Origin of the sequence: Herbidospora sp. NBRC 101105 (assembly GCF_030269205.1) — a bacterium.
Taxonomy (GTDB): Bacteria; Actinomycetota; Actinomycetes; order Streptosporangiales; family Streptosporangiaceae; genus Herbidospora; species Herbidospora solisilvae.
Map to the genome: position 1 here is coordinate 170,870 of NZ_BSSX01000007.1, position 225,106 is coordinate 395,975.

The 225,106-nt window shown below is 71.2% G+C and carries 208 protein-coding genes and 4 tRNA genes (2 of these 212 cut by a window edge); 113 read left to right on the plus strand and 99 right to left on the minus strand.

What is annotated here, in order from left to right:
- Positions 1–98, plus strand: partial view of a citramalate synthase gene (gene cimA / locus QSK34_RS27455; RefSeq protein WP_161481848.1) — the 3' end only. 1,477 nt of this gene lie to the left of the window's left edge; the window shows 98 of its 1,575 coding nt (coding positions 1,478–1,575); its start codon lies off the left edge, out of view; its stop codon occupies positions 96–98.
- A gap of 82 nt (positions 99–180) precedes the next feature.
- Here cimA and QSK34_RS27460 read toward each other — a convergent pair whose 3' ends face one another.
- The 4 genes from QSK34_RS27460 to QSK34_RS27475 all read right to left on the minus strand — a co-directional run bounded on the left by QSK34_RS27460 (position 181) and on the right by QSK34_RS27475 (position 3,351).
- Positions 181–1,848: a heparinase II/III domain-containing protein gene (locus QSK34_RS27460; protein ID WP_285588034.1), complete on the minus strand. Its 1,668-nt coding sequence runs from the start codon at positions 1,846–1,848 to the stop codon at positions 181–183.
- A gap of 105 nt (positions 1,849–1,953) precedes the next feature.
- The gene (locus QSK34_RS27465) at positions 1,954–2,610 is read right to left on the minus strand and encodes a nucleotidyl transferase AbiEii/AbiGii toxin family protein (protein WP_285588035.1); all 657 of its coding nucleotides are present in this window, start codon (positions 2,608–2,610) and stop codon (positions 1,954–1,956) included.
- Between the two features lie 5 nt (positions 2,611–2,615).
- Positions 2,616–3,008 (minus strand): hypothetical protein, encoded by a 393-nt coding sequence (locus QSK34_RS27470; RefSeq protein ID WP_285588036.1) that lies wholly within the window; start codon positions 3,006–3,008, stop codon positions 2,616–2,618.
- A gap of 61 nt (positions 3,009–3,069) precedes the next feature.
- Entirely contained in the window at positions 3,070–3,351 is a 282-nt protein-coding gene (locus QSK34_RS27475; RefSeq protein WP_285588037.1) for an antibiotic biosynthesis monooxygenase family protein, read from the minus strand.
- A 32-nt stretch (positions 3,352–3,383) separates the two neighbouring features.
- Between QSK34_RS27475 and QSK34_RS27480 the strand changes: the two genes are divergently transcribed.
- The 3 genes from QSK34_RS27480 to QSK34_RS27490 all read left to right on the plus strand — a co-directional run bounded on the left by QSK34_RS27480 (position 3,384) and on the right by QSK34_RS27490 (position 6,310).
- Positions 3,384–4,154, plus strand: coding sequence for a fumarylacetoacetate hydrolase family protein (locus tag QSK34_RS27480; RefSeq protein WP_285588039.1), 771 nt, complete (start codon positions 3,384–3,386; stop codon positions 4,152–4,154).
- Positions 4,147–5,514, plus strand: coding sequence for a glutamate--tRNA ligase (gene gltX, locus QSK34_RS27485; protein ID WP_285588041.1), 1,368 nt, complete (start codon positions 4,147–4,149; stop codon positions 5,512–5,514). The genes QSK34_RS27480 and gltX overlap by 8 nt, the downstream gene beginning before the upstream one ends.
- Before the next feature lie 214 nt (positions 5,515–5,728).
- The gene (locus QSK34_RS27490) at positions 5,729–6,310 is read left to right on the plus strand and encodes a hypothetical protein (RefSeq protein ID WP_285588043.1); all 582 of its coding nucleotides are present in this window, start codon (positions 5,729–5,731) and stop codon (positions 6,308–6,310) included.
- 3 nt (positions 6,311–6,313) lie between these two features.
- Here the strand turns inward: QSK34_RS27490 and QSK34_RS27495 are convergent, their stop codons facing one another.
- The gene (locus QSK34_RS27495) at positions 6,314–8,284 is read right to left on the minus strand and encodes a M3 family metallopeptidase (RefSeq protein WP_285588045.1); all 1,971 of its coding nucleotides are present in this window, start codon (positions 8,282–8,284) and stop codon (positions 6,314–6,316) included.
- A gap of 147 nt (positions 8,285–8,431) precedes the next feature.
- Here QSK34_RS27495 and QSK34_RS27500 point away from each other — a divergent pair.
- The 5 genes from QSK34_RS27500 (at position 8,432) to QSK34_RS27520 (ending at position 10,247) form a co-directional block, all read left to right on the plus strand.
- Positions 8,432–8,503, plus strand: a tRNA-Gln gene (locus QSK34_RS27500).
- An 18-nt stretch (positions 8,504–8,521) separates the two neighbouring features.
- Positions 8,522–8,594, plus strand: a tRNA-Glu gene (locus tag QSK34_RS27505).
- 32 nt (positions 8,595–8,626) lie between these two features.
- Positions 8,627–8,699: transfer RNA gene (locus QSK34_RS27510), tRNA-Glu, on the plus strand.
- 73 nt (positions 8,700–8,772) lie between these two features.
- A complete protein-coding gene (locus QSK34_RS27515; protein ID WP_285588047.1) occupies positions 8,773–9,708 on the plus strand; it encodes a TlpA disulfide reductase family protein in 936 nt (311 codons plus the stop codon).
- A 41-nt stretch (positions 9,709–9,749) separates the two neighbouring features.
- Positions 9,750–10,247, plus strand: a complete 498-nt coding sequence (locus QSK34_RS27520) for a PaaI family thioesterase (protein ID WP_285588049.1) — start codon at positions 9,750–9,752, stop codon at positions 10,245–10,247.
- A gap of 1 nt (position 10,248) precedes the next feature.
- Here the strand turns inward: QSK34_RS27520 and QSK34_RS27525 are convergent, their stop codons facing one another.
- Both QSK34_RS27525 and QSK34_RS27530 read right to left on the minus strand, forming a co-directional pair.
- Positions 10,249–11,940 (minus strand): hypothetical protein, encoded by a 1,692-nt coding sequence (locus QSK34_RS27525; RefSeq protein WP_285588051.1) that lies wholly within the window; start codon positions 11,938–11,940, stop codon positions 10,249–10,251.
- Between the two features lie 62 nt (positions 11,941–12,002).
- Positions 12,003–12,731 carry an IclR family transcriptional regulator gene (locus QSK34_RS27530; protein WP_062349501.1) on the minus strand — a complete coding sequence of 243 codons (729 nt, stop codon included), beginning with the start codon at positions 12,729–12,731 and terminating at the stop codon, positions 12,003–12,005.
- A gap of 132 nt (positions 12,732–12,863) precedes the next feature.
- On the opposite strand from QSK34_RS27530, the gene leuC reads away from it, so the two are divergent.
- Genes leuC through QSK34_RS27550 form a run of 4 tightly spaced genes read left to right on the plus strand, consistent with a single transcriptional unit; the run spans position 12,864 to position 15,447 of the window.
- Entirely contained in the window at positions 12,864–14,252 is a 1,389-nt protein-coding gene (gene leuC / locus QSK34_RS27535; protein WP_030456589.1) for a 3-isopropylmalate dehydratase large subunit, read from the plus strand.
- A gap of 14 nt (positions 14,253–14,266) precedes the next feature.
- Complete coding sequence (gene leuD, locus QSK34_RS27540) at positions 14,267–14,854, plus strand: 3-isopropylmalate dehydratase small subunit (protein ID WP_285588061.1); 588 nt, start codon at positions 14,267–14,269, stop codon at positions 14,852–14,854.
- Positions 14,833–15,087, plus strand: a complete 255-nt coding sequence (locus QSK34_RS27545; protein ID WP_161481859.1) for an SCO5555 family protein — start codon at positions 14,833–14,835, stop codon at positions 15,085–15,087. The genes leuD and QSK34_RS27545 overlap by 22 nt, the downstream gene beginning before the upstream one ends.
- A 60-nt stretch (positions 15,088–15,147) precedes the next feature.
- Positions 15,148–15,447, plus strand: coding sequence for an HU family DNA-binding protein (locus QSK34_RS27550; protein WP_030456592.1), 300 nt, complete (start codon positions 15,148–15,150; stop codon positions 15,445–15,447).
- Between the two features lie 112 nt (positions 15,448–15,559).
- Here QSK34_RS27550 and QSK34_RS27555 read toward each other — a convergent pair whose 3' ends face one another.
- Positions 15,560–16,477, minus strand: coding sequence for a TetR/AcrR family transcriptional regulator (locus QSK34_RS27555; RefSeq protein WP_285588066.1), 918 nt, complete (start codon positions 16,475–16,477; stop codon positions 15,560–15,562).
- 107 nt (positions 16,478–16,584) lie between these two features.
- Between QSK34_RS27555 and QSK34_RS27560 the strand changes: the two genes are divergently transcribed.
- On the plus strand, positions 16,585–18,027 hold the full coding sequence (locus QSK34_RS27560) for an MFS transporter (protein ID WP_161481860.1): 1,443 nt from the start codon (positions 16,585–16,587) through the stop codon (positions 18,025–18,027).
- Here QSK34_RS27560 and cofC read toward each other — a convergent pair.
- Positions 18,024–18,644 carry a 2-phospho-L-lactate guanylyltransferase gene (cofC, locus tag QSK34_RS27565; RefSeq protein WP_285588069.1) on the minus strand — a complete coding sequence of 207 codons (621 nt, stop codon included), beginning with the start codon at positions 18,642–18,644 and terminating at the stop codon, positions 18,024–18,026. The two genes, QSK34_RS27560 and cofC, sit on opposite strands and share 4 nt — an antisense overlap.
- 81 nt (positions 18,645–18,725) lie before the next feature.
- Between cofC and QSK34_RS27570 the strand changes: the two genes are divergently transcribed.
- The 4 genes from QSK34_RS27570 (at position 18,726) to QSK34_RS27585 (ending at position 22,924) form a co-directional block, all read left to right on the plus strand.
- Entirely contained in the window at positions 18,726–19,400 is a 675-nt protein-coding gene (locus QSK34_RS27570; RefSeq protein WP_285588071.1) for a lysophospholipid acyltransferase family protein, read from the plus strand.
- A gap of 21 nt (positions 19,401–19,421) precedes the next feature.
- Positions 19,422–20,426 (plus strand): NAD(P)H-dependent glycerol-3-phosphate dehydrogenase, encoded by a 1,005-nt coding sequence (locus tag QSK34_RS27575; RefSeq protein WP_030456597.1) that lies wholly within the window; start codon positions 19,422–19,424, stop codon positions 20,424–20,426.
- A gap of 175 nt (positions 20,427–20,601) precedes the next feature.
- Positions 20,602–21,789, plus strand: a complete 1,188-nt coding sequence (locus QSK34_RS27580) for a trans-sulfuration enzyme family protein (protein ID WP_285588073.1) — start codon at positions 20,602–20,604, stop codon at positions 21,787–21,789.
- A 40-nt stretch (positions 21,790–21,829) separates the two neighbouring features.
- Entirely contained in the window at positions 21,830–22,924 is a 1,095-nt protein-coding gene (locus QSK34_RS27585; RefSeq protein WP_285588075.1) for a D-alanine--D-alanine ligase family protein, read from the plus strand.
- On the opposite strand, the gene QSK34_RS27590 is transcribed toward QSK34_RS27585, so the two are convergent.
- Positions 22,921–23,340 carry a DUF3515 domain-containing protein gene (locus QSK34_RS27590; RefSeq protein WP_161481865.1) on the minus strand — a complete coding sequence of 140 codons (420 nt, stop codon included), beginning with the start codon at positions 23,338–23,340 and terminating at the stop codon, positions 22,921–22,923. The two genes, QSK34_RS27585 and QSK34_RS27590, sit on opposite strands and share 4 nt — an antisense overlap.
- Entirely contained in the window at positions 23,337–23,570 is a 234-nt protein-coding gene (locus QSK34_RS27595) for an Lrp/AsnC family transcriptional regulator (RefSeq protein ID WP_061297054.1), read from the minus strand. Before QSK34_RS27595 ends, QSK34_RS27590 begins: the two co-directional genes overlap by 4 nt.
- Positions 23,571–23,634: 64 nt before the next feature.
- Between QSK34_RS27595 and QSK34_RS27600 the strand changes: the two genes are divergently transcribed.
- Positions 23,635–24,567 carry a thiamine-phosphate kinase gene (locus tag QSK34_RS27600; protein ID WP_285588825.1) on the plus strand — a complete coding sequence of 311 codons (933 nt, stop codon included), beginning with the start codon at positions 23,635–23,637 and terminating at the stop codon, positions 24,565–24,567.
- 1,068 nt (positions 24,568–25,635) lie between these two features.
- Here QSK34_RS27600 and QSK34_RS27605 read toward each other — a convergent pair.
- Positions 25,636–25,995 (minus strand): hypothetical protein, encoded by a 360-nt coding sequence (locus QSK34_RS27605; protein WP_285588080.1) that lies wholly within the window; start codon positions 25,993–25,995, stop codon positions 25,636–25,638.
- Here QSK34_RS27605 and QSK34_RS27610 point away from each other — a divergent pair.
- Positions 25,988–26,110 carry a hypothetical protein gene (locus QSK34_RS27610; protein ID WP_285588081.1) on the plus strand — a complete coding sequence of 41 codons (123 nt, stop codon included), beginning with the start codon at positions 25,988–25,990 and terminating at the stop codon, positions 26,108–26,110. The two genes, QSK34_RS27605 and QSK34_RS27610, sit on opposite strands and share 8 nt — an antisense overlap.
- Positions 26,111–26,138: 28 nt before the next feature.
- Entirely contained in the window at positions 26,139–26,942 is an 804-nt protein-coding gene (thiD, locus tag QSK34_RS27615) for a bifunctional hydroxymethylpyrimidine kinase/phosphomethylpyrimidine kinase (RefSeq protein ID WP_285588083.1), read from the plus strand.
- Positions 26,943–27,003: 61 nt separating this feature from the next.
- Here thiD and rpmB read toward each other — a convergent pair whose 3' ends face one another.
- Positions 27,004–27,189 carry a 50S ribosomal protein L28 gene (rpmB, locus tag QSK34_RS27620; protein WP_030456605.1) on the minus strand — a complete coding sequence of 62 codons (186 nt, stop codon included), beginning with the start codon at positions 27,187–27,189 and terminating at the stop codon, positions 27,004–27,006.
- A gap of 123 nt (positions 27,190–27,312) precedes the next feature.
- Here rpmB and QSK34_RS27625 point away from each other — a divergent pair, with 123 nt between their 5' ends.
- The 12 genes from QSK34_RS27625 (at position 27,313) to QSK34_RS27680 (ending at position 41,152) form a co-directional block, all read left to right on the plus strand.
- Positions 27,313–28,872 (plus strand): DAK2 domain-containing protein, encoded by a 1,560-nt coding sequence (locus QSK34_RS27625; RefSeq protein ID WP_285588085.1) that lies wholly within the window; start codon positions 27,313–27,315, stop codon positions 28,870–28,872.
- A gap of 34 nt (positions 28,873–28,906) precedes the next feature.
- Positions 28,907–31,069, plus strand: a complete 2,163-nt coding sequence (recG, locus tag QSK34_RS27630; RefSeq protein ID WP_285588087.1) for an ATP-dependent DNA helicase RecG — start codon at positions 28,907–28,909, stop codon at positions 31,067–31,069.
- A gap of 417 nt (positions 31,070–31,486) precedes the next feature.
- Positions 31,487–32,053 (plus strand): 16S rRNA (guanine(966)-N(2))-methyltransferase RsmD, encoded by a 567-nt coding sequence (gene rsmD / locus QSK34_RS27635; protein ID WP_285588089.1) that lies wholly within the window; start codon positions 31,487–31,489, stop codon positions 32,051–32,053.
- A gap of 9 nt (positions 32,054–32,062) precedes the next feature.
- Positions 32,063–32,539: a pantetheine-phosphate adenylyltransferase gene (gene coaD, locus QSK34_RS27640; RefSeq protein WP_030456609.1), complete on the plus strand. Its 477-nt coding sequence runs from the start codon at positions 32,063–32,065 to the stop codon at positions 32,537–32,539.
- Between the two features lie 75 nt (positions 32,540–32,614).
- A complete protein-coding gene (locus tag QSK34_RS27645) occupies positions 32,615–33,172 on the plus strand; it encodes a YceD family protein (RefSeq protein ID WP_062349517.1) in 558 nt (185 codons plus the stop codon).
- Between the two features lies 1 nt (position 33,173).
- Positions 33,174–33,353 carry a 50S ribosomal protein L32 gene (gene rpmF, locus QSK34_RS27650; protein ID WP_030456611.1) on the plus strand — a complete coding sequence of 60 codons (180 nt, stop codon included), beginning with the start codon at positions 33,174–33,176 and terminating at the stop codon, positions 33,351–33,353.
- Between the two features lie 235 nt (positions 33,354–33,588).
- Complete coding sequence (gene rnc, locus QSK34_RS27655) at positions 33,589–34,341, plus strand: ribonuclease III (protein WP_034386176.1); 753 nt, start codon at positions 33,589–33,591, stop codon at positions 34,339–34,341.
- Positions 34,341–35,198 (plus strand): bifunctional DNA-formamidopyrimidine glycosylase/DNA-(apurinic or apyrimidinic site) lyase, encoded by an 858-nt coding sequence (gene mutM, locus QSK34_RS27660; protein WP_285588100.1) that lies wholly within the window; start codon positions 34,341–34,343, stop codon positions 35,196–35,198. Before rnc ends, mutM begins: the two co-directional genes overlap by 1 nt.
- A complete protein-coding gene (locus QSK34_RS27665; RefSeq protein ID WP_030456614.1) occupies positions 35,192–35,461 on the plus strand; it encodes an acylphosphatase in 270 nt (89 codons plus the stop codon). The genes mutM and QSK34_RS27665 overlap by 7 nt, the downstream gene beginning before the upstream one ends.
- Before the next feature lie 189 nt (positions 35,462–35,650).
- The gene (locus tag QSK34_RS27670) at positions 35,651–35,845 is read left to right on the plus strand and encodes a hypothetical protein (protein WP_062349521.1); all 195 of its coding nucleotides are present in this window, start codon (positions 35,651–35,653) and stop codon (positions 35,843–35,845) included.
- A 136-nt stretch (positions 35,846–35,981) separates the two neighbouring features.
- Positions 35,982–39,671, plus strand: a complete 3,690-nt coding sequence (gene smc / locus QSK34_RS27675) for a chromosome segregation protein SMC (protein WP_285588106.1) — start codon at positions 35,982–35,984, stop codon at positions 39,669–39,671.
- 320 nt (positions 39,672–39,991) lie between these two features.
- Complete coding sequence (locus QSK34_RS27680) at positions 39,992–41,152, plus strand: epoxide hydrolase family protein (RefSeq protein WP_285588108.1); 1,161 nt, start codon at positions 39,992–39,994, stop codon at positions 41,150–41,152.
- A 44-nt stretch (positions 41,153–41,196) separates the two neighbouring features.
- Here QSK34_RS27680 and QSK34_RS27685 read toward each other — a convergent pair whose 3' ends face one another.
- Positions 41,197–41,748, minus strand: a complete 552-nt coding sequence (locus QSK34_RS27685; protein ID WP_285588110.1) for a DUF4240 domain-containing protein — start codon at positions 41,746–41,748, stop codon at positions 41,197–41,199.
- 246 nt (positions 41,749–41,994) lie between these two features.
- Between QSK34_RS27685 and ftsY the strand changes: the two genes are divergently transcribed.
- The gene (ftsY, locus tag QSK34_RS27690; protein ID WP_285588112.1) at positions 41,995–43,146 is read left to right on the plus strand and encodes a signal recognition particle-docking protein FtsY; all 1,152 of its coding nucleotides are present in this window, start codon (positions 41,995–41,997) and stop codon (positions 43,144–43,146) included.
- A 122-nt stretch (positions 43,147–43,268) separates the two neighbouring features.
- On the opposite strand, the gene QSK34_RS27695 is transcribed toward ftsY, so the two are convergent.
- Both QSK34_RS27695 and QSK34_RS27700 read right to left on the minus strand, forming a co-directional pair.
- On the minus strand, positions 43,269–43,766 hold the full coding sequence (locus QSK34_RS27695) for a DUF6461 domain-containing protein (protein WP_285588114.1): 498 nt from the start codon (positions 43,764–43,766) through the stop codon (positions 43,269–43,271).
- Positions 43,767–43,785: 19 nt separating this feature from the next.
- Positions 43,786–44,856, minus strand: coding sequence for a PLP-dependent cysteine synthase family protein (locus QSK34_RS27700; RefSeq protein ID WP_285588116.1), 1,071 nt, complete (start codon positions 44,854–44,856; stop codon positions 43,786–43,788).
- Positions 44,857–45,083: 227 nt separating this feature from the next.
- On the opposite strand from QSK34_RS27700, the gene QSK34_RS27705 reads away from it, so the two are divergent.
- Positions 45,084–45,671, plus strand: a complete 588-nt coding sequence (locus QSK34_RS27705) for a sigma-70 family RNA polymerase sigma factor (RefSeq protein ID WP_062435782.1) — start codon at positions 45,084–45,086, stop codon at positions 45,669–45,671.
- A gap of 76 nt (positions 45,672–45,747) precedes the next feature.
- On the opposite strand, the gene QSK34_RS27710 is transcribed toward QSK34_RS27705, so the two are convergent.
- Positions 45,748–46,089: a YciI family protein gene (locus QSK34_RS27710; RefSeq protein ID WP_285588122.1), complete on the minus strand. Its 342-nt coding sequence runs from the start codon at positions 46,087–46,089 to the stop codon at positions 45,748–45,750.
- A gap of 65 nt (positions 46,090–46,154) precedes the next feature.
- Between QSK34_RS27710 and QSK34_RS27715 the strand changes: the two genes are divergently transcribed.
- Positions 46,155–47,315, plus strand: coding sequence for an SMI1/KNR4 family protein (locus QSK34_RS27715; RefSeq protein ID WP_285588124.1), 1,161 nt, complete (start codon positions 46,155–46,157; stop codon positions 47,313–47,315).
- Here the strand turns inward: QSK34_RS27715 and QSK34_RS27720 are convergent.
- On the minus strand, positions 47,233–48,285 hold the full coding sequence (locus tag QSK34_RS27720) for an anti-sigma factor RsbA family regulatory protein (protein ID WP_285588126.1): 1,053 nt from the start codon (positions 48,283–48,285) through the stop codon (positions 47,233–47,235). The two genes, QSK34_RS27715 and QSK34_RS27720, sit on opposite strands and share 83 nt — an antisense overlap.
- Positions 48,286–48,368: 83 nt before the next feature.
- On the opposite strand from QSK34_RS27720, the gene QSK34_RS27725 reads away from it, so the two are divergent.
- Genes QSK34_RS27725 through QSK34_RS27735 form a run of 3 tightly spaced genes read left to right on the plus strand, consistent with a single transcriptional unit; the run spans position 48,369 to position 50,106 of the window.
- A complete protein-coding gene (locus tag QSK34_RS27725; protein WP_081898921.1) occupies positions 48,369–48,674 on the plus strand; it encodes a hypothetical protein in 306 nt (101 codons plus the stop codon).
- Between the two features lie 28 nt (positions 48,675–48,702).
- Complete coding sequence (locus QSK34_RS27730; RefSeq protein WP_285588130.1) at positions 48,703–49,473, plus strand: polysaccharide deacetylase family protein; 771 nt, start codon at positions 48,703–48,705, stop codon at positions 49,471–49,473.
- A gap of 9 nt (positions 49,474–49,482) precedes the next feature.
- A complete protein-coding gene (locus QSK34_RS27735; protein WP_285588133.1) occupies positions 49,483–50,106 on the plus strand; it encodes a DUF2461 domain-containing protein in 624 nt (207 codons plus the stop codon).
- A 139-nt stretch (positions 50,107–50,245) separates the two neighbouring features.
- Here the strand turns inward: QSK34_RS27735 and QSK34_RS27740 are convergent, their stop codons facing one another.
- Positions 50,246–50,872 (minus strand): superoxide dismutase family protein, encoded by a 627-nt coding sequence (locus tag QSK34_RS27740; RefSeq protein ID WP_285588136.1) that lies wholly within the window; start codon positions 50,870–50,872, stop codon positions 50,246–50,248.
- 104 nt (positions 50,873–50,976) lie between these two features.
- Positions 50,977–52,830: a translational GTPase TypA gene (gene typA, locus QSK34_RS27745; protein ID WP_285588138.1), complete on the minus strand. Its 1,854-nt coding sequence runs from the start codon at positions 52,828–52,830 to the stop codon at positions 50,977–50,979.
- Positions 52,831–53,014: 184 nt separating this feature from the next.
- Here typA and QSK34_RS27750 point away from each other — a divergent pair, with 184 nt between their 5' ends.
- Positions 53,015–53,755 (plus strand): alpha/beta hydrolase, encoded by a 741-nt coding sequence (locus tag QSK34_RS27750; protein WP_285588140.1) that lies wholly within the window; start codon positions 53,015–53,017, stop codon positions 53,753–53,755.
- Positions 53,756–53,810: 55 nt separating this feature from the next.
- Here QSK34_RS27750 and QSK34_RS27755 read toward each other — a convergent pair whose 3' ends face one another.
- Positions 53,811–55,247, minus strand: a complete 1,437-nt coding sequence (locus QSK34_RS27755; protein WP_285588143.1) for an aldehyde dehydrogenase — start codon at positions 55,245–55,247, stop codon at positions 53,811–53,813.
- A gap of 203 nt (positions 55,248–55,450) precedes the next feature.
- Here QSK34_RS27755 and QSK34_RS27760 point away from each other — a divergent pair, with 203 nt between their 5' ends.
- Positions 55,451–56,329 (plus strand): coiled-coil domain-containing protein, encoded by an 879-nt coding sequence (locus QSK34_RS27760; protein WP_285588146.1) that lies wholly within the window; start codon positions 55,451–55,453, stop codon positions 56,327–56,329.
- On the opposite strand, the gene QSK34_RS27765 is transcribed toward QSK34_RS27760, so the two are convergent.
- Positions 56,318–58,165 carry a WD40 repeat domain-containing protein gene (locus tag QSK34_RS27765; protein WP_285588149.1) on the minus strand — a complete coding sequence of 616 codons (1,848 nt, stop codon included), beginning with the start codon at positions 58,163–58,165 and terminating at the stop codon, positions 56,318–56,320. The genes QSK34_RS27760 and QSK34_RS27765 overlap by 12 nt on opposite strands.
- Positions 58,158–59,405: a GH1 family beta-glucosidase gene (locus tag QSK34_RS27770; RefSeq protein WP_285588152.1), complete on the minus strand. Its 1,248-nt coding sequence runs from the start codon at positions 59,403–59,405 to the stop codon at positions 58,158–58,160. The genes QSK34_RS27765 and QSK34_RS27770 overlap by 8 nt, the downstream gene beginning before the upstream one ends.
- Before the next feature lie 73 nt (positions 59,406–59,478).
- On the opposite strand from QSK34_RS27770, the gene QSK34_RS27775 reads away from it, so the two are divergent.
- The 3 genes from QSK34_RS27775 to QSK34_RS27785 all read left to right on the plus strand — a co-directional run bounded on the left by QSK34_RS27775 (position 59,479) and on the right by QSK34_RS27785 (position 62,049).
- Positions 59,479–60,111, plus strand: coding sequence for a TetR/AcrR family transcriptional regulator (locus tag QSK34_RS27775; RefSeq protein WP_161481889.1), 633 nt, complete (start codon positions 59,479–59,481; stop codon positions 60,109–60,111).
- 39 nt (positions 60,112–60,150) lie between these two features.
- Entirely contained in the window at positions 60,151–60,528 is a 378-nt protein-coding gene (locus QSK34_RS27780) for a MerR family transcriptional regulator (RefSeq protein ID WP_030456635.1), read from the plus strand.
- A gap of 75 nt (positions 60,529–60,603) precedes the next feature.
- Complete coding sequence (locus QSK34_RS27785) at positions 60,604–62,049, plus strand: peptidoglycan D,D-transpeptidase FtsI family protein (protein ID WP_285588160.1); 1,446 nt, start codon at positions 60,604–60,606, stop codon at positions 62,047–62,049.
- A gap of 18 nt (positions 62,050–62,067) precedes the next feature.
- Here QSK34_RS27785 and QSK34_RS27790 read toward each other — a convergent pair whose 3' ends face one another.
- Positions 62,068–63,969: an ABC transporter ATP-binding protein gene (locus QSK34_RS27790; RefSeq protein WP_285588162.1), complete on the minus strand. Its 1,902-nt coding sequence runs from the start codon at positions 63,967–63,969 to the stop codon at positions 62,068–62,070.
- A gap of 126 nt (positions 63,970–64,095) precedes the next feature.
- On the opposite strand from QSK34_RS27790, the gene QSK34_RS27795 reads away from it, so the two are divergent.
- The 4 genes from QSK34_RS27795 (at position 64,096) to QSK34_RS27810 (ending at position 70,183) form a co-directional block, all read left to right on the plus strand.
- Positions 64,096–66,525, plus strand: a complete 2,430-nt coding sequence (locus tag QSK34_RS27795) for an ATP-binding protein (RefSeq protein WP_285588165.1) — start codon at positions 64,096–64,098, stop codon at positions 66,523–66,525.
- Between the two features lie 355 nt (positions 66,526–66,880).
- Positions 66,881–67,600 carry an AMP-binding protein gene (locus QSK34_RS27800; protein ID WP_161481893.1) on the plus strand — a complete coding sequence of 240 codons (720 nt, stop codon included), beginning with the start codon at positions 66,881–66,883 and terminating at the stop codon, positions 67,598–67,600.
- 72 nt (positions 67,601–67,672) lie between these two features.
- Positions 67,673–68,944 (plus strand): ABC transporter substrate-binding protein, encoded by a 1,272-nt coding sequence (locus QSK34_RS27805; RefSeq protein WP_285588168.1) that lies wholly within the window; start codon positions 67,673–67,675, stop codon positions 68,942–68,944.
- A 24-nt stretch (positions 68,945–68,968) separates the two neighbouring features.
- On the plus strand, positions 68,969–70,183 hold the full coding sequence (locus QSK34_RS27810) for an MFS transporter (protein WP_285588170.1): 1,215 nt from the start codon (positions 68,969–68,971) through the stop codon (positions 70,181–70,183).
- On the opposite strand, the gene QSK34_RS27815 is transcribed toward QSK34_RS27810, so the two are convergent.
- Positions 70,184–70,948 carry an IclR family transcriptional regulator domain-containing protein gene (locus QSK34_RS27815; RefSeq protein WP_285588173.1) on the minus strand — a complete coding sequence of 255 codons (765 nt, stop codon included), beginning with the start codon at positions 70,946–70,948 and terminating at the stop codon, positions 70,184–70,186.
- 135 nt (positions 70,949–71,083) lie between these two features.
- Between QSK34_RS27815 and QSK34_RS27820 the strand changes: the two genes are divergently transcribed.
- Genes QSK34_RS27820 through QSK34_RS27830 form a run of 3 tightly spaced genes read left to right on the plus strand, consistent with a single transcriptional unit; the run spans position 71,084 to position 74,832 of the window.
- Entirely contained in the window at positions 71,084–72,535 is a 1,452-nt protein-coding gene (locus tag QSK34_RS27820; protein WP_285588175.1) for a benzaldehyde dehydrogenase, read from the plus strand.
- Between the two features lie 23 nt (positions 72,536–72,558).
- Positions 72,559–73,719 carry a CynX/NimT family MFS transporter gene (locus tag QSK34_RS27825; RefSeq protein WP_161481898.1) on the plus strand — a complete coding sequence of 387 codons (1,161 nt, stop codon included), beginning with the start codon at positions 72,559–72,561 and terminating at the stop codon, positions 73,717–73,719.
- 30 nt (positions 73,720–73,749) lie between these two features.
- Entirely contained in the window at positions 73,750–74,832 is a 1,083-nt protein-coding gene (locus QSK34_RS27830) for a glycerophosphodiester phosphodiesterase (protein ID WP_285588177.1), read from the plus strand.
- Here the strand turns inward: QSK34_RS27830 and QSK34_RS27835 are convergent, their stop codons facing one another.
- Together QSK34_RS27835 and QSK34_RS27840 are read right to left on the minus strand one after the other, a co-directional pair.
- Positions 74,833–75,372, minus strand: coding sequence for a cysteine dioxygenase (locus tag QSK34_RS27835; RefSeq protein WP_285588180.1), 540 nt, complete (start codon positions 75,370–75,372; stop codon positions 74,833–74,835).
- Positions 75,369–76,253 carry an amidohydrolase family protein gene (locus tag QSK34_RS27840; protein WP_285588182.1) on the minus strand — a complete coding sequence of 295 codons (885 nt, stop codon included), beginning with the start codon at positions 76,251–76,253 and terminating at the stop codon, positions 75,369–75,371. The genes QSK34_RS27835 and QSK34_RS27840 overlap by 4 nt, the downstream gene beginning before the upstream one ends.
- Before the next feature lie 126 nt (positions 76,254–76,379).
- On the opposite strand from QSK34_RS27840, the gene QSK34_RS27845 reads away from it, so the two are divergent.
- A complete protein-coding gene (locus QSK34_RS27845) occupies positions 76,380–77,360 on the plus strand; it encodes a LacI family DNA-binding transcriptional regulator (RefSeq protein WP_285588184.1) in 981 nt (326 codons plus the stop codon).
- Positions 77,361–77,432: 72 nt separating this feature from the next.
- On the opposite strand, the gene QSK34_RS27850 is transcribed toward QSK34_RS27845, so the two are convergent.
- Complete coding sequence (locus tag QSK34_RS27850; protein WP_285588186.1) at positions 77,433–78,758, minus strand: aromatic amino acid lyase; 1,326 nt, start codon at positions 78,756–78,758, stop codon at positions 77,433–77,435.
- Positions 78,748–79,122, minus strand: coding sequence for a phage holin family protein (locus QSK34_RS27855; protein WP_030456650.1), 375 nt, complete (start codon positions 79,120–79,122; stop codon positions 78,748–78,750). The genes QSK34_RS27850 and QSK34_RS27855 overlap by 11 nt, the downstream gene beginning before the upstream one ends.
- Positions 79,123–79,238: 116 nt before the next feature.
- On the opposite strand from QSK34_RS27855, the gene QSK34_RS27860 reads away from it, so the two are divergent.
- Positions 79,239–79,520, plus strand: coding sequence for a hypothetical protein (locus QSK34_RS27860; protein ID WP_062341535.1), 282 nt, complete (start codon positions 79,239–79,241; stop codon positions 79,518–79,520).
- Here QSK34_RS27860 and QSK34_RS27865 read toward each other — a convergent pair.
- A complete protein-coding gene (locus QSK34_RS27865) occupies positions 79,517–80,323 on the minus strand; it encodes an FAD:protein FMN transferase (RefSeq protein ID WP_285588192.1) in 807 nt (268 codons plus the stop codon). The two genes, QSK34_RS27860 and QSK34_RS27865, sit on opposite strands and share 4 nt — an antisense overlap.
- 158 nt (positions 80,324–80,481) lie before the next feature.
- Here QSK34_RS27865 and QSK34_RS27870 point away from each other — a divergent pair, with 158 nt between their 5' ends.
- Genes QSK34_RS27870 through QSK34_RS27880 form a run of 3 tightly spaced genes read left to right on the plus strand, consistent with a single transcriptional unit; the run spans position 80,482 to position 82,608 of the window.
- Positions 80,482–81,171, plus strand: coding sequence for a response regulator transcription factor (locus QSK34_RS27870; RefSeq protein ID WP_285588194.1), 690 nt, complete (start codon positions 80,482–80,484; stop codon positions 81,169–81,171).
- On the plus strand, positions 81,168–82,208 hold the full coding sequence (locus QSK34_RS27875; RefSeq protein WP_202610452.1) for a HAMP domain-containing sensor histidine kinase: 1,041 nt from the start codon (positions 81,168–81,170) through the stop codon (positions 82,206–82,208). The genes QSK34_RS27870 and QSK34_RS27875 overlap by 4 nt, the downstream gene beginning before the upstream one ends.
- Positions 82,209–82,218: 10 nt before the next feature.
- On the plus strand, positions 82,219–82,608 hold the full coding sequence (locus tag QSK34_RS27880; protein WP_285588198.1) for an OsmC family protein: 390 nt from the start codon (positions 82,219–82,221) through the stop codon (positions 82,606–82,608).
- Between the two features lie 252 nt (positions 82,609–82,860).
- On the opposite strand, the gene QSK34_RS27885 is transcribed toward QSK34_RS27880, so the two are convergent.
- From QSK34_RS27885 to QSK34_RS27970, 18 genes are all read right to left on the minus strand, one after another.
- Positions 82,861–84,102 (minus strand): TIGR02679 family protein, encoded by a 1,242-nt coding sequence (locus tag QSK34_RS27885; RefSeq protein WP_285588199.1) that lies wholly within the window; start codon positions 84,100–84,102, stop codon positions 82,861–82,863.
- The gene (locus QSK34_RS27890) at positions 84,099–88,229 is read right to left on the minus strand and encodes a TIGR02680 family protein (protein WP_285588200.1); all 4,131 of its coding nucleotides are present in this window, start codon (positions 88,227–88,229) and stop codon (positions 84,099–84,101) included. Before QSK34_RS27890 ends, QSK34_RS27885 begins: the two co-directional genes overlap by 4 nt.
- Entirely contained in the window at positions 88,226–89,416 is a 1,191-nt protein-coding gene (locus tag QSK34_RS27895) for a TIGR02678 family protein (RefSeq protein WP_285588202.1), read from the minus strand. The genes QSK34_RS27890 and QSK34_RS27895 overlap by 4 nt, the downstream gene beginning before the upstream one ends.
- Positions 89,413–90,897 (minus strand): DUF2397 domain-containing protein, encoded by a 1,485-nt coding sequence (locus tag QSK34_RS27900; RefSeq protein ID WP_285588204.1) that lies wholly within the window; start codon positions 90,895–90,897, stop codon positions 89,413–89,415. Before QSK34_RS27900 ends, QSK34_RS27895 begins: the two co-directional genes overlap by 4 nt.
- Before the next feature lie 167 nt (positions 90,898–91,064).
- On the minus strand, positions 91,065–91,721 hold the full coding sequence (locus tag QSK34_RS27905) for an alpha/beta fold hydrolase (protein WP_285588206.1): 657 nt from the start codon (positions 91,719–91,721) through the stop codon (positions 91,065–91,067).
- Positions 91,715–93,565, minus strand: coding sequence for an anthranilate synthase family protein (locus QSK34_RS27910; protein WP_285588208.1), 1,851 nt, complete (start codon positions 93,563–93,565; stop codon positions 91,715–91,717). The genes QSK34_RS27905 and QSK34_RS27910 overlap by 7 nt, the downstream gene beginning before the upstream one ends.
- Complete coding sequence (locus QSK34_RS27915) at positions 93,559–94,185, minus strand: isochorismatase family protein (protein ID WP_285588210.1); 627 nt, start codon at positions 94,183–94,185, stop codon at positions 93,559–93,561. Before QSK34_RS27915 ends, QSK34_RS27910 begins: the two co-directional genes overlap by 7 nt.
- Before the next feature lie 17 nt (positions 94,186–94,202).
- Complete coding sequence (locus QSK34_RS27920) at positions 94,203–94,892, minus strand: SDR family oxidoreductase (RefSeq protein ID WP_285588213.1); 690 nt, start codon at positions 94,890–94,892, stop codon at positions 94,203–94,205.
- Complete coding sequence (locus QSK34_RS27925) at positions 94,889–96,256, minus strand: amidohydrolase family protein (RefSeq protein WP_285588215.1); 1,368 nt, start codon at positions 96,254–96,256, stop codon at positions 94,889–94,891. The genes QSK34_RS27920 and QSK34_RS27925 overlap by 4 nt, the downstream gene beginning before the upstream one ends.
- A complete protein-coding gene (locus tag QSK34_RS27930; protein ID WP_161481913.1) occupies positions 96,253–96,480 on the minus strand; it encodes a phosphopantetheine-binding protein in 228 nt (75 codons plus the stop codon). Before QSK34_RS27930 ends, QSK34_RS27925 begins: the two co-directional genes overlap by 4 nt.
- Complete coding sequence (locus tag QSK34_RS27935; RefSeq protein ID WP_353051436.1) at positions 96,477–98,024, minus strand: (2,3-dihydroxybenzoyl)adenylate synthase; 1,548 nt, start codon at positions 98,022–98,024, stop codon at positions 96,477–96,479. Before QSK34_RS27935 ends, QSK34_RS27930 begins: the two co-directional genes overlap by 4 nt.
- A complete protein-coding gene (locus QSK34_RS27940; RefSeq protein ID WP_285588217.1) occupies positions 98,021–99,001 on the minus strand; it encodes a ketoacyl-ACP synthase III family protein in 981 nt (326 codons plus the stop codon). The genes QSK34_RS27935 and QSK34_RS27940 overlap by 4 nt, the downstream gene beginning before the upstream one ends.
- Complete coding sequence (locus QSK34_RS27945; RefSeq protein WP_161481916.1) at positions 98,998–100,302, minus strand: salicylate synthase; 1,305 nt, start codon at positions 100,300–100,302, stop codon at positions 98,998–99,000. The genes QSK34_RS27940 and QSK34_RS27945 overlap by 4 nt, the downstream gene beginning before the upstream one ends.
- Before the next feature lie 7 nt (positions 100,303–100,309).
- Complete coding sequence (locus tag QSK34_RS27950; RefSeq protein ID WP_285588220.1) at positions 100,310–102,415, minus strand: non-ribosomal peptide synthetase; 2,106 nt, start codon at positions 102,413–102,415, stop codon at positions 100,310–100,312.
- 11 nt (positions 102,416–102,426) lie between these two features.
- Positions 102,427–103,497 (minus strand): 3-deoxy-7-phosphoheptulonate synthase, encoded by a 1,071-nt coding sequence (locus QSK34_RS27955; protein WP_285588222.1) that lies wholly within the window; start codon positions 103,495–103,497, stop codon positions 102,427–102,429.
- Positions 103,485–104,522, minus strand: coding sequence for a ketoacyl-ACP synthase III family protein (locus QSK34_RS27960; protein WP_285588224.1), 1,038 nt, complete (start codon positions 104,520–104,522; stop codon positions 103,485–103,487). Before QSK34_RS27960 ends, QSK34_RS27955 begins: the two co-directional genes overlap by 13 nt.
- Complete coding sequence (locus QSK34_RS27965) at positions 104,509–105,669, minus strand: FAD-dependent monooxygenase (RefSeq protein WP_285588226.1); 1,161 nt, start codon at positions 105,667–105,669, stop codon at positions 104,509–104,511. The genes QSK34_RS27960 and QSK34_RS27965 overlap by 14 nt, the downstream gene beginning before the upstream one ends.
- Positions 105,670–105,804: 135 nt before the next feature.
- Positions 105,805–107,196 carry an MFS transporter gene (locus QSK34_RS27970; RefSeq protein WP_285588228.1) on the minus strand — a complete coding sequence of 464 codons (1,392 nt, stop codon included), beginning with the start codon at positions 107,194–107,196 and terminating at the stop codon, positions 105,805–105,807.
- Positions 107,197–107,250: 54 nt separating this feature from the next.
- Between QSK34_RS27970 and QSK34_RS27975 the strand changes: the two genes are divergently transcribed.
- On the plus strand, positions 107,251–107,820 hold the full coding sequence (locus tag QSK34_RS27975) for a CGNR zinc finger domain-containing protein (RefSeq protein WP_285588230.1): 570 nt from the start codon (positions 107,251–107,253) through the stop codon (positions 107,818–107,820).
- On the opposite strand, the gene QSK34_RS27980 is transcribed toward QSK34_RS27975, so the two are convergent.
- The 7 genes from QSK34_RS27980 to QSK34_RS28010 are packed head-to-tail and all read right to left on the minus strand — an operon-like array spanning position 107,790 to position 114,209.
- Positions 107,790–108,929 carry an acyl-CoA dehydrogenase family protein gene (locus QSK34_RS27980; RefSeq protein WP_285588232.1) on the minus strand — a complete coding sequence of 380 codons (1,140 nt, stop codon included), beginning with the start codon at positions 108,927–108,929 and terminating at the stop codon, positions 107,790–107,792. The genes QSK34_RS27975 and QSK34_RS27980 overlap by 31 nt on opposite strands.
- On the minus strand, positions 108,926–110,389 hold the full coding sequence (locus QSK34_RS27985; RefSeq protein WP_285588234.1) for an AMP-binding protein: 1,464 nt from the start codon (positions 110,387–110,389) through the stop codon (positions 108,926–108,928). Before QSK34_RS27985 ends, QSK34_RS27980 begins: the two co-directional genes overlap by 4 nt.
- Positions 110,386–111,312, minus strand: a complete 927-nt coding sequence (locus QSK34_RS27990; RefSeq protein WP_285588236.1) for a transketolase family protein — start codon at positions 111,310–111,312, stop codon at positions 110,386–110,388. The genes QSK34_RS27985 and QSK34_RS27990 overlap by 4 nt, the downstream gene beginning before the upstream one ends.
- Positions 111,309–112,139 (minus strand): transketolase, encoded by an 831-nt coding sequence (locus QSK34_RS27995; RefSeq protein WP_285588239.1) that lies wholly within the window; start codon positions 112,137–112,139, stop codon positions 111,309–111,311. Before QSK34_RS27995 ends, QSK34_RS27990 begins: the two co-directional genes overlap by 4 nt.
- 8 nt (positions 112,140–112,147) lie before the next feature.
- Complete coding sequence (gene argC, locus QSK34_RS28000; protein ID WP_285588241.1) at positions 112,148–113,182, minus strand: N-acetyl-gamma-glutamyl-phosphate reductase; 1,035 nt, start codon at positions 113,180–113,182, stop codon at positions 112,148–112,150.
- A complete protein-coding gene (locus QSK34_RS28005) occupies positions 113,179–114,027 on the minus strand; it encodes a RimK family alpha-L-glutamate ligase (protein WP_285588243.1) in 849 nt (282 codons plus the stop codon). Before QSK34_RS28005 ends, argC begins: the two co-directional genes overlap by 4 nt.
- The gene (locus tag QSK34_RS28010; RefSeq protein ID WP_232320225.1) at positions 114,027–114,209 is read right to left on the minus strand and encodes a lysine biosynthesis protein LysW; all 183 of its coding nucleotides are present in this window, start codon (positions 114,207–114,209) and stop codon (positions 114,027–114,029) included. Before QSK34_RS28010 ends, QSK34_RS28005 begins: the two co-directional genes overlap by 1 nt.
- Before the next feature lie 223 nt (positions 114,210–114,432).
- Between QSK34_RS28010 and QSK34_RS28015 the strand changes: the two genes are divergently transcribed.
- From QSK34_RS28015 to QSK34_RS28040, 6 genes are read left to right on the plus strand one after another with little or no spacing between them, the layout of a single operon-like run.
- On the plus strand, positions 114,433–115,257 hold the full coding sequence (locus QSK34_RS28015) for a family 3 encapsulin nanocompartment shell protein (protein ID WP_285588249.1): 825 nt from the start codon (positions 114,433–114,435) through the stop codon (positions 115,255–115,257).
- Positions 115,250–116,152: a sulfotransferase family protein gene (locus QSK34_RS28020; RefSeq protein ID WP_161481929.1), complete on the plus strand. Its 903-nt coding sequence runs from the start codon at positions 115,250–115,252 to the stop codon at positions 116,150–116,152. Before QSK34_RS28015 ends, QSK34_RS28020 begins: the two co-directional genes overlap by 8 nt.
- 11 nt (positions 116,153–116,163) lie before the next feature.
- A complete protein-coding gene (locus QSK34_RS28025; RefSeq protein ID WP_285588253.1) occupies positions 116,164–116,931 on the plus strand; it encodes an SDR family NAD(P)-dependent oxidoreductase in 768 nt (255 codons plus the stop codon).
- A 3-nt stretch (positions 116,932–116,934) separates the two neighbouring features.
- Positions 116,935–118,809 carry a M20/M25/M40 family metallo-hydrolase gene (locus QSK34_RS28030; protein ID WP_285588255.1) on the plus strand — a complete coding sequence of 625 codons (1,875 nt, stop codon included), beginning with the start codon at positions 116,935–116,937 and terminating at the stop codon, positions 118,807–118,809.
- The gene (gene cysD / locus QSK34_RS28035) at positions 118,809–119,687 is read left to right on the plus strand and encodes a sulfate adenylyltransferase subunit CysD (RefSeq protein ID WP_285588257.1); all 879 of its coding nucleotides are present in this window, start codon (positions 118,809–118,811) and stop codon (positions 119,685–119,687) included. The genes QSK34_RS28030 and cysD overlap by 1 nt, the downstream gene beginning before the upstream one ends.
- Complete coding sequence (locus tag QSK34_RS28040; protein WP_285588259.1) at positions 119,687–120,844, plus strand: sulfate adenylyltransferase subunit 1; 1,158 nt, start codon at positions 119,687–119,689, stop codon at positions 120,842–120,844. The genes cysD and QSK34_RS28040 overlap by 1 nt, the downstream gene beginning before the upstream one ends.
- 4 nt (positions 120,845–120,848) lie before the next feature.
- On the opposite strand, the gene QSK34_RS28045 is transcribed toward QSK34_RS28040, so the two are convergent.
- On the minus strand, positions 120,849–121,613 hold the full coding sequence (locus QSK34_RS28045) for an SDR family NAD(P)-dependent oxidoreductase (protein ID WP_285588260.1): 765 nt from the start codon (positions 121,611–121,613) through the stop codon (positions 120,849–120,851).
- Positions 121,614–121,710: 97 nt separating this feature from the next.
- Between QSK34_RS28045 and QSK34_RS28050 the strand changes: the two genes are divergently transcribed.
- Complete coding sequence (locus QSK34_RS28050; RefSeq protein ID WP_285588263.1) at positions 121,711–122,253, plus strand: TetR/AcrR family transcriptional regulator; 543 nt, start codon at positions 121,711–121,713, stop codon at positions 122,251–122,253.
- Here QSK34_RS28050 and QSK34_RS28055 read toward each other — a convergent pair.
- On the minus strand, positions 122,225–122,638 hold the full coding sequence (locus tag QSK34_RS28055) for a YkvA family protein (RefSeq protein ID WP_285588265.1): 414 nt from the start codon (positions 122,636–122,638) through the stop codon (positions 122,225–122,227). The genes QSK34_RS28050 and QSK34_RS28055 overlap by 29 nt on opposite strands.
- Positions 122,639–122,747: 109 nt before the next feature.
- Here QSK34_RS28055 and QSK34_RS28060 point away from each other — a divergent pair, with 109 nt between their 5' ends.
- Positions 122,748–124,247, plus strand: coding sequence for a CehA/McbA family metallohydrolase domain-containing protein (locus QSK34_RS28060; RefSeq protein WP_285588267.1), 1,500 nt, complete (start codon positions 122,748–122,750; stop codon positions 124,245–124,247).
- A gap of 4 nt (positions 124,248–124,251) precedes the next feature.
- Here the strand turns inward: QSK34_RS28060 and QSK34_RS28065 are convergent, their stop codons facing one another.
- A complete protein-coding gene (locus tag QSK34_RS28065; protein WP_285588269.1) occupies positions 124,252–124,710 on the minus strand; it encodes an RrF2 family transcriptional regulator in 459 nt (152 codons plus the stop codon).
- Between the two features lie 59 nt (positions 124,711–124,769).
- On the opposite strand from QSK34_RS28065, the gene QSK34_RS28070 reads away from it, so the two are divergent.
- On the plus strand, positions 124,770–125,714 hold the full coding sequence (locus tag QSK34_RS28070) for an acyltransferase domain-containing protein (RefSeq protein ID WP_285588271.1): 945 nt from the start codon (positions 124,770–124,772) through the stop codon (positions 125,712–125,714).
- A 13-nt stretch (positions 125,715–125,727) separates the two neighbouring features.
- On the opposite strand, the gene QSK34_RS28075 is transcribed toward QSK34_RS28070, so the two are convergent.
- The 5 genes from QSK34_RS28075 to QSK34_RS28095 form a co-directional block, all read right to left on the minus strand.
- Positions 125,728–126,489 carry an ABC transporter permease gene (locus QSK34_RS28075; RefSeq protein WP_161481939.1) on the minus strand — a complete coding sequence of 254 codons (762 nt, stop codon included), beginning with the start codon at positions 126,487–126,489 and terminating at the stop codon, positions 125,728–125,730.
- On the minus strand, positions 126,486–127,232 hold the full coding sequence (locus tag QSK34_RS28080; protein WP_285588275.1) for an ABC transporter ATP-binding protein: 747 nt from the start codon (positions 127,230–127,232) through the stop codon (positions 126,486–126,488). The genes QSK34_RS28075 and QSK34_RS28080 overlap by 4 nt, the downstream gene beginning before the upstream one ends.
- Positions 127,229–127,633 (minus strand): DUF1048 domain-containing protein, encoded by a 405-nt coding sequence (locus tag QSK34_RS28085; protein ID WP_285588277.1) that lies wholly within the window; start codon positions 127,631–127,633, stop codon positions 127,229–127,231. The genes QSK34_RS28080 and QSK34_RS28085 overlap by 4 nt, the downstream gene beginning before the upstream one ends.
- A 133-nt stretch (positions 127,634–127,766) precedes the next feature.
- The gene (locus tag QSK34_RS28090; RefSeq protein ID WP_285588279.1) at positions 127,767–129,665 is read right to left on the minus strand and encodes an amino acid transporter; all 1,899 of its coding nucleotides are present in this window, start codon (positions 129,663–129,665) and stop codon (positions 127,767–127,769) included.
- 130 nt (positions 129,666–129,795) lie between these two features.
- Entirely contained in the window at positions 129,796–130,662 is an 867-nt protein-coding gene (locus QSK34_RS28095) for a LysR substrate-binding domain-containing protein (protein WP_285588281.1), read from the minus strand.
- A gap of 238 nt (positions 130,663–130,900) precedes the next feature.
- Between QSK34_RS28095 and QSK34_RS28100 the strand changes: the two genes are divergently transcribed.
- The 6 genes from QSK34_RS28100 to QSK34_RS28125 all read left to right on the plus strand — a co-directional run bounded on the left by QSK34_RS28100 (position 130,901) and on the right by QSK34_RS28125 (position 138,758).
- Positions 130,901–131,140, plus strand: coding sequence for a hypothetical protein (locus tag QSK34_RS28100; RefSeq protein WP_285588284.1), 240 nt, complete (start codon positions 130,901–130,903; stop codon positions 131,138–131,140).
- Positions 131,137–133,086 (plus strand): TOMM precursor leader peptide-binding protein, encoded by a 1,950-nt coding sequence (locus QSK34_RS28105; protein WP_285588287.1) that lies wholly within the window; start codon positions 131,137–131,139, stop codon positions 133,084–133,086. Before QSK34_RS28100 ends, QSK34_RS28105 begins: the two co-directional genes overlap by 4 nt.
- Before the next feature lie 11 nt (positions 133,087–133,097).
- On the plus strand, positions 133,098–134,546 hold the full coding sequence (locus QSK34_RS28110) for a SagB family peptide dehydrogenase (protein ID WP_285588289.1): 1,449 nt from the start codon (positions 133,098–133,100) through the stop codon (positions 134,544–134,546).
- A gap of 44 nt (positions 134,547–134,590) precedes the next feature.
- Entirely contained in the window at positions 134,591–136,786 is a 2,196-nt protein-coding gene (locus tag QSK34_RS28115; RefSeq protein WP_285588292.1) for a sensor histidine kinase, read from the plus strand.
- Positions 136,787–136,874: 88 nt separating this feature from the next.
- Entirely contained in the window at positions 136,875–137,486 is a 612-nt protein-coding gene (locus tag QSK34_RS28120) for a response regulator transcription factor (protein WP_502875547.1), read from the plus strand.
- Positions 137,487–137,555: 69 nt separating this feature from the next.
- Entirely contained in the window at positions 137,556–138,758 is a 1,203-nt protein-coding gene (locus QSK34_RS28125; RefSeq protein ID WP_285588296.1) for a lamin tail domain-containing protein, read from the plus strand.
- A gap of 4 nt (positions 138,759–138,762) precedes the next feature.
- Here the strand turns inward: QSK34_RS28125 and QSK34_RS28130 are convergent, their stop codons facing one another.
- From QSK34_RS28130 to QSK34_RS28140, 3 genes are all read right to left on the minus strand, one after another.
- On the minus strand, positions 138,763–141,234 hold the full coding sequence (locus QSK34_RS28130; protein WP_285588299.1) for a DUF4132 domain-containing protein: 2,472 nt from the start codon (positions 141,232–141,234) through the stop codon (positions 138,763–138,765).
- Positions 141,235–141,317: 83 nt separating this feature from the next.
- Positions 141,318–141,394: transfer RNA gene (locus QSK34_RS28135), tRNA-Lys, on the minus strand.
- A gap of 52 nt (positions 141,395–141,446) precedes the next feature.
- Positions 141,447–142,088 (minus strand): hypothetical protein, encoded by a 642-nt coding sequence (locus QSK34_RS28140; RefSeq protein ID WP_285588302.1) that lies wholly within the window; start codon positions 142,086–142,088, stop codon positions 141,447–141,449.
- 318 nt (positions 142,089–142,406) lie between these two features.
- Between QSK34_RS28140 and QSK34_RS28145 the strand changes: the two genes are divergently transcribed.
- Both QSK34_RS28145 and QSK34_RS37855 read left to right on the plus strand, forming a co-directional pair.
- Positions 142,407–143,006 (plus strand): TetR/AcrR family transcriptional regulator, encoded by a 600-nt coding sequence (locus QSK34_RS28145; protein WP_030456704.1) that lies wholly within the window; start codon positions 142,407–142,409, stop codon positions 143,004–143,006.
- Positions 143,007–143,114: 108 nt separating this feature from the next.
- Entirely contained in the window at positions 143,115–145,472 is a 2,358-nt protein-coding gene (locus QSK34_RS37855; RefSeq protein WP_353051438.1) for a glycoside hydrolase family 6 protein, read from the plus strand.
- Positions 145,473–145,528: 56 nt separating this feature from the next.
- On the opposite strand, the gene QSK34_RS28160 is transcribed toward QSK34_RS37855, so the two are convergent.
- Together QSK34_RS28160 and QSK34_RS28165 are read right to left on the minus strand one after the other, a co-directional pair.
- Positions 145,529–146,644 carry a PP2C family protein-serine/threonine phosphatase gene (locus QSK34_RS28160; RefSeq protein ID WP_285588305.1) on the minus strand — a complete coding sequence of 372 codons (1,116 nt, stop codon included), beginning with the start codon at positions 146,642–146,644 and terminating at the stop codon, positions 145,529–145,531.
- A 130-nt stretch (positions 146,645–146,774) separates the two neighbouring features.
- A complete protein-coding gene (locus QSK34_RS28165) occupies positions 146,775–148,334 on the minus strand; it encodes a trypsin-like serine peptidase (protein WP_285588307.1) in 1,560 nt (519 codons plus the stop codon).
- 304 nt (positions 148,335–148,638) lie between these two features.
- Here QSK34_RS28165 and QSK34_RS28170 point away from each other — a divergent pair, with 304 nt between their 5' ends.
- Positions 148,639–149,064, plus strand: coding sequence for an ATP-binding protein (locus QSK34_RS28170; protein ID WP_285588309.1), 426 nt, complete (start codon positions 148,639–148,641; stop codon positions 149,062–149,064).
- Between the two features lie 76 nt (positions 149,065–149,140).
- Here the strand turns inward: QSK34_RS28170 and QSK34_RS28175 are convergent, their stop codons facing one another.
- Complete coding sequence (locus QSK34_RS28175) at positions 149,141–149,647, minus strand: shikimate kinase (protein WP_285588310.1); 507 nt, start codon at positions 149,645–149,647, stop codon at positions 149,141–149,143.
- A gap of 90 nt (positions 149,648–149,737) precedes the next feature.
- Between QSK34_RS28175 and QSK34_RS28180 the strand changes: the two genes are divergently transcribed.
- Complete coding sequence (locus QSK34_RS28180; RefSeq protein WP_030456058.1) at positions 149,738–150,001, plus strand: DUF6458 family protein; 264 nt, start codon at positions 149,738–149,740, stop codon at positions 149,999–150,001.
- An 80-nt stretch (positions 150,002–150,081) separates the two neighbouring features.
- On the opposite strand, the gene QSK34_RS28185 is transcribed toward QSK34_RS28180, so the two are convergent.
- Complete coding sequence (locus QSK34_RS28185) at positions 150,082–150,591, minus strand: RICIN domain-containing protein (RefSeq protein WP_285588312.1); 510 nt, start codon at positions 150,589–150,591, stop codon at positions 150,082–150,084.
- A 174-nt stretch (positions 150,592–150,765) separates the two neighbouring features.
- Between QSK34_RS28185 and QSK34_RS28190 the strand changes: the two genes are divergently transcribed.
- Positions 150,766–151,293: a hypothetical protein gene (locus QSK34_RS28190; RefSeq protein WP_285588314.1), complete on the plus strand. Its 528-nt coding sequence runs from the start codon at positions 150,766–150,768 to the stop codon at positions 151,291–151,293.
- 227 nt (positions 151,294–151,520) lie between these two features.
- Here the strand turns inward: QSK34_RS28190 and QSK34_RS28195 are convergent, their stop codons facing one another.
- A complete protein-coding gene (locus QSK34_RS28195; protein WP_285588316.1) occupies positions 151,521–152,366 on the minus strand; it encodes an SDR family NAD(P)-dependent oxidoreductase in 846 nt (281 codons plus the stop codon).
- Between the two features lie 134 nt (positions 152,367–152,500).
- Here QSK34_RS28195 and QSK34_RS28200 point away from each other — a divergent pair, with 134 nt between their 5' ends.
- Positions 152,501–153,427, plus strand: coding sequence for an RNA polymerase sigma-70 factor (locus QSK34_RS28200; RefSeq protein WP_285588318.1), 927 nt, complete (start codon positions 152,501–152,503; stop codon positions 153,425–153,427).
- Positions 153,428–153,647: 220 nt separating this feature from the next.
- Here the strand turns inward: QSK34_RS28200 and QSK34_RS28205 are convergent, their stop codons facing one another.
- Positions 153,648–153,914, minus strand: coding sequence for a hypothetical protein (locus QSK34_RS28205; protein WP_161481958.1), 267 nt, complete (start codon positions 153,912–153,914; stop codon positions 153,648–153,650).
- A gap of 29 nt (positions 153,915–153,943) precedes the next feature.
- Positions 153,944–155,248 (minus strand): PfkB family carbohydrate kinase, encoded by a 1,305-nt coding sequence (locus tag QSK34_RS28210; protein WP_285588324.1) that lies wholly within the window; start codon positions 155,246–155,248, stop codon positions 153,944–153,946.
- 111 nt (positions 155,249–155,359) lie between these two features.
- On the opposite strand from QSK34_RS28210, the gene QSK34_RS28215 reads away from it, so the two are divergent.
- A complete protein-coding gene (locus QSK34_RS28215; protein ID WP_285588326.1) occupies positions 155,360–156,367 on the plus strand; it encodes a glycosyltransferase family 9 protein in 1,008 nt (335 codons plus the stop codon).
- On the opposite strand, the gene QSK34_RS28220 is transcribed toward QSK34_RS28215, so the two are convergent.
- Together QSK34_RS28220 and QSK34_RS28225 are read right to left on the minus strand one after the other, a co-directional pair.
- Positions 156,357–157,280 carry a glycosyltransferase family 9 protein gene (locus tag QSK34_RS28220; RefSeq protein WP_285588328.1) on the minus strand — a complete coding sequence of 308 codons (924 nt, stop codon included), beginning with the start codon at positions 157,278–157,280 and terminating at the stop codon, positions 156,357–156,359. The two genes, QSK34_RS28215 and QSK34_RS28220, sit on opposite strands and share 11 nt — an antisense overlap.
- Positions 157,277–158,473 carry a glycosyltransferase gene (locus tag QSK34_RS28225; protein WP_285588329.1) on the minus strand — a complete coding sequence of 399 codons (1,197 nt, stop codon included), beginning with the start codon at positions 158,471–158,473 and terminating at the stop codon, positions 157,277–157,279. Before QSK34_RS28225 ends, QSK34_RS28220 begins: the two co-directional genes overlap by 4 nt.
- 274 nt (positions 158,474–158,747) lie before the next feature.
- Between QSK34_RS28225 and QSK34_RS28230 the strand changes: the two genes are divergently transcribed.
- Together QSK34_RS28230 and QSK34_RS28235 are read left to right on the plus strand one after the other, a co-directional pair.
- Complete coding sequence (locus tag QSK34_RS28230) at positions 158,748–158,993, plus strand: BON domain-containing protein (RefSeq protein WP_285588330.1); 246 nt, start codon at positions 158,748–158,750, stop codon at positions 158,991–158,993.
- On the plus strand, positions 158,990–159,709 hold the full coding sequence (locus QSK34_RS28235; protein ID WP_285588332.1) for a metallophosphoesterase family protein: 720 nt from the start codon (positions 158,990–158,992) through the stop codon (positions 159,707–159,709). Before QSK34_RS28230 ends, QSK34_RS28235 begins: the two co-directional genes overlap by 4 nt.
- A gap of 54 nt (positions 159,710–159,763) precedes the next feature.
- Here QSK34_RS28235 and QSK34_RS28240 read toward each other — a convergent pair whose 3' ends face one another.
- Positions 159,764–159,913, minus strand: coding sequence for a GPGG-motif small membrane protein (locus QSK34_RS28240; RefSeq protein ID WP_169807523.1), 150 nt, complete (start codon positions 159,911–159,913; stop codon positions 159,764–159,766).
- Between the two features lie 62 nt (positions 159,914–159,975).
- Here QSK34_RS28240 and QSK34_RS28245 point away from each other — a divergent pair, with 62 nt between their 5' ends.
- Positions 159,976–160,923, plus strand: coding sequence for a TIGR03557 family F420-dependent LLM class oxidoreductase (locus tag QSK34_RS28245; protein WP_285588339.1), 948 nt, complete (start codon positions 159,976–159,978; stop codon positions 160,921–160,923).
- Here the strand turns inward: QSK34_RS28245 and QSK34_RS28250 are convergent.
- The gene (locus QSK34_RS28250; protein ID WP_161481965.1) at positions 160,890–161,396 is read right to left on the minus strand and encodes a DUF6328 family protein; all 507 of its coding nucleotides are present in this window, start codon (positions 161,394–161,396) and stop codon (positions 160,890–160,892) included. The genes QSK34_RS28245 and QSK34_RS28250 overlap by 34 nt on opposite strands.
- Positions 161,393–161,887, minus strand: coding sequence for a DUF1360 domain-containing protein (locus tag QSK34_RS28255; protein ID WP_285588342.1), 495 nt, complete (start codon positions 161,885–161,887; stop codon positions 161,393–161,395). Before QSK34_RS28255 ends, QSK34_RS28250 begins: the two co-directional genes overlap by 4 nt.
- A 138-nt stretch (positions 161,888–162,025) precedes the next feature.
- On the opposite strand from QSK34_RS28255, the gene QSK34_RS28260 reads away from it, so the two are divergent.
- Positions 162,026–162,541, plus strand: a complete 516-nt coding sequence (locus tag QSK34_RS28260; protein WP_285588344.1) for a nucleotidyltransferase family protein — start codon at positions 162,026–162,028, stop codon at positions 162,539–162,541.
- Between the two features lie 47 nt (positions 162,542–162,588).
- Here the strand turns inward: QSK34_RS28260 and QSK34_RS28265 are convergent, their stop codons facing one another.
- Together QSK34_RS28265 and QSK34_RS28270 are read right to left on the minus strand one after the other, a co-directional pair.
- A complete protein-coding gene (locus tag QSK34_RS28265) occupies positions 162,589–162,897 on the minus strand; it encodes a hypothetical protein (protein WP_030456044.1) in 309 nt (102 codons plus the stop codon).
- 9 nt (positions 162,898–162,906) lie between these two features.
- Entirely contained in the window at positions 162,907–163,797 is an 891-nt protein-coding gene (locus QSK34_RS28270) for an NADP-dependent oxidoreductase (RefSeq protein WP_353051439.1), read from the minus strand.
- Between the two features lie 54 nt (positions 163,798–163,851).
- Between QSK34_RS28270 and soxR the strand changes: the two genes are divergently transcribed.
- Both soxR and QSK34_RS28280 read left to right on the plus strand, forming a co-directional pair.
- The gene (gene soxR / locus QSK34_RS28275; RefSeq protein WP_285588835.1) at positions 163,852–164,292 is read left to right on the plus strand and encodes a redox-sensitive transcriptional activator SoxR; all 441 of its coding nucleotides are present in this window, start codon (positions 163,852–163,854) and stop codon (positions 164,290–164,292) included.
- A gap of 69 nt (positions 164,293–164,361) precedes the next feature.
- The gene (locus tag QSK34_RS28280) at positions 164,362–165,585 is read left to right on the plus strand and encodes a cytochrome P450 family protein (RefSeq protein WP_285588348.1); all 1,224 of its coding nucleotides are present in this window, start codon (positions 164,362–164,364) and stop codon (positions 165,583–165,585) included.
- Here QSK34_RS28280 and QSK34_RS28285 read toward each other — a convergent pair.
- Both QSK34_RS28285 and QSK34_RS28290 read right to left on the minus strand, forming a co-directional pair.
- Positions 165,553–166,017 carry a hypothetical protein gene (locus tag QSK34_RS28285; protein ID WP_285588349.1) on the minus strand — a complete coding sequence of 155 codons (465 nt, stop codon included), beginning with the start codon at positions 166,015–166,017 and terminating at the stop codon, positions 165,553–165,555. The two genes, QSK34_RS28280 and QSK34_RS28285, sit on opposite strands and share 33 nt — an antisense overlap.
- Positions 166,014–167,441 carry an alpha/beta hydrolase gene (locus QSK34_RS28290; RefSeq protein ID WP_285588350.1) on the minus strand — a complete coding sequence of 476 codons (1,428 nt, stop codon included), beginning with the start codon at positions 167,439–167,441 and terminating at the stop codon, positions 166,014–166,016. The genes QSK34_RS28285 and QSK34_RS28290 overlap by 4 nt, the downstream gene beginning before the upstream one ends.
- A 161-nt stretch (positions 167,442–167,602) precedes the next feature.
- On the opposite strand from QSK34_RS28290, the gene QSK34_RS28295 reads away from it, so the two are divergent.
- Entirely contained in the window at positions 167,603–168,334 is a 732-nt protein-coding gene (locus QSK34_RS28295; protein ID WP_285588351.1) for a hypothetical protein, read from the plus strand.
- Here the strand turns inward: QSK34_RS28295 and QSK34_RS28300 are convergent.
- From QSK34_RS28300 to QSK34_RS28310, 3 genes are read right to left on the minus strand one after another with little or no spacing between them, the layout of a single operon-like run.
- Positions 168,231–168,815 carry a hypothetical protein gene (locus tag QSK34_RS28300; RefSeq protein ID WP_285588352.1) on the minus strand — a complete coding sequence of 195 codons (585 nt, stop codon included), beginning with the start codon at positions 168,813–168,815 and terminating at the stop codon, positions 168,231–168,233. The two genes, QSK34_RS28295 and QSK34_RS28300, sit on opposite strands and share 104 nt — an antisense overlap.
- Positions 168,812–169,513 carry a helix-turn-helix domain-containing protein gene (locus QSK34_RS28305; RefSeq protein WP_285588353.1) on the minus strand — a complete coding sequence of 234 codons (702 nt, stop codon included), beginning with the start codon at positions 169,511–169,513 and terminating at the stop codon, positions 168,812–168,814. Before QSK34_RS28305 ends, QSK34_RS28300 begins: the two co-directional genes overlap by 4 nt.
- A 23-nt stretch (positions 169,514–169,536) precedes the next feature.
- Positions 169,537–170,007: an Lrp/AsnC family transcriptional regulator gene (locus tag QSK34_RS28310; RefSeq protein WP_202610461.1), complete on the minus strand. Its 471-nt coding sequence runs from the start codon at positions 170,005–170,007 to the stop codon at positions 169,537–169,539.
- A gap of 104 nt (positions 170,008–170,111) precedes the next feature.
- Between QSK34_RS28310 and QSK34_RS28315 the strand changes: the two genes are divergently transcribed.
- The gene (locus QSK34_RS28315; RefSeq protein WP_285588356.1) at positions 170,112–170,513 is read left to right on the plus strand and encodes a DUF2000 domain-containing protein; all 402 of its coding nucleotides are present in this window, start codon (positions 170,112–170,114) and stop codon (positions 170,511–170,513) included.
- Here the strand turns inward: QSK34_RS28315 and QSK34_RS28320 are convergent.
- The 5 genes from QSK34_RS28320 to QSK34_RS28340 form a co-directional block, all read right to left on the minus strand.
- Positions 170,510–171,667: an alginate lyase family protein gene (locus tag QSK34_RS28320; protein WP_285588357.1), complete on the minus strand. Its 1,158-nt coding sequence runs from the start codon at positions 171,665–171,667 to the stop codon at positions 170,510–170,512. The two genes, QSK34_RS28315 and QSK34_RS28320, sit on opposite strands and share 4 nt — an antisense overlap.
- A gap of 199 nt (positions 171,668–171,866) precedes the next feature.
- A complete protein-coding gene (locus tag QSK34_RS28325) occupies positions 171,867–172,361 on the minus strand; it encodes an FBP domain-containing protein (RefSeq protein ID WP_285588358.1) in 495 nt (164 codons plus the stop codon).
- 43 nt (positions 172,362–172,404) lie between these two features.
- A complete protein-coding gene (locus tag QSK34_RS28330) occupies positions 172,405–172,812 on the minus strand; it encodes a hypothetical protein (protein WP_285588360.1) in 408 nt (135 codons plus the stop codon).
- Complete coding sequence (locus QSK34_RS28335) at positions 172,809–173,453, minus strand: response regulator (protein ID WP_285588363.1); 645 nt, start codon at positions 173,451–173,453, stop codon at positions 172,809–172,811. The genes QSK34_RS28330 and QSK34_RS28335 overlap by 4 nt, the downstream gene beginning before the upstream one ends.
- On the minus strand, positions 173,444–174,688 hold the full coding sequence (locus tag QSK34_RS28340; RefSeq protein WP_285588365.1) for a sensor histidine kinase: 1,245 nt from the start codon (positions 174,686–174,688) through the stop codon (positions 173,444–173,446). The genes QSK34_RS28335 and QSK34_RS28340 overlap by 10 nt, the downstream gene beginning before the upstream one ends.
- 127 nt (positions 174,689–174,815) lie before the next feature.
- Between QSK34_RS28340 and QSK34_RS28345 the strand changes: the two genes are divergently transcribed.
- The gene (locus tag QSK34_RS28345) at positions 174,816–175,340 is read left to right on the plus strand and encodes an STAS domain-containing protein (protein WP_161481980.1); all 525 of its coding nucleotides are present in this window, start codon (positions 174,816–174,818) and stop codon (positions 175,338–175,340) included.
- A gap of 5 nt (positions 175,341–175,345) precedes the next feature.
- Here QSK34_RS28345 and QSK34_RS28350 read toward each other — a convergent pair whose 3' ends face one another.
- On the minus strand, positions 175,346–175,762 hold the full coding sequence (locus tag QSK34_RS28350; protein WP_285588369.1) for a hypothetical protein: 417 nt from the start codon (positions 175,760–175,762) through the stop codon (positions 175,346–175,348).
- A 114-nt stretch (positions 175,763–175,876) separates the two neighbouring features.
- Positions 175,877–176,755, minus strand: a complete 879-nt coding sequence (locus QSK34_RS28355; RefSeq protein ID WP_407929418.1) for an alpha/beta hydrolase family protein — start codon at positions 176,753–176,755, stop codon at positions 175,877–175,879.
- 241 nt (positions 176,756–176,996) lie between these two features.
- Between QSK34_RS28355 and QSK34_RS28360 the strand changes: the two genes are divergently transcribed.
- Complete coding sequence (locus QSK34_RS28360; RefSeq protein ID WP_285588371.1) at positions 176,997–179,111, plus strand: HelD family protein; 2,115 nt, start codon at positions 176,997–176,999, stop codon at positions 179,109–179,111.
- Positions 179,112–179,143: 32 nt separating this feature from the next.
- Positions 179,144–180,451 carry a lanthionine synthetase LanC family protein gene (locus QSK34_RS28365; protein ID WP_285588372.1) on the plus strand — a complete coding sequence of 436 codons (1,308 nt, stop codon included), beginning with the start codon at positions 179,144–179,146 and terminating at the stop codon, positions 180,449–180,451.
- A gap of 66 nt (positions 180,452–180,517) precedes the next feature.
- Here QSK34_RS28365 and QSK34_RS28370 read toward each other — a convergent pair whose 3' ends face one another.
- Positions 180,518–183,298, minus strand: a complete 2,781-nt coding sequence (locus QSK34_RS28370; protein ID WP_285588374.1) for a discoidin domain-containing protein — start codon at positions 183,296–183,298, stop codon at positions 180,518–180,520.
- A gap of 640 nt (positions 183,299–183,938) precedes the next feature.
- Here QSK34_RS28370 and QSK34_RS28375 point away from each other — a divergent pair.
- From QSK34_RS28375 to QSK34_RS28410, 8 genes are all read left to right on the plus strand, one after another.
- Entirely contained in the window at positions 183,939–184,943 is a 1,005-nt protein-coding gene (locus tag QSK34_RS28375; RefSeq protein WP_456319073.1) for a LacI family DNA-binding transcriptional regulator, read from the plus strand.
- A 481-nt stretch (positions 184,944–185,424) separates the two neighbouring features.
- The gene (locus QSK34_RS28380; protein WP_285588377.1) at positions 185,425–186,810 is read left to right on the plus strand and encodes an ABC transporter substrate-binding protein; all 1,386 of its coding nucleotides are present in this window, start codon (positions 185,425–185,427) and stop codon (positions 186,808–186,810) included.
- Positions 186,811–186,872: 62 nt separating this feature from the next.
- Positions 186,873–187,787 (plus strand): carbohydrate ABC transporter permease, encoded by a 915-nt coding sequence (locus tag QSK34_RS28385; RefSeq protein ID WP_030456020.1) that lies wholly within the window; start codon positions 186,873–186,875, stop codon positions 187,785–187,787.
- 28 nt (positions 187,788–187,815) lie between these two features.
- On the plus strand, positions 187,816–188,790 hold the full coding sequence (locus QSK34_RS28390) for a carbohydrate ABC transporter permease (protein WP_285588380.1): 975 nt from the start codon (positions 187,816–187,818) through the stop codon (positions 188,788–188,790).
- A gap of 44 nt (positions 188,791–188,834) precedes the next feature.
- Positions 188,835–190,370 carry a glycoside hydrolase family 13 protein gene (locus tag QSK34_RS28395; RefSeq protein ID WP_285588381.1) on the plus strand — a complete coding sequence of 512 codons (1,536 nt, stop codon included), beginning with the start codon at positions 188,835–188,837 and terminating at the stop codon, positions 190,368–190,370.
- Between the two features lie 125 nt (positions 190,371–190,495).
- The gene (locus QSK34_RS28400; protein WP_285588383.1) at positions 190,496–191,413 is read left to right on the plus strand and encodes an ABC transporter ATP-binding protein; all 918 of its coding nucleotides are present in this window, start codon (positions 190,496–190,498) and stop codon (positions 191,411–191,413) included.
- Positions 191,414–191,624: 211 nt separating this feature from the next.
- The gene (locus QSK34_RS28405) at positions 191,625–192,377 is read left to right on the plus strand and encodes an ABC transporter permease (RefSeq protein ID WP_285588386.1); all 753 of its coding nucleotides are present in this window, start codon (positions 191,625–191,627) and stop codon (positions 192,375–192,377) included.
- Complete coding sequence (locus QSK34_RS28410; protein ID WP_285588387.1) at positions 192,370–193,146, plus strand: ABC transporter permease; 777 nt, start codon at positions 192,370–192,372, stop codon at positions 193,144–193,146. The genes QSK34_RS28405 and QSK34_RS28410 overlap by 8 nt, the downstream gene beginning before the upstream one ends.
- Before the next feature lie 404 nt (positions 193,147–193,550).
- On the opposite strand, the gene QSK34_RS28415 is transcribed toward QSK34_RS28410, so the two are convergent.
- Together QSK34_RS28415 and QSK34_RS28420 are read right to left on the minus strand one after the other, a co-directional pair.
- On the minus strand, positions 193,551–193,772 hold the full coding sequence (locus QSK34_RS28415; RefSeq protein WP_353051440.1) for a DUF397 domain-containing protein: 222 nt from the start codon (positions 193,770–193,772) through the stop codon (positions 193,551–193,553).
- Between the two features lie 1,282 nt (positions 193,773–195,054).
- Positions 195,055–198,225: an AMP-binding protein gene (locus tag QSK34_RS28420; protein WP_285588390.1), complete on the minus strand. Its 3,171-nt coding sequence runs from the start codon at positions 198,223–198,225 to the stop codon at positions 195,055–195,057.
- Positions 198,226–198,359: 134 nt separating this feature from the next.
- On the opposite strand from QSK34_RS28420, the gene QSK34_RS28425 reads away from it, so the two are divergent.
- The 8 genes from QSK34_RS28425 to QSK34_RS28460 are packed head-to-tail and all read left to right on the plus strand — an operon-like array spanning position 198,360 to position 212,555.
- Entirely contained in the window at positions 198,360–201,296 is a 2,937-nt protein-coding gene (locus QSK34_RS28425) for a non-ribosomal peptide synthetase (RefSeq protein WP_285588392.1), read from the plus strand.
- Positions 201,297–201,303: 7 nt separating this feature from the next.
- A complete protein-coding gene (locus QSK34_RS28430) occupies positions 201,304–204,207 on the plus strand; it encodes a non-ribosomal peptide synthetase (RefSeq protein WP_285588395.1) in 2,904 nt (967 codons plus the stop codon).
- Positions 204,207–205,493 carry an FAD-dependent oxidoreductase gene (locus QSK34_RS28435; RefSeq protein WP_285588397.1) on the plus strand — a complete coding sequence of 429 codons (1,287 nt, stop codon included), beginning with the start codon at positions 204,207–204,209 and terminating at the stop codon, positions 205,491–205,493. The genes QSK34_RS28430 and QSK34_RS28435 overlap by 1 nt, the downstream gene beginning before the upstream one ends.
- Positions 205,490–206,137 carry a DUF6875 domain-containing protein gene (locus QSK34_RS28440; protein ID WP_285588399.1) on the plus strand — a complete coding sequence of 216 codons (648 nt, stop codon included), beginning with the start codon at positions 205,490–205,492 and terminating at the stop codon, positions 206,135–206,137. Before QSK34_RS28435 ends, QSK34_RS28440 begins: the two co-directional genes overlap by 4 nt.
- Positions 206,134–210,180 carry a non-ribosomal peptide synthetase gene (locus tag QSK34_RS28445; RefSeq protein WP_285588401.1) on the plus strand — a complete coding sequence of 1,349 codons (4,047 nt, stop codon included), beginning with the start codon at positions 206,134–206,136 and terminating at the stop codon, positions 210,178–210,180. Before QSK34_RS28440 ends, QSK34_RS28445 begins: the two co-directional genes overlap by 4 nt.
- Positions 210,165–211,469: an MFS transporter gene (locus QSK34_RS28450; RefSeq protein ID WP_285588403.1), complete on the plus strand. Its 1,305-nt coding sequence runs from the start codon at positions 210,165–210,167 to the stop codon at positions 211,467–211,469. The genes QSK34_RS28445 and QSK34_RS28450 overlap by 16 nt, the downstream gene beginning before the upstream one ends.
- A gap of 10 nt (positions 211,470–211,479) precedes the next feature.
- The gene (locus tag QSK34_RS28455) at positions 211,480–212,385 is read left to right on the plus strand and encodes a methyltransferase family protein (RefSeq protein ID WP_285588405.1); all 906 of its coding nucleotides are present in this window, start codon (positions 211,480–211,482) and stop codon (positions 212,383–212,385) included.
- Positions 212,382–212,555, plus strand: a complete 174-nt coding sequence (locus QSK34_RS28460; RefSeq protein ID WP_062341273.1) for an MbtH family protein — start codon at positions 212,382–212,384, stop codon at positions 212,553–212,555. The genes QSK34_RS28455 and QSK34_RS28460 overlap by 4 nt, the downstream gene beginning before the upstream one ends.
- A 246-nt stretch (positions 212,556–212,801) precedes the next feature.
- Here the strand turns inward: QSK34_RS28460 and QSK34_RS28465 are convergent, their stop codons facing one another.
- Positions 212,802–213,539: an endonuclease/exonuclease/phosphatase family protein gene (locus QSK34_RS28465; RefSeq protein ID WP_285588409.1), complete on the minus strand. Its 738-nt coding sequence runs from the start codon at positions 213,537–213,539 to the stop codon at positions 212,802–212,804.
- A gap of 238 nt (positions 213,540–213,777) precedes the next feature.
- On the opposite strand from QSK34_RS28465, the gene QSK34_RS28470 reads away from it, so the two are divergent.
- The 3 genes from QSK34_RS28470 (at position 213,778) to QSK34_RS28480 (ending at position 216,765) form a co-directional block, all read left to right on the plus strand.
- Entirely contained in the window at positions 213,778–214,413 is a 636-nt protein-coding gene (locus QSK34_RS28470; RefSeq protein ID WP_202610464.1) for a GntR family transcriptional regulator, read from the plus strand.
- Positions 214,414–214,558: 145 nt separating this feature from the next.
- A complete protein-coding gene (locus tag QSK34_RS28475) occupies positions 214,559–215,218 on the plus strand; it encodes a cysteine hydrolase family protein (RefSeq protein ID WP_161482002.1) in 660 nt (219 codons plus the stop codon).
- Positions 215,218–216,765 (plus strand): hypothetical protein, encoded by a 1,548-nt coding sequence (locus tag QSK34_RS28480; protein ID WP_285588411.1) that lies wholly within the window; start codon positions 215,218–215,220, stop codon positions 216,763–216,765. The genes QSK34_RS28475 and QSK34_RS28480 overlap by 1 nt, the downstream gene beginning before the upstream one ends.
- Before the next feature lie 59 nt (positions 216,766–216,824).
- Here QSK34_RS28480 and QSK34_RS28485 read toward each other — a convergent pair whose 3' ends face one another.
- A complete protein-coding gene (locus tag QSK34_RS28485) occupies positions 216,825–217,631 on the minus strand; it encodes a DUF1206 domain-containing protein (RefSeq protein ID WP_285588413.1) in 807 nt (268 codons plus the stop codon).
- A 126-nt stretch (positions 217,632–217,757) separates the two neighbouring features.
- Between QSK34_RS28485 and QSK34_RS37960 the strand changes: the two genes are divergently transcribed.
- The gene (locus tag QSK34_RS37960) at positions 217,758–218,981 is read left to right on the plus strand and encodes a CHAP domain-containing protein (protein ID WP_502875548.1); all 1,224 of its coding nucleotides are present in this window, start codon (positions 217,758–217,760) and stop codon (positions 218,979–218,981) included.
- A gap of 238 nt (positions 218,982–219,219) precedes the next feature.
- On the plus strand, positions 219,220–219,435 hold the full coding sequence (locus QSK34_RS28495) for a hypothetical protein (protein WP_030455996.1): 216 nt from the start codon (positions 219,220–219,222) through the stop codon (positions 219,433–219,435).
- Between the two features lie 135 nt (positions 219,436–219,570).
- Here QSK34_RS28495 and secA2 read toward each other — a convergent pair whose 3' ends face one another.
- Positions 219,571–221,805 (minus strand): accessory Sec system translocase SecA2, encoded by a 2,235-nt coding sequence (secA2, locus tag QSK34_RS28500; protein WP_285588838.1) that lies wholly within the window; start codon positions 221,803–221,805, stop codon positions 219,571–219,573.
- Positions 221,806–221,950: 145 nt separating this feature from the next.
- Here secA2 and QSK34_RS28505 point away from each other — a divergent pair, with 145 nt between their 5' ends.
- Together QSK34_RS28505 and QSK34_RS28510 are read left to right on the plus strand one after the other, a co-directional pair.
- Entirely contained in the window at positions 221,951–223,522 is a 1,572-nt protein-coding gene (locus QSK34_RS28505) for a phytoene desaturase family protein (RefSeq protein ID WP_285588415.1), read from the plus strand.
- 39 nt (positions 223,523–223,561) lie between these two features.
- A complete protein-coding gene (locus tag QSK34_RS28510) occupies positions 223,562–224,428 on the plus strand; it encodes a DMT family transporter (RefSeq protein WP_285588417.1) in 867 nt (288 codons plus the stop codon).
- Here the strand turns inward: QSK34_RS28510 and QSK34_RS28515 are convergent.
- Positions 224,418–225,106, minus strand: partial view of an FAD-dependent monooxygenase gene (locus QSK34_RS28515; RefSeq protein ID WP_285588419.1) — the 3' portion only. 421 nt of this gene lie beyond the right edge of the window; 689 of the gene's 1,110 nt are visible here — the last part of the coding sequence; its start codon lies beyond the right edge, outside the window; the stop codon is at positions 224,418–224,420. The two genes, QSK34_RS28510 and QSK34_RS28515, sit on opposite strands and share 11 nt — an antisense overlap.

The following is a 225,106-nucleotide window of genomic DNA, read 5'->3' on the forward strand; positions in this document are numbered from 1 at the left end:
GCACGGTCGGCGTCGACGAGAACATCATCGAGGCGTCCTGGCAGGCCCTGGAGCAGGCCGTGACGTTCGGCCTGCTCCGCGCCGGCTACGAAATCTGACTGCCTGTCTGATGGCCGGGCCTGCGGCGCGGCGGGCCCGGCCGCCTTCAGGCCGGGCCTGGACTGTTGGCCTTGGAATCCGTCAGACCAGGTTTTTTCCGGAAACCTTGAAGGTGACCGGGCCATTCGGGGTGTGTGCGATGACCGTGCTGCCCGAACAGGTCACCGAGCCCTCGGCGGTGCCCGGCACGACCACGGTCAGCAGCCCCTTGGCCGACGGCGACACGATCACCGGGGCGGCGGTCTTCTGCATGTAGGTCTGGGAGATCCAGCCCTGGAAGGGCTTCGGCTGCCCCGAGACGATCTTCTGGCCCTTCACCGGCTTGCAGCCCGGCAGCGCGAACTGCACGACCGAGGCCCGCCAGTCGTTGTCCTTCACCACGACCCGGCCGCCCTCGTTGCCGACGACCGAGAACCGCGGGTCGAGGTGCCAGAGGTTGCGCACCTTCCCGGACGCGACCGTGTCGAGGACCGCCATGACGTCCTTCTTGTCGTGGTTGACCAGCACGGCCCGGGTCCGGCTGACGCCGTAGGCCCGGTCGGTCAGCGTGTACGACTGGCGGTCGTCCTTGACGGTCTTCTTGGTCAGCGACGACGGCGTGCCCGGCCGCAGCCTGCGGCCCTGCGGGATCGGGACGTTGTGGGCCTCGGGGCTGAGGGTCCAGTTGCGGTAGGGGCTCGGCTCGTAGGAGTGGAATCCGGCCTCGGTCAGGATCGGCCGGCCCTGGGCGTAGTAGGTGACGCCGAGATGGTCTTCGTGGCCGTGGAACTTCATGCCGGGGCCGTACCGGATCGAGTAGTAGGAGGCGTCCTTGGCATCCCAGGCGGACCGCCCGAAGACGTACCCGGCCTTGTAGATCTGGACCTTCGAGTCGGGCCGGGCGTAGGCCGACGGCTGCACGTCGGCCGCGCCGTCGCCGATCGGCACCAGGAAGCCGTTGGGCATCGTGGCGGCCGAGATGTGCTCGGGCATCAGGTCGAAACGCGAGGCCATCTCGGCAGGCACCTTCTGGCCGCATTCGCGGATCCGGTCCATGGCGACCTTGAGCCGCTCGTGGAAGTAGATCGCGTACCGGGGCGACTGCTCCAGGAGGGCGCCCTGGGAGTCGACGTCCATCTTGGTGGTCGTGGTCATCCGGCTCAGCGCCTTGGCCTTCCACGCCTTGTTGCCCATGCGGCACCCGACGCCCAGCAGGGCGATGTCGGCGTCGAGCCCGTGGTTGTGGCCCCACTTGTAGTGGGAGTTGTCGTTGAGGAACCGCGCGTGGCCGTGGAGGCTGTCGGTCAGCCACTTGGCCGAGACGTGCTTCGACAGGCACACCAGCACCGGCGTCCGCAACGAGACGGTGTGCTCGGCCCACGCCAGCTTCGGGGTGTTGCGCCCGTGGTAGGGGTTCTTCTCCACCCAGTCCTTGATCACGGCCGTGCCGCGGGCCAGGTAGGACGCCTTGCCGGTGGTCTCGTAGTCGGCCACCAGCCGCCCGGCCCAGCGCAGCGACTGGAACACCATGACCCAGGACCGGTTCTTGTACGGGTCGAGCTTCCAGTCGACCCTGTCACCGATCTTGACGGGGTCGAGATCGAGGAACCCCAGCTCACCGTCCATGACCTCGGGGGAGGTCGGCGTCGAGGGCAACCACTCACCCTGACACTCGGGCGTCTTCGCCACGGCATGGGCGGGCCCGGCCTGGATCAGGCTCCCTAACACGACAAGAACGGCGAACACGCCGATTCGGATACGGCGCGTCACGCCTGTTCCTTCCATACGGGGGGCGCGGCTCATGCTGGCCGACGGTACGTCGCAGGTCAAGTCGGTCGGCGGAGCCTGGGAAACACCTGAGAAGCGGGGAACGTGCTAATCGGCGATCTCGTCACCGGCCAGGCGAAGCGAAAGATCGTTGTACCAGTCCAGTGCGAACTGCCGGATGCACTCGATGCGGTCGTGGGACAGGCCGTATTGGCGGAAGACCCGCTCGTCGGTCTCTATCGCGGTCTCCAGCCGGTCTACCAGCCGGATGAGATTGAAGTCGTCGTCGAACACCGACCCGAGGCGTTCCAGCGTGGTGAAGCTGTAGAACTCGCGGACGGATGCGACGTCGATGAGGTCACGCGGGACGTTGCGCCCGTTCAGCGCCGCCACCTTCATGCCGACCATGTCTTCAAGGCTGGCGACGGGGATGTCGTGCTTGTGGACCGGTGCCTTCTGCAGCGGCTCCTTCATGAGGTCGACCGCCATGGACTGCTCGGTGACGGGGTCTGTGACGATCAGGCGGCCGAGCAGGGGAGTGCCGCGGACCTCCTCGGCCGCTAGGCCGTGTCGCCGGAACGCCTCGGCCATCGCCCTCGTGGCCGCGGGAATGGAGGGGGCGTCGAAGGTGGCGAAGTCGAGATCCTGGCTGGGTCGCTCGACCAGGCCGTGGGCTCGCATCGCGTAGCCGCCCGCCAGGACCAGGCGGTGTTCGTCGCACACCTTCAGGGCGACCGTGAGAACGCGCCGATGGAAATCGGGCATCTCCATCAGGCGGAACGCCTCGCCTCAAGGGCTTCCCGCGCGTGGCGGAGTTCGGCCCTGAGCGCGGGGCCGCCCCGCTCGGCCACCTCGCGGAGGACGGGAAAACGATCTTCCCACGTGTCGACGTAGGCGGAGCCGAGCATCAGATGGAACCTCGGCCACACTTCCAGCAGCCGGTCGAAGGCCAGGTAGTGCTCCACGTCGGCCCGCACGCCCTCCGTGATGACGATCTGGTACATCATCCGGCATTCGGTGGGGTCGCCCACGTCGAAGCTGCGCTGGCCCGACCAGCAGAGGCGCAACGGCAACTCGACCACGCCGTCGACCGGGCCGCGCAGCGCCGCCAGTGAGGTGGGCGCGCGGTCCGGGACGTCCGCGTAGCGGCTCGGAAAAGCCATGTCCCCAGTATCCCCGCGCCCCTCCCGCCGTGCAGCTGTTTGGTTCAGATCCCGTACAGGACTAGCCCGCCGCCGGTCCGGCGCTCTGGACCACGTCGAAGGTCCACACCTCCGCCTGGCCCTGTCCGTGCCCCTGCCCCGACCACCGCTGGAAGTCCTCCTCGCTCCGCCAGCGCGTGTAGACCAGGTATCTGTCCGTGCCCTCGACCGGCCGCAGGAGTTCGAACCACTCGAAGCCGTCGGCCGTCTCCACCGTTCCGGCGCGCCCCGCGAAGCGCCGTTCGAGGTCGTCGCGCATCTCCGCCGGGACGGTCAGGACGTTGATCTTCACTACCGATGCCATGGCGCCACCTTACGAGGCACTAGCCTGGGACGGTGCGTATCGCGAGGTTCTCCACTGGTGGCGGGGTCGCCTTCGGTGTGGTCGAAGAGGGCGAGCAGGTGCTCGCGAGGATCGACGGGCATCCCTTCGGCGGGGTGTCGCTGACGGGGGAGCGGTTCCCCGTCGCCGAGGTGCGCATGGTCGCGCCGATGTTGCCGTCCAAGGTCGTGGCGATCGGGCGCAACTACGCCGACCACGCCAGGGAGATGGGCAACGACGTGCCGGAGGAGCCGATGATCTTCCTGAAGCCGTCGACCTCGGTGATCGGGCACAACGAGCCGATCGCCTACCCCGAGCACCTCACCCAGCACGTCGACTACGAGGGCGAGCTCGCCGTCGTCATCGGGCGGCTCTGCCGCGACGTGCCGGTCGAGCGGGCCAATGACGTCATCCTCGGTTACACCTGCGCCAACGACGTGACCGCCCGTGACCTGCAGAAGAAGGACGTCCAGTTCACCCGGGCCAAGGGGTTCGACACGTTCTGCCCGCTCGGGCCGTGGATCGAGACCGACCTCGACGCCTCCGACCTCGCGCTCACCACGACGGTCAACGGCGAGTTGCGGCAGAGCGGGCGCACCTCCCAGCTGATCTTCGACATCCCGGCGCTCATCGCCCACGTGACCGCCGTCATGACCCTCCTGCCGGGTGACGTCATCCTCACCGGCACCCCCGCCGGCGTCGGGCCGGTCAAGCCCGGTGACGAGGTCTCCGTGGGCATCGAAGGCATTGGAACTCTCACCAACAGGGTTGTCTCTCGTGACTGAGGTACGTGTTCGCTTCGCGCCGTCCCCGACCGGCATGTTCCACGTGGGCGGCGCCCGGTCGGCCCTCTTCAACTGGGCCGTCGCCGAGCAGACCGGCGGAAAGTTCGTGCTCCGCATCGAGGACACCGACGCCGCCCGCAACCGCCCCGAGTGGACCGAGGGCATCATCTCGGCGCTGGCGTGGATCGGCATCCACAGCGAGTCGCCGTTGTTCGAGGGGCCCTACTTCCAGTCGTCCTACGCCGACCAGCACCGCGAGACGGCCGCCCGCCTCTTCAAGGAGGGCCGCGCCTACCACTGCACGTGCACCCGCGACGACGTGAAGGCCCGCACGGGTTCGGAGCACAAGGGCTACGACGGCCACTGCCGCGACCGCGGCCTGACCGAGGGCGCGCTGCGCTTCCGCACCCCCGACACCGGCGTCACCGTGGTCGAAGACCTGGTCAGGGGCACGGTCGAGTTCCCCAACGACGCGATGGAAGACTTCGTGATCTCCCGCGCCGACGGCTCGCCGCTGTTCGTGCTGGCCAACGTGGTCGACGACGTCGAGATGCGCATCACCGAGGTCGTCCGCGCCGAGGAGCACCTGTCGAACACGCCGAAGCAGCAGCTGCTGTGGGAGGCGCTCGGCCACACCCCGCCCGTGTGGGCGCACCTCCCGGTGATCGTCAACGAGAAGCGCCAGAAGTTGTCGAAGCGGCGCGACAAGGTGGCCCTGGAGTCCTACCGCGACGAGGGCTACCTGGCCGAGGCCATGGTCAACTACCTGATGCTGCTCGGCTGGGGCCCCGGCGACGACCGCGAGATCATGCCGTGGTCGGAGATGGCCCCCCTGTTCGACCTCCGCAACGTCAACCTGTCGTCGGCCTTCTTCGACGAGAAGAAGCTGCGCGCCTTCAACGGCGAGTACATCCGCAAGCTGACCCTCGACGAGTTCGTCGAGCGCTGCGACCCGTTCCTCGACCCGTCATGGGACCGGGCGACCTTCCGTAAGGTCGCCGAACTGGCCCAGACCCGCGTGGCGGTCCTGTCGGAGATCGCCCCCAACGTCGACTTCCTGTTCCTCGACGAGCCCGTCCACGACCAGCAGTCGTGGGACAAGGCCATGAAGGCGGGCGCGACCGAGGTCCTGACCGGCTACGCCGCCCGCCTGGCCGACGTCGACTGGACCCCCGACGCCCTGAAGACCGCTCTTGAGGAGGTCGGCGCCGAACACGGCCTCAAGCTGGGCAAGGCGCAGGCCCCGGTCCGCGTGGCGATCACCGGCCGCACGGTCGGCCTGCCGCTGTTCGAGTCGATCGAGGTCCTCGGCCGCGAGAAGTCGATCGAGCGCGTCAACGCGGCCCTGTCGAAGCTCTGACGTTCCATCGGCCGCCTGCCCCGGCAGGCGGCCGTTCTCAGAGGCCTTTCCCGTTACGGCTCCGCCCACCCCGGCTCCGCCCGCCGCCTCCGCCCCCCGCCGCGACCGGCGCTCCTCACCCGCTCCCGCCTCCCGCCGCGACGGCGGGCACCCAGGGTTTCCGGCCGGAAAGACCAGGGTCCACAGGCGGCCGCGCGGCTCCCACACTGGGCGCATGTCGCCCTTACGCTCCAGGTTGTTCCGTGCACTTGTCGCGGTCACGGTCGCCACAACGGTCGTGCTGGCCCCGGCCGGACCGGCGTCCGCCGGGATCTGGCAGATGACCGACGGGTTCGAGCCCGCCAGTGATCCGGCGTCCCGCTGGTCGCCCACCGTCGTGGGCACCTGCTGGGGGCCCCACTACACGGGTGGCATCGGGCCCGCCCGCACCGGCACCGGCTTCGCCCACTGGCGGGTCCTCTACCGGCCCGACTGGTGCTCCATCGGGCGCACCATCACCCTCACGCCGGTGGTGACCCGCCCGGGGCCCATCAGGTGCAGCGCGGGCGTCTGGGCGCGGCTGCGCGGCGGTGACCCCCAGTTCGCCCTCGAAGTGATCGATCCCGACACCTGGACGTACATCGCACTGAAGACCGTGCCCTATCCGGGCTGGCGGGCCGACTACACCCTCCACACGGTGAGCTGGACCGCGCAGCGCCCCGACGTCGTGCTGCGCCTCACCCTCGGGGCCATGGGGAACGGGCCCTACCCGGCCGAGATCGAACTCGACGACGTCGTCGTGCAGTGCACCTACTGACGGTCAGAGCAGCCCGCGCCTTTCCAGCAGCGGTTCGATGCGCGGATCGCGGCCGCGGAAGGCGCGGAAGGCCTCCATCGGGTCGGCGCTGCCGCCCTTCGACAACAACCGCGACCGGAAGACGTCGCCGTTCTCCCGGGTCAGGCCGCCGTTCTCGGTGAACCAGTCGACCGTGTCCGCGTCGAGGACCTCGCTCCAGATGTAGGAGTAGTAGCCCGCCGCGTATCCGCTGGCCCAGATGTGCGCGAAGTAGGTGCTCCGGTAGCGGGGCGGCACCGCCGGCAGGTCGAGCCCCGCGCCGCGCAGGGCCGCCACCTCGAACGTCTCGGCGTCGCCGCCCTCGTAGTCGGTGTGCCAGGCCCAGTCGAGCAGGGTGGCGGCCAGGTATTCGACCGTCGCGAAGCCCTGGTTGAACTTCTGCGCCTCCAGCATCCGGTCGACCAGTTCGCCCGGCATCGGCTCGCCGGTCTCGTGGTGCCGGGCGTAGTTGGCCAGGATCTCCGGATGGGTCGCCCACATCTCGTTCACCTGGGACGGGTACTCGACGAAGTCGCGTGGCACCGACGTGCCGGAGAAGCGGGGGAAGCGCACGTCGGAGAACAGGCCGTGCAGGGCGTGGCCGAACTCGTGGAACATCGTGTTGACCTCGTCGAAGGTCATCAGGGTCGGCTCGCCCTTGACGATGTTGAGGTTGTTGACCACGACCGGGCGGTGACCAGTGAGGCCCGACTGGTGGACGAGGCTGTTCATCCACGCCCCGCCGCGCTTGGACGCCCGCGCGTGGAAGTCGCCCAGGAACAGGCCCAGCGGGGAGCCGTCTTCGTTGGCGACCTCCCAGACCCGCACGTCGGGGTGGTAGCCGATCAGGTCGGGGCGCTCGGTGAACGACAGGCCGTAGAGGCGGTGGGCGGCGTGGAAGACGCCGTCGACCAGGACGCGGTTGAGCTCGAAGTAGGGCCGCATGGCGGCGCTGTCGATGTCGTAGCGGGCCTGGCGCACCTTCTCGGCGTAGAACGCCCAGTCCCAGGCCTCGATCGGGAAGCCGGCCTGCTCCTCCAGGGCCTCCTGCTCGCGGCGGGCGTTGGCGACGGCGGGGGTGACGAGCTTGTCGAGCATCTCGGTCACCGCGCCGGTGGTGCCGGCGGTCTGGTCGGCCAGGACGAACTCGGCGTGGTTGCGGTAGCCGAGCAGGTTGGCCCGTTCGCGGCGGAGCCGGGCGATGCGGGTGATCAGGCCGGCGTTGGCGGCGCCCCGGCCCGTGGAGGCGCGGTGGACGCGCTCGCGCAGCGACCGGTCGGTCAGCGACGACAACACGGGCTGGCCGGTCGGCAGCACCAGGGTGATCAGGTACTTCCCGTCGAGCCCCCGCTGGGCGGCGGTCTCGCGCAGCCCGGCGATCTCGTCGGCGGACAGGCCGTCGAGGGCCGAGGCGTCGTCGACCGCGACCGCGCGCTCGTTGGTGTCGGCGAGCAGGTTCTGCTGGAAGGAGGTGGCCAGGCCGGACAGCTCCTCGTTGATCGCGCGGAGGCGGGCCTGCTGGCCCTCGTCGAGCTCGGCCCCGGCGCGCACGAAGTCGGTGAGGTAGCGCTGGAGCAGCCACTGCTCCTCCGGCACGTCGGTCCGCACGGCCTTGAGCCGCGCGTAGAGCGCCGCGTTGAGGTGGATGGAGTCGCCGTGGGCGGCCAGCTTGGGCGTGATCTCCTTCTGGATCTCCTGGATGCCGGGCGTGGTGTCGCTGCCCGCCTGGTTGAAGAAGACGATGGAGACCCGCTGGAGCGTCTCGCCGGCCCGTTCGAGCGCCTCGACCGTGTTCGCGAAGGTCGCGGGGGCCGGATCGGACGCGATGGCGTCGACTTCGGCGAGGTGCTCGGCCATGCCCCGTTCGAACGCCGGAACGTAGTGCTCCTCCCTGATCTCCGCGAACGGCGGCAGCCGATAGGGGAGGGCGCTGGGCGTGAGGAACGGGTTGGTCATCGGCCGGACTCCTTCGCGAATCGGGACTTTCAGCTTGTCACACCGGTCATCGGCGAGGCGATCGGCTTTCGTTTTGGCAGTGGGCCCGGAGCTGGGCTATTCTTTCGGAGTCGCGAGCGATAGCCCCCCGGGGAACAAGTTCGCTGATGGGGTATGGTGTAATTGGCAACACGACTGATTCTGGTTCAGTTATTCTAGGTTCGAGTCCTGGTACCCCAGCGCACGCAGTGCAGCTTTGCTCCCGTCGTCTAGTGGCCTAGGACGCCGCCCTCTCAAGGCGGTAACGGCGGTTCGAATCCGCTCGGGAGTACGAGAATTTCCCCTCTCACCAGCAGTTTGTATGGCTCCGTCGTCTAGTGGCCTAGGACGCCGCCCTCTCAAGGCGGTAGCGGCGGTTCGAATCCGCTCGGGGCTACCTTGAAGCGGGCTCCCTCCCCGGGAGTCCGCTTTTTTGTTGCCCTCAGATTGGATAGTGCTACTATCGATATATGAGCTATCTACTGGTTGACGGACGTGAAGAGATCATCGCCGGGGCCGTGGTGCCTCACGGCGTGCCGCTGATGGGCTGGGAGCGCAAGCCCCATGGGTGGTGCCGGGGAGACGCCTGCATCCCGTCGTTCCGCGCCGCCGCGGCCGAATCGGCCGAGGGTGTCGACGTGGTCACGTTCGCCGAGCTGCTCGGACGTCCCGTGGTGACGGGCGAGGGGGTCATCGCGGTCGGCGAGCCCGTCGCGGCCGATCTGGGCGTCGCGCCCGACTTCACCCTCGACGGGTTCACCCTGTCGTCGCTGCGGGGGAGGAAGGTCGTCCTGGTCTTCTGGGCGTCGTGGTGCGGGTGCCGTTACGACCTGCCGGCCTGGCTGGCCCTCGGCGGCGAGCTGCCCGTCGAGATCGTGCCGATCTCCCTCGACCGTGACCGCGCCGACGCCGCCGCCTGGCACGACGGGCCCGTCGACGCCGAGGGTGTCGTGGCCGAGCTCTACAACGTCGTCAACGTGCCCACCGTGGTCTGGATCGACGAGGAGGGCCGCGTCGCCCGCCCGCAGGACACCATGACCGCCACCGACACCTTCCGCTCCATGAACGGCCTCTCGTCGGAGGCCGCCGTCGCGGCGCTGCGCCACTGGGCGCTGACCGGCGAGTCGGGCGCCTCGGGCCAGAGCCTGCGCCGGGCCACCGACGAGGAGCGCACCGCCCGCCTGCACGCCCGGATCGCCGCCTGGGCCTTCCGCGAGGGCCGCCCCGACCAGGCTCGCCGCCATCTGGCGGTCGCGGCCGAGCTGGCCCCTCATGACGTGGCGATCAGGCGCGGTCTGATGCCGCTCGACGGGATCGACCCGTTCGGCGAGGCCTACTTCGCCCTCAAGGGCGAACTGGAGGACGCGGGCATCGCGATCTACCGCCCGCTCCCCGACTGGTCGTGAGGATTTGCCTCCGGCCACCCCTGGGTTCCAAAATTAGACCCATGACGACCACGATGCAGAGCCGGACCCACTCCTGGGCGCCCCCGACGATCCCCGCCGACGTCGCCGAGATGTCCGGCCTGGAGTTCCTCCAGGCCATGCTCGACGGGAAGATCCCGGCGCCGCCCATCGCGGGGACCCTGGGCTTCACCATGCTCAAGGTGGAGAAGGGGCTGGCCCTGTTCGAGGGGGAGACGGGCGAGCATCAGTACAACCCGATGGGCACCGTCCACGGCGGCTACTTCGCCACCCTGCTCGACTCGGCGCTCGGGTGCGCGATCATGACCGCCCTGCCGGCGGGGCGGGCGTACACGACCGTGCAGCTCAACGTGAACATGGTCAGGCCCGCGTTCGCGCACACCGGGCCGCTGCGGTGTGAGGCCAGGACCCTGCACGTCGGCCGGACCACCGCCACCGCCGAGGGGTCGCTCGTGGGCGTGAACGACGGCAAGCTCTACGCCCACGGCACCACGACCTGCGCGGTCTTCCCCCTGGTGTAGGTCAGCCGCCCGAGCGGGCCTTGAACAGGGCACGCTTGGCGGCCTTGCCGACGTTGCGGTCGGGGTGGGCCTCGGCGATCGCCTCGAGGAGTTCGTCGAGGTGGGGGTGGCGGACCTTCCAGATCACGTCGAGCAGGCTGATCAGGTCGGTCGCCGGGCCGATGTCCTCAAGGCTGCTGACGAACTCGGCGCGGCCCAGGCCCGCCGAGATGGTCCACATGTCGAGGATCAGCCAGTGGGTGTCGGCCTGGGTCGGCTCGGGCGCGCCCTCGACCTCGAGCTGCGTGAGGTGGGTGGCGGCGTAGGAGCGCAGCGACTCCTCGGCCAGGGCCTTCTTCCAGGCCGGGATCGCCACCTCGCCGAGCTGACCGACCAGGGAGGCGGCCTGGACGCGTACGAGCGCGTCGGACTCGTCTTCCACGGCGGCGCCGAGCAGTTCCTCGGCGGCCTGGGCGGGCTCGCGCAGGCGCATCCAGGCGGCGAACTCGGCGTCGGCCTCCTCTTCGGACATGTCGGCGCTGAGCGACAGCAGGTCGTGGGCCGTCATGGCGTCGATGGCCGGGCGGGCGTCGATGTCGAGGTCGGCCTCGTCGACCAGGTGGACGACGCCCTCGGTGCCCAGGGACGTCAGCCGGACCGTCTGGCCGTCGACCTCGGCCATGCCGTAGCCGGTCAGCCAGTCGAGGACGGGGGCCAGCGGGTCGCCGGCCGCCTCCCAGGCGGCGTCGCCCAGGTCGTCGTAGTCGCGGACCGCCTCGGCCAGCTCCTCGCGCAGCTCGTCGAGCGCCTTCTGACCGCCGCTCAGCAGGACCCGGATCAGGGTCTCGCGGGTCAGGCCCGACAGGGCCAGGGTCAGGTCGTCGTCGTCGAGCTCGGGGTCGCCGTAGTCGATCGAGCCGAGGCCGAGCATCCAGGCGTCGAGGACGTCTTCGTCGTCGTCGAACGGCCAGGCGGCGGTGTCGGAGTCGATGCTCACGGTGTCCTCACCCGAGGGGGTGACGAACTCCAGGTCGATCGCGAGGTTCCACAGGTTCCACAACTTCTGCGGGCCGGACAGGCCCAGGGCCGTCACGGCCTCCTCGACCTCGGCGTCGGTCAGCAGCGTCGACTCGCCGACCTTGCGGTCGGTGCCGATCCAGACCGACAGGTCGCGGGCGGCGGCGATCAGCGGCACCCGGCGGGCGTCGGCGGCCAGCTCGGCGTCGGGGCGCAGCCGCAGGGTCGGCAGCTCGGCGAGCTCGTCGGCGAAGGGCTCGAAGTCGCCGAGGCCCTCGTCCTCCTCGCCGTCGTCCTCCTCGTCCCACTCGGTCTCGCCGATGGCGTCCTCCATGCGGTCGACGAAGTCGTCCTCCAGCGCGTCGAGCTCGTTGAGCAGCAGCTCCAGGCGGTCGGAGGCGGGCGTCAGGCGACCGGTCTCGTCGAGGAAGGTCAGGTAGGACCGCAACGACGGCACCATCGCGTCGGCGGCGGCGTCGGGGTCTTCGACCACCTGTGGAAGGCGGTCGAGCATGAGGGGGCGCAGATCGTCGCGGCGCCAGTGGCCCACGTCGGAACGCTGGCTCAGGCGGTGCCACAGGGCGGCCGAGCCGACCAGGTCGGGGTCGCTTTCCGGGGCGTGGACGGGCACCCAGAGAAGGAATTCCTGGAGCAGGGGACGCAGTTCAGCCGCGGCTGCCTCAATGCGATCTGTCACCCCGCCAGCCTAGGGCCAACAGGCGAAGCCATCTAACCGGTTAGCCCCCTTCGGCCCACCGTTCAGGACCCGTTCGCGCCCGCCCTGCGCATGGCTTCGGTGATGCGGTCGGCGGCGCTCACGACGGGCGCGGCGTGGAGGCGGCCGGGGGTGCGGGTGAGGCGCTCTATGGGGCCCGAGACCGACACGGCGGCGATCACCTTGCCGCCCACGCCCCGGATGGGCGCCGACACCGAGGCGACGCCCTGTTCGCGCTCGCCGACGCTGTGGGCCCAGCCGCGCCGCCGGACGCTGGCCAGGGTCGCGGCGGTGAACTTGGCGCCGCGCAGGCCGCGGTGGAGCCGGTCGGGCTCCTCCCAGGCCAGCAGGATCTGGGCGGCCGACCCGGCGCTCATCGGCAGCGCCGACCCGACGGGAACGGTGTCGCGCAGGCCGCTGGCGCGTTCCGCCGCCGCGACGCACACCCGCTCGTCGCCCTGGCGGCGGTAGAGCTGGGCGCTCTCGCCGGTGAGGTCGCGCAACTGGGTCAGGACGGGACCCGCGACCGCGAGCAGGCGGTCTTCGCCCGCCGCGGTGGACAACTCGGACAACCGCGGCCCCAATATGAAACGGCCCTGCGTGTCGCGGGACACGATCCGGTGATGCTCCAGGGCCACCGCGAGGCGGTGGGCAGTGGGCCGGGCCAACCCGGTGGCCTGGACCAACTGCGCCAGCGACGCCGGTCCGGCCTCCAGGGCGTTGAGCACGAGGACGGCCTTGTCGAGTACGCCGACTCCGCTAGAGTTGTCCATACCCCGATACTGCCGTCTCGCTATCCGAGATGCAACCGCAGTAGTGGCGGTAAGAAGATACAGTGTCCATATCCCGATATATCAGTCTCATGATAAGAGACGGGACGATAACGCGAGGAGGCGTTGGAGACCATGGGACGCACACTGGCCGAGAAAGTATGGGAGCAGCACGTCGTCAGGCGCGCCGACGGTGAGCCCGACCTGCTCTTCATCGACCTCCACCTCATCCACGAGGTGACCAGCCCGCAGGCGTTCGACGGGCTCCGCATGGCCGGGCGGCCGGTGCGCCGCCCGGACCTGACCATCGCCACCGAAGACCACAACGTGCCGACGGTCCGCGGCCCGATCGCCGACCCGGTGTCCCGCACCCAGGTCGAGACGCTGCGCAAGAACGCCGCCGAGTTCGGCATCAGGCTCCACCCCATGGGCGACGCCGGCCAGGGCGTGGTGCACATCATCGGCCCGCAGTTCGGGCTCACCCAGCCGGGCATGACGATCGTCTGCGGCGACAGCCACACCTCGACCCACGGCGCCTTCGGCGGCATCGCGTTCGGCATCGGCACCTCCGAGGTGGAGCACGTGCTGGCCACGCAGACGCTGCCGGCCTACCGGCCGAAGACGATGGCGATCGAGGTCAAGGGCGCGCTGCCGTTCGGCGTCACGGCCAAGGACCTGATCCTGGCGATCATCGCCGAGATCGGCACCGGCGGCGGCCAGGGCTACATCGTCGAATACCGCGGCGAGGCGATCCGGAACCTCTCGATGGAGGGCCGGATGACCGTCTGCAACATGTCCATCGAGGCGGGCGCCCGCGCGGGCATGATCGCCCCCGACCAGACGACCTTCGACTACCTGAAGGGCCGTCCCCACGCCCCCGAGGGCGAGGCGTGGGACGCCGCGGTCGAATACTGGAAGACGCTGCGCACCGACGACGACGCCGTCTTCGACAAGGTCGTGGAGATCGACGCCGCGACGCTCACCCCGTTCGTCACGTGGGGCACCAACCCCGGGCAGGGGGCGCCGCTGAGCTCGGTCGTCCCGGCGCCGGAGCAGTTCGGCGACCCGATCGAGCGGTCGGCCGCCGAGCGGGCGCTGGAGTACATGGGGCTGACCGCCGGCACCCGGCTCACCGACGTCGAGGTCGACACGGTGTTCGTCGGCTCGTGCACCAACGGCCGGCTCGAAGACCTGCGGGCCGCCGCCGAGATCCTCCAGGGCCGTCAGGTCAAGACCCGCACGCTGATCGTGCCGGGCTCGATGATGGTCAAGCTCCAGGCCGAGGCCGAAGGGCTCCACGAGGTGTTCAAGGCCGCCGGGGCCGAGTGGCGGGAGGCCGGGTGCTCGATGTGCCTGGGCATGAACCCCGACACCCTCGCGCCGGGGGAGCGCAGCGCCTCCACGTCCAACCGCAACTTCGAGGGCCGGCAGGGCAAGGGTGGCCGCACCCACCTGGTGTCGCCGCAGGTCGCCGCGGCGACCGCCGTCACCGGCAAGCTGACCGCCCCCGCCGACCTCGTCTGACCCGGAGAGCTCTGATGGACGCCTTCGTCACCCACACCGGCACCGCCGTCCCGCTGCGGCGCAGCAACGTCGACACCGACCAGATCATCCCGGCCGTCTGGCTCAAGCAGGTCAGCCGCACCGGCTTCGAGAAGGGCCTGTTCGCCGCCTGGCGCGAGGACCCCTCCTTCGTGCTCAACGACCCGGCCTACACCGGCGCCTCGATCCTGGTCTCCGGTCCCGACTTCGGCACCGGCTCCTCCCGCGAGCACGCCGTCTGGGCCCTCCAGCAGTACGGCTTCCGCGTCGTCATCGCCGCCCGCTTCGGCGACATCTTCCGCAACAACTCCACCAAGATGGGCCTGCTCCCGGTGGTCCTGGCGCCCGAGGCGGTGGAGACGCTCCAGAAGGCCGTCGAGGCCGACCCCGCGACCGAGATCACCGTCGACCTGGCCGAGCGCGAGGTGCGGGCGGCGGGCCAGACGTGGTCGTTCGAGATCGACGACTACACCCGCTGGCGGCTGATGGAGGGCCTCGACGACATCGGCCTGACCCTCCGGCACGCCGACGCCATCGCGGCGTACGAGAGCGAGCGGCAGCCGTGGCTGCCGAAGACCGCCTGACCGGGCCGGACGACGACCCCGAGGAATTTCTGGCGCGGCGGCTGCGCGACGCGCAACGCCGCGTTCGGGACCTACCCTTGACAGGGGAGGAGCGGGAACGTGTCGCTCGGAGGCTGCTCGCGATCTGCGATGCGGCAAAGCGCGACATTCCCCACGCAACCACCCGGCTGGAGGGCTTCATCGCCTTCCTGGACGGCGAATTCGACACGCCGAGTGGCGGTGAATTCACGTAAGGTGATTGAGTCGCGCGCGTTCCTCCCCTACTTTCAAAGCGCGTAAGGGGGAGGAACCACATGAACAAGAAGGAACTCGTCGACGCCATCGCCGACCGTGTCGGCGACAAGAAGACGGCGACCGAAGCGATCAACGCCGTCATCGACGCCATTCAGCACGCCGTGGCCAGCGGCGACAAGGTCTCGATCACCGGCTTCGGCGCTTTCGAAATGGCGCACAAGCCGGCCCGCACCGCGCGCAACCCTTCCACGGGTGAGCCGATCAAGGTCGCCGAGAGCTGGGCGCCGAAGTTCCGTCCGGGGGCCGATTTCAAGGAACTGGTCAACGCGGGCGGAAAGAAGGCGCAGAAGAAGAAGTAGCGAGAGACGCGGACGGCCGAAGGCCGGCCGTGGCTCGAGCCGGGAGAAAGCAATAAAACGCGGATAACGGCGCACCCGATGCAAACGATCGTTTCGGGGGCGCCGTTCCTGTTCACGGCACCGGAAATGTGCTGAGCGTAATGAACGAGATCACGCCGTCGGTCAGCACGATGTTGACCCGCTGGCCCGCCCGGAGCAGCCGCAGCGGGCCCGCGTCGAAGGCCGCGGCCGGGAACGGCACCTCGGTGCCGTCGTCGAGGTAGACCGACCCGGACCGGGTCTCGTCGTCGAAGGTCTTCACCGTCGCCTGCACGCCGTCAGGGTAGTCGATGTAGGACGCGAGGCCTCTGAGGATGACGTCGAGCCCGAGCTCGAACCGGTAGTCGTTGGTCTCGCCGGTCATGTAGGGCGCCATCGCCGTCAGATTGGGGTAGTCGTCGGCCGGCAGGTCGCGGAAGTAGCCCTCCAGCTGCTCCATGACCTCGGCCCACTCTTCGGGCGTGGAGGCCTGGAAGCGCTGCTCCCAGGTGCTCTCCTCCAGGGTGAAGCCTTCGAGGAAGGTCGACAGCAGGTCGCCCGCGATGGCGGCGACCCGGTCGGGCAGGCCGCTGGAGCGCAGGATCGCCATCAGCTTCTCGACGTTGGGCATCAGCTCGGGCGTGAACGGCACGTGCTGCATCGAGATCCAGGCCAGGTCGCGATGGGCGCGCAGGCGTTCCCGGCCGGCCCGCGCGAAGTCCTTGATCTGCTCCATCCAGTTCGCCGGGTCGGGCTCGGGCAGGCCGCCGCCGACGAACATGCGTTCGTACATGAGCTTGAACAGCTCTTCTTTGTTCTGTACGTGGGCGTAGAGGGCCGAGACCGCGACGCCGAGTTCGGCGGCGACCTGGCGCATGCTCATGCGGTGGTAGCCCTCGCGGTCGAGCACGACGTAGGCCGCGTCGACGATGCGGTCGCGGGTGAGCGGGACCTTCGCCGGACGCTTGGGCTCGTGCTCGTTCTTCTCCCATGGAGGCGTCGGCATGGTCATGGCGCCAAGCCTTTCAGATGAACAGTGTTCTTGCTTACTGAACACCGTTCATGCTAGAACAGTGTTCACTTCATTATGAACACTGTTCTCCTCCCGGGGGTAATCGCATGTCCCACACGACCGTCGCGGGGGTGACGGAGGGCTACCGGTGGCGCTGGCCCGCCCTCTTCGTCATCCTCGGCGCCGAGATCATGGACCTGATCGACGCCATGGTCACCAACATCGCCGGCCCGCACATCCAGGCCGAACTGGGCGGTTCCGAGACGCTGCTCCAGTGGCTCGGCGCCGCCTACACCCTGGCCATGGCCACCGGCCTGCTCACCGGCGGCCGGCTCGGCGACGTCTTCGGGCGGCGCCGGATGTTCCTCGTCGGCGCCGTCGGCTTCACCGTCAGCTCGCTGCTCTGCGGCCTGGCGATGTCGCCCGAGATGCTCGTCGCCTCCCGCGCCCTCCAGGGCCTGTTCGCCGCCGTCATGCTGCCGCAGGGGCTCGGCATGCTGCGCGAGATGTTCCCGCCCGCGGAGATGGGCAAGGCGTTCGGCATGTTCGGGCCGGTCATGGGCCTGGCGTCGGTCGGGGGGCCGATCCTGGCCGGCTGGCTGGTCGACGCCGACTTCTTCGGCACCGGCTGGCGCATGATCTTCCTGATCAACCTGCCCGTCGGGCTGCTGGCCGTCGCGGGCGGCCTGCGCTACCTGCCCGAGTCGAAGTCGCCGACCCCGCCCTCGCTCGACCTGGTCGGTGTCGTGCTCGCCTCGGTCGCCGGGCTCCTCGTCGTGTTCCCGCTGGTCCAGGGCCGTGAGCACGACTGGCCCGCGTGGGCCTTCGTGATGCTGGCCGCCTCGCTCGCGGTGTTCGGCCTGTTCGGGTGGTACCAGGGCCGGCGCACCCGCGCGGGGCGCGACCCGCTGATCGAGGGCAGCCTGTTCCGCAAGCGCGCCTTCAACGGCGGACTGGTCACCGGGCTCGTCTTCTTCTCCGGCATGTCGGGCTTCATGCTCGTCTTCAACCTCTACACCCAGATCGGGCTGCACTACTCGCCGCTGAAGGCGGGCCTGGCCGGCGTCCCGTGGTCGGTCGGCATGATCATCGGATTCGGGCTGGTCCAGCCCCTCATGAAGCACGGCCGGGCCTGCCTCCAGGGCGGCACCCTGCTGATGACCCTCGGCGTCGTGCTCGTCTGGGTGACCCTCCAGCTCGCCGGGCTCGGCGTCACCCCCTGGCAGCTCACCCCCGCCCTGATCATCACGGGCGTCGGCATGGGCTTCCTGATGGCGCCCTTCTTCAACCTCGTGCTCGCCGGGGTGGAACCCCACGAGACCGGCTCGGCCTCGGGCACGCTCACCGCGGTGCAGCAGCTCGGCGGCGCGTTCGGGGTGGCGCTGCTCGGCACGGTCTTCTTCGGCCTGCTCGGCGACGTGCCCAGCCCCGCCACGTTCGAGACCGCGATGGAGACCACGCTCTGGGTGGTCGCCGGGATGCTGCTGCTCACCTTCGTGGTGTCGTTCCTGCTCCCCAAGCACGTCCGCGAAGAGGACCTGCAGCACTAACCGGGCAGCACTAGTCTCGCCACGGCGGCGGTGTGGGGGCCCAGGCCCAGCGCCGCCGCCTCGGCCAGGTCCTCGATCGTGTCGACGTCGCGGCGGACCGAGTCGACGTCGGGGAGGCAGAGCTCCTTGGCGCCGCCCGACAGGTGCCGGGCCCGCGACTCGCCGCCGAACCTCGGCCGGAAGGGCACGCCGGGGCGTACCGCGTAGAGGACGGTGCCCACGTCGGCGGCGTCAGGCAGGAACGCCTGGTCGAACTCGGCCGCGGCCGCCAGCACCCGGGCCAGCTCCTGGGGGCGCAGCGCGGGCAGGTCGGCCTGCAGGGCGGCCACCGCGCCGGTGGCGCGCGCCGCCCCGGCCCGCAGGGCCGCGTTCAGCCCGACATCCGGGTCCGGTACGACATCCGCCCCCAGCCCCGCCAGCACGGCCGCGGGCCGCGGGTCGGCCGTCACCACGATCACCCGGGCGACCCCCTCGGCCGACGACGCGGCCGTCACCGTGTCGGCGGCCACCGCCACCGCGAGGTCCTCCCGATGGGGCCCCGCGGCGGCGGCCAGCCGGGTCTTGGCCCTGATCAGGGTCTTGACGGGGATGACGATCGTCCATCCGAGCCGTTGCATGACACCAAGCATCGCGCCTCGACATCTCCTCGGGCCAACCGGGACACTGGGGGTCCTTTCCGTGACAGACCGAGGTGTTCGATGAGCCGCCGCCCCGGGCGACCGTCCCGTTTCTGGGAGACGGTCGCCGTCGTGATCATCAAGCCGCTTTCCCTGCTGCTCGTGAAGCACGACTGGCGCCGGATCGACCGCATCCCCCGGACCGGCGGCGTCATCATCGTCGCCAACCACCTGTCGTGGACCGACCCGGTGCTGCTCGGCCACCTCCTCTACGCCTCCGGGCGCTGGCCGGTCGTGCTGGCCAAGTCGGGCGTCTTCGCGGTGCCGGTTCTCGGCAAGGTGATCGCCGCGCTGCGCACCATCCCGGTCTACCGGGGCAGCGCCGAGGCCACCCGCTCGCTGCACGACGCCGAGGAGCGCCTGGCCGAGGGCAGTTCGATCCTCTTCTACCCCGAGGGCACCATCACCCGCGACCCCGGCCTGTGGCCGATGGCCGGCAAGACCGGCGCGGCCCGCCTGGCGCTGGCGACGGGCGCCCCGGTGATCCCGATCGCCCACTGGGGGGCGCAGGAACTGCTGCCGTACGGCGAGAAGAAGCCCCGGCTGTTCCCCCGCAAGACCTTCAAGGCGCTCGTCGGCGAACCGGTCGACCTGTCGGGCTTCGAAGGCCGCCCGGCCGAGGCGACGGCCGAGATCATGCGCGCCGTCACACTGCTCCTCGCGGAGCTACGGGGTGAGAAGGCGCCTGACGCCTAATCACCGCGTACGGTGAGCACCATGACCAAGGCTGCCGTTTTCGGGTCCGGTTCGTGGGGCACCATGTTCGCGCTCATTCTCGCCGAGGCGGGCACGAAGACCACGCTGTGGGGCCGCCGGCCCGATCTGATCGAGGCGATCAACCAGCGCCACGAGAACCCCGACTACCTGCCCGGACTGCGGCTGCCCGACACGGTGCGCGCGACCACCGACCCGGCCGAGGCGATGGACGGCGCCGAGTACGTCGTGCTGGCCGTGCCCTCGCAGACGCTCCGCCAGAACCTGGAGGCGTGGCGGCCCTGGTTGCCGCCCCGGGCGGTGCTGGTCAGCCTGATGAAGGGCATCGAGTTGTCCACGACCAAGCGGATGAGCGAGGTCATCGAAGAGGTCGGCGGGGTGCCGAGGGAGCGGATCGCGGTCGTGTCCGGCCCCAACCTGGTGGGTGAGCTGGCCCAGCGGCAGCCGGGGTCGACGGTCGTGGCGTGCTCCGACGAGGCGGTGGCGGCCCGGTTGCAGGAGGCCATCCACCTGCCCTGGTTCCGGACCTACACCAATACCGACGTGGTCGGGGTCGAGGTCGGCGGCGCGGTCAAGAACGTGATCGCGCTCGCGGTGGGGGTGTCGGCGGGCATGGGCATGGGCGACAACCTGGCCGCGACGCTGATGACCCGGGGCCTGGCCGAGATCTCGCGGCTGGGCGTGGTGCTGGGCGCCGATCAGCACACCTTCGCCGGGCTCGCCGGGATGGGCGATCTCATCGCGACGTGTACGTCTCCATTGTCCCGTAACCGTACTTTCGGTGAGAATCTTGGGCGCGGAATGACCTTCGACGAGGTCGTCTCCGTGACCAAGCAGACCGCCGAGGGGGTCAAGTCGTGCGAGTCGGTGCTGGAGCTCGCCAGGAAGCACGACGTCGAGATGCCGATCACCGAGGTGGTCGTCGGCGTCGTCCACGACGGGATGACCCCGGGCGAGGCGGCGATGCTGCTGATGTCCCGCACCCCGAAACCAGAGCGCTACGTGTGAGAGCGGGTGACGCCCGGTGAGCCGAGCCCGGCGCTCCCCCGAGCCCGAACCACGGCGCGAGCCGCAGCAGCCCTCCGGCCGCCGGCGTCCGGGGTTCGATCGGGCAGACTCACCGAGCGGGCCAGGGCCGGCTTCGGGCCGCCCGCTTCTTGCTCCCGGAGAGAACACCCGCTCCGTGCACCTGCCGAAGCCCTCGCCGCCCCGGCAGGAGGCGCTCGGGCAGCCCGTCTGGCGGTCGGCGTCGTGGGCGTTCGGCTCCTCGGGGGAGCACGCCGACGTGGTCGCCGGACACCGGCCGGGATACACGTATGGCCGCGTCGACAACCCGACCGTCGACGCGTTCGCCGCCGCCGTGGCCGCCCTCGAAGGGGCCGCCGCGCCCGAGGACGTCGCCGGCCAGGCCTTCTGCTCGGGGGTGGCGGCGATCACCGGGACCCTGCTCACCTTCCTGGGCAACGGCTCCCACGTCGTCGCCCCGGCGCAGGTGAGCGGCGCCACCTACACGCTGCTGGCCGGTGTGTTGTCCCGCTTCGGGGTGTCGGCCGACTTCGTCGACCACTCCGACCTGCGCGGGGTGCGGGCCGCGATCCGGCCCACCACCAAGATCCTGTACGCCGAGACGCTCGCCGCCCCCACCATGGCGGTGGCCGACATCCGGGGCCTCTACCAGGTCGCCCGGGAGGCGGGCGCGCTGCTGGTGGTCGACTCGACGTTCGCCACCCCGGTCGTCTGCCGCCCGCTCGAACACGGCGCCGACCTGGTCATCCACTCGGCGACCACATACATGGGCGGCCACGACGACTGCGTCGGCGGCGTCGTGGTCGGCCGTCCCGACCTGGTCGCCAAGGTCCGCCAGACCCGCATCGACACCGGCTCGGCGCTCTCGCCCGACGACGCCTTCCTGCTGCGCCGGGGCCTGGAGACGCTGACGCTGCGGGTCCGCCGCATGTGCTCCACCGCCATGGTCTTCGCCGCGGCGCTGGCCAGGCATCCGCACGTCCGGCGGGTCGACTACCCGGGCCTGCCCACTCACCCTGGCCACCAGACCGCCCGGAACCTGTTCGACTCCGGTCCCGAGGGCACCCGGTTCGGCGCGGTCGTCACCCTCACCCCCCACGGCGGCTTCGAGGCCGGGGCGGCACTGGCCGACCGGCTGGGCACCGCCGCCATCGCGCCGTCGGCGGGCGGCACCCACACCAGGGCCGTCCACCTGGCCTCGGTGGCGCGCTCCGACGAGAGCGTGCCGGGGGTCGACGCCGGGGCCGTGCGGTTCGCCATCGGGCTCGAAGACGCCGAAGATCTGATCGCCGACGTCACCCAGGCACTCGACGCATTGGGCTCTTTGCCCCGAGCTCGGACCTGACGAGGCGTTTTTCCACCTCGACAGGATAGATTCGGACCTCATGAACCGGATTCGAGTCGCCGTCGTCTTCGGCGGACGCAACTCCGAGCACGCGGTGTCGCTGATGGGTGCCGGAAGCGTCCTGTCGGTGATCGACCGTGCGCGATATGAGGTCGTGCCGATCGGCATCGCACCGGACGGCCGCTGGGTCATCGCCGCCGACACCCAGAGCTTCGCGATCGAGGACGGCGCCCTGCCGGTCGTCGACACCAGCGGATCCGCGCTGGCCATCCCGCCCGGCGACGGCTCCCTGGTCGCCCTCGACCCGGGCGACGTCCCGCGCTCGCTCGGCACGGTCGACGTCGTCTTCCCGGTCATGCACGGCCCCTTCGCGGAGGACGGCACCATCCAGGGCCTGCTGGAGATGGCCGGGGTCCGGTACGTCGGCTCCGGGGTCCTCGCGAGTGCCGTTGGTATGGACAAGGCGTACATGAAGGCCGTCCTGAATTCGGCCGGGCTGCCGGTGGGGCCGTACGTCGTGGTGCCCGACCGGACCTGGCGCACCGACCGCCACCGCGTGCTCAAGGAGATCGAGGAGCTCGGCTGGCCGGTCTTCGTGAAGCCCGCGCGGGCCGGGTCTTCGCAGGGCATCTCCAAGGCCTCGACGCCCGAGGAGCTGGAGACCGCGATCGAGTTCGCCCGCGAGCACGACCCGAAGGTCCTGGTCGAGGCGGCCATCCCCGGCCGCGAGATCGAGTGTGCGGTGCTCCAGGGCCTCGGCGACGAGCCGCCGGCCGCGAGCGTGCCCGGCGAGGTGCTGGTCACGGGCGGGCAGGAGTTCTTCGACTTCGAGGCCAAGTACTACCCCGACCAGATGGCCCTCCGGGTCCCCGCCGACCTCCCCGAGGAGGTGGCCGAGGAGATCAGGGCCATGGCGGTACGGGCGTACGAGGCCCTCGGCTGCGAGGGGCTGTCACGGGTGGACTTCTTCTACACACCCGACGGGCGGCTGATCCTCAACGAGATCAACACGATGCCCGGGTTCACGTCGCTCTCGGTGGCGCCCCAGCTCTGGGCGGCGACCGGCCTGCCCTACCCGGAACTCGTCGACCGGCTGATCAAGCTGGCCCTGCAGCGCCCGCTGGGCCTGCGCTAGGGGATCGTCGCCTTGATCGGGTCGGCCAGATCGACCAGGACGCTGCCCGGCTGATGGTTCGCGGAGATCGTCACCTCGACATAGGCCTCGCGGTTGACCGAGGTGAACAGGGTCGGACGGGCCGGATCGGCGAACCAGCCGACCCCGTTGACGTCGCTCACCTCGGCGGTCGGCTCCATCGAGGCCGGGCGGCCGACGCCGCAGCGCAGGGCGATCTCCCCGGCCCCCCACACGGCCGTGTAGGGGGACACCGGATCGGTCTCGGTGCGGGCCAGGCCCTCGATGGTGGCCGGCAGTTTCGCGGACAGGGCCTGGCAGGCGGTCGCGGCGGCCCCCTCGGGGGCCGGCGGGTCGAGGCTCACCGCCTGGGCGCACCCCGCCGCCAGCACCACCACGATCAACCAGCCACGCTTCATATGTGGACGATAGGGCAGGTCAGCGTACGCGTGATGCCCTTGACGGACTGGATCTGGGCGACCACCAGCTTGCCGAGCTCGTCGACGTTGTTGGCCTCGGCCCGGACGATCACGTCGTAGGGGCCGGTCACGTCTTCGGCTTGGGTGACCCCAGGGATCTTCGAGATGGCCTCGGCCACAGCCGCCGCCTTGCCGACCTCGGTCTGGATAAGGATGTAGGCCTGCACCATCAGGTCCTCCCGGGATTGATCACCACCGAAAGGTCAAGGTACCCCGAACACCAGGAGGTGTGACATCACAGTCGGAGAACTCGGCGAATTCGGTGTTGTTAGCCGGATATCGGGGCGTCTGCCCCAAGGAGCGACAGTCCTCCTCGGCCCAGGCGACGACGCGGCGATCCTGCGCGCTCCGGACGGCAGGGTCGTCGTCACGACGGACATGCTCCTTGAGGGTAGACACTTTCGCCGCGATTGGTCCAGCCCGTACGAAATAGGTCGAAAAGCCGCAGCGCAGAATCTTTCCGACATTTCGGCCATGGGGGCGGTCGGGACGGGGCTTTTCGTGGGCCTCGGCATACCCGCCGACCTGCCGGTGGCCTGGCTCGACGGGCTGGTCGACGGGCTCCGCGACGAGTGCGCCGTCGTCGGGGCGAGCCTGGCCGGGGGAGACGTGACGCGGTCGGCGTCGGTGGTGCTGGGCGTGACCGCCCTGGGGGATCTGGAGGGCCGCTCGGCCGTCTTGCGGTCGGGGGCCCGGGAGGGCGACGTCGTGGCCGTGACGGGCTCTCTCGGGCGTTCTGAGGCCGGTTTGCGACTGCTTCTGGCGGGATTGTCAGGTTTTGACGATCTGGTGGCGGCGCACCGGCGGCCCCGGCCGCCCTACCCGGAGGGCCCGCGCGCCGCCGCGCTCGGCGCCACGGCCATGCTCGACGTCAGCGACGGCCTCCTGCAGGACCTCGGCCACATCTGCGCGGCCAGCGGCGTGGCGATCGTGCTCGACCCCGTCGAGGTGCCCGACGATCTCGCGGCGGCGGCCAAGGCGCTCGGGGCCGATCCCGTCGACTGGATCCTCGCCGGAGGAGAGGATCACGCGCTGGCGGCGACCTTCCCATCAGGGGTTCCCCTGCCTTCCGAGTGGCGGATTGTAGGAAATGTGGCCGAAGGGGATGGAGTACAGGCCGGAGGGCGGGAGAATGTCCCGGGGGGTTGGGATCACTTCCGAGGATGACGGGAACTTTGTGACAGCGGCAGCGTGACCTGTAAGAAGGTTGGCGGGTGCAGATCAGGAAGGACCAGGAATGGGGCGCCACCGGGCCGGACGGACGGCCACGACCCCGGTCAAGAAAACCAAGCCGAAGGTCGACGAGACCGGCGACCCCCTGACGGGCCCGGTGCCACCTGCACCGATCCCGAGTTCCGGCGATCCCCAGCCCACCGGCCCCCTGGCCGCCCCGGTCCAGGCCCCGGCCGACCCCTCGACGCAGCGGATCGAACCTCCTTCGACGGGCGCATTCGCGGCGCCCGTCCAGGCGCCCGGCAGGCCGATGCCCGATCAACCACCCCCTGGCGCGGCCCAGCCTCCCGGTGGCCTGCCTTCGACGGGCGCCTTCGCAGCCCAGGGTGGTCCCACGACCGGCCCGTTCACGGGCCCCGTCTTCGGCGGTCCCACAAGCGACCCCCACACGGATCCCGGACCGGCCGGTCCGTCGACGGGCCCCTTCACGGGCCCGGTCCCCGGCGGTCCCTTCCCCGGTTCTTCAACCGGTCCGGCCGGGCCGCCTTCGGGTGGCCCTTCGACGGGTCCGTTCACGGGCCCGGTCCCCGGCGGTCCTTTCCCCGGTTCTTCAACCGCTCCGGTCGGGCCGCCTTCGGGTGGTCCTGCCACGGGTCCGTTCACGGGACCGGTCGGGATGCCGCCCGGAGGTCCTTCGACCGGGCCGTTCACGGGTCCGGTCGGGATGCCCTCGGGTGGTCCTTCGACCGGGCCGTTCACGGGTCCAGTCGGGATGCCCTCGGGTGGTCCGTCGACGGGTCCCTTCACGGGGCCGGTCGGGCCGCCTTCGGGTGGTCCTGCCACGGGTCCGTTCACGGGGCCGGTCGGGATGCCGGCCGGAGGTCCTTCGACCGGGCCGTTCACGGGTCCGGTCGGGCCGGCCCTCGGAAACGACGGCGCTCAGAACCAGGGACCGGGGTCTGACGATCCGGCCACCGGGCCGATCACGGCTCCTGTCCGGGCGGCTCTCGGGACGGCCGACGCGGCGGCGGGGCAGCAGGCGCAGGGGACGGCGCAGCTCAGCTATCGGTGGCCCGACGACGAGGCGAGCACCGGGGAGATGCCCGGGAGCACCACCGAGGCGCCGCTGCCCGGCGGGGCGAGGCCCGGTCGCCGGCGGCGGAACCGGGAGGCGGTGCCGATCGCGCGGTCGCGGCGGATGGCGGTGATCTCCGGGGTGGCCGTGGTCGCCGCGGTGTGTCTGACGCTGCTGGGCATCCGGCTGGCGTCCGGCGGGACCGAGCTGGTGGTGGTGCCCACGCCCAGCGAGACCGCGCCGCCGTCGCCGTCGCCGACGCCCCGGAAGGCCTCGCCCAGCCCGACCCCGAAGGCCTCCCAGTCGGCGCAGGCGACCTCGCGGCCGCATCCGCAGCCGGTGGTCACGAAGCCCAAGCCGAGCCCGAAGCCCAAGCCCACCACGCCCACGCCCGAGCCGCCTCCCGTCGAGGTCGACCTCGACACCGGGCCGACGCAGAACCAGCCGGGGTTCGGGTTCTAGCCGGGAAGGCAACTGATTGGATGTCAGCATGACCCCACCGCGTGTGCTGACGATCGCGGGCTCGGATTCCGGCGGCGGCGCCGGCATCCAGGCCGACCTGAAGACCATGCTGGCCAACGGCGTCCACGGCATGAGCGTGATAGCCGCGGTGACCGCGCAGAACTCCCTGGGAGTGCAGGGGTACTGGGAGCTGCCGCCCGAGGCGGTGCGGGCCCAGCTCGACTCGTTGCTGGGCGACATCGGCGTCGACGCGGTGAAGACCGGCATGCTGGCCTCGCCGATCCTGGTCCAGACCGTCGCCGAGCGGCTCGCGGGCGTCGACGCGCCGATCGTGATCGACCCCGTCGGGGTGTCGAAACACGGCGATCCGCTGCTCGAACCGGCGGCGGTCGACGTCGTCAAGACCCGGTTGCTGCCGCTGGCCACCGTCGTGACGCCCAACCTGTGGGAGGTCGAGCAGCTCACCGGCGTGAAGGTCGAGGCCGAGGAGCAGATGATGACCGCGGCCGAGGCCGTGCTCGAGCTCGGCCCGGAATGGGTGCTGATCAAGGGCGGCCACCTGCCGGGCGAGCCGGTCGACCTGCTGACCGACGGCCAGACGGAATATCGCTACAGCGCCGAACGCCACGACAACCACCACACCCACGGCACCGGCTGCACCCTCGCCTCGGCCATCGCCTCCCACCTGGCCCACGGCGAAGACGTGCCCGACGCGGTCAGGATCGCGAAAGACTACGTGACCGGCGCCATCGCCCACGGGTTCGGCCTGGGGGCGGGCATCGGCCCGGTCGACCACGCCTGGCAGTGGCGGCCTCTCGACGTCGTGCAGTGAGGGCGTACACGGGAGAACACGAAAAGGCCCGCCTCGTGAGGCGGGCCTTTTCGGAACAGTGCTAGCGGGTGACCTTCCCGGCCTTGATGCAGGAGGTGCACACGTTCAGCCGCTTCGGCGTCCCGTTGACCGTCGCGCGCACGGTCTGGATGTTGGGCTTCCAGTTACGGCGGGTTCGGCGGTGCGAGTGGGAGACGTTGTTGCCGAAAATCGGCTTCTTAGCGCAGACGTCGCAGACGGAAGCCACGGTCATCGCTCCTTCGGAGAATCAGGGAGCCCGGGTCGTATCGGGCAGAAAGGCCAGGCCGAACGGCTGGCCATATGAGGATAGCCGATGTCGGCCAATGCATGTTAAACGAAGGGATCACCCATGCTGGACGTCCTCGATCCTCCCGCGGTGCGGGAGTGGGCCCGGCGGTCGGCGCAGGCGCTCGGCGCGGCGCGCGCCCAGATCGACGCGCTCAACGTCTACCCGGTCCCCGACGGCGACACCGGCACCAACCTCCACCTGACGCTCCTCGCGGCGGCCGACGCCCTCGACGCGCTGCCCGACACCGCCGATCACGACGCGACCTGGCGGGCCCTGGCCCACGGCGCGCTCCTCGGGGCCCGGGGGAACTCGGGGGTGATCGTCAGCCAGGCGCTGCGCGGGCTGGCCGAGGTCCTCCGCACGGCCGAGGGCCGCGCCGCCGACCTGCGGACCGGCCTGGTCAGGGCGGCCGAACTCGCCACGGCGGCGGTGTCGCGGCCGGTCGAGGGGACCGTGCTGAGCGTGCTGGCCACGGCCGCCTCGGCGGTCCGCGACCTGCCGGGCGACCTCGCGGCCATCGCGGCGAAGGCGGCCGAGGAGGCCCGCAAGGCGCTCGCGCGCACGACCGTCCAGCTCGACGTGCTGGCCAGGAACGGGGTCGTCGACGCCGGCGCGGCCGGGCTGGTGATCATCCTTGAGACGCTCGTGGACGTCGTCACGGGCGTGCACGGCCGCCACGAGGTGCCCGCGCCGACCCGGCCGGTGCTCCGCGAGGACGACGAGGAAGACCAGGATGTCCACGGCTACGAGGTCATGTACCTGCTGGAGGCCCCCTCGGTCGACCGCCTGCGGGAGCAGCTCGACGCCCTGGGCGACTCGCTGGTGATCGTGGGCGGCGACGGGCTCTGGAACGTGCACGTCCACGCCGCCGACGCCGGGGCCGCGATCGAGGCCGGGCTGGCGGCCGGGCGGCCCTACCGGATCAGGATCACCTACCTCGGCGGGCGGGCCCACGTGGGGGGCGGGCGCGGGGTCGTCGCGGTCGCCGCCGGAGACGGGCTCGCGGCCCTCTTCCGCGAGTCGGGGGCCGTGGTGGTCACCCGGGAACCGGGCTCGTCGCCGCCGCTGGCGGCGGTGCTCGCGGCGATCAGGGAGGCCGGGTCGGAGGTCGCGGTGCTGCCCAACGACGCCGCGGTGCGCTCGGTCGCCGCCGCGGCGGCGGAGATCGCCCGCGAGGAGGGCACGGTGGTCGGGGTGCTGCCGACACTCGCCTCGGTGCAGGGGCTGGCGGCCCTGGCGGTGCACGACCCGGCCCGGCGGTTCGACGACGACGTGCTGGCCATGGCCGAGGCCGCCGCCCACACCCGGCACGGGCACGTCTGGGTGGCCAACCGGGAGGCGATGACGTCGGCGGGGGTGTGCCGGCCCGGCGACGTCCTGGGGGTGGTCGACGGGGACGTCGCGCTCATCGGGGCCGACCTGCGGGTGGTGACCGAGGACGTGGTGCGGCGGCTGGTGTCGGCCTCCAGCGAGCTGGTGACCCTGGTGACCGGGGGCGAGACGGGGGAGGGGCTGGCGAAGGCCGTCCAGGACCTGCTGGCCGTCGAGCGGCCCGACGTCGAGGTGGTCGTCCACGCGGGCGGGCAGGGCGGCTATCCGCTGCTCATCGGTGTCGAGTGATTTCTGTCGCCCGGGCGCGGTAGAACTGGGTGTCGTGACCAGGTTCGACGAGCCGTTGAAGCGGGTGGTCGGCGCCAAGACCGCCGCGCCGCTCGAAAACGCCCTCGGCATCGCCACCGTCGGCGAGCTGCTGCGCCACTATCCGCGCCGCTACGCCGAGCGGGGTGAGCTGACCTCGATCGCCTCGCTGGAACACGACGAGATCGCCACCGTGCGGGGGCGCGTGTCGGCGGTGCAGCGGCGGCCGATGAAGAACCGCCAGGGCACCTGGCTCGACGTCGAGGTCACCGACGGCAAAGACCGCATCCACCTGGCCTTCTTCGGCAAGGGCGCGTTCGTGGCCGAGCAGCGGCTGCTGCCGGGCACCGAGGCGACGTTCTCCGGCAAGGTCAACGTCTTCGTCTCTCCGAAGGGCGCCAAACGCCGGTCGCTCACCCACCCCGACTACGTCACCGACGACGAGGAGACCAGCGAGGAGTTCGCCACCGCGCCCGTGCCGATCTACCCGTCGGCGCAGAACCTGGCGAGCTGGAAGATCGGGCGCGCGGTCCGGCTGATCCTCGACACCCTGTCCCTCGACGACCCGCTCCCGGCCCCGATGCGCGAGCGCCACGGGCTGATCGGGCTGGCCGAGGCGCTGACCCTGATCCACCGCCCGCGCGACCAGGGCGACATCGCCCGCGCGAGGAAGCGGCTCAAGTTCGACGAGGCGTTCAACCTCCAGGCCGTGCTGGTCCGCCGCCGCATGGCCGCCGACGCCCTGCCCGCCAGGCCCCGGCCCGGCAGCGCCGACGGCCTGCTGGCCGGGTTCGACGGGCGGTTGCCGTTCCAGCTCACCGAGGGGCAGCGCGCGGTGGGCGACGAGATCGCCGCCGACCTCGGGCGCGACCATCCGATGCACCGCCTGCTCCAGGGCGAGGTGGGCGCCGGCAAGACCGTGGTGGCCCTGCGCGCGATGTTGCAGGTCGCCGACTCGGGCGGCCAGGCGGCGCTGCTGGCCCCGACCGAGGTGCTGGCCCAGCAGCACCACCGCTCGATCACCGCCATGCTCGGCGACCTCGCGGGCGGCGGCATGTTCGGCGGCACGTCGGTGGCCCTGCTGACCGGCTCGATGGGCGCCGCCGCGCGGCGGCAGAACCTCCTCGACGCCGCCTCGGGCGCGGCCGGCATCGTCGTCGGCACCCATGCGCTGCTCCAGGACAAGGTCCAGTTCGCCGACCTGGGGCTGGTCGTGGTCGACGAGCAGCACCGCTTCGGCGTCGAGCAGCGCGACGCGCTCCGCGAGAAGTCGGCGTCCGGGCGTCCCCACGTGCTGGTGATGACGGCGACCCCGATCCCCCGCACGGTCGCCATGACGGTGTTCGGCGACCTGGAGGTCTCGACGCTCTCCCAGCTCCCCTCGGGCCGCGCGCCGATCACCACCCACGTGGTGCCCGCCGCCGAGAAGCCCCACTACCTGGAGCGCACGTGGGAACGGGTGCGCGAGGAGGTCGGGCTCGGGCGGCAGGCCTACATCGTGTGCCCCCGCATCGGCGACCTGGAGGGCGACGAGGGCGACCTGACCAAAGACGCCGACGAGCGGCGTCCGCCGCTGGCGGTCCTCGACGTGGCCGAGATGCTGGCCTCCGGCCCGCTGGCCGGGCTGCGGGTCGAGGTGCTCCACGGGAAGCTGCCGCCCGAGGAGAAGGACGCGATCATGCGGGCCTTCACCCGGGGCGAGATCGACGTGCTGGTGGCCACCACGGTCATCGAGGTCGGCGTCGACGTGCCGAACTCCTCGGTGATGATCATCATGGACGCCGACCGCTTCGGCGTCTCCCAGCTCCACCAGCTGCGCGGCCGGGTCGGCCGGGGCGGCCTGCCGGGCCTGTGCCTGCTGGTCAGCGAGACCATGCCCGGCACCCCCGCCCGCGAGAGGCTCGACGCGGTGGCGAGCACGCTCGACGGCTTCGAGCTGTCGCGGGTCGACCTGGAGCAGCGCCGGGAGGGCGACGTGCTCGGCGCGGCCCAGTCGGGGCGCAAGTCGTCGTTGCGCATGCTCCAGCTGCTGCGCGACGAAGACGTCATCGCCGACGCCCGCGAGGAGGCCCAGAACCTGCTGGCCCGCGACCCGGAACTGGCCGACCACCCGGCGCTCAGGGCCGAACTCGACGCCCTGGCGGCGGGGGAGCGCGCGGAGTACCTGGAGAAGACCTGATCCGGCGTGGCGGTGCGGGGCGGGAGCGGGGGTCGGCGCCGGTTGCGGCGAGGCGCGGGGGCGGCGATCGGGGTTGCCCAGGCGGGAGCCGTAACCGAAGAAGAGTTTCGAAAAGGGAGCGATCCGGGCAGAAGGCTGCCGGATGGAGGGCCCTGGGTCATAGAAATGACCCAGGGCCCAGCCATGGGACGGCCTCCCCCCGAATGCCGTCCCCGGCTGGGCCCACCCTCGGGTCAGGTGCCGAGGGCGCCGGCGTGCGGAAGGGCTCACGATCACGCCGGCCGGCCTTCCCCTGGGTCACCTTGAAGGCCGCACGTTCATAGTGCAGGGCTCCCGGCCCGAACGGAACGACCCTGGCCGTTCCTTCGCCAGGCATTACCGAGCTTTTCCATTCCGGCTCTCCGGGACAATGGGCCGGTGACGCGTCTCATCGCCGGAACCGCCGGTGGCAGGCGGATCGAGGTCCCGCCCGGCAAGGGAACCCGGCCCACCAGCGACCGTGCCCGTGAGGGCATCTTCTCGACCGTGGGGTCGCTCGTCGGCGTGCCGGAGCGGGTGGCCGACCTCTACGCCGGGTCGGGCGCCATCGGGCTGGAGTCGCTCAGCCGGGGGTCCGCCCACGCGCTGCTCGTCGAGTCGGACGCCAAGGCCCTGCGCACGATCAGGGCCAACGTCGCCTCGCTGAACCTCCCCGGGGCCGTGGTGCGGGCCGAGAAGGTCGAGCGACTGGTGGCGCGCCCGTGCGAAGGCGAGCCCTACGACTTCGTCTTCGCCGACCCGCCCTATGCCGTCTCCGACGAGGTGGTCCACAGGGTGCTGGTCCAGCTGCTGGAGAACGGCTGGCTCGCCGACGGGGCGCTGGTGGCGGTCGAACGCGAGACCAGAGGGAATGATCTGCGATGGCCCCCCGGCTTCGAGGAGGCCAGGGCGCGCCGTTACGGTGAAGCGACCGTTTGGTACGGTCACGCCAACCGGGCCGAGTAGGGGGTTGTTGTGCGCAGAGTCGTCTGCCCCGGATCGTTCGATCCCGTGACGAACGGCCATCTCGACATCATTGGCCGGACGTCACGCCTGTACGACGAGGTCGTCGTCGCGGTGTTGATCAACATCGAGAAGACGAGCCTGTTCACCGTCGAGGAGCGCATCGACATGCTCCAGGCGGTCACCAAGGAGTACGGCAACGTCCGGGTCGAGAAGTTCCACGGCCTCCTGGTCGACTTCGCCCGCCAGCAGGGCATCCCGACGATCGTCAAGGGCCTGCGCGCGGTCAGCGACTTCGACTACGAGCTCCAGATGGCCCAGCTCAACTACCGCATGTCGGGGGTCGAGACGCTGTTCATGTCGACCAACCCCGAATACTCGTTCCTGTCCTCCAGCCGGCTGAAGGAGATCGCCCGCTACGGCGGCGACGTGTCGGGCCTGGTGCCCGACCTCGTGCTGGAGCTGCTGGTGGAACGCGTGCGCGGCTGAGGTCCCCGGCGGGCTGGTATTCTTGCGTTTCGGCCTTGCACGACGGCGGTGATTCGCCATGCCTAAGAGACCAGGATGAAAGTGCACACCCTCGACCCTCGCGCTCCATGGGTAATCTCGACCCATGACCTCGGGCGCCGCCCGGGGTCGATGCGCACGATGAAACCCGTTCTCCCGGCTCCGGCGGACGTCGCGGTCGGCTTGATCGGCGTCCCCAAAGACGCCGACGTCGAGCTGGATCTCCGGCTCGAAGCAGTGATGGAGGGCGTGCTCGTCACGGGCACGGCGCTGGCGCCTCTCACGGGAGAGTGCTCGCGCTGCCTGGAACCCCTGACCTCGGATGTCGAGGTCGATTTCCAGGAGCTCTTCTTCTACACGGCGGAAGACGCCGGAGAGGACGACCAGATCCTCGACGGCGAGCTACTGGATCTTGAGCCGACATTCCGTGACGCGGTGGTGCTCGCGCTGCCGCTGAGCCCGGTGTGCAGCGACGACTGCGCCGGTCTCTGCGCGGAGTGCGGGGTCAGGCTGGCCGAGGCCGGTCCCGACCACCGTCACGAGACGCTCGATCCCCGCTGGGCATCGCTGCGGGGCCTGGTTTCCAACAACGACGAAGACGATCAGGAGGCCTGACGTGGCCGTTCCCAAGAGGAAGATGTCGCGGGCCAACACGCGCGCCCGCAGGTCCCAGTGGAAGACCAGTGCGGTCGCGCTCGTGAGCTGCCCCCAGTGCCGCTCCCCCAAGCGCCCTCACATGGCCTGTGGCGAGTGCGGCACCTACAACCGCCGCCAGGTCATCGAGCCCAACGCCTGACCGCCCCGGCGGCTCAAGCGACCGCCGACCGGGATCGTCAAACGACCCCGGTCGGCGTTATTTTGCTCCACAGACGCGTCACAAGGCGCGGCTCCACTGCGTGCGGCGGCGGTCGTGCCCGCGGTCGTGGTGGACGCCGGGTTCAACCCGGCGTCCACCACGCCTTCGGGGCTTCGCCAGAAGTTCACTCCTGCCACCGTGCCGGCGGTTCGTCATGCACGAGGAGGAAAACTTCATGATCGGTAAGCCCGTCGCCGTCGAGGTCGTCCGCGACGAGCTGGAGGGCGTCCTCCAGGTCCGGCTCGACACCGCGATCCTGGAACGCGCCCTGACCCACCGCTCCTACGCGTACGAGAACGGCGGGCTGCCCACCAACGAGCGCCTGGAGTTCCTGGGCGACTCGGTGCTGGGGCTCGTGGTCACCGACACGCTCTACCGCGACCACCCCGACCTGCCCGAGGGCCAGCTCGCCAAGCTGCGCGCGGCCGTGGTCAACATGCGCGCCCTGGCCGACGTCGCCCGCTCGCTCGGCATGGGCCGCTACCTGCGGCTGGGCCGGGGCGAGGAGGGCACCGGCGGGCGCGACAAGTCGTCGATCCTGGCCGACACGCTGGAGGCCCTGATCGGCACCGTGTACGTCGACAAGGGCCTCGACGAGGCGTTCCGGGTCGTCCACACGCTGTTCGACCCGCTGATCAAGCGGTCGGCGTCGCTGGGCGCCGGGCTCGACTGGAAGACCTCGTTGCAGGAGCTGACCGCGTCCGAGGTGCTCGGGGTGCCCGAATATCACGTCGAGGAGTCGGGGCCCGACCACGCCAAGTCGTTCGTGGCGACGGTCCGCGTCGGCGGGCAGGACTACGGCACCGGCGCCGGACGGTCGAAGAAGGAGGCCGAGCAGCAGGCCGCCGAGGCCGCCTGGACGGCCATCCGCGCGATGCGCGACGCCCGTGAGGCCGCCGCCGCTGCCGCGGCGGGTCCGGTGGCCTGATGCCGGAACTGCCGGAGGTCGAGGTCGTCCGGCGCGGCCTCGACGTCTGGGTGTCGGGCCGGACGATCGAGTCGGCCGAGGTGCTCCACACCCGGTCGGTCCGCCGGCACGAGGGCGTGCTGCCCGACCAGCTCAAGGGCCGCCGCGTCGAGTCGGCCGACCGGCGCGGCAAGTACCTGTGGCTGCCGCTCGACGACGGCGCCGCACTGATGGCCCATCTGGGCATGAGCGGCCAGGTGCTGATGGTCCCGAAGGGCTCGCCCGACGAGAAGCACCTGCGGGTCCGGGTGACCTTCGCCGACGACGGGCCCGAGATGCGCTTCGTCGACCAGCGGACGTTCGGCCACCTCATGATCGCCCCGTTGACGGCGAGCGGGGGGCGTACCGTCCCGCTGCCGATCGTGCACATCGCCCCCGATCCGCTGGAGGACGCCTTCGACGAGGACGCCTTTACGGCAGCTCTGCGAAAGCGAAAAACCGGTATAAAGCGGGCGCTTCTTGACCAGGGTTTGATCAGCGGCGTGGGAAACATCTACGCCGACGAGGCCCTCTGGCGGGCCCGGCTCCACTGGGCCCGCGCGACCGAGACCCTGACCAGGCCGAAGATCTCCGAACTCCTTGCCGCCGCCCGTGCGGTCATGACCGAAGCGCTCGGCCAGGGGGGTACATCGTTCGACAGCCTGTATGTGAACGTGAACGGCGAGTCGGGCTACTTCGACCGGTCACTCAACGTGTACGGCCGCCGCGACGAACCTTGCCCGAGATGTGGCACGCCGATCCGGAGAGACGCCTTCATGAACCGCAGCAGCTACTCCTGCCCCACCTGCCAGCCGCGCCCGAGGAACGGGCGATGGTGAGGCTCACCGCGTGGGTGCGCGGGCGGGTGCAGGGTGTGGGTTTCCGCTGGTGGACGCGGGCGCGGGCGCTGGAGCTCGGCCTCACCGGCTGGGCGCTCAACCTGGGCGACGGACGGGTCGAAGTGGTGGCCGAGGGCCCCAGAGAGGCCTGTGAGCGCCTCCTGGAGCGCCTGAGAGGCTCTGACGCGCCCGGACAGGTCTTAGGAGTGTCCGAGCGCTGGTCGGACGTCAAGGGCGGTTTGGTGGGGTTCGTGGAGCGGTAGCTCTTCCCTTAAACCGCCCAAATGAGGTATATTTACATGTCGACAGTGTCCAACGGCTGATCCTTACGAGGCGTTCAACTTGACCGACTTCGCAGCCGGTGCGACTCTTGGACAAGAACCACGCGCACCCCTCCCGCGGCTTGAAGTGCGCGAACCAGTCTGGTCACTCAGCGTGGAGGACCCTTAACCATGGCTAAGGCTCTACTCGGCCACGTCGGCGGTCCTGATCCTCGGATGGTCTCGGAAATGCGTCGCCTCCAGCAGCGCATCCGTGATCTGGAGGCAGAACTCACCCGACTCCAGGAACAGAACGAGGCCCTTGCGGCGCAGACTCGTGACGACGACCTGGTCCGGCTGCAGGATCGCGAGCCGGCTCTCACCTGAGAGACCGGGTTTTCTCGAAACAATTGCAAGGGGCGCCTCGCAGGGGCGTCCCTCGTCATTTGCAGCCCTGACCGCCTACCCGGGAAGCAGGCGATAGTCTTCCCCGGTACTGTCGGCGCAGGGAGGGACTCCTGAGGTGTACCTGAAGACCCTCACCCTGCGCGGCTTCAAGTCCTTCGCGTCGGCGACGAAGCTCCAGTTCGAGCCCGGCATCACCTGCGTCGTCGGGCCCAACGGATCGGGCAAGTCCAACGTCGTCGACGCCCTCGCCTGGGTGATGGGCGAGCACAGCGCCAAGTCGCTGCGCGGCGGCAAGATGGAAGACGTCATCTTCGCCGGCACCTCCTCGCGTCCCCCGCTCGGGCGCGCCGAGGTCACGCTCACCATCGACAACACCGACGGCGCGCTGCCCATCGAATACTCCGAGGTGACGATCAGCCGCCTCATGTTCCGGTCGGGCCAGAGCGAATACGCCATCAACGGCGACACCTGCCGCCTGCTTGACATCCAGGAGCTGCTGTCCGACTCCGGCATCGGCCGGGAGATGCACGTCATCGTCGGCCAGGGCCAGCTCGACCAGGTGCTGCACGCCGGTCCCGAGGAGCGCCGGGCGTTCATCGAGGAGGCCGCGGGCGTCCTCAAGCACCGCAAGCGCAAGGAGAAGGCGCTCCGCAAGCTCGACGCGATGCAGGCCAACCTCACCCGCGTCCAGGACCTCGCCACCGAACTGCGGCGTCAGCTCAAGCCGCTGGGCCGCCAGGCCGAGATCGCCCGCAAGGCCGCCGTCATCCAGGCCGACCTGCGCGACGCCCGCCTGCGGCTGCTCGCCGACGACGTGGTCTCCCTGCGCGACACGCTGGAGCGCGAGGCGGCCGACGAGGCGGCCGTCCAGGCCCGGCGTTCGCAGGTCGAGCAGGGGCTCAACGAGAACCAGGAGCGCGAGGCCGCGCTCGAGGCCGCCGCGGCCGAGGCCCAGCCCCGGCTGACCGTCGCCCAGGAGACCTTCTACGCCCTGTCGGCCCTGCGGGAGCGGCTGCGTTCGGTCGAGAACCTGGCCGCCGAGCGGGAGCGCCACGCGACCGACGCGGCGGCGATCGAGCGGCGGGGGCGCGACCCCGAGGAGTTCGAGCGCGAGGCCGCCGAGATCCGCGAGAAGGAGCGGGTGCTCCAGGAGGCGCTCGACGAGGCCCAGATGCGCCTCGAAGCGGCCGTCGACGCGCGTGGTGAGGCGGAAGAGGCGCTGGCCGCCGAGGAGCGGCGGTTGTCGATCGCCGCCCGCGCCGCCGCCGACCGCCGTGAGGCCCTCGCGCGGCTGCGCGGCCAGGCCGAGTCGGCCCGGGGGCGGGTGCGCGCCGCCGACGACGAGATCGGCCGGTTGGAGGCCGCCGTCCGGCAGGCCAGGGAACGCGCCGCCCAGGCGCAGGGCGACCTGGAGGCCCAGGCGGTCGCCGAACCCGCCACCGACCCCGAGGTCGCCGCCGAGCTGGCCGTCGCGGAAGAGGGCGTCGAGCTGGCCCGCGCCGAGGTCGAGGTGGCCCGTGAGGCCGCCGAGGAGGCCAAGGCCGCCGTGGAGGAGGCCCGCGCCGCGCTGGCGGGCCCCCGCGCGGCCCTGTCGGCCGCGACTTCGGGGGTCTCCGCCGCCCGTACGGCCGATCAGGAGGCCCAGAAGGCCGTCACCGCGCTGGAGGCCCGGCGGGAGGCGCTCGGGCTGAGCCTGGCCGGAGGGGCCGACGGCACCGCTCTGCTGGCCGACGGCGGCCACGCGCCGCTGGCCGCCGTGATGAGCGTGCGGGCCGGGGCCGAGACCGCCATCGCGGCGGTGCTCGGGCCGCTGGCCGAGTCGGTCACGGTGGCGTCGCTGGAGACCGCGCTCGACTCCCTGGAACTGCTCCGGGCCAAGGAGACCGGCCGGACCTCCCTGGTCATCGGCGCCGCCCCGGCGGTCACGCGGCCCCCGGGATCGTTCGAGTGGGCCGCCGACCTGGTCGAGGTCCCCTCGGAGCTGCGGCCCGCCCTCGAACACCTCCTGTACGGCGTCGTCGTCGCCCCCGACCTCGACGCCGCCCGCACGATCGTCGAATCGCGCCCCGACCTGCGGGCGGTCACCCGCGACGGCGACCTCCTCGGGGCCCACACCGCCCAGGGCGGCTCCGGTGGCGGTTCGATCCTCCAGGTCCGCGCCGCGCTCGACCAGGCGGGCCTCGACCTCGACCAGGCCCGCGCGGCGGCGGAGGAGACCGCCTTCGCCCTCGACGCCGCCCTGGAGACCGAGGCCGCCGCCCAGGAGGCGCTCGAAGCGGCCCAGGGGGCGGTGGCCGAGGCGCAGGCCCAGCAGTCGGCCGCCCAGAACGGCGTCAACGCCGCCCGCTCCCGGCTCGACCAGGCGCAGGCGGCCCTCGACCAGGCCCGGGGCCGGCAGCGTGCGGCCGACCAGCGCCTCGCCGACGCCGCCAAGCAGCTCGCCCGCCTGGAGGCCAACGTCAAGGCGGCCCTCGACGAGGCCGAGCGACTCCAGGGCTCGGTGACCTTCGCCGAAGAGGGCCGTGAGCTGGCCCGCGAGGAGTCCCTCACGCTGGAGGAGCGCCTCGCCGAGGCCGAGTTCGCCGCCGAGCTGGAGTCGGAGCCCACCACCGAGGAACGCGACCGCCTGGCCGCCGCGGTCGGCGTCACCCGCCAGGCCGAGATGGAGGCCCGCCTGACGGTCCGCACCGCCGAGGAGCGGGTCCGCGGCATCGCCGGCCGGGCCGACGGCCTGATGCGCGCCGCCCAGCGCGAACGCGACGACCGCGCCAAGGCCGCCGCCCAGCGGGCCCGCCGCCGCCGTCAGGCCACCGTCGCCGCGAGCGTGGTCAGGGCCGCCCGGATCGCCCTCCACTCCCTGGAGGCCTCGATCATGCGCGCCGCCGCCGAACGCGACGAGCTCGCCGTGGCCCGGGAGGCCGTCGACGCCGAGCTGAAGACGGTCCGGATCAGGGTGCGCGAGCTCGGCTCCGAGCTCGACAAGCTGGTCAACCGCGCCCACGGCAGCGAGATGGCCCGCACCGAGCAGCGCCTGCGCCTCGAACAGCTCGAAGAACGAGCGGTCGAGGAGTACGGCGTCGAGTCCGAGGCGCTGATCGCCGAATACGGCCCGAAGGCGCTCGTCCCGGGCGACCCTCCGGTGCCCTACGTGCGCGAGGAGCAGGAGAAGCGGGCCCGCGTCGCCGACAAGCAGATGCAGCAGCTCGGCAAGGTCAACCCGCTGGCCCTGGAGGAGTTCGCCGCCCTGGAGGAACGCCACACGTTCCTCACCTCCCAGCTCGAAGACCTCAAGAAGACCCGCCGCGACCTGCTCCTCGTGGTCAAGGAGGTCGACGACCGGGTCGAGCAGGTGTTCGCGGCGGCGTACGAAGACGTCCAGCGCGAGTTCGCGACGATCTTCGAACGGGTCTTCCCCGGCGGCGAGGGCCGCCTGCTGCTGACCGACCCGACCGACATGCTGACCACCGGCGTCGAGGTCGAGGCCCGCCCGCCCGGCAAGAAGGTCAAGCGCCTGTCGTTGTTGTCGGGCGGCGAACGCTCGCTGACGGCGGTGGCGTTCCTGGTGGCCATCTTCAAGGCCCGCCCGTCGCCCTTCTACGTGATGGACGAGGTCGAGGCCGCCCTCGACGACACCAACACCCAGCGCCTGCTGACCCTCTTCGAGGAACTGCGGCAGAACTCCCAGCTGATCGTCATCACCCACCAGAAACGCACGATGGAGATCGCCGACGCGCTCTACGGCGTGTCGATGCGCGGCGACGGCGTCACCCAGGTCGTCAGCCAGCGGCTCCGCGAACACGCCTGACCGGCCTGCCGCGCCGGGGTTTCTACTGACGAGGGCTGAGCCGCCGTGCCGGTGACCTGACCCTCTCTGACCTGTGTGCGAGGCCGAACCGTGATCCCGCGTGCTGGCTGGTGCACGAGTCCGGGCCTGCCGGCCGTTTGGCCCAGACGAATCACAAGCCCTCCGTGGCGACTTCGGGCACCTGCTTGGAGACCGCAGCCGGTCAATAGGGGACACGGTGGCATCGGGCTGTTAGGACGGCACGGGCGTGCCGGATCTGCTCGGGGGTAATCGGGGGTGGGCGGCGGCCAGGCCGGCCTCCCGATCGAGAGGATCGCATGATGTCCCATCCGGTGACCCCGTTCCGCCTGGAGGTCCCCGAGGCCGAGTTGCGCGACCTGCGTGGGCGCCTGGCCCGTACCAGGTGGCCGGACAGGGAGACCGTGGACGACTGGTCCCAGGGAGTCCCGCTCGCCTACCTGCGCGAGCTGTGCCGCTACTGGGCCGAGGAGTATGACTGGCGGGCCACGGAGCGGCGGCTGAACACGCTGCCGCAGTTCCGCACCACCCTCGACGGGCTCGGCATCCACTTCGTGCACGTGCGCTCACCGCACCAGGACGCGCTGCCGCTCGTCCTCACGCACGGCTGGCCGGGCTCGATAGTGGAGTTCCTGAAGGTGATCGGCCCGTTGACCGACCCGCCCGCTCACGGCGGCGACGCGGCCGACGCGTTCCACGTCGTGTGCCCGTCGCTCCCCGGCTACGGGTTCAGCGACAAGCCGGCCGGCACCGGCTGGGGCGTCGAGCGGATCGCCGCCGCGTGGGTCCGGCTCATGGCCCGGCTGGGATACGACCGCTACGGCGCCCAGGGCGGCGACTGGGGAACCAGCATCACGACGATCATCGGCCAGCAGGACCCCGGGCACGTGGCGGGCATCCACCTCATGCCACCCCTCGCCGCCCCCGACCCGGCCACCATGGACGACCTCACCGACGCCGAACGGGCCGCGCTGGCCGCGCTGGAGCGGGCGGCTGAGTGGGAGGACGGCTACTCGCTGGAGCAGTCCACCCGGCCGCAGACGATCGGCTACGGCCTGGTGGACTCCCCGGCGCTGCTGTGCGCGTGGATCGTGGAGAAGTTCCGCTCCTGGACGGACTGCGACGGGCACCCGGAGAACGCCCTCAGCCGTGACGAGCTGCTGGACAACCTCATGTTCTACTGGCTGCCGGGCACCGGCGCGTCGGCCGCCCGGCTGTACTGGGAGAGCTTCAGGCAGGTCCAGCGGCGCTTCACGGGCGCGACGACCGACGTGGTGACGGTGCCGGCGGGATGCTCGATCTTCCCCAAGGAGAACCCGCGCCCCTCCCGCCGGTGGGCCGCCAAGCGTTTCACCGATATCCGGCACTGGAACGAGCTGGACCGGGGCGGCCACTTCGCCGCTTTCGAGCAGCCCGAGGTGTTCGTGGACGAGGTGCGGACCTTCTTCCGCCTGGTCCGCTGAGCCGCGGGCGGACGAGGCGTGCGGCGATGGTCCGGCGGCTTCCGCTATGCCTCCTCCGGCTGGTGGTAGAGGGTGGTGAGACGCGGCAGGCGTCGGCGCATCTCGGCCTCGTCGTCGAAGTCGAAGTCCCAGCCGGGGTCGAGTCGCGGATATCGAACGGTGAAGGCATCGGCCGGTGGCTCTTCCCCGGTTGCCGCCAGGTGCGCGTCCCAGGCGACGCCGAGGATGTCCTCGCACCACAGGTCCTCGCCGGCTGCGGCGGCTCGGACGACGACGGGGTGGCCGGCAAGGCTGTCCGGGTCGGCGAGCGCTTGGTGGAACACGGTTCGTCCCTGAGCGATCAGCCAGCCGCGGAAGTAGTCGAAGCCGTCGTCGGATGCGCCACCGTTGATCACGTACGCGGCCGCCCAGAGGTCGGCCCGGTACGACTCGGCGAGCAGATCCCACAGCGGCTGCTCGAAGGCGACGATCTCGGCCGGTCGCCGTTGGGCCAGCAACTCGACCACACGTCGTGCGACCTCGTCCGCCCGCGCCCCCGCGTCGTCGAGCTCACGTCGCGCCTGCTCGACCAAGCGCCACACATCAGCGGTGTTCACGGTCGACGAGTCTCACACGAAGCGGCACCTTCTTGGGCGCACGGTCTCGATGCACGATCCCGCAGGGCAGCCGTCAGGCATCAGGTGGAAGCGCCGGCTGATCACGGCCGTGCTGAGATCGCCGGGACGCGATCGATACCGGGAAGCGCGGCGACCAGAGCGGAGGGGGAAGACACCGGACAAGAGCGGCAAGCCCGCCGTGCCGGAGGCGCGGCCATGGACACGGCTCTGCGAGACTGACGTTTTGTGGATGGGTACATCGGCATCATCGCGATCATCATCGTCGTCATTCTCCTGGGCATAGGCACCACCGCCCTGCTCGTACGGCCGAGGTCGAAGACGACCCTGCCGCCGCCCCCTGCCCCGACCCCGCAGGCGCCCGCGCCGCCGGTCGAGGAGGAGGTGGCCGAGACGGTGGCGCCTCCGGCCGTTCCGGTGGAGGAGCTGGTCAAGCCGCCGGAGGTCGAGGTCCCGCCGCCGTCGGCGGGGCGTATGGTCCGGCTGCGCGCCCGGCTGGCCCGGTCGCAGACCACGCTCGGCCGGGGCCTGCTCGAACTGCTGTCACGCGACCGGCTCGACGACGACGTGTGGGACGAGATCGAGGAGACCCTGATCACGGCCGACGTCGGGGTCGCCCCGACGCGGGCCATGGTGGAAGACCTGAAGACCAAGGTGAAGGTCCTCGGCAGCCGTACACCCAGCGAGGTCCGCGCGCTGCTCCGCGCCGAGTTGCTCACCCAGATCGACCCCGGCCTCGACCGGACCCTCCACACCTCCGCCCCCGGCGAGCGCCCCGCGGTCCTCCTGGTCGTCGGCGTCAACGGCACCGGCAAGACCACCACCACCGGCAAGCTGGCCCGCTCCCTGATCGGCGACGGCAAGTCGGTCGTCCTGGGCGCGGCCGACACCTTCCGCGCGGCGGCGGCCGACCAGCTCCAGACCTGGGGCGACCGGGTCGGGGCCCCCGTGGTCCGCGGACCGGAGGCCGGCGACCCGGCGTCGGTCGCCTTCGACGCCGTGGCGCGGGGCATCGCCGACAAGGCCGACGTGGTGATCGTCGACACCGCCGGCCGCCTCCACACCAAGACCGGCCTGATGGACGAGCTCGGCAAGGTCAAGCGCGTCATCGAGAAGAAGGCCCAGGTCGACGAGGTGCTGCTCGTCCTCGACGCGACGACCGGGCAGAACGGCATGCGGCAGGCGCAGGTGTTCGGCGAGGTCGTGAACATCACGGGCATCGCGCTGACCAAGCTCGACGGCACGGCCAAGGGCGGCATCGTGATCTCGGTGCAGCGGGAGCTGGGGGTGCCGGTGAAACTGGTCGGCCTGGGCGAGGGCCCCGACGACCTCGCGCCGTTCGACCCCGAGGTCTTCGTCGACGCCCTGCTGGGCGACTGACCAAGTTTTCGGATGATGCCTCCCGAGTCTGAGAGACACGGGAGGCATTCTCATGCTCAACGGCAAGATCACCTCGGTCCTACTGCGGGACCTACCCGCCGTTCCCTGGCACCGGCCAGACCTCAGGCGTTCCGGTCGCGGGGCAGCCGGACCCCTGTCGCCCGGTCGGCCAGTGCCAGTGCTCGGGCCGCGTGGTCGGCGGGGAAGTCGACCGAATCGCCCGTGACGTGGAGGCGCAGGTCTTCGACCTCGGCCCGGAACCGGTCGGGGTCCAGGCCCTCGCGGGTGTCGTAGGTGAACAGGTTGAACGCCGTGATCAGGCGGCCGTCCTCCCAGTAGGCGAACCGGTCGTCGTCGACGGTCACCTCGACCAGGGCCGCCGCCGTCCCGGCGGACAGCAGCGGGGTCAGGTCGCGGGGGTGCTTGCTGAGGCCGCCGAAGAAGACCACCGTGCCGCCCTCGGCCGGGGTGGCGTAGAGCTCCTTCTCCGGGGTGAGCCGGGCGAGCGCCTCGTCGGGGGACAGGCCGCGCACGAACGCGACCTCCAGCCACGTGTCGCCGGCGTCGTCGGTGGAGTCGCGGTAGAGCCACGTGTAGGTGCGGGCGCTCGCCTTCCTCATCGGGCGATCATGGCAGACCTCACCGGCGGAAGAGACTCCGGAACTCCTCCAGGGCCGGGGTGATGTCGATGCCGTTCTTCCTCAGCCAGGAGTCCTTCTCGTACGTCCCCTTGTAGCGGCTGGAGCTGTCGCAGATCAGCGTCACGACGCTGCCCCTGATGCCGTGGCTGCGCATCTCGCGGATGATCTCCATGGCCGCCGCCACGCTGGTGCCCGTCGAGGCGCCCACCTGGTGGTGGGTGACCTCGTTGACCCAGCGCATCGCGGCGATCGAGGTGGCGTCGGGCACCGAGGTCATGCGGTCGATGACCATCGGCAGGAACGACGGCTCCACGCGGGGACGGCCGATGCCCTCGATGCGGGACGGCTGGCCGGGGTGGGCGGCGCCGGTCACCCACGACGGGTAGAACGACGAGCCCTCGGGGTCGGCCACGCAGAGCCGCGTCGCGTGGCGGCGGTAGCGGATGTAGCGGCCGATCGTGGCGGAGGTGCCGCCGGTGCCCGCGCCGACCACGATCCAGGCCGGGACGGGGAACCTCTCCATGGCCATCTGCTCGTAGATGCTCTCGGCGATGTTGTTGTTGCCGCGCCAGTCGGTCGCCCGTTCGGCGTAGGTGAACTGGTCCATGTAGTGGCCGCCGGTCTCCAGGGCCAGGCGGGCGGACTCTTCGTAGATCTTCCCCGGGTCGTCGACCAGGTGGCACTTGCCGCCGTAGAACTCGATGATCTCCCGTTTCTCGGGAGAAGTGGTGGCTGGGATCACCGCGATGAAGGGCAGACCCAGGAGCCGGGCGAAGTACGCCTCGCTGACCGCGGTCGAACCGGAAGAGGCCTCGATGATCGTGGTGCTGGGGCCGATCCAGCCGTTGGACAGGCCGTAAAGGAAGAGGGAGCGGGCCAGCCGGTGTTTGAGTGAACCGGTCGGGTGGACCGACTCGTCTTTCAGGTAGAGGTCCACGCCCCACGAGGGCGGGAGGGGAAAGACGTGGAGATGGGTGTCGCAACTGCGGTTGGCGTCGGCCTCGACGGCGCGGATGGCGTCGTTCACCCAGGTCCGCGTAGCGGGGTCGTGCCGGTCCACGTGTTTCATGTGGCCCACTGTAGTGAGTGTGGTTTGACACATTTTACGCCGGTTAGGGGGTTCGGTGTTACGATAATGAGACCTGTCCGGCTTGCGTGTGACCGATGCCACGCCCGCCGATGCGCCGCCTAACGCCCGACTTACGGGCCGGTTGAAACGATGACGACGGGATCCGCCCAACCCGCATGGATCACCATCGGACGGGTAACGGGGGAGAGTTCAGCAGGGGGGATGACATGATCTCGATGACCGACGAGCAGCGTCAGGCCTGGTTCGAGCGCGACGTCGTGCCGGTGACCAGCCAGCTCTACGCGTCAGCCATGCGACTCACCCGCAACCCGGCCGACGCCGAAGACCTCGTTCAGGAGACTGTGACCAAGGCGTTCACGTCCTACCACCAGTTCCGCGAGGGCACCAACCTCAAGGCCTGGCTCCACCGGATCCTCACCAACAACTTCATCAACGACTACCGCAAGAAGCAGCGCTCACCCAAGCTGTCGGCCGCCGAGGAGATCGAGGACTGGCAGCTCGCCGCGGCCGAGTCCCACACCTCGACGGGCCTGCGCTCGGCCGAGAACGAGGCGCTCGACTCCCTGCCGGACAACGTCGTGATGAACGCTCTCCGTTCGCTGCCCGAGGAGTTCCGGGTGGCCGTGTACCTCGCCGACGTCGAGGGATTCGCCTACAAGGAGATCGCCGACCGCATGGGGACCCCCATCGGGACCGTCATGTCGCGGCTGCACCGGGGGCGGCGTCAGCTGCGGGGCATGCTGGAGGGGTACGCCCGTGAGGAGGGCGTCGTGCGAGAGGCGATCGCGGCCTGATCCGAGGCCGCCCACCTGCGATGGGCCCCCTGCCCTCGGAACACCTCTGATCTCCGGATCAGGGGTGTTCCGCGTTTCAGGCGAGCGGGTCGTACTGGAACGCGCGGACCTCCTGGGGGCAGCGGCAGGATTTCGCGATCTTCCGCGCCCACTCCAGCGCCGCCTCGCGGGAGGGCAGGTCGAGGACGGTGTATCCGCCGTCGAACTCTTCGGTCTGCGGGTAGGTGCCCTCGGTCACCGTTCCGTCGGCGGCCACGAGGACGGGGGCGACGTCCTCGTCTATTCCGCCGCCGAAGACGTAGACGCCCGCATCCTTGGCCTCCTGGATGACGGCGTGGGAGTCGCGCACCACGTCGGGAAAGTCTTCGGGCGAGAGGACCATGGCGGCGCTGGGGAACGAGATGAGGTAATGCGTCATCTCCCGATGATGCCGCGCGCCCCCGACATTTCTTGGAGATCATCGCCCGGTATAGCCTGCCGGGCGTGCGGCGATTACTCACGCCCCGGGCGTTGATCCTCTTCTCGGCCACGGTCGCGGCGACCGTGGCCGTGGTGTTCTTCCTGCGGCGTCCCAGGCCGGCGCCCCTCGTGGCGCCGGAGCCCAAGGAGCAGACGGCTGCTCCCTGGCCGCCCGAGCCGATTCTGGGGCGGCCCACCGAAGAGGACCTCGCGCGGATGCGGGGGGAGTACGTGGCGCCCAAACCGCGCGAACCGCGCCGACCGCTGCCGCGCTGGGCGGTCGCGGGGATCGTGCTCGCCGTCGTGGCCGGGCTCGGGCAGCTGTTCGTGTACGCCGTCTTCGACGAGCCCCGCATCCCGGCCGCGCCCGGACACGCGTGCGCACCCCCCGGCTGCGATGCCGAGACGGTGGACGAGTTCACGTGGAGCGTCCTGTCCGAGGCCGATCCCGGGCTGGTCTACGAGTCGGTCCCGGACGACGGCTTCGAGCCGCCGCCCCCGCTCGTCGTCGGCCCCGACGCCGACTGCGTCCCCTCCCGGGGCACGCCCGTGGTGGCCGCCCCCGCGAAGCGGACGACGAGGCTGGTGAACCGCCAGTGGCGGCGGATCGAGGCGTGGCTCGGCAAGAACGCGCCCGAGTCCCGTGCCGCCCTGGGCACGCCCGCCCGTCCGCGGGCGATCGCCGAGGCGGAGGCCGTGATGGGCCTGCGGTTCCCGGACGACCTGAAGGCCTCGCTGCTGCGGCATGACGGAGGGCTCGGCATCATGCTCGACCACCTCATGCCGGTCGCCAGGATCGCCGAGACCTGGCGGTCGTTGTGTGACATCGACGACGAGGACGTCGCCGATGCACGCGACGACTGGTGGGATGGGCGCATGATCCCTATCGGCGAGGACGGAATGGGCAACCACCTGATCGTGGACTCGGTCGTCGGGGACGTCGGCGACAGCGACCACGAAGGGACGCTCACCTTCGAGCCGGGTGGTGTCCGGATCGGGTCGCACCTGGAACTGCTCGAAAGGTCGCCGACGCGCTGGAGCGGAACGAACCGCTCGGCTGGTGGCGGCCCCGGGTGGTCGGCGGCGTCCTCGGCTGGGAACCCTAGGCCATCGCCATGTGCAGGCGGACGCGCGACTCCCGTCCCGTCGTCTGGACCTCCATCAGGTCGCAGAGCTGGCGGCTGATCCACAGGCCGTAGCCCCGGGGCGACTCCTGTTCCGGCGGGATGTATCCCGGGAACTCGACCTCGATCCCGCCCCCGTCGGGGTTGGTGATCTCGCACACCAGGTCGGTGCCGGCCGTCCAGATCGTCACCGTGCCGTGCCCCGCGCCGTGTTCGACCGCGTTGGCGGCGATCTCCGCCGCCGCCAGGACCAGCGAGCCGGCCGCGTCGTCGCTCAGGCCCGCCTCGGTGGCGGCGGTGCGGACGAAGGACCGCATGTCGCGTACGGTCGGCAGGTCGAACTCCATCACGCGGGCGCTCTCCGGCGGGGCCGGAAAGGGCGGCGGATCCCAGTTCATGCGCTGTGGGGGGACGTATCCGCGGCTGCGGTGCTCCCCGGCCATGTCGAGGTAGCGGGGGTGGGTGCGCAGGGCGTCTTCGGCGGGGCGCCGGTAGACGCACAACGCGGTGCCCTTCAGGGAGGCGCAGACGAGGTTGACGATCGCCTCGACCCTGGCCCATTCGGCCGCGTCGCGGGACGAGCGCCACGTGGGCTCCCCGACGAACAGGGACGGGCCGCCCCGGCGCGCGTAGTCGACGTACTCGGCCAGGACGCGGGCCGGATGGCCGTACCAGTCCCGGCTCTCGACGCAGCGGATGCGGGAGGTGTCGGCGCCCAGATGGGCGCGGATCAGGTCGAGGTTCTCCTCCGGAGCCACGAACAGGATGCGGTCGCCCCGCCGCAACCCGTCGATGAGGGCCGGCAGCACCAGCCGGAGGTATTCCTCACTCGTCCCATATGGCACAGCAAGGTGCGTGAAGGCCACCGCACCGCGACTTCCCCGTTCGGCCTGCACGGGGATGAACGTAACAAGCGTCTTGCGTCGTGACAATGCGTCAGGAAGCGACAATAAACCGAATACAGCAGGAACTTCCCGGGACGCGAAACCTAGGGGGGAATACGCCTGCGCGATGACGGGATGGAGTCCCATGATTACTCCATGACGCCGCACCGCGATGTCCCAAATTTGGGTACATCCACCAATGTGCGCGTCTCGTCCTGGAGGTTGCCCCGGTGAGTGAGTCCCGCGCAGCTATACAAAAACTGCATTCGGACTTGATCGAACTCGGCGTGAACGGCGCCTACGAGCTGGGTGACGACGCTACGCTCTGTGTGTGGATCGGCCTGGTGGTCGTCTATCGCGATGGCTGTTTCCGCTGGTGGGAAGGTGCCTCCCGATGTCGGCATCCGGGAGATGATCCGCGCGGGTGCGCCGTCCGGGTGGCCCGGCGGCACGCCGGGTTGATCAAGGAAGTGCCGCCCTGGTGGGAGGACCAGAACGAGGTCCTGCGGGGGGAGACCGTGGACGATCATCCATAACCCCCTTGAACGTCTGGGGGGACGAAATATGCGGGGATTTCTGCGGCTGCTGGCGGTCACCGTCTGTGTCATGGTGAACACGCCTCCGGTACACGCGGAGACCCCCGACCCCGATCTGCTGAACCGCAAGCTGACGCTCGCCCAACCCGACTTCCCCCGGGTGCCGTTCCCGCCGGTGCGGCGGGTCGACTGCGCCAAGGCCAAGTGCGTCGCGCTGACCTTCGACGACGGGCCGGGCGCCGAGACCGGCAAGGTGCTCAACCACCTGGCCCGCCACCAGGCCAAGGCGACCTTCTACGTGCTCGGCAAGCTGGTCACGCCCGAGTCGGCGCCGGTGCTGAAGCGCATGGTGGCCGAGGGCCACGAGCTGGGCAACCACTCGTGGGACCACGCCATGCTCTCGGGCCTGTCCCGCCACGGCGTCGACCGGCAGCTCTCCCGCACCCAGCAGGTCGTCCGCAAGATCACCGGAGTGCGCATGCGCACCATGCGCCCGCCCTACGGCGCGACCAGCAAGATGGTCGGCGAGGTCAGCAAGCTCCACGGGCTGGCCCAGATCATCTGGAGCGTCGACACCCAGGACTGGCTGGTCCGCAAGCCCGACCGCATCGTCCGGCGCTCGGCCTCGGCCAAGCCCGGCGAGGTGATCCTGCTGCACGACATCCACGAGTCGACCGTCCGGTCGGTGCCCCGCCTGCTCGACGCGCTCGACAAGAAGGGGTACGTGTACGTCACCGTCAGCGAGCTCTTCGGCGAGATGGCCCCGGGCAAGAAGTACTTCGACAACCGGGGCAAATAAAGTGGGTCAATGGCATTCACCGGGTTCCCCGACGAGGCGCTGCTGTTCTACGAAGGCCTGATCGCCGACAACAGCAAGGCCTACTGGACCGCCAACAAGCACCTCTACGACAGCGCCGTCAAAGCCCCCATGCAGGAGCTGATGGCCGAGCTGGCGGACGAGTTCGGCGAGCCCCACGTGTTCCGCCCCTACCGCGACGTCCGGTTCGCCAAGGACAAGACGCCCTACAAAGACCACCAGGGCGCCTATGTGGCCAAGCTCGACGGCGTCGGCTACTACGTCCAGGTCGACGCCGAGGGCCTCTATGTGGCCGGCGGCTGGTGGGCCTCGGGTGAGATGACCCACCGCTTCCGCGAGGCCGTCGACCACGACGACCACGGCGCCGAGCTGGAGAAGATCGTGGCCGAGCTGCCCGGCCGGTTCACGATCGAGGGTGACCGAGTGAAGACGCGCCCCCGCGGCGTCTCCCTCGACCACCCCCGGATCGAACTGATGAAGCACCGGACTCTCTACGCGGGTCACCGCTTCGAGCCCGACCCCTGGTTCCACACCGCCGAGGTGACCCAGCGGGTGCGCGCCGCGTGGCGCGAGCTCACCCCGCTGGTCGACTGGCTGCGAGTACGGCTGAGCTAGCCGATCACGATGACGAGTAGGGCGATCAGCGCCCAGGCGCCCAGGAGCGCCGCGTAGGTTCCCCCGCTGACGATTCTCATGCTCCGAGGATCCCGCCGGCGGCTTGTGACTGACTTGCAGTTCAATCAGTGAGTTCGGGTCAGCGCAGGACGCCGCAGGCCACCCGTCCGCCCGCGTCGCCGGTGCGCAGGGTCGCGGCGTCGGCCGCGCCGTAGCGCTCGGGGATGTGGGCCAGGTTGTCGGGCAGCGCGTGGACGACGAACGCGGCGCCGTCGGCGTCGGTCAGCCGGCCGACCCTGAAGCGGTCGGTGATGAACGACGCGGCGGCCACGCCGTCCTCTCCGGCCAGCAGCGGCGGCAGGTCGCCCGCGTGGTCGCCGTGGTTCTTCGGCGCGAGCGGCAGCGGCAGGACGGTCGTGTCGGGCTCCGCGGCGGCCCTCGCGACGTCGAGGTGGCCGCCCGCGGTGAAGAACGGGGTCACCTGACCGGTCGCCGGATCGACGGCCTTGGGGTCGCAGACGCCCGTGGTGTGAACGTGGAACCCGTGGAAGCCCGGAGCCAGCCCCCTGACCTGGACCCCCACCCGTACTTTGGTGACGCCTCTGCGCTGCACCACGACGGTGCCCACGCGGGTGCCGGCGGCGTCGTGGAGCGCGATCGAGCGGCCCCGGCTCCAGGGCCCGGCCTCGGCGACCGTCGTGGCCCCGATGACGCCGACACCCGTGAGCAGCACTCCGGCGAGCGCGAGATGAATCTTGCCCGGCATGCGAGCCTCCCCCTCGAATCACAACTCTGCGTGACTAGGCAAGCACAGAGGGTGGAGGCTCGCACGGAGAAAGGCCGAAGCGGCTTCTCTCAGTTGGTTCAGGCTTAGTTGGCGCGCTTGGCCCGCGCGGCGGTCCGGCCCCGGGTCGAGGCGTCGAGCACGACCTTGCGGATGCGCACCGTCTCAGGGGTGATCTCGACGCACTCGTCGTCGCGGATGAACTCCAGCGCCTGCTCCAGGGAGAGCTGGCGCGGCGGGATCAGCGTCTCGGTGACGTCGGCGGTCGAGGACCGCATGTTGGTGAGCTTCTTCTCCTTGGTGATGTTGACGTCCATGTCGTCGCTGCGCGAGTTCTCGCCGACGATCATGCCTTCGTACACCTCGGTGCCGGGGCTGACGAACAGCACGCCGCGCTCCTGGAGGTTGGTCATCGCGAACGCGGTGACCGGGCCGGAGCGGTCGGCGACCAGGGAGCCGTTGTTGCGGGTGCGCAGCTCGCCGAACCACGGCTCGTAGGCCTCGAAGACGTGGTGGACGAGGCCGGTGCCGCGGGTCTCGGTGAGGAACTCGGTGCGGAAACCGATCAGGCCGCGGGCCGGGACGATGAACTCCATCCGGATCCAGCCGGTGCCGTGGTTGGTCATGTGCTCCATGCGGCCCTTGCGGACGGCCAGGAGCTGGGTGATCGCGCCCAGGTACTCTTCGGGGCAGTCGACGGTGAGGCGCTCGACGGGCTCGTGGCGCTTGCCGTCGATCTCCTTGGTGACGACCTGGGGCTTGCCGACGGTCAGCTCGTAGCCCTCGCGGCGCATCTGCTCGACCAGGATGGCCAGCGCGAGCTCGCCGCGGCCCTGGACCTCCCACGAGTCGGGCCGCTCGGTCGGCAGCACGCGCAGCGACACGTTGCCGACGAGCTCCTTGTCGAGCCGGTCCTTCACCATGCGGGCGGTGACCTTGCTGCCCTTGACCCGGCCGACCAGCGGCGAGGTGTTGGTGCCGATGGTCATCGAGATGGCCGGCTCGTCGACCGTGATCAGCGGCAGCGGGCGCGGGTCCTCGGGGTCGGCGAGGGTCTCGCCGATCATGATGTCGGGGATGCCGGCGATGGCGATGATGTCGCCGGGGCCCGCCGAGTCGGCCGGCTTGCGCTCCAGCGCGTCGGTCATCAGCAGCTCGGTGATCTTCACCCGCTGGATCGAGCCGTCGGTGCGGCACCAGGCGACCTGCTGGCCCTTCTTGATCTCACCCTGGTGGATCCGGCACAACGCGATGCGGCCCAGGTAGCTGGACGCGTCGAGGTTGGTGACGTGGGCCTGGAGCGGGGCGACCGGGTCGTAGACCGGGGCCGGGATGGTCTTGAAGATCGTCTCGAACAGCGGCTCGAGGTTCTCCTCGTCGGGCATGCCGCCGTCGGCCGGGCGGGTCAGCGAGGCGCGACCGGCCTTGGCCGAGGCGTAGACGATCGGGAAGTCGATCTGCTCCTCGGTGGCGTCGAGGTCCATGAAGAGCTCGTAGACCTCGTCGACGACCTCGGCGATGCGGGCGTCGGGGCGGTCGACCTTGTTGATGCACAGGATGACCGGCATCTTGGCCGACAGGGCCTTGCGGAGCACGAAGCGGGTCTGCGGCAGCGGGCCCTCGGAGGCGTCGACCAGCAGGACCACGCCGTCGACCATCGACAGGCCGCGCTCGACCTCGCCGCCGAAGTCGGCGTGGCCGGGGGTGTCGATGATGTTGAGGGTGACACCGCCGTGCTTCACGGCGGTGTTCTTCGCGAGGATGGTGATGCCCTTCTCGCGCTCGAGGTCGTTGGAGTCCATGACGCGGTCGTCGACGTCCTGGTTGGCGCGGAACGCCCCGGACTGCCACAGCATGGCGTCGACGAGCGTCGTCTTGCCATGGTCGACGTGCGCGATGATCGCGAGGTTCCGCAGGTCGTCGCGGCTGTTCATAGGCATAGTTGAGTCTCGCTCTGGTCGTCGGGGCGGTGCCGCGTCTCGCTCCCGATCGGGAGACGCGTTCGGCCGCGCAATGGCGCGACCTTCCCATTTTAGTTGATCGCCATTACCGCTCCGAGCCTGCCGCCCGCAAGAGGGCGACAATTCACAGCGTCGTAATGTTGCCCCCATGTTCTATGGGGCCATGTTGCGCACTCCTGACGGTGTCCGGATCGACGCGGCGCACCTGCCCGGCGACGGCGACCTCGGGATCGTGCTGGCCCACGGCTTCACCGGGACCTGGCGTTCCCCGGCCAACCGGCGCATCGCCGCCGCGTTCGCCCACCACGCCGGGGTGATCGCGTTCGACTTCCGGGGCCACGGCCGGTCGTCGGGGCTGAGCACCGTCGGCGACCTGGAGGTCCTGGACCTCGATTCGGCGGTACGCCACGCGCGCGCCCACTACGCCAGGGTGGCGACCGTCGGCTTCTCGATGGGGGCCGCCGTGGCGATCCGGCACGCCGCCCTCAACCGGGGCGTCGACGCGGTGGTCTCGGTGAGCGGCCCGGCGCGGTGGTACTACCGGGGCACCCGCCCGATGCGGACCGTCCACTGGGCGATCGAGCGGAGGTCGGGCCGGCTGGCCGCCCGGCTGGCCAAGCGCACCCGGATCAAGGTCGGCACCTGGGACCCGATCCCGCTGGCGCCCTACGAGGCCGCGCCGCTCGTCTCGCCCGCGCCGCTGCTGATCGTCCACGGCGACAGCGACGCGTTCTTCCCGCTGGAGCACGCCGAGCAGCTCCACGCCTGCGCGAACGAGCCGAAGGAGCTCTGGGTCGAGCCGGGCTTCGGGCACGCCGAGAACGCCGCGAGCGCCCATCTGATCCGGCGCATCGAAGAATGGATTTTCGCGCGAACCAAATCGCCGCAGGCGTCGTCTACATGAACGTGCGGGAGGGGCCCAGCGTCGCGGGGGCGTGTTGGGCACCCTCCCGGGTGGTTCAGCCCAATCGGGCGATGCTCTTGTACTCCAGGTAGCCCGCCAGCCCCTCCGGCCCGAGTTCGCGGCCGATGCCGCTGGCCTTGAAGCCGCCGAACGGGGTGCCGCTCTCCAGCGGGTTCATCATGTTGACGCCGTAGGTGCCGGTGCGGACCTGGCGGGCGATGTCCATCCCGTGGTCGACGTCGGCGGTCCACACGCTGCCCGACAGGCCGTAGTCGCTGTCGTTGGCGATCCTGATCGCATCGGCCTCGTCGTCGTAGGGGATCACCGTCAGGACCGGGCCGAAGATCTCCTCGCGGGCGATCCGCATGTCGTTGGTGGCATTGGCGAAGACCGTGGGGGCGACGTACCAGCCCTTGTCGAAGGGGCGGTCGAGGCCGCCGACGACGGCCTTGGCGCCCTCCTCCAGGCCGATGCGGATGTAGCCCTCCACCCGTTCCTGCTGGCGCTTGGCGACCATCGGGCCGATGCCGGTGGCCGGGTCGGCGGGGTCGCCGACCTGCTGCCCGGCGGCCATCTCGGCGACCGCCTGCACGACCTCGTCATAGCGGGTGCGGCTGGCCAGGATGCGGGTCTGCGCCACGCAGGCCTGGCCGCTGTTGAGCAGGGCGGCGATCGAGAACATGCCCATCGCCGAGGGCAGGTCGCAGTCGTCGAGGATGATCGCGGCCGACTTGCCGCCGAGTTCCAGGCTGACCCGCTTGAGCTGCTCGCCGCAGATCGAGGCGATGCGCCGCCCGGCGGCCGTCGAGCCGGTGAAGGCCACCTTGTCGATCCCGGGGTGGGAGACCAGGTGCTCGCCGGCCTCGCGACCGGCCGCGACGATGTTGACCACGCCCGCCGGGATCTCGGCCTCGCGGATCACCTCGGCCAGGACGTAACTGTCGAGCGGGGTCTCCGGGGCGGGCTTCACCACGACCGTGCAGCCCGCGAGCAGGGCCGGGGCCAGCTTGGTCATGATGACGAACTGCGGGACGTTCCACGGCACCACGGCCGCCACCACGCCCACCGGCTCGCGGCGCACGGTGACCGCGCCGAACATGCCGGGCCGCTGCTCCTCGACCTGGAAGGTCTTCCCCAGTTCGGCGTACCACTGGAGCACCCCGGTCGGCGGGCCGACCTGGCCGAAGTGGGAGAAGGTGATGGGGGAGCCCATCTCCAGGGTGATCAGGTCGGCGAGCTCGGCGGCGCGGGCCGCGTAGAGCCCGGCCAGGCGGCCCAGCGCCTCGGCCCGCTCGGCCATCGTCAGCCGCGGCCAGGGGCCGTGGTCGAAGGCCTGCCGCGCGGCGGCGACGGCCCGGTCGAGGTCGGCCGGGGTGCCTTCGGGGACCCTGCCGACGATCTCCTCCGTATGGGGGGAGACCACGTCGATCGTGCCGGTGCCGGCCGGGGGAACCCAGTCGCCGCCGATGAAGAGCGTCTCGTGCCGGATCATGGAATGCACCTCCGTAAGGTCTGCCGCACCCGACCGAATCATGTTCTGTGAGGCCTTGGCAAGGATGGGACAGTCCTCGCGCATCATCTCGTCCCATACAAAATGGACGAATCTTCGTTAAAGGCGCATGGGTTCCCTGGTTCGGGTGGCGACCACCAAGATCGCCTCCTATAGTTTCGGTCCGACTGGGATGGGAGGGACACATGCGGCGGGCACTCGTGGCTCTCGTCGTCTCCGGTCTCCTGCTTTCCCTCTGCGTGTCGCCCACGGCCGCCGAACCCGACCGGCAGGCCCGGCTGAACAAGCTCACCAAGCAGGCCGCCGACCTAGAGAAGGCCTACCGGGGCGAGATCGCCACCCTCGAAGACACCCGCAAGGCCGCCCAGCGGGCCGACGCCCGGGTCAAGAAGCTGCGGCGCGACCTCGGCGCGGCCCAGCGCCGGGTGGTCCAGTTCGCGCAGACCTCCTACATGGGCGGCGGCCTCGACACCGTCAGCATCTTCTCGATGTCGTCCGACCCCGGGAACGCGGCCACGCTCACCTACCTGTCGAGTGAGAAGGTCGAGCGGCTCGGCAACGTGCGGCGGCTCATCGACCGGCAGAAGCAGGCCGCCAAAGAGGCCGACCAGAAGGTCGACCAGCTCGAGAAGGACATCAAGGAGCTGAAGGCCAAGCAGCGCGACGTCGAGAAGCTGCTGGCCAAGTTCGGCTTCCAGACCCCCGATGCCGGCACCGGCCTCACCGCCCGCATGCTCAGCATCCGCAACGCGATCCAGGCCCAGTTCCCGATGCCCTACGGCGTGGGGTGCCTGCGTCCCGGCGACTTCGGCGAACACGGCAAGGGCCGGGCCTGCGACTTCATGATGTCCAGCGGCGGCCGCATGGCCGCCGGCGCCGACAAGGCCCGCGGCGACGCCCTGCTGCAGTGGTGCATCACCAACGGGCGTGCCCTCGGCATCATGTACGTGATCTGGCAGCAGAAGTACTACGACATCCGCACCGGCGCCCCCGGCAAGATGATGGCCAACCGCGGCGGCGCGACCGCCAACCACTACGACCACGTGCACGTGTCAGTGCTCTGACGGTTCCAGCACCACGATCTCCCACGACATCCCGACGGCGAGCCGCCCGTTGGGGTGCCAGGCGAGCGCGGAGACCGGCCAGGGGAAGGTGACCGGCGGCGCGACCTCGTCGCCGGTGCGCAGGTCCCACGTCCGGAGCGTGTGATCCCACCCGCTGGAGACGGCCCGGCCGCCGCGCAGCGCCACCGCCGTCACCGCGCCCGCGTGCCCGTGCAGCCGGCTGCCCGTCCGTTCGCGCAGGTCCCAGACCCGCAGGTCGGCTCCGCCGACGAGGGCCGTCTGATCCTGTACGTCAATGGCGTGCGCCACCCCGGTCGGCAGCGTGCCCAAGGGCTCCTCAGTGCGGAGATCGAAGAGCCGGGTGACGCCGTCGGCCCCGCACGCGAAGATCCGGCCCTCGCTGACGGTGAGCGTGTCGACGGCGCAGGGGGACACGATCGACCGCGACGACCCCGTCGCCACGTCCCAGATCCCGATCATGCCGTCGAGCCCGCCGCTGACGACCGTGCCACCCTCGGCGGCCAGCGCGTGGACCGGACCGGTGTGGCCCGCCAGCAGGCGGCGTTCCCCGGTCTCCAGGTCGTGGACCCTGAGCGCGCCGTCCCGCCACCAGGTGGTGACCACGGCCCCGGGGACCGTGGTGACCGCCGACACGCCGGGCAGGGAAAGCGCGTGCTTGAGAGGCAGCGGTTCGCCGTCGGCCAGGTTCTCCGCCGAGAGGAACATGCCCTCCTCCCGCGCGTAGAAGACGCCGTCCCCCGCGAGGGCGACCGCCCCCACCCGGGGGTGGCCGGGCAGCGGCGTGCCGCGGAGGGTGCGCAGGTCCCAGACCCGCACCACGCCGTGGGAGGAGCAGGTCACGGCCTGGTGGCCGACGGCGGCGACGGCCCGGCCGGCCTCGCCGAGGGTGCCCAGGTCCACGCCGGTGCGCAGGTCCCACACCCGGGTGCGCCGCCCGGGTGCGCCGCCGATCCCGACGGCCCGGCCGCCGAACTCGGCCGTCGCCAGGGTGGTCACGCGCTCGCGCCGGGGCCGGCCGCGCGGGGCGCCGGTGCGCAGGTCCCACACCCTTACCGTGTCGTCGTGCCCGGCGACCACGGCCACCGGACGGCCCGCCACGTGGGCGACGGCCAGGGCACGCGCACGGCCGCCCAGCGGGCCGCCGCACGGCTCGCCGGTCCGCAGGTCGTAGACGCGCGTCGTGTCTCCTCCGACGACGACGCGTCGGCGGCCGTCGACGCGGATCGTGGCGGCGGAGGTGTCGCCGGGATGGCCGATCCCCCGCCAGGGCCCGCGTGGGCCGCGGATCCGCACGCGCCCCCGCTGGGCGAGCAGCAGATGCCATCTCCCCGCGTCCCGGACCGTCGCGGCCCGGCCGACGCCCCAGTGGCGCTCCCGGGTCGTCCCGCCGGTGCGCGGGTGCCAGGTGAACAGGTGGGCCCAGTCGGTGGCCACCACGACGTCGTCCATGACCGCGATCGAGCCGATGTCGTGGGCGTCGACCCGCTGTTCGCCGAGCGGCAGGCCGGTGCGCAGGTCCCAGGCGCGCAGCACCCCGTGGTCGGAGCCGGTGACGGCCGCCGGCACGCCGTACAGCAGGCCCGCCGCCACGGCGGTCACCGCGCCGGTCTGGTTGTTCCAGGGCGCGCGGACGTGCCGGTTCTCCTGGATCCCCTCGGACCGGACGACGCGCCAGCCGCCGCCGGGCTGCTCCGGCCGGACCGCCCCCAGGCGGGCGGCGTGCACGGCCGCCACCCAGGCGCGGGTCTGCGGGTCGGCGTCGGCGAAGCGGCCACCCGAACAGCGGTCGAGCCACTCGTGGTGGAGGTCAGGCACCCCGGGCGATCCGCTCCCGGTACCACCGGTAGGACGCCTTCGGCGTGCGCTCGCCGGTCGCGAAGTCGACGTGGACGAGGCCGAAGCGCTGGTGGTAGCCCTCGGCCCACTCGAAGTTGTCGAGCAGCGACCACACGAAGTAGCCCCGCACGTCGGCGTCGGCCCGGAGCGCCGCGTCGATGTGCCCGTCGAGGTAGGCGATGCGGTCGTGGTCGTCGATCCCCTCGTACGAGCAGCCGTTCTCGGTGACGTAGAGGGGCACTCGGTAGCGCTCGTGCAGGCCGGTGAGGAGTTCGCGCAGGCCGTCGGGGACGACGGGCCAGCCGAAGGCGGTCGTGGGGTGACCCTCGACGCCCGCGTCGGTGAAGGGGAGCTCGGGCGACCGCGGCGCGGCGATCCGGGTCGGGTTGTAGTAGTTGACGCCCAGGCCGTCGATCGGCCGGCTGATGACCGCGAGGTCGCCGTCGCGCAGGCCCGGCATCGTGTCGAGGCCGAAGGCGCGCAGGTCCGGATACTCGCCGCGCAGCACCGGGTCGTTGAACATCCGGTTGTGCAGGGTGTCGTAGGCGTCGGCCGCCGCCTGGTCGCCGGGCGAGTCCGAGGCGGGCCACACGGGGGACAGGTTGTTGGTGATCAACACCGTCGACGCCCCGTCCGCACGCAGTGCGTCGACGGCCAGGCCGTGGCCGAGGAGCTGGTGGTGGGCGGCCGGCAGGGCGTCCAGGAAGAGCGCCTGCCCAGGGGCGTGGACGCCGAGGGCGTGGCCGTAGACGGTGTGCACGAACGGCTCGTTCAGGGTGATCCACAGGCCGACCCGGTCGGCGAGCCGCCCGGCCACCAGGGAGGCGTAGTCGGCGAACCGGTAGGCGGTCTCGCGGTCGAGCCACCCGGGGAGCGCGGCGGGCAGGTCCCAGTGGAACAGGGTGAGCGCCGGGGTGATCCCGGCGGCCAGGAGGGCGTCGACCAGCCGCTCGTAGTGGTCGAGGCCCTTGGGGTTGGCCGGGCCGGTCCCGTCGGGCTGGACCCGGGGCCACGACACCGAGAAGCGGTAGGCGTTCACCCCCAGATCGGCCAGCAGCGCCACGTCGTCGGCCCAGCGGCGGTAGCTGTCGCAGGCCGTCTCGGCCGTGTGGCCGTCGCGGACCGGGCCGAAGGAGTCCCAGATCGACGGCCCCCGGCCGTCGTCCGACAACGCGCCTTCGATCTGGAAGGCGGCGGTGGCGGCGCCCCACAGGAACATCAGCGGTCCCCCCTAGAACACGAGTGCGACTCAGGTTAACTCGTTGGCAATCGAATCGGGAGAAAATGGGGACATGACAAACACCGCCACCGGCACCCTGCGCCGCAAACCCGCCCAGCGCAGGAGCGCCGAGAGGGTGGGGCGCATGCTCGACGAGTGTGCCCGGCTGCTCGACGAGGTGGGTTACGAGGGCCTGACCACCAAAGAGGTCGCCCGCCGGGCCGAGGTCCCCATCGGCACCTTCTACCAGTTCTTCCCCGACAAGCAGGGGCTGGTCCGCGCGCTGGCCTACCGCAACCTCGAGGCCTACCTCGCCCGGATCACCGCCACCCTGGCGCACACCACGATCAACGACTGGACCGAGGCCACCGACCTCGTGATCGACGAGTTCGTGTGGATGAAGCGGTCGACGCCCGGCTTCAGCGTCTTCGACTTCGGCCTCGCGCTGGCCGCGCCCGGCACCTCCCGCATGCTCGACGAGGCGCTCGAAGACAACCTCGTCGTCGCCGACCGGCTGCGCGCGCTGCTGATCGAGCTCATCGGGGTGCCCGCCGGCGAGGTCCAGGCACGCGCGTTCGTGGTGGCCGTCGAAGCAGCCGACGCCGTGCTCAAGCTGGCCTTCCGGGCCTGCCCCGACGGCGACCCCGACCTGATCGCCGAGTGCAAGCGGCTGGTCCGCCGCTACCTGTCCGACCACCTCGGCTAGCTTGACCTGGAGCCGACTCCAGGTGTGATGATGCCGTACATGGCCGTTTACACACCCGGACAGGTGGTCGAGGAGACGGGGTTCAGCCTCGACACGCTCAGGTACTACGAACGGATCGGTCTCCTCGGCAACGTCGGCCGCAACTCGGCCGGTCAGCGCAGGTTCACCGACGGCGACGTGGGCTGGCTCGGCATGATCCGCTGCCTGCGCGACACCGGCATGCCGATCGCCGAGATGTTGCGGTTCGCCGAGCTGACCCGCGCGGGCGACCACACCATCCCCGAACGCATCCGCCTCCTGGAGGCGCACGACCGCCAGGTCGAGGAGCAGGTCGCCGACCTGCGCCACAAGCAGGGCGCCATCCAGCGCAAAATCGACTACTACAAGGACCACGTGATCGTCCCCGAAGCGATCTAGTTCCCCGCTTTACCCGCCCCGAGCCCCCTCTTTCCGGTCCGGCTGTTAGACCGGACTGCAAAAGAGGGGGCTTACATGGCGGGTCCGCGCGCCGGGCGGATGAACGTGCCGCTGCGCGGCGTCGCGACGGTGTCCGGTCTGATGCTGTTCGCACTGCTGGGCAACGTCACCTACATCCAGGCGTTCCGCGACGACGAACTGACCGCCGACCCCCGCAACAACCGGACCATGATCCTGCGGTTCGACGAGCCCCGAGGCGAGGTGCGGCTGCGCGACGGCACCGTGGTCGCGGCCAGCGAACGCGTCGCCGACCAGCGGTTCGGCTACCGCCGCGTCTATCCCCACGGCCCCGTCTACGCCGCCGCCACCGGCTACGCCTCCCTCTACCGGACGACCGGCATCGAGGGCGCCGAAGACGCCTCCCTGAGCGGCGACGACCCGCGGGTACGGGTGCGCGCGCTCCTCAAGGACATCGACCGCGGCGCCACCGTGACGCTGACGCTCGACTCCCGCGCCCAGCAGGCCGCCTACGACGGCCTGGCCGCCACGGGCAGGCGCGGGGCCGTGGTCGCCCTCGACCCCCGCACGGGCGCGATCCTCGCCATGGTCTCGCTGCCCTCCTACGACCCCAACCGGTTCGCCACCTTCTCGGCGGAGGAGCTGGCGGCGTACGACCGCGAACTGCAACGGGACCCCGCGCGGCCGCTGCTGAACCGCGCGATCGGGGAGAACTACCCGCCCGGCTCGACCTTCAAGGTGATCACCGCGGCGGCGGCCCTCGCGTCGGGCGACTACGACCCCGAGACCGAGGTGCGCGGCCCCGCCCGGCTGAAGCTGCCCGGCTCCCAGACGTGGTTGCGCAACTCCGGCGGCGCGGCGTGCGGCGACGGCACCCCCGCGCTCCTGGACGCCTTCGTGATGTCGTGCAACACCGCCTTCGCCGACCTCGGCCTCGAACTCGGCGAAGACGAGCTGAGCCGCTGGGCGGCCGCCTTCGGCTTCGGAGACGCGGGCCTGAAGGTCCCGCTGGCCGTGGCCGCGAGCGTCTACCCGACCGGCCTCGACCGCGCCCAGACCGCGATGAGCGCCATCGGCCAGTACGACGACCGCGCCACCCCCCTGAGCATCGCGATGATCTCGGCGGCGGTGGCGAACGGCGGCAGCCTGATGCGCCCCTACCTGGTCGACGAGGTGCGCCTGCGCGACGGCACGATCGTGCGCTCGACCGACCCCGCCGAATACCGCGACGCGATGCCCGGGGCCGTGGCCGACCGGCTGACCGAGATGATGGTCGCCGTCACCGGCCCCGGCGGCACCGGCACCGCCGCCGCGATCCCGGGCGTGAAGGTCGCGGCCAAGACCGGCACCGCCGAGAACGAGGGCTCCGACCACGCCGTCTTCACCGCCTTCGCCCCCGCCGACGACCCGGTGGTGGCCGTCGGCGTTCTGGTCGAACACGGCGGCTTCGGCGGACGGGTGGCCGCCCCCATCGCCAGAGCGGTCATCCGCGCCCTGCTCTAGCCCTGTTCTAGCTCTGTTCTAGCTCTGGTAGGCGCTGGCCTGGAGGCCGTAGAGGTCGGCGTAGATGCCCTGGCGGTCGATCAGCTCGTCGTGGGTGCCCTCCTCGACGACCAGGCCGTGGTCCAGGACGTAGACGCGGTCGGCGTAGCGCACGCTGGCCAGGCGGTGGGTGATGAGCAGGACGGTGCGCCCGTCGGCGTGGGCGCGGATGCGGTCGAACAGGGCGTGCTCGGCCCGCGCGTCGAGGGCCGCCGTCGGTTCGTCGCAGATGAGCAGCGGGGCGTCGCGGTAGAAGCCCCGCGCGACCGCGATGCGCTGCCACTGGCCGCCCGACAACTCCTGGCCGTCTTTGAAGCGGCGGTCGAGGAGGGTGCGGTAGCCGTGGGGGAGCTCGTCGATGACCTCGTCGGCCCCGGCGACCCCGGCGGCCCTCACCACGGCCGGTTCGCCCTTGTTCAGGCCCATCGTGATGTTGTGGCGGGCCGACAGCGGCCAGCGGGTGTGGTCTTGGGCGATGACCGCGATGCGGCCGCGCAGGGCGTGGGCGTCGACCGTGGCCAGGTCGACGTCGTCCCAGCGCACACTGCCCGAGTCGGGCTGGTAGAGCCCGGCCAGGATCTTGGCGAGGGTGGTCTTGCCCGAGCCGTTCTCGCCGACGAGGGCGACCACCTCGCCCCGGTCGATGTGGACGGACACGCCCTTCAGCGCCGGAGTGTCCTTGCCGGGGTAGCCGAACACGACGTTCTCCGCCGTGATGCGGGCGAAGCCGTCGGGCGGGGCGCCCGAGCCCGCCATGACCGGCGCCTTCTCGGTGGCGCTGCAGAAGTCGATGAAGTCGGTGAAGTAGAGGCCGTTCTCGTAGCTGCGGTTGACGGCGTACAGGAGCTGCTGGAGAGCACCCTGCCCGGTGCGCACGGCCAGCACGGCGGTGCCCGCGACGGCGAGCGGCACGGAGCCCGAGGCCAGCAGCAGGCCGAGGGCGACGAAGACCAGCGCGGTGCCGACGCCGCCGAGCGCCTCGCCGACCAGGCGGGCGACGGTCTGGCGGCGGGCCAGGTCGACCAGGGCGTCCTGCTGGGTGCGGGCCACCATGTCGTAGACGCGCAGCAGGAAGCCGCGCATGGTGAACGAGCGCACCTCGGCGGCCGTGTCGCGGTCGGCCAGCAGTTCGCTGACGATCCACTTGCGGCGGTAGGTCGGCAGCAGCGACAACATCGTGGCGTAGCTCATCCGGGCCGACCGGACGGTCGACCACGCGTCGGGCAGCACCGCGAGGAAGAGCAGCGGCAGCAGCACCGGGTGGAGCACACCCAGCACGCCGCCGACCGCGACCAGCCCGATCGCCGCGGTCAGCACGTCGATCGCCGACCCGACCACGTCGTCGGAGGCCCCGACGCCGCGCATGCGGACCCGCTCCAGCGTGTCGTGGAACTCCGGGTCGTCGAACCGTACGAGGTCGACGCTGGAGGTGAGCCCGTAGAGGCGCTCCTCGGCGATGCGGAGCACCTGGGGTTGCAGCCGCGACTGCGCCCAGCCCGCGCCGGCCGAGAACACCGAACGCAGCACCGCGGCGGCGCCGACCAGCAGCAGGGCCGGGAGGGCGTCGCGGACCCGCTCGGGGGTCGGGCCGGCGGCGAACAGCGCCTCCAGCACCCCCGTGGTGGCCAGCAGGCCGAACGCGGTGAACACGCCGCTCAGCAGGTTCAGCACGACGGTGGCGACGGTGTCGCGCGGGCTGGCCTGCCAGGCCATGCGGAAGGACTGGACGAAGAGGGCGGGTAACCGGCGGGCGACGGTGAAGAAGCCGACGTGGCTCATCTTGTCGTCGTGGGCGTGCCACTTGTGCGTGGTCAGGTCGGAGAAATCCGGTAGGTCATCGCTTTCCGACGGGTCGTCCCTGTCGACGGGGGTGACGCTCATGCCGTCAGTGTGCGCCCGTCCACCGACAAAGAGACATCGAGATCTGGGCACGTTCCGGAATTGATGCGACACTTCCTGTGACGATCCACCCCCCGCAGCTCACGCGAAGGCGACTCCCGAGGGCCGATGACCACTGAGATCTCCCACTCGATCGCCGTCGAGGGCAACCTCCCCCTGGAACCCAACGCGTTCGTGGGACGCGAGCCCGACGTCGAGGAACTCCTGCAACTGATGACCGCCACCCGGGTCGTCACCCTCTGCGGCGTGGGCGGGATCGGGAAGAGCCGCCTCGGCCTGCGGGTCGCCGCCGAGCTCGCGCGCGACCTGCCCGACGGCGCGTGGCTGGTGGAGTTCCCCGAGGGCACCCGGCCCAAGGAGACCGTCCGCCGCATCGCGTCGGTGCTGGGCGTGGAGGGCGAGCCGGGGCGCGACCTCGGCCTGGCGGTCGCCGAGGTGTTCGCGGGGCGCAAGGCGGTCATCGTGCTCGACAACTGCGAGACGGTGGTCGAGGAGTGCGCGCAGCTCACCCGGCGGCTGGCCGAGCACTGCCCCGAGGTGCGGGTGCTGGCCACCAGCCGCGAGCCGCTGCGGGTGCCGGGCGAGACCGTCTGGCGGGTGCCGCCGCTCGCGCTGCCGCCCGACCACAACGCGGGCGCGGCCGTCGTCGGCGGCTACGAGGCGGTCCAGCTGTTCCAGGACCGCGCGGCCTCGGCCCGGCCGGGGTTCACGCTGACCGACGACAACGCGCCCGACGTGTCGCGGTTGTGCCACGCGCTCGACGGCATGCCGCTGGCGCTCGAACTGGCCGCCGGGATGACCCGGGTGTTGTCGATCCCGCAGATCGTGGCCCGTCTCGGCGACCGGTTCCGGCTGCTGTCGGCCGGCGACCGCACCGCGCCGCCCCGGCAGCGCACCCTGCGGGCCACCGTCGACTGGAGCTACGACCTGCTGACCGAGCCCGAGCGGGTGCTGCTGCGCCGGGCCACGGTGTTCCGCTCCGGCTGGACGCTCCCCATGGCCGAACTCGTCTGCGCGGGCGGCCCGGTCGAGGCGCCCGACGTCCTGGGCCACCTGACCGCCCTGGTCGACAAGTCCCTGGTCGTGGTCGACGGCGAACTCGCCGGCGAGGCCCGCTACCGGCTGCTCGACACCATCCGCCAGTACGCCGCCGAACAACTCGACGGCCCCGACGAGGAGGCGACCCGGCGGCGGCACCGCGACTTCTTCGTCGCGTTCGCCCGCGACTGGGAGATCGCGGTCGACGCGGGATCGTGGCCGGCGGTGCACCGGCGTACCGAACGGCTGGAGCGGCTGCAGAGCGACCTGCGGGCGGCGGTCGAGTGGTCGGTCACCACGGGCGACGCGGCGCCGATGCTCCAGGCGCTGCTCGGGCTGCGGTGGATGCTGCTCGGCAGCGGCCGGTTCCAGGCCGAGCTGACCCGCTGGGTCGACCGGCTGCTGGAGCTCGCGCTGCCCGACGTCGACCCGGCCACCCACGGCCGGGCGCTGGCCTTCACCGCCAACCTGCTGTCGAACACGGCCGACTTCGCCGCGGCCCGCGAGCGGGCGCGGCGGGCCCTCGACCTGTGCCGGCAGGCCGGCGACCGGCTCGGCGAGGGACAGGCGCTGCTCGTGCTCGCCATCAGCGACGGGTCGCAGCCGGCCGAGAAGCGGCTGGAGGAGTCCATCACGATCGCCCGCGCCATCGGCGAACGGGTGCTGGAGGCCGAGGGCCACGGCACCCGCGCGTTCCTCTCGCTGGCGCAGGGGCGGCTGCGCGAGGCGCAGCGGTCGGCCGAACGACTCGTGGCGCTGGCCACCGAGCTCGACAACCACCTGGCGCTGGTCATCGGCCTGTCGGGGCTGGGCCAGACCGCCCGCCGCCGCGGCGACCTGCAGGCCGCCCGCCACCACTTCACCCGGGCGCTGCGCATCGTGCGCACCTTCGACGCCCGCCAGTGGCTCATCTCCTGCCTGGCCGGGCTGGGGTCGGTGGCGCTCGACGCGGGCGACCTGCCCGAGGCCCGCCGCCGCCTGGGCGAGGCGCTGCGGCTCGGCCGCGACGCCGGGTTGCGCATGCAGTCGGCCCGCCGCCTGGAGACCTTCGCCGCGCTCCACCTCAGGCAGGGCGACCCGCGCCGGGCCGTGCTGCTGTCCGCCGCCTCCGCCGGGTTGCGCACCGGACGGCCGGGGGCCCGCGTCGAGAACGTGCTGACGCCCGCTCGCGACGCCCTGGGCGAACCCGTCGTGGCGGCGTTGTGGGCCGAAGGGCTCGCGTTGCCGTTCGACACGGCCGTCACGCTCGCGCTGGAGGAGTCGGCGGGCAGCCCGCCGCCCGTCGTCGCGCCGGTCGCGGTCGTGCCGCAGAGCACGCTGACCGCCCGCGAGCGCGAGATCGCCGAGCTGGTCGCCCGGGGGCTCAGCAACCGGGCCATCGCCGACGAGCTCGTCATCAGCCAGGCGACCGTCGCCCGTCACGTCGCCAACATCCTGGCCAAACTCGGTTTCACCTCGCGCACCCAGGTCGCCACCTGGGTCGTCGAGCACGGTGTGTAGACGCCGCACGGCGTCCCTTCTACACATGCACCTGCGCACATTCGCCGATGTGAGGGCAACCCCCGCCGACCTACGGTGAGTCCGTGGTCCGGTGCGGCGACTCCGTGGCCGTCACCAGGCCCGCGAGGGCGGATGCCTTCTGAAGCCGGACGTCAGGGGGGGCATCTGGAAACGGCCGCGTGTCCGTCACGCCGGTCGAGGTCACCTCGGAGGGGTGGAGACCGAGACCGGGGGCACGTGGCCCGCGGGCCCGGGTCGCGCAGGACCCGGGCCCGTCCACGCGCATGCGGTTACACACCCTGCTACACACATATGCGGATTCCCGCCGGAGAACCTGACCCGTACGGTCACGGACATGGAGTCAGGGGTCACCGGCGCGGTGTTCGGACGATCCGCGCTGTGGGCCGACCGGCCGGCGCTGATCGATTTCGGCGAAGGCCGGGCCGTCAGCCACGGGACGCTCGCCGCGACGGTGAGGAGGGCTGCCACGGGGCTGGTCAGGAGGGGGACCCGCCCCGGGCAGACCGCCGCCGTCTGCACCGACGGCGTGAGCGGGCATCTGACCGCCGTCTTCGCGGTCGTCGCGGCCGGTGGGGTGGCGCTGCCGCTGGGCGTGCCCGACCCGGCCGAGCTGCTCGCCCACGACGTGCGGCTGATGTTCACGGGAGAGAGGCTGGCCGCCGAGGCGGTCGCGGCGGCGGAGGCGTCGCGGGTGCGGCAGGTCGTCTCCTTCGGCGGCGGCCCCGGCGCGACCGAGTTCGAGGTGCTGCTCGGGCTCGACCCGCTGCCGCTGCCGGTCGCCGCCGCGCGCAGCCCGGCGGTCGTCGCGGAGGAGGGCGAGCTGAGCCACGACGGCTTCACCGAGGCGATGGCGCTGCTCGACGGGCACGTCAGCCTCGACGAACACGACGTCGTGCTGGTCGACTGGCCGCCGTCGGGCTCGGCCGACCTGGCGGTGCTCGGCGGTCTGGCGTTCGCGAAGGGGGCGGTGCTCGTCACGGGCGGCGGACGGGAGCTGGGGGTGACGGTGGCGGCCGTCGTGGAGTGCGGGAAACGGGGGCTGCGCCGTATATAGAACCGTTGCTTGACGGGGCGGCTCCGGTGGTGGGTTGATGGGCTGCCATTTCACACCCGGAGGTCGGCCGCGATGAGGCGACGATGGACCGCGGTCGCCGCGGCGCTGCTCGTTCTGGTGACGTCGTGTTCGGGCGAGGCGGCGGAGACGCCCGAGCCCTCCGCGAAGCAGCGTGTCGAAGTGTTCTCTTGGTGGACGGGCTTAGGCGAGGCCGACGGCCTCAAGGCGATGCGCACCCTGTTCGAGAAGCAGAACCCCGGCTTCACGTTCGTCGACGCGGCCGTCGAAGGAGGGTCGGGCGACCAGGCCCGCGCCCTGTTGGCGAGCAAGCTGCAGGCCAACCAGCCCCCCGACACCTTCCAGGGCCACGCGGGCGCCGAACTCCAGGGCTACATCACCGCGGGCAAGCTCGAACCCCTCAACTTCCTGTACGACGAACTGAAGCTGCGCGACGCCTTCCCGCCCCAGCTCGTCGAGCAGATCTCCGTCCACGGCGAGATCTACTCCGTCCCGGTGAACATCCACCGCTCGAACGTCCTGTGGTTCAACCCGCGGATCCTCAAGGCCGCCGGGGTGACCGGCGCCCCGCGCACCATCCCGCAGTTCCTCGACGCGCTGGCCAAGGTGCGCGACACCGGGAGGATCCCGCTGGCCATCGGGCCGCAGTGGACCGTGGTGCACCTCTTCGAGTCGGTGCTGCTGGGGTCGCTCGGGACGCGGACGTACAACAAGCTCTGGACCGCCGACGCCGACTGGAACAGCGCGGCGGTGAAGAAGGCGCTGACCGACTTCGCGGCGATCCTCGCGATGACCGGGCCGCCGCAGGCCGACTGGCAGCCGGCCGCCAAGCAGGTCGCCGACGGGGAGGCCGCGTTCACCGTCATGGGCGACTGGGCCTACAGCTACTTCCACAACAAGCCCGACGGCGGGCTCGGCAGGACCTCGAAGACCGACTTCGACTGGGCCGCCTCGCCGGGCACCGAGGGCACCTTCATGTGGTTGTCCGACAGCTTCACGCTGCCCCGCGGCGCCCCCAACCGGGAGGGCGCGGTGGCCTGGCTCAAGGTGGCCGCGAGCAAGGCCGGGCAGGACGCGTTCAACCCGCTGAAGGGCTCGATCCCGGCCCGCCGCGACGCCGACACCTCGCTCTACAAGAACTATCTGGCCTGGAACCTGGGCGAGTGGTCGCGCGACGAACTGGCCGGGTCGATCCAGCACGGCGTCGTCGCCAACGACGGCTGGCGGGCGGCCATCAACGACGCGGTCGGCATCTTCATCGACGACCCGGACGTCGCGGAGTTGCAGCGGGCGCTCGTGCTGGCGGCAAAAAACAGTGGCCAATAGACCGGTTTGTCATAACATCGCCCGGTGAGTGTGGTTGACGACCGGGGCGCGACCTTCGGTGAACTGTTCCGGATCGGCGAGTTCCGCGCGCTGTTCGGCAGCCAGCTGCTGCTGACGCTGAGCGAGTCGGTCAAGATGCTGGCGTTCTCCGTCATCGTCTACGACCGCACCGAGTCGGCCGGGTTGTCGGCCATCTCGTGGATGATCGGCTTCCTGCCGATGATGCTCGGCGGCCTGTTCCTGTCGTCGGTCGCCGACCGCGTCCGGCCCCGGGTGCTGATGATCACCGGGGAGTTCACGCGGGCCGTGGTGTGCCTGCTCCTGGCGTTCGCCGGGCTGCCGGTGTGGGCGATGTTCGCGGTCGTCCTGGTCACCGGCGTGCCGACCGCCGTGTTCATGGCGGCCCGCAACGCGGTGCTGCCCGACATCCTCGACGGCGACCGGTTCGTGCTCGGGCGGGCCCTGTTCACCATGACGGGCGCCGGGGCGCAGATCGCCGGGCTCGCGGTCGGCGGGGCCATGCTCGCGCTGACCGGGCCCGAGTGGGCGCTGCTGATCACCGCCGGGCTCTCGCTGGCCGCCGTGCCGATCGTCCGGTTCGGCATCGTGAACCGGCCGGCCCGCGCGGTCAAGGACGGCACCGGCGCGGTGCGCGCCACGCTGCGCGGCAACTGGCAGCTGCTGAGCGACCGGACCATCCGAGGGCTGCTGCTGGCCGGGTGGATGCCGCTGATGTTCATGGTCGGCTCGGAGGCCGTGTTCATCCCCTATCTGACCGAGATGGGGCAGGCCGGGGCGGCCGGGTTCGTGCTGGCCGCGACGGCCGCCGGGATGGGCTTCGGGGAGTTCGTCGTCGGCCGGTTCGTGTCGCCGGCGAACCGGGCCAGGCTCGGGCTGCCGCTGGTCGCGCTGATGGGGCTGCCGCTCATCGGGTTCCTGACCGCGCCGGGACCCTGGTGGGCCGGCACCCTGGCGTTCCTCGCGGGCAACGGGCTGGCCTACCAGCTCATGCTGCAGCGGCCGTTCGTCGACGCGGTGCCCGAGGCGCGGCGCGGGCTGGCGTTCGGGCTGCAGGGGTCGGGGATGATGACCGTCCAGGGGCTCGGGGGAGTGGTGGCCGGCGGCCTTGCCGAACTGGTCGACGTGCACCACGCCATCGCGATCTGCGGCGGGCTGGTGCTCGTGTCGGGGGCGTTGTTGTGGCGGCCGCTCAGCCGGCCCGCCCGCGAAGGGGTCTAGTCACCGCTGCGTGGCGTGGAGGTCGGTCTCGATCCTGGCGGCGCCGGCGAGCAGCGGGGGCAGCAGGTCGCGCCGGGCCGCCTCCAGTGAGGTGCGGCTGGCGTGCGACGACAGGTTGACGGCCGCGACGACCCGGCCGCCCCGGTCGCGGACCGGGACCGCGATGGACCGCAGGCCGTCTTCGAGTTCCTGGTCGACCAGGGCGTACCCCTGCTCGCGGACCTCGGCCAGCACCGGGCGGAGTTCCGCTTCCGAGGTGAGGGTGCGGTCGGTCATCCGGACCAGGTCGGCGCGGGCGAAGTAGGCGTCGAGGTCGCACGCGGGCAACCCGGCGAGCAGGACGCGGCCCATCGACGTGCAGTGGGCCGGGAAGCGGGTGCCGATCGCGATGGTGACCCGCATGATGCGGGTGGTGGGCACCCGGGCGACGTAGATGATGTCGGTGTCGTCGAGCACCGACACCGACGCCGACTCGTGCACCTCGCCGACGAGCCGTTCGAGGTGGGGGAAGGCGACGTCGGGCAGCGACAGGTTCGACAGGTAGGCGTAGCCGAGTTCGAGCACGCGGGGCGACAACGAGAACAGCCGTCCGTCGGTGCGGACGTAACCGAGGTGGACCAGCGTCAGCAGGAACCGGCGGGCCGCCGCCCGGGTGAGGCCGGTCTTCCTGGCTACCTCACTCAGGGTCAGTTCGGGTGAGGATCCGTCGAAGGCGCGGATCACCGACAGGCCGCGTGCCAGCGACTGCACGAATTCCTCAGCCATAGTCCGGCACTCTAGCGCCTCGTATCGTTCTCATAACGAACCATTGTTCTGTTTACGACCGATATGCCATCGTTCGCCAGACAAACCAACGTTCGGATAGCGAACCTGGGTGGCCTGAACCCCAAGGAGGGTCACATGTCCCTGCTGGACCCCAAACTCTGGACCGGTCGGATCTACAGCGGCGGCTGGGTCACCTCGCAGGCGGGCGAAGCGGCCGTGGTCGAGCCCGCCACCGGCGGCGAACTCGGCCGGATCGGCGTCGCCGGGGCCGACGACGTGCGGGCCGCCGCCCGCAGGGCCGCCCAGGCGCAGAAGGACTGGGCGGCGACCAACTTCGAGGAGCGCGCCGCCGTGCTCCGCCGCGCGGGCGCCCTCTTCGAGCAGTACGCCGAGGAGATCCACCACTGGATCATCCGGGAGACCGGCTCCGTACCGCCGAAAGCCGGCCTGGAGACCCACGTCGCCGCGCAGGAGTGCTTCGAGGCGGCGGCCCTGGCCTCCGGGACGACCGGCGAGATCCTGCCCACCAACCGCAAGCGGCTCAGCCTGGCCCGGCGCGTCCCGGTCGGCGTGGTCGGCGTGATCGCGCCCTTCAACGTGCCGCTGATCCTGGGCATCCGCTCGGTCGCGCCCGCGCTCGCGCTGGGCAACGCCGTCGTGCTCAAGCCCGACGCGCGGACCGCCGTCTCGGGCGGGGTGGTGATCGCCCGGGTGCTGGAGGAGGCCGGGCTGCCCGAAGGGCTGCTGCACGTCCTGCCGGGCGGCCCCGAGGCGGGGGAGGCGCTGGTCGCCGACCCGCTGGTGCCGGTCATCTCGTTCACCGGCTCGACCGCCGCCGGACGCAAGGTCGGCGAGGCCTGCGGACGCCTGCTCAAGCGGGCCCACCTGGAGCTCGGCGGCAACTCGGCGCTGATCGTGCTCGACGACGCCGACCTCGACCTGGCCGCCTCGGCCGGGGCGTGGGGCTCGTTCCTGCACCAGGGCCAGATCTGCATGACCACCGGCCGCCACCTCGTGCACGCCTCCCTGGCCGACGAGTACGTCGAGCGCCTCGCCGCCAAGGCCGACCACCTGCCCGTGGGCGACCCGGCCACCCAGCAGGTCGCCCTCGGGCCGCTGATCTCCGCGGGCCAGCGGGACAAGGTGCACGCCCTGGTCACCGGCAGCGTCGAGGCGGGCGCGCGGCTGGCGGCGGGCGGGACGTACGAGGACCTCTTCTACCGTCCGACGGTGCTCGCCGGAGCGGGCCCCGCCTACGACAACGAGGTGTTCGGGCCGGTCGCCCCGGTCATGCCCTTCCACACGATCGAGGAGGCGGTGGCCCTGGCGGGCGACAGCGAGTACGGCCTGTCGCTCGGCATCCTCAGCCGCGACGTGATGAAGGCGATGCACCTGGCCGAGCAGATCCCCACCGGGATCGTGCACATCAACGACCAGACCGTTGACGACGAGGCAGTCGCGCCCTTCGGCGGGCTCGGCGCCTCGGGCACCGGTTCGCGGTTCGGCGGACCCCGCGCGAACGCCGACGCGTTCACCCACACTCAGTGGGTGACCGTCCAGGGTGACATCGCTGCTTATCCGTTTTGACCGATCTTGTAGGTTCGGGGGTCATGAGAAAGAACGGCTGGTTGTTGCTGGTCGCCGGGTTCGTCCTGGCCGCCCTCAACCTGCGACCGGCGCTCGCCGGAGTCTCGCCGCTCCTGGGCGAGATCATGTCCGACCTGTCCCTCTCCCCCGCGGCGGCCGGGGCCATCACCACCATCATGTTGTTGTGCCTCGGCCTCCTGGGCCCGCTGGGCCCGATCCTGTCCTCCCGTCTCGGTCTCGACCGCACCCTCATGGCGGGCATGCTGCTCCTCATCGCCGGAGTCGTGATCCGCAGCTCCGGCGGCGTCGTCACGCTCTACCTGGGCGCGGCGATGGCCGGCACCGCCATCGCGTTCATGAACGTGATCATGCCCGGCCTGGTCAAACAGCACTTCCCCGACCGGGTGGGCCTGTTCACCGGTCTCTACGTCAGCAGCCTGGTCAGCGGCGCCGCCCTCGGCTCGGCCGTGATGGTGCCGCTCGCCCAGGAGATGGGCTGGCGCTGGGCCGCCGCCACGACGGCGATCTTCGCCCTGATCTCGGCGATCGTCTGGTTGCCGCAGGTGCTCCGCACCCCGACCCCGCCGCCCCCGCAGGCGCCGCGGCCCTTCCGGGCGCTGATGAAGCGCCGGGTGACCTGGTACGTCGCGACGTACATGGGCGTCCAGTCGATGACCTTCTACATCATGCTGGCCTGGCTGCCCACGATCTTCACCGACGCCGGGCTCAGCGCCGACGACGCCGGATACCTGCTCGGGCTGACCAACGTGGCCCAGATCGCCGCCACCCTGACCGTGCCGATTCACGCGGGGAAGGCGAAATCGCAGGTTCCGCACGTCATGTGGGCGGCCGTGGTCACCATCGTCGGGTACGTCGGCGTGTTGTTCTGGCCGACCACCGTCCCGTGGTTGTGGATGATCGTGCTCGGCCTCGGCCAGGGCGCCTCGATCGCGCTGGCGCTGCTGATCATCACGCTGCGCGCCCCCGACCCCCGCTCGGTCACCGCCCTGTCGGCCGTCGCCCAGTCGACCGGCTACACCCTGGCCGCGATCGGCCCGGTCGTGATCGGCGCCATCTACCAGGTCAGCGGGGGCTGGACGGTTCCCCTGGTCGTGGGGCTCGGCGTCTGCGGCGTGCAATTGGTGTTGGGTTATCTCGCCGCACGTCAACCGCACGGCACCTGATCTTCACCTCACCCCTTTACCGTCCGGCCCATGAGTCTCACGCGCAGAGGCGCGATCACCGTGCTCGCGGCCGGAACGGCCGCCGGCGCCCTGATGGGCACCACCCCCGCGTCCGCCAAGCGCCGCTTCGGCGACGTCACCGTGATCGGCCACCGGGGCGCCAGCGCCGTCCGTCCGGAGCACACCCTGCTCTCGTACGAGGCGGCCATCGCCCTGGGGGCCGACTACATCGAGCCCGACCTCGTCTCCACCAAGGACGGCGTGCTCGTCGCCCGGCACGAGAACGAGATCGGCGGCACCACCGACGTCTCCACCCGCACCGAGTTCGCGGGCCGCCGCACCACCAAGGTCATCGACGGCCGCCCGATCACCGGCTGGTTCACCGAGGACTTCACCCTCGCCGAGCTGAAGACGCTGCGGGCCACCGAGCGCATCCCCGACCTGCGGCCGAACAACGCCGCGTTCAACGGCCTGGCCGAGATCCCCACCCTGGAGGAGGTGATCCAGCTGGCGCAGCGCCACGAGGTCGGCATCTACCCGGAGACGAAGCACCCCACGTACTTCGACTCCATCGGCCTGTCGCTGGAGGAGCCGCTCCTGGACGTGCTCGACCGCTACGGCTGGCGCCGTTCCGGCGACCCGGTCATCATCCAGTCGTTCGAGGTCGGCAACCTGAAGGCGCTGCGGCCCAAGACCAAGCTCAAGCTGGCCCAGCTCATCGACGCCGCCGGCAAGCCGTTCGACACCGCGACCCTCACCTACGACCAGATGGTCACCCGCGAGGGCCTGCGCGAGATCCGCACCTACGCCGACGGCATCGGCGTCAACACCCGCCGGATCCTCCCGGTCGGCCCCGACAACCGCACCCTGCCGCCGACCACGCTGGTGCGCGACGCCCACCGCGAGGACCTGATCGTGCACGCCTGGACGCTGCGCAACGAGAACGCGCAGCTCCCGGCCGACTACCAGTTCGGCAACCCGGCCAGCCCGGCTTTCCCGCGCGCGGTCGGGAACGTCATGGGCTTCGCGGCGGCGCTGTTCGAGCAGGAGATCGACGGCATCTTCGCCGACGACCCCGCGATGCCCCGCGCGGTGCTCAGCTCGGACAAGTGACTAGTCGAGCGGGCGCAGCTCGTCGGCGTAGCTCACCGACTGGCGGCGCATCATGCCGTCGTCGCTGATCGAGTACTGACCGAGCCGCCACAGGGGCGGGGAGTAGGCGTGGATCGACACGCTGCCGTGCTCCGCCCCTGTCAGGCGGTGGATGTGGTCGGGACCGAAGCTGAAGGAGGTCCCGGCGCGCACGCTGGTCTCCAGGTGTTCGCCGCCGATGCGGGGGTTGGCCTCCACCAGCGTGCCCCGGACCACGTTGACCGCGCCCGACGAGACGTCGTGGTCGTGCCAGCCCGTGTCGTCTTCGGGCCGCCAGCACAACAACCAGACGTCGACGTAGGCGTCGCGGTAGAGCGAGGCGTAGTGGCGTCCGCCGTCCTCGGAGCCCTCGAACGACAGGTGCTCCTGCCAGAGCTCCGGCTTGACGGCCAGGTCGTCGACGAGTTCCCGCAGCTCACGCCGGTCGAGTGGGCGTGGTGGCAGCGACTCGAAAGGGGCCGCGGGACAGGTGCCCGGCACCGGGATGGTGGGCGTGCTCATGAGGACGGCTCCTTTCGTGTCAGCAATCTGGCGGGATTCGCCACGGTGATGGCGTGCCGGGCGGCCGGCCCGAAGTCGAGCACGGGCGCTTCGGCGTAGGGGCGGTCGGACCCGTTGACGACCACGTCGATGCCGAGCTCCCGGACCACCGCGTCGACGGCGCGGGGGCCGTAGGACGAGGTCTCCACGAACACGGCCGGATCGACGAGGCCGCGGCCCGAGCCGCCGCGGGTGATCTGGCGTTCGGCGTGCAGCGGCGCGAGACCGGCCAGCAGCGCGAAACAGACTTTGAGCCGGGGGTGCCGGGCCCGGCCGAACGCCTGGAAGGCGTACCAGGCGGCGTGCATCTGCTGCACGTAGGGCACGACGGCGGGCCACCATGGCGGGGTGCCGGGCGCCGAGGCCGGTCCGGGATGGACGAAGAGCGGGCGCTCGCCCAGGGCGTCGAGCAGCGGCGCGACGCGGGCCAGCCCCTGTTCGTCCTGGATCGCCGTGGCCGGGAGCTGGAGGCCGACCGCCCCGGCGGCGAGCGCCTCTTCGAGCTTCGGCACGGAGACGTCGGTCACCGGCGCCGCCGCCCAGAAGCCGAAGGGCTCCGGGAGGGCCGCCATGCCCTCGTGGAAGGCGTCGATCAGCGGCCACGCCTCGTCGGGCGGGAGGTGCTCGATGCCCAGCGGGCTGGACAACGAGACGAGTGCGAGTTCGAGCGCGGAGTTCAGCTTGGCGCGTGCGGCCGGGTCGTGGTCGGCCGGGTTCACCTCGTAGGCCGGTTCGCCGTCGAGCAGCAGGGTCCAGCCGTCGAGGCGAGGGTTGGCGGTCCTGGAACGCAGCGCGTCGAGAAAAGGCGCAGGCCAGAGGTGCTGGTGCACGTCCACAGCCATCTCCGCCTCCTCCAACCCGAATTCCCTACTCATAATACAGGTATATCGATCTGAGGCTAGTGAACCGCTTCACTGATTCGCTTAAGTGAACCGTTTCACCCCATATGTGTCAAGTAGGCTGGATCGATGCCCCAACGGAAGCGAGCGACGATCCGTGAGGTGGCCCAGGCGACCGGCCTGTCCACCGCCGCCGTCAGCTACGCACTACGGGGGCTCCAGGTCTCCGAGGAGACCATGCACCGGGTCCGCCGCGCCGCGGCCGAGCTCGGCTACGAGGCCGATCCCAACGCGCGGGCGCTGGCCAGCGGGCGTACCGGGATGATCGGCGTGCTCTGCGGCTCGCTGGAGGACCTCTGGCAGCAGTCGCTGGCCGTCGGCATCGGCCGGTCGCTGCGGGAGAAGGACCACTACGGCCTGATCCTCGACGCCGCCGGCGACCCCGACCGCGAGCGCACCCTGGCCCGGCAGCTCCGGGGGGTCGACGGGCTGATCGTCCAGCCGGTCGACCCGGCCGCGCCGTTCTGGGCGGGAATCGCGGAGGACATCCCGCTGGTCACGATCGGCGACGCGCTGAAAGAGGCCCGCACCGCCGCCGAGGTGGTCTTCGACAACCAGAGCGGCGTCACCCTCGCCCTCGAATACCTGGCCGGACGCGGCCACCGGCGGGTCGCGGTGCTGACCCCGACCCTGGCCGAGACGCCCGACCGGCCCGCCGACCGCCTGGTCACCGCCGAGGCCGCGCGGCTCGGGCTGGAGGTGACGGTGGCGACCTGCCCCCAGGGACTCGGCCCGGCGGCCGAGGCGGCCCGCGCGGTGTTGCGCGACCGGCCGAGCGCGGTGTTCTGCTTCTCCGACTCCATCGCCTACGGAGTCCTCAAAGCGGCCGGTGACCTCGGTCTCTCCGTTCCCGGAGACGTCTCCGTCATGGGCTACGACGACCACCCGATGTCGGAGCTGCTCGGCCTGACCACGGTGAGCTGGGATCTCGACACGATCGTCCGGTCGGCGGTCCGGCTCGTGCTCGGCGCCGCCGACGGGACACTGCGCCGGCGCCGGGTCGTCCAGAAGCCGACGCTGCGCGAACGAGGGTCGGTCGCTCGCCGCTGACGGGGTTCTCCCGAAGCAGGCCGGCTCCGAGGCGGCGTTTTCCTGTGGCCCGCTGCCGGTGGTTCGGCGTGGTCAGTCGGCCAATGCCGAGCGGGCCGCCTCGATGTCGGCCTCCAACGACCGGTCTTCCGGGGTCTCGCCGGTGCGGATGGCCAGGGCGCGGTCGGCGGCGACCAGTTCGCAGGCCAGGATGATCTCGTAGGGCTCCCGCGCGGCCAGGCAGGCCCGCGCCGCCTGGGTGCCGAACCCGGCGTGGTCTTCGACGCTGCGCGACAGGACCGCGCCGCCCAGGGTCACCGGGGCGGCGAGCTGGCGCAGGGAGGCGAGGGCGTCGTGGGCGACGTACTCGAGGATCAGGGCGCCCGACTTCCCGGGTGACCCGGCGAGGAAGGGCAGCAGGCCGGTGTAGGCCGGTTCCATCAGCGTGGCCAGGCGGGCGGTCGAGAGCGAGGCCGTCTGCACCAGCGCGGCCCGCAGGGCGTCGAGGGCCAGCGCGACCGGCGCGGTGTGGAAGTTGCCGTTGTGCCAGGCCGCCTCGCCCGCGATCAGTGGGTTCTCGGCCGCCGAGTTCATGTCGATGGTGACCGCCCGCCGGGCCAGGTCGAGGGCGTCGAACGCCGCGCCGTGGACCTGCGGCAGCGCGCGGTAGCCGTAGGGGTCCTGGAGACGGCCGGCGGGGGAGTGGTCGTCGAGCAGGGCGCTCAGCGCGGCGGCGACCCTGGCCTGACCGGGGTGGCGGCGGGCGCGCTGGACCTCGTACGCGAGCGGTTCGACCGACGCCCCGGCGGCCCGCCACGTGCGGGCGGCGACCCGCACCGACGCCTCCAGCAGCCGGGCCAGATCGGCGCAGGCCAGCGCGGCGTCGGCCAGGGTGAGGGCGTTGGAGCTGATGAACGGCAGGGCGTCGGCGGAGGCCAGCCGGAAGCGGGGACCGTTCCAGGGCGTCTCGCCGAGCAGGCAGAGCGCCGTGGTGGACAGGGCGGTGAGATCGCCGGTGCCGATCGCGCCGTAGAGCCGGACCGGCGGGACGGCCCGTCCGTTGATCGCCTCGGCCAGGACGGGCAGCAGCGCCGGGTTGATCCCCGAACCGCCGCGCAGGAGCTGGTTGAGGCGGACCGTCAGCATCGCGGTCGCGCGGGCCGGTTCGATCAGCGGCCCGGCGCCCCCGGCGTGGCTGCGCAGCAGGTCGAGGCCCGGTTCGTGCACCTCGACGTCTTTGTTGGCCCCCACGCCGGTGGTGCGGCCGTAGACCGGGCCGGTCTGCTCCCGGGCGGCGGCGAAGGCGTCTTCGGCCCGGGCCGGGGAGCCCAGCTCGACCTTCGCCGTGCCGTAGCCGACCGCCCTGACCTCGTCGCAGGTCAGGGTCGAGCCGTCGAGCAGGACAGTCCTAGTCGTCAATTCCGAGGATCAGGTCGAGCAGCCAGGAGATCACGCCGATGATGATCGCTCCCCAGAAGGCCGCCCAGAACCCGGCGACCTCGAACGGGAGCGTCAGCTGGTCGGCGATCCAGCTGGTCAGGAGCAGCAGGCCGGCGTTCACGACGAGCGCGAACAGACCCAGCGTGAGGACGTAGAAGGCGCAGCCGATCGTTTTGATGATCGGCTTGAGGAGGGCGTTGATCACCCCGAAGATCAGCGCCACCGCGAGCAGCGTGCCGATCTCTTTGGCGGTCGACTCGCCGCCGACCGTGATTCCGTCGACGACGCGGGTCGACACCCACAATGCCGCCGCGACCACGAGGATCTTGACGATGTATTTCACGATGGTGATCCTCGCACGTCCGGCCCGCTCTGGGCGAAGGTCGCGTGACTCTGACCCGTTGTTGGGCATAGGTGGTGATCGTCCCGGGAAATCACCGCTTGGGGGTGGGCCAGATCATGAACGTCGACCAGCTCGAACAGCTCTCCGCGAAGGAACTGCACGACCGCGCGGTCCGGTATGCCGTGCGCCACGGCGACTTCGGGTTCCTGTGGGACCTGCTGAAGGTCATCCCGGCCGCCCAGGGCGCCAGCGGCCGCGAGGAGGAGACCGCCAACGACCTGAGCAGGGTTTCGGCGCTGCTGAGCGACGCCATGGCCGCGGGCGAGGGCAAGCTGGGAGAGGCACTGCGGCCGGTCTACATCGAGTACCTCTCCAAGCACAACGACCTCGACGACTAGCTCGCCTTGACGTCGGGCCCGTAGACGAGGAACCCCGGCGTGCTGGTCACCCGGCCGTCGAGCCCGGTGAGCATCACGTCGTAGGGGGTCGCCTGGGTGTCCTTCGGCAGCGCGATCTCCCGGGCGAACCGGCGGGCCCGGACCGAGCCCATGGCGTGCAGCGCCGTGGCGTACGCCCCTGCCGTCGCGAGGTCGGGCCCGACGACGGTCACCGAGGCCAGGTCGCCCTGGGCGCCCGAGCCGTTCGGCCGTTCGGCGGTGGCGACCGCCAGGTCGTGGGCGAAGACCACCCGTGACACGGCCCCCTCGCTGGGGTCCTTGAGCCCGACCCGCCACGGCACCCCCGGCCGGGCCGATCCCCGGACGCGGACGTCGCCGTCGGCGCTGACGCAGTGGTCCACCGCCCCGGCGGCGGCCAGCGCGCGGGACACCCGTTCGAGGGCCCAGTCGCGCACGTATCCGGATCCGGCCGCCTCGCCCGTCGCGCCGCCGAAGAACCCGTCCGTGATCTTGTCGAGCTCGGCGATCCGCTGGAGCACCTCGGTCAGTTCGGGCGCCGCCTCCTCGGGCGTGATCTCCTTGCGCGCCAGCCGGTTGAGCTGGCTGTCGGGCTTGCGGGTGCTGAACGTTTCTTCGACCCAGCGCAGCCACCGGAACGCGTCGTCGAGGAGCGGGCGCAGCTCCCGCTGCGGGAGAGCCGTACGGATGTCGATCCCGACATGCGATCCCATGAGGTCCTCAGCTCGGTGAGCACCGGGGAAGCGGTCGATGCGGCGGGTGGTGGTGTCCGTAGAGGTAGTCATCGCACTCCTTCGTCTCCGAGCAGAGATACGCGCCGGAGCAGGGACGCGTTCAAGCCCGATAACGATTCAATCTCAGAACGTTCGTCCCTTTTAAGAGGTATGTCGGATTATTTACTTTACTCAGCGACTTTTCATGAACCGACGGCAGAATGTCCGCTGTGCCAGAGACCCGAGTGCTCGTCGTGGACGACGAGCCCGAAGTGCGGACCGCCATCGCCCGCGCGCTCCGCGTCGAGGGCCACCGCGTGGCCAGCGCCGTCGACGGCGTGACCGCCCTGGCCGCCATCGCCGGGAACGCTCCCGACGTGGTCGTCCTGGACGTGATGATGCCCGACATGGACGGCCTGGAGGTCTGCCGCCGCCTGCGCAAGAACGGCGACCGCACCCCCGTCCTGATGCTGACCGCGCTCGACGGCGTGGGTGACCGGGTGGCCGGTCTGGACGCCGGCGCCGACGACTACCTGGTCAAGCCGTTCGCCCTGGAGGAGCTCTTCGCCCGCGTCCGCGCGCTGCTGCGGCGGGCGGCCCCGCCCCCGGAGACCTCCTTCGCCGACCTGCACCTGCTGCCCGACCGCCGCCAGGCCCGCCGCGGCACCCGGGTCTTCGACCTCACCCGCACCGAGTACGCGCTGCTGGACCTCCTGATCCGCAACGGCGGCCAGGTGCTGACGCGGGAGGTCATCCTGGAGCGGATCTGGGGCTACGAGTTCACCCCCGGGTCGAACTCCCTGGAGGTCTACATCCGCTACCTGCGCCGCAAGACCGAGGCCGACGGGGAACCCCGGCTCATCCAGACCGTCCACGGCCTGGGCTACGCCCTGCGGTCCCCGGGGCGGGAGCGCTCGTGAAACTGCACTGGCGGATGGCCCTGGCCTCGGCGCTGGCCGGCGCGGTCAGCGTCAGCGTGGTCGTCTACGCGGCCTACCGGATCACCTGCAACCGCTTCGAGTCGGCGATGGGCAGCTACGGCTACCGCCCGCCGTCGGGCGTGCTGGCCGGCCTCGCCGAGGTGACCGACCTCGGCTGGCCCTTCTTCGCCATCGCCCTCGGCGGCCTGTGCCTGTCGGGGGCGCTGGGCTGGATCGCCGCCTGGACGGGCCTGCGCCCCGTCGGCAAGTTCAAGGACGCCGCCCGCCGGGTGGCCGACACCAGCGACCTGACCACCCGGATCGACGTCACCGGCGACGACGAGCTCGGCAGCCTCGCCCGCAGCTTCAACACGATGCTCGACGCCCTGGAACGCTCGGCCAAGGCCCAGAAACGCCTGGTCGCCGACGCGTCGCACGAACTGCGCACCCCCCTGACGGCGGTGCGCACCAACGCCGAGCTCCTCCAGCGCGGCCGCCTGCCCGCCGAGGAGCGCGAGGAGGTGGCCGCCGCGGTGATCAGCGGCCTGGAGGAGCTCACCGGCCTGGTCTCCGACATCGTCGAACTCGCCCGCGACGAGGAACCCCAGGCCCTGGTGGAGCCGCTGCGCCTGGACGAGATCGTGTCCAGGGAGATCACCCGCGCCTCCTCCCACTGGCCCCTGACCAGATACACCTCCGACCTGGACCCCGTGGTGGTCCTGGGCGTCGCCGACCGGCTCTCCCGGGCGGTCGGCAACGTCCTGGACAACGCCGCCAAGTACAGCCCCGCCGGCGCGACGGTCGAGGTCCTGCTGCGCGACGGCGAGCTGACCGTCCGCGACCACGGCCCCGGCATCGCCGTCGAGGACCTCCCGCACGTCTTCGACCGCTTCTACCGCGCCTCCGCCGCCCGCGCCATGCCCGGCTCCGGCCTGGGCCTGGCGATCGTCCGCCAGGTCGTCGACAGCCACGGCGGCTCGGTCTCCGCAGGTCCCGCCCCCGGCGGCGGCACGCTCGTGAAACTGGCCTTCCCGTAGGGTGCTTTTCATGGGAGATGTACGGGTTACCCGGACCCCATCCGGTTTCGTGGCGACCAACGAGCGGGGCGCGCAGGTGGCCCTCGGGCACGGCGACGGCGAGTTCGGCGCGGTCGAACTGCTCCAGGTCGCCGTGGGCGCCTGCAACGCGATGACCGTCGAGCCGCTGACCACGCAGCGCGGCCTCCGGCTCCCTGAACTTTCTGTGACGATCAGCGCGGAAAGGTCAGCGCCGACCCTGCTGGGCAAAGTGACGGTCAGCTACGAAATCGAGCTGCCCGAGGGCATGCCGATGGCGAAGTTCCACGAAATAGCCCAGCGTGTACACGACAGACACTGCATCGTGAGCCGATCCCTGGAAGCCGGGACCGAGGTCAAGCTCGACCTGCCGGACTCCTGAGACTTAGACCAACAACCGGCAGTGCCATTGCGCGGTCCTTAAGGTCGGTTCAGTAACGTGGAAGCAGGTCAAGGGGGCTGGAAAGCCACCACACAAGCCTTTTTCCCATAAGGGCGCGGAGGGGGAACCGCGCCCGAGAGCGGGGGAAGCCGTCCAGACGCCTTTGGGGGAGGGCGTCTCGGCGGCACCGCTTGGAGTCGGGGCCGGCGCAGTTGGGGGACTGCGTCGGCCCCGACGTATGTCCGGCGACAGTCACAGCAGATCGGGCAGCAGCGACTCGAGAACGGCCTCCTCATGGACGGCCACCCCGCGGTCCCGCATCACCGTCTCCAACCGGGGATCCCAGGGCGTGGCGACCGGCCGCCCGTGGAGCGTCGTGGCCCGGTCGTCGGCGGGCACGGCCGATTCGTAGTCGTCGGCCGACATCCGCCACGGTTCGGCTCCCAGACCGATGATCCGCCGGGCGATCGCCAGGCCCGGCCAGTCGAAGTCCCCGTGGTAGCGCACGTTCACGCGCTGGCCGGCCAGTCTCCGCAGCAGCAGGAGCCCCGCGGCGGCGGGGTTGCCGTAGAGGCACATGAGTGGATGCTCCGCCGGTGTCCTGATCGCCGCCTGCAGCACCTGCGGGTTCTCACACGCGAACACCGGCCCGCCCGCCGGATGGTAGCGGACGTCGGCCCGCAGCAGTTCGTGCACGGTGAGGTGGGTCGCCAGGCCGAGATCGGCACGCTCCCGCATCATCGCCGACCAGCGGTCGAGACCGGGCGGGCGCAATCCCCAGACCAGGACGGTTCCCGACAGCTGATCGGCGATCACCCCGGCGCCGTGCCACAGGTCCCGCCGGTCCGCGGCCGTCTCGGGCGGCGGCGATCCTTGGGCCGCCGCCAGTGCCCGCAGCACGAGCGAGGCCACCAGGCGGCCGTCGTCGAGGCCGTGGGCGTCACCGAGATGCCGGGCGGCGAGTTCGGCCCGTTCCCACTGGCGGTCGCCGGCGCCGTCGGCGAAGAGATCGTCGAGGATCGGCGCCGCCTGACCGATCGCGTGCAGGGACGCGGCGACCCCGACCCGGGTGAGCAGCCCCGACCTGCGAAGCCCCGCCACGTAGGCGGCGCCCCAGGGCGGCCGGGCGACACGTTCGTCGATCAGCGAGAAGACCTCCGACCACGACTCCCGGGCCCGTTCCCTGACGGCCGTACGGTCGACGAGCGCCCGCCCGGTGATCTCGGCCACGACCGTGAGCAGCCCGTGTGCCGCCGCGGACCGGCGAAGCGCCTCGTCGAGCACGTCCAGCGCGACCCGGACGCGCCCGGGGGTGATCCGCCGGGAGAGCAGCCCGGAAAGGTGGGCGGCGCCCGAGTCGTCAAGGGTCACGGTGACGACTCCCTCTATGGCGAGTCGTTGGCGCTCCAGTTTGCGGCGGACCGCCGCCCACAGAGGATCCAGACAAGGGTCGGACAGGTAACGGCGGGTGGCGGGCGGAATCGTGGTGGTCATCCGGTCGCCCTCAGGTGTTTGTTCCTGCCGTCCCAGTGAATGTGGATGGTGGCCGCCGGGCTGTCGTCGCCACGGCGGATCTCGTAGCAGTCCAGGGACGGCACCTCGGGGTAGCAACCCCAGAGGGCATGACCGGTCATCACGAAGTCGATGTCCAGACGGACCAGCAATCCCATGAGGACCGCGATCGTCTGGTCGTCGACCTTGGCGAAGGCGTCGTCGAGCAGGAGCAGCCGGAGCGGTGACGACGCGTCGGGCAGACCGGAGAGGTAGGCGTCGGCCGCCGCGAACAGGGCGACGTAGGACACGAAACGCGTTTCGCCCTGGCTGAGCTTGGCGCGGCGACTGATCTTGCGTTCGCGGCCGGGTTCGGGGCCGGTGATCACGACCTCCACTTCGTGCCAGGCCCGGTAGTCGAGGGCCTCCCGCAGATGGGTGGTGTATCCGGCGCTCTCGTCGAGCGCGAAACGCTCGCCGACCCGGTTCTTGAGCAACTCGGTGAGCTCCGCCGACTGCTCCGGCGTGCGGATCACGTCGGCGGTCGAGACGAGCCGGCGGATCCGCCCGATGTCGGTCTTGGCCGCGTCGGTCAGCCGCCAGTGGAGGCGGACCCCGATGCCGTGGCTGGTGTGGATGGTCTTGAGGCTCTCGTTCATGGCCCTGATGAGATCCTCGGCCTGACCGAGCCGCTGCCGCAGTTCGTCGGCGATCCCGCCGAGCACGAACTCGGTGAACACCTCCTGCTCGCGGCTGCTCAGGGCGGCCTGGCCCTCTTCGTGCCGTCGCCTCAGCTCCGCCGCCGCGCCCACCACGGTGTGGCGGCCCGTTCCGTCGGCTATGGCCACGGTGTGGACGCCGTCGCGGATGCTGGGAATGATGTCGAACCCTCCGGCCAGCTCGCGTTCGAGCGTCTGCTGGGCCCTGGCGACCGCCGTCTCGTCGACGTCGGCGGACGGCCGGGACCGCAGGAGCGAGACCACCTTCTCCGCCACGGTCCGGACGTCGCCCGGAGTGACCGTTGAAAGGGGTTGCGGCAGGTCGGCCACATCGAGGGCGGCCTCGGCGAGGCCGGGAAGCCGCAGGACCGAACCGAAGCGGCGCCATTCATGGTCGAGGGCGCGTTCGGTCTCCCGAAGGGTCGCCTTCGAGGCGGTCACGGCGGCTTCGGCCGCGCCCTTCCTGCCCGCCAGTTCCTCCAGCCCCGCCCGGCCGGTCTTCAACTGACCGCGGCAGGTCTTGAGGTCGAGTTCGGCCGCGGCGAGTTCGCGCTTGATCCGGGCGGCGTCGGCCCCGATGGTGGCCCGGGTGGCCGCCAGCCGGCTGGCTTCGGCGTGCCAGTCGCTCCAGTCGCCCTCGGCGCGGGTCTCCGCCTCCGTGCGGTTGCGCCGCTGGTCGACGACCTCGTCCATCGCACTGGCGTGCCGCCGCATGGCGGTGCCGACGGCGTTGACGTCGGTGACGGCCTGACGGCACTCCCTGATCGCGGTTGTCGTACGGGCGATGACCGTGCTCAGCTCGTCCGCGGTGCTGGGCAGTCCGAAGTCGGCGCAGACGGCCCGATGCCGCTTCAGCTGGGCGGACCATTCTGCACGGAGCTCCTGGGCCGCCTCCCGGCGACGGGTCGCTTCCTTCTCCACATGCGCCGCCCGGGTGGTCGCCGCTTTGGCGAGGGCGTGTGCGGTCGTCAAGGTGTGGCTGGTGGGAGCCGTCCGGACGTGGGAGTTGAGGTCGCGCTGCCGGTCGGTCAGTTCCTTGGTGAGTGTCCGGCGCCGTTCTCTGCCGGCCGCGATCCGGGCGAGGTCGGCCGCGATCTCCGCCAAGCGGGCGGCCCGGGCGGCGGCTCGGGCGGCGGCGCCGACGTAACGGGCCATCGGCGGGTGATGGCGGCCGTGCAGCGGGCCGTTGCGCCACGTCCCGTCCACTCCCACCGACACCGGATGACCGGGGTCGCCGAGGGCGATCCTGCCGAGGATCGCGGCGACGGCGGGCGGCGCCGACTCGACCGGGACCAGCACTCGATCCGCCGACCTCGCGGCGAGAGGACCATCGGCCCGGACGAGCAGGTCACCGTCGGCCGCGGTCACCGAGCCGTCGGCGGTGACGGTGGCGGTGAGCAGGCCGGAGGCCAGAAGTGCTCCCTCCAGGCCGGCTCGGTCGGTCTCTGGAACCGAGTCGGCGAACTCGACGGCGCGCCAGAGCGGCCACTCGCCAGAGCGGACCCATCCAGGTGTGGGCGGGTCGGGATCGACGGCACTGTGCAGGGCGTCGCGTTCCACTGTCAGCCGGTGCTCCTCAGCGCGCGCGGCCGACTCCTCCGAGCGGAGGTCGGCGAGCCGGTCGGACAGGGCGGTGCGGGCGGGCTCGGCCGCCCGCTGCGCAGTCTGGTCAAGGGGCGTGAGGTCGTCGGCGGGTTCGTCGCCGCACAGGGCGTCGGGGTCCTGCAGCAGCCGGGAGATCGGGTACTTCTCCCAGTCGGTGCCTGGGAGCAGATGCACCGTCTGGGGGTTGGCGACCCACACGCGCCAGGCGGCCCCCAGGGCGCGGGCCGCGTCGTCGCGTGCGGCCCAGGCCGTCTCCTCCGCCTCTCGCTCGGTGACGAGGGCCGCGGCCGCGTCGGCGGCCCTCTCCTCCGCCGACTCGACCGCCTTCGCCTTCTTCTCCACCTCCGCCGCCTGCTCCCGGCGGGCCACGGCGTGGACGCCGCGCTGTTTGGCCGCCTCCTGGATGAGGGACACCTGGGCGGCCACCCCGGACGGATCGGCGGGGGCGACGGCGACCGACAACGGCTGCCGTCGGACCGCTGATTCGGGTTCGGTGTCCTTATGGGTGCGGATGAGCTCGGACTCGGTCGGCGGAGCCGAAAGTGTCACCCCCACGGGAACGGGGAGGACAACGGTCATCCCGGCGTCCTCCAGGGCACTCCGCGCCTCTTCCATGGCTTGGGCCGCGCGCTCGGCGGAGTCGGCCAGCTCTCCCGCTCGATCGTCGGCGTCGGCGGCGGCCTTCTCCTCCGCCAGCCGGGCGGCGGCCGCGGCGAGGAGGGCCGTGTCGGCGGCTTTGCCGAGTGCCGTCACCTTCGCCTCGCGGTCCTCCAGATCGCGGAGACCGGCGTACTCCGTGGAGTCGCGGATGCCGTCGATGGTGCGGGAGAGCTCCTCCGCGCGATCCGACAGCTCGGCCACCTTCTCCCCTGCCAGGGTGTGTTCCTCGACGAGAGCGTGGAGCGTGGTGTGGGCGTGGTCGTGCGCCTTCATGGCGTCGTCCGCCACTCCTGCCGATCTCTGGGCGCGCAGCGCGGCCGCCCGGACGACTCCGGTGGCGTACTTCCGGTAGGTCCGCAGGAATTCGGTGAGATGCCCGTTCGCTGTCGCGAGACGCTGCTGGGCGGCCCTGGTCTCGGTGAGCCCGTCGAGTCGTTCGCCCGCCTGCGCCAGCGCGGCCTCACTCAGCGGAGGCAGCGCGTCGGAGAGGATCTGAGGCAGCCGGCCCTCTTCGATGCGGTTGCCGACGTCGGGTGAGCGAAGCGTACGCAGGAGTTCGAGCAAACCCGCGTATCGGTCCTTGCCCGCGTGTCCGGTGAGGCCGAAGACCTGTGACTGCACCCGCTCGCGGTGGGTCTCGGCCCGGTCGGTGATCTGATCCGCACCCACCAGCCTGGTCAGTTCGTCGCGTGACAGCGGCATCCGGTCGGCTCCCAGAAGCGGCAGTTCGGTCCCGACCCGCAGCGGGGTGACGAAGTAGCGGACCTTGGCCTCTCCGGTGGAGGCGGAGAAGCGGACCTGCGCCCCCAGCGTGAGGTGGCGTGGTTGCTCACCGGTCACCGGGCTTCGGGTGAGCTCCAACCAGAGATATCCGAGCCGGTTGTGCTGCTCTCCGGCTCCGGTGCGCATGAGGTCTTCGAGCCGGACCTTGCCCGAGCCCGTGGCGTCCATCCGCCGGCGGTCGCCGTCGAGCAGGAATGGCAGCAGCATCTCCAGTGCCCGTGACTTGCCGGATCCGTTGCTGCCCCGGAGGATCAGGCGGCCGCCGCTCAGTGTGAACTCGGTGTCGTAGTAGTACCAGACGTTGACGATCCCGGCCCGGTTGAGCCGCAGCCGCCCGGGGTGGTGCTTGGGCGGTGTGGTCATTCGGCAGCTCCTTCGTCGACGGGGAAGAGGGGTTCCGGTTCGAGCCGTTTCCTGGCCCGGGTGAGGCCGTCGGACGGCAGCACTTCGGGCCGATAACGGGCGGCCGCCGGATGGACCACCAGGTCGGTCGACGACACCGTTGCGAGGCCGACCGACTCCAGCAGGGCCGCGATGGTCTTCCGGCTTCGGGGCAGGTCGGTCGTCAGGTCACCGAGAGCCCTGGGGTGAGCCGCCGCGAGATCGGTGAGCACACCGTCGATGTGACTCCACTCGACGGACCGGCCGGCTGGATTCCAGGGCCCGGCCGATTCCGTCGTCAGCGCCCCGATCAGGAGGAGTGCCGCCTGCTTCGTCTTGCCGTTGCCCGGGAAGGCGACATCGGTGAGCGAACCTTCGTCGTCGTAGGCGAGCGCGCCCTCGGCCCGGACCTCGAGGGTCAGGCCGAACGTCTCGTCCAGCACGCGGGCCAGTTCCGTTCGCTCGCGGCTCAGCACGTCACGTTCGGCGTCGGAGAGATCGGCCCGGTGCACCATGGGGTTCTCGACGAGCCTGCGCCGCAGGCTCCGGCGCGGCTGGTCGGCGTCGGGCGGGTTCTCCCACATTTGTTCGGGCGCCGTCAAAGGATGGAGCGGGCGGCTGAGCAGGTGGGGCAGCATCGCCCGGTTGATCGTCAGAAGGGCTTCGTCCTTACGTTCTCCCCAGGCCGTGACCGTTCCGTCAGTCTCGGTGACGACGCCCGTGCCGATGAGGTAGGCGATGGCGGCGACCAGGTTGCGCCGTTCGGGAAGGGTGTCGCCGAGAGGGATGCCGGCGGTAACGGCGTCGGCGCGGACCTGCTCGATGAGCTGGGAGACGAGGATCTGGTCACCGGTGTCGGGGGCGAGCAGGCTCGCGCACACCAGCGCCAGCAGGGCGTAGGCCGGCGGGTCAAACGCCAGGCCGCTGGCCCGGACGGCGGGTCTGACGGGCGCCTCGGGCGTCAGCGGCGCCTTGACGAGCCTGGCGAACCGTGACTCGACCACCAGGGTGTATCCGAGGGAGGTGGCGAACGCCGACTTGAGTGCGACCGCATGCCTGCGGATCAGCGAGAACTCCTCAGGGTGCCGATCGAGAGTGATCATCGGGTGGGCGAGCAGCGCCCGCGCAGCCGTCCTGCGGTCGGCGGCGGAGTGATGTGACGTGGTCATCCGGTCGCACTCCCGCCTAGCGGGATGACCTGCAGGCCGAGGTCGGAGAGCACGGCGGTACCGCCGTCAGTGGAGATGCGCGTGAGGTCTCCGGCCCGGCCGTGGAGCTCGAAACCGAGATCGGGCACCCGCACCACCGACCGGCCGGTCTCATCGGACGCGGCGGCGAACAGCCTGCCCAGATGGTCCAGCAGCACATCCCATGCCGCCGTGGACAGGCGGCTCCCATCGAGGTCACCGGCTGCGAGAAGTTCCGCGACGGCGGCTGTGAGCCCTGCCCGGTCACGTTCGGCCGCCCAGTGATGGTGCCGGATGTGGGCGGCCGGATCGGGTACGCGGGAATCGCGTCCGCGCGCGTTCCGGTCGCCTCTCTCGCGCAGGGAGACGGGCACCCGGACGGGGGCCGCGGCCAGCCAGGAGGTGCCGGGTGTGGCCTTCGCGTCCGGCTCGGCAGGGCCGAGTGCCAGATGGCGGGAGGGGTAGGCGCCGAAGGCCGCGGCGAAGATCCGATGTGCTTCCTGATCGTCGGCTTCGGCGAACCATCGGGCCAGCTTCAGCAGGTCGGATCGGCGAGACACCCCCGTTCCGCCGGCCGCCAGCATCCGTTTGGCGTTCGTGATGAGCTGGCCGAGTGCCCGCTCGGCGGCGGAGCGGAGCCGGGCGGGACCCGACTGGCCGTCGTACCAGGCGATGAGCTGGTCCCATTCCGAGCGGTTGCGGCCCGGCGAGCGCTCGGCCGGAGTGCCGTCGTGACCTTGAAGGCCCGGCAGGGTGTCCAGAAGCCCCAGCAGCCGGTCAAGCTGGGGTGCGATGCGGGTGAGGCGGTCGGCGACGGCCGGGGCGTGCCTGGCCACGTCGGCGGTGATCAGGTCGACGTAGGCCAGCAGCATGCTTTTGAACTGGGCGTATTCGGACCCGGCCAGGTCGTAGCGGACGAGCACCTGGTGGAGATAGGCGTAGAAGTCGCGCACGCTGTCGGTGAACAGCCGTTGATTGTTGAAAACGGTCGTGACGTCCGCGGCCAACGCCTCGGCGTCGCTTTCGCGCCCCGCGGACAGCCGGCTGAGAATCCGGTCGAGCAGGTCGACCGTTCCGCCCAGCAGTTCTCGGGCCACCTCCCGGGCTCCGCCTGTCGCGTTGAGCACTTCTTCGACCTGACGGTGGACCAGGCCGCCCAGTTTCGACACCTGATAACGCGACCGCGATCGGATCAGCTCATTCACCGAGGTGACGCGGGCGTCTCGTACGGACGGCACGAGATTGCCCCACGACCGCAATTTGGCGCAGCGGTCCTCGACGTCGTCAGTGGAGAGGGCGATTCCCTCCTCGCGGAGCAGAGCCGCCGCCTCGGCCGCCGAGAGATCGGTCATCAACGTGCCGGTGAACAGGCGCATCAGGGCGATGTACTGGTCGGCGTAGTCGGCGGTCGCGTATCGGTAGTGGTCGAGACGTGACGTGCGTTCTCCCTCGTCGTCCGGCATGCCTCTCCTGTCGTTCGCGAAAGGGACAAGCGCACCTTAAATCGCGGCGCCGACAGAAAAGGCGGAGATTCGACCATCAAATGCGGCGAGCATCAATGAAGTCACGGCTATTCGTATAAATTTTCGACTTCCGGTAAAAGGCCGAAGTTCATTTGGTTGGTCCTTAATCAGCCATTGACGGCGGCCATGAACTCCTCGTGGTGGCCGTACCAGACGTGGTGGTCCGCACCCTTGATCGTGACGGCCCCCGGAGTGTCCTCCGGGACGAACCGGCTCCCCTCCGCCCGGATGACCAGCCCTCCCTGCGTCGGCGTGTAGTCCCGCCCCCCGGAGTTCACCAGCAACGCCACCGCCGTCTCCACGTCGAAGTGCTTCGCCGCCGCCGCCTCCGCCTCCCGGTCGAACACGTCCCACCCCGGATGCCTCTCCGCCAGGGCCTCTAGGGTCCGCTTCGATCTCGCCTTCTCGTACGTCGCCCGCACCGCCTCCTCCGGCATCCGGTGACTCGCCCCGGTCGGAGCGTCCACGTACACGGCCCGGCGCGGGGTCAGGGCGGCCCCGAGGACGAACGACCCCATCGAGTGCGCCACCGCCAGGTCGACTTCAGAGGGCACCGCCCGGGCCACCTCCTCGGCCATCCGTTCGACCGTCGCGTCGCGCATGGGGGCGCTGCGTCCGTGGCCCGGCAGGTCGACCGCCACCACGCGGTAGCCCCGTGAGGCCAGGTCGGGGCCCACCCGCCACCAGCAGCCCGAGTCCGACAGGATGCCGTGCACCAGGACGGCCGTCTTCGGGCCGGTTCCCCATTCGCGGACGTTCAGCATGTCGCCTCCTCCTTGGTCAGGGTCGTGAGCAGGTCGGCCAGGATCTCCACGCCGTTCCTCGTCAGCACCGAGGCCGGGTGGAACTGCACGGAGGCGAACCCGGGGCCCATGAGCGCGTGGACCTCGTCTCCTTCCCGGCAGACCGCGATGTCGCCGATGGAGTCCGTTGGGCAGCGGGCGGCGAAGGTGTTGTAGAAGCCGGCCGGTTCCCTGCGGCCGAAGAACGGGATGGTGCGCTGGACGCCCTGGTTCGGGAACGGGTTGCGGGTGATGTCCAGGCCCAGGAGGGTGCACAGGATCTGGTGGCCCAGGCAGACCGACAGGAAGGGGATGCCCCGGTCGAGCAGTTCCCGGGTCGTCGAGCGGAGGCGGGCGATCTTCGGGTGGGTGAGGTCGCGGGGGTCGCCGGGGCCGGGGCCGACGATCACCAGGTCGTGGTCGGCGACGTCGAAGGGGTCGGAGTAGCGGGTCACCGTCACCTCGCAGCCCAGTGCCGTGATGATGTGGCGGGCCATCGCCGTGAAGGTGTCCTCCGCGTCGATGACCAGCACCTTCCGGCCGCACAGTTCGGGGACGCGGCGGTCGCGGCAGTCGGGGCCCTCGAACCAGAAGCCGGCCAGGGGCTCGTTGCGGGACATCAGCGCCTGGTAGATGGCCGGGTGGGCGCCCACGTCGGCGGGGGCGTCGCGGCAGGCGCCGCCCCGGAGGGCCTCCAGCAGGCCGGCGGCCTTGGCGCGGGTCTCGGCCGCCTCCGAGGCCGGGTCGCTGTCGCGGACCAGGGTCGCGCCGACCGAGACGCGCATGTCGCCCGACTCTGAGATGTCGGCGGTGCGGATCAGGATCGCCGAGTCGAGCGCCCGCTGTCCGCCGGGGTCGCGGCCGATCAGGGCCACCATGCCGGCGTAGTAGTCGCGGCCCTCCGGTTCGAACTTGGAGATCACGCGGCAGGCGCTCTCCAGCGGGCCGCCGGTCACGGTCGGGGCGAACAGGGTCTCGCGGAGGATGTCTCTCACGTCGAGGCTGCTGCGGCCCTCGATCAGGTATTCGGTGTGGGCGATGCGGGCGAGCTGCTTCAGGTGCGGGCCGACGGCCCGGCCGCCCTGGTCGCAGACGCGGCCCATCATCTTGAGTTCCTCGTCGAGGACCATGTAGAGCTCGCCGGCCTCCTTCTCGTCGTCCAGGAAGTCGAGCACCCCGGGCAGTTCGGGGCCGCCGCGCGGGTAGCGGTAGGTGCCGCTGATGGGGTTCATCACGACGGTGCCGGAGTCGAGGGTGATGTGGCGTTCGGGGGACGACCCGACGAACGTGCGGGTGCCGGTCCAGATCACGAACGTCCAGTGGGAGCCGGGGTCGCGGCCCAGGAGGCGGCGGAAGCAGGACAGGGCCGTGCGGGGGGACCACCCGTCGATGGACGCCTGGTAGGTGCGCTTGATGACGAAGTTGGCGCCGGTGCCCTCGCCGATCTCCTCGGCCAGGACACGGCGCACCACCGCCTCGTACTCCTCGTCGGAGGTGTCGAAGGAGCCCTCCCGCAACACGACGGGGTCGTCGGGGAGGACCTGGAGCGCGTCCTGGAGGGACAGCGTCGACTGGTCGGTCACGGTCATCGCCAGCAGCGGCGCGGCGTCGTCGGGGCAGGCGTAGCCGCGCTCCCTGATCTGGCGGTAGGGCAGGACGACGAGCGTCTCGTGGCGCGCGGGGCCCTCGTCCGAGAGGGGGATGTCGGCGATGCGCTCATGCCGGGAGACCTCGCCGGCCAGCACGTCGATGTCGGCCACGCCCGAACCCGGGCGGTGGAGCAGCGCGAACGGGGGCGGGTCGGCCCCCAGCAGCCGGGTCAGCATGTCGCCTCCAGGGCGTCCAGCACGCCGGCGGTCGGGATCGTCACGGCGCAGCGGGCGGCGGCGTAGTCGAGGGCCAGGCGGTGGAAGCCGGGGGTGAAGTCGGCGATCGCGTCGGCCACGACGAAGGTCTGGATGTCGTTGGAGAAACTCTCGTGGGCGGTCATCAGGATGCCCACGTGGGCGTACACGCCGCAGATGACGAGCTGGTCGCGGCCCCGCTCGCGGAGCAGGCGCAGCAGGTCGGTGCGGCAGAACGCGCTCGGCCGCCACTTGGTCAGCACCACGTCCTGCGGGGCGGGCTCCAGGGCGGGGACGATGGCCCGGTGGGCCGGGTCGGTGGTCATGCCGGGGCCCCAGAAGTCCATCAGCAGGCCCCGGTCCTCGCTGCTCATGCCGCCGGGCTGGGCGGTGTAGAAGACCGGCGCGCCGCACGCGGCGAACCGCTCCTTCAGCGCCGCGACGTTCTCCAGCAGCGCCGACGGATCGGTGAACGGGCTGAGGAAGTAGTTCTGCATGTCGTGGACGAGCAGCGCCGCCCGCCGGGGATCGACCTCCCACGGGGCGATGTTGTCGGGGAGGTCGGTCGGCATCGGGTAGGGCTCGATCGCGGGGATCGCCATGGCTCTTTCATCTCCTTTCAGACGCCCAGGGAGGCGCCTCCGTCGACCGTCAGGTCCTGCAGGGTGATGTGGGCGGCCCGGTCGGAGAGCAGGAACGCGACCGCGTCGGCGACGTCCGAGGGGCTCGCCACCCGGCCCAGCGGGATGCCCACCCGGTACGCCCCGGGCGCTCCCTCGACCGAGGTCCGGAGCGCGTCGGCGCCGTCCCAGAGGCCGGTCAGCATGGGGGTGTCGGTGGAGCCGGGCGCGACGACGTTGCACCGGATGCCGAACTCGGCCAGCTCCAGCCCGAGGCACTTGGTGAACGCGGTGGCCGCGGCCTTGGAGGCGGCGTAGGCGGCCATGTTCTGGCGGGCGGTCCGCGACGCGTTCGAGGCCACGGTGACGATCGACCCCGAACGCCGGGGGATCATCCGCCGCGCCACCGCCCGCGAGACGTGGAAGACGCCCGAGGCGTTGACCGCCAGGGTGTCGGCCCAGTCGGCGTCCGACAGGTCCACGGCCCGGCCGGGCCGCAGCACCCCGGCCGAGTTGACCAGCGCGCCAATGGGGCCGGTCTCGTTCTCGACCCGGTCGACGAAGGCCTCGACCTGCTCGGGGGAGGTGACGTCGGCGTCCAGGCCGACCACCGTGTAGCCGTCGCCGGCCAGGCGCTCCGCCACGGCCGAGCCGATGCCGCCGGACGATCCGGTGACCAGGGCGATCATGACAGCTCCACCCCCAGACACCGGACCGAGAACGACCGGAGCGCCTCCAGGTAGTCGGCGCGCAGCGTCTCCTCGTCGGCCTTCACGACCCGCCCGTTCACGATGACGGTCTCGACGTCGGCCGAGCCGCCGAGGGTCAGGAACGCCTCCAGCGGACGCGGGTTGAGCAGGTAGCGCCAGTCGTCGGCGCGGATCAGCACCAGGTCGGCGCGGTTGCCGACCTCCAGCGACCCGACGTCGGCGAACCCGAGGCCCTTCGCGGCGACGCGCGTGGCCATGGCCAGGGCGTCGGTCGGCAGCAGGGCGGTCGGGTCGGCGGCCATCTCCGTGTACGCCTGCCACGCCGCCGTCATGTTCTCGGCCATCCCCGGGACGGGCAAGGAGGCCCCGTCGGTCGACAACGACACGTCGAGCCCGGCGGCCCGGAGGGCGGGGATCTGCCGGGTCTCGGTCAGGGTCGACTCCCCGGCGGGACCGTATTTGGCGGGGGAATGGGTGATGTGCGCCCCGGCCCGGACGAGCAGGTCCTGCTCCTCCGGGGTGGCGAACGCGCAGTGCACGGCCGTGAAGCGGTCGTCGAGCAGCCCGAGGTCGGCGAACCGGCGTACCGGCGTGACCCCGAAGTACTCCTCCATCGCCCGCGCCTCGTTGCGCAGCGCGCCCACGTGGGCGGCGAACGGCAGGTCGTGCGTGGCGCACAGGTCGCGCAGGCCGGCGCCGAGCTCGTCGGTCATGTTGGTGGCGTACACGGCGGTGGGCCTGACCCGCACGAACGCGTCACTCAGCGCCATGAGCCCCTCGACGCGGGCCAGCGCCTCGGCGGCGTCGCGGGTGCGGCGGCCGCAGACCGCGTCGCTGACCCAGGCCGACACCGACAAGCGCATCCCGAACTCGCGCGCGGCCCGCGCCAGCGCGGCCGGCTTGTTCACGGACCCGACGTCGCCGAGCGTCGTCACGCCGGACCGCAGCTGCGTCCACAACGAGTAGCGGGCGACGGCCAGGGCCTCGTCGTCGGTGAGGGCGTCGACCAGGCCGTGGAAGCGGTCGAACGCCATCGAGATGGCCGGGATGTCGCCGCCGTGGGCCATGAAGGCCGGTTTGTCACCCCGGTCGGACGGGGGCCGCAGGGCCCCCTTGAACGGGTAGCGCAGCGCGAACATCTCGTGCCAGTGCGGGTTCACGAAACCCGGCAGCACCAGCATGCCGGTGGCGTCGAGCACCTCAGTGTCGATCGCGTCCGTGTCGGGCGCGTCGTCGAATCCGGCGATCACGCCGTCGTCGACCAGCACCGATCCGCCGGGTGTGACGGTGTGCGCGGGGTCGGCCCGGTAGACGGTGCCTCCCCTGATCAGCAGGCGGCTCATGCCCTCGCCTCCTCCAGGCGCTCGGACCAGGCCGCGATGGTCGGCGCGGCCGCCAGGTCGCGGAACTCGACCTTCAGACCGGCCCGCCGCCACTTGGTGACCAGGCGCATCATCTCCAGCGAGCCCAGCCCCAGGACGACGAGGTTGTCGTCGTCGGCCACGGAGGCCGGGTCGGCGCCGACGATCCCGGCGACGGTCGTGCGGAGTTCTTCCTTGACACTCATGCCTGCTCCTTCCAGCCCCGGGCCGCCAGCGGGTCGGCCGCGGCGGCGGCCAGGGTCTTCTTGTCGACCTTGCCGAGGGGGGTCAGCGGGAAGGCGTCCACGAACTCGATCCGGTCGGGCAGCTTGAAGTCGGCCAGCCCGCGTTCGTGCAGAGCCCGCTTGAGGTCGGTCAGCGACGGGCGGACCCGGCGGCTGACCAGGAACGCGTAGATGCGCTCGCCGAGGAACTCGTCGGGCACCGGCACCACGGCCGCGCGGTCGACGTCGGGGTGGGTGAGCAGATGCCCCTCCACCTCACCGGCGGCGATCTTGTCGCCGCCCCGGATGACCACGTCCTTGATCCGGCCCTCGATGACGAGGTCGCCGTCGGGGGTGACCGAGGCCAGGTCGCCGGTCCGGTAGAAGCCGTCCTCGGTGAACGCCGTCGCGTTGTGCTCGTCGGCGTTGTAGTAGCCGCGCAGCGTGTACGGGCCGCGCGCGAGCAGCTCGCCGTCGGCGATCCGGATCTCGTCGAACGGGGAGACGGGCCGTCCCTGGGTCGCGATCACCCGGTCGGCCGGGTCGTCGAGGCGGGACATCGACAGCAGGCCCTCGGCCATCCCGAACACCTGCTGGAGCCGGCAGCCGAGCTCGGGTTCGATCCGGGCGGCCAGCTCGGGCTGGAGCCGGGCGCCGCCGATCTGCACCAGCCGGAGGGAGGACAGGTCGTCGTCGAGGTACTCGCGGGCCTCCAGCCACAGGTGCGCGACCGTCGGCACGAGCGAGGTGACGGTGACCCTCTCCCGGGCGATCAGTTCGAAGCAGCCGTCGGCGCCCGGGTCGTCGGCCAGCACGACCGTGCCGCCCCGGTGCAGGGTCCCGACGACGCCCGGACACCCCCAGGTGAAGTTGAACTCGACGGGCAGGGCCGCCAGGTAGACGTCGTCGGCGCTCACCCTGCACAGGTCGGCGACGATCCGGGTCTGGTAGGCGTAGTCGTCGTGGGTCCGCGGGATCAGCTTCGGCAGCGCGGTCGTCCCGCCGGAGAGCAGGAAGAACGCCACGTCCGACGGGTCGGCGGCGGGGTGGGCGACGGGGTGGGCGACGGGCTCGCCGTCGAGGTCGCCGGGGGACAGGACGTGCTCGATCCCCAGTGAAAGAGCCATGTCGTGGTTCGGGCCGACATATCCGACGGCGCCGGAGACCGACGCCAGGTGGCCGACCTCGTTCGACCGGTGGGAGGCGAGCGAGAAGACCGCCTTCACCCCGGCCTTGAACATCGCGAACGCGACGACCACGAAGTCGGGCGTGTTCGGCAACTGGAGCACCACCCGGTCACCGGGCTCGATGCCGTGCCTGGCGAACCCGGCGGCGGTGCGGTCGACCCGGCGCGCCAGGTCGCGGAACGAGAGGCGCTCGTCGCGCCAGACCAGCGCGGTGCGGTCGCCGAACTCGCGGGCCCATTCGGCCGGGAGGCCGCCCAGGGCGACGCCCTGCCAGACGTGCCGCGAGCGGTAGTAGGCGGCCAGGTCCTCCGGCCACGGGGTGCAACCGGCTAACATCATGCGCTCCTTTCGGTGATCTCGACGACCGCGCAGCCCGCCTCCATGCCGGGGGCGGTGCCGATGAGCAGCACGTGGTCGCCGGGTTCGACGTCGCCGCGCGTCCAGAGCCACTCCAAGCCGATGAAGGGGTCCGCGGCCCCGGCGTGGCCGGTGGTCCGGGTGAGCTCCCAGGTGCCGGTGGCGGCGTCGACGCCGAGCGGGTCGAGGTAGACGTCGGTGAGCGGGCCCTCGGTGAAGCCGACGTGGCAGACGCGCTTCACGCGGTCGATCGAGCTGCCCGCCTCCTCCAGGGTCGTGAAGGCGACCTCGCTGACGAGTTCGCCCAGGTGGCCCATGGGCGGGGCGACGCCCTCGGCCCACCGGGCCCGCCACCAGGCGGTGCGTTCCTCGAAGTTGAGGCCGCGCGACAGGTCGGGCGGGAACAGCGTCTCGCCGCCCCGGTGCAGCTCCTCCATCGCCGGGCTGGACACCGCGCCGGCCGCCAGGACCTTCGCGAACCCGCCCCGCCGCGACACGACGGCGGCCGCGCCGCCGTCGGCCAGCAGGAACATCCGCGAGGCCCGCCACCGGTCGACCAGCGGGGTGCCGTAGTTGTCGCCGGTGGTCAGCAGGACGGCGGCGTCCTCGTCGTGCAGCAGCCCGGCGGCGAGGCGCAGGCCGGACAACATGCCGAGGCAGCCCTGGCGCACCTCCAGCGCGGTGATCGGGCGGTCGACGGTGTTGCGCAGGACGTAGTGGGGCGCGGACCAGCCGTCGGGTCCCTGGTGGTAGCTGCCGCTGTGCAGCAGCGCGACGACGTCGCCGGGTTCGTGCCCGGAGCGCTTCATCGCGACGTTCCCGGCCTCGGCGGCCAGGTCGACGGCGGGGACGTCGCCCGCCACCATCACGCTGACCATGCCGGAGCCGTCGTCGGGTGCGGGGACCGTACCGGGGAGGGCGGACCCGATCCCGGCCAGGTAGAGGTCGTCGAATCTCATGCCGCGCCCCTCACCAGGTGACGGGCGACGCTTTCGAGCTTCTCGCACGTCTCCTCGAACTCGCGCTCCGGCGTCGACTGGCCGACGATCCCGGCCCCGGCGCGCAACCAGGTCCGGCCGTCGCGGCGGTAGGCCGACCGCAGGACCAGCGCGGCGTCCATCGCGCCGGTGTGGTCGACGGTCATGACGGCGCCGCTGTAGAGGCCGCGCGCCTCGGGCTCGTGCGCCCGGATCGCCTCGTAGGCGGCCTTCTTCGGCACGCCCGACGCGGTGACGGCGGGGAAGACGGCGCCGAAGGCGTCCCAGGCCCGCATCCCGGGCGACAGGCGGCCCGACACCCGGGAGGCCAGGTGCTGGACGCTGCCCCGCTCGCGGATGGCCATGAACTCGGGCACCTCGACCGAGTCGGGCTCGCACACCCCGACCAGCTCGTCGGTGCCGACCTTGACGGAGATGGCGTGCTCGTAGACCTCCTTGGCCGATCCGTAGAGGTCGGCCCGCAGGGCCGCGTTCACCACCTCGTCGGGGGTCAGCGCGCGGGTCCCGGCGAGCGGCTGGGACACCACGTGCCCGTCCGAGGAGACCTGGACGACGATCTCGGGGCTGAACCCGGTCGCCTCCAGCCCGCCGAGGTCGAGCAGGAACGAGCGGGCCGGGTTGTTGCCGCGCCGGCCGGCCAGGTAGGTGGCCGTCAGGTCGACCTCGCCGGGCACCTCGACCACCCGCGACAGGATGACCTTGTGCAGCTCACCGGCGTTGATCGACTCGACGGCCAGCTTCACGGCCTCGCGGTAGGCGTCCTCGCCGGTGCCCCAGACGTCGAGGGGCGTCGGCTCGACGCGCCTGTGGACCCCCTCGGCGTCGACCGTCTGGAGCAGCGCCGTCAGGGTCGCGGTGTCGGCCGCCCGCAGCCGGGCGTGCCCGTCGGCGATCCGGGCCTCGGCCCGCGGCACCACCAGGTGCAGCAGCCGCCCGTCGCCCACGTGCTCCTCGGGGTAGGACAACTCGAACGCCGCCCATCCGTAGGCCCGCCACTCGGGGATCGACACGGTGTCCAGCAGCCCGGCGACCTGGTGCAGCGGGTCGCCGTTCCACGGTTCGAAGACGTCGTCGCGGCCCTCGTGCCGGAGCAGCGCCCCGGACCGGTCGAGGGTCAGCTCGGCGCGGGCGCCCCCGGCGTAGGACCAGACGCCGCCGTTCTCGTAGACGACGTGGCCGGCGAACAGGCCGGAGTCGGCGAGCCGGGCCGCGACCTCGACCGCGTCCTCGGTGAGGGGGACCTGGGTCTCGAAGTAATGCATGCCGTCCTCATTTCGCGGCGATGGCCACGGCCATGCGCTCGATCGTCGGGTCGTCGAAGAGGTCGTCGATGTCGGCGTCGGTGGCGAAGCGCGCCCTGATCCGGTCGGTCAGCGCGGCGGCCCGCATCGAGTCGCCGCCCAGGTCGAAGAAGTTGTCCTTCACACCGATGCCGTCGAGGTCGAGCGTGGTCGCCCACAGGTCGCGCAGGGTGTGCTCGACGTCGGTGCGGGGCTCCTCGTAGGGGCTGTCGACGTCCGGGCGCTCCTTGGGCGGCTCGGGCAGCGCGGCGCGGTCGATCTTGCCGTTAGTGGTCAGCGGGAACCGGCCGACGACGTACGCCGACGGCACCATGAACGAGGGCAGCAGCTTCGCGAGGGCCCGTCGCAGGTCGCGGATCGAGGGGTCGCCCTCGACGTAGGCGACCAGGCGGGTGTCCCCGGAGGTGTCCTTCTTGGCCAGCACGGCCGCCTGGCGGACGCCGGGCTGGGCGGCGATGACGACCTCGATCTCGCCGAGGTGCACCCGGTTGCCGCGCACCTTCACCTGGTTGTCGGTCCGGCCGACGATCTCGATGCTGCCGTCGGTCCAGAACCGGGCCAGGTCGCCGGTCCGGTAGAGGGTGCCCAGCTCGTGGGAGACCCACTTCTCGGCGGTCGCCTCGGGCCGGTTCAGGTAGCCGGACGACAGGCTCTCCCCGGCGACGCACAGTTCGCCGACCACGCCGGGCGGGACCGGCCGGAGCCGTTCGTCCAGGACGTAGGTGCGGACATTGGGGGTCGGGCGGCCGATGGGCGGCAGGCGCCTGGCCCGCTCGCGCTCGCCGAGCTCCCGGCCCAGTTCGGTGATGTCGCAGGTCGCCACGACGGTGGCCTCGGCGGAGCCGTACAGGTTGAAGACGTGGAAGGGCAGGTCGAGCGGCCACGACTGGACCCGCTCGCCGCAGATGCGGATGTTGCGGAGGGCGGTCTCGGCCGGCCACTCCAGGTCCCACAGGCGTTCGCACATGGCCTTCATGAGCAGCGTGTGGGTGATCCGGCTGCGGACGAGCCAGTCGCGCAGCCACTCGGGGCTGGTCACGACCGACGGCTCGGGGATGTGGACGGGCGCCCCGGCGGCCAGCACCGAGAAGCACTCGACCTCGACCATGCCGTAGCCGGGCGCGGCCAGCCAGGTGCCCCGCGACGACGGGGTGACGCCGCAGATGGTGCGCATGGAGTAGATCAGGTTCCGGGCCGCGCCGTGGCGGACCATGACGGCCTTCGGCTTGCCGGTCGACCCGGAGGTGTAGCAGACGTGGATCAGGTCGTCGGGGCCGACGGCCGTGTTGATCGGGGCGGGGGACTCCCGCCGCCAGTCGTCGCCGTCGAGGGTCACCACGTGCCCGGTGACGACGTCGCGGTGGGCGTCCATCGTCAGGGTGAGCTTCGCCGCGCCGTCCACGATCATGAACTGGACCCGGTCGGCGGGGAAGTCGGGGTCGAGCAGGATCGCCGCCGCGCCGGCCTTGAAGCAGGCGAGCTGGGCGATCAGGCTCTCGGGGCCGCGCGGGAAGCAGGTGCCGACCCGGTCGCCGGGCCGCACGCCGAGCGCGGTCAGGCGGTGGGCGAGCCGGTTGGCGTCGTCGTCGAGCTCCCGGAAGGTCATCGTGCCGCCCGGCCAGACGACGGCCGGGGCGTGCGGGGTGTCCTGGGCGATCTCGGCGACGCGTTCGTGGAAGTAGGGCGCCGGGACCGGCTCGCCGGTCTGGTTCCAGGCGACCAGCATGCGCTCGGTCTCCTCGGGCGTGAGGATCTCGACGTCGCGGACCTTCGCCGCGGGGTCGAGGAAGCGGCCCAGGTGGGCGGCGTACTGGTCGGCGGCGTCGGCGTCGAAGTCGGAGCCCCGCATCCGCAGGGTGGTCCCGTCGAACGACAGCGGGCCGATCGTGACGGGCAGCCTCGCGGCGATCTCGCCGACGGTCATGTCGCCCGTGACGTGGGAGCCGGCGATCTCGGTCTCGCCGGTGTAGCGGTGCAGCAGGGCGACGAGGGCGCGGCCCGGCGCCTCGACCCGGCGCTCGTGCGTGACGGCCGGGTCCCCGCCGGGACGGGCCAGGGGAAGAGCGGTTTCCATGATCAGTCCTTTCAGGCGGCGACGGAGGCGGCGCGTCCGGCGGTGACGGCGTCGGCGAGCTGGGCGATCATCCGGGTGGTGCGGTCCCAGCCGACGCAGGCGTCGGTGACGCTCTGGCCGAAGACCAGGCGGTCGGGGGAGCCCAGGACGAGCTCCTGCCGTCCCGAGGCGAGGAAGCTCTCGACCATCAGCCCGGCGATGCCGCGTTCACCCGCGGCGATCCGGCGGGCGACGTCGGCGACGACGACCGGCTGGCGTTCGTGGTCCTTGCCGCTGTTGCCGTGGCTGGCGTCGATGACGAGCCGGCGCGGCAGCCCGGCGCCCGCGAGGGCGTCGAGCGCGCGGGCGACGTCGAGCGGCCCGTAGTTCGGCCCGGCCGCGCCGCCGCGCAGCACGATGTGGCAGTCGGGGTTGCCGCTGGTCCGGATGACCGAGGCCAGGCCGTCGTCGTCGATGCCGGGGAAGACGTGGCCGTGGGCGGCGCAGACGATGGCGTCGATGGCGTCGCCGACCGCGCCGGTCGTGGTGTTCTTCATGCCGATCGGCATCGCCAGGCCGCTGGTGAGCTGCCGGTGCGTCTGGCTCTGCACGGTCCGGGCGCCGATCGCGCCCCAGCAGACCGCGTCGGACAGGTAGCGGGCCACGGTCGGGTCGAGGAACTCGCAGCCGGTGGGCAGGCCGAGCTCCAGCACCTTCGTCAGCAGTTCGCGCGACAGCCGCAGCCCTTCGTTGACGTCGTCGCTGCCGTCGAGGTGCGGGTCGGTGACCAGGCCCTTCCAGCCCAGCCGGGTGCGCGGCTTCTCCACGTAGACCCGCATGACGAGCAGCAGCGTGTCGGAGACCTCCTCGGCCAGGCGGGCCAGGCGCTCGGCGTAGGTGAGCGCGGCGGCCGGGTCGTGCACCGAGCAGGGGCCCGTCACGACCAGCAGGCGGTCGTCGGTGCCGTCGAGCACCCGGGCGACCTCCTCCCGGCCCTTGAGCAGGGTGCGGGCGGCCAGGTCGCCCACCGGGACCTCGGCGCGCAGTTCGGCCGGGGTGAGCAGCGGTTCCACCGCGGAGATGCGGGCGTTCACCGGACGCATGGCGTGTCCTCCCTCGTAAGCACTGCCGCGGAGAAGGTGAAGCCCATGCCGGTGCCGAGCACCAGCACCGTGGCCCCGGGCGCGAGCAGGTCGTCGCGGATCAGGTGGTGCAGCGCGTAGAGGCCGTCGGCCGGGCCGAGATGCCCGGTGGTCAGGCCGAGGTCGAGCAGGGTGTTCCTCGGCGTGTAGCCGTCGAACGGGCGGACGAAGCCGTCCTGGTGGAGGGCCCGTCCCACGAACGGGGTGACGAACCAGTCGATCTCATCGAGGCTCTTGCCGGCCTCGTCGAGGGCCCGGGTGACCACGCTGCGGGTGCGCTCGGCCGACCGCCGCCGCACGTCCTTCAGCGACAGGCCGCCGTGGGCGAGGAACGCCCGGGTGCGGCCGCGCATGTCGGCTCCCGGCTGGGGCGCGGTGCGGAACGGTTCGTCCCCCCGCGACAGACCCTCGAGCGTGGCGTCGGTCTCCGACACCAGGCTGCGGAGCCGGAGCTGCCCGCTTCCTCTCGTCAGCACGGCCGCCGCCGCGCCGTCCCCGAACACCATGCCGGGCGACAGGTACCACCGGTCGGCGGGCGGGGCGAACCGGTCGGCGACGGTGATCAGCGCCGAGGGGGTCTCGGGCCGGGCGGCGAGTACGGTCGCCGCGATCTCCAGGGCGCCCAGGGAGCCGTTGGAGGCCGCCTGGACCGACATCGGCATGCCGCGCAGCTCGGTGCCGAGGAGCTCCCCGGCGATCCAGCAGGCGGCCGGCCACATGTCGACGCCCTGGAAGTGGCTGTGGCTGTGCAGGTAGAAGGTGTCGGGGCCGACGGCCGCGCCGCCGTCCTCGGCCGACTTGACCGCGCGGCGCCCGGCGGCGACCGCCATCTCGGGCGGGGCCTGCCGCGACATCGCGACCGAGACCTGCCCGGTGCTCCTCGCGGCCTCGGCCGAGTAGTCGCCGCAGGCGACGGCCCGCTCGACCGGCACCCGTTCGCCGAGCGTGCCGCCGGTTCCGGCGACCCAGATGTCATCGAACCGCATCGCTCGGGATCCTTTCTGCTAGATCGAAGGCGTGTAACCAGGCCACGTGGTCGTGCAGGTCCGTCTCGGACAGCGCGGCCAGCATGGTGTTCCGGTCGCGGGCGGCCTGGCCCGCCGGGTGGTAGAGGTGCTCGCCGAGCCGGCGGGCGGTCAGCGTCGCCTTCGCGGTGCGCTCCCGCCGCAGCGCGGCGTAGGTGTCGAGGTCGGGGAAGACCCTGCCGAGCACGACCGCGTCCTCCAGAGCCGTGCAGGCGCCCTGGGCGGCGTACTGGAGCATGGGGTGGGCCGCGTCGCCGAGCAGGGCCACCCGGCCGTCGGTCCAGGTGTCGACCGGGTCGCGGTCGCAGAGCACCCAGGTCCGCCACTCGTCGCCGAGTTCCAGCAGCGCTGCGGCCGTGTCGCTCAGGCCAGGGAACTCCTTGCGTACGCGGTCCCGCGCGACCGGCTCGCCCGCGACCTCCCGGGCGGCTCCGTCGTCGCGGGTGGCGGCCAGGTTGAGGAACCGGCCGCCGCCGATCGGGTAGTGCACGAAGTGCCACTTGGGCCCGGCCCACAGGGTGACGACGTTCCACCGCAGTTCGGCCGGGACCCGGTCCATCGGGATGACCGACCGGTAGATGGTGTGGCCGGAGACCCGGGGACGGCCGTCGCCGACGAGCTGGGCCCGGACCGCCGAGCGGATGCCGTCGGCGCCGATCAGGTAGTCGGCCTCGAAGCCGTCCACGACGACCTTGGCGGCGCTCTGCGTGTAGCCGGTGACCGTGTGGCCCGGCAGGAGCTCGATGCGGCCGTCGGCGCGGCAGGCGTCCAGCAGCGGCTGGTAGAGGTCGCCCCGGGCGACGACGGCGTAGGGGTTGCCGAAACGTTCCCGGTAGGCGCCCGTGAGGGGCAGCCCGGCGACGCGCCGGCCGGTGGTGCCGTCCATGAAGCGCAGTTCGTCGATGAAGACCGCGCGGTCGCGCACCCGGTCGCCCACGCCCAGCAGGTCGAGGGCGCGGAACGCGTTGGGCGCGAGCTGGATCCCCGCGCCGAGTTCGGCGAACCGGTCACCGCGTTCGAGCACGGTCACGCGATTGCCCTCTCGGGCGATCGAGAGCGCGGCCGCCAGGCCGCCGATCCCGCCGCCGGCGATCAGTGTGTTCGCCATGTCCGTCCTTTCGCTGTTACCGCTTAAAACGCTATGGCGGTAACTAAGGCCGAACAATGGCATCTCGATTAGCGCTTGTTATGCAATAAAAAGAGCCGGTCTCCCCGAAAGGAGACCGGCTTTTCCGCGGTTCTGTCAGGCGTCGACTTTCTCCCTTTCGACCGCGGGCTTCCGCGACGGCAGGACCGCCGCCGCGATCAGCGCGATCAGCACCGACAGGACCACGCTGATGCCGAACGCGACGTGGTAGCTGCCGATGTTGCCCGGATCGGTGGTCGGCACCGCCGCCGTCACGGCGACGGCCAGCAGCAGCCCGACCCCGAGCTGGCGCAGCGAGTTGTAGAGGCCGCTGGCCAGGCCCATCCTCGGCCCGTCGACCCCGGTCGTGGCGGCCACCGCCGTGGAGATCATCATGACGGTGACGCCGAGCCCGATCAGCACGCCGCCGGGCAGCACGTGCAGCCAGTAGCTCCCGCCCACGGGCACCGTGAGCAGCCAGGCCGAACCGGCGGTCAGGAACGCCGCGCCCCCGATGAGCACGGGCCGGGGCCCGACCCGCCCGGTCAGGTCGGCCACGAACTTGGCCGACAACACCGTCACGACGGCCTGCGGGAAGAACGCGACGCCGGTCTGGATGGCGGAGTAGCCGAGGCCGTGCTGCATGTAGAGGGTCAGGAAGTAGGTCGAGATCGACATGACGCCGCCCGACAGGAACGCGATCGAGTCGCCCGCGACGACGCCGCGGATCCGGAAGATGGACAGCGGCACCAGCGGGTGCTCCCGCCTGGTCTGGAGCACGAAGAACGCGGCGAGCAGCACCGCCGCCCCGATGAGCGGGTAGACGACGCCGGGGGCGCCCCAGCCGTGGTCGGTCGCGGTGGTGAGGGCGTAGGTCAGCGCGCACATCCCGGCCGTGACCAGGATCGCGCCCGGGACGTCGATCTTCTGGGTGCGCGTCGTGACGTGGTCGGGGGCCAGGCGGCCGACCGCCCGCAGCACCAGCGCGACGCCGACCGGGACGTTCACGAACATGACCGCCCGCCAGCCGAACAACTCGGTGAGGATGCCGCCGAAGAGCACCCCGCCGGTGAACCCGGCCGAGGCGACCGCGCCGAAGATGCCCATGGCCTTCGCGCGTTCCTTGCCTTCGGGATAGCCCGCCGCGATCAGCGCCAGCACGGCCGGCGACACCGCCGCCGCCGAGAGGCCCTGCAGCGCGCGGGCGACGATGAGCACGATCGGCTCGGTCGCCACCCCGCCCAGTAAGGAGGCCGCGGTGAAGACGGCCAGCCCGCCGACGAACATCCTCTTGCGTCCCACGATGTCGCCGAGCCGCCCGCCGACCAGCAGGAACCCGCCGAAGAACAACGCGTACGCGCCGACGACCCACTGCAGGGCGCTGTCGGTGAAGCCGAGGTCACGCTGGATGGAGGGCAGGGCGACGTTGACGATCGCGAAGTCCAGGACCAGCACGAACTGGGCCATGCACAGCAGTGCCAGGGCCGGTTTCCGGTTCTCCTGGAACATGGGGTTTCCTCCTCTAACTTGATTGTTACCAGTGAAATTCGTTTACTGGTAAGCATGAAAGGTCAGCCGGGAGACAGGGAGATCGCGCCGGGCCCGCTGGCGCTCGTTCAGTCGTTCGTGAACAGCGTCAACGTGGAGTTCGGGCCCGACGAGTTCGCGACCATCGAGGGGGCCGCGCGCTGGCTCGCCCGCCACGGCTTCACGCCCGAGGTGGGGGAGCTCGACCGGCGCGACGCCGTCACCCTGCGGGAGGCGCTGCGCGCCGTGCTCCGCGAGAACAACGGCGCCGCCCCCGACCCCGAGGCCCGGCTGACGATCGGTCACGTCGCCCGCGACTGCCCGCTGGTCGTGTCGGGCGACACCCTGGGCCTGCGCCCGGTCCAGCAGGACGTGCGCGGGGTGTTCGCGACGATCCTCGGCACGGTCGCCGCCGCGGTGGCCGACGGCTCGTGGTCCCGCCTCAAGGCCTGCCGCGAGCACCGCTGCGAATGGGCCTTCTACGACCGCTCCCGGAACCGGGGCAGCCGCTGGTGCTCGATGGCCGTCTGCGGCACGCGCGCGAAGATGCGCACCTACCGCCAGGGCGCGGCCGGTCACGGGGCCGCCTCCCGTCCCAGCAGGTGACGGGCGACGACGAGTTTGGTCGCGGCGGCGGTGCCGTCGGCGAGCTGGAGGCCGATGACGTCTCTGAGGCGCTGGGCCACCGGCCCGTCCTCCGACCAGCCGAGGTGGCCCATCGTGAGGAGCGACTGGTGCACGGCCTCCATGGCGGCCTTCGGGGCCCACCACTTCGCCATGTTCGCGGGCAACCGGGGGTCGCGGCCCGCGTCGGCGGCGGCCAGGGCCTCGTAGGAGACCAGGCGGGCCGCGTGAAGCATGGTCGCGTGTTCGACCAGGGGGAAGGCGACCGACTGGAACTTCCCGATCGGCCGGCCGAAGGCCTCGCGCCGTCCGGCGTGGGCCATGGCCTCGTCCAGGGCCGCCTGCCCGACGGCGACGGCCATCAGGGAGATCAGCGCCCGGGAGACCCCGAAGCCGCGCATGACCTCCACGAAGCCCGCGCCCGGACGGCCGACGAGGTCCTCGTCGGCGACCCGCAGGCCGTCGAGGGCGAAGCGGCCCCGCCCGCCCGAGCGGCAGCCCAGGTCGGTGTGCAGCTCGCGGCGCACGCCGTGCAGCGGGGTGTAGAAGGCGCTGATGCCGCGGGCCCCGGCCTCGCCGGTCCGGGCGAACAGCAGGCCGTGGGTGGCGTAGGCGGTGGCCATGATGGACGTCTTCTCGCCGGTCAGCCGCCAGCCGTCGGCGGAGTGCTCCGCGACGGTCTCGATGGCCGCCGCGTCGGTCCCGTGGCCGGCCTCGGTGAGGCCGAGGGCGACGACGGACGTGCCGGCCGCGATGCCGGGGAGCCAGCGGGCGAGCTGGGCCGGATCGCCGTTGGCGGCCAGCACGCCGCCGACCAGCGCCGCGTTGAGCACCGGGTAGCAGACCGACAGGTCGGCCGCGGCGAGCTCTTCGAGCACGATGCCGACGCTGACGGCGTCCAGGCCCTGACCGCCGAACTCCTCCGGGACGCGCACACCGAAGAGTCCTTCGGCGGCCATCTCGGCCAGCAGCCCGGGGCGGTATTCGGCCCGCCGGTCGCTCTCGGCCCGGAAGGGCGCGACCCGGTCGGCGGCGAACTCGCGCACCCGTTTGGCCAGCGTCTCCTGCTGGGGTGTGAAGTCGAGGTTCATCGCAGCCCCTCCCGCAGGGCGAATTTCTGGATCTTCCCGGACGGCGTGCGCGGCAGCGACGGCACGAGCTCCAGCCGTTCCGGCCAGTACTGCTTGGCCATGCCGAGCCCGGCCAGGTGCACCCGGAGGTCGTCGAGCGTCACCCCGGACGAGGCCACCAGCACCGCGCAGGCCCGCTCGCCGAGCCGCTCGTCGGGGTAGCCGACGACCGCCACGTCACGGACGGAGGAGTGCCGCAGCAGCGCGGCCTCGACCTCGACGACCGGGATGTTCTCGGCACCGCGCATGATGACGTCCTTGGCGCGCCCGGTGATCCGGATGCCGCCGTGACCGTCGTCGCGGGCCAGGTCGCCGGTGTCGAACCAGCCGTCGTCGGTGAGGCAGGCCCGGTAGACGTGCTCGCGCCGGAAGTAGCCGGCGCACTGCGAGGCGCCCCTGACCTGTAACCGGCCCTCGCCGGTGATCCGCACCTCCATGCCGGGCACGACGGTCCCGTCGCTCTCGGCGGCCCGCATCGGCGGGTCCTCCGGCCGGGTGATGGTGACGCAGCCGTTCTCGGTCATGCCCCACAACGCGTAGAGGCGGCAGCCGAGCACGTCGCGGGCGCGTTCGACCAGGTAGGGCGCGATCGGCGCGCTGCCGGTCGCGAAGGTCTCCAGTTTGCGGAGGTCACGCGGCCGTTCGGCCTGTGCCTCGATGAGGTCGGACAGGAACGTCGGGGCGCCCATGAAGAAGGTGACGCCGCGTTCCTGGAGGATGTCGAGCATCCGGCCGGCGTCCCACGACTCGACGTGCACGGCGGTCCCGCCCAGCAGCAGCGGCATGAACAGGTTCCAGGTGAACCCGGCCTGATGGGTCGTCGGCGACCCCATGGCCGTGACGACGCCGTCGGTCAGGTGGAGCACGTCGGCCTGCGCCCGGTTCATCGCGTGGAGGCTGTCGTGGGTGTGCACGACGCCCTTCGGCTCCCCGGTCGTGCCGGAGGTGAACGCCACCTGCGCCGGGTCGCCCGGACCCGATTCGGCGACCCCGTCGAGGGCCGGCGAGGGAAGCTCCAGGTCGTCGACGAACAGGGTGTGGCGCAGTGTGGGCGCGTCCACGTCGTCGATCATCCGCCGGTACGAGAACCCGCGGAACTCCGCCTTCGCGATGTAGACCGGGCTCTCGGTCAGGTTCAGCATGAACTGGACCTCGCGCCTGCGCATGATCGGCACGACCGGCCCGGGGACCGCCCCGATCCGGTAACACGCCAGGATCAGCGCCGCGAGCTGCCACGAGTTCGGCAACTGCAACGTCACGACCTGGCCTCTGCCGACGCCGAGCCCGCGCAGCAGGGTGGCCATGCGGTCGACGCGGTCGAGCAGCTCTCCGTACGTCAGCTCCACGGCCCCGCCGTCCTGGTAGCAGACCAGGGCGAGCTTGCCGGGAGGATGGGCGCGCAGGTCGTCCATGATGGTCATCGCGGATCCCTCCCCAGCGCGGAACGAGCCTTGGCGGCGACCGCGGCCGAGGTGACGCCTCCGCGTTCGGCCAGATATCGCTGCCCGCCGGAGACGGGGACGAACGCGTCGGGCATCGCAACCCGGAGCACCAGGTTGGGTGCGATCTCGGCGAGCGACTCGGCGACGGCGGCGCCGAACCCGGCGTTCCGCCAGTGCTCCTCGACGGTCACGACGATTCCGGAGCGCCCGGCGTGGGCGGCGATCGTGGCGACGTCGAGCGGCTTCACGGTGTGCACGTTCAGCACCGACGCGCTGACGCCCTCGGCGGCCAGCGTGTCGGCGGCGTCGAGCGCGGCCAGCACCGGATAGGGCCCGCAGGCCGCGATCGTGACGTCGGCGCCGTCCCTGAGCACCTGGGCCAGGCCCAGCGTGACCGGCGGCGCGTCGGGCAGCCCGGGCGTCGCGTTGCGGCCGAGCCGCAGGTAGGCCGGGCCCGTGAGGCGGAGCGCCTGCCGGAACAGGGTCCCGGTCTGCGGGCCGTCGGCCGGGACGACCACGGTCATGTTGGGCAGCGTCCGCATCACGGCCAGGTCCTCCAGCGCGTGGTGGGTCGGCCCGAGGTGGCCCGCGGACACGCCCGAATGGGTCGCGGCGATCCGCACCGGCAGGTTGTTGAGCGCGATGTCGATCTTCACGGCCTCGTTGGCGCGCGACGACGCGAACGCCGCCATCGTGTTGACCAGCGGCATCCGGCCCGACTTGGCGAGCCCGGCCGCCGCGCCCATCAGCGTGTGCTCGGCGATGCCGAGGTTGACATAGCGCTCGGGGAACTGGGCGGAGTCGAACAGGCCGGTGTCGGAGTCGAGGCAGACCAGCCGCTCGTCCCGCGGCAGCAGGTCGAGCACGGCGTCGCGGTAGACCTCGCGTGAGGACGCGGTCATGACGCGGCCCCCCTTCGCAGCGCGGCGAGGGCCCTGGCGTGCTGACGTTCGCCCAGCTTGGCGTAGTGGCTGCGGGGCTGGTCCTCGACGAACGGGATGCCCTTGCCCTTCACGGTGTGGGCGATCACGACGGTCGGGCGGCCGGGTGCCGGCGGTTCGGTCAGCGCGGCCTCCAGCTCCTCGCAGGAGTGGCCGTCGACCTGGCGTACCGACCAGCCGAAGGCCGACCACCGGTCGGCCAGCGGTTCGAGCGCGTCGATCGTCTCGGTCGCGCCGGTGATCTGGAGCCGGTTGCGGTCGACGATCGCGACGAGGTTGTCGAGCCGCTGGGCGGCGGCCACCGAGGCGGCCTCCCAGACCGAGCCCTCCTGGAGCTCGCCGTCGCCCATGACGACGAAGCAGCGCCGGTCGGCGTGGTCGAGCCGGAAACCCAGCCCGAACCCGACCGCCAGCGCCAGCCCGTGGCCGAGCGAACCCGAGGGCATCTCGACGCCGGGGATCTCGGGGTGCGGATGGGCCATGAACTCACTGCCGGGGCGGGCGTACTCGTCCAGGCGCTCCGGAGGGAAGAACCCGGCCTCGGCGAGCGCGGCGTAGAGCGCCAGCCCGCCGTGCCCCTTGCTCAGCAGCAGCACGTCCCGGTCGGGCCGGGCCGGGTCGAGCGGATCGACCCGCAGCACCCGCGTGTACAGGGTGGCGAGGATCTCCGCGAGCGACATCGAGCCGCCCAGGTGGCCGCCCTCGGGGCCGGCGCACAGGTTGACGACGTGCTCCCTGATCCGGGCGGCCGTCCCGGCCGCCGGCGGGGCGTCGATGGTGGTGGTCATCGCTTCTCCTAGTTCGGGTGCAGGCCGACGAACTCCAGGCCCTCGCGCTCGGGGCGGCCGTGGCGGATGTTCACGCACTGCACGGCGTTGCCGGCGCCGCCCTTGACGAGGTTGTCGAGGGCCGCGATCACGGTGACCGTGGTCGAACCGGCGTCGAGGGCGAAGCCGACGTCGCAGAAGTTGGAGCCGGAGAGGATCTTGGCGTCCGGGAAGCGGTGCAGCCCGCGCCGGTGGGCGACCACCCGCACGAAGTGCTCGTCGGCGTAGCGGTCGCGGTAGGCCGACCGGATCGCGCGTTCGTCGGCGCCGTCGGTCAGGCGGGCCTTGCAGAGCAGCTGCACCCCGCGCACGGCCTCGACGCCGGTCGCCGTCATCCGGACCGGCAGGCCGGTGGCCTGGGCGATCTCCGCCTCGTGCCGGTGCCGGGTGGGCGCGAACACACGCAGCGCGCCGCTGCGTTCGGCGTGCAGGTTCTCGGCCCCGGCGGTCGCGCCGGCGCCGCTGGAGCCGGTCCGGGCGTCGACGGTCAGCTCGCCGCGGATCAGCCCGGCCTCGGCCAGCGGGGTCAGCGCCAGGATGCCGGCGTTGGCCATGCACCCGGGCACGCTGATGCGGCTCGCGACCTGGAGTTCCTCGCGGTGCAGCTCCGGTACGCCGGTCGTGAAGCTCCCGATGAGGTCGGGGGCGGCGTGGTCGACGCCGTAGTAGTCGGCGTAGACGGCAGGGTCGCGCAGCCGGAAGTCGCCCGACAGGTCGACCACGGTCGCGGCCAGCCCGAGGTACTCGGGCATCCGCCGCATCGTCTCGCGGTGGGGCGTGGCCAGGAACAGCACGTCGTAGGGGCCGTCCTGGTCGAGCTCCTCGTCGGAGACGAAGGCCAGCCGGGTGCGGCCGCGCAGGTTGGGGTGGGCGCCGTCGATCTGCCGGCCGCGCAGCCGCCGTGAGGTGGTGGCCACCAGGTCGGCCGATGGGTGCCCGGTGAGGATGCGCAGGAGTTCGCCGCCGATGTAGCCGGCGCCTCCCACGACGGCGCATCTGATCATGCCTCTGCCCTCGCGATGACGTGGGCGGCGACGGCGTCGGCGACGTCGATGCCGCAGGCGTTCTGGAAGCCGCGGAACTCCACGCGGTCGTTGACCTCCAGCACGGTCAGGTGCCCGTCGGCGTCCTCCAGCAGGTCGACCCCCGCGATCTCGGCGCCCACCGCCTCGGCGGCGGCCACCGCGAGCTTCGCGTGGACGTCGGTCAGTTCGAACGGGGTCGAGACGGCGCCCCGGGCGACGTTGGTGCGCCACTCGTCGCCGCGCCGGTAGGTCGCGCCCAGCGCCCGCCCGCCGACGACCGGCACCCGGATGTCCCGGTCGGCCTTCTCGACGAGCTCCTGCACGTAGACGACGTGCTGCTGGGGCGACGGCAGGGCCGCGACGTGCTCCAGCACGGCGGTGGCGGTGGCCCGGTCGGGCAGCGCGGTGACCAGGCGGCCCCACGAGCCGACCAGCGGTTTCACGACCGCCGGGTAGCCGATCTGGTCGAGCGCGTCGACGGCCGCCTCCGGCGTCATGGCCAGGGCCGTGCGGGGGGTCGGCAGGCCCGCGGCCATGAGCGCCGAGGTCGTCAGCCACTTGTCGCCGCTGACGTGGGTGGCGGCGGCGGTGTTCAGCACCGTCGCCCCCGCCGACTCCAGCGCGCTCGCGGCGTAGAGGGCCCGGTAGTGGCCGACCTCGCGGTTGAGCACGAAATCGCTGCGGGAAACGCCGTCGGCCACGACCAGGGACCGGGGATCGAGGTGGACGAATGTCGCGCCGCGCCGTTCCAGCGCGGCCATGATCTGTTTCTCCTCGAACCGCACCCGTGACGCGAGCACGGCGAGGCGGTGGCCGGAGCGCATTACTCCCCCCAGTCCTCTTCGACCTCGGGGGCGAGGGTGAGGGACGGCGGCGTGACGGAGGAGATCTCCAGCTCGCTGCGGCAGTCGAGGCATTCGACGATCTCGCTCACCCGGGCGTCGGCGTCGATGGAGACCGGCGCCGCGCACTCGGGACACTCGGGGGCGTTCATAACCTTCTGCATGGCTCGTCCCTATGTCTCGGGGAAATATCGGCGTTTCAACCGTAACCAGAATCGGCGGCCGATCGCCAATAAGGGTTGCCGATCGAAGTGAATTCCCGCGCTTATCGGGGGCCATATAAACAGGTGATTCCCCGAGCATAAGCGGCGCTACTCGATTTGGTGCGGAAATTCATCCGGCGAATTCATAGGCTCGATTGGAGTCGTATATCCCTAGGAGGGCTCAATGCGAGCGATCGCCCTGCAAGAAGCCCCGGCCGCCCTGTCGCCGGGGGAGCGGTTCGCCGCCGAGGTGGCCGCCGGGGTCCGTGAGGTCCCGTTCGACCTGCACCTTCCGGCCGCGTTCCCGCTGTTCGCGTCCCGGCCCCGCTACACGGTCCGGCACCTGCTGAAGACGGCCGACGTGGCCGACGGGTCGGTGTCCTACGTCCACGAGCCGCCCAAGGGGCGGATCGAGGCCGCCGGCACCGCCTACGGCGCGACGCCGGAGGCCGCGTTCGCGCCCCGCCTCATGAAGGCGCCGCTGACCGACCTCTCCGTCGAGGTGCCGCTCCCCGACGGCGTCGCCGCCGACCCGGCGCTGCTCGCCGCGTATGTGGACTACCGGGTGCTGGTGCGCCTGTCCGTCGTCGAGAACGAGTCGCTGCTGCACGGCACCGCCGACGGCGCGATCACCGGCCTGCTCGGCCTGCCGGGCAGCCGCTCGGCCGAGAGCGGCGACGACCTGGCGACCACGGTCACCCGGGCCGCCGGGGAGATCGAGGAGACCGGCGGGTCGTGCGACGGCGTGGTGGCGCATCCGGAGACGTACTGGAAGATGGTCCGCGACGACCTGCTCGCGCGGTTCCAGAACGCCGGGATCACCGTCTCGCGCACCCGCATGATGCCCAAGGACACCCTGCTGATGGGCGACTTCCGGGCCGCCTGCACGCTGCTCATGCCGGGCGTGGCGTCGATCGCGCTGGTCCCGGGCGCCGTCAGGGCCACGTCCAGGATCGGGCTGGCGGTGCACCTGCCGCAGCACCTGATGGCGGTGACGTGGCATGGGTGAGCCGCGAATCCTCTACATCACCGGCTGGCTGCGCAGCGGCAGCACCATGCTCGGCAACGTGCTGGGCGAGCTGCCCGGCGTGCTGCACGCCGGCGAGCTGCACTACCTCTGGCAGAACGGCATCCTGAAGGCGGGCACCAACTCCACGTGCGGCTGCGGGGCCGACGTCACCTCCTGCGGGCTCTGGTCACAGGTGATCACCTCGTCGGAGGGCGAGGCGCGGCTGATGACGCTCCAGCAGCGGGCGCTGCTGCGCACCCGCCACACGCGCGACCGCATCGCCGAGTCGACCGGCCGGGTGCCCACCGCCCCGGGGGTGGCCGAGGCGGTCGGGCGTACCGCCGACGTCTACCGGACCCTCGCCGCGCACGGCGGCGAGCGGCTCGTCGTCGACGGCTCGAAGTTCCCGGCCGAGGCGGCGGCCCTGCTGGGCCGCGCCGACCTCGACGTGCGGGTGCTGCACATGGTGCGCGACCCCCGCGCCACCGCGTTCTCCTACGCCAGGGCCAAGGACTACATCGACCCGATGAGCCCGGCCCGCAGCAGCGGCTACTGGACCGGCTTCAACCTGGCCTCCGAACTGTCCGGCCACGCCGCCCCCGACCGCTACCTGCGGGTCCGCCACGAGGACCTGTGCCGCGACCCGCGCGGCACCCTCGCCCGGGTGCTGCGGTTCGCCGGCCTCGACGACGACCCGCCGGCCGACGCCGACGGCAACGTCACGCTGAGCGTGAACCACACGGTCACCGGCAACCCCGACCGGCTGTCGGCCGGCCCGGCGCGCATCCGCGCCGACGAACGCTGGCGCACCGGCCTTCCGCCCCGCGCCCGCGCCGCCGCCACGGCCCCGGCCCTGCCCCTGCTCGGCCGGTACGGCTACCCGATTCTGACCTGAGGGGACATCCCATGGATCTGCGCCTGAGAGGGCGGGTCGCCCTGGTGGCCTGCTCCAGCAGCGGCCTCGGCCTCGGCGTCGCCAAGGCCCTGGCCGCCGAGGGGGCCAGCGTGGCCATCTGCGGCCGCGACCCCGCCAAGCTCGCCCGCGCCCACGTCGAGGTGAGCGCGATGGGCGACGGCGACGTGCTGAGCGTCCCGGTCGACCTGTGCGACGAGAACGCCGCCGCCGCCTGGGTCCGCGACACCGCCGCCACGCTCGGCGGCATCGACATCGTGGTGACCAACTCCGGCGGCGTGCCGTTCGGCCCGGTCGACGCGTTCGGCGTGGCCGACTACCGGGCCGCGATCGACGCCAACCTGATCCCGCACATCGCCCTGACGCTGGCCGCCCTGCCCTACGTGAAGAAGGACGGCTGGGGACGGCTGCTGATGATCGCCTCCGAGTCGGTCCGGCAGCCGCACCCCGAGAGCGGCCTGTCGGCGGTGGCCCGGCTCGGCCTGCTCGGCTACATGAAGGGCCTGGTCGCCACGCTGGGCGCGAGCGGGGTGACGGTGAACGTGCTGGCCCCCGGCTTCCACCGCACCCCGATCCTCGACGAGCAGTTCGGCGCCTCCGTCGAGGAGGAGCTCGCCGCCGTCGCCCGGCGCATCCCGCTGGGCCGGATCGGCGACGTCGACGACTTCGGCGCGCTGGCCGCCTTCCTCGCCAGCGACCAGGCCTCCTACGTCACCGGCACGGTCTTCGTGGCCGACGGCGGCAACACCAGAGGAGTGTGAATCGTGTCTGTTCTCGGTGAGGTCGCCACCACCCACACGGCGGCCCTCTACGTTGTCAAGATCGGCAGCGCCAGCCTCGCCCACGAGACCGTCTTCGACGAGGTGGCCCGCCTGCGCGGGCGCGGCGCGCGGATCCTCCTGGTGGCGGGCGGCGCGGCCGGCATCGCGGCCCACTACGCGGCCATCGGGCGTCCGGTGCGCTCGCTCACGCTGAAGAACGGGTCGACGGCGCGGTACTGCCCGCCGGAGGAGATGGACCACATCGTGGCCGCCTACGAGCGCGTCACCCTGCCCCGGGTCCACGCCGCGCTGACCACCCGCGGGCTGACCTGCTTCACCTCGACCGCCCAGGCGGGCTCGCTGGTGACGGCCCGGCCCAACCCGCCGCTGCGGGCGGTGTCGGGCGACCGGGCGGTGATCGTGCGCGACCACCGCGCCGGGGTCGTCTCGTCGGTGGACGCCGACTGCCTGGCCACCCTGCTCGACGCGTTCGACGTCGTCTGCCTGGCGCCCCCGGCCGCCGCCTCCGACGGCGGCACGCCGCTGAACGTGGACGCCGACGTGCTGGCCGCCGAACTGGCCAACGCGCTCGACGCCGACCACCTGCGGCTGGTGACCGGGACACCCGGGCTGCTGGCGGACGTCGACGACCCGAAATCCGGCATCTCCGACCTCGGCCGGGGCGAGGGCCTGCGCCACGCCCAGGGCCGCATGCGGCAGAAGGTGCGCGCCGCCGAGATCGCCCTCGACGGCAGCGCCGACGTCGCCATCACCGGCCCCCACTCCCTGGACGCCGGCACCCGCTTCTGGCGGGCCGCCCCGCCCGCCGACGACCTCACGCTGCTGTCGCGGGCCGTGGAGATCTCCTCGGTCTCCCGCGACGAGCGGGAACTGGCCGGATATCTGGTCGGGTGGTGCCGCGAACGCGGCATCGACGCCGAGATCGACGAGGCCGGGAACCTGGTGGCCTCAAAGGGCTCCGGCCGCCGCCGCCTCCTCATGCTCGGCCACCTCGACACCGTCCCGCACCGCTGGCCCGTCCGCTGGGACGGCGGCACCATCTCCGGCCGGGGCTGCGTCGACGCCAAGGGCAGCCTGGTGGCCTACCTGGAGACGCTGCACGAACTCGACGTCCCGCCCGACGTCCAGGTGCGGGTGGTCGGCGCGGTGGAGGAGGAGATCACCTCGGCGGGCGCGTTCTTCGTCCGCGACCACTACCCGGCCGACGCCGTCGTCATCGGCGAGCCGTCCGGCGCGGGCGCGCTGACCATCGGCTACTACGGCCTGCTGAAGGTCCGGATGGCGGTCGCCGACCCCGTCGGGCACACCGCGGGCCAGGGCGTCACCACGGCGGCCGACCAGATGGTCGACGTGCTCGCCCGGCTGCGCGCCGCCCTCGCCGAGGCGGGGCCCGACGCCCTGCTGGCCGTGCTCGGCATCCACGCCGTCAACGGCGGCGACGAGCAGCGCGGAGAGGCGGTCGTGGACGTCCGGGTGCCCGCCGACCTGTCGGTCGACGACCTGACCCGGCTGATCCGGAAGGTCGCCCATCCCGTCGGGGTCGAGGTGCTGCGGGCCACCCCCGGACACCTCACCGCGCGTACCAGCCCCCTGGTCAAGGCCTTCTCGCGGGCCTTCCGGGCCGAGGGGGTGGTCAACCGGTTCCTGGCCAAGAAGGGCAGCAGCGACATGAACACGCTGGCCACGACGTGGCAGGGGGTGCCGATGGTGGCGTACGGCCCCGGCGACGCCAAGCTCGACCACACCCCCCACGAGCATCTCGACGCCGTCGAATACCGGCGGGCCCGCGCGGTGTTGTCGCGGGCGGTCGCCGAGTGGATCGCCGCGGAGACGCGGCTGGTCGAGAGGGCGGCGTGATGACGACCACCACGTATCTGGAGGCGCTGGAGGCCGAGGCCGCGCACATCATGCGCGAGACCGCCGGCGAGTTCGACCGGCCCGTGCTGCTGTTCTCCGGCGGCAAGGACTCCATCGTCATGCTGCACATCGCCGTCAAGGCCTTCGCGCCCGCGCCGGTGCCCTTCCCGCTCCTGCACGTCGACACCGGCCACAACTTCCCCGAGGTCATCGAGTTCCGCGACCGGGTGACGGCCGGCCTGCGGTTGAAGGTCGCCTCGGTGCAGGACTACATCGACCGGGGCGTGCTGCCGGACGTGCCGGAACGGAACGGCCTGCAGACCACGCCGCTGCTGGACGCCATCGAGGCCGGCGGCCACGACGCCGTGTTCGGGGGCGGGCGGCGCGACGAGGAGAAGGCCCGCGCGAAGGAGCGCGTCTTCTCCCTCCGCGACGAGTTCGGCGGCTGGGACCCGCGCCGCCAGCGCCCGGAGCTGTGGAACCTCTACAACGGCCGCCACTGCCCGGGCGAGCACGTGCGCGTCTTCCCCCTGTCGAACTGGACCGAGCTCGACGTCTGGCAGTACATCGCGGCCGAGGACATCGCGCTGCCGTCGATCTACTACGCCCACGAACGCGAGGTGTTCGACCGGCGCGGCATGTGGTTGTGCCCCGGCGCGTGGGGCGGCCACGAGGAGCGGCTGGTCCGCAGGACGGTCCGCTACCGCACGGTCGGCGACATGTCCTGCACCGGCGCGGTCGAGTCGGCCGCCCGCACCCCCGCCGAGGTCGTCGAGGAGATCGCGGCCTCGCGCATCACCGAACGTGGCGCGACCCGCGCCGACGACCGGCTGGCCGAGGCCGCCATGGAGGACCGCAAACGAGAAGGGTACTTCTGATGTCCACACTGCTCAGGCTGGCCACCGCCGGTTCCGTCGACGACGGCAAGTCGACGCTGGTCGGACGTCTGCTGCACGACTCCAAGTCGGTCATGTCCGACCAGTTGGAGAAGATCGCCTCGCCCAGCGACCTGGCCCTGCTCACCGACGGCCTGCGCGCCGAGCGGGAACAGGGCATCACGATCGACGTGGCCTACCGCTACTTCGCCACCCCACGACGCCGGTTCGTGCTGGCCGACACGCCGGGCCACGTGCAGTACACCCGCAACATGGTGACCGGCGCCTCGACGGCGCAGCTCGTCGTGCTCGTGGTCGACGCCCGCAAGGGCGTCACCGAGCAGACCCGCCGCCACGCCGCCGTCGCCGGGCTGCTGCGGGTGCCCGCGCTGGTGCTGGCGGTCAACAAGATGGACCTGGTCGGCTGGTCGGAGGAGGTCTTCGCGTCGATCGCCGGCGACCTCGACTACCCCGGCGAGGTGACGGCCATCCCGATCTCGGCCCTGACCGGCGACAACGTGGTGACCCCGTCGGAGCACATGGGCTGGTACACCGGGCCGACCGTGCTGGAGTTCCTGGAGACGGCCGAGGCCGGCGAGGACCTGACCGGGCTGCCCGCGCGTCTCCCGGTCCAGTACGTCATCAAGACGCGGGGCCGCCGCGCCTACGCCGGCCAGCTCACGGGCGGCATCCTGCACGTCGGCGAACGGGTGGTCGTCCAGCCCGGCGGCCACACCACGACGGTGGCGGGCATCGACGTGCTCGGGCAGCCGGTGGCGATGGCGTGGGCGCCGCAGTCGATCGCGGTCCGGCTGGCCGACGACCTCGACGTGGCGCGCGGCGCGCTGATCTCGCCCGAGGCCACCGCGCCAGAGGCCACCCGGGAGCTGCGCGCGACCGTCTGCCACCTGCACGAGAAGGCCCTCACGGTCGGCGAGAAGGTGCTGGTCAAGCACACGACCCGGACGGTCCGCGCGGTGGTGGAGCACATCGGGTCGGGCGGCCCGCTGGCCGTCAACGACATCGGCGACGTGGTCGTGCGCACGGCCTCGGATCTGGCGGTCGACGACTACGCCGACAGCCGGATCACGGGCGCCTGCCTGCTGATCGACCCGGGCGACGGCGCGACCCGGTCGGCGGGCATGATCTCGGTCGCCTGACCGGTCACCACGTCTGCGCGCCGGCCCGGACCAGCATCTCGTTGACCGCGACCCGCCGCTCCCGGGTGACCATGTAGCGGACCGCGTCGGCGACGTCCTCCGGGCGCAGCAGCTCCATGCCGCCGATCTGGCCGGCCACCGCCTCCCGCACGCCCTCGCGCAGGTGGGAGGAGAGTTCGGTGTCGACGGTCCCGGGCCCGACGATCCCCACCCGGACCCGCTGGGGCTGCAGCTCCTGCCGGAGCGACTCGGAGAAGGCGTTCACGCCCGACTTGGTCAGGCTGTAGACGGCCTGACCGGCGCGGGCGACCCGGCCGGCGGTGGAACTGATCGTGACCAGGTCGGCGACCCGCCGGGGCGCGTCCTCCGCCGCCCTGACGAGGTGGGGCAGCGCGGCCCGGGTGACGTGCAGGAGGCCCTCGACGTTGACCGCCAGCATGCGGTCCCATTCGTCCTCGGGGGCCGCCTCGACCGGGCCGACGAGGGCCAGGCCCGCGTTGTTGACCACCGTGTCGAGGCGGCCCAGCTCGTCGACGACCCGGTCCACGGCGTCGTGCGCCCGGGCGCGGTCGGCGATGTCGGCCGTCACGACCGCGGCGGTTCCGCCGTCCGCCCGGATCTCCGCCGCGAGCGCCCGCAGCCGGTCGCCGCGCCGGGCCACCAGCGCCACCGCGGCGCCTTCGGCCGCCAGGGCGCGGGCCGTGGCCGCGCCGATCCCGCTGCTCGCCCCGGTGACCAGGGCGACGGTGCCGGTCAGTGAATGCGTCATCGTTCCTCCTCGTTAGACTTCGGGATAAGCGGAGCGCCGTCCGCATACGTCCGACCATAAGCGGAGCATGCTCCGCTTTCAAGTCAGGGGAGGTCAGGTGGCCGATCGCCTGCGTGCCGACGCGAAGGCCAACCAGGATCTGGTGCTCGCCGCCGCCCGCCGGGCCTTCGCCCGCGACGGCGCCGACGCGTCGCTGCGGGAGATCGCGAAGGAGGCGGGCGTGGGCATCGGCACCCTCTACCGCCGTTTCCCGACCCGCGAGGATCTGGTCTGGGCCGTCTACAGCGGCGAGGTCGACCGGATCTGCGAGGAGGCGCAGGCGCCGGGTGTGCGTCCGCGCGTCTGGATGGAGGACTTCCTCGACTTCCTGGCGGCCAAGCGCGCCATGGCCGACGCGCTGAAGGTCGTGCTCGCGGGCGACGAGGAGCGGCGGCTGGCGATCCGGACGCGGATCACCGATGCGCTCGGCTCCCTGCTCGACGCCGCCGCAGACGAGGGCACGGTCCGGGGCGACGTCACGGCCCTCGACGTGCTCATGGCGCTGGGCGGGATCGCCCTCATCGCGGGCGAACCCGAGCAGCGGGACCAGGCCGGCCGCCTGCTCGACCTCCTCATGGACGGCCTCCGCCCATCCCGGTGAGGCGTCTGACCACCTCGAAGCCGTCGTCGGTGCCCGGCCAGTGGGCCCGGACGGCGGGCAGGCCCGCGCGGCGCACCACCGACCGCAACACCGCCACGACGACGATCGCGTCGTCGGCGTAACCGAGGACCGGGATGAAGTCGGGGATCAGGTCGATCGGGACGGCCAGGTAGACCAGCAGCAGCCCCAGCCGGACGCGCACCCCGCGCGGCAGGTCGCGGTCGGCGGCCAGGTGGCGGATCAGCCGGAGCACGTCGGGCAGCACCCGCAGCGCCTCACGCAGCAGGCCGCCGCGTGGCCGGAGGAACACCAGCGCGGCGACCAGCGTGAGCCAGGTGAGGGCGAGGGCGGCGACGATCGCCAGCACGATGTCCGTGACGTCCATAATGGCGACTTCTGTTCTCTATGATCCTGATCAATATTTATGTCCTGTTCAGCCTGCCGCTTGAGACTCGTCTGTCGCACCCTTCTCAACAGCGAGCGGAAGGCTCGAAGTGACAGACAAGCACAACGAAGGTTCCGAGGGCGCGGCCATCTCGCGTCGGCAGCTCGTCCGGTACGCCGGAATCGGCGCGACCCTGGTCGCCGCGAGCCCCTTGGCGACCACCGGCACGGCCGCCGCCGACGACGACGCCCGGGGCCACGACAAGCCCGCCGCCCCCGGCGGCCGGAGCTGGCGCGCCGGCGACCACCACGTCCACTCGGAGTACAGCGGCGAGTTCGACACCTCGGTCACCCCGCCCCGGTTCCACAAGGGCGCCGACGCCGTCTACCCGATCGTCACCAACGCGATCATGGCCAAGCACTTCGGCCTCACCTGGGCCATGTGCACCGACCACGGCGGGCCGACGCACTCGAAGGTGAACCTGGAGCAGGCCTACCCCGACCTGCTGCGCTCGCGTGTCCTGGTGCCCGAGGTGCTGCAGTTCTGGGGCATGGAGTTCGACGCCCCGGCCCTCGACCACCACACGCTGATGATCCCGCACCACCGGGACGAGGCGCAGCAGCTCTTCGAGCTGGAGCAGCGCTTCGCCAAGCACGACGCGTTCCCCGCCGACCCCGGGCGCGACACCGAAGCCAAGATGATCGAGTTCCTGAAGGCCGCCAAGGGCATGCCGCACAAGCCCCTGGTGATCGCGCACCACGCGTCGCGCTCCGCCACGGGCCTGGGCGTCTACGGCCAGGACACCCCGCGCGAGTTCCGCAACGGCAACGACGCCGCCCCCGACGTCTACGTCGGCTTCGAGGGCGCGCCCGGCCACCAGGCGGGCCCGCTGAACGGCGGCGCGCGCGGCGGTTACGGCAACCACCCCACCTACGGCGGCTTCGACCAGATGACGGCCCGTGTCGGCGGCCTCTGGGACGCGCTGCTCGGCGAGGGACGCCGCTGGTGGATCACCGCGACCTCCGACTCCCACGTGCACTGGACCCGCGGCGGCGCCGACTTCTGGCCCGGCGAGTACAGCAAGACCTACGTGTACGCCCGCCAGGACTACGCCGACATCATGGACGGCCTGCGCAACGGCCGCATCTTCGTCACCACAGGCGACCTGATCACCGGCCTCGACGTGACCGCGCGCGGCCAGGGCCGCGAGGCGGCGATGGGCGAGACCGTCACCCTCAGCCGCCGCAACCGGGGCGACGTCGAGATCGAGATCAGGTTCCGCCCGCGCCTGGTCGCCAACGGCAACGGCGACCTCCCGCAGGTCCGCCGCGTCGACCTGATCGTCGGCCAGGTCACCGGCCCGAACGCCGACCGCGACGCCGACACCAACCCCACCACGAAGGTCGAGGCCCGCTTCGGCCCCCGCGACTGGCGCCGCCAGGGCCAGGACTACGTGATCCGCCACACCCTGCGCGACGTCCAGACCGACCTGTACGCCCGGGTCCGCGGCACCGGCACCGATGAGGCCGAGCCGCTGGCCGACGGCAAGGAGAGCCCCTGGGACGACCTCTGGTTCTACTCCAACCCCGTCTTCGTCCAGGTCCGCTGACGACTCACTCCGACGGCCGGGGAGCGGGCGGCCGCCACGGCGCGGGCGGCCGCGAGGACGCCACGACGGCGGCCAGGGTGATCTCCCGGAGCTGCGCCTGCTCCCGGTCGCGCACCTTCTCCAGGATCTCGGTCAGCGGGCCGGACACGCCGGGGAAGTGCGGAGGGGGCTCGACGCCCTCCGTCACCCGGATGACGTCGGCGACCGAGATCTGCTCCGGCGAGCGCGCGAGCCAGTAGCCCCCTTCGGGACCCCGGGCGCTCTGGATCAGCCCGGCGCGGCGCAGGTGCAGCAGGATGTTGTCGCAGAAGCGGCGCGGGATGTCCTGGTCGGCCGAGATCTTCCCGGCGGCCAGCGGACCGTCTCCGGCGGCCAGGGCGACCATGGCGCGCAGGGCGTACTGGGTACGTGCCGATATGCGCATCTCGGAGACCCCCGGCTCCCGGACCGACGTCCTTTCCATGATTTTCCTACTATGTAGGTAGGAAAGCAATCACGTCCTGTTCGCCTAGGATCGTCCGCGTGGACCTGACCGCCATCGCCGCCCGGCTCGGAGTTCCCGCCGAAGAGGTCGAGCGTGTGCACCGGCTCGCCGGTGACCTGCCCTCCGTCCCGCTGCCCGCCAAGGCGGACGTCCCGGAGCTGCTCGACCGGCTCGCGGTCCGGCCCGACGACGCCGCCGAGATCATGGAGGGCTGGCCCGATCCGGGCTCCCCGTTCTGGACTCCGGAGCTGCGCTGGCTGCTCGACCGCTCCATCGCCCTGGTCCGCGCCGACCTCGGAGGCCACGGCTGGCTGCCGCCCGGCCCCGAACTGGCCCGCGACCGCGGGCCCGCCTGGCGGCACCTCTACGTGTACGCCTACCTGGCCCTGGTCGACGTCGCCGTCGGGTTCCACCGCGACCACGGCGTCGCCGGCGACCTGACGTGGCTGAGCCTCGCCGACCTCGGCCGCAACCTCGCGATCGACCGGCGGATGAACCGTGAGGGCTGGCCGGTCATGCAGAGCTGGCTGACGCTTCACGTGCGCGGCGCGATCTACGAACTGGGCCGGCTCCAGTTCCACCGTGGCGGCGCCACCCTCGACCTGCACATCCCCGAGACGGGGCCGATGACCCCGGAGGCGATCGACGACTCGCTCGACCGGGCCCGCGAATTCTTCCCGCGCCACTTCCCCGGCGAGACGTACACGGCGTTCGCCTGCGGTTCGTGGTTGCTCGACCCGCAACTGGCCGAGTATCTGCCCGACGACTCCAACATCGTCCGGTTCCAGCGCAGGTTCGAGCTGGAGCCCTACGAGGAGCCCGAGGGGATCGACGCCGACGTCGAGGTGCTGCGGTTCGTGTTCCGTTCGCTGACCACGCCGCTCGACCGGCTGCCGCGCCGCACCGTGCTGCAACGCGCGGTCGTCGACCATCTGCGGGCCGGCCGCCACTGGCGGTGGCGTCGCGGCGCCTTCCCGATCTGACCGGCCTGGCCGGTCAGGAGATCCGGCGGCGGTAGGTCGTCATCGCGAAGGCGTAGGCCACGACGAGGAGCCCGGCGCACCAGGCGACGGCGACCCAGACCTCGCCGCCGACCGGCTGCTGGGCGAACAGGTCGCGGATCGTGTTGACGATCGAGGTCACCGGCTGGTTCTCGGCGAAGGCGCGGACCGGCCCCGGCATGGTGTCGGTCGGCACGAAGGCCGAGCTGAGGAACGGCAGGAAGACCAGCGGGTAGGAGAAGGCGCTCGCGCCGTCGATGGTCTTCGCGGTCAGGCCGGGGATGACGGCCAGCCACGTCAGCGCCAGGGTGAACAGCATCACCAGACCGGCGACGCCGAGCCAGGCCCCGATCCCCGCCGAGGAGCGGAAGCCCATGATCAGGGCGACGACGACGACCACCACGAGCGAGATCAGGTTGGCGACCAGCGAGGTCAGCACGTGGGCCCACAACACGGCCGACCGGGCGATGGGCATCGACTGGAACCGTTCGAAGATGCCGCTCTGCATGTCGAGGAAGAGCCGGTAGGCGGTGTAGGAGATGCCGGAGGCGACCGTGATGAGCAGGATGCCCGGCAGCAGGTAGGTGACGTAGGAGTCCGACCCCGACTGGATCGCGCCGCCGAAGACGTACACGAACAGCAGCATGAACATGATCGGCATGACGGTGGTCGTGATGATGGTGTCCATGCTGCGGGTGATGTGGCGCAGCGACCGGCCGAGGAGGGTCCCGGTGTCGCCGAAGAAATGCCTGGTCATCGTTTGTCCTTGCCGACGAGGGTGAGGAAGACGTCCTCCAGGGTCGGCTGCTTCTCGACGTACTCGACCTTGGCGGGCGGGAGCAGTTGCTTGAGTTCGGCGAGGGTGCCGTTCACGATGATCCGGCCCTCGTGGAGGATGGCGATGCGGTCGGCGAGGTGTTCGGCCTCGTCGAGATACTGCGTGGTGAGCAGCACGGTCGTGCCCCGGGCGGCGAGCTCCCTGACCGCCTGCCACACCTCGATGCGGGCCTCGGGGTCGAGGCCGGTGGTCGGTTCGTCGAGGAAGATGACCGGCGGGTCGCCGATGAGGCTCATCGCGATGTCGAGGCGGCGGCGCATGCCGCCCGAGTAGGTCGCCACCTTCCGGCCGCCCGCGTCGGTCAGCGAGAAACGGTCGAGCAGGTCGTCGGCGATCTTCCCGGGATCCTTGAGATGGCGCAGCCGGGCCACCAGCACGAGGTTCTCGCGCCCGGTGAGGATCTCGTCGACGGCCGCGAACTGGCCGGTCAGGCTGATCGACTCGCGCACCCGCGCGGCCTGGGCGGCGACGTCGAACCCGTTGACGCCGGCGCTTCCCGCGTCGGCCGTCAGCAGCGTCGACAGGATGCGCACGACCGTGGTCTTGCCCGCGCCGTTCGAGCCGAGCAGGGCGAAGATGCTGCCGCGCGCCACCTCGAAGTCGACGCCCCGGAGAACCTTCAGGTCCTTGTACGACTTCTCCAGCGCCTGCACGCGGATCACGAGGCCCTCCGGTCCTGCTCGCCGGCGGCGCGGGCGACGGCGTCGGTGAAGCGGTCGCGCTCCCGGGCCATCCACCGCCCGACCGGGTAGTTCTGGATGAAGGTCTCGACGAACTCGATCGGGTCGTCGCCGAAGACGTCGCGGATCGGGGTCGCGTTCGCGGCGCTCTGCTCGAACAGGTCGGCGAGGTCCTCGTACATCTCCAGCCAGCCGGGGCCGTCGGCCCGGCCGAAGAACATCAGGTAGCGCTCCAGCGCGTCGTAGGCGATGCGGTAGTCGCCGGGCAGCCGCCCCATGCGGGCCTTGACCTGCCGGTAGCGCTTCTTGTCGTCGAGGGAACCGGTGAGGAGCTCCAGATAGCGCCGGTAACGGCTCTTGTCTTCCGGTGATTCGGGGGTCATGTCGATCGCTCTCCCTCAGCTACTAAGTACTACTGACTACCGGTACATAGTAGCGCTGAATAGCGGGGGCGGCGCAAGTACCGGAGCGGTATACGCATAAGCATACGTATACCGTCAGAGGGGTGACAAGAGGTCAGCCGACGTGCACGACCGGGCGGCGCGACGGGTCGGGCTCGGCCTGGCGCAGGACCTCGCGGGTCAGGGGAGGGATGTCGCCGCCGCCGAAGACGAGGTAGCGCAGCAGCGCGCCGATCGGGTTGCCCTCCGCGGCCCAGTGGAAGTAGACCTGCGGCGTCTTGCCGGTCAGGTCGCGCAGGTGCAGCAGCAGGGCGGCGATGGAGTTGGCGACCGTCGTGCTCTGCATGCGCAGCACCCGGAACCCGTGCCGCTCCTCGCCGATCACCCGCAGCTCACCGGCGAACTCCGAGGCGTCCGGCACGGTCACCTCCAGGAACAGCAGCCCCTCCCGGGTGCGCAGGCGGTGCAGCTCCCACGCCTCGCGCGCCTTGTCGACGTACTCCTTCGCGTCGCGGTTGTTCGGCTCGTTGGCGATGAGGTGGATCTCGCCCGCCTCGTTGACGAACCGGCGCGCGGCGTCGTCGAGACTGATGCGGGTGACCCGCAGCTCGGTGGAGCGGGTGGCCCGGGAGACCAGCGACACGACCACGATGGCCAGCACGAACAGCAGCGCGATGACCAGGCCGTCGGGGCGTTCGACGATGTTGGCGACGGTGGCGTAGGCGAAGACCAGGGTGACCGCCCCGAAGAACGACGCGGCGCGCACCCGGCCGCTCGTCCACGCCGACAGCGCCACCGCCACGGCCGCCGACAGGATGAGCGCCAGCACCCCGGTCGCGTACGCGCCGCCCTGCGCCTCGACCTCCGCGCCGAAGACCCCGGTGATGACGAAGGCGATGGCCGTGAACACCAGCACCATGGGCCGCGAGGCGCGCGTCCAGTCGGGCGCCATGCCGTAGCGGGGCAGGTAACGCGGCACGATGTTCAGCAGCCCGGCCAGCGCCGAGGCCCCCGCGAACCACAGGATGGCGATGGTCGACAGGTCGTAGGCCGTGCCGAACCAGTCGCCGAGATAGAGATGGGCCAGGTAGGCCAGCGCGCGCCCGTTGGCCGCGCCGCCCTCGGCGAACTCCGCGGGCGGGATGAGCACGGTGGTGGCGAGGCTGGAGGCGATCAGGAAGACGCTCATGATGAGCGCGGCCGTGGTCAGCAGCTTGCGCGCGCCCCTGACCCGTTCGGCGACGTCGCCCCTGACCAGCGGCATCACCGCCACGCCCGTCTCGAAGCCCGAAAGTCCGAGGGCGAGTTTCGGCATCACGTACAACGCGACCGCGACCATCGCTAGCGGGCTCGCGTAGTCGCTGTTCAGCGTGTTCTGCCAGTCGTGCACCTTCTCCGGCGCGGTGAGCACATGCTGCACGGCGGTGGCCACCACGACCACGTTGAGCACCAGATAGACCGCCACCAGCACCACCGCGACCGAGATCGCCTCACTGAACCCGGCCAGGAACACCCCGCCCAGCGCGGCGATGAGCAGCAGCGTCACCGGCACCTGCCACCCGGCCAGCGCGTGCGGCACGAACGGGTTGTGCAGGATGTGCGCGGTCGCGTCGGCCGCCGACAGGGTGATGGTGACGATGAACGCCGTGGCGACGAACCCGAGCAGGAACAGCACCAGCAGCTTCCCGCCCCAGCCCGGCATCAGCCGTTCCAGCATCGACAACGACCCCAGCCCGTGCGGACTCTGCTCGGCCACCGCCCGATAGGTGGGCAGCGCGCCGAACAACGTCAACGCGACCAGCACCAGCGTGGCGACCGGGCTCAGCGCGCCGGCGGCCAGCGCGGCGATGCCCGGCTGGTAGCCGAGGGTCGAGAAGTAGTCGACGCCGGTGAGGCACATGACCTGCCACCAGGAGTGCTGGTGCTCGGGCGGCTCCTCGTCGTGGGTACCGCCGACCAGACCTTCGGGGCGCTTGAGCCCTTTCAGCAACCACTGCCGGAGCGTGCCGGTCACCGGGGTACCTCCGCTATCCGGGCAAATCAGACGAGTGGTCACGCTACTGACGGCGCGGGTCTGTGCCAGGGAGACGGGGCGTCAAGAAAACGTAAAAATGTCCGGCAGTGCGTGGATCGGCCGCGACGGATCAGGCGAACGGATAGTCGCGCAAGGCCTGCTGGAAGGCCCGTTCCGCGATCGGCACGTACTCCGAATTGCTCGCGTTCGCCGACAGGGCCACGGTCACCGGCAGCGGGCCCGGGGCCGACGGGAGCGCGAGCCGGGCGGCGCGCGGCAGGCCCCACAACTCGTCGCCGTTGGCGACCAGGCAGGCCACCCCCAGCCCCGCCTTCGCGGCGGCGCGCAACCCGACGAGTTCGGGCCCCTCGTAGGCCACCCGCCACGGCACCTCCGACGCGTCGAGGGCGTCGACGATGCGGCGCCGCAGCGTGCACGGTTCGGTGAAGAGGGTCAGCGGGAGGGCGGCGCCCTCGCCGTGGGCGGGGCGGCCGAACCAGTCCATGCGCATCTCGCCGAGCTGGTGGGCGGGCGCGGTGACCGGCTCCGACTGGAGCAGCAGCGCCAGGTCGAGCTGGCCCGACGACACCTGGTTCTCCAGCGACTCGCTCAGCCCCGTCTGCACGCCGACCTGCACATGCGGCAGGCCGCGGTTGAGCAGCCGCAGGATCTCCGGGAGCGCCTCGGCGAGCTGGTTGACCACGCCGATCGTCAACCGGGCGGTGCCCGACGGCGGCACGAACCGGCCGACCGCCTCGTCGTTCAGGGCGACGATCCGGCGCGCGTAGCCGAGCAGTTCCTCGCCCTCGGTGCTGAGCTCAAGGCTGCGGCCGGTCGAGGTGAAGATGGGCCCCTTGACGAGACCGCCGAGCTGACGGATCTGCTGGCTCACCGCCGGCTGGGTCACGTGCAGCGCCTCGGCCGCCTTACGGAACCCGCCGAGCTCGACCACGGTCACCAAGGCCCTCAGCCGATTGATTTGCAGATCGTGATACATGCGTTTCCCTCAATAAGGCAGATGGACGCCGGACGGCGTACGCGTGTCGATGTCCCGGACCGTCCCGGGCCGCGGCCTCCTGGGCCGGCGGATTCGAATGCGATTCACGCGGCTCAGCCTAGAAGCGCTTACACCGCCCGGTCTTCACCGGCTTTCACGATTCCGATGTGAAAATCTCACACCCGCCTCGTGAATCGTTGACTATGGCCGCGCAACCCGCCTGCGGAGAATCGAATGCATGACCACGATGACTCACGCGGACGAAGACTGGCGTTTCGCCGAACTGGTGATGCGGGCGTGGACGGAACCCGATCTGGCCGCCCGCTACGAAGACGACCCGGCCGGCACCCTGGCCCAGTTCGGCATCGACCTGGGCGAAGACGAGGCGCCCCCGCTGGCGGCGGGTGGTGACCCCCTGCAGATCGCCGACCTGAGCAAACCGTCCCTTTCGTCGGCGAAATGGACGTATTGCGGATGAAAGTCGGATTCAAGCGGCATTGGCGTGCGGTGACCGTGCCCGGCGACGGGGTCTACCTGACCTCGGCGCGGGCCACGGTCGCATTGCACGGCGACCACATCGAAGAGGTCGCGCCCCTGCTCGACGGCAGCCACGACCTGGCCGGGCTGCACGAGCGCAGCGGGCTCGGCGCGGCCGAACTCGGGCGGCTGCTCGGGCGGCTGGCCGAGGCCGACCTCGTCGCGCCGCAGTCCGACGACGACGTGCCGCCCGACGTCGCCGCCTACTGGGACCTGGCCGGGCTCGACGTCCCCGACGGCACGGTCGAGGTGGTCGGCCGGTCGCCGCTGGTCGACCGGGCGCTCGCCGACCTGGGGTTGCGCGCCGGCCGCGAAGGGCCCGTCGTGGTGGTCTGCGACGACTATCTCGACCCGGTGCTCGCCTCGGTCAACGCCGATCGGCTGGCCGACGGCCGGCCGTGGTTGCCCGTCGCCGTCAACGGGCCCGACCTGTGGATCGGGCCGGGCTTCCACCCGGGGGATTCGGCCTGCTGGGAGTGCCTGGCGGCCCGGTTGCGGATCCGGCGGCAGGCCCCGCTCGGGCTCGCGCCGCGCGCCGCGCTGCCGCTCACCTCGTCGGTCGGCGCGCAGCTCGCCGCCCTTCAGGTCGCGCGGTGGCTGGCAGGCCGGCGGCTCGACACCCTGTGGACGTTCGACCCGCTCACCCTGGAGGCCGCGCATCACCGTGTCACGCGCAGGCCGCAGTGCCCGGCGTGCGGGGAGCCCGGCGCCGGACCGGCCCCGGTCGAGATCACGTCCAGGCCCAAGGTGCACGCCCACCGGGCGGCCGGGCTTCAGGAGACCTGGGACCGCTACGTCCACCTCACCGACCCCGTCACCGGCGTCGTCGACCGGGTCCGCCGCGACCCCCGCGCGCCCGGATTCCTCAACAGCTATCTGTCCGGCCGCAACCTGGCCCTCCCGGTCTCCGGCCTGCGGGCCAACAGCGGCGGCAAGGGCGGCAGCCCGCTCGAAGCGAAGGTGGGCGCGCTCTGCGAGGCGGTCGAGCGCTACTGCGGCTCCCGGCTCGGCGAGGAGCACGTCGTCCACGACTCCTACCGGGGGCTGGGCGCCGAAGCCGTGCACCCCGACGACGTCCTTCTCTACGACGTGCGCCAGCGTGCCCCCTTCGACGAGACCGCCGAGACCGAGTGGACGCCCCTGTTCACCCTCGACGGCCGCAGGCGCTACCTGCCGACCGGCCTGCTCTACTTCTCCGAGGGCGGCGAGGCCGACTCCAACGGCAACGCCGCCGGGTCGTCGATCGAGGACGCGATCCTCCAGGGCTTCCTCGAACTGGTCGAACGCGACGCGGTCGGGATCTGGTGGTACAACCGCACCCGCCAGCCCGAGGTCGTGCTCGACGACCCGTGGACCGACGGCCTGCGCGACGACTACGCGAAGCTCGGCCGCGACCTGTGGGTCCTCGACCTGACGACCGACCTCGGCATCCCGGCCATGGCGGCGGTCTCCACCAAGGACGGCGAGGAGGTCATGCTGGGCTTCGGCGCCCACTTCGACCCCGCCACGGCGGCCCGCCGCGCGCTGACGGAACTCGGCCAGCTGTTGCCGGCCGCCACCGACCTCGACATGCGGCCGTGGTGGGGGCGCGTCTCGCTGCGCAGCCATCCGTGCCTGCTGCCCGACGGGGTGGCGGCGCCCCATGCGTACACCCGGAACGACGACCTCGCGGACGACGTCGACCTGATCCGGCCCTTCGACCCGCTGATCCTCGACCAGACCCGGCCCGACATCGGGATGCCGGTGGTCAAGGTGGTGGTGCCGGGGCTGCGGCACTTCTGGCCGAGGTTCGCCCCGGGGCGGCTGTTCGACGTCCCCGTCGCGCTGGGGCGGCTCGACCGGCCGACCGCCTACGACGACCTGAACCCGGTCGCCCTGTTCATGTGAGAGGAGCCGACATGCACGACACGCTCCCCCCGTTTCCCCTGTGGTCGTTCCGCGAGGACGTCTTCGTCGAACCCGACCCGGACCAGGGTGTGATCGTCGTGCACTCGCGCTGGGAGGACACCGTCCTCCCGATGCCCGCGCCGGCCGTCGTGGAGGCGATGCGCCGGATGAGCCTGGGGCCGATCTCGCTCGGCAACGTCCTCAGGTCGGGCGCGGAGCGGCGGGCCCTGGCGGCGCTGCTCGACCGGCTGGGGCACCTGGTCGTCCGGTCGTTCGGCGTCGACCGGGAGCAGCCGCTCATCTCCGTCGTGCCGCTCACCCCGCAGGCCGCCTTCCACCTGCCGGAGCGGCCGCCGGTCAATCCGGTGCGTCTGTCGCGCTTCGCCGTCCTCACCACCGACGGCGGCAACTACCTGCTGGAGTCGCCGCTGTCGCACCACCGCGTGATCCTGCACCGCGCCGACGCGCTCGGCCATCTGGGCACGCTGATGCGCCCCGGCCCGGCCTCGGCCGCCGGACCCGAGACCCGGTCGGTCATCTCCTACCTGATGGCGGCCGGGATGGTCGTCGAGGCGGTGACCGGCGACCCGTTCCAGCGGGTGGAGTTCGCCGAGGACCACGATCCCGCGCTGACCGCGTGGACCCCGATCGACCTGATGTTCCACACCCGCTCCACGCTGGGCCGCCACGACCAGGACTTCGGCGTGACCTATCCGCTCGGTGAGCACGGCAGCGTCGAGCCGGTCGTGAAGGAGGCGGCGGAGGGCATCGCGCTGCCCCGGCCGTCGTGGGAGGACCTGGCCGCCGACCCGCCCTTCTCCGCCGTCGTCGAGGCCCACCGCCCGGCCGAGGCCTTCTCCGACGAGGCGATGACGCTGACCGATCTGGGCGCGCTGCTCTACCGGACCGCCCGGGTCCGGTCGCTGACGGGCTCGCCGTCGACCGAGGCGACCGCCACCACGAGCGACCGCCCTCATCCGACCAGCGGCGACTGCCACGAGCTGGAGCTCTACGCCGTCGTCGACCGGTGCGCCGGGCTGGCGCGCGGGGTCTACCACTACGACCCCTACCACCACCGCCTGAGCCCCCTCGACGGCGATCCCGACGAACTGCTCGTCTCGGCCAACCTGGCCTCCGCGCCGCCGGTGCTGCTGATGGTCACCGCCCGGTTCCGGCGGTTGTCGTGGAAGTACAACGGCCTCGGCTACTCGCTCGTGCTCACCGACGCGGGCGCGCTGGTGCAGACGTTGTCGCTGGTCGCGACGGCGCTGGGGCTGGCCGGACGCCGCCTCGACGGGCCCGACATCGAGGCCTCGGCGCAGGTGTTCGGGCTCGACTGGCGCACCGAGTCGAGCGTGTGCGGCTACGCCGTCGGCCACGCCCGGACCGCCTCCCCGGAGGACGGATATCCGGTCAACGACGCCGAATGGCCCATGCTGGCCGCCGCTCTTCTCGCATAAGCCGACATTTCCCGGTAAGTGAGGGCACCGTGGTGTCGTTAGGGATGCGCCCCGTACTGATGGCGCGCGGCGTCATCGGCGCCGTGCTGTTCGGGTACACCTTCAACGCCCTGATGTTCGTCTGGGACGAGGGCCTGCGCGGCTGGCCGCTCGTCGCCTTCGCGACCTGCCTCCTCGCCGGCTTCGGGCTCCAGCTCGTCCACTCGACCCGCGACGTGTTGTCGTGGCCGGGGCCGCGCACGGCGGCGACGTTGTCGGCGCAGGCCGTCGTCACGTTCGCGCCGTTCCTCTGGGCCGGTCCGCAGGCCGGGTCGCTCGCCGGGTTCCTGGCCGGCTCGATGCTCCTCGCCGTCGAGGGCCGGCAACGCTGGGCCCTGTACGCCGCCGTCCCCGCTGCCATGTCCCTCGCGCTCACCTGGACGGGCATGGCCACGGTCGACGTCGTCTACGGCGCCTACTTCACCGCCCTGACCGGGCTGATGGTCTACGGCGTGAGCTCCCTGGCCTCGCTGGCGCTGACCGTGCACGCCGCCCGGGGCGAGCTGGCCGGGGTGGCCGTCGCCCAGGAACGCCTGCGGGTCGCCCGCGACCTGCACGACCTGCTCGGCTACAACGTCTCCGCGCTCACCCTCAAGAGCGAGCTGGCCTACCGCCTGCTGCCCGGCTCGGCCGAACGCGCCCGCCGCGAGCTGCGCGACGTGCTCACGCTGTCGCGCCAGGCGCTCGGCGACGTGCGGGTGGTCGCGGGCGGCAGCCGCCCGATGTCGCTGGCCGCCGAGGCCCGCTCGGCCGAGTCGATGCTGATCGCGGCCGAGATGGACGTCGAGGTGCGGCTCGCGCCCGGCCCGCTGCCGGAGGAGGTCGATACGGTCCTGGCCATCGTGCTGCGCGAGGCCGTGACCAACGTGCTGCGGCACAGCAAGGCCCAGCACTGCCTGGTGGAGACCTCCCGCGAGGGCGACCACATCACGCTGCGGGTGGTCAACGACGCCGCCGACGTCGCGGGCCCCGAGCCCGGCGGGGGAGCGGGCCTGGACAACCTGTCGGCCCGGGTCGAGGCGGCCGGCGGCGTCAGCACCACGAGCCTCGACGGCGAGTGGTTCACCTTCACCGCCGAGGTCCCGGTCGGCGGACCGCCCGCGCCGGTCGCCGACGACCCGGTGACGTGGACGTTCGCGCAGATCACCGGCCAGCCCTGGCACCTGCGGGTGGCCCGCACGATCGCCGTCGTCGTGCTGCTCGGCTACGGCGTGCTGATGGTCGTGAACGTCCTGGGGCAGCACCCCGGGGCGCTGAGCCTGGTGGAGTCGGCCCTCTGCGCGGCCGTGCTGGTCGGCGTCCAGATCGCCGTGTCCCTCGGGTTCCTCCGCCGCGCCGCGCTGCCGATCCAGGCGGCCGCCACCTACCTGCCGCTGGTGTGGATCGGCGCGCCGTGGGGTTCGATGGGCGGCTTCCTGGCCGGCACGGCGCTGATGGTGCTGCCGGGCGTCTGGCGCTGGGGCTGCTACGCCGCCGTCGGCGTCAGCGTGGCCGCCCTGTCGGTGCTGCACGGCGACGCGGGGGAGTGGACCGCCTACCTCACCCTCTCGACCCTGCTGACCGGCCTGGTCGTGTACGGCATCGGCGAACTGTCCGGCCTCGTCGCCCAGGTCGACCAGGCCCGCGACGACCTGGCGCGCGGCGCGGTCACCCGGGAGCGATTACGGGTCGCCCGCGAACTGCACGACCTGCTCGGCCACGACCTGGCCGCCATGACGGTCAAGAGCGAACGCGCCTACCGCCTGCTCCCCGGTTCGGGCGACCGGGCCCGCACCGAACTCGCCGACGTCCTGGACGTCGCCCGCCGCGCCGTCGCCGACGTCAGATCGGTGGCCAGCGGCTACCGCCACATGTCCTTCACCGCCGAACTCGACTCCGCCCGCGCGACCCTGGCGGCGGCCGGGGTGTGCGTCCGGGCCCAGGCCTGTGACGTCCCGCCGGAGGTCGACGCGATCCTGGCGGTCGTGCTCCGCGAGGCGGTGACGAACGTCCTGAGGCACAGCGCCGCCACCCGCTGCGAGATCACCTTCGCCGACGGCTCGCTGACCGTCTGGAACGACGGCGTCAGCACGCTCATGACCCCCGCCGAACCCGGCACCGCCCTGGATGACCTGGCCGAACGCCTGGAATCCATCGGCGGTTCGTTGAAATATGAACGAAGCGCCGCGACGTTCCGGTTAAAAGCCGACATCCCACAATGACGTTCTGTCAAGAATGTCGGCATTGCCTATATGCGTAACCTCGGTACAAGATTCATTTTGACCATTTGGACCGGCCGGGGGAATGGACGTGCTGACGTTACGGATCCTCCTCGCCGAGGACGTTCGCATCGTCCGGGGCGCCCTGGCCGCCCTGCTGGAGATGGAGCCCGACCTCACGGTCGTGGCCCAGGTCGGCAGCGGCGCCGACATCGTGCCGGCGGCCCTGGAACACCGCCCCGACGTGGCGATCCTCGACGTCGACCTCCCCGTCGTCGACGGCCTGTCGGCCGCGGAGGAGCTGCACGCCAAACTCCCGTCGTGCCGCACCCTGATCCTCACCGGCCTGGGCCGCCCCGGCACGCTGCGGCGGGCGCTGTCGGTCTCGGTGTCGGGCTTCCTGCTGAAGGACACCCCGTCGGAGCGGCTGGCGCAGGCCGTGCGCGAGGTCGCCGCCGGCCGCCGCATCATCGACCCGCAACTGGCGCTGACCGCGTGGGACGTCGGCGAGATCCCGTTGTCGGGCCGCGAGATCCAGGTGCTCCGCCTGGCGGCCGGGGGAGCGGAACCCCCGGAGATCGCCGCCCAGATGCACGTCTCAGTCGGAACGGTACGAAACTATCTGACCAAAATCGTCACCAAACTCAACGCGAGAAATCGGGTGGACGCGATACGCATAGCCACGGAAGCGGGCTGGATCTGAAATCCGCCCCCGGTTATTCTCGCCACGGGGTGATAGGCGATGACATATACACTTTTGCGCGGCAATTTTGTGATCAGATATCCCGATCTCCCGCGCCAGGGCCCCGAGCCCGACGGTGACACGATCAAGTTCCTCCCCGACACGCCGGCGCTGATCGAGGCGCTCCCCCGACCGTCGGGCACCTCCCCCGACCTGAACCGGCGCGGCATCTCCGTCCGGCTGGAGGCCGTCGACGCCCTGGAGACCCACTTCGAGGAGACCCACCAGCGGCTCGACTGGGCACGGGCCGCCCGCGACCGCCTGCTGGCCCTGCTCGGCTTCACCGGCGTCGAGTTCTTCGACGACCTCCCGAACAAGGTGAGACGCGCCGACCAGGACACGACCAGGGGCTACGTGTTGTCGAACGGCGTCGACGCCAACGGCCGCCTGATCGCCTTCGTCTACGGCGGCACCACGGAGACACCCGACGGCGCGCCCGTCTTCCTGACCCCCGCGCTGGCCGACGAGTCGGCCAACCGCGTCCTGCTCGCCGAAGGCCTGGTCTACCCGGCCTACTACGCGACCCTCCCGGCCGAACTGCGCGACCACCTGGCGGGCGTCTCCCGCGCCGCCCGGCCCGATGCGGGCCTGTGGCCCGTCGCCGACGGCCACCCCGGCAGACCGGCCAGGGTGACGGCCGACTCGCTCGACGAGACCGTCATCTGGCCCAAGCTGTTCCGCCGCCTGGTGCCCTACTTCGCGGCGGGCTTCCCGGACTTCGGCCAGTTCGACACCTGGTTGCGCGCCGACCCGGTCCACCGCGACGACGCCATCTGGCTGATCGGACGACAGGAACGCGGCAACCTGCACGACGTGGTGCGCGCCTCGGGCGACCAGATCGAACTGACGGTCTGGCCCGAGGACTTCGTCATCGCCCCCGACCCGGCGACCGGCCCCACCACCCCGCCGCCGGCGGCGATCGGCGACGTGGTCATCGTGGCCGCCCTGCCCAACCCGGCCGGCGCCGACGCGGGCGCCGAGAAGGTCACCCTGCTGAACGTGACCCCCGGCGCGATCGACCTCGACGGCTGGCACCTGCGCGACACCTCGGGCAACCGGACGGCGCTCTCGGGCCCGGTCGAGGCGGGGACGGTCGAAGTCGTCACGGTGAGCCGGCTCGACAACGCCGGCGACTCGATCATGCTGGTCGGGCCGGACGACGTGGTGATCGACACGGTGACGTACAAGAAGGAACAGGTCCGGACCGGCCGCACGATCGCCTTCGGCCGCTGATCTCTCACCCCCCGATCTGGCGGGTGATCGTCGGGTCGGTGATGGCCGTGTCGCCGGCGAGCAGGAACGCCTTGGACAGGATGATCGACAACATGCCGCCGTCCTCCTCGAACGGCAGGAACACCGGTTGTTCCGAGCGGTCGGGCCCCGGCACGATGCACAGGTAGGCGTCGTTGGGTTCCATCAGGATGTTGCCCGACCCGAGATGGATCTTGTAGGTGCGCAGGTCACCGCGCACCCGCAGGAACCGGTCGGTCAGTTCGGCCCGCCCGGCGAGGCTCAGCCGGGGCAACAGGCGGGCCAGCGCGTCGCGGCGGGTGCGCGCCGTCTCGGTCAGCTCGCCGAAGCCGTGGGAGTGCCAGTAGTCCTCGTGCCCCGCGACCATGTGGGGGTCGAGGCCGATCGAGGTGACGCCCACGGCCAGGTCGGCGTCGCGCAGCGCCTCCGACAACACCAGCGGCGGGACCTCCGTCAACGGCATGCCGTCGCGGGCGTACCCGTAGACGTCGGTGTCGTCCTCGTCAGGGCGGTAGAAGCGGATCTGCTCGCTGGCGCAGAAGGACGCCGTGCCCCAGCCGTCGGCCTCGGGGTCGCCGTTGACCGACATGGCCCAGCGGACCCGGTAACCGGACAGATCCTTGACCGCCGCGCCCCGGTCGGAGCCGAACTCGTGATCCCAGTGGCCGATCGACGGGCCCGACCAGCCGCGCTGGTTCAGCAGCGCCTTGGCCTGGCCGTAGCGCAGGGTGTGCCCGGCGAACCGGTTGGAGTAGGTGCCGGTCCGCTCCTCGGCGGGGGTGAGCAGGTAGACCTCGCGGAAGGCCTGCTTGAAGGGCTGCCGCACGCCCGCGTCGAGCAGGTGGTCGCGCCAGGCCCGGACCGCCTCCGGCGTCTCGCCGATGGGGTGCCACAGATGCAGAGGGGTGTTCGGGTCGGGCTGGATGCGGCGGCCCGCCGGGTCGGTGAGCTCCCAGCCGTCGTCGGTCCGCACCGGGATGCCGGCCGGGCCCTGGAGGATGCGCCAGATCAGGGTGCGGGCGTAGAGGCCGGTGACCGGGTGGTCGAGGAAGAACTCGGTCACCTCGCGCCACCGCCAGATGCGTTCCTCGATCAGGGCGCGCTCCAGCCGGAACCGCTCGGCCGGAAGCAGCTGCCTGAGGTCCTTGAGCGTCGCCTTCAGCTCGGCCAGCGCCGGGTCCTTCCGGATCGCCGCCGGGGCCGCCTTCACCGTCTTGCCCCTGGCGTTGACGAACTCCAGCGCCTGCGTGTCGGCCCGCAGCCGCACCAGGCAGTCGCCGACCGGCTCCTCGCGCACGCCGCCGGGGCCGAGCCCGAACGTCGGCACCGTCCGGTCGAGCAGCCGTTCGGGGGAGAGCCCGGCCGCCTCGGCGACCGCGTCGAGGGCGCGGGCCACCCCGGCCAGGACGGTCTTCTTGCGCACCTTCGCCTGGACCCGGGCCAGGTGGGGCACGGTGTCGAGGCCGCCCCTGTGGGCCAGGGCGCCGACGGCGGCGTTGGCCAGCCTCTCGTCACGGCAGTTCGGTCCCGAGCCGCCGATGCCGGTCCCGCAGGTCACGGCGCAGTCGCCGAGCAGCGCGGTCACCCACGGCTCGTCGATCAGCCGGCAGGTCCAGATCAGGCCCCGCAGCGGAGTGGCGGTGCGGTCGTGGAGGAAGACGGTGGTGGTCCACTCGCGGTCGTCGTGGCGGAACGTGACGGGGCCCTCCCGGTGGGCCGACAGCCGTTGGAGGATCTCCCGGACCAGGACGACGGCCTCGGGGGTGAGCAGCTTCCCTGCCGTGGCGAGCCAGACGCCGCTGGGCTTGGCGGCGGTGGCGCCGTGCCAGTGGCGTAACAGAGGGAAGACCTCGGGAGCCGCGAGCGCGGCGCCGAAATCGGCGACGAGCGTCGCGGCGAACCGGTCGCGCTCGCCCAGCAGGGCGCGGACGGCCGAGACCGGATCTGCGGCGTCGGCGTGTTCGGCGAGGAAGTCGTCGAGCCGCCGGGCGGTTCCGGCCCGCGACGGCCACTCGTGATCGCCCAGCGTCTTGCGCACCCGTTCGGCCTGCTCCACGTAGCGTCGGCGCATGTCGTGGGGGAGCGACGCGGTAGCCGTGAGCGGCAGCGTCAGCCTGCAGAGTGCGATGTACCCGTTGTCCTCCCGGCCGTGGCACAACCGCCACAGCAGGTCGGCCTCCTCGGTCGTCCACTTCAGTTTGCGGCGCGCCACCCGGGAGGCGATCTCCTCGGCGAGGCGGTCGTAGTGGGGCCCGCTCAGGCGGTGCTGGGCCCAGAGCCCGAGCACCCGCCACCGGACGTCGTCGAAACCGGCCATGCGCCGCCCGAGTTCGGTCTCGCCGAGCGGCGAGAGCGGCCACTGCCACGCGCGTTCTTCGGGAACCGTCGAGGCCAGGCGCTCGGTCTCGGCGAACAGGTCGGTGTGGCCCCAGCGGTCGAGCTCGGCACTGATCTCCATGGCCGCAATTGATATCAGCGGCCGACGACAATTCGCCGAAATGAAAAAATCCCAACTCAGTCGGACTGAGTTGGGATTTTCTTTGGTGCGCCGCCAGGGACTCGAACCCCGGACCCGCTGATTAAGAGTCAGCTGCTCTAACCAACTGAGCTAGCGGCGCCCGCGAGGAAGACTTTAGCAGCTCCAAGCCCTCCTACGCACATCGATAAGGCTCAGTGCTTCCACGCGCCCACCGAGAACGGCACCGGCGCCGCCTTGAGGCCCGTCCCGTCGCCCCACTTGGTGATGTGGTATTCGATGGGGATGTGCCCGAAGCCGCCGTTGCCCTTCACGGCCAGGGTGTTCATGTCGAAGGTGCCGCCGGTCAGCTCGGCGAAGGTCTGCCCGTCGAGGTCCAGCATGACGCCGCGCGACGAGGGGTTCCCCGGGCCGCGGTCGCCGACGAAGAAGGGCTTCTTGACGCCCTTGTAGACCACGTAGCCCTCGGTGCCGAGGGGCCAGCTCGGGGAGGCGGCCATGCCCTTCTGCATCGGCTTGCCGCTGGCGGGCAGGCCCGTGTCCCCGGCGCGCCCGGAGGCGTCGTCCCAGAAGTAGGAGGCGGTGGTCTTGCCGGTCAGCACGGCCGGCTTGACGAAGGAGGGCTCCTTGATCGCGGGCTTGGCCGCGGCGGCGGGCTTCTCCAGGGGCTTGACGACGGCGGCCGGCTTGGTGTGGATCCGGACGTGGTTCGCGTGCGGAGGTGCGGCCAGAGCGCTGGCGGCGCCGGTGGTGCCCAGGCCCAGGACGGCCAGGCCGGCGGTGGCGAGTGCGGTGGTCGCGGTCTTGTTCTTCAGGATGCCTTTGAGGGCGTACATGAAAAAGGGAGATCTTTCCGTACGACGACAGGACTGCCACGCGAGTCATCAGGGGTGGCGTGTCCGGTGGGCCCCACGGGCCGCTCCCGGATCCGAAGGTCAAGTGCTGTCTTGTGGGTTGGTCAGCACTTGGCAACGAAAGCGACACTAGCCACCAAACCATGACATGGCAAACCTCAGACAGTAAAACATCTCAGAAGGCCATGAAACGCCCATAAATAAGGGGATTCCGTGGTCAAGCGTGCCGTTTGCCCTCCCGTGACCGGCCGGGTGCTGGACTTGGGAAAAGGTAAGGACCGAAGGGATCGGGAGCCCTGGATGGAAAGCCTGCTGCAGGGGGCCACGCGGCTGTTCGCCGCACTCGGGTACGACGCCACGACCTTGAAGCAGATCGCCGAGGCGACCGGGCTCGACCCGGCCAAGGAGGGGTTCGGGGGGTCCAAGCGGGACCTCTACCTCGCCGTCATCGAGCGGGCCTCCCGGATCGAGACCGAGGCGCTCGAAGGCGTCGTCAACGACATGATGTCGGCCGACCAGATGACGGCGGCGGGGGCGGTGCACGAGATCGTCGACCGCTACATCGACTTCTGCGTCGCCAACCCCGAGTTCCCGGCCCTGTGGATCCACCGGTGGCTGTACGACGCGGCCGACCTCACCGGCCTGGAGCGGCAGTACTCCCAGCCGCTGATCACCATGACGACCTCCGTGCTCGAACAGGCCGCAGAGGCCGGATACATCGACGACACGGCCGACATGGAGTACTGCGTGTGGACGCTGATCTGGTGTGTCCACGGGTTCGTGCAGGGCGGCGTTCTCGACGAGTCGGGTGACCGGCTGGGGCCCGAGAACCCCGAGGTGCTCGCCCGTTTCCGGCGGCACCTCCACCGGCTCGCCGCACGGACCCTGAATCTTTCATAGGCATCCTGGCCCTATCCCGGCGAACCCGGAAACATGCTGTACACCTCGGCGAAACGAACTCATGTTGGGAGCGCTCCCAATCGTGTACGCCGAGGAGAAGAGAAAGCTATGGGACCCCGATTGAGTTCCTGGCGCAGAGCCGCGATGACGGCGGCGGCCATGCTGCTGGCCGTCACCGGTCTCGCCGTCATGCAGACCCCAGCGGGCGCGGCCGTCGCCTGCCAGGTCACGTACGCCAAGCAGTGGGACAACGGCAGCGGTTTCGGCGCCAACATCACGATCAACAACCTCGGTGACGCGGTGAACCCGTGGCGGCTCACGTACACGTGGCCGGGGAACCAGACGGTTCAGCAGGGATGGAACGGCACCTGGAGCCAGTCGGGCCAGAACGTGACCGTCGTGGCTCCCCCGTGGGCCGGCGCGCTGAACAGCGGCCAGTCCGTGCAGATCGGCTTCAACGGCCAGGTCAGCGGGACCAACACCAACCCGACCTCGTTCTCCCTGAACGGGACGGTCTGCAACGGCGGGCCGAGCCCGTCGCCCAGCCCGTCGCCGCAGCAGCAGGCGCTGATCGTGACGCCGACCAGCGTGAGCGTGCCCGAGGGCGGCACCGCCACCTACTCGGTGCGCCTGCAGTCGCAGCCCAGCTCGAACGTCACGGTGACCACCACCGCCGGTTCGGGTGACACCAACCTGACCGCGACCTCCGGCACCAGCCTCACGTTCACCAGCAGCAACTGGAACACCCCGCAGAACGTGACCCTGGCCGCCGCGCAGGACAGCGACTCCACCAACGGCTCGCGTACCTTCACGGTCGCCTCCAGCGGTCTGACCAGCGTCAACGTCACCGCCACCGAGGCCGACGACGACGGCACGCAGACCCAGGCGCTGGTCGTCTCCTCGACCGCCGTGACCGTCCCCGAGGGCGGCACCGCCACCTACACGGTCCGCCTCCAGGCCGCCCCGAGCGGCAACGTGACCGTGACCAACACGGCCGGCTCCGGTGACACCAACATCACCGTCAGCTCGGGCGCCAGCCTGACGTTCACCACGTCGAACTGGCAGACCCCGCAGACCGTCACCCTGGCGGCGGCGCAGGACAGCGACCAGACGGCCGGCACCCGGCCGATCGTCGTGGCCTCCTCCGGCCTGACCAGCGTCACCGTCACCGCGACCGAGGGCGACGACGACATCGTCAACCCGGGCCGGGTCGACAACCCCTACGCGGGCGCCACCGGCTACGTGAACCCCGACTGGTCGGCCAGCGCCGCCTCCGAGCCGGGCGGTTCGGCCGTCGCCAACACCTCCACGGCCATCTGGCTGGACCGGATCGCCGCCATCACCAGCGGTTCGGCCGGCAACAACAGCAAGGGCCTGCGCGACCACCTGGACCTGGCCGTCCAGCAGGACGCCGCCAACGGCTCCGCCCCGCTGACCATCCAGGTCGTGATCTACAACCTGCCCAACCGCGACTGCTCGGCGCTGGCCTCCAACGGTGAGCTCAAGGTCGCGCAGAACGGCCTGAACCGGTACAAGACCGAGTACATCGACCCGATCGCCTCGATCATGGCCGACCCCGCGTACCGCAACCTGCGCATCGTCGCCATCATCGAGATCGACTCGCTGCCGAACCTGGTCACCAACCTCAACCTGGCCGCCTGCCAGGAGGCGAAGAACTCGGGTGCCTACGAGCAGGGCGTCGCGTACGCCCTGAGCAAGCTGTACGCGATCCCGAACGTTTACAACTACGTGGACGCCGGTCACCACGGCTGGCTCGGCTGGGACACCAACTTCGGTCCGTCGGCCGACCTGTTCGGCTCCACCGCCGACCTGGCCACCGGAGGCAAGGCCACCGTCCACGGCTTCATCACCAACACGGCCAACTACTCGGCGCTGGTCGAGCCGTACTTCACCGTGAACGGCACCGTCAACGGCCAGCAGATCCGTTCCTCCCGCTGGGTGGACTGGAACTTCTACATCGACGAGTTGTCCTTCGCCCAGGCCTTCCGCCAGCGGCTGATCCAGGAGGGCTTCTCCTCCAACATCGGCATGCTGATCGACACCAGCCGTAACGGCTGGGGCGGCCCGAACCGGCCCACCGGCCCGAGCACCTCGACCGACCTGAACACCTTCGTGAACAACTCCAAGGTCGACCGCCGGGTCCACGCCGGCAACTGGTGCAACCAGAGCGGCGCGGGTCTGGGCGAGCGTCCGCGGGCCAACCCGGCCACCGGTATCGACGCCTACGTGTGGGTCAAGCCTCCGGGCGAGTCCGACGGTTCCTCGACCGAGATCCCGAACACCGAGGGCAAGGGCTTCGACCGGATGTGCGACCCGACCTACGGCGGCAACGACCGTAACGGGAACAACCCCTCCGGGGCTCTGGCCAACGCCCCGCTGTCGGGTCACTGGTTCTCGGCCCAGTTCCGTCAGCTGCTGGCCAACGCCTACCCGCCCATCAGCTGACCCCGAACGTCGTGGTCCCGCCGAGGTTGGGGGTCCTCCTCGGCGGGACCACGGCCCTACAGATCCAGGCCGGGTTCCCGGCAGCGCATCAGCAGCATGGCCGCGTCGTCGGTCGGCGGGCCGTCGATGTGCGCGATCAGGTCGCGGCGCAGGGACTCCAGCGCCGCCTCCGGGTCGTCGTCCTTGAGCAGCGGAACCCGGTCGGCCAGCGGATAGAACCGGCCCAGGGCGTCGCGGGCCTCGATGACACCGTCGGTGTAGAAGAGGATCTGGTCGCCCGGTTCGAAGGTGATCGAGTAAGGCGCCGGCCCCTCGGGCCCCAGGACCGCCAGTCCCAGCGGGGGCACGTGGTCGTCGGGGTCGGCGAACTCGATCTCCCCGCCCGCCCTGACCACCAGCGGCGCCGGGTGGCCGTAGTTGAGCAGCGTCATGGTCGTCTCCTCGATGCTGAACTCGGCCAGCACGGCGGTGACGAACTCCTCGCCGGACAGCCGCCGGTTGAGCGCCTTCTCCAGCCGGGCGCTGACCCCTTCGAGGTCCTTCTCGTCGTGGGCCGCCTCCCGGAACGCTCCCAGGACCAGCGCGGCCGTCTCGACCGCCTCCAGGCCCTTGCCCTGGACGTCGCCCACGATGACCCTGACTCCGGTGGGGGCGGTGACGACCTCGTACAGATCGCCGCCGATGTGCGCCTCGGCCATGGCCGAGGTGTAGGACACGGCCACGCGCATGTGCCCGGCCCGGCGCGGCACCGGCCGCAGCAGCACTCGCTGCGCGACCTCGGCCACCGACCTGACCTGGGCCAGCTCCCGTTCCCTGCGGCGGCGGCCCACCGTCGCCAGGGCGCTCGCCGCCGTCACTCCGGCGATCGAGCCCATCGTGATGTACGCCCGGCGCAACTCCAGCTGGTTGTAGGCCGCCAGCCCGATCGCCAGCACCAGCGCGGTCACCCCGACGAGCATGGTCCGCCGGATCCCGCCGGTGAGCGAGGCGAAGGCCGGCCCGACCGCGAGCAGGGGCAGGAACCCGATCTCCGGGCCCGTGCTCAGGTCGATCACCGACACGAGCAGCATCATCAGGAACGGCAACACCGCCAGAGCGAGCGCCGTGCGGGCCCCGGCCGCCCGGCGCCGCCCCTTGCCCGGACGGAACGCTCCGGTGAGGCGCAACGGCATCCGGCGAATCCCCTCTAATCCCGTCTGGTACGCGCTTGCGACCATACTTCACGATCCCGCCTGGGATGCGAAGTCACAAAAACGAGAGGCGCCCGCATCCCCCTGGATACGGGCGCTCCCTTAAAGGTGGCTAGAGGATCGAGCCGGACCAGACGTTGGCCGCCTGCTTGTAGACGCCGTAGGTCTCGCCGTCGAAGTAGGCCGAGACCGAGGTGTCGATGCGCTTGTTGCCGTCACGGTCGGAGACCGCGATGGTGACGCCGTTCAGGTAGCCGAGGCGGCGGGTGTTCTTGTAGCCCGCCAGCCACGAGGAGCCGATGGCGCCCTGGCCGGTGAACGACGACTTGATGCCGACGAGCTCCTGCGCCTTGATCGCCGACGCCGAGGCGGCGAAGGTCTTCCCGTACGACCACTTCAGGGTGTTGCCGGAGAAGACGCGGTTGCCGTCGGGGTGGGCGCCGCTCGGGTAGCCGAAGACGTAGTGGGCCTTGCCGAGCTTCTGGTTGTAGGCCAGGCCCTGGCCGCCGACGTTGTCGCCGAGACGGCCGACGTCCTCGACGCCGCGGACGATGTAGTGGTCCTTGAAGTAGGCCTCCGCCACGGAGGTCTTGACCCACTTCTTCACGAACCATTCCTTCTTGAAGAACTGGTTCTGCTCGGTCTTGCGCAGCACACCCTTGAAGGCGGGGTCGGCCTTCAGTTTGTTGTAGGTGGCCTCGTCGATCGGGTATTCCTTGCCCGAGTCGGGCCCGCACCAGGTCGGGCACTTCTCGCCGTTCTTCATGGCGTTGGTGCCGGTGGGGGCCGCGTTGTAGGCGGCCTGGGTGACCGACTCGGTGGTCAGCTTCACGCCGTCGACGCCGTCGGTGTAGTACTTCTCGGCCTCGGCCTGGGTGAACGACGCCTTCGGCGGGTCGACCGGCGAGGTCACGGGCGCGAGGGTCTTCTTCCAGTAGGGGCCGCCCTCGGTGTACTTGGCCTCGAACTCCGCCTTGGTGACGACCTCGGAAAGGATCTTCTTCTGACCCTTCCACTTGTCGTAGGTCTTCTTGTCGACCTCTTTGTCACCGGTGAGCTTGACGCCGTTGTAGACGGTGACGAACGCGTAGTTGCGGTCGCCGTCCTCGTAGACGTCGTAGTCGTAGTGGGTGTAGGCGGTCTTGCCGACGTAGATGCCCCAGGGGGTCTTGCCCTGGTAGTAGCCGGGCACGAAGACCCAGTTGTTCAGGACCGGCTTGTTGCTCTCGGTGTCGTACACACACTGGCCGGCGGTGGCCACGAGGTTGCGGTACTTGGACTGCAGCGAGGTGCCCGAGCACCAGTGGGGCTTGCCGTCGGCGCCCATGAAGAAGACCTTGCCGCTCGTGCGGGGCAGGTTCACGTTCTTCGACGTGGAGGTCGACTTCTTCTCGTCGCCGATCGCGGGGACGGTGCCCGCCTTGGTGTCGGCGGTGGGGCCGCCCGTGGAGATGTGCTTGGCCGCGACCGTCGTCTCGACGTTGTAGGGGGTCGCGTCCTGGAGCTGGGCCTTGTCCCAGAAGTAGGCGATGGCCTGCGCCTCGCTGGAACCGGCCAGCACCTCCTTCTCGATGTACTGGGGGGCGGCTGCGGCGGGGCTCGCGACCAGCGCTGCGGCCAGCAGTCCGATGGAACCGGCGAAGGTGCTGCCGAGGGTGAGGGTGCGCTGCACTGCGGGGTCTCCCTTGCTCTGCCGTGGGACGTCACTTGCGCCCCATCCGTCAGTAAATGGATTGGCAAGGACGTTACCTGTGACGATTCGGATAGAACCCCCAGGTCGTTATAACTGTGACCCAGATCACATTCTTTCTGTGGAACCGGATGCGATTGGACACCGTCCAATTCGCCTGTCCAGCGGTAGATCGTCGCGGCATGTAACAAGTTCGACGCCGCTGGTTCACATGAGCGGCGGGGTGCCGTACCGTGGTAAAGGAGTGGGAGCGCTCCCAATCTGGACGGTGAAGGAGGACGCGGGCATGAGTGTCCCTTTCGCCGCCACGGCGCTCGACGGGCTCGACGACTTCGAGACCTGGTCGGCCGAATGCCTCCTCCCCGCCGTCGGCGCCAGCGTCGCCGAGGCCCGCCGTCTGGTCCGGCGTGAACTGACCAGCCGGGGCTGCGCCTCCTTCGTCGACGACTGCCAGCTCATCGTCAGCGAGCTCGTCACCAACGCCGTCCGCCACGCCGGCACCGCCTTCGCGCTCCGCCTGCGCGGCACCCGCGAATGGGTCTACGGCGAGGTCTTCGACACCGGCGCCATGCCGCCCCGCCCGCGCGAGGCGCGCCCCGACGCCACCGACGGCCGGGGCCTGCTGATCGTGGGCACCCTGGCCGCGTCGTGGGGCCACGCGCCGGGCGCGCGTGGCGGCAAGATCGTCTGGTTCGTGCTGGGAGACTCCTAGTTACGGCTCCGCCCACCCCGGCGCCGCCCGTCGTCCCCGGCCGGCGCCGCACCCGGCGCCGACCGGCCGCGCCGGGTCAGCCGCGGAACGCCGCCAGCACTCCCGTCATGATCTCGTGGGGGGTCCGGGTCGCGTCGGCCACGTGGTCGGCGACCTCCAGGAACTTCGGCCGCCGCTTGTCCCGCTGCGTCTTGAGCATGTGCACCAGATCGGGCTCGAAGTGCGGCCGGTGGCTGCTGGAGGACATGCGTTCGGCCAGCACCTCGGGCGGGCCGTCCAGGAAGACCACGAACGACGAGGTCAGCGCGTCACGGGCGGCCGGGTCCTCGATCGTGCTGGCGGCGGCGGCCACCACCACGGCGGGCCGCGCGGCCACGGCGTCGAGCAGCACCTCGGTCTCGCGGTCGTGCAGCACGTCGGCGCCCACGGTCTCGTTCATGCGGGCGGCCGTCTGCCCGTAGCGGGCCTCCAGGTCGCCGTCGCTGTCGCGCATCTCGCGGCCGAGCGCCTCGGCGACCAGGCGCGCGACCGTGCTCTTGCCGGCGCCCATCAAGCCCATGATCACGACGGGGGTCTCGTTCATGACGGGCATTCTGCCCGCGTGGTGCGGTTTTGCTCCCCCCGCGTTTGAGATTCGCTCACGGGATAGTGCACCGGTCGAAGGAGGAACGCCATGACCATCGCCGGAAGCATCATCCTGATCATGTTGGGCGCCATTCTCACCTGGGCGGTCGAATTCACCCTCGCGGGGCTCGACATCCAGGTCATCGGGGTCATCCTCATGGTGGGCGGCCTGGCGGGGCTGCTGTTCGGCCTCTACCGGCTGAGCGCCGTCCGCCGCGCGTCCACCACCGTGACCCCGGTGGCCCCCGTGGACGAGGTGCACACCACCCAGCGTCGCGTCTACGAGGAGCGCCGCTACAACGACCCCATCTGAGCCACGCGGAAACGGAAGAGCCGGGCCCCGAGGCCGTTGAGCCTCCGGCCCGGCTTCTTCGTGCCGTGGGCGGGAACGGATCAGGCCAGGGTGTCCTTGACCTTGATCTTTCCGGCGTCGATCACGAACTTCTGGTTCGGGTGGTCGAGGCAGGTCCAGAGGCGGACCCTGGTGTTGTTGGCCCGGTCGTTGGTGGTGTCGAGGCAGACCTCCCGGGCGGTGCCGATGGTGTCCTTGACCTTGATCTGCCCGGCGTCGATCACGAACTTCTGGTTCGGGTGGTCGAGGCAGGTCCAGAGGCGGAACCTGGTGTTGTTGGCCCGGCTGTTGGTGGTGTCGAGGCAGACTTCCCGGGCGGTGCCGACGGTGTCCTTGACCTTGATCTGGCCGGCGTCGATCACGAACCTCTGGTTGGCGTGGTCGAGGCACCCCCAGAGGCGGACCTCGGTGTTGTTCGCGCGGCTGTTGGTGGCGTCGACGCAGACGGCGCCCGGGGCGGCCTGGGCGGAGGCCGAGACGGGCAGCGCGAGGCCCGCGCCGACGCTGGTCGCGAGAACGGCGCAGGACAACATGCGACGGATGAAAGGCATGAGTGCCTCCTTCGGAGAGGGTCGATCAGAGCATGATCACCTTTCCTCACTTGACGTAATAGATCAAGCACTCAGAGTGACTATGTCAAAAGGCCCTTCCGTTACGGCTGCGCCTCGTCAAAGCCCGCGCGTGCCCCACGGTCTGCGACGACGTGCCGCGCTGACGATGGGCCCATGCGTTCACTCCTGTGGTCCGCCGTCGCCCTGGCCGCCGGCCTCGTCCTCACGCCGCTCCCGCCGGCCGCCGCCGACGACGACACCGGCGGGGTCAGCTGCCTGTCCGGCACCCTGCAGCTGCGGTACACCCCCGGGCTGACGTTCACCGAGAAGACCATCCGCGTGCGGGGCACCGGCGACCTGAGCTCCTGCCAGTCGGCCAAGCACCCGGGGATCACGCGGGGAGTCGTCCGGGTCAGGGCCACCGTCACGGGCAGGTGCCCGGGGCCGATCGACCCGGCCTCGGCCAAGGTCACGATCACCTGGAACGACGGCAGCCGGTCGACGATCACGGAATCGGCCTTCAGCCGCGTGGGCAAGGCGCTCCACGTCGAGGGCGACGTCGCCGCCGGGGCCTTCAAGGGCGGGGTCGCCCACGCCGACGGCCGAGCCACCGGCAACCTCATCGCCGCAGCGGCGGCCTGCCTGACCGGGGGGTTCACCCGCAGCTCGATCGTGGTGGAACGATTCTCGGTCGACGCCTGAGAGACCGGGCGGAGAGACCGGGCTGAGAGACCGGCCCGTGAGACCGGCCAGTGAGACCGGGCTGAGAAACGGCGGGCCGGGATGCCATATCCCGGCCCGTCGTCTCCCCCCGGCTACCCCGCCTCGGAGCGGGCTCCGCCGCCCAGCGACTTCTGGCGGCGGGTCACGACGTGAAGGTCGACGCCGGCTCCTCCCTATTGGGTACAAGCCGAGGCCTTTCAACCGGGTCAGCGGGCTTCGAGGTTGCCGTGTGCCTCGATTGAGAGGTCCTGCCAGTCGGCCCAGGTCTTGAGCCGGTCGGCGTAGGCCTGCTCGATCAAAGGCTGGAAACCCTTGCCGAACAGCACCCGCACCGGCGGGTTGGCGGAGTCCACGAGCTTCAGCAGTGCCTGCGCCGCGGCGGCGGGGTCGCCTGCGGGCATCTTCCCCGTCATCGCCCCGAGGCGCTGACGGAGAGTGTCGTAGGCCGGGTCCGGCTTGGCCATGTGACCGTTGGCGAGCGGGTCGGGGTTGTTGCCGTCCCGGGTGGCGAAGCCGCCGGGCTCGATGATGGTCACCTTGACGCCGAACTCGGCGACCTCGCCGGCGAGCGCCTCGTTCAGGCCCTCCAGGGCCCACTTGGAGGCGTGGTACGCGCCCCCGAGCGGCATCGCGATGAGCCCGGCGGCCGAGGACAGCTGGATGATGTGCCCCGAGCGCTGCTCGCGCAGGTACGGCAGCGCGGCCTGGATCACCCACACCGCGCCGAACAGATTGGTCTCGAGCTGGTCGCGCAGTTCCTGTTCGGTGAGTTCTTCGACCGCGCCGATCTGGGCGTAGCCGGCGTTGTTCACGATGACGTCGAGCCGGCCGAAGTGCTCCTTGGCGCGCTTCACGTTCTCGAAGACGGCGGCCCTGTCGGTCACGTCCATCTCCAGTGGAAGCACCGCGTGCCCGTAGGTGTCGGCCAGCGCCCGCAGGCTCGCGGTGTTCCGGGCGGTGGCGGCGACCTTGTCGCCGCGGGCCAGGGCGGCCTCCACGAAGTTGCGGCCCAGGCCGCGGGACGAGCCGGTGACGAACCAGACCTTCTGCATGGTGTGCTCCTTGTTGCCGCTTTCAGCCGTTACAACCCCCTGGACGAGATAGCCCGGCAGAGATGTGAGATCGCCCGAGTGTGACCTGCGACACCATGTCACCTTTGTCCGGAGTGCTGATATCAATGGTCAGCGTGACTCGCGTCGAGGACTTCCAGGAACTGAGGCCGCTGCTTTTCGCGATCGCCTACCGCATCCTGGGCAGCGTGAGTGAGGCCGAGGACGCCGTCCAGGAGGCCTGGCTGCGCTACGACGGCTCCCCGACCCTGCCCGAGTCGCCCAAGGCCTTCCTGTCGGCCACGGTGACGCGGATCTCGATCGACGTGCTGCGCTCGGCCCGCGTCCGGCGCGAGGCTTACGTCGGGCCATGGTTCCCCGAACCGCTGCTGACCGACCCGTACCAGGACCCGGAGCGGTCGGCGGAGCTGGCCGACTCGGTGTCGATGGCGGCCCTGATCCTGCTGGAGCGGCTCAGCCCGCTCGAACGTGCGGTCTTCGTGCTCCGCGAGGTGTTCGCCTTCAGCTACCGGGACATCGCCGCCGCGGTGGAGCGGTCGGAGGCGGCCTGCCGCCAGCTCGCGGTGCAGGCGCGCCGTCACATGGACGCGGGCCGCCCCCGCTTCGAGGCGGATCGCCGGGCCCGCGACCAGCTCGCCGGGCGGTTCTTCCGTGCGATGAGGGAAGGAGACGTCACCGGGCTGCAGGAACTGCTGGCCGCCGACGTCCAGCTGGTCAACGACGGCGCCGGCAAGATCGGGAGTACGATCCCCCTCTTCGGCGTCGCGAAGGTCGCCCGGGTGCTGTCCGTCGCCATCCCGCCGTTCGCCCAGATCGGCGCGGTGCTGGAGGCGCACGAGGTGAACGGCCAGCCGGGCGCCGTCATCCGCGACCGCGACGGCCACATCTTCAACGTCTGGACGCTCGACATCCTGGACGGTCGCATCCAGACCATCCGCTCGATCGTCAATCCCGACAAGCTCGCTCACCTGGGCCCGGTCGCCGACGCCCACGCGGTCATCCGCGAGAAGAAGCAGACCCGCCGCGACCGGCAGACGCCATGATGGGCGGAATCGCGGCACGGTGAGCACGGTAAGACAACGACGAGGCTCCCGGCCGGGGCATCGGATCATGGCCGGCCACTGTCTTGGCGACAGCCCCAGCCTGACCAGCGCCATCAGAACGAGAAGGGCTCAATGACCGGCCCGTGCGCCCGGCCGGGAAACCGGGCCGAGAAACCCAGGGCCGGGACGTCGTGTCCCGGCCCGGTCCTTCCTCGGACGGTCAGCCGGCCTCGGAGCGCGGTCCGCCGCCCAGTGACTTCTGGCGGCGGGTGGCGACGTACATGTCGATGCCGATGGCCACGGCGCCCACGATGCCGACGATCATCAGCCACCACACGCCGCTGAGGCCGGCGATCACCGCCACGGCGATCGCGATCACCAGGCCGAACGACCCGAGCCTGACGTGGACGACGTCGCGCGGCGTCGCCGGCACCATGGGCTTGCCCCGGGCGTCGACCTGTTCTTCCGTCTTTCTCGGCTCTGTCATGATTTATCCCCTACCCTCCGATTCGTGCGTTATCGCCGTTCGACGACGCGGACCTCGCCGCCCAGCTCCCGCACCAGGCGGGCCTCCGGCAGCAGGTCGGGGTGGCCGACGCCGCCCTTGACGTACACGTCCGGGCGGATGAGCTTCAGCAGGGACGCCGGGGTGTCGTCCTCGATCAGCGTGATGTAGTCGACCGAGCCCAGCCCGGCCAGCACGGCCGCCCGGTCCTCGGCGGTGTTGACCAGCCGGTCGGGGGCCTTCCTGCGGGCCGCGCTGCGGTCGTCCCGCACCCCCACCACCAGCACGTCGCCGAACCGGCGGGCCTGCTCCAGGCAGGTCACGTGGCCCGGGTGCAGGATGTCGAAGCAGCCGTCGGTGAAGACGATGCGGCGGCCCTGCTCACGTTCGACCGCGACCCGTTCGGCCAGCACCTTGGCCGGCATGGCCGGGCGCGGGCGGCCCAGCTCGGCGAGCAGGTCGGCCGCGTCGCAGACCGCCGTGCCGGGACGGCGGGACACCACGTCGGCGCCCGCCTGGGCCAGATCGGCGGCGGTCGCCGGATCGGCCCCGGCGGCCAGTGCCAGCGAGAAGACCGCGGTGAAGGTGTCGCCGGCCCCGGCGCCCACGAGGTCGCCCGAGCCCGGCCGGGTCCGGTGCGGCGCACGGCCCTCCCGGTGGACGACCGCGCCGTCGCCCTCGTCGGTGACCACGATGGGGGCGCAGTCGTCCGGGAGGAGGTCGCAGGCGTCGTGCCTGGCCAGCACGGCGGCCGGTCCGGCGTCGCGCCACAGTTCGGGGTCGTAGGCGTCCACGACCAGCATCGGCAGGCCCGAGAGGGCCCGGCGGACCTCCTCGGTGCAGACGCCCGCGCCGGAGTCGCAGACGATGACCACGTGGGCCACGTCGGCCAGCTCGCGGATCTGGGCGATCAGCTCCTGCTCGACCTGCGCCGGGATGGGGGAACGATCTTCTTCGTCGTACCGTGCCACGATCTGCCCGCCCGACATGACCCGCCGTTTCACGGCGGTCCGGCGGCTGCGGGTGACGATGGGCCCGTCCACCTCGTGGCGGAGGAGGGCTCCGATAAGCGCCGTCCCCGCGGGGTCGGCGCCGGCGACGCCGAGCAGGTGCACGCGGGCACCCAGCGCGGCGAGATTCGCGGCGGTGTTGGCGGCGCCGCCGGGGGCGTCCTCGATCTGCTCGACGCTGACCACCGGGACCGGCGCCTCCTGCGCCATCCGGCTGGCCTGGCCCTGGAGCCACGAGTCGAGCATCACGTCCCCGACGACCACGGCCGTCAGGCCGGGGAAGCGGCGCACTGTCTCTTCCGTCATGGGGATCTCTGCTGCCCGGGGGCGTGCGGGGAAAACCGCAGCGTGTTTGCTCATGGACCCCTCGGGTAACCGGGCCGAGGTACCGAAACCGAACCGATCGAAGGTCCTGCGATGAACCTCATCGTCGAGAGCGTCGAGCGGATCGCCGTTCTGCGGGCGACGGCCCTGGGTGACCTGCTGCTGATCCTCCCCGCCGTGGAGGCGCTGCGCCGTGCCTATCCGGCCGCCAGAATCACTCTGCTCGGCAAGGAGTGGCAGGTGCCGTTCCTGCGCGGACGTCCCGGCCCGGTCGACGACGTCGTGCCGGTGCCTCCCCTGGAGGAGTCACCCGACCCGCCGCCCGAACTCGTCGGCCGCTTCGACCTGGCCCTCCAGATGAACGGCGACGGCCACCACGCCAACGCCTTCGTCAACGGCTTGGGCGCCCGCGTGACCGCCGGCCTGCGCGGCGACGACGCCCAGCCGCTCGACCGCTGGGTGCCCTACGTCCCCTACCAGCACGAGACCCTGCGCTTCCTGGAGGTCGCGGGCCTGGTGGGGGCCAGTTCCGACGACGTCGAGCCGCGCATGCGGGTGACCCGCGACGACTACGCCGAGTTGCGGTCGGTCCTGGGGCAGCTCCCGCGCGGCCTGATCGCGGTGCACCCCGGTGGCCGCGACGCCCGCCGCCGCTGGCCGGCCGCCTGCTTCGCCGAGGCCGCCGCCCGGCTGGGCCGGCCGGTCGCGGTGACCGGCGGGGAGCACGAGCGCGACCTGGTGGAGAAGGTCGCCGCGCTGATCCCGAGGTCGATCCCCGTCGTCGGCGCGTTGTCGGCGGGCGGCCTGGCGGCCCTCTACACGGCCTGCGACGTGGTGATCGCCAACGACAGCGGCCCCCGTCGCCTGGCCGCCGCGACCGGAACGCCGACCGTCGGCGTCTACTGGTGCGGCGACCTGATCAACGCCGGGCCCCTCACCCGCAGCCACCACCGCCCGCTCATCTCGTGGACGACGCAGTGCCCGACCTGCGGAGGCGCGGGCCTGCGGGAACCGGGCGGTTGCGACCACCCGGTGTCGTGGCTGACCGACGTGGGGGCCGACGCGGTGGCGGCTCAGGCGGACGAACTGCTCAACGCCTGACCAGCCCGTCGTTCAGCACCGCGGACGCGGCTCTCAGGACGTCCGAGGTCGTCACGCTCGCCGGATCGGCGTCCCGACGGAGGGCCTGGTGGCGGGGCCGTTCCCGGGGCGGGCCCCAGCGCTCGGGCCGCTCCGGGCCGAAGATGGTCACGGAGGGGGTGCCGTAGGCCGTCGCGAGCTGGGACACCCCCGTGTCGGAGCTGATCAACAGCCGCGCTCCGGCCACGACCGCGCACAACTCCCGCAACGACGTCCGGCCCGCCAGCACGATCTGCGGCGGCAGCACCGCCTGCGTCGCCACCAACAGCGCCAGCGGGCGCTCCTTGCGCGACCCGGTCACCACGACCGGCAGGTCCTCTCCGGCCATCGCCCGCGCCACCTCGGCGAAGCGTTCCGGCGGCCAGCGCCGCGACAGGCCCGTGCCGCCCGGATGGATCACCACCGCGCCTGCCGCCGGGCTCGGCATCATCGGCGGGGGCAGCAGCAGGTCGCGGGGGTCGGCCTTCAGCCCGTACCACTCGACCAGGCGGCACCACCGCCGCGTCTCGTGCTCGTCGTCGTCCCACTTCGGCCCGGGGGGATAGGCCTCCTCCGCGTACGCCCACAACCTCCGGGGCCGCAGGTCGGCCAGCAGCTCCGTGGACCTCGGCCCCCGGCCGTGCAGGTTCACCGCGATCTCGGGGAAGAAGGGCAGGTCGGAGTTGCGGTCGGTGAGCCCGGGCCACATGATCGGCTCCAGGCCGTACGCCGGGATGAGCCGGTCGACCACCCCGGTCAGGGCGGCCAGCTCGCTCAGCTCCGGCGGGCAGGCCAGGGCGATCCTGATGCCACTGCGGCGCAGGGCGCGCAGGGCGGGCACGGCCGTCAGGAGATGGCCGATGCCCTGCGCGCGCAGCACGAGTGCGGTCGTCATGCGGTCGCCTCCAACCGGACGCCGACCTCTCGATAGGCGGCGACCGTCTCCGTCGCGATCCTGTTCCAGCCGTAGCGCGCCCTGGCCCGGTCGGCCCCCGCGATGCCGTAGGCGCTCATCCGCACCCGGTCGGCCAGCAGCCGCTGCACCGCTCGGGCCAGCGCGCCGGGCCGCTGGGGCGGCACCAGCACGCCGGTGATCCCGTTGACCACGGTCTCCTTCTGGCCGCCCACGCACGAGGCGACGACCGGCACCCCGCAGGCCATCGCCTCCAGCGCGACCATGCCGAAGGGCTCGTACCAGGGCACGCTGACGACGGCGGCGGCCGAGCGCATCAGCGCGGGCACGTCCTCGCGGGCGACCTGTCCGGCGAAGGTCACCCGGTCGGCGACGCCGTTCCGCTGGGCCAGCCAGCGCAGCCGGGTCACCTCGGGGTCGTGGTGCAGCGCGTGGGCGGGCGGCCCGCCGGCCACCACGAGCTCGACGCCCTTGATCCCGCGCAGCGCCTCGATGATCGTCGCCACGCCCTTGCGGGGCACCAGGCGGCTGATCGTCACCAGCCTCGGCCGGTCGGTGGGCGGCGCGGCGACGTGGGGGTTGAACCGGGCCAGGTCGACCCCGCAGGGCACGACCCGGGCCCGCTGGCGGCTGACCCCCATCCGGCGCAGTTCGTCGACCTCGTCGGTGCAGGTCGCGACGATGGCGTCGGCCTCGCGGCCGATCCGGGTCTCGGCCTCGATGCGGTCGGCCGGGCTGGTGTCCTCGGCGCCCTGGTGGCGCCGCTTGACCGAGCCGAGCGCGTGGTAGGTGTGCACGACCGGGATGCCCAGCTCACGGGCGGAGCCGAGGGCGGCCAGGCCGCTCATCCAGAAGTGGCTGTGCACCACGTCGGGCCGGTCGAACAGCCACTGTTCCCGCAGCCACTTCGCGAAGTGCGGCACCCACGGGAGGATGTCGTCCTTCGGGATCTTCCGGGCCGGTCCGGCCGGCACGTGCACGACGGTGACGCGGGGCGCGATGCGCACCCGCTCCGGCGCCTTCTCGTCGTCGCGGCGGGTGTAGACGACGACCTCGTGACCGAGCGCCGCGACCGCCCTGGCCAGCGCGTCCACGTGGACGTTCTGGCCGCCGGCGTCGGTGGTGCCGACGCAGGCGAGCGGGCTGGCGTGCTCCGAGATCATGGCGATCTTCATGGGGTTGCCTCCGGGAACGGCTGGTCCCGCTCGCGGGCGGGATCGCGGGCGAACGGGTGGCCCGAGTCCGGGGTCACGGGAGCCGGGAGGAGAGCACGCCGGTTAGACGCGGCGAAAAGGGGGGAATGTGCGGTGAGCAAGGGACCTCCGGGACGGCATGCGTCAGCGAGGGAGGTGCCTGCTTCCTAGGCACAAGATTGCCTTCACTTTAACCTATGGGCCGTCCAGCAAACATCCTGTTTCGCCGGAAAAGAGGCGGGCAGGCGTTTTCTCTATGGACACACCGCACTATGTGGCCGCCCGCGTGCAGCAAGCCATCGCGGAGGACGGCCGGACGAACGAACTCGGCATCCGGGTCGACGTGCGGGGAGACCAGCTCTTCCTGCGCGGTCAGGTGACCGGCGACGACCAGCGACATCTGCTGACCGAGGTGGCCCAGGAGGCCGCCCCGGGCCTGACCGTCCACAACGAGGTGACCTGCGTCGAAGTGCGTGACCCCGGCGAGGAGGAGCAGCTGTGAGCATCCGTGTCGCGGCCGTCGCCGACATCCATCTGGGAGAGGCCCAGCGGGGCAGCTACCGGCCCCACCTGGAGGGCATCGAAGAACGCGCCGACGTCCTGCTGGTCGGCGGCGACCTGACCCGCCACGGCACCCTCGACGAAGGCAAGATCGTCGCCGAGGAGTTCCGCGGCCTGCCGGTGCCCGTCGTCTTCGTGCTGGGCAACCACGACTACCACTCCGACGTCGAGGAGGAGATCATCGCCGTCCTGCGGGAGGCCGGCGGGATCGTGCTTGACGACACCGCCGAGACGCTCCTCGGCGGCCGGCTCGGGGTGGCGGGGGGCAAGGGCTTCGGCGGCGGGTTCGCCGGCAAGTCGGCCAGCGAGTTCGGGGAGCCCGAGACCAAGGCGTTCGTCCGGCACACGCGGGAGATCGCCGACCGGTGGCGGGTGGCGCTGAAGAGCCTCGACACCGAATACCGCGTGGTGCTCAGCCACTATTCGCCGGTCAAGGAGACCCTGCACGGGGAGCCGCCGGAGATCTACCCCTTCCTCGGCAGTTATCTGCTCGCCGAGGCGGTCGACGCGGAGGGCGCCGACCTGATCGTCCACGGCCACGCCCACGCGGGCACCGAGAAGGGCATGACCCCGGGCGGGATCCGGGTCAGGAACGTGGCGCTGCCCGTGCTGCGCCGGGCCTACGCCACCTACTGCCTCGGCTCGGAGGAGTGCTAGGAACACGTAATGGCGGCCGGACCCTCCGGCCGCCATTGTCGTGTTCTCATGTCGCTATACGTTGAAGATACTGACGCCGCCGGGCCCCACGAGGAACCCGAGGACGATGAGGACGATCCCCCACAGGATGTCCCGACGAGCGAGGATCACGTAGATCCCGGCGATGACGAGTACGACCGCGATGATCCAGAGCAAAGTAGCCATGAAGCTCGACTGCCCTCCCGAAGCGGTCATTAACGCCAGGGAACATGGGCAGGGGAGATTTCATGACACGTTTTGGTTACTTCCTCAGCTCCGAGGAGCACAGCCCGAAAGAGCTGGTCAGGCAGGCCGTGCTCGCCGAGCAGGCGGGGTTCGAGGGTCTGTGGATCTCCGACCACTTCCACCCCTGGATCGACGAGCAGGGCGAGAGCTCCTTCGTCTGGTCGGTGATCGGCGCGCTCTCCCAGGTGGTCTCCCTGCCGGTGACGACGGCGGTGACCTGTCCGCTGGTGCGGATCCACCCGGCGATCGTGGCGCAGGCCGCGGCCACCGCGCAGGTCCTGCTCGACGGCCGCTTCCATCTCGGGGTCGGTACGGGCGAGGCCCTCAACGAGCACATCTTCGGCGACCCGTGGCCCCCGGCCGGCGACCGGCAGCGCATGCTGGAGGAGGCCGTGGGCGTCATCCGCGAACTGTGGGAGGGCGGCCTGGTCACCCACCACGGCGAGTTCTACGACGTCGAGAACGCCCGGCTCTACACGCTGCCCGACGAACCCCCGCCCGTCTACGTCTCGGCCTTCGGCCCCGGCTCGGCCGAGCTCGCGGGCCGCATCGGCGACGGCTTCGTGTCGGTGCTGCCGGACGCCGACCTGCTGGAGGCGTACCGGAAGGCCGGGGGAGCGGGCAAGCCGGCGCAGGCCGGCCTGAAGGTCTGCTGGGGCACCGACGAGGACGACGCCCGCCGGCTGGCCCACCGTCTGTGGCCCACCGAGGGCATCGAGGGCGAGGCCAGCCAGCTGCTCCCGCTGCCGCGCCACTTCGAGCAGCTCGCCACGCTGGTCCGGCCCGACGACCTGACCCTCCCGGTCGGTCCCGATCCCGAGGTGCACATCGCGGCGATCCAGCAGTTCGTGGACGCCGGATACGACGAGATCTACATCGCCCAGATCGGGCCCGACCAGGAGGGCTTCTTCGAGTTCTACGAGTCGGCGATCCTGCCGCGGTTCCGCTGAAGGGTCAGCAGCGGCTGCACGAACCACAACCAGGTGCTCAGTAAGACCACTCCGGCCGCGATCAGAATGGCCGGGGTGGCGCCCAGGTAGACCTCGACGACCAGCCCGGTCGAGCAGGTCATCGACACCGCCAGGGCGATCCCCCCGACCACCGCCAGCTCGTTGGCCCGGTGGAGCATGATCTCCTTCAGGCCCGACCGGAACAGGATCCGGTTCTGCACCGCGGGGGCCAGCAGGCAGATCGAGGCCACCGCCGCCGACACCAGGGCGGCGTAGAACAGCCACTTGCCGAACTCGTCGACCCGGCTGAACCCCGCGGAGAAGGGGAGCGTCAGCAGAAACGCGAACAGCACCTGGACCCCGGTCGACTGGACGCGCAGGCCTTGGAGGAGTTCGCTCAGCTCACGGTCCACCCGTTCCTTGGGGTTCTCCTCGGGGTTGGTCAACAGGATCCTGTGCTCTTGTTCGCTCATTTCGCCACCTTGATCATTTTCGAGTACGCGAGCTGTAACCAGTCGGACACCGCCACCGCCGTCATCGTCGCCCCCACCAGGCGGGTCACCCCGGGGGCGAAGACCATCCCGGCCGCGTAGCCGGTCGCGATCCACTGGGCCAGGCAGAACGGGCAGCTCAGGAGCTCGCCCACGGCGTGGCGGTGGCCCTCGCCGCGGACCTCCTCCTTCAGTTCGGAGGGCCCGGAGACCCCGACGTACCGCGTGAAGGGCGCCCTGAGCGGGCTGGTGACGGTGTCCTTCGCGATCGTCCGGGACAGGCGGTGGGTGGCCACCGACATCAGGGCGAGGTCCATGGGGGCCACCCGGTCGGGGGCCTTGCGCCCGGTCAGCCTTCCGGCGGCCAGGAGGGCGGCGACGGCGGTGCCGTACACACCGAGGACCCTGGCGTAAGAAGCCAAAGGGCGCTCCTTGGAGTACGCGTCGTTGATCTCTCTGAGGGTCTCGGTCATGGCGCGACGTATTACCCCGGATTGTTTGGGTCGAACGTTCCGGGGCAAACGGTGCGCGTGGGTAGTCACAGTCACGAGGTAACCGACGCCATCCTGGACACGCTGAAGCGGGCGGGGTCCGGCCTCAAGGAGGTGGGCGTGCGCTTCGCCCTGGCCGGCGGCTGCGCCGGATACGCCAGGGGAGCGGCCCCTTCTCTGCACGACGTCGACTTCGCGCTGGTCGAAGAGGACGTCCCGTTGGCGCTGAAGACGCTGGAGAACATGGGCTTCCGGACCGAACGCCCGCCCGAGGACTGGCTGGTCAAGGCCTTCGACGAAGAGGGCGTGCTGGTCGACCTGATCTTCCAGCTGGCCGACCGGCCCGTCACCCCCGAGATGATCGGGCGCGCCACGATGATCAACACCGCGGCGCTCAGCCTGCCGGTGCTGGAGGCGACCGACCTGGTGATCTCGTGGATCCTGCCGCTGTCGGAGCACAGTTGCGACTACTCGGGGCTGCTGCCGACCGTCCGGGCGATGCGGGAGCAGGTCGACTGGGACCGCGTGGCCGGGGTGGCCGAGTCGTCGCCCTACGCCTCGACGTTCCTGGTGCTGCTGGAGCGCCTCGGCGTGATCGAGAAGCCGACCCCGGTGCGGGTCGACCGCTGGCCGTAGACGTTTTCTCATGCCCCGCCCCCTGAGGGGCGGGGCATTTTCGTTTCTCAGGAGATCCCGTAGGGGAACCGGTCGGCGTAGGCCCGGTGGGGCGGGTCGTCGGCCATGATGAAGTCCGGCGCGTCGCTGATCTCCTTCTGGGTCCGGTCGACGTAGATCTTCCGTTGCGATGCGTCGACCTGCGTGATCACGCTGGCGGGCAGCATGACCCGGTGCCCGAAGATCCACGGTCCGGTGTCGATGACGAGGTAGCCCTCGTCGATCTCGTCGCTGACGGCGTCGACGGTTCCGATCCGGCCGTCGACGGCCTCGACGTGATAGCCGATGAGGTTCACGGTGAGTCCGTTTTCGTCCATCGGCCTCCCCTACCCGACAATCAGCACGACCTTCCCCCGTCCGTGCCCCGATTCCACGTCGGCGTGCGCCTTCGAGGCCTCCTCCAGCGGGTACGCCGCCCTGACGGTCACCCGCAGCTCCCCTTCGGCGACCAGGTCGAGCAGCTCGGCGAGCCGGTCGCGGTTCCGGTCGCTGCCGATCCACCGGCAGCCGAGCTCCTTCGCGAGGTCCCAGTCGACGATCGAGCCGATCCGCGTCCGGTCCTCCACGAGCCGCACGGCGGTGTGCAGGTTCCCGTGGCCTGCCGCGTCGAGCACCGCGTCGAAGGGCCCGGTCTCCCTGAGCCGGTCGAGCTCGCCGTCGCCGTACACGACCGGGACCGCCCCGAGGTTCCGTAGATGGTCCTGGTTGGCGGCGCCGGCCGTACCGACGACCCGCACGCCCTTCCGCACGGCGAGCTGCGTGATCATGGTCCCGACCCCGCCCGCCGCGCCGTGCACGAGCAGGGTCTCGCCCTTCCGAAGGGCCAGGCGCTCCAGCGCGGTGTGGGCCGTCTGCCCCGACGCCGACAACGCCCCGGCCGCCGCCCAGGCGACCCCCTCGGGTTTCGGCACGACCTGCGTCTCCGGGACCACCACGTATTCGGCGTAGCACCGCATCACCCGGAACCCGACGACCTCCTCGCCGGTGCCCTCGACGACCCCGGAGAACTCGTTGCCGGGGACGACCGGGAACTGCGCAGGCGGCGCCCCCGGCGGCAGCCACCCCGAGCGCACCGCCACGTCGGCCGGCTGCACCCCGGCCGCCCGCACCCGGACCAGCACCTCGCCCGGCCCCGGCTCCGGCCGGGGCACCTCCACGATCCGAAGCCGGTCCGCCGCCCCGAACTCGGCCACTCCGGCCGCCCGCATGATTGCCATGGGTAGAGTCCACTTCATCAAGCGCACTTGACGTCAACGGGGGGACGAAGGGTGATCGATCCCGACGCGGTCTGGCTGAGGCCCGGCCAGGTCGCCGAACGCGCCGGCGTGGCCGTCTCGGCCCTCCACTACTACGAGAGCCTCGGCCTCATCCAGAGCCGCCGCACCGCCGGCAACCGGCGCGAATACCGCCGCGACGTGCTGCGGGTGATCGCCTTCATCCGGGTGGCCCAGCGGGTCGGCGTCTCCCTGGAGCGCATCAAGGAGGCCCTCGACCGCCTCCCGGCCGACGGCGTGCCCGGCAAACGCGACTGGGCCCGCATCAGCCGCGAATGGCACGACGACCTGACCCGGCGCATCGAGGAGCTGACCGCGCTGCGCGACAACTTCTCCAACTGCATCGGCTGCGGCTGCCTGTCGCTGGTGTCGTGCCCCTACTCGAACCCCGGCGACGTCCTGGGTAGCAAAGGTCCTGGTCTGCACCGTTTCCCGTAAAGGCTCGGCCCCGTCGGCGTCGCGGCCGGGCCGGCGGGCCATGACTACGGGTGGGGAAAGGAGCCTCGTGTGTCGCACGGTCTGACCGAGCTCGGTGACGACTACCTGCGCGATCCGTACGGCGCCTACCGGGCGCTCCGGGCCGAGGGGCCGGTCGTCCAGGTCGTGATGCCCAACGGGATCCGCATGTGGCTGATCACCCGCTACGACGACGCCCGCGAGGCCCTGGCCGATCCCCGGCTCCGCAAGGACGCCGCCGCTCTCCGCGAGGGGCTCCAGCGGGCCGTCACCACGCCGGACGCCCGCGTCCAGCCCGCCGAGCTGGCCTCGCACATGCTCAACAGCGATCCGCCCGACCACACCCGGCTGCGGCGGCTGGTCAGCAAGGCGTTCACGCCCCGGGCGGTCGAGCGGCTCCGGCCCCGGGTCGAGGAGATCGCCGCCGGGCTGCTCGACCGGATGGACGGCGAGGTCGATCTGATCGACGCCTTCGCCTACCCGCTGCCGATGACGGTCATCTGCGAACTGCTCGGGGTGCCCGAACGTGACCGCGACGACCTGCGGGCGCACCTGCGGGAGCTGCTGGCGCGGCCCTTCCGCGCCGGAGACGACCCCACCGAGCGCGACCGCAGCGTCGCGGGGCTGGTCGAGCGGTTCTCGGCGCTCATCGAGGAGAAGCGGGCCGCGCCGGGCGACGACATCCTGACCGGGCTGGTGCAGGCCCGCGACCACGACGACAGGCTCGACGACGTCGAGCTGATCTCGACCTGCTTCCTGCTGTTCCTGGCCGGGCACGAGACCACGGTCAACCTGATCGGCAACGCCGTGCTCGCCCTGCTCACCCACCCCGACCAGCGGGCCGAGCTGCTCGGGAACCCCGAGGTGATCGACCGGGCGGTCGAGGAGTTCCTCCGGTACGACGGCCCGCTCAACTTCGCGCCGCAGCGGGTGACCGGGGAGGAGGTCACCATCGCCGGGGTGGCCATCCCGGCGGGCGAGCTGGTCGCGGTGGCCATCTCGGCGGCCGACCGCGACCCGGCGGAGTTCCGCGAGCCCGACCGGCTCGACCTCACCCGCGACGACGGCCCCCACCTGGCCTTCGGGCACGGCATCCACTACTGCCTGGGGGCGCCGCTGGCCCGGCTGGAGGCGCGGATCGCGCTGGCGCGGTTGTTCGAGCGTTTCCCGGAGCTGAGCCTGGCCGTGCCGGCGGAGGACCTGCGGTGGCGGCCGCTGCCGCTGCTGCGCGCCCTCGACCGGCTACCGGTACGACTCGGGCCAGACGCAGGGTGAGGTCGCGGCCAGATAGATGTGGTCGCCGGAACCCCAGGTCAGCGCGAGGATGAACTTGTCGGGCTCGGTGACCCCGCTGAGGTCGGGGTCGCCGGGGTCGGCGTTCTTGGCGATGACCTGGAAACCCTGCTCCTTCCAGTAGTCGGCGACCTGGCGGGAGACCACCATGTGCTGGTTGCGGTCGACGCCGCGCAGCCAGTAGGCCCGGCTGACCACGATCTTCTGCAGCGACTCGCTCTTGTCGAGGCAGGCCGTCGGGGTGACCGACACCGGGATGAGTTCGAGCTGCGGCGGCGGCGTCAGCGCCCCCGCCGTGTCGCGGACCAGCTTCTCCACCCGGTCGGTCGCCCGGATCTGGGTCAGTTCGTCGTCGTCCGACATGCCACATCCCGTGAGGGTGAGAAGGAACCAGAACACGAGCGCGGTCTTCATCGGGGCGCCGATCCGTTGACGATGGTGGCCACGTCGCGGAGGGCGGCCGACTCCGGCCGCCAGTCACCGTCGCCCTGTTCGAGGAGGATCACGTCGTCGGCCAGCCCGGCCCACCCGGCCAGGGCCCGGTGGACGGTCAGCGCGCCGTCGCCGTGCCCGATCAGCACGCTCCTGGCCGTCGCCGACGGCGTGTGGGCGGCCCGCAGGCCCAGGCAGAACGCGGTCAGCGCCTGGCCGCCCAGGGCGGCGTTGCGGTCGGGGGTGAAGGCGCCGAAGTCGACCAGCGGGGTGTCGTAGCCGTCCCAGGTGACGCAGGCCACCGGGGTGCCCGCCATCGTCGAGGCCTGCCGCCACAACAACTGGGCGCGGGTGACGCTGGTCGTCGCGCCGGCGAGGCCGGTGTTCAGGCCGTGGACGAAGATCACGGTGGTCTGCGCGGTGTCGGGGTCGCCCCACGAGACGGTGAGCCGTCCCTGGCCGGAGACGTCGAAGCCGAGCAGCATCGGGTCGGGGTAGCCGGGCACCGGGGCGGTCACCGACTTGATCGTCTCCAGGCGTTTGAGCTGGATGTTCACCCGGTCCCAGCTGCGCGGCAGGTCGCGGTCGGACTGCCACATCACCGACGCGCCGAGCCGGTGGAGGTCGTGGGTGAGCAGGCCGTGCTCGACCCGGAGGAACTCCCGGTTGGCGGAGTCGCGCACCACCGCCGGCAGGCCGTGCAGGCCGCCGAAGGCGGGCAGGCCCAGGGAGGTCGCCTGGACCGCCGGACGCTGCAGCGTCCACCAGGCGCCGACCCGGGCCCCGAGACCGGGGGAGGCGCAGCGGTGCTGGAGGCCCAGCAGGGCGTCGACGGCCGCCGGGTCGCCGGCGGCGACCCGCGTGAGCAGGGGTCCGGCGCCGGCCTCGTCGCCGGCGTGGGCGCCGAAAACGCCGTAGGCGGCCAGGGCGGCGGGCAGGGTCTCACCGGGAGGCAGCTCGACCAGCCGGGCGCGGATGTCCCTGGCCTGTTCGCCCGACCAGAACGCGATGTCGGCGATGACCCGGGCCGGACGGTCGGACATCCCGGCCGCCGACAGCTCCTGTGACAGGAACACGGCCATCTCCTCCAGATTTCGGGAGGCGGCGCACAATTCACCGGCGAGGGTCGGCAGCACGTTCCGGGAGAAACCCGCGAACGCGCCTTTCGGGCGGGGGAGCCGGGGTATTCCGGCCGCGAGTTCGGGCGTACCGGAAAAAAGGGAAATCGATTCGGAGAGGGCCGCGTGGAGGGTGGTGCGCTGCTCGGTGAGCAGTTCGGCGAATGCCGAGGCGCCACCGCCGGTCCAGGCGATGGCGTGCACCAGGCGGGTCGCCTGATCGAGTGCCGTGTGGTGCTCGGCGGCGATGGCGGTGACCCGTTCGAGGGAGGCAGTCTGGTCCACCATGACCGAGACAGGATCGCAGTCCGCTTTGCTCCTGGTCAGGCGCTTGTCGCTTCACCCACATTCATCCGAATAATCCGCGCTAAGATCGTCGCTTTGCGCCCAGAAAAGGGATGAATGACATGTCGAAATCGTTGGTTGCGGCAATTGTCGGCATTTATGGCGTGGTGCTGGCCTACTTCGCGATCACCGGCGAGGTCCGGGCGCTGCACGCCGTGGCGACCATGAACGGCTGGTGGGACGAGGACGCCGGCGGGTGGGCGCTGATCCCCGGCCTCGTCGTGATCGGCGCGCTGCACGGCTGCCTGCTCTGGGCCCTGCTGCGCATGCCGCCGCTCACCGTGCACCGGGGGCTGCGCCAGGCCCTCATCGCGCTGGCACTGTGCGACACCCTGCTGTGGACGGTGCTGGCGGAGCTGCCCGACCTCCTGTCCACGCTGATCCCGATCGCCTTGATCGTCGCCGTGGTGGTCCTGCTGCCCGACGTGTTCCCGGAGCTGCCCTGGCAGGTGCGGATCGTGCTGATGATCCTCGGACTGATCGGCTGGCTGCTGAGCCCGCCGCTCACGACCATCCTGGTCGTCTGGTGGGGGCTGGTCCTGACGCTCCAGTTCTTCGACGGGCGGTGGAGCCTCGCCACCCTGGCGGCCGGGCTGCTCGCCGCCGCGACCACGCTGCTGGGGCAGATCGTGCCGATGCCGCCCGGGATCCTCGTCGACGGCGACCCCGACTGGACGGCCTACGAGGTCCTGCTCGACGCCACGCTGGTGGCCGACGCGCTCTGGATGGTGCTCACCGCCCGGGAGCTGACGACGGTCTCCCCACTGCTGCCGGTGGTGACTCCGCATAGAAGTCGATCACTCGCACCTCGGCCGTTCTCCCGAGCGGCCGGGTGACGGTGATCGGCTCGCGCAGGGTGACGCGGGTGTTGGTCTGCGACCCGACCGGCACGATCAGCCGTTCGCCGTCGACCTTCAGCGACGACTCGTAGCCGCGGACCGTGCCGGTGCTCTCGACGAGTTCGACCGGCACCCGCACGTCGAGGTAGTGGCCCAGCCGGACGCGCAGCTCGGCGCCGGTCACCACATGGGGCCTGACCACACCCGACGCGATCATGCCGGCCACCATGACCGACCCGTAGACGCCCAGGGCCAGCAGCGGGACTCGCACCGCCTCGGGCACGCCGAGCCCCCGCAGCAGCAGCTCCACGCCGACGGTCTCGACGACCTGGACGACGAGGAAGACCGTGAGGAGCGGGTTCTGCGCCTTCGCGTAGGGCACCGCCACCGCCCCGGCCGGCACGTCGGGCCGCCGCAGCAACCACCGGCCGACCGACACGAGCCCGTCGACCTCGAACCGCAACAGTCGCACGATCACCGGTTCCGCTCCCTCGCCATCGCCATGACCTGGTGGAAGACCGCCGCCTGGGCGGGGAGGATCTCGACTCCGAGCTCGCCGAGCCAGCGTTCCCCGCTCTCCTCGCCGAGCCCGCCCAGCATCGACGCGGGCAGGGCACGCAGCAGGTCGGCGGCCAGCGCGGCCACCCGGGGGTCGTCGGGCGCGGCGTCGTGGAGGGCGTCGAGACGGGCGTAGAGGTCGGCCGCGCCCTCGACCATGGGACCCAGTTCGGCCAGCACCTCGGGCGGGAGCAGCGACATCATCTCCCGGTCGAACTTGGCGAAGCCCTCGCCGGGCAGCGCGCCCAGCACGTCGGCCATCTCCGGAGAGACCACCGCGTCGGCGCTCAGATCACCCTCGATCGCCAGCAACCTGGACAGGCGCGCTCGTTTCGCCGCGATGGCCTGCTGCTCGCGGGCCAGGTCGGCGTCGAGCTCCAGCAGCACCTCGCGCAGCTCCCGGCCCTCGTCGTCGGCCAGCACGTCGCGGATCTCGTCGAGCGACAGGCCGAGCTCGGCCAGCCGCCGGATGCGGGCCAGCACGACCGCGTCGCGCAACCGGTAGTCGCGGTAGCCGTTGGCCCGCCGGGTGGGCTCGGCCAGCAGGCCCGTGTGGTGGTAGTGCCGGATGGTCCGGGTGGAGACCCCGGCGATCTCGGCGAGTTCCCCGATCCGCATGCCTCCGATTAGAAACGTTGCCGCTACGTCATGGTCAACAGCGGGGTGATCGCGGTCGTCGCCGAGTGCTGGAAGACGACCAGGGTCCGGAAGCCGACCACCTCCTTGCGCTTGGCCAGGTGGTCGATGAGGAAGCCGTGCAGGCGCTCGTTGTCCTGGACGGCCACCCGGATCAGGAAGTCGTCGCCGCCCGCCACGACCAGCACCTCCAGCACCTCGGGCCGGGACGAGGCGAAGTCGTGGAAGCTGTTGATGACGGTCCGGCTCGACGGCCTGACCTGCGCCGCCACGATCGCCTGCACGCTCCGGCCGATCTTCGACAGGTCGAGCCGGGCGTGGTAGCCGGTGATGACGCCGCGCTCGTGGAGGCCGCGGACCCGCTCCAGGCAGGTCGAGGCGGCGATGCCGACCCGCCGGGCCAGCTCCCGGTTCGACTGCCGTGCGTCGAGCTGCAATTGGGCGATGATCGCCGAATCTATGTCGTCCAAATCCATGAATTGGACCCTAGCGCCGATCATACGTTCGGTTGGGACGCTTGAGCGCCAGATGAATGTCTAGAGTCGTCGGCGTTGAGCAATCGATTGAACGGAGTTCACCGATGGAGACCAAACTTGTCATGGTGCTCCGCGACGACCTGCCCGCCGGCCTGGCCGTGAACGCCGCCGCCGTGCTGGCCCTCAGCCTCGGCGACGCGCTGACCGAATGGCTCGGCTCCGACGGCAAGGACGCCGACGGCAACGTCCACCCCGGCCTCAACACCCATCCGGTGCCGGTCCTGACGGCCTCCGGCGACACGCTGCGCGAGCTGCACGACGCCGTGCCGGAGGAGGTGCGGGTGGTCGGCTTCACCGAGGTCGCCCGGCGGGCCCGCGAGTACGGCGAGTACCTGCGGATCCTGGCGGAGACCCCGGCGGCCGAGATCGACTACGTCGGCCTGGTCGTCTTCGGGCCGAAGGCGCCGGTCACGAAGCTGACCCGGCGCCTGGCCCTGATGCGTTAGTTCGGGTTCCTCGCGTGGGTCAGCGTCTCCCACGCCACGAACAGGTAGTTCGTGCCGGCCGGGCGCTGGCGCTCGGTCAGCGTCTGGGTGTTGGTCATCGCGATGCCCATGCGGGTGTTCAGCGCGTTGAAGCCCACCTCGGTCACCGGGCCGAGGCCCAGCTTGAGCGAGCCGCCGCAGAGCCACGAGGGGACGGCGGTGCCGAGCTGATACTTGGCGTGCAGGCCCAGCGCGTGCCGGAGCCGGTCGGCGAGCTCGGGATAGAGGTCCTGGCCCTGGATGCGGCTGGTCTCGGCGACGTGGGAGATGGCGCTGATGCCGTAGCCGGTGTGGGTGAAGTCGCGGCAGGTCTCCTGGCTCAGGCCGTCGACGAAGGTGGTCTGGCCGTGCCAGAAGTTCACCAGCTCGGCGTAGGTGTCGACGCTGCCCACCGGCGGATACTTCGGCTGGGGGCCGTCGGCGGCGACGTACAGGAAGGCCGCCGCGCGGGCCCGGAAGCGGGCGACGGCGCGGTCGTAGACGGCCTTGTCCTCCAGGAAGACGGCGATGCCGATGGCCGCCTCCATCATCGACAACTCCCAGTTGCCGTTGCTGGAGGAGCCGTTGACCACCTCGGGCAGGTAGACGTCGCGCAGCATGGTGGCGAACCGCTGCATGTTCGGCCAGCCGCCGGTGTAGGTGTACCTGATGATCTCCGCGGCCCTCGGCCACGTGGAGGCGGCCCAGGCCGACTGGAGCGGGGCGTTGCTGTTGGTGTGGTCGCGCAGCACGGCCGACCAGGCGTCCATGATCGAGATCGCCTTGGTCGCGTAGCGCGCGTCACCGGTGATGTACCAGCGCAGTGCCAGCGTGTACGCGGCCAGCGCGTCCTGCCGTTCGTCGGTGCAGCCGATGTTCGGGTTGGAGTAGGAGCCGCACTCGACCACCGCGCGCGGCGTCGGGTTGCGGGTCAGCGAGGCGAACGGCGAGGCCGCCATCTGGTCGAACGCGGCCTTCCACGGCTGGGCGTTCGCCGCGACCCGGCCTTTGACGAAGTCGAGCTGGGCCCGGCTGACCATGACGCCCGGATGGGCGAACACGGCGGGGGCGGCCTGGGCGGGCGTGGCGACGAGGGCGGACAAGAGCACCAGGAGTGCGCATAACGAGCGTGCCATCGGCAGACTCCGTACAGAAAAGAGACGGGTGGGACGAGCGCTCTTGAGCGCTCATCAAACACAGTCCTGACTGTCCGGGTCAATATGGTTAGGAAAGTTTCCTAAGAAATCGAGGCATGAAGAAGGCCCCGGGAGGCTTCAGGCCTGCCCGGGGCCGGGTTGGAAGCGGGGCGTCCGCTTGCTCATGGTGGTCTCCTCCCTAGGCGAGCACCTTCGCGACGAAGTCGTCGAGGTTCAGCACCAGTCGGGCGACCCTGTCCTCCAGCGACAGCGTCTCCGAGCCCGACAGCCGGTCGGTGGCCTTCTTGCCCCGGACGTACAGGGAGCACGCCAGGTCGGAGCACAGGTAGGCGCCGACCGTGTTGCCCTGCCGCCCGGCCGCCCCGACGCGGGGCGCCACGAACAGCGCCACGCCGGTGCCGCCGTGGGAGGTCACGCAGACCGAGCAGACGGTCGTCTTGACGACACTGCGCTTGACGCCCTGCGGGAAGCGCATGACGATGCCCGTCAGCTTCCCGCCGTGCTCGGCGACCAGATAGCCCCGCTCGGGGGACTGCGGGTCGCGCCAGCCGAGGAAGTCGAGCGACTCCCAGTCGAGCTCACGCAGGTCGCGCGGGAGGTTGAGGCGGGAGGCCTCACCCTTGGAACAGTTCACGAACGAGGCACGTATCTCTCGTTCTACCAGCGGAATCACCCGGTGACGCTACCCCGCCCCGCAGGGTGTTTCACCTGATTTTTCACCGCCGGACCACCTCGATGTGCTCCGGCACCGTGATCCGGTAGCTGACCGAGCAGCCCAGGCAGCCGCCGGAGTCGATGGTCAGGGTCTGGCCGTCCCACGACTGCGACAGGTTAGGCCGGTCGCGGGCCCACACGGTCTCGCGTTCGATGATCACGCGGTCGCCCGTGCCGTGCTGGACGTGGATCGGGACGCCCGGGCCGCTGCGGTCGACCAGCACGAACCGCTGCGCGTAGAGGAGGTATTCGTCGCGGACGGTCTCGGTCGTGCGGGTGTCGACCAGCGCCATCGGGACACCCGGCTCGTCGAGCGCGGCCGTGGCGAAGCCCGCCGCGCCGAACACCAGGATCGCGGTGGTCAGGACCCCGCCGGCGATCCGCCAGCGCAGCCGCGCCGCCCCGTTCACGACACCCTCAGGAAACGGAGCACGGCCAGCACGCGCCGGTGGTCCTTGTCGTCGCCGGACAGGTCGAGCTTGGCGAAGATGTTGTTGATGTGTTTGCCCACGGCGCTCTCCGAGACCGACAGGGCCTCGGCGATGCCGGTGTTGGAGCGGCCTTCGGCGATCAAGGCCAGCACCTCCTTCTCTCGGCGGGTCAGACGGTCGAGCGGGTCGCTGTGGCGGCGGACCAGGAGCTGGGCGACCACCTCGGGGTCGAGGGCGGTGCCGCCCGCCGCGACCCGGCGCAGCGCGTCGAGGAACTCGGGCACGTCGGCCACCCGGTCTTTCAGCAGGTAGCCGACCCCGGTGGTGGTCGTGGACAACAGGGTGGCGGCGTAGCGCTCCTCGACGTACTGCGAGAGCACCACGATCGACAGGTCGGGCCACTGCCGCCGCAGCACCAGGGCGGCGCGCAGGCCCTCGTCGGTGTGGGACGGTGGCATGCGCACGTCGGTCACGACCAGGTCGGGCCGGTGTTCCTCGGCGGCGCGCAGCAGCCCCTCGGCGTCTTCGACGGCCGCCACGACCTCCATGCCGGCCGACCGGAACACCCAGACGAGGCCCTCGCGCAGCAGCACCGAGTCTTCGGCGAGCACTACCCGCACGGCAGATCGGCCCGGATCGTGGTCGGCCCGCCCTCGGGGCTGAGGATCGTGATCACCCCGTCGACGGAGCCGGCCCGCTGGATCAGGCCGCGCAGGCCCGAGCCCTCGGCGGGGTCGGCGCCGCCCCGGCCGTCGTCGAGCACCTCGACGATCAGCCGGTCGCCCTCTCGCCGCACGGTCACGAACGCCTCGTGGGCCTGGGCGTGTTTGGCGACGTTGGTCAGCGCCTCGGACACCACGAAGAACGCCACCGCCTCGATCGTCGGCGACGGCCGCCGGTCGACGTCGACCGTCAGCCGCACCGGCACCGGGGACCGCGCGGCCACCCCCGACAGCGCCGCGTCGAGGCCCTGCTCGTCGAGCACCGCCGGGTGGAGCCCGCGCACCAGGTCGCGCAGCTCCTTCAGCGCCAGCTTCGCCTCGTCGTGGGCCTGCGCGATCACCTGCCGGGCCGGTTCGGGCAGGTCGGTGAGGGTGGTGCGGGCCATGCCGAGGTTCATCGCCAGCCACACCAGCCGGCGCTGGGCGCCGTCGTGGAGGTCGCGCTCCATCCGGCGGCGCTCGGCGTCGGCGGCGTCGATCACCTCGGCGCGGCTCTCGCGCAGGCTCTCGACCCGTTCGGTCAGCACGTCGGCGGCGCTCGGGCCCAGCAGCGACACGGCGGCCACCTCGTCGACCGAGCAGATCAGCCGCGCCGCCCACGGCCCGGCCACCGCCAGCGCCCCCGCGAGGATCAGCACCAGCCAGCCCTCGCCCTCGACGGTGCCCCGGTCGGTCCAGTAGCCGATGGCCACCGCGAGGGAGGCCAGGGCCCCCGACCAGGCCACGATCATGGCGAACAGCCCGACCCCGGTGATGAGGGGGGCGAGCAGGTGGTAGGCGAGCTGCCGCCAGGTGCGGGGGTCGCGGATCTCGGCGTAGAGGAACCTGATGGGGTTCCGGGTGCCCGGCCGGCGCCGGGCCGCCGGGATCTCGACCGACAGGAACGCCGCGAAGCGCCCACGCTGCAGCCCGGTCAGCTTCGGCAGCAGCCAGAACATCAGCGGCAGCGCGACGAGCGGGACCACGATCGTCCAGATGAAGATGATCGAGACGGCCGCCAGGCCGCCGATCACGGCCAGCGCCAGCAGCGCGACCGGGGCGCCGGTCACCACGTGTGCGGTGCGCAGCCAGGCCGGGGCGGCCCAGTGGGACCGCAGCCGGTCCCAGGGGGTGAGCGTCTGGGTGAGGGCCATGGGGACAACCGTAGAGACCAGGTGGGGTGGTCACCATCCACGAGGCATCCGGGAAAAAGGTGGTGCTGGCACCACCCCGGCGACGCCGATGTGGCGGGCGTCGGGGATGAGTGAAAGAGTGGGGAATGTGGAGGATCATCGTCGTGCCGCCGAGCGTGTCCGCCAGGACCAGCGGCAGCGCGCCGCCCACCCGGCCGAACGCCGCTACGCCGCCGCCCATCATCTGGCGCACCTGGCGGAGTGGAGCGGCGGGGTGGACCTCCGCGAGGCCGCGCGGGCCGTTCTGGAGAGAGAGCGCGAATTGACGGCGGAAGACGACGGCGAGCCCGGTCTGTCGGGCCGCACCTTCCAGGTGACCGCCCACCGGCGTGGGGGCGACGTGGTCATCGTGGTCCGGGGCGAGATCGACGCCCTGGCCGAACCGGCGTTCCACGACTACGTCCGGGAGCGTTCGGGCGAACGCGTGGTGTTCGACCTCGCGGGCCTGACCTTCATCGACAGCGCGGGCCTCCAGGTTCTCCTCGACGCCCACCGCCGGGGGCCGGCCGCCTACTGCGGCCTGACCCCCCGGGTGGCCCGCCTGTTCGATCTCCTGGGCCTGCGCACCCGGCTGAAGGTCTACGACTCGGTCGACGACGCCTTCGCCCGGTAGCGGGCTCAGCCCTGCCGCAGCACCTCCTCAAGGGCGTCCCGGTAGCGTCGCGCGTCCCGTTCCGGCAGGCCCTTGTAGACGCGCAGCACGACGTTCCCCAACTGGTAGGTGTGCGCCGGGGCCTCCCCGGAGTGCTCGGCCGCCGCGGCCGTGTCCGCGAAGACCTGGACCAGCCCGCCGGTCGCGAGGTCGGCCGGGCCGCCGCCCGGACCCGTGGCGGCGATCGCGTCGGCCTGGAACGAGGCGCCGCTGACGCCCTCCTCCTGGTAGGTCGCGCCGAGGTGCGCCTCCACACCGTGTTCGGACAGTCCCCTGACGACGTCCGCGGCACTCAGGCCGGTGTGGAGGGGGCTCGGAAGAGCGGTGGAGCCGCAGGCGGTGACGACGAGCGCGATGGCGGCGTAGCCGAGGAATCGGATCACGTCACAGGCATACAGGCCGGGCGCGTCCGCCGCAGCCGGATCGCCGCGTTCCGGCGCGAAGGGAAAAGCCCCGTGACCGCCGTCACGGGGCTTCTCCGGCCGGGTCACACCGGGTCACACGGGGCAGGTGCTGCGGTACTCCTCGATCGCCAGGCCGCTCGGGCCGGGGCAGATGAACTGGCTGTAGCGGGTGTCCTCGTCGACCCAGCGCTTGAGCCAGGCGACGAACTGCTTGGCGAACGGGGTGTTGGTGGTCTGCGGGAAGAAGTGGCTGGCGCCGTTCAGTTCCAGGTACGCCTTCTCCGTCTGGGAGATGCTGTTGTAGAACGGGCTGGCGTGCGACGTCGGGGAGGCGACGCTGTCGCTCTCGCCGGCCACGATCAGGGTCGGAACCCGGACCGAACCCCAGGTCTTGTCGAGGTTCCACGGCGCGATCGGCACGGCGGCCTTCAGCGACGGCCGGTCCTCGGCGGCGTGGAGGGTGCCGCCGCCGCCCATCGAGTGGCCGGCCACCGCCAGGCGGTTGCGGTCGATGCGGCTGCGTACCGTGGTGGAGCTGCTGTTGACCAGGTAGTCGAGGGCGGCCAGGAGCTGGCTGCCGCGGCTTGCGGGCTGGTCGAGGGTCGAGTTGGTCTCGATGCCGATGACGACGAAGCCGTGCGAGGCGATGCGCGGGCCTAACCACTCCAGGCTCGACCACCGGGCGGTGTAGCCGGGGGAGATCGCGATCGCGCCGAAGGTGCCCTGGCTGGTGTCGGTCGGGTAGTAGATCGTGCCGCCGCCGAAGCCGGAGACGAGGGAGGAGACGCTCGTGGTGGCGACGGAGAAGGGGCCGCGCGAGGCCTCCAGGATCGCGCTGGTCGGGTTCGGGCCGCGCTCGAACCCGGCGGCCTGCGCCGAGGGGGCGAGGGTGACGGCGGTCCCGGTCGCCAGGGTGAACGCGAGGGCGGCGGTGGCGAAGCGGGACAGTCGGGAGGAGAAGTGGGGTCGCAAGGGGGTGTCTCCCGGTTCTCGGAAGGGCCGCTGGTGTTGCGGGCACGTTTCCGGCTCCGCACGACGGCCCTGTCGGAATTGCTGACTGCGCCATAGTCAGGAGCGAACCGGGGGCCGCGCATCGGCGAAATCACCGGTCGGGCGACGCCGGATGCGGGCATGAAAAAAGGAGCTATCCTGGTGAGTCGCAGCCTTTGCGCCGCACAAATCACATAGCTCCGTTGGAGAGGATAGCACTCGCGTGGCCAATCGTCAAGTGCTCGAATTGGAGCAGAGTCGGATCACCCAGCTCTACGACCGGCTCGACACCGTCCGGCGCCGGACGGCCGAGGCGCTCAGGGCCGAATACGCCAAGGGCACCTCGGGCGGCACCCACCAGGCGCGGGTCGAGCGCGAGGTGTCGGCCAAGGAGCACGCGCGGCGGCTGGCGCAGCTCAACGCGGTCGAGCGCGGCCTGTGCTTCGGGCGCATCGACGACGTCCTGGAGGAGACCCTCTACATCGGCCGCGTCGGACTGCGCAACGACGACCACGAGACGATCCTGGTCGACTGGCGGGCCCCCGCCGCCCGGCCCTTCTACGCCGCCACCCCCTCCTACCCGGGCACGCTGGTGCGCCGCCGCCACCTGCGGACCAGGGGACGCACCGTGGTCGGCGTCGACGACGAGGTCTTCGACCTCGACCGCGAGGACGTCGAGGGCGGCTTCGTCGGCGAGGCCGCCCTGCTGGCCGCCCTCCGGCGCAGGCGCACCGGCCGGATGGGCGACGTCGTGGCCACCATCCAGACCGAGCAGGACCGGGTCATCCGGTCGGGCCTGCACGGCACCCTCGTCGTCGAGGGCGGCCCCGGCACCGGCAAGACCGTCGCCGCCCTCCACCGCGCCGCCTATCTCCTGTACGCCTACCGCGAGACCCTCGAACGCCGCGGCGTCCTGGTCGTCGGCCCCAACACGACCTTCCTGCGCTACATCAGCCAGGTGCTGCCCTCGCTGGGCGAGACCGACGTGGTGCTGGCCGGCGTCGGCGACCTGTTCCCCGGCGTCACCGCCACGGCCGACGACGAGCCGTTCCAGGCCGTCATCAAGGGCGACCTCGGCATGGTCGAGGCGGTCGCGCGGGCGGTGGCCGACCGGCAGCGGGTGCCCGAGGGCGACCTGGAGATCCACGTCGACGGCATGGACCTGGTGGTCCCGCACCACCTCTGCGTCCAGGCCCGCGACCGGGCCCGCAGGTCGGGCCGCCCCCACAACGTGGCCCGCAAGCTGGTGGTCCTCGACCTGCTGCGCGCCCTGGCGATCGACGAGACGGCCAAACTCGACCGGCCGGCCGACGACGACGAGCTGGCGTACATCAGGAAGGTCCTGTGGCACGAACCCCCGGTCAGGGCGGCCATCGACGCCCTGTGGCCGGTCGTCACCCCGCAGGAGCTCGTGCGGGGCATGCTCGGCAAGGCGCCCGGCGACCCGTGGACGATCGGCGACATCCCCCTTCTGGACGAGGCCGCCGAGCTGCTCGGCGAGGAGCCCGCTCCGGCGCGGCGCGACGACGACCGGGCCGAGCAGGAGCTGTTCGCCCGCGAGGTGCTCACCGTCACCGGCGTCGAGGAGGTCGAGGCGGCGCTGCTGGCCGACTGGAACGCCACCCCGGGCGAGGAGGTCACCACCGCCCAGCGGGCCGAGCGCGACCGCAAGTGGATCTACGGCCATGTGATCGTGGACGAGGCCCAGGAGCTCTCCGCGATGGCCTGGCGCATGATCATGCGGCGCATCCCGACCCGCTCGATGACCATCGTCGGCGACATCGGCCAGACCGGCTCCCCGGCCGGCGCGACGAGCTGGGGCGAGATGCTCGACCCCTACGTCTCCTGGCGCGGGGAGCGCCTCACCGTCAACTACCGCACCCCCAAGGACGTCATGGACGCCGCCGCCGAGGTCCTCAAAGAGGTCGCCCCCGACCAGGAACCCCCGATTTCGGTACGTCCCCCCGAGGAGCCGCCCCGCGTGGTCAAGGCCACCCGGTCCGGGCTGAACGACGTGCTCAGGGCGGAGATCGCCGCCGCGGCCGACGACCTGCTCGCCGACGGGGAGGGCCGGCTGGCGATCATCACGTCCGGTGATCGCCATGCGGAAGTCGCGTCGCTGGTCCCGGAAGCCGTTACGCTCGATCCGCTGGACTCGCCGGTGGCGCTGCTGACCGTGACGACCTCAAAAGGGCTCGAATTCGACGGCGTCATCGTGGTGTGGCCCGAGGAACTGGCCGGTCGCGACCTCTACGTGGCGATGACCAGGGCGACCCGCCGCCTGGTGCTGATCCATGAGCGAGAGCTGCCGCCGCCGCTCGCGGGGCTCGCTAAATAGGACTATCCTTGTAGGAAATACCGGGAGGCGACATGGGGCGGACGGAAGCCGACACGCCGGTCACCGCGGCGATCCACGCCGCCCGGTGGATCCGCGACGCCGCCGTCGACGACGACCACGGCCACCACTGGCTCGCCAACCCCGACCCCGGCGGCCGATCCGCCAACGCCGGCCACTCCGCCACGCTCTATTCGGGCGCCGCCGGGATCGTCCTGTTCTACCTGGAACTGGCCGCCGCGACCGGCGACCAGTCCTACCTCGACGACGCCCTCGCCGGGGCCGACCATTTGGTCACCGTCTCCGGCACGATCACCGACCCGACCTTCTACCACGGCCTGATGGGCCTGGTCTTCGCGCTGACCGAGTCCTACTGGGCCACCGGCGACGCGACCCACCAGGTAGCCGCCGAGCGCATCGCCGAGCGGGTGCTCGCCGCGCAGCGGCCGTCCAGAGAGGGCCTGACCTGGACCGGCGACGTGTCGCAGCGCGGCGACGGCGGCATCGCCCTCGGCCTCCTCCACATCGCCGGCATGCTCGGCCGCGACGACCTCGAAGAGGTCGCCGTCATGACCGGCCGCACCATCGCCGGGCAGGTCGTGCCCGGCCACCAGTTCGGCGGCGAGGGCGGCGACCTCCCGGTCGACGCGGTGACCCCCGGCTTCCTCTCCGGCACGGCCGGATCGGGCTTCCTCATGGCCCGCCTCTACGGCGTGACCGGCGACGGCATGTTCCTCGCGGCGGCCCGCCGGGCGGCCGACTTCGTCCGGATGGTCAGCTCCGTCAGCGACAAGTGCGCCCTGGTGCCCCACCACGTGCCCCACGCGCGGGCGCTCAACTACCTGGGCTTCTGCTCCGGCTCGGCCGGGGTGGCGCGGCTGTTCCACGAGCTCTACCGGGTGACCGGCGACCCCGGCGACCTCGACTGGGTCGAGCGCCTGGCCCGCGGCGTCATCAACAGCGGCGTCCCCGAACGCCGCAGCGAGGGCTACTGGAACGTGGCATGCCAGTGTTGCGGCGCGGCCGGGCTGATCGAGTTCTTCGTCGGCCTGTGGGCCGCGACGGGCACCCAGGAGTACCTCGACGTGGCGGGCGACCTGGGCGACGACCTGATCGAGCGCGCCACCCGCGACGACGGGCGAGGGATGCGCTGGTACCAGGCCTACCGGCGGCTGCGGCCCCACGAGATCACGGCCGACACGGGCTACATGGTGGGGGCGGCGGGCATCGGCGCGGCGCTGCTGCACCTGGCGGCGGCCCGTGACGGGCGGGACGCCCGGCGGGTGATCCTGCTGCCGGACAACCCGTTCCCGGCGATCCCGGTCCCGGCCGACTCCCTCTAGACACACGTTGACGCCCGGGGGGAGGGGCGTCCTCCCTCCTCCCGGGCGCCGGTCACGTGGTCCGAGCTAGGAGCCGTACACCTCGAACTCGGACAGTTGCGCCGCCGGCCAGCCGGTGTTGCCGGTGACGTTCAGGCGCAGGTAACGCTGACTGCTCGCGGTGAACGTGATGGTCACCGTGTTGCCGCTCGCGGGGTTGAAGACCCGTCCGGCCGAGGCCGACAGGGTGTTCCACGTCGAGTTGTCCTGCGAGCCGAGGACCGACAGGGTCTGGGTGCGGGTCGCCCAGGCCGTCGCCGGGGGCAGCTTCAGGACGACGCGGCCGACCGTGCGGTTCTGGCCCAGGTCGACGGTGATCGTCTGGGGGAAGGCGTTGTTGGTGCTCTCCCAGTAGCTGTTGGCGTTGCCGTCGACCGCGTTGCCGGGGCCGTAGTTCTGGGCGACGCCGCTGGCGGTGGCCGGGCGGTTCAGCGCCAGGTTCCCGGCCGGCTGGGTGGGGGTGGGGCTCGGCGAGGGTGAGGGCGAGGGCGACGGGTTCGTGCCCGGGGTGCCGAAGACCTCGACCGACGAGAGCTGCGCGGCCGGCCAGCCGGTGTTGCCCGTCACGACGACGCGCAGGTAGCGGACGGTCGCGGGGGTGGTGTTGATCGACACCGTGTTCCCCGTGGCCGGGTTGAAGGTCCGCCCCGCCGAGGCGGAGAGCGTCGTCCACGACGAGTTGTTGGCCGAGCCCTCGATCGCGATGGTCTGGGTGCGGGTGTTCCAGGCCGACGCGGGCGGCAGCTTCAGTTCCACACGCTGGACGTTGACCGGTGCGCACAGGTCGACGGTCAGCGTCTGCGGGAAGGCGTTGTTGGCGCTCTCCCAGTACGTGTCGGCGTTCCCGTCGATCGCGTTCTGCGGCGTGAACGACTGGTTCTGGCTGGTCGCCGTGGCCGTCCTGGTACACGGCGACGGACTGGGCGACGGGCTGGGCGACGGAGACGGCGACGGGCTGGTGGGGGGAGACGGGCTGGGCGAGGGGCTGGGGTTGCCTCCGCCGCCGCCCGGATAGATGTAGTTCGGGTTCGGCCACGTCCCGGTGCAGGTCGTGCTGCTCGGAGACCAGCCCGAGTTGCCGCCCAGGTCGGTCGCCACGAACGAGCCGCCCACGCAGTTGTGGATCGCCGTCCCCGCGCCGAGGTAGGACGCCCGCACGTTCTCGAACGTCGTCCGGGCGCCGGACTGGGCCTGGATCATGTACGTCCCGGTGCCGGCGATGTTGACGTTCTTGAAGTTGACCGTCTGGGTGCTGCCCTCGATGAAGTGGATGGCGGCGTACGAGCTGTCGATGATGTCGGTGTCGGTCACGTTGATCGTGGCGTTGACCGGCTCGTTGAGGCCGGAGAACCAGATCGCGCCGACGCCGAAGCGCCAGTTGTAGTCGTTGTTGCCGGTCCGGATCAGGGTGTTCCTGGCGACCGTGTGGGTGCCCGCGACGGCGGTGCCCTGGCCGGAGTTGACGCCCGGATAGCGGTTGGCGATGTGGATGCCGCCGCCGTTGGTCAGCGTGTCGGAGACCACGTTGTCGGTGATCTTGATGTCCCGGCCGCCGTAGGTGACGATGTTGTTGGCCAGGATCGGCGCGATCACCGTGTTGAAGCTGAAGGTGTTGTTGACGTTGGCCATCCGGTCGGGCCACATGGCCAGGCCGTCGTCGCCGCTGTTGCGGACGAAGGTGTTGGTCACCGTCGAGTTCGTCACGCCGGTGTGGAAGTTCACGCCGTCGGCGATCTGGTCGACGATCCGGCTGTTGCGGATGACGAAGTTGTTCATGGGCCCGTCCATCCAGGCCCCGACCTTGGTGTTCTCCATCCAGACGTTGTCGACGACCGAGTCGGTCATCGCGCCGCCCATGGCGTTCACCTGGTCGTCGTCCACCCGCTCGCGGATGTCGCCGAGGATGTGCAGGTCGCGGACGACCACGTTGCGGCTCGGGCCGCCGGCCTCGTGGGGGCGGATGCCGCCCTGGTAGCCGCCGCCGGAGACGTACTTGCCGTAGATGCCGACCGCGCGGTTGCGCTGGGTCGGGTGGCGGCCCGTCAGCTTGGTGTACCAGGGGCCGGCGCCGCGCAGCGTGACGCCGTCGACGACGACGTGGTCCCAGAGGGTGTACGTGCCCTCGGGGACGTACACCTCCTTGCCCTGCGCCCGGCCCGCGTCGACCGCGGCCTGGAAGGCGGCGGTGGAGTCGGTCGACGAGTTGCGGGCGGCGCCGAACTCGTCGACCGACAGCGAGCCGGCCGGCCTCTGGATCGCCCCGGGGGCGACCTCGAAGTCGGCCACGTCCACCGTGATGGGGATGTTCGACTGGGCCTGGACGCGGATCTTCGTGCCGGCCTGGTAGGTCTGGCCGAGAAGGGTCTGGGTCTCGTCGTAGAAGTGGTGGGGGTTGGTGTCACCCGGGTTGTTGTTGAACGGGTAGCCGCCGTAGAACCAGCTGTACACCGAGGTCAGGGAGATGTCCTTGAGCTTGGCGCCGCCGACGCGGATGTCGGCGTTGATGGTCTGGCCCTGGCCGCCGTTCGCGTCGGGGATGCTGTAGCGCACCGTCATCGCGTTGGCCGGCTTGGTCAGGGTGAACTCGACGTACTCGCCCGGGGAGTCGATCGTCACGGCCCGGCGGCCGGAGGCCTCGGAGGGGAGCGTCGTGTAGATGCGGCTGGGCCCGATGACGGTGCCGGTGTGGGCGACGTCCTCGGCCTCGAACTCGGTGAACGGCACGGTCGCGCCGCGGCCGGGGATGCCCCACACGGAGTCGGCGGAGGCGGCCGCGGCGGCGGTGCCGGAGAGGCTGGGAACGGCCACCACACCTGCCGCGATCAGTGCGGCACTCGCGAGGGCGGCGGACAGACGACGTGATCGGATTACCGATTCAGGCATCGGCGGACCCTTCTGTCAGGTGCGGGCCCGCGCCGCCGCCGGGGGGTCGGCGGACGGAACGAGCCTGAGGGGTGCCTCGCCACCTCCGTCGCGATCGGCGGTGCGAGATGAGCACACCATAGGATGGCGAACAGAAGTCCGCAATATTTCAACTTGATTTCGCAAAAGCACTCGTCGGGGGACGTCTGACACGACCTGACCCCTACGGTCATGGGGTCCGGGGTGCCCCACGTGCCCGTGCTTGCTCTCCGGCAGCGCCACTGAGCTGGCCTTTTGGGCGCTCCCGTAGGTCCGGTACGCAAACTTTCGCCCGGACGGTCAAAGGTCGGAGGTGTGTAACGTTCATGTGTCCCAGCCCCGGTGTAAGGAAAACGTAAGTGCGCGTATCTCCTCGCAAACGATCGTTTTCCGCTCACGACCTGGAGTGTTGGTCAGCGGGTGGGCATTCCATGATCCCGGGCCGATGGGTGGAAAACGCTCTCATGGCGAGTTGGCATCGGTGGAATGCAAGCAGGTTGCGTTCTCTGGGCGTATGATTTGCGCTGTGACACGTCGACTTGCAGAAGTGGCGAAGAAAGTCGGAGTCAGCGAGGCGACCGTCAGCCGCGTGCTGAACGGCAAGCCGGGCGTCTCCGACGCGACCCGCGCGGCCGTGCTGACCGCCCTTGACGTCCTCGGCTACGAGCGCCCGACGCAGCTCCGGGGGGAGCGCGCCCGCTTGGTCGGCCTGGTCCTGCCCGAACTCGGCAACCCCATATTCCCGGCCCTGGCCGAGGTCGTCGGCGGCGCCCTGGCGCAGCGCGGCTTCACCCCCGTGCTCTGCACCCGCACGGCGGGCGGGCTCTCCGAGGCCGACTACGTCGAGATGCTCCTGGAGCAGCAGGTCTCCGGGGTGGTCTTCGCGGGCGGCCACTACATGGAGGCCGACGCCCCCCACGAGCACTACCTCCGGCTGCTCGACATCGGCCTGCCGGTCGTGCTGGTGAACGCGGCGAGCGACAACCTCGACTTCCCGCGCGTGTCCACCGACGACGCGGTCGCGGTGGAACAGGCCTTCAGCCACCTGGTCTCGCTCGGCCACGAACGGCTGGGCATAGTGCTGGGCCCCGACGACCACATCCCCTCCCGCCGCAAGCTGGCGGCGATCAACGCCGCCGCCGAGAAGGCCGGCCTCGCCGACGTCGCGGTCGAGCACGCCATGTTCTCGCTCGAAGGCGGCCAGGCCGTGACCAACCGGCTGATCCGGCTCGGCGTCACCGGCATCATCTGCGCCTCCGACCCGCTGGCGCTTGGAGCGATCCGGGCCGTCCGCCGGATGGGCATGTCGGTGCCCGAAGACGTCTCGGTGGTCGGGTTCGACGACTCGAACTTCATGAACTGCACCAACCCGCCGCTGACCACGGTCCGCCAGCCGATCGAGGCGATCGGCCGCGCCGCCGTCACGCTGCTGGTGAACCAGATCGACGGAACCCCGGTCACGGCGGAGGAGCTCCTCTACGAACCGGAGCTCGTCGTCCGGGGCTCCACCGGCCCCGCCAAGATCGGTGTCGGCGTCGGAGTCGCGGTCTGACGTTCGCAACACCCCCACAGCCCGAAGCCCCGCCCTTCCTCGGAAGCGCGGGGCTTTTGCATGCCCGTGTGGCGAAAGCCGCGTCGTTCCGGTTCATCTGGTCGTCGACTCCGTGCGTGCTGACAGGAGCTTGTTTGCGGCCGTTCCCCGGTGTTTGACTGGAACGGTCACGACCCTGTCAGGTGCCATCTCAAGCATGACAGCGCGCCGGGAGCGACCATCGAGGCAGGTCATCTCTGTGACCTGCGGGTTCTTGTTTCGAGGGTGTTCGCTGCGTCGCACTGTCACTTTTTTGCATCTTGAGTACATGACTCTTGCTAGGCCTTGTTCGTCTCTGTATGTTTCTCGCAACCGGTAACACGAAGCGGACTCGTAACTCCACCTTCATCGATCGGGCCTTCGGGGGGCTCGTTCCGGAACTTGCCAGACGGACAGGTGCTCTCAAGGTGTCGTGGTTGGCCACGGCAGGAGGGAATCATTGATGCAATCCCGTAAAATCGCGACGTTGCTGGCCGTGGCGGGGCTCACCCTCGCCGCTGCGGCGTGTGGCACGGAGGAGACCCCGGCCCCGGCCGCGAACCCCTCTGCCGGTGGTTCGGCCCCGGCCGCCGCCGAGAACGCCCCCGTGACGATCAGCGTCGGCTGCCAGCCGCCGAAGACGAACCCGAAGGAGCGCGCGCAGTGGGACGCGGACGTCACCGCGTTCCAGGCGAAGTTCCCCTACATCACGATCGAGAGCAAGGACGCGTTCCCCTGCATCGTTCCTGAGACCTTCCAGGCCAAGCTCGCCGGCGGCCAGATGGAAGACCTGTTCTACGTCTACTACACCGACGCCGCCCGCATCATCGGGGCCGGCCAGGCCGCCGACATCACGCCCTACCTGAGCGAGGCCCCCCACTTCGCGGAGATCCGCCCCGACGTGAAGGGCGTCTTCGAGTCGGGCGGCAAGACCTACGGCGTGCCGCGCACCAACTACGCCACCGGCCTGGTCTACAACCGCGCGCTGTTCACCCAGGCGGGCCTCAACCCGGACATGCCGCCCAAGACCTGGGCCGAGGTCCAGGACGCCGCCAAGAAGATCGCCGGGCTCGGCGCCGGCTACGTCGGCTTCGGCGAGTACTCCGCCGGCAACACCGGCGGCTGGCACTTCACCTCGTCGATCTACGCCCGCGGCGGCTCGATCGTGAGCGACGACGGCAAGACGGCCACCTTCAACAGCGCCGAGGGCAAGGCCGTGCTGGAGAACCTCCGCAAGATGCGGTGGGACGACAACAGCATGGGCACCAAGCAGCTGCACCGCTGGGAAGACCTGATGCGGCTGATGGGCTCCGGCAAGCTCGGCATGATGATCGGCGCCCCCGACGTCGTCCAGGCCGTCAACAACGACTTCAAGGGCAAGTTCGAGGACTACGGCGTGACCGCCGTGCCCGAGTCGACCCAGTCGCTGTCCGGCGGCGACGGCTACATGTTCAACGCGAAGGCCACCCCCGACCAGATCAAGGCCGGTCTGAAGTGGCTGGAGTTCAAGTTCCTCACCCCGGGCCAGGGCCAGTTCGACTACGCCCGCAACAAGGCCGACGGTCTCCCCACCGGCCTGCCCCTCACCGACCTGTACGGCAGCGCCGCCCCCGGCGCCCAGATCCAGGCCGACCGCGAGGCCAACGCGAACGTCCCGACCGAGCACTTCGCCCCCTACGTCGAGGGCACCAAGTCGGTGACCTTCAAGCTGGAGCCGCCGAAGGCCCAGGAGATCTACGCCATCCTCGACACCCCGATGTCGGCGGTCCTGACGCGCAAGGACGCCAACATCGACGAGTTGCTGGCGGACGCGGAGGAGAAGGTCAACAAGCTGCTGGCAGCGGGCTGACCTGAAGTTCGGGGGCCGGTCTACGGGGCCGGCCCCCACTTTGAGATTGCGAGCGCAAACCGATGACGACACTCTCCGCGAAGGGCGCCCGGCGGCAACCCCCAGGGGCCCTGCGGCGCGCGGTCAGCCGGAACCTCACGGCCTACGGCTTCCTCTCCGGGGCGCTGATCTGCTTCGCGTTCTTCTCCTGGATCCCGATGGTCCGGGAGTTCATCCTGTCCTTCCAGAAGACCAACTTCGTGAACTCGACGGAGTGGGTCGGCCTGGAGAACTTCCGCACCGTCCTGGACGACCCGGCCTTCATCTCCGCCTGGGTCAACACCGCGATCTTCACCCTGCTGGCGCTGGTCTTCGGCTACATCGTGCCGTTCGTGTTCGCGGTCGTCCTGAACGAACTCCGGCACGCCCAGGGCTACCTCCGCCTGATCGTCTACCTGCCGGTCATGCTGCCGCCCGCCGTGGCGGTGCTGCTGTTCAAGTGGTTCTACGACCCGGGCGCCGGCCTGTTCAACCAGGCCCTCGGCGTGGTCGGCATCCCCCCGCTGAGCTGGCTCGACTCGACCACGACCGCCCTGCCCTCGCTCGTCATCGTCTCCACCTGGATGAACCTCGGGACCGGCACGCTGATCTACCTCGCGGCCCTCCAGAGCATCCCCAGCGAGTTGTACGAGGCGGCCGAGCTCGACGGCGCGGGCCTGTTCAAGCGCGTGTGGCACATCACGATCCCGCAGACGCGGCTGATCCTGCTGGTCATGCTGCTGCTCCAGATCGTGGCGACCATGCAGGTCTTCATCGAGCCCTTCCTGCTGACCGGCGGCGGCCCCGAGAACGCGACCGTGACCGTGGCCTACCTGATGTACCAGTACGCCTTCAGCTTCGGGAACTTCGGCGGCGGCGGCGCCCTCGGGCTGATGCTGATGCTCGTCCTCATCGTCTTCTCCGCCTTCTACCTGCGCGTCTCGCGCGACCGTACCTAGCCGAGACCGGCAGAGAGGAGGAACACCGATGTCGCAGAGCACCGTCCAGCGGCCCGTCCGGGCCGTGAAGGACACCCCGCCCCCGCCGAAGCACACGCGGCGGCGCCGGAAGACGAAGGAACGGCCGCAGCAGTTCCGCGGCCTGGTGTCGCCCCACACCTTGACCACCCGGCGCGGCAAGATCATCTACTGGACCGTCCTGACGTTCGTCATCACCGGGTTCACGCTTGCCTTCGTGTTCCCGCTGTACTGGATGGTCACCGGCGCGATGAAGTCGCCCGATGAACTCGTCGCGGTGCCGCCGAGCTTCTTCCCGAAGGAACTGAACTTCTCGGTGTACGCCGAGGCGTGGGAGCTGCTCGACCTCGGCACGTTCCTGAAGAACACCCTGATCTACGCCGCCGGCGCCTGGTTCTTCACGCTGACCTTCGACGTGGCGGCGGCCTACGCGCTGTCGAAGCTGCGGCCGGTGTTCGGCAAGGTGGTCCTGGCGCTGGTCCTGTCGACGCTGATGATCCCGCCGATGGTGATCCTGCTGCCCGCGTACCTGAGCGTGGTGGAGCTGCCGATATTCGGGTGGAACCTGCTGAACACCCCGTGGGCCATCTGGCTGCCCGCGGCGGCCAACGGGTTCTTCATCTTCCTGCTCAAGCGGTTCTTCGACTCGATCCCGCGTGAGCTGCTCGAAGCCGCCCAGATCGACGGCGCGTCGCCGATGCGTATCCTCTGGTCGGTGGTCCTTCCGGTGTCCCGGCCGATCCTCGGGGTGGTCTCCATCCTGGCGGTGGTCAACGTCTGGAAGGACTTCGTCTGGCCGCTGCTGGTCCTGCCGGACAGCGAGAAGATGTCGATCAGCGTCGGCATCTCCTCCCTGTCTGCCCAGATGCCGCAGAACGTCCTGATCGCGGCTCTCGTCATCGCGAGCATCCCGGCGATCCTGGTGTTCCTGGTGTTCCAGCGCAGCATCATGGCCGGTCTGACGGCGGGAAGCCTAAAAGGCTGACCCTGCCGCCCACTCTCCAATAAAGCCTAAGGAGTTGTTCCAGCATGCCCGAAACGTGGTGGCGGGGGGCCGCGATCTACCAGGTCTACCTGCGCAGCTTCGCCGATGGAAACGGCGACGGCATCGGCGACCTCGCCGGTCTGCGCAGCCGCCTGGCCTACCTGGCCGACCTCGGGATCAACGCCGTCTGGCTGAATCCCTGGTATCCGTCGCCGATGGCGGACGGCGGCTACGACGTGGCCGACTACCGGGCCATCGAGCCGTCGTTCGGTGACCTGGAGGAGGCCGAGAGGTTCATCGAGGAGGCCCACGAGCTGGGCATCAAGGTGATCATCGACGTCGTCCCGAACCACCACTCCGACCAGAGCGAATGGTTCAAGGCGGCGCTGGCGGCCGGGCCCGGCTCACCGGAGCGGGAACGTTTCTGGTTCCGCGACGAGCCCGGCGACTGGAAGTCGATCTTCGGCGGCCCGGCCTGGACCCAGGTGCCCGACGGCCAGTGGTACCTGCACCTGTTCGCGCCCGAGCAGCCCGACTTCAACTGGACCAACCCGGAGGTCCACCAGGAGTTCCACGACGTCCTGCGGTTCTGGTTCGACCGCGGCGTCGACGGCATCCGGATCGACTCGGCGGCCGTGCTGGTCAAGAACTTCGAGGGCGGCGACCCCGACGGCTACACCGACCTGCCCGAGGTGCACGACGTGTACCGGAGCTGGCGGCGGCTGGCCGACACCGAGTACACCGACCGGATCTTCATCGGCGAGGTCTGGTTCCCCGACCAGGAGCGGTTCGCCCGCTACCTGCGCCCCGACGAGCTGCACACCGCGTTCAACTTCGACTTCCTGGCCGCCCCCTGGGAGCCGCAGGCACTGCGGAACTCCATCACGACCACGCTGGAGACCCACGCCCCGCTGGGCGCCCCGGCCACGTGGGTGCTCTCGAACCACGACGTGACCCGCGTGGTGACCCGCTACGGCCGCGAGATCACCTCATGGGACCACGGCGCCCGCCGTGACGGCTTCCCGTCGGACCTGGAGCTCGGCTACCGCCGGGCCAGGGCGGCGGCGCTGCTGGCCATGGCCCTGCCCGGTGGCGTGTACGTCTACCAGGGCGAGGAGCTGGGCCTGCCGGAGGTCGACGACATCCCCGGCGAGCTGCGCCAGGACCCGATGTGGGTGCGTTCGGGCTACACCGTGCCCGGGCGTGACGGCTGCCGGGTGCCGCTGCCGTGGTCGGGCCAGGAGAAGCCGTTCGGGTTCGGCGCCGGCGAGCCGTGGCTCCCCCAGCCCGCCGACTGGAACAAGCTGACCGTCGAGGCGCAGAGCGAGGACCTCGGCTCGATGCTGAGCCTCTACCGTTCCGGCCTCAGGCTGCGCCGCGAACTGCTCGGCGACGGCACCCTGACCTGGTGCGAGTCGCGCGACGACGTGCTCGCCTTCCAGCGGGAGTCGGGCCTGGTCTGCGTCGTGAACCTGGGCTCCGAGCCCGCGCCGCTGCCCCCGCACACCGAGGTGCTGCTGGCCAGCGGTCCGCTGGAGGGCGACGAACTGCCCTCCGACACAGCCGTCTGGCTGCGCTGAGAACTCGGGCCCGTGACCGCTCGTGGGAAGGGCGAGATGCGGTCGGCCGAAGGCCGGCCGTGTCTCGCGCTCTGAATCTGCCCAAATAGACCGGTCACGGGCCCGCGCCAACGGGGGTCTTGAACATGGCACTGATCGAGGCCGAAAGGCTGGCGAAGCGATACCCCGGGACCGACTTCACCGCCGTCGCGGGGATCGGGTTCCGGGTCGAACGCGGGGAGGCCTTCGGCTTCCTCGGGCCGAACGGGGCCGGCAAGTCGTCGACGATGCGGATGCTGGCGTGCGTGTCGCAGCCCAGCGGCGGCAGCCTGCGCATCCTCGGCGAGGACCCCGTCACCCACGGCCGGGCGTTACGGGCCCGGCTCGGCGTGGTCCCGCAGGACGACGCGCTCGACCTGCAACTGACGGTCCGCGAGAACCTGATCGTGTACGGCCTCTACTTCGGCCTCTCCCTGAAGCACATGCGGGCCAAGAGCACCGAACTGCTGGAGTTCGCCCAGCTCGCCGACAAGGCGGGGGAGCGGGTCGAACACCTCTCCGGCGGCATGCGGCGCCGCCTCACGATCGCCCGCTCCCTGGTCAACGACCCCGAGATCCTGCTGCTCGACGAGCCGACCACCGGCCTCGACCCCCAGGCCCGGCACATCCTGTGGGACCGCCTGTTCCGCCTGAAGAGCGCCGGCGTCACCCTCATCCTCACCACCCACTACATGGACGAGGCCGAGCAGCTCTGCGACCGCCTGGTCATCATGGACAAGGGCCTGATCGCCGACGAGGGCACCCCGCGCGAGCTGATCGACCGCCACGTGACCCGTGAGGTCCTGGAACTGCGCTTCCCACCCGGGGAGCAGGAACAGGCCGCCGAGAAACTGGGCGGCGACGTGGAGATCCTCCCCGACCGCCTCCTCTGCTACGCCGACGACGGCGACGCCGTCCTGACCCGCGCGACCGAACTGGGCCTGCGCCCCCTGACCGCCCTGGTCCGCCGAGCCACGCTGGAGGACGTCTTCCTCCGCCTCACCGGCCGATCGCTGACCGACTGATGACGGGGTGGCCGAATGAGCGGCTCGGCGGTCGGCCGATGACCGGTCGTGCAAATGGGCGGCTTCGCGGGGCTCACGGTCGGATCGGTGGTCGGCTGATGGCCGGGTTCAAGCATGGGGCCGGGTGGGCGAATTGGCGGCTTCGCGGGCCTCACGGCCGGATCGGTGGTCGGCTGATGGCCGGGCTCGTGTACAGGCCGGGGGTGAGCCGGTGATCCGGGCCTTGGCCTATTGGCTGTTCCGCTATCGCCGGACCTGGCAGGGCACCGTCGTCGTCTCGGTGGCGAACCCGCTGTTGTTCCTGCTGGCCATCGGGGCCGGCCTCGGGTCGCTGGTGCAGGGCGACGTCGAAGGTGTGTCCTATCTGCAGTTCTTCGCGCCCGGGATGCTGGCCGCGGCGGCGTTCCAGAACGCGTTCATCGACGCGGGGTTCGGGGTGGCGTCGGCACGGGGGCGGGAGCGGGTCTACCAGACCGCCGTCGCGACGCCGCTGTCGCCGGGCGAGGTGATGGGCGGGCATCTGCTGTTCGTCGCGCTGCGGGTGTTCGTGGGAGCGCTCGCCTTCGTGGTCGTGATGGCCCTCTTCGGGCTCGTCTCCTCGGCCGGCACGGCGCTGGCCCTCCTGCTGGCCGCCACCCTGACCGGTGTCGCGCCGGCGGCGGCGGTGGCCGCCTGGGCGGTGACGGTGACCGACTTCCCGCGCCTGAACACGGTGTTCCGGTTCGTGGTCATGCCGATGTACTTGTTCTCCGGCACGTTCTTCTCCGTCGGACAACTGCCCGCCGCCCTACAGACGATCATGTACGCCCTCCCGCTCTGGCACGGCGCCGACCTCTGCCGCTCCCTGGCCCTCGGCACCGCCACCCCCGGCATGACCCTGCTGCACATCGCCTACCTGGGCGTGCTGGGGGCCGTCGGCGTCCTGGTCGGGCGGGTCACCTTCCGGAAGGTGCTCCATGTCTAGGCTCCCGGCCGCCGGCGGCGCCCACCTGGTCGTGCTGCGCAACGTGTGGGTGCACAAGGGCGGCACCCCGTGGACGATGGCCCTGTTCTCCGTGTACGAGCCGGTCCTCTACCTCCTGGCGATGGGCGTCGGCGTGGGAGCGCTCGTCGGCGACGTCCCGGGCATCGACGTCCCGTACGCCGCCTTCGTCGCCCCCGCCCTGCTGGCCGCGGCCATGATGAACAGCGCCCTGGAAGAGACCACCAACACGGTCTACGGCAAGCTCAAATTCGACCGCTACTACCACTCGCTGCTGGTCACCCCGATCACCGTGCGCGGCATGGTCGCCGGGGAGCTCCTCTGGGCGGCGGCCCGCGCGCTGGTCACCGGCGTCGGCTTCCTTGCCGTGATCGCGGCCTTCGGCCTGGTCAGGTCGCCGTGGGCGGTGCTGGCGGTCCCGGCGGGCCTGCTGACCGCGTTCGCCTTCGGCGCGTTCGGCCTGGCGGCGGCGGGCTACGCCCGGGGCTGGCACAGCTTCCAGTACGTCCAGCTCGTGATGCTGCCCATGTTCCTGTTCGCGACGACCTTCTATCCCGTCACCGTCTACACCGAGTGGGTGCGGGCGCTGGTGGAAGCGCTCCCGCTGTACCACGCGATCGAGCTCTCCCGGGGGCTGGCGCTGGGCGAGCTGGGTCCTGGGCTGCTGCTGAACGCGGCCTACCTGCTCGTGTTCGGCGGCGTGATGGCGGCGGTGGCCCAGTCACGCTGGGCCACCCTGATGGCCAGGTGACGCCGGGGCCGCCGACGTCTGGACAAACAGACCTTCTTAGAGTGACCTAACGGTCCTTCTGACCTGGACATGTAGGCCGCTTCAAGTGCGGCCTAAGCGTGACCTGGCGCATCGTCCAGTGGGGAGAGTCCGGCAGCGCGCTCGCAGAGGGGTCTTGCTCGGCGTCTCCGGGTGGCTTCGGCGCGTGTGCCACTCCCGCTTGCTGCCCTCTTCTGGTCTATCAGGCGGAGGTCAGTCAAGGATGGACTCGCGTGTACGTTGCCGGTGACCTTCCAGGATGACTGGTTGCCCCGCGTGCAGGACCGTCCCTGACAGAACCGGCCGACCGGACAATCGAGCGGCGGGTGCAGCGCTCCTACTCGTGCCTATGAGAGACGGATCCGCCTGCGCATGGCACCTATGAGTCAGCCGAATTCGCCGTCTTTGACGCCACCGAGGAATGCCGACCATTCACTTGGGATGAAGACGAGCGCTGGTCCGTGAGGGTTCTTGCTGTCGCGGACCGCGATGATTCCAGGAAGGTTGTCCGCGACTTCGACGCAGTCTCCGCCGTTGTTGCCGCTGCGGGAGCTCTTTCGCCAGACGGCCCCAGAGAGCTCTGCGCCCATCAGGTCTGGTGCGTCCATTGGTCCGGCCGGGGCGGATGTGTTCGGCAACCCGTGGCGGTCCCGTTGATCCCGTGCAGCTGCGGAAAGGGTGGCGCCATCATGTTCCCGGGCGCTCTGGTCGTCGTGGCGAGAGGGGGCCGGGGGTTTCTCCTTGGAGGAGTCGGCCGTTTGCGAACTCGGCTGTGATGGGGTGTTCGCTCCAGTCGATCACCTCGTCTCCCTCACGCAGTAGCCATGCTGTCTGTTGCTGGGCGAGGCGTTCCGTACCAGGGATCGGGGGGTGCAGGTATGCGAGATAGGAAGCGGCTCCTTGGAGGTCTTCTGTCGGGTCCTCTTTGGGGCGGTCCGGTCTGTCGGGTGTTGGCCGCCATCCCGCTTCCCTGGCTGCCGCGATGAGTCGTTCGGGATCGAATATGTGGAGCTCTTGAAGGTGGACGATTCTGATCACATGCCCGGGTAGGTCGGCTCTGCGGGCGTTGTAGTCCATGGAGTCAGTATGGCTTTGGGCCATGTGCTGGTGGCCGGAATGGGCGGCGTTCTGCCGTCCGCGCGGCCGTCTGGGCCTAGACATCTATAAGAACAATTCGGCGATGCGGCCGGGACTAGACAAATGGAGGCGCTGGGACTGGACAGTGTGCCGGTCCTCTTCGCCGACCTGGGTTGCCTACGATAAGGACCTCGGTTGACCCTGTATGGGTATTCCCCCCGGCAGTGCAAGCAGGCAACTGATCGAAGGAGTCGGCATGCGCAACGAGGTTACGTTGTCGGGGTGGCGGTTCTTCGTCGAGTCGTTTCCTTCGGGTCTTCTGCGTATTGGTTACGGACATGCTTTGTGGCCCAAGCTGACCAATGTCACGGATCTGGATGAGGCGGCTCAGCGTCGTGCTGCGGCTATTGGGGTGATGGGTTATCGTCGGCGCGCCCACCGCGACGGCCGGGCTCGGTGGTCGCGTAGGACCTGGGTGTGGGGACTCAACCCCGGGGACGTACATGTCGAGGTGGCGCGGTGGGTGAGTCGCCCCCAAGCCTTGATTGTTCACCGTCTCGGTTCACAGTTTTGGGTGGCGGAAGCAGCGGGCCGATTCCGCCACCTGACGGTACGCGCCGGCGGTCTCCCTGAAGTTCGAGTCCCGCGGCGACGCTCGTCTTTGGCCCGCTCCCTCCGGCGAAGGAGAAACGGTGGTGAATCATTAGCCCCATTGCGTTAGAGCAGGCGGCGCGGTTCGCACGCGGGGCCTTTCGCCGTGGCGGGCATGGTGACAGCGGAACTGACGGAGCGCCGGGAGCGCCGCGGCCGTGATCACGTGATCCGCCGGACGAAGTCGGCGGCCAGGTCGGCGATGGCGGCGGCCTCGTAGGCGTGCCGGTTGTAGATGAGCTGGCCGCGCAGCGTCCCGTCGTGCGCCTCGCTGATCAGGATCTCCGGCGGGTGCAGGTCGGGGTCGTCGTCGGGCAGCGTCCACTCCATGATCGGCCCGGCCGGGACGGCGAACTCCTCCGACGGCACCCCCGGCAGGTGGGCCGGGTGCCCCCAGCTCTCGAACCGGAAGTATGCCGGGAACGGCACCGCCGCGTGCAGGCGGCCCCAGTCGTGGAACTGCCGCTCGGCGGCGGCGAGCGACTCGCGCCGGACGTGGTCGACCACATCGGGCAGCGCCCCCGTTCCCGGGACGGTGATCAGGTTCCACCGGAACAGGCAGCCGACCGCGTTCTCGAACCCGGGCTTCGACCGCCCGCTGACCGGGGTGGCGAGCACGAGCTCGGGGGCGCGGGCCCACGCGCCGAGGGTCAGCGCCCAGGCCGCCGCCAGTGTCATCGACACCGTGGCGCCCCGCGACCGGGCCGGCTCCTGCACGTCCGGGACGGCGAAGTGATGCGCGTCGGCCAGGTAGCGCCGGACGTCCCTGGCCCGCCCGGGGAGACGCTCCAGCGACGCCGGAGCGCCTTCCAGGGCGGCCTCCCACCACGCGCGGTGCCGGGTCCATTCGAGGCGTTCCCACGCCACCACGTCGCCATAGGAGACGGCCGGGGGCAGCGGCGACGGCGCGCCGTGCCGGAAGGCGGAGTAGAGGACGCCGAGCTCGCGCAGCAGCACCGTGGCCGAGCCGCCATCGAAGACCAGATGGTGGACGGAGACGACCAGCAGGCACCCTTCGGGCAGCTCGATCACCTCGACCCGCAGCAGCGGCCCGTTCTCGACGTCGAACGGCGCCCGCACCCGCTCGGCCGCCAGCGCGGCGGCCTCCTCGGCGGACGCGCATCGGCGCACGGCGACGGGGACGTGCATGGTCTCCAGCACCGGCCCCACCCCCGGATCGCGGAAGACGGTCCGGAGGCTGTCGTGCCGCCGGACGAGCTCCGCCACCGCCCGGCCGAGCACGTCGAGGTCGAGTCCGCCCGGGACCCGCACCGCGACGTGCACGGGCGGCATGTGACGCCGCTCTCCGGAGGCGTGCATCCACCGCCACCAGTGGGCCTGCACTCCGGAGAGGGCGCCGTCCGCCAGAACCACGTGGTCGTCGCCCGCGGCGGTGGCGACGGCGTCGCGGATCTGGCCGGCCTGATGGGCCAGCACGGGCCGGTCGAAGGCGAACGTCCCTTCGACGGGCACCCCGAACCTCTCGGCGACCCGCGCGGCGAGCTGGGCGGCCCGCAGGGAGTCCCCGCCGAGAGCGAAGAAGTCGTCGTCCGCGCTGGTCGCGGGCACCCCGAGCACCCCGGTCCACAATCGGGCCAGGGCGCGCTCCTCGTCGGTCTCCAACGGCCGACCGGCCGGCTTGGCGACCGAGAACAACGCCCGCACCTCCGCCTTGACGACCTTGCCGAGCTCGTTGCGCGGCAAGGCGTCGACGAAGACGTAACGAGAAGGCACCTCGTTACGCGCGAGCCGCTGATGAAGAAAGGCACGCAGCCGGTCAGCGGTCAGGACGTCGCCGCCGGACGCGAACGCCTCCGGAGTGGTGGCGCCAGATCCGAGTGCTTGTGGGCCTCCGCCCTCTGATGTGAGCGCTCCCGGAACGTTGTCGCCGGATCCGGATCCTTCTGGGCTGTTGCCGCCGGATGGGAGTGACTCCGGGATGGCGCCGCTTTCGACTCCTACCGGGGCGTTGTCGCCCGGGGGGAGTGCCTCCGAAGTCGTGCCCCCGGATTCGAATTCTTCTTGGCCGTTGCCGCCTGCGGTGAGTGGCCGTTCTGCTCGTGTCGGCTTTCGGACGACCGCGGCGGCGATCATCTGGCCCATCGTGGCGTGCGGCAGGCCGACGACGGCCGCGTCGGCGACCGACGGGTGTTCGCGGATCGCCGTCTCGACCTGTGGGAGGGAGATCTTGAGGCCGCCCGACTTGACGACGTCGCTCTCCCGGCCGATCAGGTAGAGGTAGCCGTCGGCGTCGAGGCGGCCCAGGTCGCCCATCCGGGTCCAGCCGTTCCTGAAGGTCTTCGCGCTGGTCCCGGGGTCGCCGTAGTAGGTGCGCTGGGCGGCGGGGGCCCGCAGCCACACCTCGCCGACCTCGCCGGGGGCGACGGGCGTGCCGTCCTCGTCGGCGATCATCAGGTCGCCCCGGGTGGTCGCGCGGCCGACCGAGTCGGGGCGGCGGGGGTCGACGATCATCGTCGTGGAGGCGGGCACCGCCTCGGTCGAGGTGTAGTAGTTGACGATCGTGGCCTTCGGGAAGGCCTCCGGCAGGCCGGCCGCCACGCGGGGCGGCAGCGCGTCGGCCGAGGAGCTCAGCAGGACCACGCTCGACAGGTCGTGGCCGCGCCAGGCCCCGGAGTCGAGCAGTTCGGTCGCCATCGCGGGCACCACGAACACCGTCCCGGCGCGGAACTTCTCGATCAGCGCGCAGAAATCGTCCGCGTCGAAGCGGGCCGCCACGACCGCCGCGGGATGGGCCGTCAGGGTGTTGACCAGCATCATCTGCCCGGCGTTGGTGCCGATCGGGAACGCGTGCAGGAAGTGCTCCGAGTGGGCGAAGGCCCGGAAGGGGGGCTTTTCGGAGTGGCCCCAGGCCAGGTTGGCGTGGGTGGCCATGACGCCCTTCGGCGTCCCGGTCGTGCCCGAGGTGTAGAGGATCTGGGCCGGGTCGCCGGGGGAGAGGCCGACGTCGGGCACCCCCGCGCCCGACGGCGGCCCCTCCGGGACCTCGGTCAGCACCCACCGGGCCGCGCAGTCGTCGGTCATCACCTGCAGGGTGGTGGCCGACTGACGGGCGGAAAGTGGCACGGCGACGCCACCGGCCCGCAAAACAGCCATGCAGGCGATGGCGAAATCCACCCATCGATCGTTGTCGAAGAGCAGACCGACCCGGTCGCCCCGTTGCAAGCCCTTGCCGAGCAGGGCGTGTGCGCCGGAGTCGGCGCCCGCGTCCCATTCGCCGAACGTCAGCTCCCTGCCGTCTGTGCTGATCAGGGCGGTTCTGTCCGGTTGTTCGACGGCCCTCGCTCGAAGTAAGTGGGGGAGGGTCGCGGTCATGGGCCCACCTCTTCCGCGTCCAGCAGGCGGTCGGAAGGGGAGTAAATCAGACCAGACGAATCCTCACAAGTATCTAGCAAGTGAATGCAATTTCTGGTCATACTCACGAAATAAGCGAAGCGTTGGGGCAGGCAATGTCACGAGTACCACTTTCGGTGCCGCAGAGCGGCATCTGGTTCAACGAACGTCTCGGCGGCGCGGGGGCCGTCCACCACATGCCTTTCGCGATCCGGTTCTCCGGGGATCTCGATGTGGACGCGCTGCGCCACGCCTGCGCGGGCGTGGTCACCCTGCACCCCGCCCTGCGAGCGGCGGTCCGCGAGGAGGCCGGCGCTCCCTACCAGGTCGAAGGGCCGCCGGTGCCCTTCGAGATCGTCGAGATCGATCCCGGCCGATCAGCCGGGGCGCGGCGGGAGGCGATCCTGCGGCCCTTCGACCTGGCCGCCGGGCCGCTCACCCGGATCACGCTGTTCCGGCTCGGCCCGGCCGAGCACGAACTGCTGGTCGTCGCCCACCACCTGGTCTTCGACGGCCAGTCGACCGACGTCTTCGTCGCCGACCTGGCCCGCCTCTATGGGCAGGCCGTCCCGGTGAGCGCGCCGGAGCCGTTCGACCTCGCCGCCGAGGCCCGCCGGGTCGCCGAGGGGCTGCCGGCCGCGCGGGCCTACTGGTCGGGGCGGCCGACCGAGTTCCCCGACGTCGTGCTGCCCGGTCTCGACCGGCCCGACGACGCCGTGCAGCCGGGGGAGTCGGTCGAGTTCTTCCTGACCGAGCCGATCCTGGAGAAGGCCGCCGACCGGCTGGGGGTGACCCGGTTCGAGCTGGTCGTGGCCTCGGTGCACGCGCTGCTGTTCCGGTACGGCAACGCCCGGCCCGTCACCGCCCTCGACCTCGGCACCCGGCAGGCCGGGGCGGCCGAGCGCATCGGCGTCCACGTCAACGAACTGCCGTTCGCCTCGGACCCCCGGCCCGGCCAGACGTTCGCCGACCACGCCCGGCAGGTCAGGGCCGGGCTGCGCGAGCTCTACCGGGTGCGCGAGGTGCCCCTCGGCCGGGCCGCCCCCGGCACCCGGCCGGGCATCGCGCTGGCCCCCGTCTCCCTCACCTACCGGCGGCGCATCGCGCCCCCCGAGTTCCCCGGCCTGCGGACCGAGGTGAAGTGGGTCGAGTTCAACCACGTCGCCCGCAACGCCCTGCGGTTCCACCTGGTCGAGGGCCCCGACGGGCTCGGCGTGATGCTCCAGTTCCCGCCCGCGTCGATGCCCCGCCCGGACGCCGAACGCGTCGCCGCCCACCTGCTCGACGTGTTGCGGCACGTCACCGACGAACCGGCGACGCCGCTGAGCGCGCTGCCGGTGGCCGAGGAGCCGGCGGGCCTGTGGTCCACCCGGGCCTACCCGGAGGCGGCCGCCGTCCCCGACCTGGTGGCGGCCCAGGCCACCCGGACCCCGGACGCCGTCGCGGTCGTCGGCGAGCACCGGCTGACCTACCGCGAGCTGGTCGAGCAGGCCGACGCGGTGGCGGGCCGCCTCAGGCGGGCGGGGGTCCGTCCCGGCGACCTCGTGGCCATCTCGGCGGCCCGGTCGGAGCGGCTGGTCGCGGGCGTGCTGGGCATCTGGCGGGCGGGCGCGGCCTACCTGCCGCTCGACCCGGCCTACCCGGCCGAACGGCTCGGCTACGTCCTGGCCGACAGCGGCGCGAGCGCGCTGCTGGCCGACGCGGGCAGCGACCTGTCGGGGCCGGTCAGAGTGGCCCTCGACGGGTCCGCGAGCGGCGAGGAATCCGCACCGGCGTCCGGCCTGCTCGGGGAGCGGGCCTACGTCATCTACACCTCCGGGTCCACCGGCCGCCCCAAGGGGGTCGAGGTCGGGCACGCCGCGCTGACGAACCTGCTGCTGTCCATCCGGGACGAGACACGTTCGGGCCCCTCGGCCACGTGGCTGGCGGTCACGTCGTTGTCGTTCGACATCTCCGGGCTGGAACTGTGGTTGCCGCTGGTCACCGGCGGCCGGGTCGTCGTCGCGACCGAGGCCCAGGCCGCCGACGGCGGCGCGCTGCGGGCGCTCATCTCCGCCCACGGCGTCACCCACGTCCAGGCCACGCCCTCGACCTGGCGGCTGCTGGCCGACGCCGGGTTCGAGGCGCCGGTCACCGCACTGGTCGGCGGCGAGGCGCTGCCGTTGCCGCTGGCGGCCCGGCTGCGGCCGAGGGTGGCTCGGCTGCTCAACGTCTACGGGCCGACCGAGACCACGATCTGGTCGACCGTTTCGGAGGTGCCGCCCGACCCGGCGCGGATCTCGATCGGCGGGCCGCTGGCCGCGACCGGGCTGCTGGTGCTCGACGACGACCTGCGGCCGGTGCCGACCGGGGTGCCGGGGGAGTTGTACATCACCGGCGCCGGGCTCGCCCGCGGCTACCTCGGCAGACCGGCGCTGACGGCCGAACGGTTCCTGCCGTGCCCGTTCGGCTCTCCGGGGGCCCGCATGTACCGGACCGGCGACCGGGTGCGCGTCAGGGACGGCGGGCTGGAGTTCCTCGGCCGGACCGACGACCAGGTCAAGGTGCGCGGGCACCGCATCGAGCTCGGGGAGATCGAGGCGGTGCTGCTCGGGCACGCGCAGGAGGCGGCGGTGGCCGTACACGAGGAGGAGCTCGTCGCCTACACGGTCGGCGCCGTCGGCGACCTGCGTCGGGAGGCGGCGCGGGTGCTGCCCGCCTACATGGTGCCCAGCGTGTTCGTGGCGCTGGACCGGATGCCGCTGACTCCCAACGGCAAACTCGACCGGGCGGCGCTGCCCGCGCCCGACCCGACTCCCGCGGGCGAAGCCGGGACCGCCGCCGACGAGACGGTCGAGGTCGTGCGGGAGATCTGGGAGGAGGTCCTCGGGCTCGACCACATCGGCGACGACGAGAGCCTGTTCGAGCTCGGCGGCCACTCGCTGACCATCGCCAGGATCGCCGCGCGCGTGCACGACCGGCTCGGCGTCGACGTGCCGTTCTACGTGTTCTTCGACGTGCCGACCGTGGCCGGGATCGCCGCCGACGTGGCCGATCGCCGGGCCTTGCTGTGAGTGCGCTGTGACGTCGCTGTCGGCCGGGCAGCGGCGGCTCTGGTTCCTGCAGCGCCTCGACCCGGCCGACGCGTCGTACAACATGCCGGTGGCCCTGCGCATCCGGGGCCGCCTCGACGACGCGGCGCTGGAGGCCGCGCTCACCGCGATCACGCAGCGGCACGACGTGCTGCGCGGCCGGTACGCCGAGGACGACGACGGGAACCCGGTCCGGCTGGTCACCCCGGCCGGGCCCGTCCTGGAGCGCATCGAGACCGCCGACCCCCGGGCGGCCGTGGCCGAACGCGCCAACCGGCCGTTCGACCTGGCCGCCGGCCCGGTCGCCCGGTTCACCCTGATCAGGGCCGCCCCCGACGACCACGTGCTCTGCCTGGTCGTCCACCACATCGCCGCCGACGGCTGGTCGGTCGACGTGCTGCTGCGCGAGCTCGACGTCCTCTACCGGGGCGGCACGCTCCCGCCGCTGCCGATCACCTACGCCGACCACGTGGCACGCGGGGACCGCTCCCACCCCGGCTACTGGGCGGAGGAACTGCGCTGCCTGCCGGTCCTCGACCTGCCCGGCGACCGGCCCCGCGCGACCGGGGAGGGCGGACAGGTCTTCGCCACCCTGCCGCCGGAGCTGGTCGGCGGGCTGGAGGACCTCGCCAGGAAGGAGCGCGGCACCCTGTTCATGGTGCTGCTGGCCGCCTTCCAGGTGTTCCTGGCCCGGCACGCCGCCCAGCACGACGTCTGCGTCGCCGTCCCGACGCTGGGCCGCGACCGGGTCGACACCGAACCCCTGGTCGGCTACTTCACCGGCCTGGCGATGCTCCGCACCGACCTGGGCGACGACCCGCCGTTCACCGAGGCGCTGCGCCGGGCGCGGGGCGCCGTGCTGCGCTCCTTCGACCACGGCCCGGTGCCGGACGGGGTGCCGGACGGCGCGCGGTTCCAGGCGATGTTCCAGTACACCCGAACCACGACCGAACGCCCCCGGCTCGGCGACCTCGACGTCGAGATCTACGACTCGGGCCTCGCCTCGGCCAAGTGCGACCTGGCCCTGGACGTCTACCAGGGCCCCACCGAGACCGGGCTGGTCCTCACCTACGACAGGGGCCGCTTCGACCGGGCCACGGCGGAGCGGTTCGCGGCGCGGTTCCAGGCCCTGCTGACCGACGTCACGCGGCGGCCCGGCGAGAGATGCGGCGACCTCGACCTGTTCTGCGCCCTCGACAGGCGTCCGCCGGACGTCGACCTCGCGCCCGAAGCCGATCGGCCGCCCGAGATCGACCCCGGCTCCCCGGCCGTCGCCTGTGACGGCGTCGAGCTCACCTATCGGGAGCTGGGCGAACGCGTCGCGCGGATGGCGTCGGGGCTGGCCGCGCGCGGGGTGCGGCCCGGTGACGTCGTGGGGGTGAGCCTCAAGCGGACCCTCGACCTGGTCCCGGTCCTCCTCGCCGTGTGGCGGGCCGGGGCCGCTTATCTGCCGGTCGATCCGGCCTTTCCCGCCGCCCGCGTCTCGGCCTTGATCGACGACGCCGGCGCGCGCATTCTGGTGGGCGACGCGGCCTTCGTCCAGGGAATCGCGGCGGTACGGCCGGGGGATTTGAGCGGGCCTTTCCTGACAGAAATCTCCGACAATTCCTTACCCGCATATGTGCTTTACACGTCGGGGTCAACCGGTCTGCCAAAAGGTGTCGTGATCGATCGCCAAAGCGTATCGGAACGCGTTTCCTGGATGCGCAAGGCCTATGACCTGCGGCCCGGCGACCGTGTGGCGCAGTTTTCCGAGCTGGGATTCGACGCCCACGTGGAAGAGATCTTCCCATCCTTGGAAGCGGGGGCTACGGTCGTGATGCTGCCCAATGGCGGGCGCACCCTGCCGGATTTCCTGACCACTTCCGAAGGGGCTCGAGTAACCGTGCTCGATTTGCCGACCTCCTTTTGGCATGCCCTCGTCGAGGAGATCGACGAGATCGCCTGGCCGCCGAGTCTTCGGCTCGTCATCCTCGGCGGCGACCCCGTCGCCGCCTCCGCGGTCAAGCGCTGGCGCAGCCGGTTCGGCGATCGGATCCGCCTGGTCAACACCTACGGCCCCACCGAGGCCACCGTGATCGCCACGGCCGCCGACCTCGGCGACGGGAAACCCTCGATCGGCCGCCCGATCGCGGGCACCACGGTGACCGTCCTCGACTCCTCCGGCAGGGAGGTGCCGCCGGGTGTCCCCGGCGAGCTGGCCATCGGCGGCGCCGGTGTCGCGTGGGGCTACCTGAACCGGCCGCGCCTGACCGCCGAACGCTTCGTCCCCGTCCCGAAGGGGCGCCTCTACCTCACCGGAGACCGCGCCCGCGTCCGGGCCGACGGGAACCTGGAGTTCCTGGGCCGCCTCGACGACCAGGTCAAGATCAGGGGTGTACGCATAGAGCCCGCCGAGGTCGAGGCCGCGCTGACCGCCTTCCCCTCGGTGCGCAGCGCCGCCGTGATCGCGCTCGACGGCTCGCTGGTCGCCTATGTGACGGGCGATCCGGACCGCGACGACCTCCGCGCCCACCTGCGGCGCACCCTGCCCGAGCGTCTGGTGCCGGGCCACATCGTGCCGCTGCCCGAGCTGCCGCTGACCCGGAACGGCAAGCTCGACCGCGCGGCGCTGCCCGCCCCCGACGCGGCCGGAGAGGCGTACGTCGCCCCCCGGACCGACGCCGAGGAGCTGGTCGCACAGATATTCGGCGAAGTGCTCGGGGTGCCCCGCGTGGGGGCCGCCGACGACTTCTTCGCCCTCGGGGGGCATTCGCTGCTCGCCACCCGCGTGGTGGCGCGCATCCGCCGGGCCGTCGACCTGGTCGTCCCGGTGCGCACCCTGTTCGCCAGCCGTACGGTCGCCGAGTTCGCGGCCGCGGTCGACGAGATCCTGGAGGAGGCCGAGCGCTGATGCGCGACGACCTGAACATCCATTTCGCGGTGGTCGGTGCGGGGCTGGCAGGTTCCCTGCTGGCCGTGTACCTGGCCGGGCAGGGCCACCGCGTCGACGTCTACGAACGCCGGGCCGACCCGAGGGTCGCGCCGCCCGACGAGGGCCGTTCCATCAACCTGGGCCTGTCGGCCCGGGGCATCGGCGCCCTGCGCAAGGCCGGGTTGTGGGACGCGGTGCGCACCCACACCGTGCCGATGCGCGGCCGCTACGTGCACCCGAGGGAGGGCCGCCCCTTCTTCCACCCGTACGGGCGCGACCCCGGCGAGATCCTCTACTCGATCCGGCGCGACGCCCTCAGCCGGACCCTGGTCGAGCACGCGGAGAAGCTCGCGGGGGTGCGGTTCTTCTTCGGCACCCCGGTGACCGCGATCGACCGCGACGCCCCGTCGTTCCAGGCGGGCGGCGAGACGATCACCCCCGACGTGATCGTCGGCGCCGATGGAGCGTTCTCGGCGGTCCGTGCCGAACTCCTGCGCGGCCGGCCGGCCGACTTCCGGCAGGAGTTCCTGCCGTGGGGCTACAAGGAGCTGCACCTGCCGTACACCGAACGGCTGGAGGCGCTGCACGTCTGGCCCGGCGACCAGGGCCTGATGGTCGCCCACCCCAACGTCGACGGGTCGCTGACCTGCACGTTGTTCATGGACCACCACGATCTGGTCCGGCCCGACCTGGCGGCGTTCGTGAAGAGCGTGCTCCCCGCCGCCGACCTGCCCGACCTGGCGGGGCAGCTCGCCCGCAACCCGGTCGGCCACCTGGTGACCGTGCGGACCTCGAAGTGGCACGAGGACGGCCGGGCGGTGCTGATCGGCGACGCCTGCCACGCGGTCTACCCCTTCTACGGACAGGGCATGAACTCGGCGTTCGAGGACTGCGTCGTCCTCGCCGAGTGCGTCGAGGCCCGGCCCCACGATCTCGGCGCGGCGTTCGCCGCGTATCAGCGGCGCAGGAAACCGCACACCGACGTGCTGGCCGACCTGTCGGCCGACAACTTCCTCGAACTCCGCGACCGGCTGCGCTCCCCGCTCCACCTGGCCCGCAAGCAGGTGGACACCGTGCTCAGCCGGCTGCTGCCCGACACGTGGCGACCCCTCTACACGATGGTCAGCCACACCACCATGCCGTACGGCGAGGCGCTGCGGCGTGCGCGAACGCAGGACCGGATCGTCCGCGCGGGAGGGATGACGGCGGCCGTGGGGCTGGCGGCCGCGCTCCTCTGGCGCCGCGACAGGAGGCACCCGAAGTGATCACCCACCCCGACGAGCCGACCTTACGCCTCTTCGACGTCAAGGACGTCGAGAGCGGGCGCCCCCTTCACCCGCTGGGCGCCATGTACATCCGCCAGCTCCGCACCGTGACGACGTGGGCCCGCGAGTACCTGTGCCGCCCGCACCCCGAACTGGGCCGCCGCGGCCCGGTCTGCCCCTACGCCCAGGGCTCCATCGACCGCGGGCGGTTCCTGCTCGCCATCCGCCCCGGGCGGCCGGAGACGGTCGAGGAGGTGGTCGCCGCGGTGGAGCCGTACCGGCAGTGGTTCGGCGACCTGGCCCCCCGGTCGATCGCCGACTCGATGCACACGGCCGTGCTCGTGCTGTTCCCCGACGCCGGCCGGCGGCTCGACCTGATCGACGCCGCCCAGGAGATCCTCAAGGACCGGCACGTGCCCTCCGGGGTCATGGTCGGCGAGTTCCACGACGGCCCCCCTGAAAAGGGCGGGCTCTGGAACCCGCTGCTGCGCCCGCTGGAGGCGCCGGTCCCGATGCTGGTCGTGCGGCACATGGTCAGCACCGACCTGCCGTTCCTGACCTCGCGCGAGCAGCACGTGTCGGCCTACCGTGCCATCTTCGGCGACCGCGTCCCGGCCCATCTGCGGGACGTGGTGCCCTCGTGAGCAGACTGTCCGAACGTATGGCGCGGGTCGCGGCCCAGCGGTCCGGCATCCCGCGCCGCCCGCCGGGGGCCGACGCGCCGCTGGCCCCGTCGCAGGAACGGCTCTGGTTCCTCGACCAGGCCGGGTTCGACGGCGACCGCTACCTGTGCTGGGCGGCCCACGAGCTGACCGGCGACCTCGACGTGCCCCGGCTGCGCCGGGCGATCGACGCGCTGGTCGCCCGGCACGAGTCGTTGCGGACCGCGATCGTGGTCCGGGACGGGGTGCCGCACCAGCACGTCGTGCCGTCGGCGGAGGTGCCCTTCTTCACCGAGGGCACCATCGAGGAGTTCCTCGCGTACGGCTTCGACCTCGCCCGCGCCCCGCTGATGCGGACCCTGCTGATCCCGCACGGCGACGGGCACGTGCTGGCGATGTGCTGGCACCACATCGTGTGCGACGGGGAGACCACCGGCATCCTGTTCGACGAGCTGTACGCCCTCTACCGGGGGGAGCACCTGCCGCCCGTACAGGTGCAGTACCCCGACTACGCGGCCTGGCTGGCGACCCGCGACACCGGCGCGGCCGACCGGGCGTTCTGGGCGCAGCGGCTCGACGGCGTCAGCGGGCTGCTCGACCTGCCCCTCGACCGGCCGCGCCCGGCCCGGCCGACCTTCGACGGCGAGCGCCGGTCGGTCGTCTACCCCGACGGGTTCGCCGGGGAGCTGCGGGCGTGGGCGCAGGTCAACCGGACGACCGTGTTCATGGTCGTGCTGGCCGCGCTGAACGTCGTGCTGGCCCGGATGGCCGACACCGACGACGTCGTGATCGGCACCCCGGTCAGCGACCGCGAACTGCCCGAGCTGGAGCGCACGGCCGGGATGTTCGTCAACACCGTGGCGCTGCGCACCCGCCTCACCGGGAACCCGACGCTGCGGGAGGTGGTCCGGCTCGCCCGCGAGACGACCATGACCGCGCTCGACCACCGCACGCTGCCGTTCGACTCGGTCGTCGAGCTGACCGGCGGGCGGCGCGACCTCAGCCACAACCCGATCTTCCAGGTCATGCTGGTGACCGGGGAGCCCGGCGGGGCGATCGAGGTCGCGCCGGGGCTGACCGGCCGGGCCTACGCGCTGTCCGCGCCGCCGGCCCGGTTCGACCTGACGCTCGTGGTCGAGGGCGACGGCGTGCACATCGACTACGCGACCGACCTGTTCGACCCCGCCTCCATCGACGCGATCGGCCACCACATGGTGGCCGTGCTGCGCGCGACGGTGGACGACGCCGACCGGGGCATCTGGGACGTCCCCCTCCAGACCCGCCCGCCCGGCGGCGTCTCCGGCGAGGCGCCGCCCTGGGAGATCAGGCCCTCCGACGAGCCCGCGGTGATCACCGACACCGAGACGGTGACCTATCGTGAGCTGCTGCGACGGGCGGCCGCCCTGGATCTGGCCGGGCTGACCCCGGGCAGTGTCGTCGGGGTGCGGCTCCCGACCGGCCCCGACGCCGTCGCCGCCATCGTGGGCATCCTCCAGGCGGGCTGCGCCTACCTGCCCCTGGACCCCGGCCACCCCTCCGAACGGGTGGAAGGACTGCTGGGGGCGGCCAACGCCGTGGGCGTCGTGGACCACGAGGGTTTCCACCCACGCGCCCACGCCCCGGTGGAACCGAGCTCGCTGGCCTACGTCATCTTCACCTCGGGCTCGACCGGCACGCCCAAGGGCGTCGCCGTCGGCCACGACTCGCTGCGGAGGTTCACCAGGGCCTTCGTGGACGTCCACGGGTTCACGGCCGCCGACCGGGTGCTGATGATCCCGCCGCTGACCTTCGACGCGTCCGTCGGCGACCTGTTCCCGGTGCTCTCCACCGGCGGCGCGCTGGTCCTGCACGACGAACCGGCCCGCCTCGACGCCGACGCGCTGCTCGCCTTCGTCGAACGCCACGGGATCACCGCCGTCGACACGGCGGCCTCGCTCTGGCGTCGCTGGGCCGACGAGCTGGCCGGACGGAAGATCGACTGGCCGGTGAGGCTGATGATGGTCGGCGGCGAGTCGGTGCCGGGCTCCGCGCTGGAGACCTGGCTGGCCGCGACCGGCACCCCGCTGGTCAACCACTACGGCCCGACCGAGGCGACGGTGTGCGCGACCACGCACACCGCGACCGAGCCCTCGGGCCTGCTGCACCTGCCCATCGGGACCGAGCTGCCGCACGTGCGCGCCTACGTCGTCGACAGCCACGGCGGGCTCGCCCCCGACAACGTCTACGGCGAGCTCTGCCTCGCGGGCGACTGCCTGGCCTGGGGCTACCTCGGGCAACCGGGGATGACGGCCGACCGGTTCGTGCCCGACCCGTTTTCCGGCACGCCGGGGGCGCGCATGTACCGGACCGGCGACCTGGTCCGGCGGCGCCTCGACGGGAGCTTCGAGTTCGCCGGGCGCAAGGACCGCCAGCTCAAGGTGCGCGGCCACCGCATCGAACCGGGCGAGGTCGAGGCGGCGCTGACCGCCCATCCCGGCGTGCGCGACGCCCACGTGACGTCGGCGGGCGACCGCCTGGTCGCGTTCGTCGCGGGAGAGTCCGACCTGCGCTCCTACCTGCGCGAACGGCTGCCCGACCACCTCGTGCCCGACGTGTTCGTGGCGCTGGAGACGGTGCCGCGCACCAGCCACGGCAAGGTCGACACGGCCGCCCTGCCCGAGGTCACGGTCACCGCCCCCTACGAGGCCCCGCGCACCCCCGCCGAACAGGCGGTCGCGGACGTCTGGTCGGTCGTCGTCGCGGGCGACCGGCGGGTCGGGCGGCGGGACAACTTCTTCGAACTCGGCGGCCACTCCCTGCTCGCGGCAAGGGTGCTGGCGACGCTGAAGGACCGGCTCGGCGTCGCCCTCCCGCTGCGCGCCCTGTTCGAGACCGCCGACCTCGCCGAGCTCGCCGCCACGATCGAGGGCACCCACGCCACCTCGGACGAGCCCGACCTGCTCGCGGAGGCGGTGCTGCCCGACGACATCCGGGTGACCGTCCCGAGGAACCGGTCGGGCGTGACGGTCCTGCTCACCGGCGCGACCGGCTTCCTGGGCGCGCACCTCGCCGCCCGGCTGGCCCCCGTCTCGGAACTGCTCTGTCTCGTCCGGGCCGGCGACCCCGCCGCCGCCGAAGCGCGGGTCCGGGCGGCGCTCGCCGCGCAGGGGCTGCCCGAGGCCCGGGTCGTCGGCGTTCCCGGCGATCTCGGCTCGCCCCGGCTGGGCCTGTCGGAGGAGGAGTTCGCCGCCCTCGCCGAACGGGTCGACGTGATCTGCCACAACGGCGGGCTGATCAACTTCGCGGAGCCGTACCACCGGCTGAAGGACGTCAACGTCGGCGGCACCCTGGAGGTGCTGCGGCTGTCGGCGCTGGGCGGGGGCGTCCCCGTCCACCACGTCTCGACGCTCGGGGTCCACCTCGGCAAGGCCTACCAGAGCCGCCGGATCACCGAGGCCGACGTCCCCGAGGATCCGACCGGCCTGGGCGGCGGCTACAACCAGACCAAATGGGTCGCCGACCGGCTCGCCGCGCAGGCGCGGGAGCGCGGCATCCCGGTCTCGATCCACCGCCCGGCCAGGATCGGCGGCGACAGCCGGACCGGATGGGGCAACGACGGCGACTACTTCAGCCGTCTGCTGGCCACGATGACGCGCCTCGGCATGGCCCCCGACATGCCCTTCGACGAGGACGTCTCCCCGGTCGACCACGTCGCCGACGCCATCGTCCACCACGTGCTGCACGGCGCGGGGGAGGACCACCACTACTTCAACGAGGCGACGATCAGCTACGCGGAGATCGCCGAGGCCCTCGGGGTGCGGCTGGTGGCGTGGCCGGAGTGGCGGGCGGCCGTCCACGACGGGCTGCCCGACCTGCCGCTCGCGGCGTTCGTCACCGAACTGCCCGAGGAACGGCCGGTCTTCCCCCGGCCGTGGTTCGACTGCTCGCGCACCCGCAGGGTGCTGACCGCCGCCGGGATCACCTGCCCGCCCGCCGACCGGGCGCTCATCCGGCGTTACGTGGAGGCGATGTGCCTGACCTCGTGAGATTCGGCATCGTCTGGTTGTCGTCGCTGGTCTCCGGCGTCGGATCGAGCCTGACGGGCTTCGTGCTCGGCGTCTGGGTCTACCAGAACACCGAGTCGACCACCCTGTTCGCGCTGGTCATGGTGTCGGGGCTGCTGCCCGCCATCCTGGTCGGCCCGTTCGCCGGGGTGATCGTCGACCGGTTCGACCGCCGCCGCGTCCTGATCATCAGCGACTGCGTCGTGGCGCTGAGCACCGGCGCGCAGGCGCTGCTGCTCTACAACGACGCGCTGCAGGTGTGGCACATCTGCCTCGGCTCGTTCGTGGGCGCGGTCTGCGGCACGCTGCACATGACGACCTACCAGGCGATGACCCCGCTGCTCATCCCCGAACGCCACCTCGCCCGCGCCAACGGCCTCATGCAGATCACCATGGCCACCCAGATCGCCGCGCCGCTGGCGGCCGGGGCGCTGCTGGCCGCGATCGGGATGACCGGCGTGCTGGTCCTCGACCTGGTGACCTTCGCCATCGCGGTGACGACGCTGCTGGTCGTGAAGCTGCCGGCGTCGGTGGTGAGGGCGCCCGGCGCGGGGTCGGCGAAGGCGCCGCTGAGCGACCTGTCGTACGGCTGGCACTACCTGCGGCGGCGCGGCGACCTGATGCGGCTGACGCTGACGTTCACCGCGTACAACTTCTGCTTCGCCGTGGCCGGGGTGCTGGTGCAGCCGCTGATCCTGTCGTTCGGCTCCCCGGCCGTGCTGGGCGCGCTCATGTTCGCCGGCGGGTCGGGGGTGTTCCTGGGCGGCATCGTGATGGGCCTGTGGGGCGGCCCGAAGAAGCGGGTCCGCGGCATGGGCGTGTTCATGCTGCTCGGCAGCGTGTTCCTGGTGCTGCACACCCTCCAGCCCAACCCGTGGCTCGTCGCCGGGGCGGCGGCCGCCTTCCTGTTCACGCTCCCGGTCGTCCAGGGCTCCGGCAACGCCGTGCTCCAGAGCCGGATCGAACCCGACAGCCTCGGCCGCGTGCTCGGCACCGTGCACACGATCGGCGGCATCGGCAGCCCGTTCGCCTACCTGCTGGCCGGGCCGCTGGCCGAGTTCGTCGCCGGTCCGCTGCTGCGGGACGGCGGCGCGCTGGCCGGGAACGTCGGCCGGCTGATCGGCACGGGGGAGGGGCGCGGCATCGCCCTCGTCATCCTCGTGGACGCGCTCATCCTGGCCGTCGTCGCCGTCACCGTGCTGCTGCGCAAGGAGCCCGCGCCCCGCGAGAAGGAGGAGGTGTCCGATGCCGTTGAACCCGCCACCGCATGAGACCCCGCCGATGCCGTTGCTCGACATCGTCGGCGCGATGTCGACCCACGCGGCGTCGGCGGCCGTGCGGCTCGGCGTCTTCGACGCGCTGCCCGGCACGGCCCCCGACCTGGCCAAGATGCTCGGCGCCGACGAGGAGGGCCTGACCCTCCTGCTCGACCTGCTCGTGACGACCGGCTACCTGACCCGGGACGACGACGTCTTCGCGGCCTCGCCCGGCTGGGTCTCCGCCGGATACGGCACCCCGCTGGTCCTGTGGTCGGCGATCCTCGGCGAGTTCTGGAAGGACCTCTTCGACGGCGTCTCCACCGGGCGGCCGCGGGCCGACTTCTACCGCTGGCTCTCCGGCCGGCCGGACGAACTGGCCGTCTTCCACCAGCTCCAGTCGGGCCTGGCGGGCTGGCTCGCCGAAGAGGTCGTCGGCCTGGTCCCGATGACCCCCGGCCGGCTCGCCGACGTCGGCGGCGGCCACGGCGTCTTCGCCAAGGCCTTCGTGGACGCCACCCCCGGCCTGGACGCGGTCGTCGTCGACCTGCCCGGCACGCCCAGCGCGCTCACCCTGGTGGAGGCCGACCTGTCGGAGCCGCTGACGCTGGAGGGCTACGACCACGTGCTGCTGTTCAACGTCGTCCACGGCTTCTCCCGCGAACGCGCCAGGGGGCTGGTGCGGGAGGCGGTGGCGTCGGGAGCCGACGTCCACATCCTGGAGACCACGACGACCCCGCGCGGCGGCGTGGCCGACCAGGCCTTCACCGAGGGCTTCGCCCTCAACCTGTGGCTCACCCAGGGCGGCCGCCTCTACACCGCCGACGAGCTGGAGGCCTGGCTCCGCGAAGCGGGAGCCGCCGACGTCACCCGAACCGACCTGACCCGTTCCCCCACGCACACCCTCATCACCGCAAGGAGCACGTCGTGACCCACCTGGTCGTCCGCAACGACGAGGAGCAGTACTCCCTCTGGCCCGCAGGGCGGGAGATCCCCGACGGCTGGCACCCGGACGGTTTCGAAGGCACCCGGGAGGAGTGCCTGGCCCACATCGAGGAGGTCTGGACGGACATGCGCCCCAAGAGCGCCCGCCCGGCCTGACGAACCCGCGTCCGGGCGAGCCTAGCGCCGGCCCGCCCGGACGCGTTCCTCCTAGTGAGCCGAGTGGTCGTGGCAGTGGCCGGGACCACAGGCGGCCTCGGCGCCGCAGTCGAGCTCGTGCTCGTGGTCGGCGTCCTCGTGGTCGTGATGCGGGTGGTCGTTCATCGATGTCCCCTCCGTCTGAACGATGATGGTTACGGAGAGTTATCGACGGTTCGACCATCGATCAAACGTCTGAGCAAGTATTCACATGTCCTGGGATCGGGCCGTGCCGCGCAGCACGCGGTGGTCGGACATCCAGGGCCGCCAGCCTCCGCCGCTGGCCGTGAAGCCGGAGAAGTGGTTGCTGAACAGGATGTAGTCGATCTTCAGGTCCTGTTCGGGGAAGGTCACCCGCGCCAGCGGGTCGATCTCGTGGAACCGGCGGTAGAGGTTGCGGATCGGCGCGGTTCCCGGGCTGAGGTTGAGGTCGCCGCCGATGACGAGCGGGCCGGTCCAGCCCCGGATGACCGTGTTGATGTAGTTGACGTGCATCTCCCGGTTGTGGCCCTTGTAGTCGACGTGCGTCGTGCAGAGGCGGGTCGGGCGGTAGGCGAGGACGGCGTCCACGCAGAGGAGGGCGCGCGGTTCGTCGTGGTGCGGGTTCGGCAGCGCCCAGACCCCGCGGGCGAAGACCGGTCCCTTGACGAAGACGGCGATGCCGAAACGGCGGTCCCCCCAATTCCGGCGGCACGCCTTGTTCTTGCGCACGGTCACCACGTAAGTGGCCTGGTATCGGCCGGAGAGCCGGTTCCGCAGGGCGTCGAACTGCCGGCCGCACAGTTCCTGGAGAAAGAAGGCGTCGGCGTCATGGGTCTCGCGCAGGAGGGACGACGTCCACCTCGCCAGGGAGAACGCGTTTTCGCACAGGCCTCCGCACACGTTGAAGGTGAGGAACTTGAGCGGTTCGGCGGCGGGCTCGGGGATGGGCGCCGGCGTGGTCACGGGCGTCGGCGCCGGAACCGGTGTCGGGGCCGGTGCGGGTGCCACGGGCACCGGTGACGGCGGTGTCGGTGTCGACGCTGGAGTCGACAAAAGCCCCATTATGGTAATTACTCGCAATATCACGCTTTACCTCCCCCAAAGGCACTTCTAATGGTACAGAAGTGCCTTTTTGGGCTGGTGGGAAGGTGTGCCCGCGAAGGCGCATGATCTGCCAGAGTTGGGGTCTGAGGAGGTGGGCGTGCTCGAAGCGGCCAGTCTCGTCGAGCTGTCGATGAACCAGCTCCGCGAGGACATCCTGAGTGGCGCGCTCCAACCGGGGGAGCGCCTGATCGAGGAGCAGCTCACGCGGCGCTTCGGCATCAGCCGGGCGCCGCTGCGCGAGGCCCTGCGGCTGCTCGACGAGCAGGGGCTCGTGGAGCACCTGCCGCGGCGCGGGGTCCGGGTGGCGCAGCTGTCCGAGCGTGACGTCGACGAGCTGTTCGGGCTGCGCGACGTGCTCGAACAGTACGCCGTCTCCCTCTTCACGCCCCTCGCCGAGGGAACCCACGTGGGCGACCTGGAAGACGCGCTGAAGGCCATGGACGTCGCCGCCCGCAAGGGCGACCTCCGCGAGGAGAACGACGCCCACTGCCGGTTCCACATCGCCATGGTCGCCCTGGCCGGGCAGCGCCACCTGCTGCTCGCCTACCGGCCCGTCATCCACAAGCTCCAGCTCTACATGGCCGCCAACCTGCGGCGCGAGGTCGAGCACGTCGGCGACCCGGGCGACGGCGTGCGCCGCCACCGCAAGCTGTTCGACGCGGTCGTCAGCCAGGACGCGCCGACCGTGCTGGCCGCACTGGCCTCCCACGGCGCCCGCACCTATATCGGGTAACCCGGCGTTAACGCGGCGCGGCGGCAGCGGATACATATTCTGTCGACAATCGACGAATAGACCGCCCGGCCGGTCCGGCGTCGGGGGACGTACCGGCTGTGGCTCGCGCTGTGAATCTGCCTCACATGACACAGAGGAGCCGGTCGTGCCCACTGTCGACGCGTCCCCCTATTCGTTCACGTTCGAGCCCGAGTCAACCGCGCTGCTGGTCATCGACATGCAGCGCGACTTCGTCGAACCCGGTGGTTTCGGAGAGACCCTCGGGAACGACGTCAGCAAGCTCCAGAAGGTCATCCCGCCGCTGGCCCGGCTGCTCGGCGCGGCGCGCGCGGCCGGGCTGCTGGTCGTCCACACGCGGGAGGGCCACCTGCCCGACCTGTCCGACTGCCCGCCCGCCAAGCTGAACCGCGGCGCGCCGTCGATGCGCATCGGGGATCCCGGCCCGAAGGGCCGGATCCTCATCAGGGGTGAGTACGGTCACGACATCGTCGACGACCTCAAACCCCTCGGAGACGAGCCGGTCGTCGACAAACCCGGCAAGGGCTCGTTCTACGCCACGAACCTCGGCGAACTGCTGGCCGAGAAGGGCGTCACCTCGCTCGTCGTGACCGGTGTCACGACCGAGGTCTGCGTCCATACGACCGTGCGGGAGGCCAACGACCGGGGCTTCGAGTGCCTCGTCGTGTCCGACTGCGTCGGATCGTACTTCGACGAGTTCCAGGAAGCGGGACTCGCCATGATCGCCGCGCAGGGCGGCATCTTCGGCTGGGTCGCCCCCTCCGAGAACCTGATCGAGGTGCTGTGATGACGACTCCCGCGGTGAAGGTGCCCTGGTGGGTGCCCGGCGACACCAACGCCTTCTTCGGCCTGGGCTTCAACGTCCTGGTCAACGTCCTGACCCTCACGGCCCTGTGCGTCGGCGTGGTGCACATCTCCGATGGCGACGTGTACGGCGTGATCCTCCCGGCCCTCGGCATCCAGCTGCTGATCGGCAACGTCTACTACACCTACCTGGCCAGACGGCTGGCGAGGAAGGAGAACCGGCTCGACGTCTGCGCGATGCCGTACGGTCCGTCGGTCCCGCACATGTTCATCGTCGTGTTCGTGATCATGCTGCCGACGTACCTGGCCACCAACGACCCGATCGCCGCCTGGCAGGCCGGCCTGGCCTGGTGTTTCATCATCGGCCTGATCGTCCTGCTGGGCGCGTTCGTCGGCCCGGTGATCAGGAAGTACACCCCGCAGGCGGCCATGCTCGGCACGCTCGCGGGCATCTCGATCGCGTTCATCTCGATGCGCCCGGCCGCCCAGATGTGGGAGGCGCTCTGGATCGCGCTGCCGGTGCTGGTCATCATCCTGGTCGGCTTCTTCACCGACCTGAAGCTGCCCGGCAACATCCCGGTCGGCCTGGCCGCCCTGCTGGTGGGCTCGGCCATCGGCTGGATCGGCGGCTACATGGAGCCCGCCGCCGTCGGCGCGGCCATCAGCGACATCGCGGTGGGCCTGCCGACACTGAAGATCGACCTGCTGGTCAGCGGCCTGAGCGAGGTCGCGCCACTGCTGGCGACGGCGATCCCGCTGGGCATCTACAACTTCACCGAGGGCATGACCAACGTCGAGTCGGCCGCCGTGGCGGGCGACACCTACAACCTCCGCTCGGTCCTGCTCGCCGACGGCGCCGGCGCGGTGGTGGGCTCGGCCCTGGGCTCCCCGTTCCCGCCCGCCGTCTACATCGGCCACCCCGGCTGGAAGGAGGCGGGCGGCCGGGCCGGCTACTCGATGGCCAGCGGCGTCGTGATCGCCCTGTTCTGCTTCCTCGGCCTGTTCAGCGTCCTGGCGACCCTGCTGCCGACCCCCGCGATCGTGCCGATCCTGCTCTACATCGGCCTGCTCATCGGCGCCCAGGCCTTCCAGGCCGTGCCCCGCGTCCACGCGGTCGCGGTCGTGATGGCCATCATCCCCAACATCGCCGCCTGGGCGGCCGGCCAGATGAACAACGTCATCGCGGCCTCGGGCGTGGCCGTCACGAGCGACCAGATCGCCGCGGCGGGCTCGGTCTACCACGGCACGGTCCTGCTGGGCGGCGGCGCGATCCTGGCCGGGCTCGTGCTGGGCGCGATCGTGGCGTTCATCATCGACCGGAACTTTTACTGGGCGGCCGGCTACGCCCTGTTCGGCGCGTTGTTGTCGTTCATCGGCCTGGTCCACGCGGAGAAGGTCGGCTGGAACGTCGGCGGCCAGATCGCCCTGGGCTACGTCTTCGCCGCACTGGTCCTGGCGGGCTTCGGCCTCTGGCGCGGCCGCTCCCCGGAACCGGCCGAGGCCAAGGAGGAGACCCCGGTCGAGGCCTGACACACAAAGAAAGGGACCTCCCGCCGGCCGGTCGGGAGGTCCCTTTTCTTCGCCCTGGATCAGGTGCGGTGCCACCGGCTCTCGGCGAAGCAGTAGGCGGCGAAGAGGATCAGGCCGATTGCGACCGCCGCGAGGAGCCACGGGCCCATCGGGGTCTCCGAGAGGGACTTGAGGGCGTCGTCGATGCCGGCCGCGCGGTCGGGGTCGTAGGTCAGGGCGGCCTGGCCGACCAGGACGCCGGCGGCGATGGCGACGATGCCGCGGGCGATGTAGCCGGCCTTGCCGAGGCGGACGACCGTCGTGCGGGCCTTCGGCTCGGTCACGTGCATGTCGCGCATGAACTTCTCGGTCCAGCCCTCGTGGATCCAGTACACGCCGAGGGCCATGAGGCCGAGCGCGAACAGGCCGACCAGGAACTGGCCGCCGGGCAGTTCGAACAGGGCGCGGGTGGCGTCCTGCGACTGGGAGTCGGTGCTGGAGGCCTCTTTGCCCTTCAGCAGGAGGCTGGTGATGGAGATCACCAGGGTCACGTACACGACCGCGCGGGCGATCGACTCGACGCGCTGGCGCATCTTCGGGTTGCCCCAGATCGCCTCGCCGATCTGCCAGACGGCCAGGCCGGCCAGGCCGACGGCCATGACCCACAGCAGCACCGAGCCGAACGGCTGCTCGGCCACCATGTGGATCGCGCCTGACTTGTCGGCCTCTTCCCCGCTGGACCCGCCGAAGGCGATCTGCAGCGCGACCAGTCCGATCAGCGCGTAGAGGACGCCTCTGGCGGCGAACCCGACCTTCGCCAGCTTGTCGAGCAGGGGGTGCTGTACGGCCCTGCGGGCGGCGCCGCCGACCGTCTCCGTGGTCGTCATGGGAGGTCCCTTCGTTGTGGCTGGACCCCCTCTTCCTTCAAGGACGATCAGTAAACCCCAGGCAAAGTTTTGTCAGGTTCTCTTATGGTCTGTCGTAAAAGGGGCCTAATGTCCGGTTACTCGCATGTGACCAAAGGAGATTCCCCCATTTCCCCCATCACCGACTCGCTGCTCGATGCGGCCCGGCAGGAGCTGGGTTACAGCGCGCAGGCGGGCAAGCAGAGCAAGTACGGCGCCTGGTACAGCGAAGGCAAAGACCCCGCCCTCGCCTCCGCCCCCTGGTGCGACACGTTCGTCTCGTACGCCGGCCAGTCGGCCGGAGTGCTGAAGCAGGTCGGCAGCTTCGCCGCCTCCGCCGACCACGCCGCCTGGTTCAGGTCGAAGGACGCCTGGACCACCGAGCCCCAGCCCGGCGCGATCGCCTTCCTCAAGCACCACGGCCAGGTCGGCGTGGTCGAGAAGACGGCCGACGGCAAGGTCACCACGATCGAGGCCCTCAACGGCTCGGTCCAGCGGGTGACCCGGCCCACGTCCGATTTCTCCGGGTATGGCGTGCCGGACCTGGTCGTCCATCCCCTGTACGAAGGCTCGACCACCGCGTCCTACTTCTGGGACGACGGTTCGGGCCGCAACGGAGACACCGGCGCCCCCGCGTCGGGCGAGCCCATGCAGAAAGGACTGGCGGCCAGTCCGAGCTGGCCCATGGGCACCGAAGGTTACGTCATGCACGACGGCAAGAAGGCCCCCTTCTTCGTCGGCGACCGAGGGCCGGGCTCGCCGTCGAGCAACGGCGTCATGCTCGACCTCGACGGCAAGACCTTCGCCGAACTCACCGGCGGCACCTGGAACGAGGGCAGCCTCACCGTCGAGGGCAACGGCGGCGCCGGCCACATCGACGTCGACTACGTCATCACCAAGTGGGGCGACGGCCTGGGCAAGAAGGGCGCCCCCGAGCCCTTCTCGTCCGGCGCCTACAACTCCCGCGGCGGTTCGGGCGAGGCGCCGCCGGTCAGGTTCAAGGTGTCGGACGTCCAGGACGTCACCTGCACCCCCGACGAGGCGCCCATCGCGGCCCAGAAGATCGCCCCCGCCAAAGACCCCGCCAAAGACCCCGTCAAGGAAACGGCCAAGGCCGCCCCCGGGCCGAAGGCCACGACGACCCCCGTGAAGGAGAAGACCATCGCCATCCCGTCGGCGAGCCACGTGGCCGCCGACACCACGACACCACGGCCGGAGACGCCCGTGCCGGTCATCGCCTCCGGGCTGGTGGCCTGCGCGCTCGTCGCGGTCGGCATGCGCTTCCTGATCGTCCAGGCCAGGAAGGGCAGGCACGAGAAGACCGGGGCATAAGGAAGAAGCGGGCCCCGAACCGGCGATCCGCGCCCCTTCTCCCAGGGGGCGCGGATCGTCTCGTGTGTGGCGCTGAATTCACGGTGAATTTCGAGCGACTCGAAATCGTCACGGCGATTTGCCTATTTCTGCCAATGGCGCGTTCCACCTCCTCGGCGGCCTTGCGTGCCGCTGATCGCCGGTTGAGGATGACCGGAGTAGCGGCAATTCCCCGCGCAGCCACAGGAAAGGCAACACCATGAAAGTTCTGAAAAGGGCGTTCGTCGGTCTCGCCATCGCCGGAGCGGTTTTCTCCATGTCGGGAACCGCCCACGCGGAAAGCAAGTTCTACGGCGGCTACCCCGACTCGGGTAACTGCAATTACTGGCGATCCGCCGTGAAGGCGGCCGGGTGGAATGTGTCGTCGTGCACCTACTCGACCGCGAACAAGTGGCACTTCACCGCGTGGCGGTAAATCCGCGTAAACGATGAGGGTCCGGCCCGGAAGGGCTCGGACCCTTTTTACACGCGACCACTCCGGTCAGCCTTTCCGAGACGAGCCAGAGCCGTTCGGAGTCGCCCCGTACTCAAACCTCTGTGGTCAGTACACCTAGCCCTTCTTGCGGCCGCGCAGCGCCGAGGAGACACGGCGCAGCACCCGGTCCCAGTCGCTGCCGAACGGGTTCTCCGAGACCAGATAGGTCCACGTCGCCGACGGCCGCTTCAAGCCCTGTTCGGCCAGCGGGGAGGACAGGTCGAGGGCGTCGAAGCTCGCCGTCGAGCGCTTCTCGATCTCCTCCAGGAGTTTCCGGTAGGCGGGGAGCGCCTCCCGGTTGAACTCGTCGATCGGGCTGAGCCGCCCGAGGGCCCGCAGGTGGATGCCCTCGCGCAGGTCGGCGAAGTAGCCCAGGTGGTCGGTCCAGCAGCGATCGAGGTGGAACAGCACGATCTGGCGGGCCGCCGTGGCCACGGCCTCCTCCGACGACTGCTCGACCAGTTCCCGGTAACGCTCGGGACGGGCCTCGCGGAGGGCCTCGGCGCCGGCGTCGCCGTAGAGGATGCGGTCGCGGTGGTCGAGCAGACGGGCGCGCTGCTCCTCCAGGACGCGGGTGTAGCGCCAGGTGTTGCGGTGGATCTCGGTGTTGACGCCCTCGGCGATGCGCTGGGCGTGGCCGACCAGGTAGGCGGCCTGCTTGTCGCGGATCCGGCCGTCCTTGTCGGCCTTCGGCAGGGTCTCGTCGGGCAGGTAGGCCTTGAGCAGGTCGTCTTCACCGCTGACGAAGAACACCGACCGGCCGGGGTCGCCCTGGCGGCCCGACCGGCCGCGCAACTGGTCGTCGAGGCGGCTGGACGGGTGGCGGCCGGTGCCGATGACCAGCAGGCCGCCCAGTTCGGCGACCTCGGGGGAGCCGAGGCGGATGTCGGTGCCGCGCCCGGCCATCTGGGTCGACACCGTCAGCGCGCCCAGCTCGCCCGCCCTGGCGATGATGGCCGCCTCCTCGGCGTCGTTCTTGGCGTTCAGCACGACCGGTTCGAGGCCCCGCGAGCGCAGCTCCTTGGCCAGGGATTCGGACTCGGCGACGTCGAGCGTGCCGATCAGGATCGGGCGGCCGGTGGCGTGCTGGGCGACGATCTCGTCGGCCAGGGCCAGTTCCTTGTCGATCAGCGACGGGTAGATGCGGTCGGGCTCGTCTTCACGCACGCACGGGCGGTTCGGCGCGATCACGGCGACCTTGAGCTTGTAGAACTCGCGCAGGTTCTCGCCGACGGCGACGGCGGTGCCGGTCATGCCGCAGATCTCGGGGTAGCGCGTCAGCAGGCCCTGGATGGTGATCGAGTCGAGGATCTCGCCGGTGTCGGACGGGGCCAGCTTCTCCTTGGCCTCCACCGCCGCCTGGAGGCCGTCGGGCCAGCGCTGGAGCTGGGCGACCCGGCCGCGCGAGGCGTTCACGAGCTGCACCCGGCCGTCGCGCACGATGTAGTCGACGTCGCGCACCAGCAGCGCGTGGGCGTGGAGGGCGAGGTTGACCTCGGTGACGGTGCCGGGGTGGTCGTACAGGGAGATGCCGAGGGCGCTCTCGACCGTGTCGGTGCCCTTGGCGGTCAGGAAGACGTTGCGGCCCTCGTCGTCGATCTCGAAGTGGTAGCCACGGGACAGGCGGCGGACCAGCGCGGCGATCTCGGGCACCGCCGCGCCCGCATCGGTGGCGCCGGCCAGCACGAGCGGCACGCGGGCCTCGTCGACGAGCACCGAGTCGGCCTCGTCGACCAGGGCGACCTGGGGGACCGGCTGGACGGTCGCCTCGGGGTCGGTGGCCAGGCGATCGCGCAGCAGGTCGAAGCCGATCTCGCTGACGTTGGCGTAGGTGATGTCGCAGGCGTAGGCGGCGCGGCGCTCCTCGGGCGTGGACGCCTCGGCGATCCAGCCGACGGTCAGGTTCATGGCCGTGTAGAAGGGCGCCATCCACTCGGCGTCGCGGCGGGCGAGGTAGTCGTTGACCGACATGGCGTGCACCGACTTGCCGCGCAGGGCGAAGCCCGCGGCCGCCAGCGCGCCCGCGAGGGTCTTGCCCTCGCCGGTGGCCATCTCGACGACGTTCCCCGACAACATGGCGAGCGTGCCGACGAGCTGCACGTCGAACGGGCGCTCACCCAGGGTGCGGTCGGCGACCTCGCGGACCGCGGCGCAGAACTCGGCCGAGCCGACTCCTCCGGCGGCCATCTCGCGCAACTCCTCAAGGGAGAGGTCGCGCGCGCGGTCGGCGAGCGCCCCGGCGGCGGCGACGGTGCGCTCGAAGGGCGCGATGTCGACGCTGCCGGGCTTCTCCAGGAAACGCCGGATCATCTGGGATAGAGAGGCCACGCCCGCTCCAACGCGCCGCACGAGTAGGTCGTTCCAGGGCACCCCGTAGGAAAAACCCCGGAATGACCGATGCTAGACCCACGGGCGGCCCTTGCGCTTTGACTGGTTATCCAGTCAGTGTTGATGGATGAACGAGATCGCCGCCCAGCTCGGGCGGGTGGGCCTCCCCGAACCCGTGAAAGACCTGGCGCGTCGCCGCTGGGACGTGGTGGTGGTCGGCGGCGGTCACAACGGCCTGACGTGCGCCGCCTACCTGGCACGGGCGGGCAAAAGGGTGCTGGTGCTGGAGGCCCGGGAGCGCCTCGGCGGCGCGTGCACCCTGGAACGCCCGTTCGAGGATCCCCGGTACGTCGTGAGCCCCTGCGCCTACGTCGTCGGGCTGCTCGACGAGACCGTCATCCGCGAACTCGACCTGAAACGACGGGGCCTCGATTTCACGATCGCCGATCCCCAGCTCTGGATCCCCTACGACGACGGCACCGCCTTCGCCCAGTGGCTCGACCACGACCGGACCACCCGGGCGCTCCAGGACCTCGGCCTGCCCCAGAAGGAGATCGACGGCTACTTCGCGTACGAGGACCTGTTCGACCGCATGCGGATCAAGCTCCGCAAGGGCGCCAGGGACACCTGGGTCGGCGACTCGCCCAGCCGCGAGGAGCTCGGGGAGATCCTCGGCGACACCTATATGACCGACGTCCTCTTCCACGCCTCGATCGCCGACGTGATCGACGACTTCGTCACCGACCAGCGCCTCAAGGACGCCCTGTTCGGCCAGGGGATCATCGGCACCTACGCCGGCCCGCGCGACCCCGGCACCGCCGCCGTCAAGCTGATGCACTTCATCGGCGAGCTCGACGGCGTCGGCGCGGTCTGGGGCTACGTCAAGGGCGGCATGGGGATGGTGAGCTTCGCCATCGCCGACGCCGCCCGCGAAGCGGGGGCGGTGCTCGCGGCCGGGGTTCCGGTGGCGCGGGTGCTCCCAGGGGAAGGGGTGTGCCTCGACGACGGCACCTTCATCGCCGCCGGCCGGGTGGTCTCCAACGCCGACCCCAAGCGCCTGATGACCATGGTCGACGCCCCGGACGACTACCGGCTGCGTGTCGCCGAATGGGACGTCCGCAGCCCCGTGGTCAAGTTCAACGCCGCCCTGCGCCGCCTGCCCTCCTGGACGGCCGCCCCCTGCCAGACCTTCATGGCCGAGGGTGTGGTCGACGTGACGACCGGCCTCGACGAGGCCCAGCGTGCCTTCGAGCGCTGCCAGGCCGGCGAACCGGCGGTGGGGTTCGGGGAGATCTACGTACAGGACGGACTGATGAGCGTCTTCGGACAGTACGCCCCCTACGCCCTGAAGGGCGGCTGGGAGGCCCGCCGCGACGAGGTGGCCCGCCAGTTCGTCGACCTCATCAGCCGGTACGCCCCCGGCTTCGCCGACTGCCTGGCCCACTACGAGGTGCTCGGGCCGCCCGACATCGAGGCGCGCGTCGGCCTGACCGGGGGGCACATCTTCCAGGGCGAGGTGCGGCCGGACCAGATGTGGGACCGGCGGCTGACGCCTCGCACCCCCATGGAAGGGGTCTATCTGTGCGGCGCGGCGACCCACCCGGGCGGCAGTGTGATCGCCCTGAATGGGCGGAATGCCGCAATGGCCGTTCTGGTAGATATGGGAGACTCGACCCGGGGAACAGGAGATTGTCCCTAAGCTGAATCGGGTGACCCGCACCCACGAATTCTCCGGAGCATGCCCATGACCTGGCTGGGGTTCACCATCGCCCTGCTGGGCGCGCTCGGATACGCGCTGGGAGCGGCCCTCCAGCAGTTCGAGGCCGTCGCCCAGGGAGCCACCCTACGGCTCGTCCGCCGCCCGCGCTGGTGGATCGGCGGGGTCATCAGCTTCAGCGGCGCCTGCCTCCACGCGGTCGCGCTCAGTTTCGCGCCGCTCATCGTCGTCCAGCCGATCAGCGTCGCCACGCTCGTGTTCGCGGTGCCGCTCGCGGCCTGGCTGCACGGGCGCAGGGCCAAGCGGGCCGAGTACCTCGGCTCGCTGGCCGTCGCGGTCGGGTTGTTGTGGCTGATGCTGCTGGTTCCGGCGCACAACGTGAAGCCGTCGATGTCCACCGGCGAGGGCGTCGGCATGATCCTGGTGGTCGGCCTGATCGCCGCCGCCAGCTTCGTGTCGGCGCGGTTCTTCGCCGGGCCCGGCAAGGCCATCTGGATGTCGATCGGCGCCGGGGCGGTGACCGCGACCGTTTCGACGTTCGTGCGGGTCGTGGGCGCCAACTTCGACGGCGCGTGGGGCGGCTTACTGCACTGGTTCGCCTTCGCCATCCCCCTCCTGCTGATCGCGGCCGTGGTGCTGCTGCAGAAGTCCTACGAGGTCGGCTACTTCGGCATCGCCTACGCGACCGTGCAGATCGTCGACCCCATCACCTCCATCACCGCCGGGACCGTCCTGCTCGGCGAACCCCTGCCCGCCGGGGTCGGACAGGTCGTCCCCGCCCTCGTCGCGACCGCGATCCTCGTCTGGGGCACCATCACGCTCAGCCGGCTGGCGCCCGACCACTCGCCCGTGGCGCAGGAGACCAAGCCCGAGCCCGTCACGGTCTGACGGGCGGTTCCCAGGCGAAGACCGAGTCCATCTGGCGCAGCGCCGCCGTGGTGCCGAGCCTGCCGACGAGGCTGATCATCGTGTTCCGCGCCGCCGTCGCGACCGGGTTGCGCCACGAGGTGATCCGGGCGATGGCCCGCGACCGCTTCACGATCGGCGCCGTGCGCGGCATCCGCGCCGCCGAGTAGCTCTCCAGATCGTTCGTGTACGCCAGCGTGACCGCGTCCTCGATCGCCTGGCAGGCCCCCTGACCGAGGTTGGGGGTCATGGCGTGGGCGGCGTCGCCGAGCAGGGCCACCCTGCCGGAGTGGAAGGCCGGGGGAGCGGTCTCCAGGCTGAAGATGTCCGTGCGGATGACCTTCGCCGGGTCGGTGCGGTCGAGCACGGCCGGGATGGGGTCGTGCCAGCCGGCGAACAGGCGCTTCAGGTCGCCGAGTTCGTCGGGGGACGATCCGCCGGGCGGGGCGGGTGCGGTCGCGTAGGCGTAGACCTGGTCGCCGGCGAGCGGCATCACGCCGAAGACCTGGCCGTCGCCCCACGACTCCGACGGTTGCGCCCCGGCGGTGGGGGTGATCATGCGCCAGCTCGTCACGCCCGCGTAGACCGGGCCGGGCAGCGACGGGAAGATCTGTTCCCGGATGCGCGACCGGAGGCCGTCGGCGGCCACCACCAGGTCGG

What these genes read in the sequence shown, in the direction of transcription:
- QSK34_RS27465 (WP_285588035.1), bottom strand. Translation starts at nt 2,610, where the DNA reads ATGCCCGATTTCCATCGGCGCGTTCTCACGGTCGCCCTGAAGGTGTGC.
- QSK34_RS27470 (WP_285588036.1), bottom strand. Translation starts at nt 3,008, where the DNA reads ATGGCTTTTCCGAGCCGCTACGCGGACGTCCCGGACCGCGCGCCCACC.
- QSK34_RS27475 (WP_285588037.1), bottom strand. Translation starts at nt 3,351, where the DNA reads ATGGCATCGGTAGTGAAGATCAACGTCCTGACCGTCCCGGCGGAGATG.
- QSK34_RS27490 (WP_285588043.1), top strand. Translation starts at nt 5,729, where the DNA reads ATGTCGCCCTTACGCTCCAGGTTGTTCCGTGCACTTGTCGCGGTCACG.
- QSK34_RS27495 (WP_285588045.1), bottom strand. Translation starts at nt 8,284, where the DNA reads ATGACCAACCCGTTCCTCACGCCCAGCGCCCTCCCCTATCGGCTGCCG.
- QSK34_RS27515 (WP_285588047.1), top strand. Translation starts at nt 8,773, where the DNA reads ATGAGCTATCTACTGGTTGACGGACGTGAAGAGATCATCGCCGGGGCC.
- QSK34_RS27520 (WP_285588049.1), top strand. Translation starts at nt 9,750, where the DNA reads ATGACGACCACGATGCAGAGCCGGACCCACTCCTGGGCGCCCCCGACG.
- QSK34_RS27530 (WP_062349501.1), bottom strand. Translation starts at nt 12,731, where the DNA reads ATGGACAACTCTAGCGGAGTCGGCGTACTCGACAAGGCCGTCCTCGTG.
- leuC (WP_030456589.1), top strand. Translation starts at nt 12,864, where the DNA reads ATGGGACGCACACTGGCCGAGAAAGTATGGGAGCAGCACGTCGTCAGG.
- leuD (WP_285588061.1), top strand. Translation starts at nt 14,267, where the DNA reads ATGGACGCCTTCGTCACCCACACCGGCACCGCCGTCCCGCTGCGGCGC.
- QSK34_RS27550 (WP_030456592.1), top strand. Translation starts at nt 15,148, where the DNA reads ATGAACAAGAAGGAACTCGTCGACGCCATCGCCGACCGTGTCGGCGAC.
- QSK34_RS27555 (WP_285588066.1), bottom strand. Translation starts at nt 16,477, where the DNA reads ATGACCATGCCGACGCCTCCATGGGAGAAGAACGAGCACGAGCCCAAG.
- QSK34_RS27560 (WP_161481860.1), top strand. Translation starts at nt 16,585, where the DNA reads ATGTCCCACACGACCGTCGCGGGGGTGACGGAGGGCTACCGGTGGCGC.
- cofC (WP_285588069.1), bottom strand. Translation starts at nt 18,644, where the DNA reads ATGCAACGGCTCGGATGGACGATCGTCATCCCCGTCAAGACCCTGATC.
- QSK34_RS27570 (WP_285588071.1), top strand. Translation starts at nt 18,726, where the DNA reads ATGAGCCGCCGCCCCGGGCGACCGTCCCGTTTCTGGGAGACGGTCGCC.
- QSK34_RS27575 (WP_030456597.1), top strand. Translation starts at nt 19,422, where the DNA reads ATGACCAAGGCTGCCGTTTTCGGGTCCGGTTCGTGGGGCACCATGTTC.
- QSK34_RS27585 (WP_285588075.1), top strand. Translation starts at nt 21,830, where the DNA reads ATGAACCGGATTCGAGTCGCCGTCGTCTTCGGCGGACGCAACTCCGAG.
- QSK34_RS27590 (WP_161481865.1), bottom strand. Translation starts at nt 23,340, where the DNA reads ATGAAGCGTGGCTGGTTGATCGTGGTGGTGCTGGCGGCGGGGTGCGCC.
- QSK34_RS27595 (WP_061297054.1), bottom strand. Translation starts at nt 23,570, where the DNA reads ATGGTGCAGGCCTACATCCTTATCCAGACCGAGGTCGGCAAGGCGGCG.
- thiD (WP_285588083.1), top strand. Translation starts at nt 26,139, where the DNA reads ATGACCCCACCGCGTGTGCTGACGATCGCGGGCTCGGATTCCGGCGGC.
- QSK34_RS27625 (WP_285588085.1), top strand. Translation starts at nt 27,313, where the DNA reads ATGCTGGACGTCCTCGATCCTCCCGCGGTGCGGGAGTGGGCCCGGCGG.
- QSK34_RS27645 (WP_062349517.1), top strand. Translation starts at nt 32,615, where the DNA reads ATGAAAGTGCACACCCTCGACCCTCGCGCTCCATGGGTAATCTCGACC.
- rnc (WP_034386176.1), top strand. Translation starts at nt 33,589, where the DNA reads ATGATCGGTAAGCCCGTCGCCGTCGAGGTCGTCCGCGACGAGCTGGAG.
- mutM (WP_285588100.1), top strand. Translation starts at nt 34,341, where the DNA reads ATGCCGGAACTGCCGGAGGTCGAGGTCGTCCGGCGCGGCCTCGACGTC.
- QSK34_RS27665 (WP_030456614.1), top strand. Translation starts at nt 35,192, where the DNA reads ATGGTGAGGCTCACCGCGTGGGTGCGCGGGCGGGTGCAGGGTGTGGGT.
- QSK34_RS27670 (WP_062349521.1), top strand. Translation starts at nt 35,651, where the DNA reads ATGGCTAAGGCTCTACTCGGCCACGTCGGCGGTCCTGATCCTCGGATG.
- QSK34_RS27680 (WP_285588108.1), top strand. Translation starts at nt 39,992, where the DNA reads ATGTCCCATCCGGTGACCCCGTTCCGCCTGGAGGTCCCCGAGGCCGAG.
- QSK34_RS27695 (WP_285588114.1), bottom strand. Translation starts at nt 43,766, where the DNA reads ATGAGGAAGGCGAGCGCCCGCACCTACACGTGGCTCTACCGCGACTCC.
- QSK34_RS27700 (WP_285588116.1), bottom strand. Translation starts at nt 44,856, where the DNA reads ATGAAACACGTGGACCGGCACGACCCCGCTACGCGGACCTGGGTGAAC.
- QSK34_RS27705 (WP_062435782.1), top strand. Translation starts at nt 45,084, where the DNA reads ATGATCTCGATGACCGACGAGCAGCGTCAGGCCTGGTTCGAGCGCGAC.
- QSK34_RS27710 (WP_285588122.1), bottom strand. Translation starts at nt 46,089, where the DNA reads ATGACGCATTACCTCATCTCGTTCCCCAGCGCCGCCATGGTCCTCTCG.
- QSK34_RS27720 (WP_285588126.1), bottom strand. Translation starts at nt 48,285, where the DNA reads ATGGGACTCCATCCCGTCATCGCGCAGGCGTATTCCCCCCTAGGTTTC.
- QSK34_RS27730 (WP_285588130.1), top strand. Translation starts at nt 48,703, where the DNA reads ATGCGGGGATTTCTGCGGCTGCTGGCGGTCACCGTCTGTGTCATGGTG.
- QSK34_RS27735 (WP_285588133.1), top strand. Translation starts at nt 49,483, where the DNA reads ATGGCATTCACCGGGTTCCCCGACGAGGCGCTGCTGTTCTACGAAGGC.
- QSK34_RS27740 (WP_285588136.1), bottom strand. Translation starts at nt 50,872, where the DNA reads ATGCCGGGCAAGATTCATCTCGCGCTCGCCGGAGTGCTGCTCACGGGT.
- typA (WP_285588138.1), bottom strand. Translation starts at nt 52,830, where the DNA reads ATGCCTATGAACAGCCGCGACGACCTGCGGAACCTCGCGATCATCGCG.
- QSK34_RS27750 (WP_285588140.1), top strand. Translation starts at nt 53,015, where the DNA reads ATGTTGCGCACTCCTGACGGTGTCCGGATCGACGCGGCGCACCTGCCC.
- QSK34_RS27755 (WP_285588143.1), bottom strand. Translation starts at nt 55,247, where the DNA reads ATGATCCGGCACGAGACGCTCTTCATCGGCGGCGACTGGGTTCCCCCG.
- QSK34_RS27760 (WP_285588146.1), top strand. Translation starts at nt 55,451, where the DNA reads ATGCGGCGGGCACTCGTGGCTCTCGTCGTCTCCGGTCTCCTGCTTTCC.
- QSK34_RS27770 (WP_285588152.1), bottom strand. Translation starts at nt 59,405, where the DNA reads ATGTTCCTGTGGGGCGCCGCCACCGCCGCCTTCCAGATCGAAGGCGCG.
- QSK34_RS27775 (WP_161481889.1), top strand. Translation starts at nt 59,479, where the DNA reads ATGACAAACACCGCCACCGGCACCCTGCGCCGCAAACCCGCCCAGCGC.
- QSK34_RS27780 (WP_030456635.1), top strand. Translation starts at nt 60,151, where the DNA reads ATGGCCGTTTACACACCCGGACAGGTGGTCGAGGAGACGGGGTTCAGC.
- QSK34_RS27785 (WP_285588160.1), top strand. Translation starts at nt 60,604, where the DNA reads ATGGCGGGTCCGCGCGCCGGGCGGATGAACGTGCCGCTGCGCGGCGTC.
- QSK34_RS27790 (WP_285588162.1), bottom strand. Translation starts at nt 63,969, where the DNA reads ATGAGCGTCACCCCCGTCGACAGGGACGACCCGTCGGAAAGCGATGAC.
- QSK34_RS27795 (WP_285588165.1), top strand. Translation starts at nt 64,096, where the DNA reads ATGACCACTGAGATCTCCCACTCGATCGCCGTCGAGGGCAACCTCCCC.
- QSK34_RS27800 (WP_161481893.1), top strand. Translation starts at nt 66,881, where the DNA reads ATGGAGTCAGGGGTCACCGGCGCGGTGTTCGGACGATCCGCGCTGTGG.
- QSK34_RS27805 (WP_285588168.1), top strand. Translation starts at nt 67,673, where the DNA reads ATGAGGCGACGATGGACCGCGGTCGCCGCGGCGCTGCTCGTTCTGGTG.
- QSK34_RS27815 (WP_285588173.1), bottom strand. Translation starts at nt 70,948, where the DNA reads ATGGCTGAGGAATTCGTGCAGTCGCTGGCACGCGGCCTGTCGGTGATC.
- QSK34_RS27820 (WP_285588175.1), top strand. Translation starts at nt 71,084, where the DNA reads ATGTCCCTGCTGGACCCCAAACTCTGGACCGGTCGGATCTACAGCGGC.
- QSK34_RS27825 (WP_161481898.1), top strand. Translation starts at nt 72,559, where the DNA reads ATGAGAAAGAACGGCTGGTTGTTGCTGGTCGCCGGGTTCGTCCTGGCC.
- QSK34_RS27830 (WP_285588177.1), top strand. Translation starts at nt 73,750, where the DNA reads ATGAGTCTCACGCGCAGAGGCGCGATCACCGTGCTCGCGGCCGGAACG.
- QSK34_RS27835 (WP_285588180.1), bottom strand. Translation starts at nt 75,372, where the DNA reads ATGAGCACGCCCACCATCCCGGTGCCGGGCACCTGTCCCGCGGCCCCT.
- QSK34_RS27840 (WP_285588182.1), bottom strand. Translation starts at nt 76,253, where the DNA reads ATGGCTGTGGACGTGCACCAGCACCTCTGGCCTGCGCCTTTTCTCGAC.
- QSK34_RS27845 (WP_285588184.1), top strand. Translation starts at nt 76,380, where the DNA reads ATGCCCCAACGGAAGCGAGCGACGATCCGTGAGGTGGCCCAGGCGACC.
- QSK34_RS27860 (WP_062341535.1), top strand. Translation starts at nt 79,239, where the DNA reads ATGAACGTCGACCAGCTCGAACAGCTCTCCGCGAAGGAACTGCACGAC.
- QSK34_RS27865 (WP_285588192.1), bottom strand. Translation starts at nt 80,323, where the DNA reads ATGACTACCTCTACGGACACCACCACCCGCCGCATCGACCGCTTCCCC.
- QSK34_RS27880 (WP_285588198.1), top strand. Translation starts at nt 82,219, where the DNA reads ATGGGAGATGTACGGGTTACCCGGACCCCATCCGGTTTCGTGGCGACC.
- QSK34_RS27885 (WP_285588199.1), bottom strand. Translation starts at nt 84,102, where the DNA reads ATGACCACCACGATTCCGCCCGCCACCCGCCGTTACCTGTCCGACCCT.
- QSK34_RS27890 (WP_285588200.1), bottom strand. Translation starts at nt 88,229, where the DNA reads ATGACCACACCGCCCAAGCACCACCCCGGGCGGCTGCGGCTCAACCGG.
- QSK34_RS27895 (WP_285588202.1), bottom strand. Translation starts at nt 89,416, where the DNA reads ATGACCACGTCACATCACTCCGCCGCCGACCGCAGGACGGCTGCGCGG.
- QSK34_RS27900 (WP_285588204.1), bottom strand. Translation starts at nt 90,897, where the DNA reads ATGCCGGACGACGAGGGAGAACGCACGTCACGTCTCGACCACTACCGA.
- QSK34_RS27905 (WP_285588206.1), bottom strand. Translation starts at nt 91,721, where the DNA reads ATGCTGAACGTCCGCGAATGGGGAACCGGCCCGAAGACGGCCGTCCTG.
- QSK34_RS27910 (WP_285588208.1), bottom strand. Translation starts at nt 93,565, where the DNA reads ATGCTGACCCGGCTGCTGGGGGCCGACCCGCCCCCGTTCGCGCTGCTC.
- QSK34_RS27915 (WP_285588210.1), bottom strand. Translation starts at nt 94,185, where the DNA reads ATGGCGATCCCCGCGATCGAGCCCTACCCGATGCCGACCGACCTCCCC.
- QSK34_RS27920 (WP_285588213.1), bottom strand. Translation starts at nt 94,892, where the DNA reads ATGATCGCCCTGGTCACCGGATCGTCCGGCGGCATCGGCTCGGCCGTG.
- QSK34_RS27925 (WP_285588215.1), bottom strand. Translation starts at nt 96,256, where the DNA reads ATGAGCCGCCTGCTGATCAGGGGAGGCACCGTCTACCGGGCCGACCCC.
- QSK34_RS27930 (WP_161481913.1), bottom strand. Translation starts at nt 96,480, where the DNA reads ATGAGTGTCAAGGAAGAACTCCGCACGACCGTCGCCGGGATCGTCGGC.
- QSK34_RS27935 (WP_353051436.1), bottom strand. Translation starts at nt 98,024, where the DNA reads ATGATGTTAGCCGGTTGCACCCCGTGGCCGGAGGACCTGGCCGCCTAC.
- QSK34_RS27940 (WP_285588217.1), bottom strand. Translation starts at nt 99,001, where the DNA reads ATGAGATTCGACGACCTCTACCTGGCCGGGATCGGGTCCGCCCTCCCC.
- QSK34_RS27945 (WP_161481916.1), bottom strand. Translation starts at nt 100,302, where the DNA reads ATGCATTACTTCGAGACCCAGGTCCCCCTCACCGAGGACGCGGTCGAG.
- QSK34_RS27950 (WP_285588220.1), bottom strand. Translation starts at nt 102,415, where the DNA reads ATGGAAACCGCTCTTCCCCTGGCCCGTCCCGGCGGGGACCCGGCCGTC.
- QSK34_RS27955 (WP_285588222.1), bottom strand. Translation starts at nt 103,497, where the DNA reads ATGCGTCCGGTGAACGCCCGCATCTCCGCGGTGGAACCGCTGCTCACC.
- QSK34_RS27960 (WP_285588224.1), bottom strand. Translation starts at nt 104,522, where the DNA reads ATGCGGTTCGATGACATCTGGGTCGCCGGAACCGGCGGCACGCTCGGC.
- QSK34_RS27965 (WP_285588226.1), bottom strand. Translation starts at nt 105,669, where the DNA reads ATGGCGAACACACTGATCGCCGGCGGCGGGATCGGCGGCCTGGCGGCC.
- QSK34_RS27970 (WP_285588228.1), bottom strand. Translation starts at nt 107,196, where the DNA reads ATGTTCCAGGAGAACCGGAAACCGGCCCTGGCACTGCTGTGCATGGCC.
- QSK34_RS27975 (WP_285588230.1), top strand. Translation starts at nt 107,251, where the DNA reads ATGAAAGGTCAGCCGGGAGACAGGGAGATCGCGCCGGGCCCGCTGGCG.
- QSK34_RS27980 (WP_285588232.1), bottom strand. Translation starts at nt 108,929, where the DNA reads ATGAACCTCGACTTCACACCCCAGCAGGAGACGCTGGCCAAACGGGTG.
- QSK34_RS27985 (WP_285588234.1), bottom strand. Translation starts at nt 110,389, where the DNA reads ATGACCATCATGGACGACCTGCGCGCCCATCCTCCCGGCAAGCTCGCC.
- QSK34_RS27990 (WP_285588236.1), bottom strand. Translation starts at nt 111,312, where the DNA reads ATGACCGCGTCCTCACGCGAGGTCTACCGCGACGCCGTGCTCGACCTG.
- QSK34_RS27995 (WP_285588239.1), bottom strand. Translation starts at nt 112,139, where the DNA reads ATGACCACCACCATCGACGCCCCGCCGGCGGCCGGGACGGCCGCCCGG.
- argC (WP_285588241.1), bottom strand. Translation starts at nt 113,182, where the DNA reads ATGATCAGATGCGCCGTCGTGGGAGGCGCCGGCTACATCGGCGGCGAA.
- QSK34_RS28005 (WP_285588243.1), bottom strand. Translation starts at nt 114,027, where the DNA reads ATGCGCTCCGGCCACCGCCTCGCCGTGCTCGCGTCACGGGTGCGGTTC.
- QSK34_RS28010 (WP_232320225.1), bottom strand. Translation starts at nt 114,209, where the DNA reads ATGCAGAAGGTTATGAACGCCCCCGAGTGTCCCGAGTGCGCGGCGCCG.
- QSK34_RS28015 (WP_285588249.1), top strand. Translation starts at nt 114,433, where the DNA reads ATGCGAGCGATCGCCCTGCAAGAAGCCCCGGCCGCCCTGTCGCCGGGG.
- QSK34_RS28020 (WP_161481929.1), top strand. Translation starts at nt 115,250, where the DNA reads ATGGGTGAGCCGCGAATCCTCTACATCACCGGCTGGCTGCGCAGCGGC.
- QSK34_RS28025 (WP_285588253.1), top strand. Translation starts at nt 116,164, where the DNA reads ATGGATCTGCGCCTGAGAGGGCGGGTCGCCCTGGTGGCCTGCTCCAGC.
- cysD (WP_285588257.1), top strand. Translation starts at nt 118,809, where the DNA reads ATGACGACCACCACGTATCTGGAGGCGCTGGAGGCCGAGGCCGCGCAC.
- QSK34_RS28040 (WP_285588259.1), top strand. Translation starts at nt 119,687, where the DNA reads ATGTCCACACTGCTCAGGCTGGCCACCGCCGGTTCCGTCGACGACGGC.
- QSK34_RS28045 (WP_285588260.1), bottom strand. Translation starts at nt 121,613, where the DNA reads ATGACGCATTCACTGACCGGCACCGTCGCCCTGGTCACCGGGGCGAGC.
- QSK34_RS28055 (WP_285588265.1), bottom strand. Translation starts at nt 122,638, where the DNA reads ATGGACGTCACGGACATCGTGCTGGCGATCGTCGCCGCCCTCGCCCTC.
- QSK34_RS28065 (WP_285588269.1), bottom strand. Translation starts at nt 124,710, where the DNA reads ATGGAAAGGACGTCGGTCCGGGAGCCGGGGGTCTCCGAGATGCGCATA.
- QSK34_RS28075 (WP_161481939.1), bottom strand. Translation starts at nt 126,489, where the DNA reads ATGACCAGGCATTTCTTCGGCGACACCGGGACCCTCCTCGGCCGGTCG.
- QSK34_RS28085 (WP_285588277.1), bottom strand. Translation starts at nt 127,633, where the DNA reads ATGACCCCCGAATCACCGGAAGACAAGAGCCGTTACCGGCGCTATCTG.
- QSK34_RS28095 (WP_285588281.1), bottom strand. Translation starts at nt 130,662, where the DNA reads ATGTATCACGATCTGCAAATCAATCGGCTGAGGGCCTTGGTGACCGTG.
- QSK34_RS28100 (WP_285588284.1), top strand. Translation starts at nt 130,901, where the DNA reads ATGACCACGATGACTCACGCGGACGAAGACTGGCGTTTCGCCGAACTG.
- QSK34_RS28105 (WP_285588287.1), top strand. Translation starts at nt 131,137, where the DNA reads ATGAAAGTCGGATTCAAGCGGCATTGGCGTGCGGTGACCGTGCCCGGC.
- QSK34_RS28110 (WP_285588289.1), top strand. Translation starts at nt 133,098, where the DNA reads ATGCACGACACGCTCCCCCCGTTTCCCCTGTGGTCGTTCCGCGAGGAC.
- QSK34_RS28115 (WP_285588292.1), top strand. Translation starts at nt 134,591, where the DNA reads ATGCGCCCCGTACTGATGGCGCGCGGCGTCATCGGCGCCGTGCTGTTC.
- QSK34_RS28130 (WP_285588299.1), bottom strand. Translation starts at nt 141,234, where the DNA reads ATGGAGATCAGTGCCGAGCTCGACCGCTGGGGCCACACCGACCTGTTC.
- QSK34_RS28140 (WP_285588302.1), bottom strand. Translation starts at nt 142,088, where the DNA reads ATGTACGCCCTCAAAGGCATCCTGAAGAACAAGACCGCGACCACCGCA.
- QSK34_RS28145 (WP_030456704.1), top strand. Translation starts at nt 142,407, where the DNA reads ATGGAAAGCCTGCTGCAGGGGGCCACGCGGCTGTTCGCCGCACTCGGG.
- QSK34_RS37855 (WP_353051438.1), top strand. Translation starts at nt 143,115, where the DNA reads ATGGGACCCCGATTGAGTTCCTGGCGCAGAGCCGCGATGACGGCGGCG.
- QSK34_RS28160 (WP_285588305.1), bottom strand. Translation starts at nt 146,644, where the DNA reads ATGCCGTTGCGCCTCACCGGAGCGTTCCGTCCGGGCAAGGGGCGGCGC.
- QSK34_RS28170 (WP_285588309.1), top strand. Translation starts at nt 148,639, where the DNA reads ATGAGTGTCCCTTTCGCCGCCACGGCGCTCGACGGGCTCGACGACTTC.
- QSK34_RS28175 (WP_285588310.1), bottom strand. Translation starts at nt 149,647, where the DNA reads ATGAACGAGACCCCCGTCGTGATCATGGGCTTGATGGGCGCCGGCAAG.
- QSK34_RS28180 (WP_030456058.1), top strand. Translation starts at nt 149,738, where the DNA reads ATGACCATCGCCGGAAGCATCATCCTGATCATGTTGGGCGCCATTCTC.
- QSK34_RS28185 (WP_285588312.1), bottom strand. Translation starts at nt 150,591, where the DNA reads ATGCCTTTCATCCGTCGCATGTTGTCCTGCGCCGTTCTCGCGACCAGC.
- QSK34_RS28190 (WP_285588314.1), top strand. Translation starts at nt 150,766, where the DNA reads ATGCGTTCACTCCTGTGGTCCGCCGTCGCCCTGGCCGCCGGCCTCGTC.
- QSK34_RS28195 (WP_285588316.1), bottom strand. Translation starts at nt 152,366, where the DNA reads ATGCAGAAGGTCTGGTTCGTCACCGGCTCGTCCCGCGGCCTGGGCCGC.
- QSK34_RS28205 (WP_161481958.1), bottom strand. Translation starts at nt 153,914, where the DNA reads ATGACAGAGCCGAGAAAGACGGAAGAACAGGTCGACGCCCGGGGCAAG.
- QSK34_RS28210 (WP_285588324.1), bottom strand. Translation starts at nt 155,248, where the DNA reads ATGACGGAAGAGACAGTGCGCCGCTTCCCCGGCCTGACGGCCGTGGTC.
- QSK34_RS28215 (WP_285588326.1), top strand. Translation starts at nt 155,360, where the DNA reads ATGAACCTCATCGTCGAGAGCGTCGAGCGGATCGCCGTTCTGCGGGCG.
- QSK34_RS28220 (WP_285588328.1), bottom strand. Translation starts at nt 157,280, where the DNA reads ATGACGACCGCACTCGTGCTGCGCGCGCAGGGCATCGGCCATCTCCTG.
- QSK34_RS28225 (WP_285588329.1), bottom strand. Translation starts at nt 158,473, where the DNA reads ATGAAGATCGCCATGATCTCGGAGCACGCCAGCCCGCTCGCCTGCGTC.
- QSK34_RS28230 (WP_285588330.1), top strand. Translation starts at nt 158,748, where the DNA reads ATGGACACACCGCACTATGTGGCCGCCCGCGTGCAGCAAGCCATCGCG.
- QSK34_RS28240 (WP_169807523.1), bottom strand. Translation starts at nt 159,913, where the DNA reads ATGGCTACTTTGCTCTGGATCATCGCGGTCGTACTCGTCATCGCCGGG.
- QSK34_RS28245 (WP_285588339.1), top strand. Translation starts at nt 159,976, where the DNA reads ATGACACGTTTTGGTTACTTCCTCAGCTCCGAGGAGCACAGCCCGAAA.
- QSK34_RS28250 (WP_161481965.1), bottom strand. Translation starts at nt 161,396, where the DNA reads ATGAGCGAACAAGAGCACAGGATCCTGTTGACCAACCCCGAGGAGAAC.
- QSK34_RS28255 (WP_285588342.1), bottom strand. Translation starts at nt 161,887, where the DNA reads ATGACCGAGACCCTCAGAGAGATCAACGACGCGTACTCCAAGGAGCGC.
- QSK34_RS28265 (WP_030456044.1), bottom strand. Translation starts at nt 162,897, where the DNA reads ATGGACGAAAACGGACTCACCGTGAACCTCATCGGCTATCACGTCGAG.
- QSK34_RS28270 (WP_353051439.1), bottom strand. Translation starts at nt 163,797, where the DNA reads ATGGCAATCATGCGGGCGGCCGGAGTGGCCGAGTTCGGGGCGGCGGAC.
- QSK34_RS28285 (WP_285588349.1), bottom strand. Translation starts at nt 166,017, where the DNA reads ATGAAGACCGCGCTCGTGTTCTGGTTCCTTCTCACCCTCACGGGATGT.
- QSK34_RS28290 (WP_285588350.1), bottom strand. Translation starts at nt 167,441, where the DNA reads ATGGTGGACCAGACTGCCTCCCTCGAACGGGTCACCGCCATCGCCGCC.
- QSK34_RS28305 (WP_285588353.1), bottom strand. Translation starts at nt 169,513, where the DNA reads ATGCGGATCGGGGAACTCGCCGAGATCGCCGGGGTCTCCACCCGGACC.
- QSK34_RS28310 (WP_202610461.1), bottom strand. Translation starts at nt 170,007, where the DNA reads ATGGATTTGGACGACATAGATTCGGCGATCATCGCCCAATTGCAGCTC.
- QSK34_RS28315 (WP_285588356.1), top strand. Translation starts at nt 170,112, where the DNA reads ATGGAGACCAAACTTGTCATGGTGCTCCGCGACGACCTGCCCGCCGGC.
- QSK34_RS28320 (WP_285588357.1), bottom strand. Translation starts at nt 171,667, where the DNA reads ATGGCACGCTCGTTATGCGCACTCCTGGTGCTCTTGTCCGCCCTCGTC.
- QSK34_RS28340 (WP_285588365.1), bottom strand. Translation starts at nt 174,688, where the DNA reads ATGGCCCTCACCCAGACGCTCACCCCCTGGGACCGGCTGCGGTCCCAC.
- QSK34_RS28365 (WP_285588372.1), top strand. Translation starts at nt 179,144, where the DNA reads ATGGGGCGGACGGAAGCCGACACGCCGGTCACCGCGGCGATCCACGCC.
- QSK34_RS28380 (WP_285588377.1), top strand. Translation starts at nt 185,425, where the DNA reads ATGCAATCCCGTAAAATCGCGACGTTGCTGGCCGTGGCGGGGCTCACC.
- QSK34_RS28385 (WP_030456020.1), top strand. Translation starts at nt 186,873, where the DNA reads ATGACGACACTCTCCGCGAAGGGCGCCCGGCGGCAACCCCCAGGGGCC.
- QSK34_RS28390 (WP_285588380.1), top strand. Translation starts at nt 187,816, where the DNA reads ATGTCGCAGAGCACCGTCCAGCGGCCCGTCCGGGCCGTGAAGGACACC.
- QSK34_RS28395 (WP_285588381.1), top strand. Translation starts at nt 188,835, where the DNA reads ATGCCCGAAACGTGGTGGCGGGGGGCCGCGATCTACCAGGTCTACCTG.
- QSK34_RS28400 (WP_285588383.1), top strand. Translation starts at nt 190,496, where the DNA reads ATGGCACTGATCGAGGCCGAAAGGCTGGCGAAGCGATACCCCGGGACC.
- QSK34_RS28410 (WP_285588387.1), top strand. Translation starts at nt 192,370, where the DNA reads ATGTCTAGGCTCCCGGCCGCCGGCGGCGCCCACCTGGTCGTGCTGCGC.
- QSK34_RS28415 (WP_353051440.1), bottom strand. Translation starts at nt 193,772, where the DNA reads ATGGACGCACCAGACCTGATGGGCGCAGAGCTCTCTGGGGCCGTCTGG.
- QSK34_RS28420 (WP_285588390.1), bottom strand. Translation starts at nt 198,225, where the DNA reads ATGACCGCGACCCTCCCCCACTTACTTCGAGCGAGGGCCGTCGAACAA.
- QSK34_RS28425 (WP_285588392.1), top strand. Translation starts at nt 198,360, where the DNA reads ATGTCACGAGTACCACTTTCGGTGCCGCAGAGCGGCATCTGGTTCAAC.
- QSK34_RS28435 (WP_285588397.1), top strand. Translation starts at nt 204,207, where the DNA reads ATGCGCGACGACCTGAACATCCATTTCGCGGTGGTCGGTGCGGGGCTG.
- QSK34_RS28455 (WP_285588405.1), top strand. Translation starts at nt 211,480, where the DNA reads ATGCCGTTGCTCGACATCGTCGGCGCGATGTCGACCCACGCGGCGTCG.
- QSK34_RS28480 (WP_285588411.1), top strand. Translation starts at nt 215,218, where the DNA reads ATGACGACTCCCGCGGTGAAGGTGCCCTGGTGGGTGCCCGGCGACACC.
- QSK34_RS28485 (WP_285588413.1), bottom strand. Translation starts at nt 217,631, where the DNA reads ATGACGACCACGGAGACGGTCGGCGGCGCCGCCCGCAGGGCCGTACAG.
- QSK34_RS28495 (WP_030455996.1), top strand. Translation starts at nt 219,220, where the DNA reads ATGAAAGTTCTGAAAAGGGCGTTCGTCGGTCTCGCCATCGCCGGAGCG.
- secA2 (WP_285588838.1), bottom strand. Translation starts at nt 221,805, where the DNA reads ATGATCCGGCGTTTCCTGGAGAAGCCCGGCAGCGTCGACATCGCGCCC.
- QSK34_RS28505 (WP_285588415.1), top strand. Translation starts at nt 221,951, where the DNA reads ATGAACGAGATCGCCGCCCAGCTCGGGCGGGTGGGCCTCCCCGAACCC.
- QSK34_RS28510 (WP_285588417.1), top strand. Translation starts at nt 223,562, where the DNA reads ATGCCCATGACCTGGCTGGGGTTCACCATCGCCCTGCTGGGCGCGCTC.